The 191,979-nt window shown below is 75.0% G+C and carries 171 protein-coding genes, 1 tRNA gene and 1 pseudogene; 71 read left to right on the plus strand and 102 right to left on the minus strand.

The window, feature by feature from the left end; genetic code table 11:
• Window positions 1-166: 166 nt before the first annotated feature.
• Window positions 167-1,504, minus strand: coding sequence for an ABC transporter substrate-binding protein (locus ACI783_RS01285; RefSeq protein ID WP_457138763.1), 1,338 nt, complete (start codon window positions 1,502-1,504; stop codon window positions 167-169).
• A gap of 310 nt (window positions 1,505-1,814) precedes the next feature.
• Entirely contained in the window at window positions 1,815-2,429 is a 615-nt protein-coding gene (locus ACI783_RS01290; RefSeq protein ID WP_457083929.1) for an ANTAR domain-containing response regulator, read from the minus strand.
• Window positions 2,430-2,498: 69 nt separating this feature from the next.
• Between ACI783_RS01290 and ACI783_RS01295 the strand changes: the two genes are divergently transcribed.
• Both ACI783_RS01295 and ACI783_RS01300 read left to right on the plus strand, forming a co-directional pair.
• Window positions 2,499-2,572, plus strand: a tRNA-Leu gene (locus tag ACI783_RS01295).
• Between the two features lie 64 nt (window positions 2,573-2,636).
• Window positions 2,637-4,346, plus strand: a complete 1,710-nt coding sequence (locus ACI783_RS01300) for a pyridoxal-dependent decarboxylase (RefSeq protein ID WP_457138764.1) — start codon at window positions 2,637-2,639, stop codon at window positions 4,344-4,346.
• 18 nt (window positions 4,347-4,364) lie between these two features.
• Here the strand turns inward: ACI783_RS01300 and ACI783_RS01305 are convergent, their stop codons facing one another.
• From ACI783_RS01305 to ACI783_RS01380, 16 genes are all read right to left on the minus strand, one after another.
• On the minus strand, window positions 4,365-5,264 hold the full coding sequence (locus tag ACI783_RS01305) for an acyl-CoA thioesterase (protein ID WP_457083933.1): 900 nt from the start codon (window positions 5,262-5,264) through the stop codon (window positions 4,365-4,367).
• Entirely contained in the window at window positions 5,261-6,676 is a 1,416-nt protein-coding gene (gene pyk, locus ACI783_RS01310; protein WP_457138765.1) for a pyruvate kinase, read from the minus strand. The genes ACI783_RS01305 and pyk overlap by 4 nt, the downstream gene beginning before the upstream one ends.
• A 94-nt stretch (window positions 6,677-6,770) precedes the next feature.
• On the minus strand, window positions 6,771-8,258 hold the full coding sequence (locus ACI783_RS01315; RefSeq protein ID WP_457138766.1) for a glutamate synthase subunit beta: 1,488 nt from the start codon (window positions 8,256-8,258) through the stop codon (window positions 6,771-6,773).
• Entirely contained in the window at window positions 8,251-12,924 is a 4,674-nt protein-coding gene (gene gltB, locus ACI783_RS01320; protein WP_457138767.1) for a glutamate synthase large subunit, read from the minus strand. Before gltB ends, ACI783_RS01315 begins: the two co-directional genes overlap by 8 nt.
• 392 nt (window positions 12,925-13,316) lie before the next feature.
• Window positions 13,317-14,354: a prolipoprotein diacylglyceryl transferase gene (gene lgt, locus ACI783_RS01325; protein ID WP_457138768.1), complete on the minus strand. Its 1,038-nt coding sequence runs from the start codon at window positions 14,352-14,354 to the stop codon at window positions 13,317-13,319.
• The gene (gene trpA / locus ACI783_RS01330) at window positions 14,351-15,232 is read right to left on the minus strand and encodes a tryptophan synthase subunit alpha (RefSeq protein ID WP_457138769.1); all 882 of its coding nucleotides are present in this window, start codon (window positions 15,230-15,232) and stop codon (window positions 14,351-14,353) included. Before trpA ends, lgt begins: the two co-directional genes overlap by 4 nt.
• Complete coding sequence (gene trpB, locus ACI783_RS01335; RefSeq protein WP_457138770.1) at window positions 15,229-16,596, minus strand: tryptophan synthase subunit beta; 1,368 nt, start codon at window positions 16,594-16,596, stop codon at window positions 15,229-15,231. The genes trpA and trpB overlap by 4 nt, the downstream gene beginning before the upstream one ends.
• A 54-nt stretch (window positions 16,597-16,650) precedes the next feature.
• The gene (trpC, locus tag ACI783_RS01340; protein WP_457138771.1) at window positions 16,651-17,460 is read right to left on the minus strand and encodes an indole-3-glycerol phosphate synthase TrpC; all 810 of its coding nucleotides are present in this window, start codon (window positions 17,458-17,460) and stop codon (window positions 16,651-16,653) included.
• A 223-nt stretch (window positions 17,461-17,683) separates the two neighbouring features.
• Window positions 17,684-18,310, minus strand: a complete 627-nt coding sequence (locus ACI783_RS01345) for a Trp biosynthesis-associated membrane protein (RefSeq protein ID WP_457138772.1) — start codon at window positions 18,308-18,310, stop codon at window positions 17,684-17,686.
• Window positions 18,307-19,806, minus strand: coding sequence for an anthranilate synthase component I (locus tag ACI783_RS01350; protein ID WP_457138773.1), 1,500 nt, complete (start codon window positions 19,804-19,806; stop codon window positions 18,307-18,309). The genes ACI783_RS01345 and ACI783_RS01350 overlap by 4 nt, the downstream gene beginning before the upstream one ends.
• On the minus strand, window positions 19,793-20,161 hold the full coding sequence (gene hisI, locus ACI783_RS01355) for a phosphoribosyl-AMP cyclohydrolase (RefSeq protein WP_457138774.1): 369 nt from the start codon (window positions 20,159-20,161) through the stop codon (window positions 19,793-19,795). The genes ACI783_RS01350 and hisI overlap by 14 nt, the downstream gene beginning before the upstream one ends.
• A 49-nt stretch (window positions 20,162-20,210) precedes the next feature.
• Window positions 20,211-20,732 carry a hypothetical protein gene (locus tag ACI783_RS01360; RefSeq protein ID WP_457138775.1) on the minus strand — a complete coding sequence of 174 codons (522 nt, stop codon included), beginning with the start codon at window positions 20,730-20,732 and terminating at the stop codon, window positions 20,211-20,213.
• A gap of 158 nt (window positions 20,733-20,890) precedes the next feature.
• Window positions 20,891-22,546 carry an FAD-binding dehydrogenase gene (locus ACI783_RS01365; RefSeq protein WP_457138776.1) on the minus strand — a complete coding sequence of 552 codons (1,656 nt, stop codon included), beginning with the start codon at window positions 22,544-22,546 and terminating at the stop codon, window positions 20,891-20,893.
• On the minus strand, window positions 22,530-23,057 hold the full coding sequence (locus ACI783_RS01370; protein WP_457138777.1) for a hypothetical protein: 528 nt from the start codon (window positions 23,055-23,057) through the stop codon (window positions 22,530-22,532). Before ACI783_RS01370 ends, ACI783_RS01365 begins: the two co-directional genes overlap by 17 nt.
• A gap of 28 nt (window positions 23,058-23,085) precedes the next feature.
• Window positions 23,086-24,927 carry an ABC transporter ATP-binding protein gene (locus tag ACI783_RS01375; RefSeq protein ID WP_457138917.1) on the minus strand — a complete coding sequence of 614 codons (1,842 nt, stop codon included), beginning with the start codon at window positions 24,925-24,927 and terminating at the stop codon, window positions 23,086-23,088.
• Between the two features lie 5 nt (window positions 24,928-24,932).
• Window positions 24,933-26,738: an ABC transporter ATP-binding protein gene (locus ACI783_RS01380; protein WP_457138778.1), complete on the minus strand. Its 1,806-nt coding sequence runs from the start codon at window positions 26,736-26,738 to the stop codon at window positions 24,933-24,935.
• Between the two features lie 150 nt (window positions 26,739-26,888).
• Between ACI783_RS01380 and ACI783_RS01385 the strand changes: the two genes are divergently transcribed.
• Entirely contained in the window at window positions 26,889-27,518 is a 630-nt protein-coding gene (locus ACI783_RS01385; protein ID WP_457138779.1) for a TIGR03085 family metal-binding protein, read from the plus strand.
• A 136-nt stretch (window positions 27,519-27,654) separates the two neighbouring features.
• On the opposite strand, the gene hisF is transcribed toward ACI783_RS01385, so the two are convergent.
• Genes hisF through priA form a run of 3 tightly spaced genes read right to left on the minus strand, consistent with a single transcriptional unit; the run spans window position 27,655 to window position 29,572 of the window.
• Window positions 27,655-28,449, minus strand: a complete 795-nt coding sequence (hisF, locus tag ACI783_RS01390; RefSeq protein ID WP_457138780.1) for an imidazole glycerol phosphate synthase subunit HisF — start codon at window positions 28,447-28,449, stop codon at window positions 27,655-27,657.
• Window positions 28,446-28,850, minus strand: coding sequence for a RidA family protein (locus tag ACI783_RS01395; protein ID WP_457138781.1), 405 nt, complete (start codon window positions 28,848-28,850; stop codon window positions 28,446-28,448). Before ACI783_RS01395 ends, hisF begins: the two co-directional genes overlap by 4 nt.
• Window positions 28,847-29,572, minus strand: a complete 726-nt coding sequence (gene priA, locus ACI783_RS01400; RefSeq protein WP_457138782.1) for a bifunctional 1-(5-phosphoribosyl)-5-((5-phosphoribosylamino)methylideneamino)imidazole-4-carboxamide isomerase/phosphoribosylanthranilate isomerase PriA — start codon at window positions 29,570-29,572, stop codon at window positions 28,847-28,849. Before priA ends, ACI783_RS01395 begins: the two co-directional genes overlap by 4 nt.
• A 60-nt stretch (window positions 29,573-29,632) precedes the next feature.
• On the opposite strand from priA, the gene ACI783_RS01405 reads away from it, so the two are divergent.
• Together ACI783_RS01405 and ACI783_RS01410 are read left to right on the plus strand one after the other, a co-directional pair.
• A complete protein-coding gene (locus tag ACI783_RS01405) occupies window positions 29,633-30,232 on the plus strand; it encodes a nitroreductase family protein (RefSeq protein ID WP_457138783.1) in 600 nt (199 codons plus the stop codon).
• Window positions 30,233-30,248: 16 nt separating this feature from the next.
• Complete coding sequence (locus ACI783_RS01410; RefSeq protein WP_457138784.1) at window positions 30,249-31,013, plus strand: SDR family NAD(P)-dependent oxidoreductase; 765 nt, start codon at window positions 30,249-30,251, stop codon at window positions 31,011-31,013.
• 3 nt (window positions 31,014-31,016) lie between these two features.
• Here ACI783_RS01410 and ACI783_RS01415 read toward each other — a convergent pair whose 3' ends face one another.
• The 6 genes from ACI783_RS01415 to hisD form a co-directional block, all read right to left on the minus strand.
• On the minus strand, window positions 31,017-33,314 hold the full coding sequence (locus ACI783_RS01415; protein WP_457138785.1) for a M28 family peptidase: 2,298 nt from the start codon (window positions 33,312-33,314) through the stop codon (window positions 31,017-31,019).
• 65 nt (window positions 33,315-33,379) lie between these two features.
• Window positions 33,380-34,018, minus strand: a complete 639-nt coding sequence (hisH, locus tag ACI783_RS01420; protein WP_457138786.1) for an imidazole glycerol phosphate synthase subunit HisH — start codon at window positions 34,016-34,018, stop codon at window positions 33,380-33,382.
• A gap of 52 nt (window positions 34,019-34,070) precedes the next feature.
• Window positions 34,071-34,247 (minus strand): hypothetical protein, encoded by a 177-nt coding sequence (locus tag ACI783_RS01425; RefSeq protein WP_457138787.1) that lies wholly within the window; start codon window positions 34,245-34,247, stop codon window positions 34,071-34,073.
• 4 nt (window positions 34,248-34,251) lie between these two features.
• Window positions 34,252-34,848, minus strand: a complete 597-nt coding sequence (gene hisB / locus ACI783_RS01430; protein WP_457138788.1) for an imidazoleglycerol-phosphate dehydratase HisB — start codon at window positions 34,846-34,848, stop codon at window positions 34,252-34,254.
• Window positions 34,845-35,966: a histidinol-phosphate transaminase gene (locus ACI783_RS01435; RefSeq protein WP_457138789.1), complete on the minus strand. Its 1,122-nt coding sequence runs from the start codon at window positions 35,964-35,966 to the stop codon at window positions 34,845-34,847. The genes hisB and ACI783_RS01435 overlap by 4 nt, the downstream gene beginning before the upstream one ends.
• Window positions 35,963-37,264, minus strand: coding sequence for a histidinol dehydrogenase (gene hisD, locus ACI783_RS01440; RefSeq protein ID WP_457138790.1), 1,302 nt, complete (start codon window positions 37,262-37,264; stop codon window positions 35,963-35,965). Before hisD ends, ACI783_RS01435 begins: the two co-directional genes overlap by 4 nt.
• Before the next feature lie 146 nt (window positions 37,265-37,410).
• Between hisD and ACI783_RS01445 the strand changes: the two genes are divergently transcribed.
• Window positions 37,411-38,319 carry an LON peptidase substrate-binding domain-containing protein gene (locus ACI783_RS01445; protein ID WP_457138791.1) on the plus strand — a complete coding sequence of 303 codons (909 nt, stop codon included), beginning with the start codon at window positions 37,411-37,413 and terminating at the stop codon, window positions 38,317-38,319.
• A 66-nt stretch (window positions 38,320-38,385) separates the two neighbouring features.
• Here the strand turns inward: ACI783_RS01445 and ACI783_RS01450 are convergent, their stop codons facing one another.
• The 6 genes from ACI783_RS01450 to lspA all read right to left on the minus strand — a co-directional run bounded on the left by ACI783_RS01450 (window position 38,386) and on the right by lspA (window position 45,900).
• Complete coding sequence (locus ACI783_RS01450; RefSeq protein WP_457138792.1) at window positions 38,386-39,069, minus strand: DUF2567 domain-containing protein; 684 nt, start codon at window positions 39,067-39,069, stop codon at window positions 38,386-38,388.
• Window positions 39,070-39,188: 119 nt separating this feature from the next.
• Window positions 39,189-42,752, minus strand: a complete 3,564-nt coding sequence (dnaE, locus tag ACI783_RS01455; protein WP_457138793.1) for a DNA polymerase III subunit alpha — start codon at window positions 42,750-42,752, stop codon at window positions 39,189-39,191.
• Window positions 42,753-42,978: 226 nt separating this feature from the next.
• Window positions 42,979-43,434 (minus strand): GNAT family N-acetyltransferase, encoded by a 456-nt coding sequence (locus ACI783_RS01460; protein WP_457138794.1) that lies wholly within the window; start codon window positions 43,432-43,434, stop codon window positions 42,979-42,981.
• Window positions 43,431-44,252, minus strand: a complete 822-nt coding sequence (locus ACI783_RS01465) for a CPBP family intramembrane glutamic endopeptidase (RefSeq protein WP_457138795.1) — start codon at window positions 44,250-44,252, stop codon at window positions 43,431-43,433. Before ACI783_RS01465 ends, ACI783_RS01460 begins: the two co-directional genes overlap by 4 nt.
• A 12-nt stretch (window positions 44,253-44,264) precedes the next feature.
• Window positions 44,265-45,227 (minus strand): RluA family pseudouridine synthase, encoded by a 963-nt coding sequence (locus ACI783_RS01470; RefSeq protein ID WP_457138796.1) that lies wholly within the window; start codon window positions 45,225-45,227, stop codon window positions 44,265-44,267.
• 67 nt (window positions 45,228-45,294) lie between these two features.
• Window positions 45,295-45,900, minus strand: a complete 606-nt coding sequence (gene lspA / locus ACI783_RS01475) for a signal peptidase II (protein ID WP_457138797.1) — start codon at window positions 45,898-45,900, stop codon at window positions 45,295-45,297.
• 255 nt (window positions 45,901-46,155) lie between these two features.
• Between lspA and ACI783_RS01480 the strand changes: the two genes are divergently transcribed.
• On the plus strand, window positions 46,156-47,640 hold the full coding sequence (locus ACI783_RS01480; RefSeq protein WP_457138798.1) for a malate:quinone oxidoreductase: 1,485 nt from the start codon (window positions 46,156-46,158) through the stop codon (window positions 47,638-47,640).
• 193 nt (window positions 47,641-47,833) lie between these two features.
• On the opposite strand, the gene ACI783_RS01485 is transcribed toward ACI783_RS01480, so the two are convergent.
• Window positions 47,834-49,345, minus strand: coding sequence for a potassium/proton antiporter (locus tag ACI783_RS01485; protein WP_457138799.1), 1,512 nt, complete (start codon window positions 49,343-49,345; stop codon window positions 47,834-47,836).
• Window positions 49,346-49,441: 96 nt separating this feature from the next.
• On the opposite strand from ACI783_RS01485, the gene ileS reads away from it, so the two are divergent.
• On the plus strand, window positions 49,442-52,606 hold the full coding sequence (ileS, locus tag ACI783_RS01490; protein ID WP_457138800.1) for an isoleucine--tRNA ligase: 3,165 nt from the start codon (window positions 49,442-49,444) through the stop codon (window positions 52,604-52,606).
• Window positions 52,607-52,680: 74 nt separating this feature from the next.
• Here the strand turns inward: ileS and ACI783_RS01495 are convergent, their stop codons facing one another.
• From ACI783_RS01495 to mraZ, 19 genes are all read right to left on the minus strand, one after another.
• Entirely contained in the window at window positions 52,681-53,358 is a 678-nt protein-coding gene (locus tag ACI783_RS01495) for a hypothetical protein (protein WP_457138801.1), read from the minus strand.
• A 163-nt stretch (window positions 53,359-53,521) separates the two neighbouring features.
• Window positions 53,522-54,250, minus strand: a complete 729-nt coding sequence (gene wag31 / locus ACI783_RS01500) for a DivIVA-like cell division protein Wag31 (RefSeq protein ID WP_457138802.1) — start codon at window positions 54,248-54,250, stop codon at window positions 53,522-53,524.
• Window positions 54,251-54,347: 97 nt separating this feature from the next.
• Entirely contained in the window at window positions 54,348-54,647 is a 300-nt protein-coding gene (locus ACI783_RS01505) for a YggT family protein (RefSeq protein ID WP_457138803.1), read from the minus strand.
• A 53-nt stretch (window positions 54,648-54,700) separates the two neighbouring features.
• On the minus strand, window positions 54,701-55,519 hold the full coding sequence (locus ACI783_RS01510) for a cell division protein SepF (RefSeq protein ID WP_457138804.1): 819 nt from the start codon (window positions 55,517-55,519) through the stop codon (window positions 54,701-54,703).
• 91 nt (window positions 55,520-55,610) lie between these two features.
• Window positions 55,611-56,399 (minus strand): YggS family pyridoxal phosphate-dependent enzyme, encoded by a 789-nt coding sequence (locus tag ACI783_RS01515; RefSeq protein ID WP_457138805.1) that lies wholly within the window; start codon window positions 56,397-56,399, stop codon window positions 55,611-55,613.
• Complete coding sequence (gene pgeF / locus ACI783_RS01520) at window positions 56,396-57,145, minus strand: peptidoglycan editing factor PgeF (RefSeq protein ID WP_457138806.1); 750 nt, start codon at window positions 57,143-57,145, stop codon at window positions 56,396-56,398. The genes ACI783_RS01515 and pgeF overlap by 4 nt, the downstream gene beginning before the upstream one ends.
• Before the next feature lie 156 nt (window positions 57,146-57,301).
• Entirely contained in the window at window positions 57,302-58,576 is a 1,275-nt protein-coding gene (gene ftsZ, locus ACI783_RS01525; protein ID WP_457138807.1) for a cell division protein FtsZ, read from the minus strand.
• A gap of 371 nt (window positions 58,577-58,947) precedes the next feature.
• Window positions 58,948-59,619, minus strand: a complete 672-nt coding sequence (locus ACI783_RS01530; RefSeq protein WP_457138808.1) for a cell division protein FtsQ/DivIB — start codon at window positions 59,617-59,619, stop codon at window positions 58,948-58,950.
• A gap of 137 nt (window positions 59,620-59,756) precedes the next feature.
• Window positions 59,757-61,217 carry a UDP-N-acetylmuramate--L-alanine ligase gene (murC, locus tag ACI783_RS01535; protein ID WP_457138809.1) on the minus strand — a complete coding sequence of 487 codons (1,461 nt, stop codon included), beginning with the start codon at window positions 61,215-61,217 and terminating at the stop codon, window positions 59,757-59,759.
• A gap of 57 nt (window positions 61,218-61,274) precedes the next feature.
• The gene (murG, locus tag ACI783_RS01540) at window positions 61,275-62,441 is read right to left on the minus strand and encodes an undecaprenyldiphospho-muramoylpentapeptide beta-N-acetylglucosaminyltransferase (protein WP_457138810.1); all 1,167 of its coding nucleotides are present in this window, start codon (window positions 62,439-62,441) and stop codon (window positions 61,275-61,277) included.
• Entirely contained in the window at window positions 62,438-64,132 is a 1,695-nt protein-coding gene (gene ftsW, locus ACI783_RS01545; protein ID WP_457138811.1) for a putative lipid II flippase FtsW, read from the minus strand. Before ftsW ends, murG begins: the two co-directional genes overlap by 4 nt.
• 24 nt (window positions 64,133-64,156) lie before the next feature.
• A complete protein-coding gene (murD, locus tag ACI783_RS01550; protein ID WP_457138812.1) occupies window positions 64,157-65,614 on the minus strand; it encodes a UDP-N-acetylmuramoyl-L-alanine--D-glutamate ligase in 1,458 nt (485 codons plus the stop codon).
• An 11-nt stretch (window positions 65,615-65,625) separates the two neighbouring features.
• Window positions 65,626-66,702 carry a phospho-N-acetylmuramoyl-pentapeptide-transferase gene (mraY, locus tag ACI783_RS01555; RefSeq protein ID WP_457084036.1) on the minus strand — a complete coding sequence of 359 codons (1,077 nt, stop codon included), beginning with the start codon at window positions 66,700-66,702 and terminating at the stop codon, window positions 65,626-65,628.
• Window positions 66,699-68,156: a UDP-N-acetylmuramoyl-tripeptide--D-alanyl-D-alanine ligase gene (locus ACI783_RS01560; protein ID WP_457138813.1), complete on the minus strand. Its 1,458-nt coding sequence runs from the start codon at window positions 68,154-68,156 to the stop codon at window positions 66,699-66,701. Before ACI783_RS01560 ends, mraY begins: the two co-directional genes overlap by 4 nt.
• Entirely contained in the window at window positions 68,153-69,718 is a 1,566-nt protein-coding gene (locus ACI783_RS01565) for a UDP-N-acetylmuramoyl-L-alanyl-D-glutamate--2,6-diaminopimelate ligase (protein ID WP_457138814.1), read from the minus strand. The genes ACI783_RS01560 and ACI783_RS01565 overlap by 4 nt, the downstream gene beginning before the upstream one ends.
• A 119-nt stretch (window positions 69,719-69,837) precedes the next feature.
• Entirely contained in the window at window positions 69,838-71,691 is a 1,854-nt protein-coding gene (locus ACI783_RS01570) for a peptidoglycan D,D-transpeptidase FtsI family protein (RefSeq protein ID WP_457138815.1), read from the minus strand.
• A gap of 3 nt (window positions 71,692-71,694) precedes the next feature.
• Window positions 71,695-72,285 carry a hypothetical protein gene (locus ACI783_RS01575; RefSeq protein WP_457138816.1) on the minus strand — a complete coding sequence of 197 codons (591 nt, stop codon included), beginning with the start codon at window positions 72,283-72,285 and terminating at the stop codon, window positions 71,695-71,697.
• Window positions 72,282-73,283 (minus strand): 16S rRNA (cytosine(1402)-N(4))-methyltransferase RsmH, encoded by a 1,002-nt coding sequence (rsmH, locus tag ACI783_RS01580; RefSeq protein WP_457138817.1) that lies wholly within the window; start codon window positions 73,281-73,283, stop codon window positions 72,282-72,284. The genes ACI783_RS01575 and rsmH overlap by 4 nt, the downstream gene beginning before the upstream one ends.
• A 432-nt stretch (window positions 73,284-73,715) precedes the next feature.
• Window positions 73,716-74,150, minus strand: coding sequence for a division/cell wall cluster transcriptional repressor MraZ (gene mraZ / locus ACI783_RS01585; protein WP_457080880.1), 435 nt, complete (start codon window positions 74,148-74,150; stop codon window positions 73,716-73,718).
• A 248-nt stretch (window positions 74,151-74,398) separates the two neighbouring features.
• On the opposite strand from mraZ, the gene ACI783_RS01590 reads away from it, so the two are divergent.
• The 4 genes from ACI783_RS01590 to ACI783_RS01605 all read left to right on the plus strand — a co-directional run bounded on the left by ACI783_RS01590 (window position 74,399) and on the right by ACI783_RS01605 (window position 80,177).
• Window positions 74,399-75,448: an AAA family ATPase gene (locus tag ACI783_RS01590; protein ID WP_457138818.1), complete on the plus strand. Its 1,050-nt coding sequence runs from the start codon at window positions 74,399-74,401 to the stop codon at window positions 75,446-75,448.
• 25 nt (window positions 75,449-75,473) lie between these two features.
• Window positions 75,474-76,817 carry a DUF58 domain-containing protein gene (locus ACI783_RS01595; RefSeq protein ID WP_457138819.1) on the plus strand — a complete coding sequence of 448 codons (1,344 nt, stop codon included), beginning with the start codon at window positions 75,474-75,476 and terminating at the stop codon, window positions 76,815-76,817.
• Window positions 76,814-79,141 (plus strand): transglutaminase family protein, encoded by a 2,328-nt coding sequence (locus tag ACI783_RS01600; RefSeq protein WP_457138820.1) that lies wholly within the window; start codon window positions 76,814-76,816, stop codon window positions 79,139-79,141. Before ACI783_RS01595 ends, ACI783_RS01600 begins: the two co-directional genes overlap by 4 nt.
• A gap of 79 nt (window positions 79,142-79,220) precedes the next feature.
• A complete protein-coding gene (locus ACI783_RS01605; RefSeq protein WP_457138821.1) occupies window positions 79,221-80,177 on the plus strand; it encodes a ribose-phosphate diphosphokinase in 957 nt (318 codons plus the stop codon).
• 91 nt (window positions 80,178-80,268) lie between these two features.
• Here the strand turns inward: ACI783_RS01605 and ACI783_RS01610 are convergent, their stop codons facing one another.
• Window positions 80,269-80,679, minus strand: coding sequence for a DUF3040 domain-containing protein (locus ACI783_RS01610; RefSeq protein WP_457080891.1), 411 nt, complete (start codon window positions 80,677-80,679; stop codon window positions 80,269-80,271).
• 154 nt (window positions 80,680-80,833) lie between these two features.
• On the minus strand, window positions 80,834-82,093 hold the full coding sequence (gene dinB, locus ACI783_RS01615; RefSeq protein WP_457138822.1) for a DNA polymerase IV: 1,260 nt from the start codon (window positions 82,091-82,093) through the stop codon (window positions 80,834-80,836).
• Between the two features lie 216 nt (window positions 82,094-82,309).
• On the opposite strand from dinB, the gene ACI783_RS01620 reads away from it, so the two are divergent.
• The 3 genes from ACI783_RS01620 to ACI783_RS01630 all read left to right on the plus strand — a co-directional run bounded on the left by ACI783_RS01620 (window position 82,310) and on the right by ACI783_RS01630 (window position 84,883).
• Window positions 82,310-82,561 (plus strand): BatC protein, encoded by a 252-nt coding sequence (locus ACI783_RS01620; RefSeq protein WP_457138823.1) that lies wholly within the window; start codon window positions 82,310-82,312, stop codon window positions 82,559-82,561.
• Window positions 82,562-82,653: 92 nt separating this feature from the next.
• Window positions 82,654-83,928 carry a cupin domain-containing protein gene (locus tag ACI783_RS01625; RefSeq protein ID WP_457138824.1) on the plus strand — a complete coding sequence of 425 codons (1,275 nt, stop codon included), beginning with the start codon at window positions 82,654-82,656 and terminating at the stop codon, window positions 83,926-83,928.
• On the plus strand, window positions 83,909-84,883 hold the full coding sequence (locus tag ACI783_RS01630; protein ID WP_457138825.1) for a sucrase ferredoxin: 975 nt from the start codon (window positions 83,909-83,911) through the stop codon (window positions 84,881-84,883). The genes ACI783_RS01625 and ACI783_RS01630 overlap by 20 nt, the downstream gene beginning before the upstream one ends.
• Before the next feature lie 9 nt (window positions 84,884-84,892).
• Here ACI783_RS01630 and ACI783_RS01635 read toward each other — a convergent pair whose 3' ends face one another.
• Together ACI783_RS01635 and ACI783_RS01640 are read right to left on the minus strand one after the other, a co-directional pair.
• Window positions 84,893-86,065, minus strand: coding sequence for an alkaline phosphatase family protein (locus ACI783_RS01635; RefSeq protein ID WP_457138826.1), 1,173 nt, complete (start codon window positions 86,063-86,065; stop codon window positions 84,893-84,895).
• Between the two features lie 14 nt (window positions 86,066-86,079).
• Window positions 86,080-86,835 carry a methyltransferase domain-containing protein gene (locus ACI783_RS01640; RefSeq protein ID WP_457138827.1) on the minus strand — a complete coding sequence of 252 codons (756 nt, stop codon included), beginning with the start codon at window positions 86,833-86,835 and terminating at the stop codon, window positions 86,080-86,082.
• Between the two features lie 168 nt (window positions 86,836-87,003).
• On the opposite strand from ACI783_RS01640, the gene ACI783_RS01645 reads away from it, so the two are divergent.
• Complete coding sequence (locus tag ACI783_RS01645; RefSeq protein ID WP_457138828.1) at window positions 87,004-87,210, plus strand: hypothetical protein; 207 nt, start codon at window positions 87,004-87,006, stop codon at window positions 87,208-87,210.
• Between the two features lie 79 nt (window positions 87,211-87,289).
• Here the strand turns inward: ACI783_RS01645 and ACI783_RS01650 are convergent, their stop codons facing one another.
• From ACI783_RS01650 to ACI783_RS01660, 3 genes are read right to left on the minus strand one after another with little or no spacing between them, the layout of a single operon-like run.
• On the minus strand, window positions 87,290-91,051 hold the full coding sequence (locus ACI783_RS01650) for a DNA polymerase III subunit alpha (protein ID WP_457138829.1): 3,762 nt from the start codon (window positions 91,049-91,051) through the stop codon (window positions 87,290-87,292).
• On the minus strand, window positions 91,048-91,563 hold the full coding sequence (locus ACI783_RS01655) for an SAV_6107 family HEPN domain-containing protein (RefSeq protein WP_457138830.1): 516 nt from the start codon (window positions 91,561-91,563) through the stop codon (window positions 91,048-91,050). Before ACI783_RS01655 ends, ACI783_RS01650 begins: the two co-directional genes overlap by 4 nt.
• Window positions 91,563-91,886: a DUF6504 family protein gene (locus ACI783_RS01660; protein WP_457138831.1), complete on the minus strand. Its 324-nt coding sequence runs from the start codon at window positions 91,884-91,886 to the stop codon at window positions 91,563-91,565. Before ACI783_RS01660 ends, ACI783_RS01655 begins: the two co-directional genes overlap by 1 nt.
• 286 nt (window positions 91,887-92,172) lie before the next feature.
• Between ACI783_RS01660 and ACI783_RS01665 the strand changes: the two genes are divergently transcribed.
• The 7 genes from ACI783_RS01665 to ACI783_RS01695 all read left to right on the plus strand — a co-directional run bounded on the left by ACI783_RS01665 (window position 92,173) and on the right by ACI783_RS01695 (window position 98,199).
• The gene (locus tag ACI783_RS01665; protein ID WP_457138832.1) at window positions 92,173-92,694 is read left to right on the plus strand and encodes a YbaK/EbsC family protein; all 522 of its coding nucleotides are present in this window, start codon (window positions 92,173-92,175) and stop codon (window positions 92,692-92,694) included.
• Window positions 92,691-93,272, plus strand: a complete 582-nt coding sequence (locus ACI783_RS01670) for a GNAT family N-acetyltransferase (RefSeq protein ID WP_457138833.1) — start codon at window positions 92,691-92,693, stop codon at window positions 93,270-93,272. Before ACI783_RS01665 ends, ACI783_RS01670 begins: the two co-directional genes overlap by 4 nt.
• Window positions 93,273-93,304: 32 nt before the next feature.
• Window positions 93,305-94,903, plus strand: coding sequence for a phytoene desaturase family protein (locus ACI783_RS01675; protein ID WP_457138918.1), 1,599 nt, complete (start codon window positions 93,305-93,307; stop codon window positions 94,901-94,903).
• Window positions 94,900-95,703, plus strand: coding sequence for a carotenoid biosynthesis protein (locus tag ACI783_RS01680; protein ID WP_457138834.1), 804 nt, complete (start codon window positions 94,900-94,902; stop codon window positions 95,701-95,703). The genes ACI783_RS01675 and ACI783_RS01680 overlap by 4 nt, the downstream gene beginning before the upstream one ends.
• Window positions 95,700-96,833 carry a glycosyltransferase gene (locus ACI783_RS01685; RefSeq protein ID WP_457138835.1) on the plus strand — a complete coding sequence of 378 codons (1,134 nt, stop codon included), beginning with the start codon at window positions 95,700-95,702 and terminating at the stop codon, window positions 96,831-96,833. Before ACI783_RS01680 ends, ACI783_RS01685 begins: the two co-directional genes overlap by 4 nt.
• Window positions 96,834-96,950: 117 nt before the next feature.
• Window positions 96,951-97,511, plus strand: a complete 561-nt coding sequence (locus tag ACI783_RS01690) for a peroxiredoxin family protein (RefSeq protein WP_457138919.1) — start codon at window positions 96,951-96,953, stop codon at window positions 97,509-97,511.
• A gap of 31 nt (window positions 97,512-97,542) precedes the next feature.
• On the plus strand, window positions 97,543-98,199 hold the full coding sequence (locus ACI783_RS01695; protein WP_457138836.1) for a flavin reductase family protein: 657 nt from the start codon (window positions 97,543-97,545) through the stop codon (window positions 98,197-98,199).
• Window positions 98,200-98,245: 46 nt separating this feature from the next.
• Here ACI783_RS01695 and ACI783_RS01700 read toward each other — a convergent pair whose 3' ends face one another.
• The 3 genes from ACI783_RS01700 to ACI783_RS01710 all read right to left on the minus strand — a co-directional run bounded on the left by ACI783_RS01700 (window position 98,246) and on the right by ACI783_RS01710 (window position 101,148).
• The gene (locus ACI783_RS01700) at window positions 98,246-99,223 is read right to left on the minus strand and encodes a carbohydrate kinase family protein (protein WP_457138837.1); all 978 of its coding nucleotides are present in this window, start codon (window positions 99,221-99,223) and stop codon (window positions 98,246-98,248) included.
• Between the two features lie 109 nt (window positions 99,224-99,332).
• On the minus strand, window positions 99,333-100,445 hold the full coding sequence (locus ACI783_RS01705; protein WP_457138838.1) for a serpin family protein: 1,113 nt from the start codon (window positions 100,443-100,445) through the stop codon (window positions 99,333-99,335).
• A 31-nt stretch (window positions 100,446-100,476) separates the two neighbouring features.
• Window positions 100,477-101,148 carry a CDP-alcohol phosphatidyltransferase family protein gene (locus ACI783_RS01710; protein ID WP_457138839.1) on the minus strand — a complete coding sequence of 224 codons (672 nt, stop codon included), beginning with the start codon at window positions 101,146-101,148 and terminating at the stop codon, window positions 100,477-100,479.
• Between the two features lie 56 nt (window positions 101,149-101,204).
• On the opposite strand from ACI783_RS01710, the gene ACI783_RS01715 reads away from it, so the two are divergent.
• Complete coding sequence (locus tag ACI783_RS01715; RefSeq protein WP_457138840.1) at window positions 101,205-102,017, plus strand: lipase family alpha/beta hydrolase; 813 nt, start codon at window positions 101,205-101,207, stop codon at window positions 102,015-102,017.
• A gap of 135 nt (window positions 102,018-102,152) precedes the next feature.
• Here the strand turns inward: ACI783_RS01715 and ACI783_RS01720 are convergent, their stop codons facing one another.
• From ACI783_RS01720 to ACI783_RS01730, 3 genes are read right to left on the minus strand one after another with little or no spacing between them, the layout of a single operon-like run.
• Window positions 102,153-102,962, minus strand: coding sequence for an ABC transporter permease (locus tag ACI783_RS01720; protein ID WP_457138841.1), 810 nt, complete (start codon window positions 102,960-102,962; stop codon window positions 102,153-102,155).
• Window positions 102,959-103,894 (minus strand): ABC transporter ATP-binding protein, encoded by a 936-nt coding sequence (locus ACI783_RS01725; RefSeq protein WP_457138842.1) that lies wholly within the window; start codon window positions 103,892-103,894, stop codon window positions 102,959-102,961. Before ACI783_RS01725 ends, ACI783_RS01720 begins: the two co-directional genes overlap by 4 nt.
• Window positions 103,891-104,997 carry a transcriptional regulator gene (locus ACI783_RS01730; protein WP_457138843.1) on the minus strand — a complete coding sequence of 369 codons (1,107 nt, stop codon included), beginning with the start codon at window positions 104,995-104,997 and terminating at the stop codon, window positions 103,891-103,893. The genes ACI783_RS01725 and ACI783_RS01730 overlap by 4 nt, the downstream gene beginning before the upstream one ends.
• Window positions 104,998-105,081: 84 nt before the next feature.
• On the opposite strand from ACI783_RS01730, the gene ACI783_RS01735 reads away from it, so the two are divergent.
• A complete protein-coding gene (locus ACI783_RS01735) occupies window positions 105,082-105,699 on the plus strand; it encodes a hypothetical protein (protein ID WP_457138844.1) in 618 nt (205 codons plus the stop codon).
• 3 nt (window positions 105,700-105,702) lie between these two features.
• On the opposite strand, the gene metF is transcribed toward ACI783_RS01735, so the two are convergent.
• The gene (metF, locus tag ACI783_RS01740; RefSeq protein WP_457138845.1) at window positions 105,703-106,602 is read right to left on the minus strand and encodes a methylenetetrahydrofolate reductase [NAD(P)H]; all 900 of its coding nucleotides are present in this window, start codon (window positions 106,600-106,602) and stop codon (window positions 105,703-105,705) included.
• A gap of 168 nt (window positions 106,603-106,770) precedes the next feature.
• On the opposite strand from metF, the gene ACI783_RS01745 reads away from it, so the two are divergent.
• Genes ACI783_RS01745 through ACI783_RS01755 form a run of 3 tightly spaced genes read left to right on the plus strand, consistent with a single transcriptional unit; the run spans window position 106,771 to window position 110,365 of the window.
• On the plus strand, window positions 106,771-107,898 hold the full coding sequence (locus tag ACI783_RS01745) for a polyprenyl synthetase family protein (protein ID WP_457138846.1): 1,128 nt from the start codon (window positions 106,771-106,773) through the stop codon (window positions 107,896-107,898).
• A complete protein-coding gene (gene crtI / locus ACI783_RS01750; RefSeq protein ID WP_457138847.1) occupies window positions 107,895-109,406 on the plus strand; it encodes a phytoene desaturase family protein in 1,512 nt (503 codons plus the stop codon). Before ACI783_RS01745 ends, crtI begins: the two co-directional genes overlap by 4 nt.
• Window positions 109,403-110,365, plus strand: coding sequence for a phytoene/squalene synthase family protein (locus ACI783_RS01755; protein WP_457138848.1), 963 nt, complete (start codon window positions 109,403-109,405; stop codon window positions 110,363-110,365). Before crtI ends, ACI783_RS01755 begins: the two co-directional genes overlap by 4 nt.
• On the opposite strand, the pseudogene ACI783_RS01760 reads toward ACI783_RS01755, so the two are convergent.
• From ACI783_RS01760 to ACI783_RS01770, 3 genes and pseudogenes are all read right to left on the minus strand, one after another.
• Window positions 110,362-110,619 (minus strand): annotated as a pseudogene (locus tag ACI783_RS01760) (hypothetical protein); the annotation flags it as partial. The gene ACI783_RS01755 and the pseudogene ACI783_RS01760 overlap by 4 nt on opposite strands.
• The gene (locus ACI783_RS01765; RefSeq protein ID WP_457138849.1) at window positions 110,568-110,924 is read right to left on the minus strand and encodes a lycopene cyclase domain-containing protein; all 357 of its coding nucleotides are present in this window, start codon (window positions 110,922-110,924) and stop codon (window positions 110,568-110,570) included. The gene ACI783_RS01765 and the pseudogene ACI783_RS01760, both read right to left, overlap by 52 nt.
• Before the next feature lie 7 nt (window positions 110,925-110,931).
• Window positions 110,932-111,255, minus strand: a complete 324-nt coding sequence (locus ACI783_RS01770; RefSeq protein WP_457080950.1) for an Rv2175c family DNA-binding protein — start codon at window positions 111,253-111,255, stop codon at window positions 110,932-110,934.
• 142 nt (window positions 111,256-111,397) lie between these two features.
• Between ACI783_RS01770 and ACI783_RS01775 the strand changes: the two genes are divergently transcribed.
• From ACI783_RS01775 to ACI783_RS01790, 4 genes are all read left to right on the plus strand, one after another.
• Window positions 111,398-112,504: an alpha-hydroxy acid oxidase gene (locus tag ACI783_RS01775; RefSeq protein ID WP_457138850.1), complete on the plus strand. Its 1,107-nt coding sequence runs from the start codon at window positions 111,398-111,400 to the stop codon at window positions 112,502-112,504.
• A 154-nt stretch (window positions 112,505-112,658) separates the two neighbouring features.
• A complete protein-coding gene (pknB, locus tag ACI783_RS01780; RefSeq protein ID WP_457138851.1) occupies window positions 112,659-114,665 on the plus strand; it encodes a Stk1 family PASTA domain-containing Ser/Thr kinase in 2,007 nt (668 codons plus the stop codon).
• A gap of 10 nt (window positions 114,666-114,675) precedes the next feature.
• A complete protein-coding gene (locus ACI783_RS01785; protein WP_457138852.1) occupies window positions 114,676-115,593 on the plus strand; it encodes a deoxyribonuclease IV in 918 nt (305 codons plus the stop codon).
• A gap of 144 nt (window positions 115,594-115,737) precedes the next feature.
• Window positions 115,738-116,913, plus strand: a complete 1,176-nt coding sequence (locus ACI783_RS01790) for a S8 family peptidase (protein ID WP_457138853.1) — start codon at window positions 115,738-115,740, stop codon at window positions 116,911-116,913.
• 78 nt (window positions 116,914-116,991) lie between these two features.
• Here the strand turns inward: ACI783_RS01790 and ACI783_RS01795 are convergent, their stop codons facing one another.
• From ACI783_RS01795 to ACI783_RS01805, 3 genes are all read right to left on the minus strand, one after another.
• Window positions 116,992-118,449: a GntP family permease gene (locus ACI783_RS01795; protein ID WP_457138854.1), complete on the minus strand. Its 1,458-nt coding sequence runs from the start codon at window positions 118,447-118,449 to the stop codon at window positions 116,992-116,994.
• Between the two features lie 118 nt (window positions 118,450-118,567).
• Window positions 118,568-119,599: a threonine aldolase family protein gene (locus ACI783_RS01800; protein WP_457138855.1), complete on the minus strand. Its 1,032-nt coding sequence runs from the start codon at window positions 119,597-119,599 to the stop codon at window positions 118,568-118,570.
• A gap of 69 nt (window positions 119,600-119,668) precedes the next feature.
• Window positions 119,669-121,006, minus strand: coding sequence for a class II 3-deoxy-7-phosphoheptulonate synthase (locus ACI783_RS01805; RefSeq protein WP_457080966.1), 1,338 nt, complete (start codon window positions 121,004-121,006; stop codon window positions 119,669-119,671).
• 232 nt (window positions 121,007-121,238) lie between these two features.
• Here ACI783_RS01805 and ACI783_RS01810 point away from each other — a divergent pair, with 232 nt between their 5' ends.
• Window positions 121,239-123,332, plus strand: a complete 2,094-nt coding sequence (locus tag ACI783_RS01810; RefSeq protein WP_457138856.1) for a methyl-accepting chemotaxis protein — start codon at window positions 121,239-121,241, stop codon at window positions 123,330-123,332.
• Between the two features lie 116 nt (window positions 123,333-123,448).
• Here the strand turns inward: ACI783_RS01810 and ACI783_RS01815 are convergent, their stop codons facing one another.
• Together ACI783_RS01815 and ACI783_RS01820 are read right to left on the minus strand one after the other, a co-directional pair.
• Window positions 123,449-123,940 carry a polyadenylate-specific 3'-exoribonuclease AS gene (locus ACI783_RS01815; RefSeq protein ID WP_457138857.1) on the minus strand — a complete coding sequence of 164 codons (492 nt, stop codon included), beginning with the start codon at window positions 123,938-123,940 and terminating at the stop codon, window positions 123,449-123,451.
• A 4-nt stretch (window positions 123,941-123,944) separates the two neighbouring features.
• Window positions 123,945-124,385: a RidA family protein gene (locus ACI783_RS01820; RefSeq protein ID WP_457138858.1), complete on the minus strand. Its 441-nt coding sequence runs from the start codon at window positions 124,383-124,385 to the stop codon at window positions 123,945-123,947.
• Window positions 124,386-124,597: 212 nt separating this feature from the next.
• Between ACI783_RS01820 and ACI783_RS01825 the strand changes: the two genes are divergently transcribed.
• The 3 genes from ACI783_RS01825 to ACI783_RS01835 all read left to right on the plus strand — a co-directional run bounded on the left by ACI783_RS01825 (window position 124,598) and on the right by ACI783_RS01835 (window position 126,252).
• Window positions 124,598-125,038 carry a hypothetical protein gene (locus tag ACI783_RS01825; protein WP_457138859.1) on the plus strand — a complete coding sequence of 147 codons (441 nt, stop codon included), beginning with the start codon at window positions 124,598-124,600 and terminating at the stop codon, window positions 125,036-125,038.
• Complete coding sequence (locus tag ACI783_RS01830; protein WP_457138860.1) at window positions 125,038-125,775, plus strand: DUF222 domain-containing protein; 738 nt, start codon at window positions 125,038-125,040, stop codon at window positions 125,773-125,775. The genes ACI783_RS01825 and ACI783_RS01830 overlap by 1 nt, the downstream gene beginning before the upstream one ends.
• A gap of 177 nt (window positions 125,776-125,952) precedes the next feature.
• Window positions 125,953-126,252, plus strand: coding sequence for a hypothetical protein (locus ACI783_RS01835; RefSeq protein ID WP_457138861.1), 300 nt, complete (start codon window positions 125,953-125,955; stop codon window positions 126,250-126,252).
• A gap of 38 nt (window positions 126,253-126,290) precedes the next feature.
• Here ACI783_RS01835 and ACI783_RS01840 read toward each other — a convergent pair whose 3' ends face one another.
• The 3 genes from ACI783_RS01840 to ACI783_RS01850 all read right to left on the minus strand — a co-directional run bounded on the left by ACI783_RS01840 (window position 126,291) and on the right by ACI783_RS01850 (window position 127,499).
• Window positions 126,291-126,419: a hypothetical protein gene (locus ACI783_RS01840; RefSeq protein WP_457138862.1), complete on the minus strand. Its 129-nt coding sequence runs from the start codon at window positions 126,417-126,419 to the stop codon at window positions 126,291-126,293.
• A gap of 57 nt (window positions 126,420-126,476) precedes the next feature.
• On the minus strand, window positions 126,477-126,638 hold the full coding sequence (locus tag ACI783_RS01845) for an antibiotic biosynthesis monooxygenase (protein ID WP_457138863.1): 162 nt from the start codon (window positions 126,636-126,638) through the stop codon (window positions 126,477-126,479).
• 78 nt (window positions 126,639-126,716) lie between these two features.
• Window positions 126,717-127,499, minus strand: coding sequence for a lysophospholipid acyltransferase family protein (locus ACI783_RS01850; RefSeq protein ID WP_457138864.1), 783 nt, complete (start codon window positions 127,497-127,499; stop codon window positions 126,717-126,719).
• Window positions 127,500-127,677: 178 nt separating this feature from the next.
• On the opposite strand from ACI783_RS01850, the gene ACI783_RS01855 reads away from it, so the two are divergent.
• Entirely contained in the window at window positions 127,678-128,442 is a 765-nt protein-coding gene (locus ACI783_RS01855; protein ID WP_457138865.1) for an alpha/beta hydrolase, read from the plus strand.
• Window positions 128,439-129,113 carry a hypothetical protein gene (locus ACI783_RS01860; RefSeq protein ID WP_457080980.1) on the plus strand — a complete coding sequence of 225 codons (675 nt, stop codon included), beginning with the start codon at window positions 128,439-128,441 and terminating at the stop codon, window positions 129,111-129,113. Before ACI783_RS01855 ends, ACI783_RS01860 begins: the two co-directional genes overlap by 4 nt.
• Window positions 129,114-129,124: 11 nt before the next feature.
• Here the strand turns inward: ACI783_RS01860 and ACI783_RS01865 are convergent, their stop codons facing one another.
• Genes ACI783_RS01865 through ACI783_RS01880 form a run of 4 tightly spaced genes read right to left on the minus strand, consistent with a single transcriptional unit; the run spans window position 129,125 to window position 132,177 of the window.
• Entirely contained in the window at window positions 129,125-130,126 is a 1,002-nt protein-coding gene (locus ACI783_RS01865; RefSeq protein WP_457138866.1) for an ROK family protein, read from the minus strand.
• The gene (locus tag ACI783_RS01870; RefSeq protein WP_457138867.1) at window positions 130,123-130,569 is read right to left on the minus strand and encodes a hypothetical protein; all 447 of its coding nucleotides are present in this window, start codon (window positions 130,567-130,569) and stop codon (window positions 130,123-130,125) included. Before ACI783_RS01870 ends, ACI783_RS01865 begins: the two co-directional genes overlap by 4 nt.
• On the minus strand, window positions 130,566-131,744 hold the full coding sequence (locus ACI783_RS01875) for an ArsA family ATPase (protein WP_457138868.1): 1,179 nt from the start codon (window positions 131,742-131,744) through the stop codon (window positions 130,566-130,568). Before ACI783_RS01875 ends, ACI783_RS01870 begins: the two co-directional genes overlap by 4 nt.
• Before the next feature lies 1 nt (window position 131,745).
• A complete protein-coding gene (locus tag ACI783_RS01880; protein ID WP_457080988.1) occupies window positions 131,746-132,177 on the minus strand; it encodes an SRPBCC family protein in 432 nt (143 codons plus the stop codon).
• A gap of 176 nt (window positions 132,178-132,353) precedes the next feature.
• On the opposite strand from ACI783_RS01880, the gene ACI783_RS01885 reads away from it, so the two are divergent.
• Window positions 132,354-134,147 carry an AMP-dependent synthetase/ligase gene (locus ACI783_RS01885; protein ID WP_457138869.1) on the plus strand — a complete coding sequence of 598 codons (1,794 nt, stop codon included), beginning with the start codon at window positions 132,354-132,356 and terminating at the stop codon, window positions 134,145-134,147.
• 12 nt (window positions 134,148-134,159) lie between these two features.
• Here the strand turns inward: ACI783_RS01885 and ACI783_RS01890 are convergent, their stop codons facing one another.
• The 4 genes from ACI783_RS01890 to ACI783_RS01905 form a co-directional block, all read right to left on the minus strand.
• Complete coding sequence (locus tag ACI783_RS01890) at window positions 134,160-135,281, minus strand: glycosyltransferase family 4 protein (protein ID WP_457138870.1); 1,122 nt, start codon at window positions 135,279-135,281, stop codon at window positions 134,160-134,162.
• A complete protein-coding gene (locus ACI783_RS01895; RefSeq protein ID WP_457138871.1) occupies window positions 135,278-136,585 on the minus strand; it encodes a M48 family metallopeptidase in 1,308 nt (435 codons plus the stop codon). Before ACI783_RS01895 ends, ACI783_RS01890 begins: the two co-directional genes overlap by 4 nt.
• An 83-nt stretch (window positions 136,586-136,668) precedes the next feature.
• The gene (locus ACI783_RS01900; protein WP_457138872.1) at window positions 136,669-137,766 is read right to left on the minus strand and encodes a C40 family peptidase; all 1,098 of its coding nucleotides are present in this window, start codon (window positions 137,764-137,766) and stop codon (window positions 136,669-136,671) included.
• Between the two features lie 334 nt (window positions 137,767-138,100).
• Window positions 138,101-138,460, minus strand: a complete 360-nt coding sequence (locus tag ACI783_RS01905) for a hypothetical protein (RefSeq protein ID WP_457138873.1) — start codon at window positions 138,458-138,460, stop codon at window positions 138,101-138,103.
• Between the two features lie 169 nt (window positions 138,461-138,629).
• On the opposite strand from ACI783_RS01905, the gene ACI783_RS01910 reads away from it, so the two are divergent.
• Both ACI783_RS01910 and ACI783_RS01915 read left to right on the plus strand, forming a co-directional pair.
• Window positions 138,630-140,558 carry a DEDD exonuclease domain-containing protein gene (locus ACI783_RS01910; protein WP_457138874.1) on the plus strand — a complete coding sequence of 643 codons (1,929 nt, stop codon included), beginning with the start codon at window positions 138,630-138,632 and terminating at the stop codon, window positions 140,556-140,558.
• Window positions 140,555-140,842 (plus strand): Lrp/AsnC family transcriptional regulator, encoded by a 288-nt coding sequence (locus ACI783_RS01915; RefSeq protein ID WP_457074338.1) that lies wholly within the window; start codon window positions 140,555-140,557, stop codon window positions 140,840-140,842. Before ACI783_RS01910 ends, ACI783_RS01915 begins: the two co-directional genes overlap by 4 nt.
• Before the next feature lie 75 nt (window positions 140,843-140,917).
• Here the strand turns inward: ACI783_RS01915 and trpD are convergent, their stop codons facing one another.
• Together trpD and ACI783_RS01925 are read right to left on the minus strand one after the other, a co-directional pair.
• Window positions 140,918-141,970, minus strand: a complete 1,053-nt coding sequence (gene trpD / locus ACI783_RS01920) for an anthranilate phosphoribosyltransferase (RefSeq protein WP_457138875.1) — start codon at window positions 141,968-141,970, stop codon at window positions 140,918-140,920.
• A 5-nt stretch (window positions 141,971-141,975) separates the two neighbouring features.
• Window positions 141,976-142,398: a hypothetical protein gene (locus ACI783_RS01925; RefSeq protein ID WP_457081004.1), complete on the minus strand. Its 423-nt coding sequence runs from the start codon at window positions 142,396-142,398 to the stop codon at window positions 141,976-141,978.
• 121 nt (window positions 142,399-142,519) lie between these two features.
• Here ACI783_RS01925 and ctaE point away from each other — a divergent pair, with 121 nt between their 5' ends.
• The 4 genes from ctaE to qcrB are packed head-to-tail and all read left to right on the plus strand — an operon-like array spanning window position 142,520 to window position 146,832.
• Window positions 142,520-143,134, plus strand: a complete 615-nt coding sequence (ctaE, locus tag ACI783_RS01930; RefSeq protein WP_457068700.1) for an aa3-type cytochrome oxidase subunit III — start codon at window positions 142,520-142,522, stop codon at window positions 143,132-143,134.
• 7 nt (window positions 143,135-143,141) lie between these two features.
• Window positions 143,142-144,032, plus strand: a complete 891-nt coding sequence (gene qcrC, locus ACI783_RS01935; RefSeq protein ID WP_457138876.1) for a cytochrome bc1 complex diheme cytochrome c subunit — start codon at window positions 143,142-143,144, stop codon at window positions 144,030-144,032.
• Entirely contained in the window at window positions 144,029-145,150 is a 1,122-nt protein-coding gene (gene qcrA / locus ACI783_RS01940; protein WP_457138877.1) for a cytochrome bc1 complex Rieske iron-sulfur subunit, read from the plus strand. The genes qcrC and qcrA overlap by 4 nt, the downstream gene beginning before the upstream one ends.
• Entirely contained in the window at window positions 145,150-146,832 is a 1,683-nt protein-coding gene (qcrB, locus tag ACI783_RS01945; protein ID WP_457138878.1) for a cytochrome bc1 complex cytochrome b subunit, read from the plus strand. The genes qcrA and qcrB overlap by 1 nt, the downstream gene beginning before the upstream one ends.
• 809 nt (window positions 146,833-147,641) lie before the next feature.
• On the opposite strand, the gene ACI783_RS01950 is transcribed toward qcrB, so the two are convergent.
• Window positions 147,642-148,043, minus strand: coding sequence for a cytochrome c oxidase subunit 4 (locus ACI783_RS01950; protein ID WP_457138879.1), 402 nt, complete (start codon window positions 148,041-148,043; stop codon window positions 147,642-147,644).
• A 33-nt stretch (window positions 148,044-148,076) separates the two neighbouring features.
• Complete coding sequence (gene ctaC, locus ACI783_RS01955; protein WP_457138880.1) at window positions 148,077-148,880, minus strand: aa3-type cytochrome oxidase subunit II; 804 nt, start codon at window positions 148,878-148,880, stop codon at window positions 148,077-148,079.
• Window positions 148,881-149,133: 253 nt separating this feature from the next.
• Between ctaC and ACI783_RS01960 the strand changes: the two genes are divergently transcribed.
• From ACI783_RS01960 to asnB, 3 genes are read left to right on the plus strand one after another with little or no spacing between them, the layout of a single operon-like run.
• On the plus strand, window positions 149,134-149,499 hold the full coding sequence (locus ACI783_RS01960) for a metalloprotease (protein WP_457138881.1): 366 nt from the start codon (window positions 149,134-149,136) through the stop codon (window positions 149,497-149,499).
• Window positions 149,489-149,863: a DUF3817 domain-containing protein gene (locus tag ACI783_RS01965; protein WP_457138882.1), complete on the plus strand. Its 375-nt coding sequence runs from the start codon at window positions 149,489-149,491 to the stop codon at window positions 149,861-149,863. The genes ACI783_RS01960 and ACI783_RS01965 overlap by 11 nt, the downstream gene beginning before the upstream one ends.
• 57 nt (window positions 149,864-149,920) lie before the next feature.
• Window positions 149,921-151,855 (plus strand): asparagine synthase (glutamine-hydrolyzing), encoded by a 1,935-nt coding sequence (asnB, locus tag ACI783_RS01970; protein WP_457138883.1) that lies wholly within the window; start codon window positions 149,921-149,923, stop codon window positions 151,853-151,855.
• Window positions 151,856-152,207: 352 nt separating this feature from the next.
• On the opposite strand, the gene ACI783_RS01975 is transcribed toward asnB, so the two are convergent.
• On the minus strand, window positions 152,208-152,564 hold the full coding sequence (locus tag ACI783_RS01975; RefSeq protein ID WP_457081022.1) for a HesB/IscA family protein: 357 nt from the start codon (window positions 152,562-152,564) through the stop codon (window positions 152,208-152,210).
• A 205-nt stretch (window positions 152,565-152,769) separates the two neighbouring features.
• Between ACI783_RS01975 and ACI783_RS01980 the strand changes: the two genes are divergently transcribed.
• Together ACI783_RS01980 and ACI783_RS01985 are read left to right on the plus strand one after the other, a co-directional pair.
• On the plus strand, window positions 152,770-153,384 hold the full coding sequence (locus ACI783_RS01980; RefSeq protein ID WP_457138884.1) for a DUF3043 domain-containing protein: 615 nt from the start codon (window positions 152,770-152,772) through the stop codon (window positions 153,382-153,384).
• A 99-nt stretch (window positions 153,385-153,483) separates the two neighbouring features.
• A complete protein-coding gene (locus ACI783_RS01985; RefSeq protein ID WP_457138885.1) occupies window positions 153,484-154,467 on the plus strand; it encodes an aldo/keto reductase family protein in 984 nt (327 codons plus the stop codon).
• 62 nt (window positions 154,468-154,529) lie between these two features.
• On the opposite strand, the gene ACI783_RS01990 is transcribed toward ACI783_RS01985, so the two are convergent.
• Complete coding sequence (locus ACI783_RS01990) at window positions 154,530-154,742, minus strand: hypothetical protein (protein ID WP_457081028.1); 213 nt, start codon at window positions 154,740-154,742, stop codon at window positions 154,530-154,532.
• A gap of 158 nt (window positions 154,743-154,900) precedes the next feature.
• Between ACI783_RS01990 and ACI783_RS01995 the strand changes: the two genes are divergently transcribed.
• From ACI783_RS01995 to ACI783_RS02015, 5 genes are all read left to right on the plus strand, one after another.
• Entirely contained in the window at window positions 154,901-155,344 is a 444-nt protein-coding gene (locus ACI783_RS01995; protein ID WP_457138886.1) for a phage holin family protein, read from the plus strand.
• Window positions 155,341-155,883, plus strand: a complete 543-nt coding sequence (locus tag ACI783_RS02000; RefSeq protein WP_457138887.1) for a DUF3618 domain-containing protein — start codon at window positions 155,341-155,343, stop codon at window positions 155,881-155,883. Before ACI783_RS01995 ends, ACI783_RS02000 begins: the two co-directional genes overlap by 4 nt.
• Entirely contained in the window at window positions 155,880-156,152 is a 273-nt protein-coding gene (locus ACI783_RS02005; protein WP_457138888.1) for a DUF4235 domain-containing protein, read from the plus strand. The genes ACI783_RS02000 and ACI783_RS02005 overlap by 4 nt, the downstream gene beginning before the upstream one ends.
• 44 nt (window positions 156,153-156,196) lie before the next feature.
• Window positions 156,197-157,351: a YihY/virulence factor BrkB family protein gene (locus ACI783_RS02010; RefSeq protein ID WP_457138889.1), complete on the plus strand. Its 1,155-nt coding sequence runs from the start codon at window positions 156,197-156,199 to the stop codon at window positions 157,349-157,351.
• Window positions 157,352-157,450: 99 nt separating this feature from the next.
• Entirely contained in the window at window positions 157,451-158,965 is a 1,515-nt protein-coding gene (locus ACI783_RS02015) for a leucyl aminopeptidase (RefSeq protein WP_457138890.1), read from the plus strand.
• 39 nt (window positions 158,966-159,004) lie between these two features.
• Here the strand turns inward: ACI783_RS02015 and ACI783_RS02020 are convergent, their stop codons facing one another.
• Window positions 159,005-159,355: an oxidoreductase gene (locus ACI783_RS02020; protein WP_457138891.1), complete on the minus strand. Its 351-nt coding sequence runs from the start codon at window positions 159,353-159,355 to the stop codon at window positions 159,005-159,007.
• 159 nt (window positions 159,356-159,514) lie between these two features.
• On the opposite strand from ACI783_RS02020, the gene lpdA reads away from it, so the two are divergent.
• The 3 genes from lpdA (at window position 159,515) to ACI783_RS02035 (ending at window position 163,781) form a co-directional block, all read left to right on the plus strand.
• Entirely contained in the window at window positions 159,515-160,894 is a 1,380-nt protein-coding gene (gene lpdA / locus ACI783_RS02025) for a dihydrolipoyl dehydrogenase (RefSeq protein ID WP_457138892.1), read from the plus strand.
• 69 nt (window positions 160,895-160,963) lie between these two features.
• Window positions 160,964-162,778: a 2-oxoglutarate dehydrogenase, E2 component, dihydrolipoamide succinyltransferase gene (gene sucB, locus ACI783_RS02030; protein ID WP_457138893.1), complete on the plus strand. Its 1,815-nt coding sequence runs from the start codon at window positions 160,964-160,966 to the stop codon at window positions 162,776-162,778.
• A gap of 97 nt (window positions 162,779-162,875) precedes the next feature.
• The gene (locus ACI783_RS02035; protein WP_457138894.1) at window positions 162,876-163,781 is read left to right on the plus strand and encodes a TIGR01777 family oxidoreductase; all 906 of its coding nucleotides are present in this window, start codon (window positions 162,876-162,878) and stop codon (window positions 163,779-163,781) included.
• Window positions 163,782-163,786: 5 nt separating this feature from the next.
• On the opposite strand, the gene ACI783_RS02040 is transcribed toward ACI783_RS02035, so the two are convergent.
• Window positions 163,787-165,475, minus strand: a complete 1,689-nt coding sequence (locus ACI783_RS02040; protein WP_457138895.1) for a protein kinase domain-containing protein — start codon at window positions 165,473-165,475, stop codon at window positions 163,787-163,789.
• Window positions 165,476-166,013: 538 nt separating this feature from the next.
• On the opposite strand from ACI783_RS02040, the gene lipB reads away from it, so the two are divergent.
• The gene (gene lipB, locus ACI783_RS02045) at window positions 166,014-166,655 is read left to right on the plus strand and encodes a lipoyl(octanoyl) transferase LipB (protein WP_457138896.1); all 642 of its coding nucleotides are present in this window, start codon (window positions 166,014-166,016) and stop codon (window positions 166,653-166,655) included.
• Window positions 166,656-166,660: 5 nt separating this feature from the next.
• Window positions 166,661-167,044: a PPOX class F420-dependent oxidoreductase gene (locus ACI783_RS02050; protein ID WP_457138897.1), complete on the plus strand. Its 384-nt coding sequence runs from the start codon at window positions 166,661-166,663 to the stop codon at window positions 167,042-167,044.
• Window positions 167,045-167,095: 51 nt separating this feature from the next.
• Here the strand turns inward: ACI783_RS02050 and leuS are convergent, their stop codons facing one another.
• Window positions 167,096-170,023: a leucine--tRNA ligase gene (leuS, locus tag ACI783_RS02055; protein WP_457138898.1), complete on the minus strand. Its 2,928-nt coding sequence runs from the start codon at window positions 170,021-170,023 to the stop codon at window positions 167,096-167,098.
• Between the two features lie 553 nt (window positions 170,024-170,576).
• Here leuS and ACI783_RS02060 point away from each other — a divergent pair.
• From ACI783_RS02060 to ACI783_RS02075, 4 genes are read left to right on the plus strand one after another with little or no spacing between them, the layout of a single operon-like run.
• Complete coding sequence (locus tag ACI783_RS02060) at window positions 170,577-172,169, plus strand: mannitol dehydrogenase family protein (protein WP_457138899.1); 1,593 nt, start codon at window positions 170,577-170,579, stop codon at window positions 172,167-172,169.
• Window positions 172,170-172,210: 41 nt separating this feature from the next.
• Window positions 172,211-172,984 carry an HAD family hydrolase gene (locus tag ACI783_RS02065; protein WP_457138900.1) on the plus strand — a complete coding sequence of 258 codons (774 nt, stop codon included), beginning with the start codon at window positions 172,211-172,213 and terminating at the stop codon, window positions 172,982-172,984.
• Complete coding sequence (locus tag ACI783_RS02070; protein ID WP_457138901.1) at window positions 172,981-174,105, plus strand: CDP-glycerol glycerophosphotransferase family protein; 1,125 nt, start codon at window positions 172,981-172,983, stop codon at window positions 174,103-174,105. Before ACI783_RS02065 ends, ACI783_RS02070 begins: the two co-directional genes overlap by 4 nt.
• 2 nt (window positions 174,106-174,107) lie before the next feature.
• Window positions 174,108-174,929, plus strand: coding sequence for a phosphocholine cytidylyltransferase family protein (locus ACI783_RS02075; RefSeq protein ID WP_457138902.1), 822 nt, complete (start codon window positions 174,108-174,110; stop codon window positions 174,927-174,929).
• 46 nt (window positions 174,930-174,975) lie between these two features.
• Here ACI783_RS02075 and ACI783_RS02080 read toward each other — a convergent pair whose 3' ends face one another.
• Window positions 174,976-175,905: an LLM class F420-dependent oxidoreductase gene (locus tag ACI783_RS02080; RefSeq protein ID WP_457138903.1), complete on the minus strand. Its 930-nt coding sequence runs from the start codon at window positions 175,903-175,905 to the stop codon at window positions 174,976-174,978.
• 131 nt (window positions 175,906-176,036) lie between these two features.
• On the opposite strand from ACI783_RS02080, the gene ACI783_RS02085 reads away from it, so the two are divergent.
• The 3 genes from ACI783_RS02085 to ACI783_RS02095 all read left to right on the plus strand — a co-directional run bounded on the left by ACI783_RS02085 (window position 176,037) and on the right by ACI783_RS02095 (window position 179,413).
• Entirely contained in the window at window positions 176,037-177,389 is a 1,353-nt protein-coding gene (locus ACI783_RS02085) for a hypothetical protein (RefSeq protein ID WP_457138904.1), read from the plus strand.
• A gap of 93 nt (window positions 177,390-177,482) precedes the next feature.
• Window positions 177,483-178,484 (plus strand): lipoyl synthase, encoded by a 1,002-nt coding sequence (gene lipA, locus ACI783_RS02090; RefSeq protein WP_457138905.1) that lies wholly within the window; start codon window positions 177,483-177,485, stop codon window positions 178,482-178,484.
• Window positions 178,485-178,567: 83 nt separating this feature from the next.
• Window positions 178,568-179,413, plus strand: a complete 846-nt coding sequence (locus ACI783_RS02095) for a DUF4191 domain-containing protein (RefSeq protein WP_457138906.1) — start codon at window positions 178,568-178,570, stop codon at window positions 179,411-179,413.
• A gap of 103 nt (window positions 179,414-179,516) precedes the next feature.
• Here ACI783_RS02095 and ACI783_RS02100 read toward each other — a convergent pair whose 3' ends face one another.
• Window positions 179,517-179,942, minus strand: a complete 426-nt coding sequence (locus tag ACI783_RS02100) for an RDD family protein (RefSeq protein WP_457138907.1) — start codon at window positions 179,940-179,942, stop codon at window positions 179,517-179,519.
• Window positions 179,943-180,108: 166 nt separating this feature from the next.
• On the opposite strand from ACI783_RS02100, the gene glnA reads away from it, so the two are divergent.
• From glnA to ACI783_RS02120, 4 genes are all read left to right on the plus strand, one after another.
• Entirely contained in the window at window positions 180,109-181,542 is a 1,434-nt protein-coding gene (glnA, locus tag ACI783_RS02105) for a type I glutamate--ammonia ligase (protein WP_457138908.1), read from the plus strand.
• Window positions 181,543-181,686: 144 nt separating this feature from the next.
• On the plus strand, window positions 181,687-182,658 hold the full coding sequence (locus ACI783_RS02110) for a D-2-hydroxyacid dehydrogenase (RefSeq protein ID WP_457138909.1): 972 nt from the start codon (window positions 181,687-181,689) through the stop codon (window positions 182,656-182,658).
• Window positions 182,659-182,837: 179 nt separating this feature from the next.
• Window positions 182,838-184,397, plus strand: a complete 1,560-nt coding sequence (locus ACI783_RS02115) for a methyl-accepting chemotaxis protein (protein ID WP_457138910.1) — start codon at window positions 182,838-182,840, stop codon at window positions 184,395-184,397.
• A gap of 65 nt (window positions 184,398-184,462) precedes the next feature.
• Complete coding sequence (locus ACI783_RS02120; RefSeq protein WP_457138911.1) at window positions 184,463-185,485, plus strand: iron-containing redox enzyme family protein; 1,023 nt, start codon at window positions 184,463-184,465, stop codon at window positions 185,483-185,485.
• Window positions 185,486-185,507: 22 nt separating this feature from the next.
• Here the strand turns inward: ACI783_RS02120 and ACI783_RS02125 are convergent, their stop codons facing one another.
• The 5 genes from ACI783_RS02125 to ACI783_RS02145 form a co-directional block, all read right to left on the minus strand.
• Window positions 185,508-186,794: a hypothetical protein gene (locus ACI783_RS02125; protein WP_457138912.1), complete on the minus strand. Its 1,287-nt coding sequence runs from the start codon at window positions 186,792-186,794 to the stop codon at window positions 185,508-185,510.
• 108 nt (window positions 186,795-186,902) lie between these two features.
• A complete protein-coding gene (locus ACI783_RS02130) occupies window positions 186,903-187,310 on the minus strand; it encodes a CDGSH iron-sulfur domain-containing protein (RefSeq protein ID WP_457138913.1) in 408 nt (135 codons plus the stop codon).
• Between the two features lie 29 nt (window positions 187,311-187,339).
• Complete coding sequence (locus ACI783_RS02135) at window positions 187,340-187,960, minus strand: FMN-binding negative transcriptional regulator (protein WP_457138914.1); 621 nt, start codon at window positions 187,958-187,960, stop codon at window positions 187,340-187,342.
• Between the two features lie 5 nt (window positions 187,961-187,965).
• A complete protein-coding gene (locus ACI783_RS02140) occupies window positions 187,966-191,079 on the minus strand; it encodes a bifunctional [glutamine synthetase] adenylyltransferase/[glutamine synthetase]-adenylyl-L-tyrosine phosphorylase (RefSeq protein ID WP_457138915.1) in 3,114 nt (1,037 codons plus the stop codon).
• Between the two features lie 2 nt (window positions 191,080-191,081).
• Complete coding sequence (locus ACI783_RS02145) at window positions 191,082-191,828, minus strand: type 1 glutamine amidotransferase (RefSeq protein WP_457138916.1); 747 nt, start codon at window positions 191,826-191,828, stop codon at window positions 191,082-191,084.
• Between the last annotated feature and the right edge of the window lie 151 nt (window positions 191,829-191,979).

Consider the following 191,979-nt stretch of genomic DNA (forward strand, 5'->3'; position numbering starts at 1 on the left):
GGCCGCCCGGGCGCCCCCCCGCCACCCCGCCCCCCCCGCGGGCCCCCCCCCGGCCCCCCCCCCCCCGCGGCCGGCGGCCCCCCCCCCCCCCCCCCCCCCCCCCCCCCCCCCCCCCCCCCCCCCCCCCCCCCCCCCCCCCCCCCCCCCCGCAGGTGGTGCGGAAGCGTCAGCCGCGGGCCGGGCCGATGCCCTGCGCGTTGAGGCCCTGGATGATCCGTGAGGACTCCTCGAACCCGATGACGACGATGGCGTCGGGGTTGAAGTCCACCATCTGCTGGACCTCGGAGTCGAAGTTCGCCGCCTGCGGGTCGTAGGTCAGGTAGCGGATGCTGTCCTCGGACAGGCCGCCGGCGATCAGGTTGTCCCGGGTGTTCTCGGCCAGGCCCGTGCCGTACGGGTCGTTGAGGGCGAGGATGCCGACGGTGTTGTTGCCGTCCTCGGCGATCAGGTCGGCGAGCGCGCGCGCCTGCAGCGTGTCCGGGGGCGCGGTGCGGAAGTACAGCCCGTTGTCGTCGTACTCGGTGAACTGGTCGGAGGTGTTCGCCGGGGAGAACTGGACGACGCCGGCACCGGTGATGGTGTCGATGACCGTGAGGCTCACCCCGGAGGACGCCGCACCGATGATGGCGTTGACGTTGGACTGCAGCAGCCGGTCGACCGTCTGGGTGGCGGTGTCGGTCGAGGCGTCACCGGAGTCACCCTCGATGAGCTGGACGGGCTGGCCCAGCACACCGCCGGCCTCGTTGATCTCGTTGACCGCCAGCTGGGCGCCGGCGACCTCCGGCGGGCCGAGGAAGGCGAGGTTGCCGGTGAGCGGCAGCAGCGTGCCGATGACCAGCGGGTCACCCGTGGCGCCCGGCGGGGCGTAGGCCGGGCCCTCGTCGGTGGCGGCGTTCGCCTCGTCACCGGCGATCACGAACTGGGTGGCGTCGTTGTCGATCGTGTTGTCGTCGCCGAACTGCTGCAGCCCGAAGCTGGCCTGGGCCGGCTCGCCGGGGTCGGCGAAGCTCAGCGGACCGCTGACACCGTCGTAGTCGACGTTGCCGCCGGCGTTGATGATCTCCAGGCAGGCCGCGTAGGACTCGCAGGTCTCGCCGCCGAAGGTCAGACCGTTGATGTAGCGGGCGAACTCGGTCGCCTGGTTCGTACCGGCAGCCTGGGCCGCGAGCGCGGTCAGGATGACCGCGTCGTAGGTCTCTCCGGCGTAGTTGAACGTCGTCCCCAGGTCGGGGTCGACGGCCAGCAGGCGGTCCTGGAAGTCACCGGAGAGCTGCGTCAGCGGCAGCGTGCCCTTCATGCCGGCCAGGGCACCCTGCTCGGAGAAGTCCTCCCCGAGCGGGTCGCCCATGTTGCCGTCGGTGCCGTAGACGTTGACCTGCTTCTCGCCGCTCGCGTCGCCACCGCCGTTGCCGGAGCCGCCGCCGTCGTCGCCGCCACAGGCGGTCAGCGCGAGCAGGGCGGCACCGGACAGGGCGACCGCGCGAGCGGTGGTGCGGGTGCGCATCAAGGAACTCCCAGTGGGGTGCGTGCGTGGGCGCCGGACCCGGAGGGCTGGTCAGCCCACCGACCGGCCGGTCGGTGCGGAGAACCTAACCGCCGCGCCGACGGCCACCAGCCCTGCTCAGTGCACCGTGATGACGTTGTGACCTGGACGACTCGGTGGTGCCACATGGTGAGACACGCCGACACACGCGCGACACGCAGGTGGCATGCGCCACGCCCAGGACGTGACCACGGTCACCGACAGCGGAAACGCGACGGCCGCCGGTCCGCGGGTCGCGGAGCCGACGGCCGTGGGAGGCGCGCAGCGGCACTCAGGTGGTGGTCTGTCCCCCGGCCGGGGCGGCGTCGCCGACCTCGGTGGCCATGATCGCCTCCGCCAGGGCGCGCATCGAGGTGCGCTCGTTCATCGCCGTGCGCTGGATCCACCGGAAGGCCTCCGCCTCGGTCATCCCGCGCTCGGTCATGAGCCGGCCCTTCGCCTTCTCGATGACCTTGCGGGCCTCCAGCCGCTCCTTGAGGTCGGCGACCTCGGCGTCCAGCGCGTGCATCTCCTGGAACCGGCCGACGGCGACCTCGATGGCCGGGACCAGGTCGTTCTTGGAGAACGGCTTCACCAGGTAGGCCATGGCGCCGGCGTCACGCGCGCGCTCGACCAGCTCGCGCTGGCTGAAGGCGGTGAGCACGATGACCGGCGCGATGCGGGCGCTGGCGATCTGCTCGGCGGCGGCGATCCCGTCGAGGACCGGCATCTGCACGTCGAGGACGACGAGGTCGGGGCGCAGCTGCTCGGCCTGCTCGACCGCGGCCTGCCCGTCGCCGACCTCGGCGACGACGACGTACCCCTCCTCTTCGAGCATCTCCTTGAGGTCGAGGCGGATCAGCGCCTCGTCCTCGGCGATGAGGACCCGGGTCGGCTCGTTGCTCACGGAGATCATCCTATCGACCGCAGACGCGGATCCCGCGCCGGATAGGCTGCGGGCCACCCAGTCGAGTTGGCCCCCGTACCCCAATCGGCAGAGGGAGCGGATTCAAAACCCGCGCAGTGTGCGTTCGAGTCGCACCGGGGGCACGAGCACCATCGACGTGGGCGGGGCACCCGCCGACGTCGGGCGACCGCGCCCTAGGTTGGCCTCGTGACCGGCCACATGACCCCCGAGCAGTTCCGCCAGCACGGCCACGAGGTGGTCGACTGGATCGCCGACTACTGGGCCCGGCTGCAGGACGACCCGACGTCGCTGCCGGTCCGGTCGCAGGTCTCCCCCGGCGACGTCCGCGCCTCTCTTCCCCCGCAGGCGCCCGAGCAGGGCGAGCCGTTCGCCGCGGTGCTGGCCGACCTGGACCGCGTGGTCGTCCCCGGGCTGACCCACTGGCAGCACCCCGGCTTCTTCGGCTACTTCCCCGCCAACACCTCCGGGCCCTCGGTGCTGGGCGACCTGGTGAGCGCCGGCCTGGGCGTGCAGGGCATGTCCTGGGTGACCAGCCCGGCCGCCACCGAGCTCGAGCAGCACGTCATGGACTGGCTGGCCGACCTCCTCGGGATGCCCGCGTCCTTCCACTCCACCGGCACCGGCGGCGGCGTCGTCCAGGACTCCAGCTCCGGAGCGAACCTGGTGGCCCTGCTCGCCGCCCTGCACCGGGCCAGCAAGGGCGCCACGCTGCGCCACGGCGTGCTGCCCGAGGAGTACACCGTCTACGTCTCCGCGCAGACCCACAGCTCGATGGAGAAGGCCGTGCGCATCGCCGGCCTCGGCACCGAGGCGATCCGCATCGTGGAGGTGGACGAGGAGCTGGCCATGCGCCCCGGGGCGCTCGCCGCGCGACTGGAGCGGGACGTCGCCCGCGGGTTCACCCCCGTGCTGGTCTGCGCGACCGTGGGCACCACGTCGACGACGGCGATCGACCCGCTGGCCGAGATCGGGCCGGTGTGCCAGCGGTTCGGCGTGTGGCTGCACGTCGACGCCGCCTACGCCGGGGTCAGCGCGGTCGCCCCCGAGCTGCGCGCGCTGCAGGCCGGGGTGGAGTGGGCCGACAGCTACACCACCGACGCGCACAAGTGGCTGCTCACCGGGTTCGACGCCACCCTGTTCTGGGTGGCCGACCGGGCGGCGCTCACCGGCGCCCTGTCGATCCTGCCGGAGTACCTGCGCAACGCGGCCACCGACACCGGCGCCGTCGTCGACTACCGCGACTGGCAGATCGAGCTGGGCCGCCGGTTCCGCGCCCTGAAGCTGTGGTTCGTGCTGCGCTGGTACGGCGCGGAAGGGCTGCGCGAGCACGTCCGCGGGCACGTCGCGATGGCCCAGGAGCTGGCGGGCTGGGCCGAGGCCGACGACCGGTTCGACGTCGTCGCCCCGCACCCGCTGTCGCTGGTGTGCCTGCGCCCGCGCTGGGCCGACGGCGTGGACGCCGACGTGGCCACGATGACGCTGCTGGAGCGGCTCAACGACGGCGGCGAGGTCTTCCTCACCCACACGACCGTGGCCGGCGCTGCGGTGTTGCGGGTGGCGATCGGGGCACCGTCGACCGAGCGGCAGCACGTCGAGCGGGTCTGGGCGCTGCTCACCGAGGGGCACGACTGGCTGGCGAACGACTTCGCCGAGCAGGCGCGGGAGCGGCAGGACGCCGAACGGCGCGAGCGCGAGGAGGCGGCGCGCCGGGCGGCCGCCGAGCGTGAGGAGGCCGCCCGCCGAGCGGCGGCCGAGCAGGCAGCGGCCGAACAGTCGGCGGGTGAGCAGGCGGCGGGCGAGCCGACGCCGGTGGTCGAGACGCCCGCCGCCGGGGACGAGACCACCGAGCAGGCCGCCGCCCAGGCGGACCTGGACGGCGGGCCCACCCGGGACTGAGCGACGCCGAGGAGGGGTTCAGCCGAGCGAGCGGATGAGCCCCTCCTGGGCGACGGTCGCCACGTGCGTGCCGTCGGCGGACCAGATCTGCCCGAAGCACAACGCGCGACCACTGGCCGCGGCCGGGCTGTCGGTCTCGTAGAGGAACCACTCGTCGGCCCGCGCAGGCCGGTGGAACCACACCGCGTGGTCCAGGCTCGCGCCGACGATCGACCCACCCCAGCCGCCACCGATGCGCGCCAGCCCGGCCGAGAGCAGCGTCAGGTCGCTGACGAAGGTCAGCGCGGCGGCGTGCACGTTGTCGTCGTCGGGCAGCCGCCCGGTGACCCGGAACCACGCCCGGAACGCGGTGTCGCCCGACGTCCGCGGCTCGGGGTCGTACGGGTCGCGCAGGTAGCGGGAGTCGACCGCCCGGTTCAGCGCCCGGGCGCCCTCGGCCCGGTCGGGGTGGGCGGCGAGCACCTCGGGCAGCCCGGGCAGGCCGTCGGGGCCGGGCACCTCGGGCATCGGCAACGAGTGCTCGACCACCGCGCGCTCCCCCGCGGTGAAGTCGGCGGTCAGCGCGAAGATGGCCACGTCCTCGCCCCTGCGGGTCTGCCGGGCCACCACGCGCCGGGTGCTGAACGACCGGCCCTCGCGGATCCGGTCCACCTCGTAGCGGATCTCCTCCTGCGGGTCGCCCGGCCGGAGGAAGTACGAGTGCAGGGAGTGCACCGGCCGCTCGGCCGGCACCGTGGCGTTCGCCGCCGCGAGCGCCTGGGCGGCCACCTGGCCGCCGAAGATCCGCTGCAGCGGCGTCGTCGGGGTGGTGCCGACGAACAGGTCCGGGGCCCGCTCCTCCAGGTCGAGGACGACCATGAGCTCGGCCGCCGGCGTCGGGGCCGGTCCTTCCCCCGACGACGTCGCTGCTGCGGTCACGCCTGCGTTCCCACCTCGTGCACCCGGACGAGGTTGGTCGTGCCGGCGGTGTTCGGCGGGGAGCCGGCCACCACGACGACCTGGTCGCCCTCGCGGAGCCGGCCGATGGAGAGCAGCGAGAAGTCGACCTGGGCGACCATGTCGTCGGTGTGCTCGACCTGGGGCACGATGAAGGTCTCCACGCCCCACGACAGCGCCAGCCGGCTCCGCACCCGCGGGTCGTTGGTGAAGGCGAGGATCGGCAGCCGGGTCTTCAGCGCCGCCAGCCGCTGGGCGCTGCGGCCGGTGGAGGTGAAGGCCGCCAGCGCGGCCACGTCCAGCGCCTCGCCGACGTCCTTGGCCGCCCGCACCATCGCGCCAGGGCGCGAGTGCGAGGCCTTGAGCAGCTGCGGCGCGAGGATCTCGTCGACCTCGACCGCGGCGATGATGCGGTCCATCGTCCGGACGGCCGCGATCGGGTGCTTGCCCACGGAGGTCTCCCCGGACAGCATCACCGCGTCGGCGCCGTCGAGGACGGCGTTGGCGACGTCGGAGGCCTCGGCCCGGGTGGGCCGGGAGTTCTCGATCATCGACTCGAGCATCTGCGTGGCCACGATGACCGGCTTGTTGCGCTCGCGGGCGGCCTGCACGGCCCGCTTCTGCACCAGCGGCACCTGCTCCAGCGGCAGCTCCACACCGAGGTCACCGCGGGCGACCATGATGCCGTCGAACGCGTCGCAGATCGCCTCGAGGTTCTCGACCGCCTCGGGCTTCTCCAGCTTGGCGATGACCGGGGCGAACACGTCCTCCTGGGCCATCACCTCGCGGACCAGCTCGACGTCACGGGGCGACCGGACGAAGGACAGGGCGACGAAGTCGACCCCCAGGGAGAGGGCGAAGCGCAGGTCCTCCTCGTCCTTGTCCGACATGGCCGGGACGCTGACGGCGACGCCGGGCAGGGACAGGCCCTTGTTGTTGGAGACCGGACCGCCCTCGAGGACCAGGCACCACACGTCCGGGCCGTCGACCTCGGCCACGGTCAGGGCGAGCTTGCCGTCGTCGACCAGCAGGCGGTCACCGACGCGGACGTCGTTGGCCAGGTCCTTGTAGGTGGTCGAGACCCGCTCGGCGGTGCCCTCGACGTCCTCGACGGTGATGCAGACCCGGGCACCGGTGGGCCACTCGACCTTGCCCTCGGTGAAGGTGCCCAGCCGGATCTTCGGGCCCTGCAGGTCGGCGAGGACCGCGACGGCGCGGCCGACCTTGTTCGAGGCCTCCCGGACCAGGCGGTAGGCCTGCTCGTGGTCGGCGTGCTTGCCGTGGCTGAAGTTGAGCCGGGCGACGTCCATCCCGGACTCGACGAGGGCGGTGACCTGCTCCGGGGTGCCGGTCGCCGGCCCCAACGTGCAGACGATCTTGGCGCGGCGAGACATGCCCCTGAAACTAGTCGACCCCCCGGGGGGACACGCCGGACGGGTCGGCCGTGTCCCCCCGGGGGGTCGCAGTCGTCTGGGACGTCTGCGCAGGTCAGCGCAGCGGCACCGCCGTCGGCGTGACCGGGCGGGGCAGCATCGAGGCGCCGGTCAGCCAGGTGTCGACGGCGGCCGCGGCGGCCCGCCCCTCGGCGATCGCCCACACGATGAGCGACTGGCCGCGGCCCATGTCACCGGCGACGAAGACGCCCGGCGCCGTGGACATGTAGTCGTCGTCGCGGGCGACCGTGCCCTTCTCGGTGACCGCGCAGCCCAGCTGCTCGACCAGCCCGGCGGTCTGCGGGCCGGTGTACCCGAGCGCCAGCAGCACCAGGTCCGCCGGGAGCACCCGCGTGGTGCCCTCGACGGTCTCCCGGCGGCCGTTGACCAGCCGGACGTCGGAGACCTGGACGCCGGCGACCCGGCCGTCGTCACCGGCTACGAACGCCTCGGTGTTGACGGCGAACAGCCGCTCGCCGCCCTCCTCGTGGGCCGGCGAGACCCGCAGGATCATCTCGTAGGTCGGCCACGGGTTGTCCTGCGGCCGGGTGCCGGGCGGGGCAGGCTTGTAGTCCAGCTGCGCCACCGACGCCGCGCCCTGCCGGTGGGCGGTGCCCAGGCAGTCCGCGCCGGTGTCACCGCCACCGATGATCACCACGTGCTTGCCGTGGGCGTCGATCGCCGGGTGCTCGAGCTCGCCGAGCGCCTGCCGGTTGCCGTCGGGCAGGTACTCCATGGCGAAGTGCACGCCCGGCAGCTCCCGGCCGGGCAGCGGCAGGTCCCGGGCCACCGGGGTGCCGATCGCCAGCACGACCGCGTCGAAGTCCGACCGCAGCTGCTCCACCGTCACGTCGTCGGGGCCCTCGCCGCCGACGTCGACCCCGACGACGAACCGGGTGCCCTCGGCGCGCATCTGGTCCAGCCGCCGGTCCAGGTGGCGCTTCTCCATCTTGAACTCGGGGATGCCGTAGCGGATCAGCCCGCCCACCCGGTCGTCGCGCTCGAAGACGGTGACCTCGTGCCCGGCCCGGGTCAGCTGCTGGGCGGCGGCGAGCCCCGCCGGCCCCGAACCGACGACGGCGACCCTCTTGCCGGTCAGCTCCGCCGGCGGCTGCGGGGTGACCCAGCCGTTGACGAACGCCTGGTCGATGATCTCCCACTCGATCTGCTTGATCGTGACCGGTGAGTTCTCCAGGTTGAGCACGCAGGCGGCCTCGCACGGCGCCGGGCACAGCTTCCCGGTGAACTCCGGGAAGTTGTTCGTGGCGTGCAGCCGCTCGATCGCCTCCTGCCAGTCGTCCCGGCGGGCGAGGTCGTTCCACTCCGGGATGAGGTTGCCCAGCGGGCAGCCGTGGTGGCAGAAGGGGATGCCGCAGTCCATGCAGCGCGCCGCCTGGTCGCGCAGTGCGGCGACGGGGAAGACGGCGTCCTCACCGGTGTCCCGGTTGAGGTACACCTCCTTCCAGTCCAGCAGCCGCAGGTCGACCGGCCGCCGCGGCGGCAGCTGCCGGTCGTACTTCAGGAAACCCGTCTGATCAACCACGTGCGGCCTCCATCACAGCTCGGTCCACGTCGTATCCGGCGGCCTCGGCGGCCCGCCGGGCCTCCATCGCGCGCCGGTAGTCACGCGGCATGATCACGCTGAACCGCTCGGACCACCTGCCCCAGTCGGCGAGCAGGGCGGCGGCCACCGTGGAGTCGGTCGCCTCCCGGTAGCGGGTGAGGACGTCGCGCAGCCACAGCGAGCTCTCGCCGTCCAGCTGCTCGACCTCCACCATCTCCGGGTTCACCCGGTGCCGGGCGAGGTCGAGCACGTAGCCGATCCCGCCGGACATCCCGGCAGCGATGTTGCGACCGGTGGGGCCCAGGATGATCGCCGACCCACCGGTCATGTACTCCAGCGCGTGGTCGCCCACGCCCTCGACGACGGCCAGTGCACCGGAGTTGCGCACGCAGAACCGCTCGCCGACCCGACCGCGGAGGAACAGCTCCCCCTGGGTCGCGCCGTAGCCGATGACGTTGCCGGCGATGACGTTGTCCTCGGCGGCGAACGCGGACTCCGGCGCCGGGCGCACCACGATCCGCCCCCCGGACAGGCCCTTGCCGACGTAGTCGTTCGCGTCGCCGAGCAGCGTCATCGTGATGCCCGGGGGCAGGAACGCGCCGAACGACTGGCCCGCCGACCCGGTGAAGGTCAGGTCGATCGTGCCGTCGGGCAGCCCCGCGCCACCGAACCGGCGGGTCACCATCGACCCGAGCATCGTGCCGACGGTGCGGTTGACGTTGCGGACCGGCAGCTCCAGGTGCACCGGGCGGGCATCGAGCAGCGCACCCTCGCACAGCTGGATCAGCGTCTGGTCCAGCGCGACGTCGAGGCCGTGGTCCTGGGTGGCGACCTGCCGGCGGGCCGCCCCCGCGGGCAGCTCCGGGACGGCGAGGATCGGGGACAGGTCGACCCCGGCGGCCTTCCAGTGGTCGACCGCCAGCGCGACCTCGAGCAGCTCGGCGTGACCGACCGCCTCGTCGAGGGAGCGGAAGCCCAGCTGCGCCAGGTGCTCGCGCACCTGCTCGGCGATGAACTCGAAGAAGGTGACCACGAACTCCGGCTTGCCGGTGAACCGCTTGCGCAGCTCGGGGTTCTGCGTGGCCACGCCCACCGGGCAGGTGTCCAGGTGGCAGACGCGCATCATCACGCAGCCCTCGACCACCAGCGGGGCGGTGGCGAAGCCGAACTCCTCCGCGCCCAGCAGCGCGGCCACGATCACGTCGCGACCGGTCTTCATCTGGCCGTCGACCTGCACCACGATCCGGTCGCGCAGTCCGTTGGCCAGCAGCGTCTGCTGGGTCTCGGCCAGGCCGATCTCCCACGGCGTGCCCGCGTGCTTGAGCGAGGTCAGCGGCGCGGCGCCCGTGCCGCCGTCGTGCCCGGAGACCAGGACGACGTCGGCCTTGGCCTTCGCGACCCCGGCCGCCACGGTGCCGATGCCGGTCTCGGAGACCAGCTTGACGTGGATCCGCGCCTCGTTGTTGGCGTTCTTGAGGTCGTGGATGAGCTGCTTGAGGTCCTCGATCGAGTAGATGTCGTGGTGCGGCGGCGGGCTGATCAGCCCCACGCCCGGCGTGGAGTGCCGGGTGCGCGCCACCCACGGGTAGACCTTGCTGCCGGGCAGCTGGCCACCCTCGCCGGGCTTGGCGCCCTGGGCCATCTTGATCTGGATGTCGTCGGCGTTGACCAGGTACTCGCTGGTCACCCCGAACCGCCCGCTGGCCACCTGCTTGATGGAGCTGCGGCGCAGGTCGCCGTCGGGGTCGGGGGTGAACCGGTCGGGGTCCTCGCCGCCCTCCCCGGTGTTGGAGCGCCCGCCGAGCCGGTTCATCGCGATCGCCAGCGTCTCGTGCGCCTCGGCCGAGATGGAGCCGTAGCTCATCGCCCCGGTCTGGAAGCGCTTGACGATCTCGCTGACCGGCTCGACCTCCTTCAGCGGCACCGCCGGGCGGTCGGCCGTCTTGAGCCGGAACAGCCCGCGCAGGGTCGCTGCCTCGGCCGACAGGCCGTCCACGGTGTCGGCGTACCGCTGGAAGACCTCGTACTGCCGGGAGCGGGTGGCGTGCTGGAGCAGGAACACCGTCTCGGGGTTGAACAGGTGCACCTCGCCCTCGCGGCGCCACTGGTACTCCCCGCCGGTCTCCAGGCGCCGGTGGGCGCGCTCGGTCGGGTTGCTCGGGTAGGCCTTCCGGTGGCGCATCGCCACCTCCTCGGCGAGCACGTCGAGCCCGACGCCGTCGAGGGTGGCCGAGGTGCCGGTGAAGTACTCGTCGACGAGGGCCTTGGACAGGCCGACGGTCTCGAAGATCTGCGCCATGGTGTACGAGCCGACGGTGCTGATGCCCATCTTGCTCATCACCTTGAGCACGCCCTTGCCCATGGCCTTGACCACGTTGCGCACGGCCTGCGCGGGCTCGATGCCGGTGAGCTGACCGGAGCGGATCAGGTCCTCGACGCTCTCGAAGGCCAGGTAGGGGTTGACCGCGGCCGCGCCGTAGCCCAGCAGCAGGGCGACGTGGTGCACCTCGCGGCAGTCACCGGACTCGACGACCAGGCCGACCTCCATCCGGGTGCGCTCGCGCACCAGGTGGTGGTGGACGGCGGCGGTCATCAGCAGCGACGGGATCGGCGCGCGGTTCTCGTCGCAGTCGCGGTCGGACAGCACGATGACCCGGGCGCCGGCAGCGATCGCCTTGCTCACCTTGGTGCGCAGCTCGGTGATCGCCTGGGCCAGCGCCGTGCCGCCGCCGTTGACGTCGAAGTGACCGGTGATCCGCACCGCGGCGAACCCGGGCAGGTCGCCGTCGTCGTCGATGTGCAGGATCTTGGCCAGCTCGTCGTTGTCGATCACCGGGAACGGCAGGAACACCTGCCGGCAGGACGCCGGGGTCGCCGCGAGCAGGTTCTGCTCGGGGCCGAAGGTGCGCCCGAGGCTGGTGACCAGCTCCTCGCGGATCGCGTCCAGCGGCGGGTTGGTGACCTGCGCGAACAGCTGGGTGAAGTAGTCGAACAGCGAGCGCGACCGGTCCGACAGCGAGGCGATCGGGGTGTCGGTGCCCATCGAGCCGATCGGCTCGGCGCCGCTGGCGGCCATCGGCTGCACCAGGATCCGCAGCTCCTCCTCGGTGTAGCCGAAGAGCAGCTGACGGCGGACGACCGACTCGTGGCTGGGCCGGGCACGGCGGCGCTCGGGCAGCTGGGGCAGGTGCACGAGGCCGGCGTGCAGCCAGTCGTCGTAGGGCTGCTCGCTCGCCAGCGCGCCCTTCACCTCCTCGTCGGAGACGATCCGGCCCGCGGCGGTGTCGACCAGGAACATCCGGCCCGGCTGCAGCCGGCCCTTGGCGACGACCTCCGAGGCCGGGATGTCCAGCACGCCGGCCTCGCTGGCCAGCACGACCAGGTCGTCCTTGGTCCGCCACCAGCGGCCCGGGCGCAGGCCGTTGCGGTCGAGCACCGCACCGATGAGCGTGCCGTCGGTGAAGGCCACGCAGGCCGGCCCGTCCCAGGGCTCCATGATCGAGGAGTGGAAGCGGTAGAACGCCCGGCGGGCCGCGTCCATCTCGGCGTGGTTCTCCCACGCCTCGGGGATCATCATCAGGACCGCGTGCGGCAGCGAGCGGCCGGACAGGTGCAGCAGCTCGAGCACCTCGTCGAAGGTCGCCGAGTCGCTGAAGTCGCTGGCCGTGACCGGGAAGATCCGCTCCAGGCCGAGCTCGCTGGCCGGGCCGGCCGGGCCGTCGAACAGCTCGGTCTCCAGCTTGGCCTCGCGGGCGCGCATCCGGTTGCGGTTGCCCTTGATCGTGTTGATCTCACCGTTGTGCGCGATGAAGCGGAACGGGTGGGCCAGCGGCCAGCTCGGGAAGGTGTTGGTGGAGAACCGGCTGTGCACCAGGGCGATCGCCGACTCGTAGCGGTCGTCGCGCAGGTCGGGGAAGAACGCCGGCAGCTGGTCGGTGGTCAGCATCCCCTTGTAGGTGATGGTGCGCGCCGACAGCGAGGCGATGTAGCAGTTGGTGCCGGCGTTCCGGGCGGCCCGCTCGATCCGCTTGCGCAGCACGAACGAGCGCCGCTCGAGCCTGGTGACCCCGTGCGGGGCGGCCGTGCCGCCGAAGGCCTGGGCGTCGGCCCGCGCGCCGATCGTCTCGGCGACGAACAGCTGCGCGAAGTACGGCATGACCCGCCGCGCGGTGGGGCCCAGGTCGGCGCCGTCGGGGTCGACCGGCAGCTCGCGCCAGCCCAGGACGGTCAGCCCCTCCTCCGCGGCGAGCGCGGCGACCCCGTCGACGACGGTGGCCCGCTCGGCCTCGTCGGCGGGGAGGAAGGCGATGCCGACCGCGTACTCCCCCAGCGGCGGGAGGTCGAAGTCGACGCTGGCGCGCAGCAGCGCATCGGGCACCTGGGTGAGGATGCCGGCGCCGTCACCGGAGTTCGGCTCGGAGCCCGCGGCGCCGCGGTGGTCGAGGTTGTGCAGGGCGGTCAGCCCGGCGGCCACGATCGACCGGGACCGGCGACCGCGGGCGTCGGCCACGAAGGCCACGCCGCACGCGTCGTGCTCACGCGCCGGGTCGTAGAGGCCGGTGGCGGCGGGGAGCGCCGAGAAGGCCACCGGGGCCGTCGGGGCATCGGTGCCGGCGGTGGTGCTGGGGGCGGCGAGGTCAGACATGTCACTCCCGTCGTCGGCTGGCCGCGGCGCCCGGCCGGCGGAGCCGGTCCCGGACGCGGTGCGGGGGGTCGCGAGGACCCCGCCGGGTGGTCAGAGCGGGTGGGTGGTGCGGGGAGGAGCGATGCAGGGGGACCAGAGCGGTCCGACGTGTGGAGCCGCACAGGCCGGTGGACTCGGTTCGTCCGGACGGCCTGCGGACCCGCAGTCCCGCGGGCGGGTGTCCGCGGGAGGTCGTGTGCGGGGCAGCGCTGGCCCGGTTCCGACGTCGCCGGCCGGCCCAGGATCACTGGGCGGCCGACAAGGAGCGTACACAGCGACGTCACCTGCGGGACATGTCGATCTGATGTCGCACATCTCTCTTCCGGCGACGCCGACGAGCTCGGCGGGACCGGTCAGCCGGGTGCCGCGCCCCGGGTCTCGTCCCCGCCGGCCCGGGTGGCCGTGGAGCCGGTCCCGGCTGCCGGCGAGGGGCTCTCCCCCACCGGGTCGCCGGTGGGCGTGGAGGCGCCGTCGGCAGCCGGGGCGGGGGCGCCCGCCCCGGTCTCATCGGCGGCCGGGGTGCCATCGGCGGCAGCGCGGGCGTCCCGGCCGCGGGTGATCACCTCGCGGGGGCGACCGCGCTGCCAGACCAGGTAGGCCACCGCGAGCAGGCCGACGATGATCGAGGTGAAGACGTTGAGCCGCAGCCCGAAGAACTGCTCCGCGGTGTCGATCCGGAGCATCTCGATCCACAGCCGGCCGGCGCAGTAGGCGGCGACGTAGAGGGCGAAGGCCCGGCCGTGGGAGAGCCGGAACCGCCGGTCGGCCCAGACCACCAGCACCGCGACGCCGAGGTTCCACAGCAGCTCGTAGAGGAAGGTCGGGTGGAAGGTGCCCAGCACCTGCGCCTGGCCGTCGGGCCCGGTGATCGCGCGGCCGGCCGAGGCGTCCCAGCGGTGGATGGTCAGCGCCCACGGCAGGTCGGTGGCCCGCCCGTAGAGCTCGTTGTTGAACCAGTTGCCCAGCCGGCCCACGGCCTGGGCGACGACGATGCCGGGCGCGATCGCGTCGGCGTAGGCCGGCAGCGGGATGCCCCGCCGGCGGCAGGCGATCCAGGCGCCGACGCCACCGAGGGCGATGGCCCCCCAGATGCCCAGGCCGCCCTCCCAGATGGCCAGCGCGCGCAGCGGGTCACCGTTCTCGCCGAAGTAGGGCTGCGGCGTGGTGAGCACGTGGTAGATGCGGCCGCCGACGATGCCGAACGGCACCGCCCAGACGGAGATGTCCAGGACGTCACCGGGAGCGCCACCGCGGGCGACCCAGCGCTTCTCGGCGATCAGGACGGCCAGCACGATGCCGGCGATGATCGCCAGCGCGTAGGCGCGCAGCGGGAAGGGCCCGACCTCCCAGACGGCCTGGGTCGGGCTGGGGATCGCCGCGAGCACGTTCACGAGAGCACCACCGGACGGCGGCGCACGCCCTCGGCCAGGTCCTGCGACAGCCGCCGGACGCCGTCGGGGCCACGGCCCTCGATCAGCTCACGGACGTAGGCGGACCCGACGATGACGCCGTCGGCGAAGCCGGCGACCTCCGCGGCCTGGTCGGCGTCGGAAACGCCGAGGCCCACGCAGACCGGCAGCTCGGCGACCTCGCGGGTGCGGGCGACCAGCCGTTCGGCGGCGTCGCCCACCGTCGCCCGGGTGCCGGTCACGCCCATCGTGGAGGCGGCGTAGACGAACCCGCGGGAGGCCGCGGCCGTGGCCGCCAGCCGGGCGTCGGTGGACGACGGCGCCACCAGGAACACCCGGTCCAGCCCGGTGCGGTCGGTGGCGGCGATCCACGCAGCGGCCTCGTCGGGGATCAGGTCGGGGGTGATCGCCCCGGCTCCCCCGGCGGCGGCCAGGTCGTCCGCGAACCGGTCGACGCCGTAGCGCTCGATCGGGTTCCAGTAGCTCATCACGACCGGCACCGCACCGGCGTCGGCCACCGCCCGCACGGCGCGGAGCACGTCGGCCATCCCCACCCCGGCCCGGACGGCGACGTCCACGGCCTGCTGGATGACCGGCCCGTCCATGCCCGGGTCGGAGTAGGGGACGCCGATCTCGACGATGTCCGCGCCACCCTCGACCGCGGCCACCATCGCCTCGATCGAGCCGTCGACGTCGGGGTAGCCCACCGGCAGGTAGGCGATCAGCGCCGCGCGCGACTCCGCGCGGGCGGCGGTGATCCGGGTGGCGAGCAGACTGCCTCGACTCCGGCTCCGCTCCGCTCCTCGCTCGCCGGCGCTCGCTGCGGTGCTCACTCCGCCGTCGTTCCCGGGCGCGCTCACGCCTGCTCCCCCGCATCCGGGCCGGCGACGGCCTCGTGGTTGGCCACGGCACCCTCGGTGGGCTGCTGGGCGGTGTCCATCCCCGGACCGGGGTCGACCTCCTCGCGGTCGCCGAGGCCGAACCAGGTCGAGGCGGTCTCCACGTCCTTGTCCCCGCGGCCGGAGAGGTTGACCAGCAGCACCGCGTCCGGGCCCAGCTCGCGACCGACCTGCATCGCTCCGGCCAGCGCGTGCGCGGACTCGATCGCCGGGATGATCCCCTCGGTGCGGCACAGCAGCGCGAAGGCCTCCATCGCCTGCGCGTCGGTGACCGGCCGGTACTCGGCCCGCCCGATGTCGTGCAGGTAGGAGTGCTCCGGCCCGACGCCGGGGTAGTCCAGGCCGGCCGAGATGGAGTGCGACTCGATGGTCTGCCCGTTCTCGTCCTGCAGCAGGTAGCTGCGGGCGCCGTGCAGCACCCCGGGGTCACCCCCGGTGATCGACGAGGCGTGCCGCCCGGTCTCCACGCCGTCGCCACCGGCCTCCAGGCCGATCAGCCGGACCCCGTGGTCGGGCACGAACGCGGTGAAGATGCCGATGGCGTTGGAGCCGCCGCCGACGCAGGCGAGCACCGCGTCGGGCAGCCGGCCCAGCCGGTCGAGCAGCTGTCCGCGCGCCTCGTCGCCGATGACCCGCTGGAAGTCGCGGACCATCGCCGGGAAGGGGTGCGGGCCGGCGACGGTGCCGAAGACGTAGTTGGTGGTCTCCACGTTGGTGACCCAGTCGCGGAACGCTTCGTTGATGGCGTCCTTGAGGGTGCGCGAGCCGGTGGTGACCGGGACGACCTCGGCGCCGAGCAGCCGCATCCGGGCGACGTTCAGCGCCTGGCGCCGGGTGTCCTCCTCGCCCATGTAGATGGTGCACGACAGCCCCATCAACGCCGCGGCGGTGGCGGTGGCGACGCCGTGCTGGCCGGCACCGGTCTCGGCGATGACCCGGGTCTTGCCGATCCGCTTGGTCAGCAGCGCCTGGCCCAGCACGTTGTTGATCTTGTGCGAGCCGGTGTGGTTGAGGTCCTCGCGCTTGAGCAGCACGGTGGCGCCGCCGCAGTGCTCGGCGAACTTGGGGACGGCGGTGATCGGGCTGGGCCGGCCGGTGTAGTCGCGCTGCAGCTCGGCGAACTCGGTGAGGAACGCGGGGTCGACCCGCATCGCCTCGTAGGCCTCGGTGAGCTCGTCGAGGGCGGCGATCAGCGCCTCGGGGACGAAGCGGCCGCCGTAGGGGCCGAAGTGCCCGGTCGCGTCCGGCCACTCCGGACGCGCCGCATCATCGCGGGAACTGGCGTCGAGGACGTCAGGGGCCGGAGGGTGTGCGGAGAGGCTCACGTGCCCAGCTTGACACGGCTGACACGGGAAGCGGGCGGGGGTCCCCGGATCGGCTCAGCGGGTCGCGCGCGGGGTGGCCGGGTGCGAACCGGCGGTGACCAGGTCGGCGACGGCCTGCCGCGGGTCGCCCGCGGTGACCAGGCCCTCGCCGACGAGCACGGCGTCGGCGCCGGCCCCGGCGTAGCTGATCAGGTCGTGCGGCCCGCGGACGCCGGACTCGGCGATCTTGACCACCTCGCTGGGCAGCCCGGGGGCGATCCGCTCGAACGTGGAGCGGTCGACCGACAGCGTGGTCAGGTCGCGGGCGTTGACCCCGATCACCGACGCGCCGGCGGCGAGCGCCCGGTCGGCCTCGGCCTCGCTGTGCACCTCCACCAGCGCCGTCATGCCGAGCGACTCGATCCGCTCCAGCAGCCCGGTGAGCACCGGCTGCTCGAGCGCGGCGACGATGAGCAGGACCAGGTCGGCGCCGTGGGCGCGGGCCTCGTGCACCTGGTAGCTGCTCACCACGAAGTCCTTGTTCAGCACCGGGACGTCGACGGCGGCGCGGACGGCGGCCAGGTCGGCGTGCGAGCCGCCGAACCGGCGCCCCTCGGTGAGCACGCTGATCGCCCGGGCCCCACCGGCGGCGTACTGCGCGGCCAGCGCGGCCGGGTCGGTGATCGCGGCGAGGTCGCCCTTGCTCGGGCTGCGGCGCTTGACCTCGGCGATCACCCCGACCCCCGGCGCGCGGAGCGCGGCGAGGGCGTCCAGCGCCGGGCGGGCGTCGCGGGCGGCGGCCTGCACCTCCGGGAGCGGCACCGCGGCCTGCCGCGCGGCGACGTCCTCACGGACGCCCGCCACGATGTCGTCGAGGACGCTCATGACCCCTCCTCGCAACCCCACATCATGTGCCACCGGATCGGCTCCCACCACCGGGAGTCGGTGAGATCACTGTAGAGGCGCCCCCCGGGGCCCTCGGCCGGGGGCCGGGCGCCGTGCTGGAACGGCTCCGGTGTAAGGCCGCACGGCGACGAGGGGCACCCCGTCCTCGTCGTCCCACGCATGCTCCGGCGAGCTACGGGACGGGCCCGGGGCACCGGGGTTCTCACTCCGTCGGGTCCTCGCCCCGGTCCAGCGCCTTCCAGGCGGCCTGGTGGCGGTCCTCGTCGGTGGCCGGGCGGGCCGGCGCGGCACCGGCGGTCGTGCGCTCGTACCGCCGGCCCATGCCCGGCCAGCTCCCGCCGCGCAGCACCACGAGCACCCCCACCAGGAGGGCCAGGACGCCCGCGGCGACGGTGACCGCCGGCCAGCCGGCCGCCACGTCGACGGTGACCGGGCCCCCTCCCCGGCCGACCGCGGGCAGCTCGGTCGAGATGTCCTGGAGCCCACCACCCAGCGCCCGGACGCCGGACCACGCCAGCGCGCCCCCGGCGGCGGCGACGAGCAGGCCGACGACCGCCCGGGCCACACCGCGGACGGCGATCACCGCCACGGCGGCCGCGAGCAGCAGCAGCCCGCAGGCGGCGACCAGCGGCGCGGCGTCCGCGCCGCTGAGCACCGCCGTGGTGGGCGGCAGGGGTGGCTGGCGGACGATCGTGACGTCGGCCCACGGCTGCCCGGACGCCGACAGCGCCAGCCCACCGGCGAGGGCGCTGCCCAGCACCGCGGACGTGAGTTGCCGCCGCGACGCGGCGCCGGGGCCGGAGTGCCCGCTGCGGGCGGCCTCGCTCACGGGAGCTCCCGCAGCCCCTCCGCCGTCGCGATCGCCGAGAGCACCGCGCGCGCCTTGTGCCGGGTCTCGGCCTCCTCGGTGGCCGGGTCGCTGTCGGCGACGATCCCGGCGCCGGCCTGCACGTAGGCCCGGCCGTCGTGCAGCACGGCGGTGCGGATGGCGATCGCCATGTCCATGTCGCCGCTGGCGTCGACGTAGCCGACGGTGCCCGCGTACAGCGCCCGCCGGGTCGGCTCCAAGGACTCGATGACCTCCATCGCCCGCGGCTTGGGCGCCCCCGAGACGGTGCCGGCGGGGAAGGTCGCGTCGAAGACGTCGAGGGCGTCGCGGCCCGGGGACACCTGCCCGGCGACGGTCGAGACCAGGTGCATGACGTGGCTGTAGCGCTCCACCCGCATGAAGTCCGCCACCTCCACCGAGCCGGGCACGCACACCCGGCCGAGGTCGTTGCGGGCCAGGTCGACGAGCATGACGTGCTCGGCGCGCTCCTTGGGGTCGGCGAGGAGCTCCTCGGTGAGCCGCACGTCGTCCTCCGGCGTCGCGCCGCGGGGGCGGGTGCCGGCCGGCGGGTGCACCACGGCCCGCTCCCCCGTCACCGTCACCAGCGCCTCCGGTGAGGAGCCGACGACGTCGAACGGCGACTCCCGGCCGGCGAAGCGCAGCAGGTACATGTACGGCGAGGGGTTGCTGGCCCGCAGCACCCGGTACAGGTCCAGCGCATCGACGTCGGTGGCCAGCTCGAAGCGCTGGGCGAGCACGGTCTGGAACACGTCACCGGCCCGGACGTGCTCACGCACCCGCTCCACGCCGACCTCGTACTCCCCCGGCGCCATGTTGCTGCTGACCGGCGGCGCATCGGCGGTGGTGAGCGTCGCGACCGACGGGGGCACCGCCGAGGTCAGGTCCGCCGCCATCGCGTCGAGCCGGGCGACGGCGTCGTCGTGGGCGTCCGGCCCGGCGGCCAGCGCGTTCGCGATGAGCAGCACCGTGCCGTCGGTGTGGTCGAGCACGGCGAGGTCGGTGACCAGCATCAGCGCGAGCTCGGGCATCCCGAGGTCGTCGGTGCTGGTCACCGGCAGCCGCTCCAGCCGGCGGACGACGTCGTAGCCGAGGTAGCCGACCAGCCCGCCGGTGAGCGGCGGCAACCCGGGCGCGCGCGGCGAGCGGAGCCGCCGGGCCAGGGTGCGGACGGCGGCCAGCGGGTCGGCGGGCAGGTCGTCGGTGAGCCCGGGCAGCGGGTCGCCCACCCACGTCGTGGCGCCGTCGCGCTCGGTCAGCGTGCCGGCGCTGCGCACCCCGACGAAGCTGTACCGGGACCACTGCTTGCCCTGCTCGGCCGACTCCAGCAGCACCGTGCCGGGCCGGTTGCGGGCCAGCTTCCGGTACAGGCCGACGGCGGTCTCGCCGTCGGCCAGCAGCCGGCGGGTGACCGGCACGACCGGCGCGGTCGCGGTGAGGAACTCCGCCCGCGAGGGCGTGGTGTCACCGAGCCGCACCGGGCACCTCCAGCGGACGGTGGAAGCAACTGCGCTCGCCGGTGTGGCAGGCGGGCCCCTCCTGGTCCACGAGCAGCAGCAGCGCGTCGCCGTCGCAGTCCAGCCGGACGTCGCGCACCCACTGCCGGTGACCCGACGTCTCCCCCTTGACCCAGTACTCCCGCCGGCTGCGCGACCAGTAGGTGGCCCGGCCGGTGGTCAGCGTGCGGCGCAGCGCCTCGTCGTCCATCCAGGCGACCATGAGCACCTCGGCGGTGTCGTGCTGCTGGACGACGGCGGCGACCAGGCCGGCGGGGTCACGGCGGAGCAGGCCGGCGACCGCCGGGTCGAGCCGGGGACCGGAGGGGGCGGACATGCCGCTGATCGTCCCACTCCGCCGCGGACGCGCCGTCAGCCCCTGCGCATCAGCGCTCGCGCCCCGGGGCCGCCCGCTGCCAGGCGACCGCGTCGGGGAGGACGGTGAGCCCGGCGGCGGCGACGCCGAGCGCGCCGTAGACCACCGGCAGCACCACCACGGCCTCACCGATCGGCGCGGTGGTGCTGGTCAGCACCACCACCCAGTAGACGGAGAGGCACAGCTGGCCGGCAGCCGCTGCCCACAGCCACTCCCGGCGCCCGCCGGACAGCGCGGTCAGCCCACCGACCACGAAGAACGCGACGACGAGCAGCTGCACCAGGGCGATCCACGGCCCGATGCCGGCCGAGGGTCCGCGGGTGACCGCGAGCAGCGCGCTGAACGCCATCGCGTAGACGGTGCCGACGAGGGTGAGCAGCGCCGAGCCGAAGGCGAGCACCGCCGCGCCGACGACGACGCCGGGACGGCGGGGTCCGCGGGCGAACGGCGGCGCGTAGCCGCCCCAGCCCGGGTACGGCGGCTGGCCCGGGTACGGCGGCTGGCCCGGGTACGGCGGCGCCCACTGCGGCACCGGGCCCCACTGCTGGTGCGCTGCCGACGGCGGCCCCCACGGCTGCGGCGGCCCCGGCTGCTGGTCCCACGACTGCCCGGTGGGCGGCGGCCCACCGTAGGGCGGCTGGCCGTGGGGCGGCTGCCCGGGCGGGGGGACGGCGTCCCAGTCCGGCGAGCTCACAGGCTCGCCGCCAGCGCCCGGCCGGCGACCCGGCCGGAGAACAGGCAACCGCCCAGGAAGGTGCCCTCCAGCGACCGGTAGCCGTGCATCCCACCCCCGCCGAAGCCGGCCACCTCCCCGGCCGCGTACAGGCCGGGGAACGGCTCGCCGTCGGCACGCAGCACCCGCCCGGCGAGGTCGGTCTCCAGCCCGCCCAGGGTCTTGCGGGTGAGCAGGTTGAGCCGGACGGCGATCAGCGGGCCGGCGTCGGGGTCGAGCAGCCGGTGCGGGGCCGCGACCCGGATCAGCTTGTCGCCGAGGAAGCCGCGGGCCTGGCGGATCGCGGTGACCTGGGCGTCCTTGGTGAACCGGTTGGCGATCTCCCGGTCACGGGCGACCACCTCCCGCTCGACGGTCGCGAGGTCGACGTGCGGGGTGTCGCCGGTGAGCCGGTTCATCCCGGCCACCAGCTGCGGCAGCGTGGGGGCGACGACGAAGTCCTCCCCGCGGTCCAGGAACGCCTGCACCGGCGCGGCGGCGCCGCTGCGCACCCGGGTCAGCAGGAGCTTCAGGTCCTTGCCGGTGAGGTCGGGGTTCTGCTCGGAGCCGGAGAGGGTGAACTCCTTCTCCACGATCTTCCGGGTGAGCAGGAACCAGGTGTGCTCGTGCCCGGTCGTGCCGATGTGCGCGAGCGTGCCGAGGGTGTCGAAGCCGGGGAACAGCGGCACCGGCAGCCGGGTGCCGGTGGCGTCCAGCCACAGCGAGGAGGGGCCGGGCAGGATCCGGATGCCGTGCCGTTCCCAGACGGGCGAGTGGTTGGCGATCCCCTCGGTGTAGTGCCACATCCGGTCGGGGTTGATCACGCTGCCGCCGGCGGCCTCGGTGATCTGCAGCATCCGGCCGTCGACGTGCGCCGGGACGCCGGAGAGCAGCCGCCGCGGCGCCGGGCCCAGCCGGGCCGGCCAGTTGCGCCGGACCAGCTCGTGGTTGGCGCCGATGCCACCCGCAGCGCCGACGACGGCTTGCGCGGAGAGGTCGAACTCCCCCACCTCGGCCCGCGAGCTGGCCACCCCGCGGGCGACGTCGCTGGGCTCGAGCACGGCACCCCGGACGCCGGTGACCGCGCCGTCGGTGACGACCAGCCCGTCGACCCGGTGCCGGTGGCGGACGTCGACGAGCCCGCGGGCGGCGGCGTCGGCGACCCGTTGCGCGAAGGGGGCGACCACCCCGGGGCCGGTGCCCCAGGTGACGTGGAAGCGGGGCACCGAGTTGCCGTGGCCGGTGGCGGTGTAGCCGCCGCGCTCGGCCCAGCCGACCACCGGGAAGAACCGCACCCCCAGGCCGTGCAGCCAGGCGCGCTTCTCCCCCGCGGCGAACTGCAGGTAGGCCTCGGCCCACTGCCGCGGCCAGTGGTCCTCGGCGCGGTCGAACCCGGCGGTGCCGAACCAGTCCTGCCGGGCGAGCTCCAGGGAGTCGCGCACCCGGAGGCGACGCTGCTCGGGGGTGTCGACGAGGAACAGCCCGCCGAAGGACCAGTGCGCCTGCCCGCCCAGCGAGGTCGCGGGCTCCTGGTCCAGCAGCAGCACCCGCGTGCCGGCCTCGGCCAGCTCGGCGGTGGCGACCAGCCCGGCCAGCCCCGCCCCCACCACGATCACGTCAGCGTCGGTGCTCACCACCGCGACGGTAGCGGGCGCGCGGCTCCTTCGGCGGCCGACGACCCGCACGGGCCCACTCCCGCACCGGGCGCTGCGCGGCGAGCACCAGCCCGCCCAGCGGCCCGACGGCCAGCAGCAGCGGCGAGGCCGCCGTCGAGCCGCCACCGAGCAGCCCGAAGAGGACGGCGAGCAGCAGCAGCCCGATCAGGGGCAGCAGACAGGCCAGCAGGAGCAGCAGCCAGCCGGGCAGGCGCCCCAGGCCGGTGCCGCGCCAGACCAGCACCGCCCCGAGGACGGCGAGGGCGGCCAGCGCCACCGGCGCCAGCAGGTACCAGCCCCAGCCGGGGTCGGCATCCCACAGCAGCCAGCCCAGCCACAGGTCCTCGACGGCGACGAGCAGGCCGAGCACCGCCGCGAACGGAGCGGCCTGCGGCCGGGTGGGTGCGGCGGGCGCGACGGTGGAGCCACGGCCGACCGGCCGGCGAGGCTGGGGCTGACGGGAGCGGGCCTGCGGCCGGGACGACGGCATGCCCGGAGGGTAGGAGGGCCCCTGACGCTCAGCTGGGCAGCGGCAGGACGGGGGCTGCCGGTTCCGGCTGCCGGCCGGAGCTGCGCCGCCAGGAGGCGTGCAGCCGGGCGTAGGGACCCTCGCTGTCGACCAGCTCGGCGTGCGTGCCGCGCTGCACGACCCGGCCGGCGTCGACGACGAGCACCTCGTCGGCCCGCTCCGCCGTGGACAGCCGGTGGGCGATGGTCAGCGTCGTCCGCCCGTCGGTGAGCGCGTCCAGGGCCCGGGTCAGCCGCATCTCGGTGGCCGGGTCGACGGCGCTGGTCGCCTCGTCGAGCACCAGCAGGTCGGGGTCGGCGACGTAGGCGCGGGCGACGGCGACCAGCTGCCGCTCCCCCGCGCTGAGCGACTCCCCGCGCTGGCCGACCGGGGTGGCCACGCCGTCGGGGAGGCCGGCCACCCAGTCGCCCAGGCCGAGCTCGTCGAAGGCGGCGGTGACCTGTGCGTCGGTCGTGCCGGGCCGGCCGTAGCGGACGTTGTCGGCCACCGTCGCGTCGAAGAGGAAGCCGTCCTGGGGCACCATCACCACCCGCTGGCGCAGCGAGGCGAAGGCGACCTCGTCCAGCGGGACCCCACCGACCAGCACGCGCCCCTCCGTCGGGTCCATCAGCCGGGTGACCAGCTTGGCGAAGGTGGTCTTGCCCGAGCCGGTCTCCCCCACGATCGCCACCCGGGTGCGCGCGGCGATGGTCAGGTCGACGTCGTCGAGGGCCTTGCGGCCGCCGGCGGCGTAGGCGAACGAGACGTGGTCGAAGCGCACGTCCAGCGGTCCGGGCGGCAGCGCGCGGCCGTCGGCGGGGTCGCGCACGTCGGGCTCGGTGTCCAGCACGTCGAGCACGCGGCGGAACCCGGCGACGGCGTTCTGCGCCTCGTTGAGCACCTCGCTGGCGGTCTGCACCGGCGCCACGAACAGGGTGACCAGGAACAGGAAGGCGACCAGCGTGCCGGCGCTGATGTCCCCGGCGATGCCCAGCAGCACGCCGACCACCACGACCGCGGCGTTGGCGACGGCCGCGACGAGCTCGCCGCTGACGTAGACCCCGGCGGTGACCTTCTGCGCGTCGACGGAGGCGCGGTAGTGCCGGTCGATGGCGCGGTCGATGCGGGCCGCCGTCCGGGCCCGGATGCCGTAGGCGCGCACCGTGGGCGCGCCGACGACGGACTCCCCGACGGCGGCCAGCACGTCCCCGACCCGCTCGCGCACGACGCCGTAGGCCGCCGCCAGCCGCTTGGCGAACCACTTCACCGCGATCGCCAGCGGCACGAAGCAGGCCAGCACCAGCAGGGTGAGCTGCCAGGAGTAGACCGCCATCACCACGGTGGCGACGACCAGCTGGCCGACGCTGACCAGGCCGAGGACGCCGCCCCACTGCATGAACACCGACAGCTGGTCGATGTCGCTGGTGACCCGGGAGACCAGCGATCCGCGCCGCTGACCCTGCTGGTGGAGCACCGAGAGGTCGTGCACGTGCCGGAAGGCGCGCACCCGCAGCCCGGCGAGCGCGGTCTCGGTGGTGCGGAACAGCCGCACGTTCATCCGGTAGACCGCGACACCGGTGACGACCACGACGACCGCGGAGACGAGCACCAGCTCGCGGACCAGCGGGACGTCCGGGCCACCGGGGGCGCCGAGCCCGCGGTCGAGCACCTGCTGGACGGCGATCGGCACGACCACCCGGCCGGCGGTGGCGATCAGCGCGAGCAGGAAGGTGACCGGCAGGCCCTGGCGGAACTCCGGCATCATCCGCAGGCCGCGGCGGAGGGTGGCGGTGGCGCTCTCCGGCCGGCGGTCGGCGGCGAGGACGACGTCGCCGTCCCCGGGAGTCTCCATCGTGCTCACGCCTGCGCCTCCGCGGGTGCGCGATCGGCCGCTGCGCCGTCGGGCTCCTGGTAGGCGCGGACCAGCCGCGCGTAGCCGGGCACCTGCGCGAGCAGCTCGGCGTGGCTGCCGCGGGCGACCAGGCGGCCGCGCTCCAGCCAGACGACCTCGTCGGCGAGGGCGATGGTGGCCTGGCGGTAGGCGACGACGACGACCGTGGCCGGGCGGTCGGCGGCCCGCAGCGCGTCGAGGATGCGCGCCTCCACGGCGGGGTCGACGGCGCTGGTGGCGTCGTCGAGCACGAGCAGCCGGGGTCGGCGGACGACGGCGCGGGCCAGGGCGAGGCGCTGGCGCTGGCCGCCGGAGAGGCTGGCGCCACGCTCCCCGACCCGGGTGTCCAGGCCGTGCGGGAGCCGGGCGACGAAGTCGTCGGCCGCGGCGATCCGGAGCGCCTCGTGCACCTGGGCGTCGGTGAAGTCGCCGCCCAGGGTGATGTTGTCGCGCACGGTGTCGTCGAAGAGGAAGGTCGACTGGGCCACGAACGCGACCTGGTCGCTGACCTCGCCCTCGCGCAGGGTGCGCAGATCGACGTCGTCGAGCAGCACGTCGCCGCGCTGCGGGTCGACCAGGCGCACGAGCAGGCCGGCGAGGGTCGACTTGCCCGCGCCGGTGGGCCCGACGACGGCGAGGGTGCGGCCGGCGGGCACGTCGAAGGTGACGCCGTCCAGCGTCGGCCGGGTGGCGCCCGCGTAGCCGAAGCCGACCTCACGCAGGCCGACGGTGGCACCGCGGTCGCCGCCGGGCGCGGCGTCCGGTCCGTGCGGGATCTCGCCGGTGGCCTCCAGCACCGGGGTGACCCGGTCCCAGCCGGCCAGCGCGCGCGGCAGGTCGGCGAGCACCCAGCCGATGGCGCGGATCGGCAGCGCCAGCAGGGTGAACAGGTAGGAGATGGAGACCAGGTCACCGGCGCCGGTGGCGCCGGCGGCGACGCGCTCGGCGCCGACCAGCAGCACGGCGAGGGTGCCGAGGTTGGGCAGGGCCTCCATGAGCGGGTCGAACAGGCCGCGCACCCGGCCGACGGCGACCAGGCTGTCGCGGAGCTCGTCGGCCCGCGAGGCGAAGCGCGCGGTCTCGTCGGCCTCCCGGCCGAGGGTCTTGACCACCAGGGCGGCGTCGAAGCTCTCGTGGGCGATCTCGCTGACCTCGGCGCGCAACTGCTGGGCGCGGGCCATCCGCGGGCTCATCACCTGGCTGTAGACGGCGTTGATCACGAAGACCAGCGGGAAGACGACGAAGCCGACCACCGCGAGCAGCGGGTCGGTGAGGACCAGCGCCGCGATGGTGATCGCGATCATGACGAGCGCGCCGCAGGCGAAGGGCAGCGGAGCGACGAAGAACCAGGCGGCCTCGACGTCGGAGTTGGCGTTGGACAGCAGCTGGCCGGTCGGGTGGCGCTGGTGCCAGGACAACGGCAGCCGCAGGTACTGACCGGTGACCCGCCGGCGGTACTCGGCCTGCAGCCGGTAGCTCATGATCCCGGCGAAGAGCCGGCGGCCGAGGATGCCGACGATCTTCAGCAGGGCGACGACGACGATCGTCAGCGCGGCCAGGGAGAGGGCGCCGGCGGTGGTGTCGCCCTCCTCGAAGGCCGGGAGCAGCACCCGCTCGGTGATCCCGCCGACCACATAGGCGCTGGCGACGGTCATCGCGCCGTAGAGGCTGCTGCCCAGCACGGCGAGGGTGAAGATGCCCGGCTGCCCGGCGACTGCGCGCCCGACGTGGCGGACGCCGCGGCGGACCACGGCGTCTCTGCGGCGCGGCACGGGGCCTCCTGTCGGTGGTGCGGGGCGGCGTCCGCAGCCTACCCGGGTTGCTTACCCGGCCTAATCGGTTTCCGGCCCCGCCGTCTCGTTCCGGGCCCCGCCGTCTCGTTCCGGGCCCCGCCCGGGGCGGAGCTGGCATAGCCTCGGGGCGTGCCTCCTCCCTCCGTGCCCGTGTCCCGGTCGGAGCGAGCGGCGCTGGCGGACCTGCTCGAGGAGCTGGGTCCCGACCAGCCGACCCGGTGCGCCGGGTGGACCACCCGTGACCTCGCCGCGCACCTGGTGGTGCGCGACCGCCGCCCGGACTCGATGCCCGGGCTGGCCGTCGGTGGGCCGTTCGCGACGTGGACCCAGCGCGTGCAGCAGCGGACCGGCGCCGCCCGCGACTGGCCCGAGCTGGTGGCCGCGCTCCGCTCGGGACCACCGAGGTGGCTGCCGGGGTCCTGGCCGGTGGCCGACCGGCTGCTGAACACCACCGAGTTGGTGATCCACCACGAGGACGTGCGGCGCGCCCAGCCGGACTGGTCGCCGCGGGAGCTGCCCCGCGACGTGCAGGACCAGCTGTGGAAGGCCGTGCCGTTCCTGGCCCGGGGCCGGGAAGCGGCTCGTACCGAGGGTGGGGTGATGGTGCGCCGCAGCGACGTCCCCGACGGCGCCCCGGGCAGCGAGCGGCGGCTGCGCAAGGGCACCCCGACCACGACCGTGGTGGGTGCCCCGCTCGAGGTGCTGCTCTGGGTGAGCGGCCGCCAGGACGTCGCCTGCGTCGACCTGACCGTCGAGTGACCGCGGCGGGCCTCGTGGTGCCCCCGGCCGGGCGGACCCGGCGGAGCACCGTGCGCTGAGGGCACGTTCCGCTGCCGAAGTGCGCCCTCAGCGCACCGTGCTCGGGGGGGTGCGTCGGCGCCCTGCGCGGGACGGATCAGCGCAGCGGGTGGTCGGTCTCCTGGCGGATCGGCGCCCCGGCGGCGGCCAGGCCGGCCTTGACGTCGCCGACCCGCAGCTGCCCGAAGTGGAAGACGCTCGCGGCGAGCACCGCGTCCGCGCCGGCCTCGACCGCGGGCGGGAAGTGGTCGACCGCCCCTGCTCCCCCACTGGCGATCAGCGGCACGGTGACCTCGCGGCGCACCGCACGGATCAGCTCGGTGTCGAAGCCGGCCCGGGTGCCGTCGGCGTCCATGGAGTTCAGCAGCACCTCGCCGACCCCGAGCTCGGCGGCCTGCACGACCCACTCGACGGCGTCCCGGCCGGTGCCCCGGCGGCCGCCGTGCGTGGTGATCTCGAAGCCCGAGTCGGTGACCGCGCCGTCGCGCACCCGGCGGGCGTCCAGCGACAGCACCAGCACCTGGTTGCCGAACCGGTCGGCGATCTCGGCGATCAGCTCCGGCCGCGCGACGGCGGCGGTGTTCACCGCGACCTTGTCCGCGCCGGCGCGCAGCAGCTTGTCGACGTCGCCGACGCTGCGCACACCCCCGCCGACGGTGAGCGGGATGAAGACGCTCTCCGCGGTGCGGCGGACCACGTCGTAGGTGGTCTCGCGGTCACCGGAGCTGGCGGTGATGTCCAGGAAGGTCAGCTCGTCGGCGCCCTCGGCGTCGTAGACCCGGGCCATCTCCACCGGGTCACCGGCGTCGACGAGGTCGACGAAGTTCACGCCCTTGACCACCCGGCCGGCGTCGACGTCCAGGCACGGGATCACCCGCACGGCGAGGCTCATGCCACACCCCGCACCGAAGCGCCCCGAACGGCGTCGGCCTCGATCTCCACCAGCATCGCCGGGTCGATGAGGGCAGCGACCTGCACCATCGCGGTGGCCGGCCGGACCAGGCCGAAGAACTCCCCGTGCACCCGCCCGACCTCCTCCCAGCGGCTGATGTCGGTGACGTACATCCGGGTGCGCACCACGTCGCCGAGGGTGAAGCCGGCCTCGTCCAGCGCCCGCTGGATCCCGCCGAGGGCCACCCGGGTCTGCCCGGCGGCGTCCCCGGGGTACGCCACGACGCCGTCGGCGGTCGCCGTCGTCCCGCTCACCCAGGCGCTGTCGCCCGCCACGACGACCCGGCTGTAGCCCACGACGTCCTCCCACGGCGCGCCGGAGCCGATCCGCAGGGCGCTCACTCGGCGGTCACCGCGAGCGCCTCGGGCAGGGTGAACGCCCCGGCGTACAGCGCCTTGCCGACGATCGCGCCCTCCACGCCCACCTCGGTCAGCCCGGCCAGGGCGCGGATGTCGTCGAGGGAGCTGACGCCGCCGGAGGCGATCACCGGGCGCGGGGTGGCCGCGCAGACCTCGCGCAGCAGGTCGAGGTTCGGCCCGCGCAGGGTGCCGTCCTTGGTGATGTCGGTGACGACGTAGCGGGCGCAGCCCTCCTCGTCGAGCCGGGCGAGGGTCTCGTACAGCTCGCCGCCCTCCTTGGTCCAGCCCCGGGCGGCCAGCCGGGTGCCGCGCACGTCCAGGCCCACGGCGATCCGGTCGCCGTGCTCGGCGATCGCCCGGGCGCACCACTCCGGCGACTCCAGCGCCGCGGTGCCCAGGTTGACCCGCCGGCAGCCGGTGGCCAGCGCGGCGGCGAGCGACTCGTCGTCCCGGATGCCCCCGGACAGCTCCACGTCGACGTCGAGCTCCCCGACCACCCGGGCCAGCAGCTCACGGTTGGACCCCCGCCCGAACGCGGCGTCGAGGTCGACCAGGTGCACCCACTCCGCCCCGTCGCGCTGCCAGGCCAGCGCGGCCTCCAGGGGGTCGCCGTAGGAGGTCTCGCTCCCGGCCTCCCCCTGCACCAGACGGACGGCGAGGCCGTCGGCGACGTCGACGGCGGGGAGCAGCTGCAGCTTCGGCACGGGTCCAGCCTAGGGAACACCGCCGACGGGCCCGTCGGACCGCTGCGGCAGGGTGTCCGCATGGAGTTCGGGGACGTCGTCCGGCGCCGCCGCATGGTGCGCGACTACGACCCCGACCGGCCGGTGCCGCCGGAGGTGCGCGACCGGTTGCTCGACCACGCGATCCGGGCGCCTTCGGCCGGGTTCAGCCAGGGCTGGGCGTTCCTGGTGCTGGAGACCGCCGAGGAGCGCGACCGGTTCTGGGCCGCCACCACCGACGGCGGCACCCCCGACGGCTGGCTGACCCGGATGCGCCGGGCGCCCTTGCTGATCGTGCCGTTCTCGTCCAAGGACGCCTACCTGGACCGGTACGCCGAGCCCGACAAGGGCTGGACCGACCGGGACGAGGCCCGCTGGCCGGTGCCGTACTGGCACGTCGACGCCGGCATGGCCTCGCTGCTGGTGCTGCTCACCGCGGTCGACGAGGGCCTGGGCGCCTGCTTCTTCGGCGTACCGCCGGAACGGGTCGCCGCCCTGCGTGCCGCGTTCGGCGTGCCCGACTCCCACACCCCGGTCGGGTGCCTGTCGATCGGCTACCCGGGCGGGGAGGACCGGCGGTCACCGTCACTCCGGCGGGGTCGCCGCGGCCTGGACGAGGTCGTGCACCGTGGCAGCTGGTGACTGGTTGACTGCTCCCGTGGCTGACGAGCAGACCTCCCGTGCCGTGCTGGTGACCGGCGCCTCCCGCGGCATCGGCCGCGCCATCGCGCTGGCCTTCGCCGACCGGGGCGACCGGGTGGCGGTGCACTGGGGCGGCTCCCGGGAGCGCGCCGAGCAGGTGCTGGCCGAGCTGCCCGGCGCGGGGCACGTGCTGGTCCAGGCCGACCTCACCGACCCGGACGCCGTCGGGCGGATGGTCGACGAGGCCGCCGCGGCGCTGGGCGGCCTCCACGTGCTGGTGAACAACGCCGGCGTCTTCACCGCGCACCCGCCGCTGGAGACCGGCTACGACGAGTGGCAGGCCGCCTGGCAGCACACCCTGGCGGTGAACCTGGTGGGCCCGGCCAACGCCACCTTCCGCGCCCTGCCGCACCTGATCGCCGCCGGCGGTGGCGCGGTGGTCAACGTCTCCAGCCGGGGCGCGTTCCGCGGCGAGCCGAACAACCCCGCCTACGGAGCGAGCAAGGCCGGGCTCAACGCCTTCGGCCAGTCGATGGCGCTCGCGCTGGCGCCGCACGGCATCTCCGTGGGCACCGTCGCCCCGGGCTTCGTGCAGACCGAGATGGCCCGCGAGGTGCTCGACGGCCCGGGCGGCGACGCCGTGCGGGCGCAGTCGCCCTACGGCCGGGTGGCCCGCCCGGAAGAGGTCGCCTCCGCCGTGCTCTGGCTCGCCTCACCGGGGGCCCGGTTCTCCACCGGCACGATCATCGACGTCAACGGCGCCTCCTACCTGCGCAGCTAGGGCTCAGAGGGTCAGCGCCGTCGACACCACCAGCAGGTCCGAGGTGTGGGTGCCGGCGATCCCGACGTCGTCCGGCCGTCCCGCGAAGCCGGGCACGTCGGCCAGCCCGTCGGTGCCGTCGAGCGCGCGCACCGTCACCGGCCCGTCGCCGGCCAGCCGGAAGGTGGCCGTCGCACCGTCGGCCGGCGGCGCGTGCACGGTCACGGTCAGCCGCTGCCCCCCGAGCGCGCTGCCCGGCACGTCGCGCCCGAGCACCTCGCCGCCGGTCACCTCCGCACCGGAGACGTCGAGCACCAGCAGCCGCGCGTCGCGCTCGGAGGTCACCCGCACGGTCACCTCGCGGCCGCCGTCCACCGGCGTGGTGGTGGCCGCCACCCCGGGCGACGGCAGGTCCGCAGCCTCGGCCGGGCCGGTGGCCACCTCCCCGGAGAAGACCGGGAAGACCTCGGTCAGCTCCCCCTGGTCGGCGTCCGGCCCGGCCAGGTACTCCGCCGTCCAGGGCACCGGGTCGTCCTCGGTGCTGATCCACCAGGCCTCCCCCGAGTCCGCGTCCAGGGCGTACATCAGCTGGGTCGGCGCCGGGTGCTCGGCGTCGAACCGGTCGACCACCAGCCCGGTGACGAGCAGCGCGGCAGCCACCACGCCGGCCACCCCGGGCACCAGCACCACGGCACGCCCGCGGGTCGGCGAGGCGGGGAAGAGCAGCTCGAACACCGGCAGCAGCACCAGCGCGAGCAGCACGGTGAACAGCGCCGGCGCCGCACCGGTGGCCAGGCCCAGGGCGGGGAAGAACAGCGCGATCGTGGGGGCGAGGACCAGCACGGCGACCGCTCCGGCTCCCAGCGCCGCCACTGGCCGCACCCAACCCGGCCGGGCCAGCACCGCGACGACACCGGCCAACGCCGCGACGAGCGCGGGAACGGCCGCCAGGTAGGAGCCGCCGGGCGCCACCACCGCCAGCACCACGCCCAGCACGGCGAGCCAGCCGAGCCCACCGGCGGCCAGCGCGCCGGCGCCCACCCGCCGGCGCAGCAGCGCGTACCAGGCCAGGACGACGGCGAGCACGAGCACCACCACCGCGACCCGGTACCAGCCCGGCCGCCAGGGGTCGGTCATCCCGCCATAGCCGGGGCGCACCGCCACCAGCAGGGCCCACACCCCCTGGCCGGCCAACGGCGCGGCGACCACCGGGACCACGGCCAGCGCGAACCCGGCCAGGGTGCGGCGCAGTGGCGTGCCGGCCCGCTGCCGCAGCACGACGGCGAGCGCGCCGACCGCCCCGACGGCGAGCAGCGCGACCGGCCACACCGTCCAGCCGGGCACGCGCAGCAGCCGGCCCAGCACCGGGAAGTAGGTCGCGTCCCCGGCCGCGGGCTCGGCGAGCTCGTCCAGGTCGGCCTGCGCCAGCTCACGGGTGAGCGCCAGGGTGTTGTCACCCATCGCCTGCAGGCTGCCGCGGTTCATTCGCGACGGGGTGTCCAGCGGCGTGTGGTACGCCGCCGACCCGTCGATGTAGGCGGTGTTCAGCCCGGTGAAGCGGCCGCTGTCGAGGAACGGGCTGAAGTCGGTGTCGTTGGGCAGCAGCCGGTAGACCTCGACGGCGAAGCTGGTCGCGACCGGGTGCGGCGCCGCGCCGGCGAACACCCCGGCGAGCGCGGCGTTGCCGGTGGCCGTCTCGAACATCACCGGCGGGCCGCCGGTCCCGCGGGCCTCCAGGTTCAGCACCACCCCACCGTCGTCGGCCAGCGGGTGGTCGCGGACGAACGCCTCGGCGCCGCAGAGACAGGCCTCCTCGGCGTCGGTGAGCACGACGACGACGTCATTGCGGAGTCGGGGCCCGGTGGTCAGCGCCCGCGCCGTCTCCAGCACGGTGGAGACCCCGGCGGCGTCGTCGTTGCCGCCGGGCCCGTTCTCGACCGAGTCGTAGTGGGCGACCAGGAAGAGCCGGCCGCTGGGGTCGGTGCCGGGCAGCAGGCCCACGACGTTGCGGACCCGGGCGACCTCGAGCTCGCCGGGCCCGCCGGGGTTCGCGCCGACCGCGTCCTGCACCTGCGGGTCCAGCCCCAGCTCGGTGAGGGTGTCGACGAGGTGCTCGCGCACCCGGTCGTTGGCCGGGCTGCCGGTCACGTGCGTCTCGGCGGCGACCGTCTCGACGTGCTCGAACGCCCGCGCCGCGCTGAACTCACCGTCCGGGGCGTCGGCCGGGGCGGGGTCCGGCGGTTGCAGGACGGCGATGCTCAGCGCGGCCAGGGCACCGAGGAGCAGCAGGACGACCGGGCCGAGCAGGCGGGCGGACCGCACGGGACACCTCCGACAGACGTGGGCCGGATCACCCTAGGGGTGGCCCGGCCCAGTCGGAGGGGACCTCAGTCGAGGGTGTCGAGCCAGTTCGTCAGCAGCTGGGCGCCCGCGTCGCCGCTCTTCTCCGGGTGGAACTGGGTGGCCGACAGCGGCCCGTTCTCCACCCCGGCGACGAACCGGTCGCCGTGCTCGGCCCAGGTCACCGCCGGCGGCGTGAGCCGCCCGGTGACCCCGGCCTCGGCGAGCGGGAACTCGCGGACCCCGTAGGAGTGCACGAAGTAGAAGCGCTGGTCGGCCAGCCCCGCGAAGAGGGTCGAGCCCTCCGGCGGCTGGACGGTGTTCCAGCCCATGTGCGGCAGCACCGGGGCGTGCAGCTGCTCGACCACGCCGGGCCACTCGCCGCAGCCGTCGGCGTCCTGGCCGTGCTCGACGCCCCGCTCGAAGAGGACCTGCATGCCGACGCAGATGCCGAGCACCGGCCGGCCACCGGCCAGCCGCCGGCCGATCACCTTCGGACCGTCGACGGCGCGCAGCCCGTCCATGCAGGCGGCGAACGCACCCACGCCGGGGACGACGAGCCCGTCGGCGTCCAGCGCCGCCTGCGGATCGGCGGTGACCGTGACGTCGGCACCCACGCGGGACAGCGCCCGCTCGGCGGAGCGGAGGTTGCCCGACCCGTAGTCGAGCACGACGACCTTCTTCACAGCACTCACGCTACCCAGCAGCCCCGGGCGGCCCGCCGGCATTCCCGGCGGGTCAGACCAGCCGGAGCACGCCGGCGGCCGTCGCCAGCAGGGCGGCGACCAGCAGCAGGACGGCGAACCCGACCTGGACGCCGGTCCGCCCGTCGGTGTCGGAGTCGGCCTTGAAGATGCTGTAGGCGCCGCCGAGCAGGAAGCCGCCGACGATCAGCAGCACGATCCCGAAGTTCATCCGGTTACAGCGCGCCCTTGGTGGAGGGGACGTCGCTGACCCGCGGGTCGATCGCCACCGCGGTGCGCAGCGCGCGGGCGAGCGCCTTGAACTGGCCCTCGACGATGTGGTGGGCGTCGCGGCCGGCGTACAGCACCCGCACGTGCAGGCTGATCCGGGCGTTGAACGCGAAGGACTCCAGCACGTGCTTGGTCAGCGACGTCGGGTAGTCCGGCCCGATCATCGGCGTCATGTTCTCGGGCTCCGCGTGCACGAAGTACGGCCGGCCGGACAGGTCGACCGCGGCCTGCACCAGCACCTCGTCCATCGGGATGGTCGCGTCGCCGTAGCGGGTGATCCCGCGCTTGTCGCCCAGCGCCTCGGCGAAGGCCTGGCCCAGCGCGATCGCGACGTCCTCGACGGTGTGGTGGGCGTCGATGTGCAGGTCGCCGTCGGCGTGCACGGTCAGGTCGATGCCGCTGTGCTTGGACAGCGCGGTGAGCATGTGGTCGTAGAACCCGACCCCGGTGGCGACGTCGGACGTGCCGGTGCCGTCCAGGTCGAGCTCGACGACGAGCTTGGTCTCGCTGGTGGCCCGTTCGACGCGTGCAGTGCGGCTCATGAGCTCGAGTCTCCCTCAGTGGTGCGGTGGTCGGCGGCGATCTCACCCAGCGCGGTGAGGAAGGCGTCGGTCTCCTCGGGGGTGCCGGCGGTGACCCGCAGCCAGCCGGGCAGCCCGACGTCGCGGACCAGCACGTCCCGCTCCAGCAGCGCCCGCCAGGCCGCGGACGCGTCGGCGAACCGGCCGAAGAGCACGAAGTTCGCGTCGCTGGGCACGCTGGTCAGCCCCAGGCCGGGCAGCGCCGCGACGATCCGGTCGCGCTCGGTCTTGACCGCGTCGACGGTGGCCAGCAGCGCGTCGGTGTGCGCCAGCGCCGTCCGGGCGGCGGCCTGGGTGAGCGAGCTCAGGTGGTAGGGCAGCCGGACCAGCTGGACGGCGTCGACCACCGCCGGGTCGGCCGCCAGGTAGCCCAGCCGCAGCCCGGCCATCCCGAAGGCCTTGCTCATGGTGCGGCTGACCACCAGCCTCGGCCGACCGGCCAGCAGGGTGAGCGCCGAGGGCGTGCCGGCACGGGCGAACTCGGTGTACGCCTCGTCGACGACCAGCACCCCGGGGGTGGCGTCGTACAGCGCGGCGATCGTGTCCAGCTCGACGGCGGTGCCGGTGGGGTTGTTCGGGCTGGTCACGAAGACGACGTCGGCGGCGACCTCGCGCACCTGGGCGGCGGCCCGCGCGGGGTCGATGGTGAAGTCGGCCCGCCGGTGCCCGTCGACCCAGCGGGTCGCGGTGCCGGCGCTGATGATCGGGTGCATCGAGTACGACGGGGTGAACCCCAGGGCCGTCCGCCCGCTGCCGCCGAAGGTCTGCAGCAGCTGTTGGAGCACCTCGTTGGAGCCGTTGGCCGCCCACACCTGCGCCGGGTCGACCGGCACGCCGCTGGTGCGGGTCAGGTAGGTGGCGAGGTCGGCCCGCAGCGCGGTGGCGTCGCGGTCGGGGTAGCGGTTGAGCCCGGGCGCAGCCTCGGCCAGCGCGGTGGCCAGGTCGGTCAGCAGCGGCGCGGGCAGCGGGTACGGGTTCTCGTTGGTGTTCAGCGCGTGCCGCACGGCCAGCTGCGGCGCGCCGTAGGGCGTGCGGCCGCGGAGCTCCGGGCGCAGCGGCAGGTCGTCCAGGGACGTCATCGGCCGCGGGCCCGGACGGCGGCCGCGTGCGCCGGCAGGTCCTCCGCGTTGGCCAGGGCGTCGATGTGCCCGGCCACCTCGGCCAGCGCCTGCTCGTCGTACTCGACCAGGTGGATGCCGCGCAGGAAGGTCTGCACGCTCAGCCCGCTGGAGTGCCGGGCGCAGCCGCCGGTGGGCAGCACGTGGTTGGAGCCGGCGGCGTAGTCGCCCAGGGACACCGGCGCCCACGGCCCGACGAACACCGCGCCGGCGTTGCGGACCCGCAGTGCCACCGCGCGGGCGTCCCGGGTCTGGATCTCCAGGTGCTCGGCGGCGTAGGCGTCGACCACGGCGAGGCCGGCGTCCAGGTCGTCGACGAGGACGACGCCGGACTGGCTGCCGCCCAGCGCCGTGGTGATCCGGTCGCCGTGCTTGGTGGCCGCCACCTGCGCGGGGAGCAGGTCGACGACGGCGTCGGCGAGCTGCTCGCTGGTGGTGACCAGCACCGCACCGGCCAGCGGGTCGTGCTCGGCCTGGCTGATCAGGTCGGCGGCGACGTGCACCGGGTCGGCGGTGTCGTCGGCCAGCACGGCGACCTCGGTCGGGCCGGCCTCGGAGTCGATGCCGATCAGCCCGCGCAGCAGCCGCTTGGCCGCCGTCGTGTAGACGTTCCCCGGGCCGGTGACCATGTCGACCGGCGCGCAGTCGCCGGCGCCGTAGCCGAACACGGCGATCGCCTGGGCCCCGCCGACGGCGTACACCTCGGTGACGCCCAGCAGCGCGCAGGCGGCGAGCACGCCCGGGTCGGGCAGCCCGCCGTTGTCCCGCTGCGGCGGGGTGGCCACCGCGATCGACTCGACCCCGGCGATCTGGGCCGGGACGACGTTCATCACCACCGAGCTCAGCAGCGGCGCGAGCCCACCGGGGACGTACAGCCCCACGCGGCGGACCGGCACCCAGCGCTCGGTGACCGTGCCGCCCCGGACGACGTCGGTGGTGACGTCGCTGCGCCGCTGGTCGGCGTGCACCCTGCGGACCCGGGCGATCGACTCCTCGAGCGCAGCGCGCAGGGTGGGGTCGATGCCGGCCAGCGCCTCGTCGAGGGCGGCCCGCGGAACGGTGAAGTCCTCCGCGTCGACGCCGTCGAACCGGGCGGTGATCTCGCGGACGGCCTGGGCACCGCGCAGGCGCACGTCCTCGCAGATCGGCCGCACGACCGCGAGGACCGAGTCGATGTCGGTGGCGGCGCGGGGCAGCAGGTGCGCGAGCTCACGCGGCCCGGGCAGCGCGGACCCACGCAGGTCGATGCGGGCGAGCACGGGGCACCTCCGGGGAGCGGTGAACGGCCTGTCAAGCGTAGTCGGCGGGTCCGACGCCCCCGGGGGAGCCGGTCGGGGGCCTCCACCGGGGTGGAGCCGCCCGGTGTGGTCAGGTCCCCGGGCCGCCGTGCCCCTAGGCTCCCGGTGTGGGCGAGAGCCGTGCGGTGATCCCGCTGTTCCCGCTGGGGACCCCGCTGTTCCCGGGCGTCGTGCTGCCGTTGCAGATCTTCGAGCCGCGGTACCGCCGGCTGGTCGCCGAGCTGGGTGCGCTGCCCGAAGGGCCGGAGCGCCGGTTCGGCGTGGTCGCGATCCGCCAGGGCTGGGAGGTCGAGCAGGTCGCGCCGGCCGAGGCGCTGTTCGACGTGGGCTGCACCGCGGTCCTCCGGCTCATCTCCCCCCGGCCCGACGGTGGCTACCGGGTGGTGGCCGTGGGCGGTGAGCGCTTCCGGTTGCTCGACGTGCTGCTCCCCGACCCGGACAGCGGCGAGCCGCCGTACCTGCGCGCCGAGGTCGAGTGGCTGGTCGAGGAGGAGGCCGCCGAGGAGGCGGCCGGGGACTCCGAGGCCGCCGGCGAGGGACATCCGGCGGCCCTGACCGCCGCCGGCCCGGTCGACGGGCCCGCGGACGACCGCGCCGACGAGCTGGTCACCGACGTCGCCCGTGCTTCGCTGGAGCTGCTGGCGGGCAACGTACGGGAGCTGTTCGCCCGCTACGTCGCCGATGTGGCGGTACGCCAGGGTGGCGTCGGCGCGCTCCCGGAGGACGTGCTCGACGCGCTCACCGGGAACGACGGCGACGGCGACGGGGAGGACCCCGACCCGACCGCGGCGGCCGTGCGTGAGGTCAGCGACGACGCCCGGGGGCTGTCCTGGCTGGTCGCCTCGGCGGCGCTGCTGACCACCGACGACCGCCAGGCGCTGCTCGCGGAGTCGGCGACCCGCCGCCGGCTGGCCATGGAGTCCCGGCTGCTCCGCCGCGAGCTCACCCTGCTGCGCACGCTGGGCGCGGTGCCCGTACCGCTGGCCCAGTTCGCCAGCCCGATGACCCCCAACTGAGGGAGGACCCCGCCCACGTCGCCCCTCGCCAGCTCGGGCGAGCCTCGGGACGGGGCCAGCGAGGCCTCAGGCCCGCGGGCGAGGGGGCGGGACCGGTGGCAGCGGTGGCCGGCCGGCCGGCGGCAGCTGGGCCACCGGCTGGTCGGCCGGTTCGGCACGGCCCAGGTCGTCGCGCGCGGTGAGGGCAGTGGCCACCAGGTAGACCAGCACGGCGACGAACGGGCCCACGGCCAGGGCAGCGGTCGCCCCCAGCTCGACGCCGGTGGTCACCGTCGCGCCGACCCGGCCCAGCTCCTCCTCGGTCGGCCCGGGGGCCAGCCACTCCCCCAGCTGCCAGGCGACCAGGCCGGCGGCGAGCGTGCCGGTGGCCAGGCCGGCGAGCAGCATCACGCCGCGCCGGCGCCGCCACAGCCAGCCGGCGACCCCGGCGACCAGGCCCAGCCCGGCGAGCAGCAGGACGAAGACGCCGTCATCGGCCATGAACAGCTCGTTGGACGGCGCCGGGCCGACCGGCACCACGTCGGTGTCGGTGACCCGGAAATCCGCTCGCGGGGCGAGCCAGACCCACAGTCCACCCACGGGCAGCCCGGCGACGGTGAGCGCTCCGACCGCGAGCAGCGCGGCGGGCAGGTCGGCACGGCTGTCGCGCAGCCCGGGCACGCCCGCCCGGTGGGCCGCGAGGGAGACCCCGTCCCCGGCCGGAGGTGCCCACGACGACGGCGGCACGGGGCCGGGGGTGGAGGTGGTCACCGCTCCATCCTCACCCGCGCCACTCTGCGTTGCGTGGGCAGCAGACGGTGAGCCGATCACCCGGCCCCTGCAGGGGCCCGCCGCGAGCGGGCGAGTGGCGGGGGTCAGGGGCTCCTGCTTCACAGCAGGGCGACGCTGGTCGGCCCCAGCAGCGCCTTGATGTCGCCCATCAGCGCGGTGCTCGGCTGGACGCGCAGCCCCTGGTCCAGCCGCAGAACGGTCTCCCGGCCGCCGTTGAGCAGCTTGAGCTGCACCTCGGTCGTGCCGGGGTGGCTGCCCAGCACCTCGCGCAGGCGCTCCACCACCGGCGGGGTGCACCGGGTGGCGGGCATGGAGACCAGCACCGGGCCGCGCGGCCCCTCGGTGAGCTCGGGGATCATGACCTCGGAGCCGAACAGCGAGGGAGTGTCGTCGCGGCGGCTGATCCGCCCCTTCACCACCACGATCTGGTCGCGGACCACCTTGTCCGACACCTGCTGCCAGGTCTTGGGGAAGAACAGCACCTCGATGCCGGACTCCAGGTCCTCCAGCGTGGCGATGGCCCACGGGGCGCCCTGCTTGTTGGTGCGCGGCCCGACGGCGGTGAGGATGCCGGCGATGGTGACGTTCGCGCCGTCCTCGACCCCGCCGGAGACGATCTCGGCGATCGCCGTGTCGGCGTGCGAGGTGAGCACGTGCTCGACCCCGTGCAGCGGGTGGTCGGAGACGTAGAGGCCCAGCATGTCCCGCTCGAACACCAGCCGCTCGGCCTTGGACCAGTCGGCGGTGGGGATCGGGATGTCCAGCGCGGCGCTCAGCGGGTCGGCGACGTCGCCGTCCCCGTCACCGAAGCTGCCGAACAGGTCGAACTGCCCCTCCGCCTCCTTGCGCTTGAGGCTCATCGCGGAGTCGACGGCCTGCGCGTGGATCGCCGCGATGCCCTGGCGGGAGTGGCCGAGCGAGTCGAACCCACCGGCCTTGGCCAGGGACTCGATCACCTTCTTGTTGCAGGCCACCGTGTCGATCTTGCGCATGAAGTCGGCGAAGTCCTTGAAGGCACCCTTCTCCTCCCGCGCCCGCACGATCGACTCGACGACGTTGGTGCCCACGTTGCGCACCGAGGCCAGGCCGAAGCGGATGTCGTTCCCGACCGCGGTGAAGTCCCAGGAGGACTCGTTGACGTCCGGCGGGAGCACCTTGATGCCCATCCGGCGGCACTCGGCGAGGTAGACCGGGCGGCGGTCCTTGTCGTCGCCGACGCTGGTGAGCAGCCCGGCCATGTACTCGGCCGGGTAGTTCGCCTTGAGGTAGGCGGTCCAGTAGGAGACCAGGCCGTAGGCGGCCGAGTGCGCCTTGTTGAAGGCGTAGTCGGCGAAGGGCACCAGGATGTCCCAGAGCGTCTTGACCGCGGCGGAGGAGAAGCCGTTGGCCTTCATCCCGGCCTCGAAGCCGACGAACTCGGCGTCCAGCACGGACTTCTTCTTCTTGCCCATCGCCCGGCGCAGCAGGTCGGCCTTGCCGAGGGAGTACCCGGCGACCTTCTGCGCGATCGCCATGACCTGCTCCTGGTACACGATCAGGCCGTAGGTCTGGCCGAGGATCTCCTCGAGCGGCTCGGCCAGCTCGGGGTGGATCGGGGTGATCTCCTGCTGGCCGTTCTTGCGCAGCGCGTAGTTGGTGTGCGAGTTCGCACCCATGGGGCCGGGCCGGTAGAGCGCGCCGACGGCGGAGATGTCCTCGAAGTTGTCCGGGCGCATCAGCCGCAGCAGCGACCGCATCGGGCCACCGTCGAACTGGAAGACGCCGAGGGTGTCACCGCGACCGAGCAGCTCGTAGGTCTTCTTGTCGGTGAGGTCCTTGCTGATCTCGTCGAGGTCGACCGGCGCCTTGCCGTTGCGCTCGATGTTGCGCAGCGCGTCGTCGATGACCGTGAGGTTCCGCAGGCCCAGGAAGTCCATCTTCAGCAGGCCGAGGGTCTCGCAGGTCGGGTAGTCGAACTGCGTGATGATCGCGCCGTCGGCCTCCCGGCGCATGATCGGGATGCTGTCGATCAGCGGGTAGCGGCCGATGATCACGCCGGCCGCGTGCACGCCCCACTGCCGCTTCAGGCCCTCGAGCTTGCGCGCCTGGTCGACCACCTCGGCGGCGCCCGGGTCGGACTCGTACCGGGCGCGGAACTCCGCCGCCTCCTTGTACCGGTCGTGCTTGGGGTCGAAGATCCCCGACAGCGGGATGTCCTTGCCCATGACGCCGGGCGGCATCAGCTTGGTCAGCTCGTCGCCCACCGAGTAGGGCCGGTCGAGCACCCGGGCGGCGTCCTTGATCGCGGCCTTGGCCTTGATGGTGCCGTAGGTGACGATCTGGCTGACCCGCTCCTCGCCGTACTTCTGCGAGACGTACTGGATGACCTCGCCGCGGCGGCGGTCGTCGAAGTCGATGTCGACGTCGGGCATCGAGACGCGCTCGGGGTTGAGGAACCGCTCGAAGATCAGCCCGTGCTGCAGCGGGTCGAGGTCGGTGATCCCCATCGCGTACGCGGCCAGGGAGCCCGCGGCCGAACCACGGCCGGGCCCGACCCGGATGCCGTTGTCCTTGGCCCAGTTGATGAAGTCGGCGACCACGAGGAAGTACCCCGGGAAGCCCATCTGGGTGATGATCCCGACCTCGTAGTCGGCCTGCTTGCGCACGTGGTCGGGGATGCCGTTCGGGTACCGCTTGTGCAGCCCGCGCTCGACCTCCTTCACGAACCAGGAGGTCTCGTCCTCGCCCTCCGGCAGCGGGAACCGGGGCATGAGGTCGGCGCCCTCGGTGAAGCTGACCTCGCACTGCTCGGCGACCAGCAGCGTGTTGTCGCAGGCCTCGGGCATGTCGCGGAACAGCGCGCGCATCTCGGCGGCGGACTTGAGGTAGTAGCCGTCGCCGTTGAACTTGAAGCGGTTGGGTTCGTTGAGCCGCGAGCCGGTCTGGATGCACAGCAGCGCGTCGTGCGCGTCGGCGTCCTCCCGGCGGGTGTAGTGCAGGTCGTTGGTGCCCAGCAGCGGGATGCCGAGGTCCTTGGCGATCTCCAGCAGCGCGGGCTTGGTCTTCTTCTCGATGGCCAGCCCGTGGTCCATCACCTCGGCGTAGAAGTTCTCCCGCCCGAAGATGTCCTGGAAGTCCGCCGCGGCCTGGCGGGCGCGGTCGACCTTGCCGGCGCGCAGCCACATGTTGACCTCACCGGAGGGGCAGCCGGTGGTGGCGATCAGGCCCTTGCCGTACTTCTCCAGCAGGTCGCGGTCGAAGCGCGGCTTGCGGTACTGGCCCTCCAGGCTGGCCAGCGAGGAGATCCGGAACAGGTTGTGCATGCCCTCGGTGGTGCGGGCCAGGAGGGTCATGTGGGTGTAGGCGGCCTTGCCGCGGTTGGACCCGCCGTCACCCTCCTCGTCGATCAGCTTGTCGCCGAAGTCGAACGGGGCGCGGTCGAACCGGGAACCGGGGGTGTAGTAGCCCTCCATGCCGATGATCGGCTTGACCCCGGCGGACTTCGCCTGCTTGTAGAAGTCGTAGGCGCCGAACACGTTGCCGTGGTCGGTCATCGCCAGCGCCGGCATGCCCTCCTCGGCGGCGGCCGTGGTCACCTCGCCCAGCTTCGCGGCCCCGTCGAGCATCGAGTACTCGGTGTGCACGTGCAGGTGCACGAAGTTCTCTGACGGGGCGCTGCTCACGGTGCGGGGTGCTCCTCACGGGTCGTGCGGCCGCCTGACCACCAGCAGGTGGGCAGGGGCGGCGGGTCGAGCTGGGTGACCGGCGGGGAAGGCCGTTCCGGGCGGTGCTGTGGTGCTGGCGTGTCGAGGTGCACGGGAACGGCGTCCGGCGACTCCGATCCTCGCATCGCGGAGGTCTACCAGCGAGCACCGACAGGAACTTGTTTCGGTGACGAGGACCGCTCCGTCACAGCTGGCCCGGGGTGAGCGACAGCCGCATGGTGACGTGCCTGATCCCGGCCTCCTCGTACTCCTCGCCGACGGCGAGGTAGCCGGCCCGCTCGTAGAACCCGCGGGCGCTGACCTGGGCGTGCAGCTCGACCGCCCGCTGGCCGAGCTCGGCCGCCGCCCGGTGCAGCACGGCGAGCACCGCGGCCCCGTGCCCGCGGCCGCGCGCCCCGGAGTCGGTGGCCATCCGGCCGATCACCGCCCGCCCGGGGCCCGCGGCGTCGGGCAGCAGCCTGCCGGTGGCGACGACCCGGCCGGTGTGATCCCGGCTGAGCCCGTGCACCGCGGTGGCGTCGGCGGCGTCGCGCTCGAGCTCGGCCGGCACCCCCTGCTCGCGGACGAAGACCCGGTGCCGCAGCGCGCCGACCTCGGCGAGGTCGGCCGCGGTGGCCAGCGACGCCGTGGGCGCGCTCACCGGGCCGCCACCGCCGGGCCCGGCGGCAGCGCGGACGCCGGCACGAGCAGGAACCGCAGGTCGATCAGGGCGTGCAGCAGCACCGGGAGCAGCAGGGACCCGGTCTCCAGGTAGACCGCGGCCAGCACCCCGCCGAGCACGCCGGTGGTGACCACGCCCGAGACCCCCTGGTAGGCGTGCGCCAGGCCGAAGGCGACGGCCGCGACCAGCACGAGCAGGGCGAACGGCAGCCCGGGCAGCGCGGCGGCGACCACGGCCAGGAAGAAGCCCCGGTACAGCCACTCCTCGCAGACCCCGGCGGTGACGCCGACCAGGGCGAACAGCCGCCGCTCGGACCGGCTGCGCGGCAGCAGGGCGACCGTCGCCTGCCCCGTCGGCTGCCCGGTCGGCTCGGCGTGCCGGGGGCTGCCGGGGACGTGCGGTCGGACCACGTCCGGCGGCGGCCCGACCAGCGCACCGGCGCGCAGCGCCCGGACCGACACCACGACCAGCGCGGCGAGGGCCAGGACCGCGATCCAGGAGACCGGGCCCGGCCAGCGTTGCGGCCACACCAGGCCCACCGCGGCGGCGCCGACGCCGGGGGCGGCCAGCCACACGACCAGGGCGACGAGCGCGAGCCCCCACTCCAGCACCAGCAGCCGCCGGTAGAAGGAACGGCGGGCGGCCGGGTCGGTGCGCAACCGGCTCTCGAACCGCCGGTGCAGCACCCAGCCGACGAACGGCTCCCCCACCACCAGGTAGACGGCGATCATCGCCGACGCCAGCTGCGCCGGCCCCAGGTCGGCGAAGGCGTCGGGGAGGTCGGGCACCGTCGTCACGAGCGGGGCAGCTCAGTTCTCGGCACGCAGCACCGCCAGGGCGCCGGCGAGGTCGGCCGGGTAGTCGCTGGTGAACTCGACCCATCGGCCGTCGGCGGGGTGGGCGAAGCCGAGGCGCCGAGCGTGCAGCCACTGCCGGGAGACCCCCAGCCGGGCGGCGAGCGTCGGGTCCGCGCCGTAGGTCATGTCCCCGACACAGGGGTGGCGCAGCGCGGAGAAGTGCACCCGGATCTGGTGGGTGCGCCCGGTCTCCAGGTGGATGTCGACGAGGCTGGCGGCGGGGAACGCCTCCGCCACCTCGTAGTGGGTGACCGACGGGCGCCCCCCGGTGACGACGGCGAAACGCCAGTCGTGCTTGGGGTGCCGGTCGATCGGGGCATCGATGGTGCCCTTGGACGGATCGGGGTGGCCCTGCACCAGGGCGGTGTAGCCCTTGTCGACGGTCCGCTCCTTGAACGCGGCCTTGAGCAGCGTGTAGGCCCGCTCGCTCTTGGCCACCACCATCAGCCCGGTGGTCGCGGCGTCCAGCCGGTGGACGATCCCCTGCCGCTCGGCCGCGCCGCTGGTGCTGATCCGGTAGCCAGCCGCGGCCAGCCCGCCGGTCACGGTCGGGCCGTCCCAGCCGGGGCTGCCGTGCGCGGCCACCCCGACCGGCTTGTCGACCACCACGACGTCCTCGTCGTCGTGCACGACGGTCAGCCCGGCGACCGGCCGCGGCGCCACCGGCTCACCCGGCGGCGGGGGCAGCTCGACCTCCAGCCAGCTGCCCGCGACCAGCCGGTCGCCCTTGCCGCGGGCCCGCCCGTCGACCAGGACGGATCCGCCGTCGGCGAGGTCGGCGGCGACGGCGCGGGACACCCCGAACAGCCGCGTCAGGGCCTGGTCGACGCGCTGCCCCTCCAGCCCGTCGGGCACCGGCAGGGCGCGGGTCTCGCCCCGGGGCGCCGGGGAGGGGCTGCTCGTCACGGCGTCCATTGTGCAGAAGGACCCCGTCCTCCTCACCGCTCGCACGCTCGCGGCGAGCCTCTGGACGGGGCCACGCTCAGCTCTCGGCGCGGTCCGGTCCCCGGGTGCCGTCGAACTCCACGCCGCGGAAGGCCAGCACCGCACCGAGCACGCCGCCGCAGACGATCGCGGAGTCGGCGACGTTGAAGATCGGCCACACGTCGCCGTAGGGGTCGAACAGCGAGATGAAGTCGACGACGCCGCCGCGGAGGAAGCCCGGGTCGCGGAACACCCGGTCGACGAGGTTGCCCAGCGCACCGCCGAGCACCAGCGCGAGCGCGACCGCCCACGCGGTCGAGTGGAGCCGCCGCGCGACGCGCACGATGACGACCACGACCGCCACGGCGATCAGCGTGAACACGATCGTGGCGCCCTCGGCGAAGGAGAACGCCGCCCCCGTGTTGCGGGCCTCGGTGAGGTAGAGCGCCCCGCCGAGCAGCCGCAGCGGCTCCCGGTCGGACAGGGTCGCGACCACCAGCAGCTTCGTCGCCAGGTCGAGGACGAACACGCCCGCCGCCACGAGCGCCAGCAGGCGGGCGCGGGACCGCCGGGGCCCGGCGTCCCCAGGAGCCGGCGCGGACGGGTCCGCGGCCGGGACGGGGTCGGCCGTCGGCCGCTCGGGCTGCTCGGGCTGCTCGGACACCGTCGCCGTCCTCCCGGTCGCGGCCCGGGCGGCCACGTCCCGGACGACGATAGCGGCGTCCCGCCGCCCGACGGCGAGGCGGCGCCGTCTGCCAGGCTCGGGGGGCGACCGGGGCGGCAGAAGGCGCCCCGACCCGCTCTGTGACTCATCTCTCACCCTCAGTTCGGGGTGGACACCCCCCGCGGGACGTCGACCCGGGGACGGCGGACGACGATGGGCACAGACGCACCCATCTGCACTGCACGGGAGAACACCTTGAGCACGGACGGTTCCGCGAACCCCGACGTCGTCCTCGTCGGCGGCGGCATCATGAGCGCCACGCTCGCCGCACTGCTGGGCATCGTCGCCCCCGACTGGACCATCGAGGTCTTCGAGGCCGGCAGCGAGGTGGCCGGGGAGAGCTCGGGTCCGTGGAACAACGCCGGCACCGGGCACTCGGCGCTGTGCGAGCTCAACTACACCCCGGCCCGCCCCGACGGCACGGTCGACCCGGCCAAGGCCGTCGGCATCAACGAGCAGTTCCAGGTGTCCCGGCAGTTCTGGTCGCACCTGGTGCGCACCGGGCTGACCGACTCGCCGAAGACCTTCATCACCTCGGTGCCGCACATCAGCTTCGTCACGGGCACCGACGGCCACCGGTACATGCGCAACCGCTACGAGGCGCTGGCGCCGCAGCCGCTGTTCGCCGGCCTGGAGTTCTCCGACGACCCGGCCGAACTGGACTCCTGGGTGCCGCTGATGATGAAGCAGCGCTCCCCCGGCGAGGTCGTCGCCGCGACCCGTTCGCTGGCCGGCACCGACGTCAACTTCGGGGCGCTGACCCGGCTGCTGATCGAGTCCGGCGTGTCCCGCGGCGTGCAACTGCACCTGCAGCACCGGGTGCAGCGCGTGCGGCGCGACTCGGCCGGTCGGTGGGCCACCACGGTCAAGGACCTGTCCACCGGCCGCAAGCGCACCGTGCGCAGCCGTTTCCTGTTCGTCGGCGCGGGTGGTGGCGCCTTGCCGCTCCTGCAGAGCGCCGGCATCCCGGAGATCCGCGGCTTCGGCGGTTTCCCGGTGAGCGGCCAGTTCCTGCGCACCCGCAACCCCGAGCTGGTCGCCCAGCACCAGGCGAAGGTCTACGGGCAGGCGAAGGTCGGCGCCCCGCCGATGTCGGTGCCGCACCTGGACCTGCGGCTCATCGACGGGGAGCAGGCGCTGCTGTTCGGCCCCTACGCCGGCTTCTCGCCCAAGTTCCTCAAGGCCGGTTCGATGTGGGACCTGCCGCGCTCGGTGCGGGCCGGCAACCTGGGCTCGATGCTGGGCGCCGGCTGGGCCAACATCCCGCTGACCCGCTACCTCATCGGCCAGGTGCTGCAGTCGGAGAAGGCGCGCTTCCGCGCGCTGGAGGAGTTCGTGCCGACCGCCGAGCAGGGTGACTGGGAGCTCATCACCGCCGGCCAGCGGGTGCAGGTCATCAAGCAGGACGAGGCCGGCCGCGGCGTGCTGCAGTTCGGCACCGAGCTCATCGTCGGCGCGGACGGCTCGATCGCCGGCCTGCTGGGCGCCTCCCCCGGCGCCTCGACCGCGACCTCGGCGATGCTCACCCTGTTGGAGCGCTGCTTCCCCGACCGGATCGACGGCTGGCGACCGCTGCTGCAGGAGGCGATCCCCTCCTACGGGCGGAAGCTGTCCGACGAGCCGGAGCTGCTGGCCGAGGTCCGCGCGGACACGACCAGGACCCTCGAACTGCAGGGCTGAGCTCACCGGTCGCGGGGCCCGGAGGGTCCCCGACCGGGGTGCTCGAAGGCGCGCTGACGCGGGCACGTGCGACCCAGAGGGCCGCTGAGTCCTCCCGTCGCGGGGCCGGAGGCTCCCGACCCGAGGACTCGCAGCGGCTCAGCAGGAGACGGCCACGGCTCCTGACCGCGGTGGCGGCCCGGAGGGTCGCGGTCTAATCGGCTTCGCTCGGCTGCCCGCTCTCGCCGCGCCAGGTGGCGAGCCGCCCGGCGCGGCTGACCGCGCGCAGCCGGCGCTCGGCCTCCTGGCGGGAGCCGCGGGCGGAGACCAGCAGCGCCTGGTCCCCGTGCATCAGCCGGGTCGACCGGTCGGGCACGAACGGCCGGCCCTCGCGGACGACGAGCACCACGGCGGCGTCCTCGGGCAGCCTGAGCTCGGGGAGGTACACGCCGTGCAGCCGGGAGGTGTCCGAGACCCGCAGCTGCATCAGCTCGGCGTCGAACTCCTCCAGCGGCGCGGACTCGACGTCGACGTCCCGCGGGGTCACGGGTGCGGAGATGCGCAGCAGCCGGGCCACGGTGGGCAGCCCCCAGCCCTGGATCACGGTGAAGACGACGACGAGCACGAACACGGTGTCGAACAGGCCCGCCGCCCGGGGCACGCCGGCGGCGACCGGGAAGGTGGCCAGGACGATCGGGACGGCGCCGCGCAGCCCGGCCCAGGAGATGAACGCCTGCTGCCGCAGCGGCATCCGGAACCAGCTCAGGCTCAGCAGCACCGACACCGGCCGGGCCACCAGCAACAGCACGCCGCCCACCAGCAGCGCGGGGAGCAGCGCCTCGGGCAGCCGGGCCGGGGAGACCAGCAGGCCCAGCAGCACGAACAGCCCGATCTGGGCCAGGGAGGCCATGCCCTCGGCGAAGCCCAGGCTCGCCGCCCGGTGCGGCAGCGCGGAGTTGCCCAGCACCAGCCCGCAGAGGTAGACCGCGACGATGCCCGAGGTCAGGGCCAGCGTCGCCGCTGAGTAGGCCAGCACGCACAGCGCGAGGGTGGCCAGCGGGTAGAAGCCGGCCAGTGGCAGCGCCACCCGCTTGAGCAGCCAGGCCCCGCCGAAGCCGATGGCCAGCCCGATCGCGGCGCCACCGATGAGCTGCCCGACCACCTCGGCCAGCACCAGGTACCAGGCGCGCACCGGCCCGCCGGTGAGCCCCTCGGACAGCGCGAGCACCAGCAGGATGACCGGGGCGTCGTTGAGGCCGCTCTCGGCCTCCAGCGAGGCGGCCAGCCGGCGGGGCAGCGGCAGCCGCCGCAGCGTGGCGAACACCGCCGCGGCGTCGGTGGAGCCGATGACCGCGGCCAGCAGCAGCGCGAAGCCCCATCCGTAACCGAGCAGCCAGACCGCGATCGCCGCGGTCAGCGACACGCTGACCGCCACGCCCACGGTGGCGAGGGTGAGCCCGGGGCCGATCGCCCGCCGGACGTCGCTCCACCGGGTGGTCAGCCCACCCTCGGCGAGGATCACCACGAGGGCGGCGACTCCGAGGGTCTGGGTCAGCTCGACGTCGTCGAACTGGATCCCCACCCCGCTCTCGCCCAGCGCCACACCCAGCGCGAGGTAGAGCAGCAGCGAGGGCAGGCCGACGCGGTCGGCCAGGCGCAGGGCGACGGCCGCGACCAGCACCACCAGGGCGCCGACGGCCAGGGCGACCGTGACTGTCGTGTTCATCGGTGCGCCCCCACGGGGTGAGTGTTCCGTACCGCGGGCACCGGCCCGTGCAGCCGCTGTCGCAGGAGCGGGTCCCGGAGCTGAGACACTGGTGCCGTGAGTGCGCCTTCCGGGCCCTACCGGGCCCTTCCCCCGCAGGTCGACCTGCCGGCCCTCGAGCACGAGGTCCTCGAGCAGTGGGAGGCCGACAAGGTCTTCGCCCGGTCGATGGAGAACAGGGCGGGCTCGCCGTCCTGGGTCTTCTACGAGGGGCCGCCGACGGCGAACGGCCGGCCGGGCACGCACCACATCGAGGCGCGAGCGTTCAAGGACGTCTTCCCCCGGTTCAAGACGATGCAGGGCTACTCGGTGCCCCGGCGCGCCGGCTGGGACTGCCACGGCCTGCCGGTGGAGATCGCCGTCGAGCAGGAGCTGGGCTTCGCCGGCAAGCCCGACATCGAGCGGTTCGGCATCGCCGAGTTCAACGCGAAGTGCCGGGAGTCCGTCGAGCGGCACGTCGACGCATTCGTCGAGCTGACCAACCGGATGGGCTACTGGGTCGACATGTCGACCGCCTACCGGACGATGGACGCCAGCTACATCGAGAGCGTCTGGTGGTCGCTCAAGCAGGTCTTCGGCAAGGGCCTGCTGGTGGAGGACCACCGCGTGGCCCCGTACTGCCCGCGCTGCGGCACCGGGTTGAGCGACCACGAGGTGGCCCAGGGCTACGAGACGCTGGTCGACCCGTCGGTCTACGTGCGGCTGCCGGTCACCGACGGCGAATGGGCCGGCCGGGCCGACCTGCTGGTCTGGACGACGACCCCGTGGACGCTGCCGTCCAACACCGCGGTCGCCGTGCACCCCGACGTCACCTACGTGGTGGCACGCACGGACGCCGGCACGTTCGTCGTCGCCGAGCCGCTGCTCACCGCGGTCCTCGGGGAGGACGCCGAGGTGCTGGCGCGCACCACCGGGCGCGACTGGGAGCGGGTGCACTACCAGCGTCCGTTCGAGCTGGTCGACTTCCCGGACGGCGTCGACACCCACTACGTCGTGCTCGCCGACTACGTCACCGTCGACGACGGCACCGGGCTGGTGCACCAGTCCCCCGCCTTCGGCGCCGAGGACTTCGCGGTGTGCCGCGGGTACGGCCTGCCGGTCGTCAACCCCATCGACCCGACGGGCCACTTCACGGCCGAGGTGCCGCTGGTCGGCGGGCGCTTCTTCAAGGCCGCCGACCCGACGCTCGTGCAGGACCTCAGCGACCGCGGGGTGCTGTTCCGGGAGCTGCGCTACGAGCACAGCTATCCGCACTGCTGGCGTTGCCACACGCCGCTGATGTACTACGCGCAGCCGTCCTGGTACATCCGCACCAGCCAGGTCAAGGACCAGCTGCTGGCGCAGAACGAGCGGACCAACTGGCACCCGGAGAACATCCAGTGGGGCCGGTACGGCGACTGGCTGCGCAACAACGTCGACTGGGCGCTGTCGCGCGACCGGTACTGGGGCACTCCCCTGCCGATCTGGCGCAACGACGCCGACCCCACCCGGATGATCGCCGTCGGCTCGCTGGCCGAGCTCTCCGAGCTCACCGGCCGGGACCTCTCGGACCTGGACCCGCACCGGCCGTTCATCGACGAGGTGACGTTCACCGTGCCCGGCGAAGAGGGCACCTACCGGCGGGTCCGCCAGGTGATCGACGCCTGGTACGACTCCGGCTCCATGCCGTTCGCCCAGTGGGGCGCCCCGCACCGCAACCAGGCGGAGTTCGAGGCGGCCTACCCGGCGCAGTTCATCGCCGAGGCGATCGACCAGACCCGCGGCTGGTTCTACACGCTGATGGCCGTGGGCACGCTGGTGTTCGAGCAGAGCTCGTACGAGAACGTGCTGTGCCTGGGCCACATCCTGGCCGAGGACGGCCGGAAGATGAGCAAGCACCTGGGCAACATCCTCGAGCCGATGCCGCTGATGGACCGGCACGGCGCGGACGCCGTCCGCTGGTTCATGCTCGCCGGCGGCTCCCCGTGGTCGGCCCGCCGGGTCGGCCACGAGACGCTGTCCGAGGTGGTCCGCAAGGTCCTGCTCACGTACTGGAACACCGCGAGCTTCTTCACCCTCTACGCCGAGACCAACGGCTGGGACCCGGCCGCCAGCCCCGCTCCCCCGCGGGCGGAGCGGCCGCTGCTGGACCGCTGGGCGCTCGCCGAGCTGGCCTCGGTGACCGCCGGCGTGACCGACGCCCTGGAGCAGTTCGACACCCAGACCGCCGGCCGGCTGATCGCCGAGTTCGTCGACGACCTGTCCAACTGGTACGTGCGGCGCAGCCGCCGGCGGTTCTGGGACGGCGACCCGGCCGCGCTGGGCACGCTGCACGAGGTGCTCGACGGGCTGACCCGGCTGATGGCGCCCTTCACCCCGTTCATCACCGAGCGGGTGTGGCGCAGCGCCGTCCTGCCCGGCCGGGTCGACGGCCCGGGGCAGGACGCCGCGCCGGACTCGGTGCACCTGGCCTCCTGGCCGGCGGTCGACGCCGATGCGCGTGACGACGCCCTCGTCGAGCAGGTGGCCCTGGTGCGTCGGCTGGTCGAGCTCGGCCGGTCGGCGCGGACGTCGTCGAAGGTCCGCACCCGCCAGCCGCTGGCGCGGGCGCTCGTCTCCGCGCCCGGCTGGTCGCAGCTGCCGCCGGACCTCGTGGCCGAGGTGGCCGAGGAGCTCAACGTCGTCGACGTCGTGGAGCTCTCCGGCGCCGTCGGCAGCGAGCTGGTCGACGTCTCGGTGAAGGTCGACTTCCGCGCCGTCGGACGCCGGCTGGGCAAGCAGGTGCAGGCGGTGGCGCAGGCGGTCGCCGCGGCCGACGCCGCCCATCTCGTCGCCGCCTACCGCGCCGGCACCGCCACCGTCCCGGTCGACGGCGCCGAGGTGGCCCTCGAGGACGGCGACCTGGTGGTCACCGAGACCCCGCGGGAGGGGTGGACGGTCGCGGCGGCCGGCGGGCTCACCGTCGCCCTCGACCTCACGCTGACCCCCGAGCTGGAGCGGGCCGGGCTGGTCCGCGAGGTGGTCCGGCTGGTGCAGGAGGCCCGCAAGTCCAGCGGCCTGGCCGTCAGCGACCGGATCGAGGTCTGGTGGACCGGCGAGGACGGCCTGGCCGAGGCGCTGGCCGAGTCCGGTGGCACCTGGGCCGGCGAGGTGCTGGCCACCGCGGTGCACCCGCAGGTCCCCGGCACCGGCCCGGGCCTCGAGGGCCCGGCCGGCTCGCGGTTCTGGATCGCCAAGGCCTGAAGGAGAGGCCCCGTCCTCCTCGTGCCTCGCACGCTCGGCACGAGCTTCGGGACGGGGCCTGACCGCCGGGGCTCCTAGCCCCGGCGGGCCCGCTCCCGTTGGGCCATCGCCCGGTCCGGCGTGCAGACTCCGCACGGGGTGAACCCGTCGGTCCGTGCCTGCAGCATCGGGATCGGGATCGTCGCCACGCCGGCCAGCCGGGGGCAGCCCGCCACGTGGTAGCGCGGGCGCTCGTCGACGACGAGCACCTCGTCGGTCAGGTCCATGATCAGCAGCAGGTCGGAGAACTCGACGTCCTCCGGGGGCGGTTCGCCCCCCGCCGCGGCCGGCTCGGCGGCGGGAGGCCGTCCGCCGTTCCCCTCGCTCGGCGGTCCGCCGGCCCGGGGCAGCATCGGGGAGCTGGGCGGTACCGGTGGCGGGGACACGCGCCGCACGCCCTCGTCGTCCCCAGGCCTGGCCAGGCCGGCCAAGGAGCTGCCGGCCAGCGAGCTGCCCAGCCGGGGCGGGAGCGTGGCGGGCTGTCCGGCGTCCGGCGGAGGGCCGGCAGCGCCGGCCGGGCCACGGTCGGCCGGCTCGTCGGCGTCGTCCGCCGCGGTGCCGGTACGGCGGCGCAACGCCCCGATCCCGATCAGCACGGTGGCCAGGGCGCTCACCGCGAAGGAGCTCCACTGCAGCACCGGCTCGCCCTGCACGACCCCGGTGACGAGCAGACCGACGGCGATCAGGACCAGCAGCGCCGCGATGAGGACCACGTCCGGATGCTATCCGGCACCGGCCGCCGCGGGCCCACGACGGGACGACACGACCCCGACGACGACAGAGCCCCTCCGGACCGGAGTCCGGAGGGGCTCTGTCGGCCACCCTCCAGGGGCCCGCGCCGAGCGTGCGAAGCGTGGGGGGAAGGGTGGTCCTTCTTCAGGCGCTGACGTGCTGGTTCTGCCGGCTGTTGGACGACGGCTCGGCCGAGCCGCGGCTGTCCAGGTCGCGCAGGTGCGACTCCAGATAGGAACGCAGCCGGGTGCGGTACTCGCGCTCGAAGGTGCGCAGCTCGTCGACCTTGCGCTCCAGGCTCGCGCGCTTCTCCTCCAGCGAGCCCATCGCCTCGACGTGCTTGCGCTCCGCGTCCTGCTGGAGGGCCGTGGCCTTGGCGCGGGCCTCGCGCTCCATCGTGTCGGCCCGGGTGCGGGCGTCGCCGAGCATGGCATCGGCGCGCTGCTTGGCCTCGCCGACCATCTGCTCGCTCTTGGTGCGGGCCTCGGTCAGCATGCGGTCGCTGGTGCTCTTGGCGCTGCTGACCATCTGGTCGGCCTGCGCCTTGGCCTCGTTGACGTGTCGTTCGGCCGTCTCGGTGGCCAGCGCGAGCATCCGGGACGCCCGCATCGCCTCGTCCTCCCGCGACTGCGGGGTCGCCTGCGGCGGGGGCGGCGGCGCGGTGACGGTCATCGGTGCGGACTCGACGCGCTCCTCCGACCGGGCCGACGACCCACCCGAGGCGCGGAGGTCGTTGTTCTCCTCGATCAGGCGGGCCAGCTCGGCCTCGACGACGTCGAGGAAGGCGTCGACCTCGTCCTCGTCGTAGCCACGCTTGCCGATCGGCGGCTTCTTGAAGACGACGTTGTGCACGTCGGCGGGAGTCAGTGGCATACGGCTCACCTCAGGTCGGACGGGCGGAACGAGGACGGGTGCGAACCGGCGGCGGACCGCCTGCGGCCCGCGCCCCTCCCCGGCTCGGTGGATCGGGTCATGCGGCGGAGTAGGCCAGGCTCTGGATCACGCTGCGCAGCACGATCACCGCGATCAGCAGCACCATAAACCCGAGGTCCAGCCGGATGGACCCCAGGTTCAGCGGCGGGATCACCTTGCGCACCGCCTTCAGCGGCGGGTCGGTGGCGGCGTAGACGACCTCGAGCCCGGCCGCCACCGCACCCTGCGGGCGCCAGCTGCGCGACAGCACCATCACCCAGTCCACGACGAACCGGGCGAACAGCAGGATCAGGAAGACGAGCAGGATCGACGAGACGATCTGCAGGAGAAGTGACACGGTCCTCGCTCGTTCGGGTCACCACGTGGCCGCGAGGTCACGGGGTGGACTGGTCAGGACTGGTTGAAGAACCCGCCCTCACGGATCCGGGCCTTGTCCTCCGCGGTCACGTCGACGTCCTGCGGACTGAGCAGGAACACCTTGGCCGTGACGCGCTCGATACTACCGTGCAGCCCGAACGTCAGGCCGATGGCGAAGTCCACCAGTCGCTTCGCGTCGGCGTGCTCCATGTCGGTGAGGTTCATGATCACCGGCATGCCGTCGCGGAACCGCTCACCGATCGTCCGCGCCTCGTTATAGGAGGCCGGGTGCACGGTGGTGATCCGGTAGGAGTCCGGCTTCGGGGCAGGCTCGGGCGCGGGTGCCAGCACCGGGGCGGCCGCCGGCTCGCGCATGGCCAGCCCGGCAGAGCCCGCGGCCCCGCCGCCGGCCGAGATGCCGCCGCCGCGCCCGGACCCGGCCGAGGCCAGCGAGGCGCCGGCCGAGGTGAGGCCGGCGCCACCGACCAGTCGCGAGGAGGCGCTCGTGGAACCGGAGGACCCGGCGAGGTTCAGCGGCCGGGCGGCCGGGCGACGCCCCAGCGAGACCGCGGGCTCGGGAGCGGCCTCGGCCGCCGGCTCGAACGGCTCCTCGGCTGTGTAGTCGTCGGCGTACTCCGGCTCGTAACCGTAGTCCCCGGCGGGGTAGGCGTCGTCGGCGAACCGGGCCTCGGCGTCGTAGCCGACCTCATCGCGGGCGCCGTAGCGGTCGTAGCGCCGCTCGTCGCGGTCGTAGTCCGACTGCCGGGCGGCATAGCGGTCGTAACCGCCACGGGTGTCGTCGTCCTCGACGAGGCCGAGGTAGACCCCCATCCTCCTCATGGCTCCGGCCATCCGGCGTCTCCCTCTGGTCTCGTGCGCTGGGCGACTCGCGCGCTGGTGCGGTGATGTCTTCGGGTGGTGATGTCTTCAGGTGGTGATGTCGTCAGGTGGTGCGGTGGTGCGGCTGGGGCTGGTGTGACTCGGGAGATCGCACGGGTCCCTCGGCACCACTCCGATCGGAGGCTAGGGGGCGAGCACCGAACAACGCGGTACCGACACGCACCACGGTGGCCCCAGCTGCCACAGCCGCCTCCAGGTCCTGGCTCATGCCCGCCGAGAGCTCCGTGGCACCAGGATGGTCGTGCCGCACGCGGACGGCGAGCTCGGCCAGTCGGGCGAACGCCGGGGCCGGATCGACTCCCCGCGGGGCCACCGCCATGAGCCCGCGCAGGCGCAGCGCGGGCTCGGCGGCGACCGCGTCGGCGAGCCCGGGCACCTCGGGGACGGCAGCCCCGCCGCGGGCGCCGAGCTCCCCCGCAGGGCCGCCCAGGTCGACCTGCACCAGCACGTCGAGCACCCGGTCGGACCGCTCGGCGGCCCGCGCCAGCGCATCGACCAGCGACGCCCGGTCGACCGAGTGGACCGTCGCCCCCAGCCGGGCCGCCGCCGCCGCCTTGTTCCGCTGCAGCTGCCCGACCAGGTGCCACCGCAGCGCCGGGACCGCCGGGTCGTCAGCGAGCCCACCGGCCTTGCTGAGCAGCTCCTGCACCCGGTTCTCGGCGAAGTCGCGCTGCCCCAGGGCCGCGAGTGCCCGGACGTCCTCGGCCGGCCAGGTCTTGCTCACCGCGAGCAGCCGGACCTCGGCCGGGTCGCGCCCGGCGGCCCGGGCGGCGCCGTCGATCCGCCGCCGGACCGCGCCGAGGTTGTCGCTCAGCCGGTCCGCGTCGGTCACCCCTGCCCCAGCGACGGGTCCAGCCAGACCAGGCCCGCCTGCCGACCGGTGACGCCCTCGCGGCGGTGGGAGAAGAGGGCGCGGTCCTCCACCGTGCACCGGGGGTCGTGGACGACCTGGCCGACGCCCGCGTCACGCAGCACCCCGGCGATGCCGGCCCGCAGGTCCAGCCCGGGGGTGCCGGCGCGGGTGCGCACCGCACTGGCCGGTGCGACCCGGGCCACCTCGGCCTGCATCGCCGCCGGCACCTCGTAGTCCGCCCCGCAGACGGCCGGACCGAGGAGCGCCTCGACGTCGGCCGCGTGGGCACCGAGGCGGGTCATCGCCGCCAGCGCCGCCGGCACCACACCCCGCCGGACCCCCTCGCGCCCGGCGTGCACCGCGGCGACCACCCCGGCGACCGGGTCGGCCAGCAGCACCGGAACGCAGTCGGCGACGAGGACGCACAGCACCAGCCCCGGCGTGGCGGTGACGAGCGCGTCGACGTCGGCCACCGGGTTCTCCTCGGCGTCCTCGACGATCGCGACCCCGGTGCCGTGCACCTGGGTCATCCAGACCAGCTGCCTCCCGGGCACCCCGATGCCGTCGGCCAGCCGCTGCCGGTTGGCCGCGACGTCGGCCGGGTCGTCACCGACGTGGCTGCCGAGGTTGAAGGAGTCCCAGGGCGACGCGGAACGGCCGCCCCGCCGGTCGGTGACCACCCGTCGGGTGCGCACCGCCGGCCGGGCGGCCGGCTCGTGACTCAATGGAACGGCCTCACTGCAGGGACCCGGGGCGAGCCTCCGCAGCGGGCTGGAACGGCCCGCGTGCAGGGGCCCGCCACGAGCGTGGTGACGTGCTGGAGCGGCCCCCTGCAGGGACCCGGGGCGAGCCTGCGAGGCCCGGGGGGCAGGGGGGTCCGTTCACTGGCTGCGGAGGAACTCGGGGATGTCGAGCTCCTCCTCGAAGTCGTCCGTGGCCAGCGGACGGCTCTTGCCGCCCGTCGAGCCCTGCATCGGCGGCAGCGGCGGGACGGTGATCCCGCCACCGGCCGGGGCGGCGCCCGGCTGGCCGGGCCGGGGCGCGGCGGCCGACGGCGCAGGGGTGGCCTGGGCCGGGGGGACGGGGACCGCCTGCGCCGGGGGCGTGGAGACCTGCCCGGCCGCACGTTCGCCGGTCTGCGCCGGTACGGCCGGCCGGGAGGACGCCGGGGCGGCGGTGGCCGCTGGGACGTCCTTGCGGTTGCCCGGCTTGCCCCCGTCGAAGCCCGCCGCGATCACGGTGACCCGGACCTCGTCGCCGAGGGCGTCGTCGATGACCGCCCCGAAGATGATGTTGGCGTCCGGGTGCGCGGCGTCACTGACCAGCGACGCCGCCTCGTTGATCTCGAACAGGCCCAGGTCCGACCCACCGGAGATCGACAGCAGGACACCGTGGGCGCCCTCCATCGAGGCCTCCAGCAGCGGGCTGGCGATCGCCTGCTCGGCGGCGAGCAGAGCGCGGTTGTCGCCCCGTGCGCTGCCGATGCCCATCAGCGCCGAGCCTGCTCCGGACATGACCGACTTGACGTCGGCGAAGTCCAGGTTGATCAGGCCGGGCGTGGTGATCAGGTCGGTGATCCCCTGCACACCGGACAGCAGCACCTGGTCGGCGGTGCGGAAGGCGTCCATCACGCTGACGTTCCGGTCGCCCAGCTGCAGCAGCCGGTCGTTCGGGATGACGATGAGCGTGTCGCACTCGTTGCGCAGCTCCTCGATCCCCGACTCGGCCTGGACCGCGCGCCGCTTCCCCTCGAAGGAGAACGGACGGGTGACCACACCGATGGTCAGGGCACCGAGCTTGCGGGCGATCGAGGCGACCACCGGGGCGCCCCCGGTGCCCGTGCCACCACCCTCGCCTGCCGTCACGAAGACCATGTCGGCGCCCTTGAGCACCTCTTCGATCTCCTCGCGGTGGTCCTCGGCGGCCTGCCGGCCGACGTCGGGCTGGGCGCCTGCGCCGAGCCCGCGGGTGAGCTCGCGGCCGACGTCGAGCTTGACGTCGGCGTCGCTCATCAGCAGCGCCTGCGCATCGGTGTTGATGGCGATGAACTCGACCCCCTTGAGGCCGACCTCGATCATCCTGTTGACCGCGTTCACCCCGCCGCCGCCGATGCCGACGACCTTGATGACCGCGAGGTAGTTGTGCGGAGGTGTCATGCCGCGCTCCCCAACTGAACCCTCATCCTCATGTAGAGCCTTATAGTTATGTCAACTCGGGCGTTGGGGACGAAGTTAGGTGCCCCCCAGTGCCCCAGCAAGCACCCCTCCGGGCTCGGCGTGTCCCACGGGCACCACCTCACGAACCTCGGTCGACCCGTCGGTCACATTTGCCTCACTCGCTGTGACGACCCGCGCCCAGCACGTCTCATGTCCAGGTGCAGACGACCCGGTCGCCCATCGGTGCGCCACGTCCGGGAACCCCCCTGGACATTTTCTGGCCCGGGCGTGTCGCTGCGCGCGGCGCGTCGCCCGCAGGTGGACGACCGGACCCGGTTCCGTCCAGCTCCCGCCGACGGCGACGCGCCGGCTCAGCGCAGGACGACGGCGTCGGGCGTGCTCACGTCGAGGGTGTCGGCGGGGTCGAGACTCCCGGCGTCGATCTGCTCCAGCAGCGCGTCGAGCACCTCGGCCTTGCGCTCGGTCCGGGCGGCGCTGCCCCACAGCACCGCCCGCCCGTCGGTCAGGGTGAGGGTGACGTCGTCCGGACCGGTCGCGGAGACCGCGGTGACCTGACCACGCACGTCATCCGGGAGCGCGGTGAGCGCGCCCAGCGCGGCGGTGGTGGCGGCGTCGTCCGGGCCCGGATCGCGGACGTCGAGCGGGACGACCCCGTCGGGCACCGGTCCGGTGATGGTGTCGAACACGACGCCGGTGGCGTCCATCAGCTGGCGGCGACCGGCGTCGGAGACGACCGCGACCGGGCGTCGCTCGACCACGGTGACCACCACCGTGTCCGGCCAGCCGCGGGTGACCTCGACCGAGGCGACCGGCGGCAGCCGGCCGACCCGCTCGGCGGCGCCGGCGGTGTCGACCCGGACCAGCGGGGTGCCCTCGGCGATCCCGGCACTGGCGACGACCTGCTCGGGCGAGAGGGTGACCGCACCGTCGACGCGGACCTCCTGCACGGCCAGCACCGGCGAGCCGAGGAGCAGCCAGGCGACCGCGGCGACCAGGCCCGTGGCCACGGCTGCGGCGGCCACCAGGCGGCGCCTGGACCGGGCCGGCCCGCGCGACCGGCGCCGGGGACGCAACGGCGTGACCGAGCTCGCCCCCCGCCCCGGGGCCGCCCCGCGCCGGACCGACCGGGCCCGGTCCCGCGTGGTCGACCCCGTGCGGTTCACCGGGGGGCCACCGGCGCGGCGATCCCCTCGGTCCCCGGCTCCGGCTCGGCGATCGCGGCCAGGATCTCCGGGCCGACCATGGAGACGTCCCCGGCGCCCATGGTGACCACCAGGTCGCCGGGGCGGGCCCGGGCGGCCATCGCCGGCGCGGCCGCCGACCACGACGGCTCGAACGCCACCCGACCGGCCGGCAGGGGCACCGCCTGGGCGACCAGCGCACCGGTCACCCCGGGCACCGGGTCCTCGCGGGCGCCGTAGATGTCCATCACGACCACCTCGTCGGCCAGCCCCAGCGCCGTCCCGAAGCCGACGGCGAACTCCGCGGTGCGGCTGTACAGGTGCGGCTGGAAGAGCACCAGCAGACGGCCGGACCCGGTCACCGCCCGGGCGGCGCGCAGCTGGGCCGCCACCTCGGTGGGGTGGTGGGCGTAGTCGTCGTAGACCCGCACGCCGGCTGCGGTGCCCTTCAGCTCGAACCGGCGGTGCACACCGCCGAACCGGCCCAGGCCGCCGATCAGCCCGGCGGCGGGGAGGCCCAGCTCCAGCCCGGTCAGCAGCGCCGCCGCGCTGTTGAGCGCCATGTGCTCACCCGGCAGCTGGAGGTGCACCTCCCCGAGCACCCGGCCGTCCAGGACGGCGGTGTAACGGGTGCCGTCGGGCCCGACCCGCACGTCGGCGAGGCGCAGGTCCGCGTCGTCGCCCTGGCCGTAGGTGCGCACCCGGGCCGGCGCCCCGACCCCGGCGAGCCGGGCGGCGCCCGGGTCGTCGGCGCAGAGCACCAGGAACCCGTCAGCGGGCACGGTCTGCACGAAGGTGTCGAAGGCGGCCTCGACGGCGGCCAGGTCGCCGTAGTTGTCCAGGTGGTCGGCCTCGACGTTGGTCACGATCGCCGCGCGGGGGGCCAGGAGCAGGAAGGAGCGGTCGCTCTCGTCGGCCTCGGCGACGAACACGTCGCCCTCCCCCGCGTGCGCGTTGGAGCCGGACTCGTTGAGCGTGCCGCCGATGGCGAAGGACGCGTCGACGCCGCAGGCCTGCACCGCCACGGTCAGCATCGACGTCGTCGACGTCTTGCCGTGCGTGCCGGCGACCGCGACGCTCCGCCGGCCGGCCATCACCGCGGCCAGCGCCACCGCGCGGGGCACGACCCGCAGGCCCCGCTCGCGGGCGGCGACCAGCTCGGGGTTCTCCGCCCGGATGGCGGTGGAGACGACGACCGTGGCGGCGTCGCCGAGGTGGGCCGCGTCGTGGCCGACCTCGACCCGGGCGCCCAGGGCTGCCAGCGCGCGCAGCGCCGGGGAGTCGCGGCGGTCGCTGCCGGAGACCCGCAGGCCCCGGGCCAGCATGATCCGGGCGATCCCGCTCATGCCGGCACCGCCGATGCCGATGAAGTGCACCGCCCCGAGGTCGTCCAGCGCCGGGATCGGCTCCCGCCAGGCGGCGACGTCCGCTGCGCTCATCGCTCCACTCCGGGCTCGTTCCGCTCCTCGGTCGCTGGCGCTCCCCGCGATGCTCGCTCACCCGTCGCCATCGCAGCGCTCACTTCCCACCACTCCCAGCACCATGTCGGCCAGTCTCTCGTCCGCGTCCCGGGCTCCCGCCGCGGCGGCGTGCCCGGCCAGCGCGGACAACCGTGCCGGGTCGGTGAGCAACGGCACCAGCTCCGCGGCGATCCACTCCGGCGTCAGGTCCGCGTCGGCCACCAGCAGCCCACCGCCGGCCTCGACCACCGGCAGCGCGTTCAGCCGCTGCTCGCCGTTGCCGATCGGCAGCGGCACGAACGCCGCGGGCAGCCCGACCGCGGACAGCTCGGCGACGGTCACCGCGCCCGAGCGGCACAGCGCCAGGTCGGCCGCAGCGTAGGCGAGGTCCATCCGGTCCAGGTAGTCGACGACGACGTAGGGCGCGGCACCGGCCGGCCGGGCGGGCACCGCGACGTCGGTGTTCTTCGGCCCCCGCGCGTGCAGCACCTGCACACCCGCGGCGGTGAGCGCGTCGGCGGCGGACACCGCGGCCCGGTTCAGCGAGGCCGCCCCCTGGGAGCCGCCGAAGACCAGCAGGGTGGGGCGGTCGGGGTCGAGGCCGAAGGTGGCCCGCGCCTCGGCGCGCCGCGCCGTCCGGTCCAGCCCGCTGATCGAGGTGCGCAGCGGCATCCCGACGTGCTCCCCACCGCGCAACGGCGTGCCGGGGACGGTGACCGCGACCCGGGCGGCCAGCCGGGCCCCGACCCGGTTGGCCAGGCCGGGCAGCGCGTTCTGCTCGTGCACCACCACCGGGATGCCCGCCCGCCGGGCGCCCAGGTAGGCGGGCAGCGCGACGTACCCGCCGAACCCGACGACGACGTCGGCGCCGAGGTCGGTGAGCAGCGCGCGGGTCTCCCCCACGGCGCGGCGCACCCGTCCGGGCACGCGGAGCAGGTCGACGGTCGGCTTGCGGGGCAGCGGCACCGGCGGGATGAGGCGCAGGTCGTAGCCGCGGGCCGGGACCAGCCGGGTCTCCATGCCGCGGGCGGTGCCCAGGCAGGTGACCCGCGGGGCGCCACCGGGTGCGGACGTGCGCCGGGTGAGCGCGTCGGCGAGGGCGAGCATCGGCTCGATGTGGCCGCCGGTGCCGCCTCCGGCGAGCACCACGTGGACGCCGGAGGGCACCCCGGCGGGGCCGGGGGCGGGGTGGGGCTGGGTCACTGCGGGCGTCCTGGCCGTTCCGTTCTCGGGCGGGACCGTGGGACCGACCGGCCCCGCGCCCCGGGAGCCGCCCCCGCGGCACGGCGGTCGCGGGGGTCGACGGGAGCGGGCACGGCCGGGGTGCGGCCGCGGTCGGTCGGGCGGTCACCGGCGGGCTGCCGGCCCCGCCCAGTCTGCCGTTGGACCACGTTCGGGCGCGCGTCCGGGGCGCCGGCCCACGGCGGCGGGGCAGCGCCGCGCGGCCCCCGGGGGGCGGCCCGCACGGCCTCCTGCTCCTGCGTGCGCAGCCCCGGCACCCGGGTCACCGTGCGGCCCTGGCGCCGCCGACCGGCGTCGGCCACCGACTCGGGCCCGGGACCCCGGCGGGCAGCCCGGCGCCGGCGGGACGGGGGCGGGTCGACCGGGGCGGCCGGGATCGGGAGCAGCAGCCGGGCCGCCCAGCCGCGGCGGCTGGCGCGCTGGTGGGCGATCGCGGCCGGCTCGGACCGGGCGAAGCGGGCGAGCAGCCCGATGACGAAGAGGGTGAGCACCAGCGAGGTGCCGCCGGCCGAGATGAGCGGGAGCGTGACACCGGTGACCGGCAGCAGCCCGACCACGTAGCCCATGTTCATCGTGGCCTGCCCGATCAGCCAGAAGGTGATCGCGACGCTGGCCAGCTGGACGAACCGGTCGGTGCTGCGACGGGCGATCCGGAAGCCCGCGTAGGCGAGCAGCCCGTAGAGGCCGACCACCACCAGGCAGCCGAGGAAGCCCAGCTCCTCCCCGATGATGGCGAAGATGTAGTCGGACTCCGCGTGCGGCAGCAGGTTCCACTTCATCGCGCTGTTGCCCAGCCCGACGCCCCACACCCCGCCGGTGGCCAGCGCGTAGAAGCCGCGGATCGCCTGCATGCCGTTGCCCAGCGGGTCGGCGAAGGGGTCGAGGAACGAGGTGACCCGGGCCATCCGGTAGGGCGCCACCGCGACCATCACCGCGACCAGCGCGGCGACCACCCCGACGGAGCCGACGATGTACCGGCGGGATAGCCCGCCGGCCCACATCAACCCGGCGACGACCAGGCCCAGGCTGACCACGGCGCCCATGTCCGGCTCGGCGAGCAGCAGCAGGCACATGAGGAGGAAGACCGGGATGACCGGCACCAGCAGCGAGCGGGTCGTCAGGTACCGCTCGCGCACGGCGATGACGTGCGCGCCCCAGAGCGCGAAGACCAGCTTGGCCAGCTCCGAGGGCTGGAAGTTGGTGACCTTGAGGTCGATCCAGGCCCGGGACCCGTTGAGCTCCAGGCCGATGCCGGGGATCAGCACGATCAGCAGGAGGAAGAAGACCAGCAGCATGCCGCGGCCGGACCACTGCCGGATGCGCCCGACCGGCAGCCGCATCGCCACGAGCATCCCGGCCAGGCCGATCAGGGCGAAGACCAGCTGCCGGACGCCGGGCAGCCAGGCGGGCTGACCGGAGGTGGCCGCCTCGATCGCGGAGGCGGAGAACACCATGACCAGGCCGATGGCCAGCAGCATGCCGGCCGAGCCGAGGACCAGGTGCGAACTGGTCATCGGCCCCTCGAGCCAGGCCGGGCCGCGCAGCCGCCAGCGGACCCCGCCGGCCGGCCGGTCGTCCTCGGTCCGGTCGCCGGGGCGCCGGTCACCGGTGGGGTCGGCGCGCGGGCCGCCTTCGCGGGTGGTCGCGGTCATCGGCCGCTCACGGTCGCACTGCCCTCAGACCAGCGCGCGGACCGCGTCGGCGAAGGCGCGACCCCGGTGCGCGTAGTCGGTGAACACGTCCATCGAAGCGGCGGCCGGGGCGAGCAGCACCGTGTCGCCGGGGCCGGCCAGCCGCACCGCGGCCGCCACCACCTGACGCATCACCTCGTCGCCGTACGTCACACGGCCCCCATCGGTCACCACCGCCCCATCGTCGCCGCTGGGGACCACGGTGCGCGGGACCGCCGGGGCGTGTCGCGCGAGAGACCGGGCGAACTGCTCCCGGTCCCGGCCCAGCAGCACCACCCCGGCCAGCCGCGGGGCGACCGCGGCGACCAGCGGGTCGACGTCGGCGCCCTTGAGCAGCCCCCCGGCGATCCAGACCACCCGCGGGTAGGCGGCCAGCGAGGCGGCGGCGGCGTGCGGGTTGGTGGCCTTGCTGTCATCGACGAAGTCCACGCCGTCGACGGTGCCGACCAGCACGGTGCGGTGGGCGCCACCGCGGAAACCGGCCAGGCCCCGGGCGATGTCGGCCGGTGCGATGCCGGCCACCCGGGCCAGCGCGGCCGCGGCCAGCGCGTTCACCGTGTTGTGCGGTCCGCGGACCTGCAGGGTGTCCAGCCCGGCGAGCACCTCACCGGCGGGCGCGGTGGCGAACGCGCGGTCGACCAGCGCGCCCGAGCGGACGCCGAGCTGGCCGCGAGCGGGTTCGTCGAGGGTGACCGTGATCGGGCGCCGGTGCCGGGCGACCAGGGCCGAGGCGACCGGGTCGCCCGCATCGGCGACCGCGACCGGGGCGTGCAGCAGCAGCCGGGCCTTCGCGTCGCGGTAGGCGGCCGGCGAGCCGTGCCAGTCGACGTGGTCGTCGGCGACGTTGAGCACGCAGGCCCCGGCCGGCGCGATCGAGGACGACCAGTGCAGCTGGAAGCTGGACAGCTCCACCGCCAGGGCGTCGTAGGCCGGGGCGCCGTCGGCGTCGGTGGCGGTGACCACCTCGACCAGCGGCCGCCCGACGTTGCCGGCGGCGACCGCGCGCCGCCCGCCGGCCTGCAGCACCGCCTCCAGCATCGTGACGGTGGTGGTCTTGCCGTTGGTGCCGGTCACCGCGTACCAGGGCGCGGGCTCACCGTCGGGGCCGGGCAGCCGCAGCCGCCAGGCCAGTTCCGGCTCCCCCACGACCTCCAGCCCGCGGGCCGCGGCGGCGAGCAGCAGCGGGTTGTCCGGACGCCACCCCGGGGAGGTGACCACCAGGTCGACGTCCTCGGGCGGCTCGGTCAGCGGCCCGAGCCAGCGGGCGCCGGCGGCGACCAGTTCCGCCACCACCGCGGGCTCGGCGGCGTCGGTCAGCGCGACGTGCGCGCCGCGGGCCAGCAGCACCCGGGCGGCGGCCGCACCGGAGACGCCGAGGCCGGCGACCAGGACTCGGTCGGGGACTCGGTCGGGGACGCGGGAGGAGTCGGTCGGGGAGGTCACCGGCCCAGCCTTCACAGTCCGGCGAAGGAGAGCCAGTCGGCGTAGAACAGCCCCAGGCCGAAGGCCACCGCCATGCCGGTGACCAGCCAGAACCGCACGATGACGGTGTTCTCCGCCCAGCCGGCCAGCTCGAAGTGGTGGTGCAGCGGCGCCATCCGGAAGACCCGGCGCCGGGTGGCCCGGAAGAAGCCGACCTGGATCACCACCGACAGGGTCACCGCGACGAACAGCCCGCCCAGCACCACCAGCAGCAGCTCGGTGCGGGTGACGATCGCCAGCCCGGCCATCAGACCACCCAGGGCCAGCGACCCGGTGTCGCCCATGAAGATCCGCGCCGGCGAGGTGTTCCACCACAGGAAGCCCAGACAGGCACCCATCGCCGCGGCGGCGACGAGGGTGACGTCGAGCGGGTCGCGGACGGTGTAGCAGCCGTCGACCAGCTCGGTGGCGCAGTCGTGACCGAACTGCCAGAACGAGATGATCACGTAGCTGGCGAAGACCATCGCCGAGCAGCCGGCGGCCAGCCCGTCCAGCCCGTCGGTGAGGTTCACGGCGTTGGAGAAGCCGGCGATGAACAGGTACGCGAAGGCGACGAACAGGAACGCCGGCAGGGTCAGTGGCGCGATGTCCCGGACGAAGGAGACCGCCGTGGTGGCGACCGCGGCGCCCTGGTCGTCCTGGATGAGCGCGAGGACGGCGAAGGTCACCCCGATCACCAGCTGCCCGACCAGCTTGGCGGTCTTGTTCAGGCCCAGGCTGCGCCGGTACCGGATCTTGAGGTAGTCGTCGAGGAAGCCGACGGTGCCCAGGCCGATGAGCAGGAACAGCAGCAGCAGCCCGGTGGCGGTCACACCCCGCCCGGGCTGGTTGATGAGGAACAGGTGGGCGATCAGGTAGCCGCCGACGGTGGCCAGCACCATGACGGTGCCACCCATGGTCGGGGTGCCCTTCTTCGCCAGGTGGCTCTGCGGGCCGTCGTCCCGGATCTCCTGGCCGAACCCGTGCCGGCGGAACGCCTTGATCGCCAGCGGGGTCAGCAGGATCGAGATGACCAGCCCGAAGGCGGCCGCGACGAGGACGGACTTCACGCGCCGGCCCCGGGGTCGGCGCGTACGTCGGCGGCAGGCACCTCGGCGGCGAGGACGTCGGCGGCCAGCTGCTCCAAGGCGTAGGCCCGGGAGGCCTTGACCAGCACCACGTCGCCCGGGGCGAGCACCTCGGCCAGCAACCGCCGGGCTGTCTCCCGGTCGGGCACGTGCACCACTTCCTCCTGTGTGTGGGCTGCCGCGGAGTCGGCAGCGCCGCTCGCCGTCCGTTCGGCGAGCGCGCCGGTGTGCAGCCCGATGGCGTCGTCGCCCACGGAGACGAGCAGGTCCACGCCGCCGCGCACGACGTCCCGGCCCAGCCGGGCGTGCTCGGCGTCGGCGCCGGGGCCCAGCTCCCCCATCGCGCCGAGCACCGCGATGCGGCGGCGCCCGGGCAGCTGGGCGAGCGCGGCGAGCGCGGCGCGCATCGACTCCGGGTTGGCGTTGTAGGCGTCGTTGACGACGGTGACCCCGTCGGCGCGGCGGGTGACCTCCATCCGCCAGCGGCTGCGCGGGCCGGCGGCGGACAGGGCGGCGGCGACCGCCGCCGGGGTCATCCCGGCCGCCAGCGCGGCACCGGCCGCGGACAGCGCGTTGGCCACCTGGTGCACACCGACGACCTGCAGCTGCACCGGGTGCTCCTCGCCCGCGGCCACCAGGGTGAACCGGGCGCGGGCGGAGTCGTCGAGGGCGACGTCGACCGCGCGCACGTCGGCCCCGGCGCCGAGCCCGGTGCGCAGCACCGTCGCCGCGGTGCGCGGCGCCATGCCGGCCACTCGGGCGTCGTCGTCGTTGAGCACCGCGGTGCCCTCGGCGGGCAGCGCCTCGACCAGCTCGCCCTTGCTCTGGGCGATCACCTCGGCGCTGCCGAACTCGCCCAGGTGGGCGGAGCCGACGTTGAGCACCACCCCGATGTGCGGGCGGGCGATCCGGCAGAGCCGGGCGATGTGCCCGGGCCCCCGCGCGCCCATCTCCAGCACCAGGAAACGGGTCGCGGCGTCGGCGGTGAGGACGGTGAGCGGCAGCCCGATGTCGTTGTTGAACGACCCCTGCGGGCTGACCGTGGGGCCGGCGGCAGCGAGCACCTGGCCGAGCAGGTCCTTGGTGGACGTCTTCCCCGAGGAGCCGGTGATGCCGACGGTGACCAGCCCACCGGCGACCAGCCGGCGGTGCACCTCGGCGGCCAGCCGGCCCAGCGCGGTCACCGGGTCGGCGACGACGACGGTGGGCAGCGCGGGGTCGGCCCGGGTGGCCAGCGCACCGACCGCGCCGGCCGCCGCCGCGGCCGGCAGGTAGTCGGCGCCGTCCACCCGCTCCCCCGGCACCGCGACGAACAGGTCGCCGGCCGCCAGCGCGCGCGAGTCGGTGACCACCGAACCGGAGACGGTCGGCGCGCCGGCGCCGGCCAGCTCGCCGCCGACGGCGGCGGCCACCTCGGCCAGGGTGAGGGGGATCATGCGTCCACCCGCGCGGAGAGCACCTCGCGCAGCACGGTGCGGTCGTCGAAGGGGAACACCTGCCCTGCCACCTCCTGCCCGGTCTCGTGACCCTTGCCGGCCACCAGGAGCGTGTCACCCGGGCGGGCGAGCGCGACCGCGGCGGCCAGCGCCTCACGCCGGTCACCGACCTCGAGCACCTCGGCCCGCCGGTCCGCCGGCACGCCGGCGGTCCCGGCGCGGACGGCGGCGCGGATGGCCGCCGGGTCCTCCGAGCGCGGGTTGTCGTCGGTGATGACCAGCACGTCGCTGCCGGCTGCCGCGGCCGCGCCCATCGCCGGGCGCTTACCGGGGTCGCGGTCACCGCCGCAGCCCAGCACGGTCAGCAGCCGGCCAGGAGTCGCGCCGCGCAGGGCGTCCAGCGCGGTGGTCACGGCGTCCGGGGTGTGCGCGTAGTCGACGACGGCGACGAACTGCTGGCCGGCGTCGACCGGCTCCATCCGGCCGGGCACCACGGTCTCGGCGAGGCCGGCGACCGCTGCCTCGACCGGGACGCCCACGGCGTCGAGCAGCGCGACGGCGAGGACGGCGTTGGCCACGTTGAAGGCGCCCGGGAGGCGCAGCCGAGCGGGCCAGGAGCGGCCACCGGGCCCGTGCAGGGTGAACCGGGAGCCCCCGGCCGGCAGGGAGCTGACGTCGGTGGCCGACCAGTCGGCGGCGTACTCCTGGGTGGCGGCGTCCCGGGTCGAGACGGTGACCGTGCCGGAGCGGGTCAGGCGGCGGCCGTACGGGTCGTCGACGTCGACGACCTCGACCGCCGCGCGCCCGTCGAACAGCCGCGCCTTGGCGGCGAAGTAGCTCTCCATGTCGCCGTGGTGGTCGAGGTGGTCGCGGGAGAGGTTGGTGAAGCCCGCAGCGGCGAAGCGCACCCCGCCGACGCGGTCCAGCGACAGCGCGTGGCTGGAGACCTCCATGACCACGGCGCGCACGCCGGACTCGACCATCGTCGCCAGCAGGGCGTGCAGGTCGGGCGCCTCCGGGGTGGTCCGGGCGCTGGGCAGCGTGGTGGTCGTCGGGGTCCCGTCGGGGCCGGAGCCGCGCGTGCGCGTCTGCACCGTCCCGATCAGCCCGCTGGTCCAGCCGGCCGCGGACAGCCCGGCCTCGACCAGGTAGGCCGTCGTCGTCTTGCCGTTCGTGCCGGTGATGCCCAGCACGCTCAGCTGCTCGCTGGGCCGGCCGTACACCCGGCCGGCGACCGGGCCCAGCACCGCCCGGGGTCCGTCGACCACGCAGACCGGCAGCCCGGTCGCCCGGGCGTCGTCGGCCCCGGCGGGGTCGGTGAGGACGGCGGCCGCCCCGCGCTCGGCGGCGTCGGCGGCGAACCGGGCGCCGTGGGTGCGCGCGCCGGGCAGCGCCGCGTAGAGGTCGCCGGGGCGGACCTCGCCCGAGGCGTGGGTCACGCCGGTGACGGCGGTGCCGGGGTCGCCCTGGACCGGGTTCCCGACGAGGTCGGCGAGCTCGGTGAGGCGGAGCGGGCGGGTCCCCGCGGGCCGGGGCACCGAGCCGGGGACGGTCGGGGTCACGACAGGCCAATCTACCGGCGCCGGGCGCCGTGCCCCGGCCGCCCACCCCTGCCCGTGTCGCGCGCCGTCCGTGCCCGCCGGACGACCGGCCGGGGCCCGGCCGGTCGGCGGCTGGCCGGTCAGGGGACCGAGAGGGTGAAGTCCGGGCGCGGCGTGCCCGAGGGCACCACGCCACCGGCGGTGAGCGCGTACCGCATCACGTCGGCGAAGACCGGCGCGGCGACCTGACCGCCCTCGGCGTCGCTGGTCGGGCGCTCCAGGTCCACGGCCACGACGTACTGCGGGTCGTCGGCGGGGGCGTAGCCGACGAAGGTGGTGAAGTAGCCGCCGCCCGCGTAGCAGCCGCACTCGGGGTTGGCCCGCTGGGCCGTGCCGGTCTTCCCGGCCACCCGGAACCCGTCGACCTCACCCAGCGGTGCGGTGCCGCCGGGCCCGACGACCGCCTCGAGCATGTAGGTGAGCTGGTCGGCGGTGTCCTCGCTGACCACCCGGGTCGCCTCCGGCCGCGGCGCCTCGGTGACGGTGCCGTCGGCGGCGGTCACCGAGTCGACCAGCCGCGGCGGGATGCGCACCCCGCCGTTGGCGAGGGTCTGGTACACCGACGCCATCTGCAGGGTCGTCACCGACACGCCCTGGCCGATCGGCACGTTGGCCGCCCGGCTGGCCGTCCACTCCGCGGAGTCCTGCAGGATGCCGGCGCTCTCCCCCGGCAGCTCGATCCCCGTCTTCGAGCCGATGCCGAAGGCACGCAGATAGCGCTCGAACGTGCTGTCGCCGACCTCCCGGGCCAGCATGATCGTGCCGACGTTGCTGGACTTGGCCAGGATGCCGGTCACGGTGAAGTCGATGGGCGCGTGGTCGTGCGCGTCGGTGACGACGACGTCGCCGGCCTGGATGTGACCGTTGACGTTGAGCACCGTGTCGGCCCGGGCCTTGCCCTCCTCCACCGCCGCGGCGAGGGTGACCGCCTTCATCACCGAACCGGGCTCGTACACCTCCGAGACCACCGGGTTGCCCAGCAGCTCGGGGTCGGTGGTGTTGTAGGAGCCGGGGTCGTACCCGGGACAGCCGGCCATGGCGACCACCTCGCCGGTGGCCACCTCCTGCACCACGGCCGAGGCGGTGGTGGTGAAGCCGTCCGAGCAGGCGACGTCCAGGCGCTGCTGGACGACGAACTGCAGATCCTCGTCGAGGGTGAGCGCGACGCTGCTGCCGTCGACGGCGGGCACGGTGTCGTCGATGCCCGACGGGATCGGGTTGCCCCGGCCGTCGACCTCGATCCGCTCCTCGCCGTCGGTGCCCGACAGCACGTCCTCGTAGCGCTGCTCGATGCCGGCCAGCCCCGCGCCGTCGCGCCCGACGAAGCCGACCACCTGGCCGCCGACCGCACCGGCCGGGTAGAGCCGCACCGGGTCGTCCTCGAAGAAGAGGCCCTGCCGCTCCTCCAGCGCGCGGATCCGGCCGGTCACCTCGGTGGAGACCCGCTCGGCGAGCACCACGTACCGGCTCTCCCGGGAGAGCTTCTCGGTCAGCTCGGCGGCCGGGACGTCGAGCAGCGTGGTCAGCGCCAGGGCGGTGCGCGCCGGGTCCTCGACCAGCGTGGGGTCGGCGACCACCCGTTCGGCGTCCACCGAGTAGGCCAGCAGCTGGCCGTCGCGATCGGTGATCTGCCCGCGGACGGCGGCGATCGGGTAGACCTTCATCCGGTCGTTCTCCGCCGCCTGCGCGTAGGGCGCGCCGTCGACGCCCTGCAGCACGACGAGCTTGGCCAGCACGACCACCAGCAGGGTGACCAGGAACGCCAGGCCCCACCGGTTGCGCTGGTCGCGCTGGTCCAGGCCCAGCGGCTCCCGACGCCCGCCCTCCCGCCGGGGCCGCAGGCCGCCGGCGCGGCCGGCCGGACCGGTGGGTCGCGACGGGGCCCGCCGGGCCGTGCCCGGGCGGAACGGGGGCGGAGGACCTGCTGGCGGCACGGATCAGTTCCCGGGGGTCTGGTTGCTCTGCGGGGAGTCGGCGTTCTGCGGGGAGTCGGCGTTCTGCGGGGAGTCGGGGTCGGCGGGCTCGGGGGCGGGCGCGGGGACGGCGGTCCCGACGAGCACCGAGGTGCCGTCGGGCTGGAGCACGAGGTGCCCGGCGGAGCCGGGTGGGACCAGGCCCCCCTCGGTGGCGGCGCGGGCCAGCTCGGCTGCACTGTCGGCAGCGACGACCCGCTGCTCCAGTCGAGCCACCTCCTGGGCCTGCTCCGCGTTCGCCGTCCGCTGGCGGGTGGCCTCCAGGGAGTCGACGGCGATGGCGGTGTTGAGCAGGAGCAGACCCAGCGTGGTGGCGACCAGCAGGCCGACGACGAGGAGCGCGAAGGGCGCCCGCCGTCGGCGCGTGGTGCGGGAGGGGCGCGGGGTGGGGCGGGAGGCCCCGGCGTCCCCGGGCACCAGCCGCAGCTGCGGCCTGGGCACCGGGCCGCTGCGCCGGGTCGGTGCGGTGCGTGGCACGTGGACCGGCCCGGTGGTGGCGGTGCGGGCACGCGGCGCGCCGACCCGTCCGGCCGTCGTCCGTGCCGGGGCGCTCACGCGGCCCTCCGGACCCGCTCGGCGGCGCGCACCCGGGCCGAGGCGGCCCGCGGGTTGACCGCGATCTCGTCCTCGCCGGGGGCCTCGCCGCCACGGGTGACCAGGCGGAGCACCGGCGCGTGCTCCGGCATGGGCACCGGCATCCCGGGCGGGGTGCGGTCGGTCGCCTCGGCGGCGAGGGTCTGCTTCACGATGCGGTCCTCGAGGGAGTGGAAGCTGATGACGGCCACCCGGCCACCGACGGCGAGCGCGTCGATGGCGGCCGGGAGGGCACGGGTGAGGACGCCGAGCTCGTCGTTGACCTCGATGCGCAGGGCCTGGAAGGTCCGCTTGGCCGGGTGTCCCCCGGTCCGCCGGGTGGCCGCCGGGATGGCGTCGCGGACCAGCTCGGCCAGCCGGGCGGTGCCGGTGAACGGCTCGCGCGCCCGCTCGCGCTCGATGGCGGAGGCGATCCGGCCGGCGAACCGCTCCTCGCCGTAGACCCTCAGCACCCGGATCAGCTCGCCGCGGCTGTAGGTGTTGACCACGTCGGCGGCGGTGCGGGGGGCACCGGGGTCCATCCGCATGTCCAGCGGGGCGTCGGTGGAGTAGCTGAACCCGCGGGTGGGGCGGTCCAGCTGCAGCGAGGAGACGCCGAGGTCGAACAGGACGCCCTGGACCTCGTCCACCCCCAGGTCGGCGAGGACGTCGGGCAGCTCGTCGAAGACGGCGGGCACCAGCGTGGCGCGCTCGGCGCAGCCGGCGGCCGCGATCCGCGCCGCGGCCTCGGCGCGGGCGTCGGGGTCGCGGTCCAGGCCGATCAGCCGCAGCTCCGGGTGGGCGCGCAGCAGCGCCAGGGAGTGGCCGGCCAGTCCGAGGGTGCAGTCGACCAGCACCGCACCGGGGGCCTGCAGGGCCGGGCTGAGGAGCTCGGTCACCCGGTGCAGGAGCACCGGCACGTGCACGGCCGGGCCGGTGGCCGCTGCGCCGTCCGGGAGGTCGTCCGGGGTGGTGCTCATCGACGGACTCCTCTCCGGGCGCGTGGTCTCGGGCGGGGCGGGACGGGACGGCGGTGGGGCTCAGGGGGTGGGGCTCAGGGGGTGGGGCTCGGCGGTGTGGCGGGTGGGTGGGGCGCAGTGGGGGCGGTGGAGTGGGGTGGAGCCCCGGTGGGTGCTCGGTGGGGGTCCACCCGGGCCCGCCGCCCCGCTGGGCCCGCCTGGCGCCGGGGAAGCGGTACCAGGTGGAGCCCTGCTGGGGCGGCGCGGGCGGGTGGTGCGGGACGTCGAGCCGGGGGGAAGTCGGCTCGCTGTCCGGGGGCCCGAGCCGGGAGGAAGCCGGCTCGGAACCCGGTGGGTCGAGCCGCGGGGAAGTCGGCTCGGCCCGGTGGGTGGGTCGGTGGTGCACGTCGGGGGTGCAGGTCGGGGGTGGGGGCTGGTGGGGTGCTGACGGGCTCAGGAGAGGGTCGGCATCCCCTCGCTCTCCATGGCGGCGAAGACGGCTTCCTGCTCGGCCACGTAGGCGTCCCAGGTGGCGCTGTCCCAGATCTCGAACCGGGTGTCGACGCCGACGACCACGACGTCGCGGTCCAGGCCGGCGTACTCGCGGAGGCTGGCCGGGATGGTGATGCGGCCGGTCTTGTCCGCCTCCACCTCGACCATCGAGCCGAAGCTCATCCGGGCGTGCATGCGGGCGGCGTTGGTGTCGGCGGGGGCCATCGCCTTCAGCGCGGCGCTCTGCTCGGCGACCCGGGCCATGGTGAGGCCGTAGATGCAGCGCTCCTGGCCCTTCTTGATCACCATGCCGTCGGCCACCAGCTCGCGGTAGCGGACCGGGAGTGCGAGCCGGCCCTTCTCGTCGAGGCGCAGGGGGTAGCTGCCGACGAACACCGGATCACCCCCCGCATCTGTCCTCCCGTGGCTCTGCCGGCCCCTTCCGTGGTCCCGGCCTCCCCATCCGGCGACACATTAACCCACTGGCCCCCACTGGACACCACTCCGCATCGTGTCGCCCCCTCTGCTCCACCGCCCTCCACCGGACTCCCCCGGCGGGCCGCTCCGGCCGCCCCGGCGCCCCCGGGCGCACCCCCGCCCGCCGGGCGCCCCACCGGCGGGTTTTCGCACGTACCGTGGGCCGGGTGACGGAGGGCACCACGGAGCTGGATCCGCGAGCGGCCGGGGCGGGGCTCGGGGTGCTGGGCGCGCCCCCGGACGGCGCCGGGACGCACCCCGCCGGGATCGACCCCGCCGACGTCGACATCGCGGCCGCGGGTGCGCAGCTCGCCGCCTCGATCAGCCGGGTGGTGGAGGGCAAGCCCGACGTCGTCCGGCTGGCCCTGGTCGTCCTGCTGGCCGAGGGGCACCTGCTCATCGAGGACGTCCCCGGCGTCGGCAAGACCACGCTGGCCAAGGCGCTGGCCCGGTCCATCGACGGCACCGTGCGCCGGATCCAGTTCACCCCGGACCTGCTGCCCAGCGACGTCACCGGCGTCGCGGTCTACGACCAGGAGAGCCGGGCCTTCGAGTTCAAGCCCGGCGCCGTCTTCGCCAACGTCGTCGTCGCCGACGAGATCAACCGCGCCTCGCCCAAGACCCAGTCGGCCCTGCTGGAGTGCATGGAGGAGCGGCAGGTCACCGTCGACGGCGTCACCTACGAGCTGGCCCGTCCGTTCATGGTGGTGGCCACCCAGAACCCGCTGGAGATGGAGGGCACCTACCCCCTCCCCGAGGCGCAGCGCGACCGGTTCACCGCCCGGGTCTCGATGGGCTACCCCGACCGGGACGCGGAGCTGGCGATGCTCGACGAGCGCTCCAGCACCGATCCGCTGGGCGAGCTGACCCCGGTCATCGACGCGGCGGGCATCCGCGCCCTGGTCAGCGCCGTCAGCCGGCTGCACGTGGCCGAGCCGTTGCGCCGCTACGTCGTGGCGCTGGTGGAGGCCACCCGCCGCTCCCCCGACCTGCGGCTGGGCGCCTCGCCGCGGGCCGGTCTGCAGTTGCTGCGGGCCGCCCGGGCGGCGGCGGCGCTGGCCGGCCGCGACCACGTGCTCCCCGACGACGTCCAGGCGATGGCGGTGCCGGTGCTCGCCCACCGGCTGCTGCTCAGCCAGGACGCCGCGATGGCCCGCCGGGACACCCAGCGCGTGGTCAGCGACCTGCTCGCCACCGTCCCGGCCCGCGGCCGCTGAGCCCGGCGCCTCCCGAGGTCATCCGGTGGCACGCACCCGGCTCAGCGACGCCGTCTCCTCCCTGACCCTGCGCGGCCGGTGCCTGGTGGCCGCCGGGGCCACCCTCGCGGCGCTCGGCGCGCTGCTCGGCGAGCGCACGCTGCTCCAGCTGGCGCTCTTCGTCCTCGCCCTGCCGGTGCTCTCCGCCGTCGGGGTGGCCCGGCAGCGCTTCCGGCTGGCCTCCCGCCGCTCGGTCACCCCCGGCCGGGTGCCCCGCGGCAGCGACGCCGAGGTGCTGCTGGAGGTGACCAACACCGACCGGCATCCCGGCGGCCTGTGGCTCCTCGACGAGCAGGTGCCCGGCGAGCTCGGCGTCCGGCCGCACTTCGTGGTCGAGCGGCTGGCCGCCGGCGCCACCGCCGCGCTGCGGTACCGGGTGCACGGGGCCCGGCGCGGCCGGTTCGCGCTCGGCCCGCTGCGGCTGCGGCTGGTCGACCCCTTCGGCCTGGTGCTGCGCAGCGCCGCCGGCGCCGACACCGCCGCGCTGGTCGTCGTCCCCCGAGTGCGCCCGCTGTCCGGCGCCGGCCCGCTCTCCGGCGGCGGCGGCACCGGAGGGGAGGGCGCCCGCCGGTCGATCGCCGTCCACGGGGAGGACGACGTCAGCACCCGTGAGTACCGCCACGGCGACGACCTGCGGATGGTGCACTGGCGGGCCACCGCCCGCACCGGCGAGCTGATGGTGCGGCTGGAGGAGCGGCCCTGGCGGGCGTCGGCGACGCTGCTGCTGGACTGCCGGGCGACCGGTCACCTGCTCGGCGGCGCGGTGGCCGGCCCACCCGGCGACCCGGCGCCGCCTCCGGACACCCTGGAGTGGGCGGTCGAGGCCGCGGCGAGCATCGGCAGCCACCTGATCGGCCGCGGTGCCGGGCTGCGGGTGGTCACCGAGGCCGGCGAGCTCCGCCCGGCGACCGGCGCCGGCGCGCTGGGGCCGGGCGAGCTGCTCGACCGGCTGGCCGACCTGGGCCCCTCCCGGCACGCCGGTCTGCAACCGGGGCTGCAGGCGCTGCGCCGGTCCGGGGACGCCGGTCCGGTGATCGCCCTGCTGGGGCTGCTGGGCCCCGAGGACGTGCAGGCGCTGGCCCGGGCGCGGTCCGGCCCGGGGACCCGCCTCGCCGTGCTGGTCGACCCGGCGAGCTGGCTGGACCGCGGCGCGATGCGGGGCCGGCGCCCGCTGGCCCCGGCCGCGCGCGCCCAGGTGGTCGCCCAGCAGCAGCAGGCCGCCGAGGTGCTCGCCGCGGCCGGCTGGCAGGTCGCCCTGGCCCGGGCCGACGCCGGTGTCGACCAGCTGTGGCGGTCCCTCGGCACCCCGGCCGCGCAGGTGCCCGCATGACCCGGCCCGCGCCGTCCCCCACCCCCGCCGAGCGTCCGGGCACAGCGCTGGCCGCCACGGCCGCCGTCGCGCTGGGCAGCCTGGCGCTGGCGCCGGTGTTCGCCGCACCGTCGTGGCTGCCCCCGGTGCTGCTCGTCGTCGTGGCGGTGGGGCTGGGTGGGGTGGCGCTGCGCGCCGGCGCCGCGCGGCTGCCCGACCCGGTCGCCCGCCGGCTGCGACCGCTGGTGCCGCTGGGGCAACTGGCCCTCGTGCTGACCGCCCTCACCGTCGTCTTCGCGCCGGACGGGGCGTGGGCCGGGGTGATACCGACCCCGGGCAGCGTCGGGGAGCTGGCCGGGTTGCTCGCCGACGGCACCGAGGAGATCCGCGAGCAGGCGACGCCGGCGCTGCCGCTGGCCGGGCTGGTCGCGCTCACCGCCGTCTTCGTGGCGCTGGTCGCCCTCGCCGTCGACCTGCTCGCCGTGCCGGCCCGGCAGCCGGCGCTGGGCAGCCTGGGCCTGCTGGTCCTCTACTGCGTGCCGGTCAGCACGATCACCGGCGACGTCGCGCTCGTCGCCTTCCTCGGCCCGGCGACCGGGTTCGCCCTGCTGCTGTGGGCCGACCAGCGCGCCCGGCTGACCCCCGGTGCGCGGGCGGGCAGCGGCTCGCCGCTGGGCACCGGCACGCTGTCGGCGCTGCGCACCGGTGCGATCGCGCTGGTGCTGGGGGTGGTGCTGTCGGCCGTCGTGCCCACGCTGTCCGAGGGCTCGCTGGCTGCCCGGTGGGGCACCGGCGGCCAGGGCACCGGCACCGCGCTGGACCCGGTGGCCGAGATGCGGGGGCAGCTCAACCGGCCGACCCCGATCGACCTGCTCAGCGTGCGGTCCGACGGCGACCTCGGCTACCTGCGCTCGGTGGTCCTCGACCGCTTCACCGCCGACGGCTGGGAGCGGGGCAACGCCGACGGCCGACGCTCCATCGCCGGTGACGACTCCCTCGCGCCGCTGCCCGGCGGCGCGGCCCGCGAGCGGGTGACGGCGCGGATCACCGCCGTCGGCCACGACGACCAGTTCCTCCCGGTGCCCTACTCCCTGCAGGAGGTGGACGTCGCCGGCGACGGCGACTGGCGGTTCGACCGCGCCGGTCGCACGGTCTTCGGCCGGGGCACCACCACCGCCGACCTGGCCTACCGGGTCACCGCCGACCGGCCCGACCCGAGCCCGGCGGACCTGGCGGCGGCACCGCCGGCCCAGCCCGGCAGCGACGGCATCGACCGCTACCTCGAGCTGCCCCCGCTGGACCCGGGCGTCACCGGCCTGGTCGACCGGCTGACCTCGCCGGACCAGTCCCCGTACGAGCGGGTGCGGGCGGTCTTCGACCACCTGACCGACCGGGGCAACGGGTTCGTCTACAGCCTCTCCACCCAGCCGGGCACCTCCGGGGACGACCTCGCCGACTTCCTGGAGCGCAAGCGCGGCTACTGCGAGCAGTACGCCGGGGCGATGGCCGTGCTGGTCCGCGCGGCGGGGGTGCCGTCCCGGGTGGTGCTCGGCTACACGCGGGGCCAGGAGCGGCCCGACGGCACCCGGGTGGTCACCAGCGACGACGCGCACGCCTGGGTGGAGGTCTACTTCTCCGGTCAGGGCTGGGTGCCCTTCGACCCGACGCCGATCGACGTCGACCGCGCGGCGCAGCTGCCGTGGGCGCCGCGCGCCGACGCCGTGGCCGCGCAGACGACCGCCCCGGCGGCCCCGAACGCCCCGCTGCCGGCACCGGCCGGGCCCACCGCGCAGCTGGACCGGGACGACCAGTACGTCCCCCTGGCCACCCCGGAGGCGGCGGCCCCCTCGCCCGGCCCCTGGCTGGCCGGCGTGTCCGGTCTGGTGCTGGTGCTGGCGCTGGCCGCGCTGCCGGCCGTCGTCCGGCACCGCCAGCGGCTGGGCCGGCTGGCGGACGGCCGGCCGGCGGCGCTGTGGGACGAGCTGCTGGCGACCGCGACCGACCTGGGCGTGCCGGTGACCGGCGCCGGCACCACCCGGCAGCTGGCCCGGCAGGTCACCGAGCAGGTGACCGGCCCCGGCGGGGCACGGTCTGGTGACACGGCCGGCGCGGTCGACGCCCTGCGGGTGCTCACCACCGCCGAGGAACGGGCCGTCTACGGCCCGCCCGCGACGGCGCCGGCCGACCCGGAACTGCGCGCGGCGACGGCCACGGTGCGGCAGGCGTTGCTGTGCAGCGTGGGACGGCGGCAGCGGCTCGTGGCGGCGGTGTGGCCGGCGTCCACCCTGGCCGATGCCGGTCGCTGGGTGACCGGCCGGGGCGCGCGCCGCCCGCGCTCGGCCTGACCCGGCCGGCCGGGCGGACGCTCGTTACGGTCGTGCTGCCGGCGAGCACGCCGGACCGCCCCGACCCCCGGAGTGCCTCGTGCGCGAGATCGCCGTCTTCGCCGGCAGTGCCCACCCCGAGCTGGCCGGGGAGATGTGCGCCCAGCTGGGCGTGCCGCTGCAGCCGGTGCGGCTGACCCGGTTCGCCAACGACTGCCTCGAGGTGCAGCTGCAGGCCAACTGCCGGGAGCGCGACGTCTTCCTGGTGCAGCCGCTGGTGACCCCGGTGCAGGAGAACCTGGTCGAGCTGCTGCTGATGATCGACGCCGCGCGGGGCGCCTCCGCGGCCCGGATCACCGTGGTCATGCCGCACTACGCCTACGCGCGGTCGGACAAGAAGGACGCGCCCCGGATCTCCATCGGCGGCCGCCTGATCGCCGACCTGCTGGTCGCCGCCGGCGCGAGCCGGGTGCTGGCCATGACGCTGCACTCCCCCCAGGTGCACGGGTTCTTCAGCGTCCCGGTCGACCACCTGCACGCACTGCGGGAGCTGGCCGACCACTTCAGCGCCCTCGACCTGTCGCGCACCACGGTCGTCTCACCGGACCTGGGCAACGCCAAGGAGGCGGCCGCCTTCGCCCGGCGTCTGGGCGTGCCGGTCGCCGCGGGGGCCAAGCAGCGCTACGCCGACGACCGGGTGAGCATCAGCGCGGTCATCGGTGACGTCGCCGGCCGGGACGTGATCGTGCTGGACGACGAGATCGCCAAGGGCAGCACGGTGCTGGAGCTGATCGACCGGCTGCGCGACGCCGGGGCCCGGTCGATCCGGGTGGCGTGCACCCACGGGCTGTTCGCCGCGGGCGCGCTGGAGCGGATCGGCGCCCAGCCGGACGTGCTGGAGATCGTCTGCACCAACACGGTGCCGGTGCCGGCCCGGGGGTCGGAGAAGCTGACCGTGCTCTCGATCGCCCCCGCGTTGGCCCAGGCGGTGCAGCGGATCCACGACGGGGAGTCGGTCAGCGCGCTGTTCGACGCCGTGCCGTCGGCCGTCGGCTGACCGGACCAGGCCACCACCCGGCCGCCGACCGAGACAGTGCAGCCGCCGTCCCGGTGGGCGGCGGCTGCACTGGTGGTCGGGCCTGCGGCGGCTACTGGTCGTAGCGGCGGCGGAAGCGCTCCTCGAGGCGGTTCTTCAGCGGCGGGCGGCCGGCCTTGCTCTTGCCGACCTTGCCGCGGGCGGCCGTGGCGCCCCCGGGTGCGGTCGCGGCCGGGCCTGCCTCGACGGCGCCCGTGGCGGACTTGTAGTTCAGCACGCCGAGGGCGGCACCGCCGAAGGCGATCAGGGAGCCCAGCACGCCGACGACGACGTTGGGCAGGGCCACGCCGCTGACCATCACCGCCAGGCCGACGACGACCAGCAGGGCGCCCAGCTGCACCTTGCGGCGGGCCTTCTGCCGGCGGTCACCGGTGCGGACCGTCGAGGCGAACTTCGGATCGTCGTCGACGAGGGCGCGCTCGATCTGCTCCAGCAGACGCTGCTCGTGCTCGGAGAGCGGCACGTCGACCTCCAGGTGCGCAGTACACAACCCACTGACGACAGTCCGCCTGTGGTGGTTCCGAGGATACGAGCCGTTCGCGGGGTGCGAAAGGCGAGGCGCTCCCGACACACCCGGGAGGGCGGTGATCTGCCTCCCGCAGCGCACTCCCGGCAGGTCAGCGGGGCGCTCCGGGCGGCTGCCGCGCTCCCGTCCCCGGCGCTGCCCGGCGCGCCACCGGGTGCTCGCCGGGCACGCGCGTGCGGCCGAGCAGGGTCGCCGGGCGGACGGCGCCGGCGCCGAACCTCCGGGCGGCCCGGTCGGCGGCCAGCTCGGCGTCCCGCCGGCCGTGCTCGCGGGCGCCGAGCTCCAGCTGGCGGGCGGTGGCGTCGGCCTCCACCAGCCCCTCGGCCCGCACGCCCACCAGCCGGATCCGGGCCCGGTCCAGCCCGAGGGCGTCGAAGAGCGTGCGCGCGGTGTCGTACAGCTCCTGGCCCACGTCGGTGGGGACCTTCAGGGTGCGGGAGCGGGTGATCGTGGTGAAGTCGGCGAAGCGCACCTTGAGGGTGACCGTGCGGGCCAGGGAGCCGGTGGAGCGCAGCCGCCCCGCCGTCCGCTCGGCCAGGTGCAGCAGCTCCCGGTGCACCACCGCGGGGTCGTCGACGTCGGTGCCGAAGGTCTCCTCGGCCCCGGTGGACCGGTCCGGCTCGTCGGGCACCACCCGGCGGGGGTCCCGACCCCAGGCCAGCTCGTGCAGGTGCGCCCCGGCGGCAGAGCCGACCGCGCGCTGCAGGGTGCGCGCCGGCACGTGCGCCAGGTCGCCCACCGTCTTCAGCCCCAGCCGCAGCAGCACCTCCTCGGTCTTGGCGCCAACGCCCCACAGCGCCCCGACCGGGAGCGGGTGCAGGAACTCCATGACCTCGGCCGGGCGGACCACCAGCAGCCCGTCGGGCTTGGACCGGGTGGAGGCGAGCTTGGCGACGAACTTGCTGCCGGCCACCCCCACCGAGCAGGTGATGCCCTGCTCGTCGTAGACCCGGGCCCGGATGTGCTCCCCGATCGCCACCGGGTCGCCCAGCCGCCGACCGGCACCGGAGACGTCCAGGAACGCCTCGTCCAGGCTCAGCGGTTCGACCAGCGGGGTGATGGACCGGAACAGCGCCATCACCGAGCGGGAGACCTCGGCGTAGAGCGCCAGGTCGCCGGGCAGCACGGTGGCGGTCGGGCACAGCCGCAGCGCCCGGGACGTCGGCATCGCGCTGTGCACCCCGTAGGCCCGCGCCTCGTAGGTGGCCGAGGTGACCACGCCGCGGTTGCCGGCGCCGCCGACGATCACCGGGGTGCCGGCCAGCTCGGGGTGCCGGCGCACCTCGACGCTGGCGAAGAATGCGTCCATGTCGACGTGCAGCACCGTGCAGCCGGCAGCCCGATCGGACACTCCGCGACACCCCTCACCACCCCGCGCCCCCGCGCACACCCGGTACCCGTTCGACGGCCGCCTTCCCCACGGTCGTCGAACAGGTGTTCGACGTCGACGAGCGTAACCGGTCGCCGTCCGGCGGGCCCGCCGCTCGGAGGTGTGGCGAGTCGATCATCGCGGTAGAACAGCCCCGGGCCCGCCGACCGGCGGCCCGACTCGACGATCGGAGGAGCCATGGCGCTCGACGACGAGGACATGACCAGCACCGAGGGCCCGGCCGACTCCGGTGCCGGTGAGGGCACGCCCGGCCAGCACGACGGCGGCGCCGACGGCGGTGCGGACGGCGGCGCGGGTGCCGACGGCGGTGCGGACGGCGGCGCGGGTGCCGATGGTGGTGCGGACGGCGGCGCCGACGGCGGTGCCGACGGTGGTGCCGACGGTGGTGCGGACGGCGGTGCCGATGGCGGCGCGGACGGCTCGGCCTGACCGTGCCCGACCCTGATCTGCAGGACCGGGCACCGTCCTCCGCTCCGGAGGACGGTGCCCGCTCCGCGGCGGGAGGTGCTGACCGCCCCGCGTTGCGCCGGTGCATCGCGGTCGACCCCGAGGAGTTCGCCACCGGGCACTGGTCGCGCCGCCCGCTGCTGTCCACCGCCGCCGAGCTCGGCGGCACCTTCACCGACCTGCTCAGCCTCGAGACGGTCGACGAGCTGCTGAGCACCCGCGGCCTGCGCACCCCGTTCCTGCGGATCGCCAAGGACGGCGCGGTCGTCGACCCCAAGCGGTTCACCAGCCCGCAGGGCGCCGGCGCCGAGGTGGCCGACCAGGTCTCCTCCGACGCGGTGCTGCGGCTGTTCGCCGACGGGTCCACCGTCGTGCTGCAGGGCCTGCACCGCCTCTGGCCGCCGCTGATCGCCTTCGCCGGCCAGCTGGCCGCCGACCTCGGCCACCCCACCCAGGTCAACGCCTACGTCACCCCGCCGTCCTCGCGCGGGTTCTCCCCGCACTACGACGTGCACGACGTCTTCGTGCTGCAGGCCGCCGGGGAGAAGCACTGGACCATCCACGAGCCGGTGCTCCCCGATCCGCTGCGCACCCACCCCTGGACCGACCGGGCCGCCGAGGTGGCCGCCGCGGCCGAGCGCCCGCCGGTCATCGACGCCGTGCTGCGCCCCGGCGACGCCCTCTACCTGCCGCGGGGTTACATCCACTCCGCGGTCGCACTCGGTGCGATCAGCGCCCACCTGACGGTCGGGATCCACCCGGTGACCCGCTGGGGCGCGGTCGAGTCGGCGCTGGACCTGGTGCGCACCCTCGCCGCCGACGACCCCGCGCTGCGCGGTTCGCTGCCGCTCGGCGTCGACCTCGCCGACCCCGACGCCACCGCCGACGACGTCGCCGCGGTGCTCAGCGGGCTGCAGCGCTGGATCGGCGAGGTCGACCCGGCCGCGGTCGCCGACTCCCTGCGCTCCCGCGCCTGGGCGCAGGTGCGCCCCGCGCCGGTCTCGCCGCTGGCCCAGTCCACCGCGCTCGCCGCGCTCGACGCCGACACGGTGCTCCGGGTGCGGCCCCTGCTGCGGGCCCAGCTGCGCGAGCCGGTGGGCGACCGGGTGGCGCTGGTGGCCGGCCGGCGCACCCACGACCTGCCGGCGGCCACCCGCCCCGCGCTGGCCGCGCTGCTGGCCGCCGGGGAGCTGAAGGTCGGCGACCTGCCCGACCTGGACGCCGCCGACCAGCTCACCCTGGCCCGCCGGCTGGTGACCGAGTCGATCGCGGTCGTCCCCGACGCCCGGGCCGGGGCGCCCGCGCGCACCGGCGGGCACGATGGGGGCCATGGCGCCGTCGGTGGGTGAGCAGCCCCCCACTCCCCGGCATCCCGTGCCCCGACCGGCCGGCCGGCTCGACGACGCCCGCTGCTCGGTGCAGGCGCTGCTGCGCGGCGACGCCCCGACGGCGACCGCGCCGCCGGCCCGGCGCTGGCTGCTGGTGGAGCAGCCCGGGCCCTGGGGCCGCGACGCGCTGCTGGAGTCCCGGTTCGACCGGGCGGTGGCCCCGCGGCTGGCGGCGCGGGCTCGGGAGGCCGGCGTCCGGGTGCAGCTGGTGCGCCGGCCCGGCGGCCGGCTGGCCGACACCGGCCGCCGGTGGGCACTGGCCGACACCACCCCCGGGGTGGAGACGGTGCGCTGGGCGACCCGGGAGTCCGACGCCGAGCTGCTGGAGGCGCCCTGGGACGGCTCGGTCGGCGAGCCGACCGACGTCCCCACCTACCTGGTGTGCACGCACGGCTCCCACGACGCGTGCTGCGCCGTCCGGGGCCGGCCGCTCACCTCGGGTCTGACTGCCGCGGGGGCGGCGGAGGTCTGGGAGACCAGCCACCTCGGTGGCGACCGGTTCGCCGCGAACGTGCTGGTGCTGCCCACCGGGCACGTCTACGGGCAGGTGCCCGGCGACGGCGCGGAGCTGGTGGCCGCCCACGCCCGCGGCGAGGTGGCGCTGCCGTGGCTGCGCGGCCGGTCGGGCTGGGCGCCGCCGGTGCAGGCCGCCCAGCAGCACGCCCGGGTCGAGCTCGGCCTGCTCGGGGTCGGCGACCTGCCGCTGGTGCGCCTGACGCAGCTGCCCTCCCCGGGCGAGGGGGTGGAGCGCTGGGCGGTGACGCTGGGCGCCCCGGACGGCCAGGTGCTGGTGACGATCGAGAGCCGCCGGTCCGAGGCCGCCGCGCTGACCACCTGCGCCGCGGCGCGGCCGGTGCACTGGCGCACCTGGCACCCGCTGTCGCTGCGGGTGTCCGCACCGGCCGACCCCGCCTGACCGCGCGGTTCAGCGCAGCGCGCGCCCGCGGGCGGCCAGCAGCGGGATCGCCAGCTCCGCCGAGGTGAGCGAGCCGTGGTAGGCGGCCAGCAGGGCGGCGTGCGGGGGCTCGGTCGCCCCGGCGGGGAACGCCCAGGTGCCCCGCGCGAGGACGACGACGTCGCCGATCCGCTCGGCGACCGCCGGGTCGACCGGCCCGAACACGCCGGCGGCGACGGCCTCCTCCCGGCCGGCCACCCAGGCGCGCTCGCCGAGCACCTCCCGCCAGGTGGCCAGCACGTCGTCGGCGGCGCCGGGCTCGGTGTGCACGTAGCGGGCCCGCGGCTCACCGGTGAGCAGCCGGATGCCCTCGGTCAGCGCCGGCTCCTCGGTGACGTCCAGCCGGGTGTCGCCGGGGACGTCGACCATGCCGTGGTCGGCGGTGACCAGCAGGACGGCGTCGTCGGGCAGGCCGGCGGCCAGCTGCTCCACCACCGCGTCGACGACGCCGAGCTGGGCCCGCCAGCTGGGCGAGTCGACCCCGCGGACGTGCCCGGTGAGGTCGAGCTCGGCGGTGTAGGCGTAGACGAGGCTGGGCTCACCGGCGGCGAGCGCGCCGTGCACCAGCGCCACCAGGTCGCCGGGGCTGTACGCGGGCGCGTACTCCGCTCCCCGGTAGGCCGCCCGGGTGAGCCCGGAGCCGGCGAAGGAGTGCGGGCCGACGGCCGTGCAGCGGACCCCGGCAGCACTGGCCTGCTCGAAGACGGTGGGCCGGGACTGCCACTGCCGCGGGTCCGGGTCGTCCTTCCACTGCACGTGGTTGAGCGTGCGGCCGGCGCCGGGCACCTCGGTGACGAAGCCCAGCACCCCGTGGCTGCCCGGTGGCAGGCCGGTGCCCAGCGTGGTGAGGCTGACCGGGGTGGTGCTCGGGCAGGGCGCGGAGAGCACCCCGGCGGGGGTGCCCAGCGCGTTGAGCACCGGCGCGGTGTCCGGGTGGGCGGCGACCAGCTCGGCCCCGAGCCCGTCGACGAGCAGGACGACGACCCGGCGGGCGCCGTCGAGGGCCTCGGTGAGCCGCAGCGGGTCGCCGGGCAGGTCCCCGCGCTGCACCGGGACACCCAGCGCGGTCGCCACGCTGGGCAGGACGTCGGCGAGGGTGGCGCTGCCGTAGGCCGGGACGGCGAACTCGTCCGGGAGTCGCATCGGCTCGGCGGTGGTCAGGCGCCGGCGGGCCGGGTGGCGAGCACGTGCAGGCCGGTGGCGACGTCGCGGTAGGGGGAGGCGCCGGAGAGCGCGAGCTCGAGGGCGCGGACCGCGTCGGGGGAAGCTCCGGAGGACGCCTCCAGCAGGTCGGCGACGACGGAGACCCCGCGCCACTCCCCCGGCTGCAGGCCGGCGCCGGTGACGAGGGCGAGCAGCTGCTCGGGGTCGAAGCGCCGCCGTGCCGGGCCGCCGCGGGCCGGGGCGGGGTCGCGGTCGGCGAGCAGCTCGCGGGCCTCGACCGGGTGCCCGCCGACGGCGCGGGCGAGCACCGCGCCGGCCCGGTTGGCCGCGGCGAGGGACAGGGTGCCGCCGGGCCCGAGCACCGCGGCGATCTGGCCGAGGGTGCTGGCCGGGTCGTCGACCACCTCGAGCACGAAGTGGCACAGGGCCAGGTCGAAGCCGGGGGCCTGCGGGTCGTCCGCGGTGACCGGGGGCATCCGGTCGGCGTCGCCCTGCAGGCCGCGCACCCGCTCGCCGACGCCGGCCGTGTCGGCCCGCCGGTGCAGGGTGGCCAGGGCGTCGGCGCTGGGGTCGACGACGGTGACGGTGTGCCCCAGCTGGGCGAGCGGCACGGCGAACATGCCGCTGCCCCCACCGACGTCGAGGACCTGCAGCGGGCGGCCGGCGGTGACGACCGGGTCCAGTGCCGCCCAGACGGCCGCCGTCCGGGCGGGGGCCTGGGTGGGCGCGGCGGAGGAGGTGGGCGGCACGTGCGGAGCCTAGTGCGGGTCGGGCGGGCGCACAGCACGGTGGGACGGACCCGCCTCACCGCCCGCCGGTCACGGACCGGTGGGGCGGGGGTGACTGTTGGGGCAGGCGTCACCTCCGGTTCGCGCGCCTGCCGGGCACACGGCGACGTCCTTCCCTACCGTCCCGCCATGCCGAGCTACCGACTGATGGACGGGTACGGGCACCCGACCGACACGTTCACCGCGGACTGCGACGAGGACGCCCGGGTCTTCGCGATGTCCCGGGCGGAGGACTACCCCCGACCCGAGCCCCGTTTCGGTGGCCGCCGCGACTTCCAGGTGCACCGCCAGGACGGCGAGCGCTGGCGCCTGCTGCTGGCCTGGGCGCCCGCCTGATGAAGGACCCCGTCCTCCCGGCCCCGCCGCAGGGGCCCGCTGCGAGCCTGCGAGCAGTGGGGGGCGGCGGGGTCCTTCATCAGTGCCCCGAGCTGCCGGGGCTGGAGTGCCACAGCTTCCGCGGTGGTGCTGCCGCTGCCCGGCGGGCGGCGGTCGCGGCGTCGTCGCCGGCCGGCCTGATGTCGGCGTAGGGCGACATCCGGAACCCGGTCGGGTGCACGAGCACCGGCCGCACCACCACCGGCCGCGAGCCGTGCGAGGCCGCCGCCCCGGCGATCGCCTGCTCGGTGTACTCCCCCGGTGCCGCCATCAGCTCCGCCACCGCGGCCGGCCCGCCGGTCTCCCAGGCCTCGTGCAGCGCGGGGAGCTCCCAGGCACCGGTCGCGCGCAGCGACACCCCGCGCGGGCCGGTGCGCCGCAGCACCCCGCGGACCACCAGCAGCCAGGAGTGGAAGACCGTGCCGGCGTAGGGGCCCTGGGCGTCCTCGAAGAAGGTCGAGTCCGCGCAGCCGGTGCCGTCGTCGAGGGTCACGAACACCACCCGCCGGCCGGACCGGATCGGCGGTGTCTGGGTGGCCACCTTCACCCCGGCCACCAGCACCTCCGACCCGCTCCGGCACCCCAGCAGGTCCTCGGCGGGGACCGCACCGAGCGCGGTGAGGAACGGCCGGTAGAAGTCGACGACGTGCCGGCTGGCGTCCAGCCCCAGCACCTCCAGCTCGGCGCGCACCCGCTCGGCGTCGGTGAACTCCGGCAGCCCGGAGGGGACGAACTCCGGCGGCCCGCCGTCCCCGCCGGCACCCTCTCCCTCGGGCTCCCCGCCGATGTCCTCCAGCCCGAACAGGTCCAGCCCGAGCTGGCCGGTACTGCCGGCCTTCCGGCCGCTGCGGCTCCACCGGTCCAGCTCGCCGATCTGCAGCAGCAGGTCGCGGCGGGTCAGCTGCTGGCGCCGGCGGGCGGGCCGGCCGCCCTCGCTGTCGCGCACCCCGAAGCCGTAGACCGAGTCGAAGCCCCCGGCGAGGACCAGCCGCTCCACCACCGGCCGGGACACGTTCGCCCGGGTCCAGAAGTCGGCCAGCGAGCGGTACGGCTGCCCGGTGACGATCCGGCCCACCTCGTCGTCGTCGATGCCCTTGACGTCGGCCAGCGACAGCCGGATGCCGTACCGCGCGGGGGCGGGCATCGACGCGGGCATCCACTCCGGCCGCTGCCACCCCGACGCCCCGGCGCCGCTCTCGTCGTCCCGGTCGCCGTCCACGCGCTCCACCCGGTAGGCCCCGGTGGAGGCGTTGACGTCCAGGCCGAGCACGCGCACCCCGAAGTTGCGGGCGTCGTCGAGGATCAGCCGCTTGGGGTACATCCCCGGGTCGTGGGTGAGCACCCCGGCCAGGAACGCCGCGGTGTGGTGGGTCTTCAGCCAGGCCGACTGGTAGGTGGGCAGCGCGAACGCCGCGGCGTGCGCCTTGCAGAACCCGAAGGAGCCGAAGGCCACCAGCACCTCCCACACCTGCTCGACCACCGCGACGGGGAAGCCCTCGGCCAGCGCGCGCGGGGCGAACCAGGCCTTCACCTCCGGGTGGGCGTCGCGCTCCCCCAGGGCCCGGCGCACCTCGTCGGCCTCGGCCAGCGAGCAGCCGGTCATCCCCGCGACGACCATCAGCACCTGCTCGTGGAAGACCACCACCCCGGCGGTCTGCTCCAGCGCCGGCTTGAGCGCGGGGTGCAGGTACTCCGGGTCGCGCCAGCCGTTCCGGGCCAGCAGGAACGGGGTGACCATGTCGCTCTTGACCGGGCCGGGCCGGAACAGCGAGATGTCGACGATGAGGTCCTCGAAGGTGGCGGGTGCGAACTTGCCGACCAGCTCGCGCTGCCCGGGGGACTCGATCTGGAACATCCCCAGCGTCCGGGTGCTGCGGATCAGCTCGAAGGTGGCCGGGTCGTCGCGCGGAACGGCGTCGATGTCGACCTGCTGCCCGTCGACCCGGGCCACCTCGTCCATCGCGTGGGCGATCGCCGACTGCATCCGGATGCCCAGCAGGTCCAGCTTGAGCAGCCCGAGCTCCTCGACGTCGTCCTTGTCGAACTGGCTCATCGGGTAGCCCAGGTAGCTGCTCTCCACCGGGGTGCGGTCCAGCAGCGTGGCGTCGGACAGCAGCACCCCGCACGGGTGCAGGGCGATGTGCCGGGGCAGCCCGTCGAGCCGGGCGACCAGGTCGAAGAGCAGGTCGAGGTCACCGGAGCCGCCCGACCGCTGGGAGCCCAGCCGGCTGGCCCGCAGCTCTGGCAGGTCGCGCAGCGCCGCGTGCACCTGGTCGGCCCGGATGTGCGGGAACGCCTTGGCCACCGCGTCGATCTCGGCCGGGGGCAGCCCGAGGGCTGCCCCGACGTCGCGGATGGCGTGCCGCACCCGGTAGGTGTCCATCATCGAGATGCAGCTGACCCGGTCGGCGCCGAAGCGCTCGATCACCGCGTCGTAGACCTCCATCCGCCGGGCGGACTCCACGTCGATGTCGATGTCCGGGAGCTGGTGGCGCAGCGGGGAGAGGAAGCGCTCCATCAGCAGGCCGTAGCGGATCGGGTCGACGTCGGAGATGCCCAGCAGGTAGGTGACCAGGCTGCCCGCGCCCGAGCCCCGGGCCGCCGCCCGCACCCGCAGGCCCTTGATCAGGGCGACCACGTCGGCGACGGTGAGGAAGTAGGAGGGGTAGCCGAGGGAGTCGATCACCGCCAGCTCGTCGGCCAGCCGCTCGCGCACCGCAGCGGTGGGGGTCATCGCCCGCCGGCCGAAGCCCGCCTCGCAGCGGGCCCGCAGCACCTGAGAGGGGCCCATCCCCCGCTCGGCGGCGGTGGTGACCACGTCGAGCTCGGGGTAGCGGACGCTGCCGATGCCCAGGTCTGCGCGGACGTCCACGGCGCACTGCTCGGCGACCCGGGCCGTGGTCTCCAGCAGCCGCAGCGCCGCATCGCGGTCGGCCCCGGCCAGCTCGGCGGCGAGCTCGGCCATCTCCTTGCCCGACTTCAGGTAGCCCTCGGCGGTCCGCCGGTCGACGTGCCGCTGCCCCAGCGGCACCAGCCGGCGGGCAGCGTCGAGGACGTCGGCGGTGGGGGCGTCGAGCGCGTCGACGTAGCGCACCGCGTTGGTGAGCACCGCGGGCACGCCGGTCTCGGCGGCCAGCCGCAGCATCGCCTGGGCGCGCGCCCGGTCGCCCCGGCCGCGGTGGTGCACGACCTCGAGCACCAGCCCGCCGCTCCCCTCCCCGCCGTCGAGGACCGCGCGCCAGGCGGCCAGCCGGGCGCGGGCGAGGTCGGCGTTGCCGGCGGCCAGGGCCCGGCCCACCGACGAGTCGGGTCCGAGCACCGCCAGCAGCCCCGCAGCGTGCTCCCCGGCCAGGGCCAGCGAGCTGACCGGCGCGCCGCGGGTGCCGCCCAGGTGGGTGGCGCTGGTCAGCCGGCACAGCGAGCGCCAGCCGGCGCCGTCGCGGGCCAGGAAGGTGACCCGGGGCAGCCGGGGATCGACGCTGGCTCCGCCGCGGGCCGGCGACCGGCGGCCCGCGGGGTGCTGCGCGCGGTGCAGCTCCGCCGAGCGGATCCGCCCGGCCTCCCCCGGCTCGCCGCCGGCGACCGGGTCGACGGCGAGGTCGACCCCGAACAGCGGCCGGATGCCGGCCGACCGGCAGGCCAGCGCGAACTTGACCGCGCCGTAGAGGCCGTCGCGGTCGGTCAGCGCGAGCGCCCCCATGCCGTGCTCGGCGGCCCGGGCCACCAGGTCGGCCGGGTGGTTGGCGCCGTGGCGCATCGAGTACCCGGAGGCGACGTGCAGGTGGACGAAGGGGTCGCTCACGAGACGGGGCCGGAGCCGGGACGACCCGGGCCGCGCCGGCGCGAGCCGGGGTCGACCGCGCGCAGGTGGGTGGGCGGCGTCGGTGCCGGGCGGCTGATTGTGGTCTCGACGACGGTGAGGAACGTGCCGACGTCCCGGACGAGGTCGTCGGCCTCCCGTTCGGTGACCGCGTGTGACAGCCCCGCCTCGGCGGCGGCGCGCTTGGCCGCGCCGGCGGCGAAGAACGCCGCCCACTCCCCCAGCTCGGGGGCGACCTGACCGATCAGCACCCAGGCGCTGCGCGGGCGGCGCCGCCCGGCCTCGGGCTGGGTGCGGGCGGCCAGCACGGCCGCCGCGGCCCGCAGGGCGGCCAGGTGGGCGGTCGCGTACCGCCAGGCCGCATCGGGGCTGCTGGCGGCCTCGGCCAGCCCGCGATGGGCCTGGCCGAGCAGCTGGGCGGCGGCGGCCGGCAGCGGCGGGAGCAACGGGAGCTGCCCGTCGGCGACGGCCGGGAGGGCCCGAGCGGCGCCCATCAGTCGTGCACCCGGACGAGCAGCCACTGGTTGTCCGCCGGCTCCCAGGACAGGTCGAACACCCCGGCGAAGCTCATCCGGGATCGGCCGGCCCGGACCGCCTCCACCCGCCACACCTGGCGGGTGGCCACCAGCTCCGCCGACGCGCCCCCCTGCCCGGCGCCGGTCTGCCACCAGGGGGAGGTCTCCACCCAGGAGTCGAGCAGCTCCCCCACCACGTAGCGGGTCGAGCCGCGCCAGAACTGCGCCGGCCCCTCGGCTCCCCGCTCGACCTGGACCTCTTCACCGACGCGGCCACCGGCCCCGACGAGCACCCGGCTCATGACAGACTCCCGCCTCTCGCCCCCACCGGCCCCGCACCCGCCCGGCGGGGAAGCGCCCCGGAGGGCGCCGGACAGGGTGTGCGACCAGTGTTCGAACAGATGTTCGAACACCGATGAGTAGACCGGACCCGTCGAGGGGCGTCAAGCCGGAGCGGGCGTGTCCCGTCCGTGTCGTTACAGCGGCCGAACCCGAGTGGCGCACCCGATCCACCGGCCTACGCGGGCAGCCACCGCCGGCTGATCACCGATGGCGCACGTCCCGGCCGGCGGTGGGAGGATCGCCGACATGACCGCAGCGGAGGAGACCCCGCACCACCCCCGGGTCGCCGAGGTCGTGCGAGTGCTGCGCGCCGCCGGCGCCCCGGGCGAGGTCCGCCTGCTGCCCGACAGCGCCCGAACGGCCGCGGCCGCCGCCGCCGCGCTCGACGTCCCGGTCGGCGCGATCGCCAACAGCCTCGTGTTCGAGGCCGGTGGGCACCCGGTGCTGGTGCTGACCAGCGGGGCGCACCGGGTCGACGAGGCGCTGGTGGCCGAACTGCTCGGCGTGCCGTCGCTCGCCCGGGCCACCCCGGCGTTCGTCCGCGAGCACACCGGCCAGGCCATCGGCGGGGTCGCCCCGGTCGGGCACCCGGCGCCGATCGGCACCCTGGTCGACGTCGAGCTCGCCCGGCACCCCACGGTGTGGGCCGCGGCCGGCCACCCGCACGCCGTCTTCCCCACCACCTACGACGAGCTGCTGCAGCTCACCGCCGGCACGGCCGCCGAGGTCGGCCCCGGGCCCGCGGTCCCCCAGGAGGACCTCCGATGACCGGCACCACCCCCGCCACCCGGGTCACCGAGCTCCCGGCCGGCTGGCTGCGCGAGCACATGCACGAGGCGCTGGCCGTCTACGGCGCGGCGATGGGCTACGGCGAGTCCGTCGTCGCCGGCCGCTACGGCTACGCCGTCCAGCACACCGAGCGCCCGGGGTTCCGCGCCGTCGGCGCGTTCGCCGAGGGCGCCGACGGCGCCGAGCGGCTGGTCGGCTTCGGCTACGGCTACCTGGTCGCGCCGGGCCAGTGGTGGCACGACCAGGTGCGCAACGCGCTGGACCGGCGCACCGCCAAGCAGTGGCTGCCCGGCGCCTTCGAGGTGTGCGAGCTGCACGTGCTGCCCGAACACCAGAGCCGGGGCATCGGCCGCCAGCTGCTGCACGCACTGGTGGCCGACCTGCCCCACCCGGCTGCGCTGCTGAGCACCCCGGACACCGACACCAAGGCCTTCCGGCTGTACCACGCCGACGGCTTCGTCGACCTGGCCCGCGGCTACCACTTCCCCGGCGACTCCCGGCCCTTCGCCATCCTCGGCGCCCGCCTCCCGCTCACCCCGGCCGGCCGGAGGGCCTGATCAGCACCGACAGCGCCGTCGACGCCGTCGTCATCGGCTCGGGGCACAACGGTCTGGTCGCCGCCTGCCACCTGGCCCGCGCCGGCCTCCGCGTGGAGGTGGTGGAGCGCGACGAGGTGCTCGGCGGCGCGGTCTCCACCGTCGAGCGCTGGCCCGGGGTGCGGGTCGACCGCGGGTCCAGCGCGCACGTGATCATCCGGCACAGCGGCGTGGTCGAGGAGTTGGAGCTCGAGCGCTTCGGGCTGCGCTACGTCGACTGCGACCCATGGGGCTTCGCCCCCGCCCCGGTGCCCGGCGACCCGGGTCCCGACGGCCGCCCGCTGGTGTTCTCCGTCGACCTGGACGCCACCTGCGCCTCGATCGCGGCGGCCTGCGGGGACGCCGACGCCGACGCCTACCGCCGGTTCGTCGAGGTCTGGGGCCCGCGCAGCGCAGCCGTCGTGAAGGCGTTCGGCGACCGGCCGGCGATGAGCCGGCTGGTCCGGCACCTGTGGCCGGTCGGCGCACCGCGGCGCGGCCAGCCGCGCACCCCGGGCGCGGAGATCGCCACCGACTTCCTCGGCTCCGGCGACGCGCTGCTGGACCGGTGGTTCACCAGCGAGCGGCTCAAGGCGGCGCTGGCCTGGTTCGGCGCCCAGTCCGGGCCCCCGATGTCCGAGCCGGGCACGGCGGCCATGGTCGCGTGGGTCGCGCTGCTGCACGACGTCCCGCCCGGGCACCCGGTGGGCGGCTCCGGCGGGCTCACCGAGGCGCTGGCCGCACGGCTGGCCGCCGACGGCGGGCGGATCACCCTCGGCGACGGCGCGGCCCGGCTGCTGGCCGACGACGGCCGGGTGACCGGCGTGCAGACCGCGTCCGGTCGGCGGATCCGGGCCGACACCGTCGTCGCCGCCTGCCACGTGCTGGCCACCAAGGCCCTCGCCGGGGACGACGCACCGCCGGCGCTGGCCGCCGCCGAGCCGCCGGTGGGCAACGGCTTCGGCCTGGTCCTGCGCGCGCAGACCGACGCCCTCCCCCGCTACCCCGGCGCGGGCGACGAGGCGCTACAGGGACTGCAGCTGCTGTGCACCGACCGGGCCCAGCTGGCCCGCGCGCACGGCGACTGGCTGGCCGGCGAGCTCCCCCGGGAGCCGGTGCCGCTGGCGATGTCCTTCTCCGCGAGCGACCCGACGCTGGCCCCGCCCGGCCAGCACGTGGTGACCATCTGGGGGCAGTGGTACCCCTACGAGCTCGCCGACGGGTCGGACTGGGAGGAGATCGCCGACCGGGCCGCCCAGCAGCTCATCGCCGCGGTCGACCGGTACGCCCCGGGGTTCGCCGACTCGGTACAGCGGCTGTACGTGCAGACCCCGTTGAAGCTGGAGCAGGAACTGTCCCTGCTCCGTGGCAACGTCATGCACGTGGAGATGGGCCTCGCCAGCATGTTCGGCTTCCGGCCGACCCCCGCGCTCTCCGGGCACCGGGTGCCGGGCCTGGCCGGGCTCTACCTCGCCGGGGCCTCCACCCACCCCGGCGGCGGGGTCTCCGGGAACTCCGGGCGCACCGCCGCCCGGGTGGTGCTCGCCGACCGGCGGCCGGCCGCCCGGCTGCGCACCCTCGCCACGGCTCGCCTGCGGGGTGCGCGGCGGTGACCGGCACGGCCACCCGCACGCCCCCGGCCGCCGACCGGGCGCCGGTGCCCTGGCTGCCCTGGGCGCTGGCGGTCGGCGTGGTCGCCACCGCGATCGCCTACCCGCTCACCGACGGCGACGCCCGGAACGCGGTCAGCTGGACGATCGTGCTGCTCGGCACGGGGGTGTCGATCACCTCGGCCACGGTGAGCCGGGGCTGGCGCACCGGGCTGGGCGTACTGGTCCTCGTCGGCGCCGTCGCGGTGCTGTTCGAGGCGCTCGGGCTGGCCACCGGCTTCCCCTACGGCGAGTACGCCTACAGCGACGTCCTGGGGCCCACCCTGCTCGGGGTGCCGTTCCTGGTGCCGCTGGCCTGGCTGATGATGGCCTGGCCGAGCTGGGTGCTGGCCGCGTGGCTGACCCGCCGGCTCGGCCGTCCCCGGGTCGCCCGGGTGCTGGTGGCCGCCTACGTCTTCGCCGCCTGGGACGTCGTGCTCGACCCGCAGCTGGTGCAGGCCGGCTACTGGCGCTGGGCCCACCCCGAGCCCGGCCTGCCCGGGATCCACACCGTGCCGCTGACCAACCTGGCCGGCTGGCTGCTGGCCGGGCTGGTGCTGATGACCCTGCTGGACCTGCTGGTCACCCGCACCGCGCGGCCCCGCCGCACCGGCGACGCCGCGCCGCTGCTGGTGCTGGCCTGGATGACCCTGGGCGGGGCGCTGGCGCACGCGGGGTGGCTCGGCCTGCCCGGCTCCGCGCTGTGGGGCGTCCTGCTGGCCCTGCCGGTGCTCGCCGCCGTCGCCGTGCAGGCCCGCCGGTGAGCCGGCTCGTCCGGGCCTGCGCCGGCCTCTCGGTGCTCGGCGCCGTGCACGCCGCGGTCAACACCCGGCTGCTGCGCCGCCCGCCGGCGGTCCCCCCGCCGGTCGCCCGCCGGGTCACCGTCGTGCTGCCGGTCCGCGACGAGGCCGACCAGGTCGCCGACTGCCTGGCTGCGGTGCTCGACCAGCGCGGGGTGCCGGAGCTGGCGGTCGTGGTCGTCGACGACGGGTCGACCGACGGCACCGCCGAGCAGGTGCCCGCCGACGACCGGGTCACCGTGCTCCGCGCGACCCCGCCCGCGCCGGGTTGGCTGGGCAAGCCGAACGCCTGCGCGCAGGGCGCGGCGGCCGCCGGCGACGCCGACGTGCTGGTCTTCCTCGACGCCGACGTCCGGCTGATGCCCGACGCGGTCGCGGCCGCGGTGGCGCTGCTGGACGATGCCTGGCTGGACCTGGTCTCCCCCTGGCCCCGGCAGCTGGCCGGCAGCGCCGCCGAGCGGCTGGTGCAACCGCTCCAGCAGTGGCTGTGGGCCACCCTGCTCCCGCTGCGCGCGGCGGAGCGGTCCGGCCGGCCGTCGCTGGCGGCGGCCAACGGGCAGTTCCTGGTGGTCCGACGGGCCGCCTACGACCGGGCCGGTGGGCACGCGGCGGTGCGCGGCGAGGTGATCGAGGACGTCGCGCTGCTGCGCGCGGTGAAGGCCGCCGGTGGCCGCGGCGTCGTCGTCGACGGCTCGACGCTGGCCGCCTGCCGGATGTACCGCGGCTGGCCGGAGGTCCGGGCCGGCTACGCCAAGTCGCTGTGGTCGGCCGTCGGCGGACGGCCGGCGGCCGCCGGAGCCGCCGCCGTCGGGCTGACCGCGGTGTGGCTGGTCCCCCCGCTGGCCGCGCTCACCGGCTCCCGGGCCGGGGCGGTCGGCTACGCCGCCGGGGTGGCCGGCCGGGCCGTCGTGGCCGCCCGCACGGGCAGCCGGGCGTGGCCCGACGCACTGGCGCACCCGCTGTCGATCGCCCTGCTCGACGTGCTGGTCGCCCGGTCGCTGATCGAGCGCCGTCGGGGGACGCTGCAGTGGCGGGGCCGGCCGGTGACCGGCCGCCCGGCCGAGCGCCCAGCGGCGATCGCTCCCCGCCCCTAGCCTAAGCAGATGGACACCAGCGACCTGCTCACCCTGCGCGCCGACGATCGCGCCGCGCTCGTCCTGGTCGGTCTGCGCGGCGACTGGTAGCCCTACTGCTGCGCCCAGGCGGTCCGCCTGGCCCGGTCCTCGTCCCGCTTCTCCGCCGCCGGTGCGGAGGTGGTGCTCGCCTCGGTCGATCCGCCGGAGGTCCAGCTGGCCATGAACCGGACGTGGCACCTGCCGTTCCGGTGGGCCAGCGACCCCGACGGAGAACGGCTGGCCAAGCCGCTGGACGCGTGGGACGCCGACGCGTCGATCTTCCGGCCGCTGGTCGTCGTCCTGGCCCCGGACGGCCGCGAGGTGTTCCGGGAGCTGTCCCGGGACTTCACCGACCGCACCGACGACGAGCCGGTGCTCGCCGCGGTCGAGGCACTGCAGCTGCCGGCGCTGCCCGAGCCTCCGGCCTGGGCCCCGGCCGACGTGGCCCCCCGGCCGTCGGAGCGGGCGTTCCAGCCCCGGTCGTTGATCCCGTACTTCCGGGCGATCCGGTTCAACACGATGGCGCTGAGCCAGCGGATGGTCGACGACCGGGACCGCGACCAGTTGGTCACCGAGCAGCGGATGGCCGAGTCGTTCCTCGCCGCCTTCGACGACTGGCGTGCCGAGCACCCACCGGAGCACCAGGGCCGGAGCTGAGCCGCGAGCGGCCGGGCGCGAGGATGACCGGGTGACCGAGCAGAGCAGTTCCCCGAGGGTGCACTTCGACCCCATCGAGATGGCAGCCGGGGCCTTCTACCGGGTGCTCAACTCCGTCGTGGTCCCCCGGCCGATCGCCTGGGTCTGCACCCGCTTGGCGTCCGGCGTGCACAACCTCGCGCCGCACTCCTTCTACACGGTCGCCAGCGTGCAGCCGCCCGTCGTGCAGTTCACCTCGGTGGGCCGCAAGGACTCGCTGCGCAACGTCGAGGAGACCGGCGAGTTCACCGTCAGCCTGACGCCCGAACCGCTGTTCGAGCAGGTCAACGCCACCGGCACGGACTTCCCGCCGGACACCAGCGAGGCCGAGCAGACCGGCGTGCGGCTCGAGCCCAGCCGGGTGGTCGGCGTGCCCCGGGTGGCGCAGTCGCCGGTGGCGGTGGAGTGCCTGCTGCACGCCACCCTGCGACTGGGCGACAGCACCGTCGTGTTCGGCCGGGTGGTCAACATCGCCGTCGCCGAGGCCGCCGTCGAGGACGGCCGGCCCCGGATCGAGCACCTGCGCCCGCTCTCCCGCCTGGGCGGCGACGAGTGGTCGACGATCGGCGAGGTCCGCTCGATCCGGCGCATCCCCCACCGCGACTGGGTCGCCGACCCCACGATCGGCGAGCGCCTGCGGGGCGACTGACCCACCCCAGGGGGAGAAATGGCCATTTCTGCCCCGGAGAGGGGCGTCAGGCGGGCAGGTGCGGTGCCACCTCGGCGGCGGCGTCGGCGCCGAAGGCGTCGGCGAAGCGGGCCAGGAAGTCCGCCTTGGGCAGCGAGTACTCCTGGGTGCCGATCACCTCGACGGCCGCCGTCGCCACCGCGGAGCCGACCTGCAGGCAGCGCTCCAGGCCCAGCCCCCACTGCCGGGCGGCCACGAAGCCGGCGCGCAGCGCGTCGCCGCCGCCGGTGGGCTCGACCGGCTTGGTCTCCGGGACGGCGATCACCTCGATCGGCTCCTGCCCGTCCTGCTCCACCCGCACCCCGCTGGCCGCCCGGGTGGTGACCCAGGCACCGACCCGGGCGAGCACCTCGGCGTCGTCCCAGCCGGTCTTCTGCAGCAGCAGCGCGTGCTCGTACTCGTTGGTGAACAGCAGCTCCGCGCCGTCGACCAGCTCGCGGATCATCTCGCCGTCGGCCCAGGCCAGCTGCTGGGAGGGGTCGGCGAGGAAGGGGAAGCCCAGCTGCCGGCACTCCTGCGTGTGCTGCACCATCGCGGTCGGGTCGTTGGGGCCGACGACGACCAGGTCGACCCCGCCGATCCGGTCGACCACGGGCGCCAGCTCGATCAGCGAGGCCTCGCTCATCGCGCCGGAGTAGAAGGACGCGATCTGGTTGTTCGCCGCGTCGGTGGTGCAGGTGAACCGGGCGGTGTGCTTGAGCTCGGACCAGTGCACGCTGCCGGTGTCGACCCCGTGCCGGGTCAGCCAGGCGTCGTAGTCGGCGAAGTCCCCACCGACGGCGCCGACCAGCGCCGGCCGCTGGCCGAGCAGCGCCAGGCCGTAGGCCATGTTGGCGCCGGCGCCGCCGCGGTGCTGCACCAGGTCGTCGACGAGGAAGGACAGCGAGACGTTCTGCATCTTCCCCTCGACGAACTGGTCGGCGAACCGGCCGGGGAAGGTCATCAGGTGGTCGGTGGCGATGGATCCGGTCACGACGACGGGCATGGCGCAACTGCTTCCTGCTGGACGGCGGGGCACGACCCGCGGCGTCCGCGGTGCCCGGCCAGCGTAGGAGCCCGGGGCCGGCCCCGCCCGGCGCCCTCCCCCGGCCGGGTCAGCGCGAGGGGTCCCGGACCAGGGCGAGGAACAACGGCGTCCGGGTGGCGGTGTCGGTGAGCAGCAGCAGGAACGGCCGGTCGAGGACCACCTCGGGCAGCGGCGCCCGGAACGAGGCGGCGACGACGGTGACGCCCGTGGCCGCGGCGGCCACGGTGCCGTCCTGGTCCACGTCCAGCACCGTCTTCTGCACGACCCGGTCGATCCGCGCGTCCGCCCCCAGCTCGGGCACCTGCACGGGCAGGCCCTGCTCGACCAGCGGATCGAGCAGGTCGTGGGTCTGGTCGATCCGCAGGCGGGGCAGCCGGACGTCGACGCGCTGGGGAGCTGCCTCGGCCACCGCGGCGAGCACCCGCTCGTCGAGGGTGGCCGGGTCGGTGTCCTCGGGTGGGAGCAGCGCGACCGCGGTCAGCGTGCCGTCGCGGTAGGGCAGCTCGACCGACTGCCAGCCGGCGACGGCGCGGGCGGTACCCGAGGCGCCGGACATCATGGGCACCTCGACCGTCCCGGACGGCGCGGCGAACGGCGCCGGGGCGGTGCGGGTGAACCGACTGGCCCAGCGGGCCCGCAGGTGCACCGCGTTGGTGAGCGCGAGCACGGTGTCCCGGTCCAGCGGCTGGTCGAACAGGCTGCGGATGAGGCCTCCGGTGTCCTCGGCGACCGCGACGTTGATCCGCTCGGTCGCGCCGGCGGGGTCGGCCTGGAAGTCGAGCCTGCCCAGCTCGGCGGCGAAGGCGCTGCGCGCCGCGGTGACGTGGGCCGGGTCGACGCGGTACCCGGTGGCGGCCCACAGCCGGTTGCTCACCCGCAGCGTGTCCCGGCTCTCCGCCGCGTCGCCGCGGTCGGCACGCAGCGCGTCGAGCGCGGCGGTGTGCTCGGCGAGGGCAGCGGCCAGCTGCGGAGACCACGGTGGCAGCCGCAGCAGGGCACCGAGCCGTGCCGCCCGGTCGGCGGTGAGCCCCGGGTACAGCAGGCCCAGCGCCTGGGCGGCGGACGCCGGGGACAGCAGCACGTTCTCGTCGCGGCGGCGGGCCGCCACCGTGCGCAGCAGGTCCAGCCCGAAGGAGGTCTGGGCAGCGGCGACGTCGGGGACGTCGGTCGTCGTGGGCATGCGCGCAGTGAGTCGCATCTGCCCGGCCTGGTCAAGGCCCCGCGGGCTCCTCCCCCAGCGCCCGGCGCAGCTGGACGCCGAGCTGCCCGGTGCCCACGAGGCCGAGCACGCACCCGACCCCGGTGCCGATGCCGACCACCACGGCCGGGGAGACCAGCGCCGACACGACCCCGGCGCCGCCGAGGGTCATCCCGGCCATCGCCACCCGGGTGGGCCGCTCCCACACCGAGATGGCCCCGGTCTCGCTGACCCCGGCCTGCCCGGCGCGGGCGCGCAGGTAGTCCGGCAGCCAGCACAGCGCCCCGAAGGCCACGGCCAGCCAGCCCGGCGCCCCGGCGACCCACAGCGCCAGCGCGTAGGCGACCTCGGTGAGCCGGTCGACGACGGAGTCCAGCACGAAACCCCGCCGCGAGGCGCGCCCACCGGCGATCGCCAGCGCACCGTCGAGGGAGTCCAGCAGCCCGGACAGGCCGACCAGCAGCCCGGCCGCGATCAGCCAGAGCCCGCCGGCGGCCGCCGCCGGCACCGCCGCCCCCGCCACGATCAGCCCCAGCGCGGTCGCCGCCAGCGGCGAGACCAGGGCCAGCGGCACGGCCAGCGTGTAGGCCAGGGAGAGCCAGCCACGCACCAGCCGGCTGGCCGCCGGGTCGGTGCCGCCGTGCCAGCGGGACCACGCGATGAGGTACTCCTCGCGGCTCAGCACCCGTGCAGTCCACCACGATGCGGGCACCGGGCGCTGGCGGCAGGGAGAGTGGTGCCGTGCTCGCCGGTCTCGCTCCCGCCCGCCGTCGTCTGCTGCTGGTCCTCCTGGTGTTCGTGCTGGTGGCGGCGGCGGTCGCGGTCGCCGTCCCGCTGCTGACCGGGGACGACGACACCGGCCCGGTGGGCACGGCCGACCCGGAGCGCCCCGGCCCGGTGCTGCTGGTGCCCGGCTACGGCGGGTCGACGGAGTCGCTGCGGCCGCTGGCCGAGCGGCTCACCGCCGAGGGGCGCGACGCGACCGTCGTCGAGGTGCCCGACGGCGGCACCGGCGATCTGCGGGCCTCGGCCGACGCGCTCGGGGACGCCGTGGACGCGGCACTGGCCCGCACCGGCGCGGAGAGCGTCGACGTCGTCGGCTACTCCGCCGGTGGGGTGATCGCCCGGGTGTGGGCCGCCGACGGGGGCGCCGCGCAGGCCCGGCGGGTGGTCACCCTCGGCTCGCCGCACCACGGCACCACGGTCGCGGACCTGGCGCGCAGCTTCGTGCCGGACGAGTGCGGGGTGGGCTGCCGGCAGCTGACCACCGACAGCGACCTGCTCGCCGGGCTCAACGCCACGGACGAGACGCCGGCCGGCCCGAGCTGGGTGTCGATCTGGACCACCGTGGACCAGACGGTCACCCCGCCGGCGTCGGCCCAGCTGGCCGGTGCGCTGGAGCTGCCGGTGCAGTCGGTCTGCGCGGACTCGCAGGTCTCGCACGGTCAGCTGCCGACCGATCCGCTGGTGCAGGCGATGGTGGTGGCCCAGCTGCAGCCGGGCGACCCGGTGGAGCTGGGACCCGACGACTGCGCGACGCTCGCCGCCGGCTGAGACGTCGTCGGCGGCCGCCAGCGTCGACGATCATGAGGACATCGCCTGCGGACACGCCGACGAGCGGTGTGTCGATGACAAGCGCTCCATGATCACCTGGCGCGGCGGGGTGGGCCGGCGAACAACCCCACCCGCTCAGCTGGTGATGTCCTTGGTGGTGAAGTTCGCCCACGCCGCGGCCAGCAGCACGCCGACGTAGACCCCCTGCAGCGCCAGGCCGCGCACGATGTCGCGCCAGAACACCGGGTCGCGGAACAGGTCGACGAAGGCCAGCCAGTACCGCGTGGGCAGGTAGGGCGCGAAGGACGACGCGGCGTCCAGGGTGAGCAGCAGCGAGGAGGCGATCAGCACCGCCAGCGCCCCCAGCATCGCCGCGGGCGGGGAGTCGGTGAGCGTGGAGAAGAACAGCGCGAACGCCGCGACCCCGAGCATCGACACGGTCACGTAGCCGATGGCCAGCAGGGTGCGGCCGACGAGCTCCTGCGTGGTCAGCGGCGTCCCCGACAGCGCCGTCCCGCCGATCGGCTGGACGTCGAACAGCAGCTGCCCGACCACGTAGCCGACCACCGCGACCACCAGCACGGTGACGAAGACGAAGGCGATCAGCGCGACCAGCTTGGCCACCAGCAACCGGGTGCGCCCCGCCGGGCGGGCCAGCAGGTAGCGCAGCGTGCCGGCCTGCGCCTCCCCGGCCACCGACTCCCCCGCGATGAGCGCCACCGCGATCGGCAGGAACAGCGGCAGCACGATCGCCAGCGCGGCCAGCGGGTACAGGGTGCCGTTGGTCAGCACCGCGGAGAGGAACGCCGGCCCCTCCCCTGGCCGCGGCGCCAGGTCGGTGACCGCCAGCAGCACGGCCACCAGCACCGGCAGTGCGTTGAGCAGGGCGATCGTCACCCAGGTCCGCGGCCGGCGGAACAGCTTGCGCAGCTCGACGCCGATCACCGCCGACTCCGCTCCCCCGGCGCGTCGCCCCGGTCGGCGCTGGTGCTGGCCGCGGCGAGCACCACCTCCTCCAGGGTCGGCCGCTGCAGCGCCAGCCCGGTGACCGGCACCCCGGCGGCCACCAGCGCGGCGTTGACCTCGGCCGGGTCCGCGCCGCGCACGACGGCGCGAGAGCCATCGGCGGAGAGCACCCGGCCGTCCAGCGCCGCGCGCACCCGCTGCGGATCGGGGGTCTCCACGACCGTGGCACCGGTGGGCGCGGTCAGGGCGGCCAGCTCGTCCTGCAGCACCAGCCGCCCGCGGTCGAGCACCCCGACCCGGGTGGCCAGCTGCTCGACCTCGGCCAGCAGGTGGCTGGAGAGGAACACCGTGGTGCCCTCGCGGTTCAGCTCCAGCAGCAGCTCGCGGATCTCCGAGATGCCCTGCGGGTCCAGGCCGTTGGTGGGCTCGTCGAGCACCAGCAGCTCCGGACGGCGCAGCAGGGCACCGGCCAGGCCCAGCCGCTGGCGCATGCCCAGCGAGTAGTCGCGCACCGGCCGGCGGCCCACCCCCGCCAGGCCCACCTGCTCCAGCACCGTGTCGATCCGCGCCCGCCGGGTGCGCCGGGACCCGCCGGGGCCGGCGGCGTCCAGCAGCGACAGGTTCGCCCGACCGGAGAGGTGGCCGTAGTGCGCCGGGCCCTCGATCAGCGACCCCACCCGGGGCAGCACCTCCCGGGCCCGCCGCGGCATCGGCCGGTCCAGCAGCCGCACCTGACCCTCGGTGGGCAGCACCAGGCCCAGCAGCATCCGCACCGTCGTCGTCTTCCCCGAGCCGTTGGCGCCGAGGAAGCCGTAGACGTCCCCGGCGCGCACGTCGAGGTCGATGCCGTCCACGGCGCGCAGCCGGCCGTACCGCTTGACCAGCCCTGCGGTGGCGATCACCGTGCTCACCGGTCGACGCCGGTCAGCTCGGCGGCGGCCAGCGCGAGCGCGTCGCCGTCGACCGTGCCGGTCAGCAGCAGCGGCCCGTTCCGTCCGTCGACCAGCATCAGCCCCAGCGGCCCGGCCGCCAACCGCACCCCGAGCTCGTCCACGACAGCGTCCGGCGCGCGCCGCAGGGCACCCCGCAGCCCCCCGGCCGCCTCCTCCGGCAGCGGCGCGACGACCAGCACGGTGACCCCGCGGCCGTAGGCGGCGATCGACTCCGGCACCCCCGGCACGGCGCGCCGGTCCAGGCCGGCGAGTACGGCGGGCAGGACGACGTCGCGGCGGGCGCCGGCCCGGGCGGCGTCCAGCAGCTGCTGGTCCGGGCCGGCGCGCAGATCGTGCGCCGGCACCGCGGTGAACCGGGTGACCGAGGCCGGGGGCGTGCTGACGTCGACGTCGAGGAACGCGGTGTCCAGCGCGGGGCCGGCGCCGGTGTCCCCGACGACGAGCACCCGCAGCGGGAGGCCGCTGCCGGCGTCGACCCACACGTCGACCCGGGCCACCGAGGACGCCGCGTCCGACGGGACCAGGCGCAGGCCCAGGGCGTCGCGCCCGGCGATCCGCGCGGCCGGCAACCGGGACAGCTCGTCGTCCTCGGCCTCGGACAGCAGCCGGCGGCCCAGCGCGGTGGGCAGCAGGTCCGGTGCCGTGGGGAGCGCGAGCGGACTGCCGGCCGCGGACCGGGTGACCCGCGCCTCCTCGTACTCCCACGTCCAGCGACCGGCGGGGCTCAGGTGCACGCCGGTCTCCCCGGTGGGGGTGACCACGTCCACCCGCCAGTCCAGCGGGCCGCGGTACCAGGTGCGCATCGACGTCCGGTCGCTGAGCAGGTCGGCGACCGGGGTGAGCTGCTGGCCGACCGGCAGCGCCAGGCCACCGGCCGCCTGGGCGTAGCCGGAGTACGGGACGTCGGCCGAGGCGAGCGCCTGCGCCCGGAGGTCCGGCGCGGAGACGGCGGAGTCGGTGGCCGGCCACGCGGCGACCAGCGCCGGCAGGCTGACCAGCACCGCGACGCCGGCGGCCACGGCTGCCCAGCGGGCGGCTGCCCCGGTCCGCCGTCGCGCCACGCCGAAGACGGTACGTCGGTTGCGCGTGGCCTGCCGGAGCCGGTGATCATGCGGCCGGCCCGTCCCGGCCCTACCGTTCCCGGGGTGGCTCCTCCGATCAGCGACGCCCTGGTCGTCGACGTGCTCCGTCGGGTCGACCGGGTGCTGGCCCCCGTGGTGCGGCGGCTGGGCCGGCCGCCCGAGCTGCCCGCCGAGCGGCGTGCCGCGTGGTGGGCCGACCGGGTCAGCCGGGTCGCGGCCGGCGTCTCGGCGGCGCCGCGGTTCGCCGGCCGGCTGGCCTCCCTGCTGCCGCTGCAGAACGCCGTCGGCTCGGCGGTGCAGTCCCTGGTCGTGCTCGGCGTCGCCGCCGAGCACGGGGTGACCGACCCGGCCGACCGGATCAGCCTGCTCACCCAGGTGCTGCTGGACCGCGAGCTGCCCGCCGAGCAGGTGCGCCCGCTGCTGGAGCGCGACCGCGGGGTGTACGCGCAGGAGGCGTTCGGGGAGCGGCGTTCCGGCGTCGGCGGCGCGGCCCGGGCGCTGTGGCGGGTCGCCCGGCTGCTCGGCCGGATCGACGACGCGCTGGACGCCCGGCCCAAGGGCAAGCTGCGCCACCGGGCGCTGTCGCAGCTGCCGGTGGTGGGCGTCGTCGGTGGCTACGCCGCCGAGCACGAGGGGCTGCGCCTGGCGGCGCGGGAGGCCGACGAGCTGCTCTCCAGCTGAGGGTCAGCCCGCCGGCACCCCGGCGAGGTTGGCGTGGACCTCCCGGGTCGCCGTCGAGCGGTTCATGGTGATGAAGTGGATCCCCGGGACGCCCTCGTCCAGCAACCGGCCGCACATCTCGGTGGCCACCTCCACGCCCAGCGCCCGCACCGCCCGCCGGGCCTCGGGGGTGTCGCCGTCCAGCGCGGCGAACCGCTCGGCGAGCTCGTCCGGGAACGCCTGCCCGGACAGCTGCACGATCCGCGCGATCTGCCGCGCGTTCGTCACCGGCATCACCCCAGCGATGATCGGGACGTCGCAGCCTCCGGCGGCCACGCGGTCGCGCAGCCGCAGGTAGTCCTCCACCCGGAAGAACATCTGGGTGATCGCGAAGTCCGCACCCGCCCGGCACTTGGCGATGAACATCTCGGTGTCGGCCTCGGCGTCCGGCGACCGGGGGTGCAGCTCGGGGAAGGCGGCCACGCCGACGCAGAAGTCGCCGGCGTCCTTGATCAGCCCGACCAGGTCGGCGGCGAACTCCACGCCCCCGGGGTGGGCCAGCCACTCCGACTGCGGGTCGGCGCCGGGCGGGTCACCGCGCAGCGCCAGCAGGTTGCGCACCCCGGCGGCAGCCAGCCGGCTGACCACGTGCCGCAGCTCCGCGACGCTGTGGTCGACCGCGGTGAGGTGCGCGAGCGGCAGCATCGTGGTCTCCGCGGCGATCCGCTCGGTCACCGCCACGGTGCCCTCACGGGTGGAGCCGCCGGCGCCGTAGGTCACCGACACGAAGGAGGGCTGCAGCCGCTCCAGCTCGCGCAGCGCGGTCCACAGCTGGGTCTCCCCCGCGGCGTCCTTGGGCGGGAAGAATTCGAACGACCACGTGGGCCGCCCCTGGGCGAGGAGCTCGCGCACCGTGCCGGTCACGAGGATGAGCGTAGTGACTGCATCCGGACCGCCGGTCGCGGGCGAAGGAACCCGGACAGCACGAGACGGGGCCCGCCGCGGCCCGGGGCGGGAGACCAGATGAACCGGTGTCAGTCGACTGACACCTTGATCGGGCCGGGACCGATCGAGTTGGGCAATACTGGCCCGGTGACCGCCGGGACCCAGCACCGCGACCGTCCATCCGGCCCCGGGGTCGCCGCCCCGCGGGCGGCCGACCTGGACCGGGTCCGCGCCGCGGTCAGCGTCGCGCTCGAGACCTTCCTGTCCGAGCAGCGCGCGACTCTCGGGGCCATGGCGCCCCAGCTGGCGCCGGTGGTCGACGAGGTCTGCGCCCTGGCCGAGGGCGGCAAGCGGCTGCGCCCGCTCTTCGCCTACTGGGGCTGGCGCGGGGCCGCCGGGTCCGCCCCGGCCGAGGACGACGCGTCGGTGCTGCGCGCCGTCGCCGCGCTGGAGTTCGTGCACGCCAGCGCGCTGGTGCACGACGACGTGATGGACGGCGCCCTGACCCGCCGCAGCCGGCCGGCCACGCACGTCGGCTTCGCCGCCCGGCACGGCGACGACGGGCTGGGCGGCGACCCCGCCCTGTTCGGCGTGGGGGCCGCGATCCTCGTCGGCGACCTGGCGCTGGTCTGGTCCGACGAGCAGCTGCGCCGGTCCGGCATCTCCACCGCGGCGCTGGCCCGGGCCCGCACGGTCTGGGACGTGATGCGCACCGAGGTGACCGCCGGCCAGTACCTGGACCTGCTGCGCGCCGCGGGCGGCCTGCCCGGGCCGGAGGGCGCGCTGACCGTCGCCCGGTACAAGAGCGCCGGCTACACCGTGCAGCGGCCGCTGCAGCTGGGCGCGGCCATCGCCGGCGCCGCCCCCGAGGTCACCGAGGCCTACACCGCGATCGGCCTGCCACTGGGCGAGGCCTTCCAGCTGCGCGACGACGTGCTGGGCGTCTTCGGCGACCCGGCGATCACCGGCAAGTCCGCCGACGACGACCTGCGCGAGGGCAAGCAGACCCTGCTCATCGCGCTGGCCGAGGAGCGCGCCGACGCCGCCGGGCGCCGGTTGCTGGCCGAGTCGCTGGGCGACCCGGCCGCCGGCCCCGAGCAGCTCGCCGCGCTGCGCGAGCTGATCGAGACCACCGGCGCCCGGGCCCGGGTCGAGGAGCGGATCGCGGAGCGGACCACCCTGGCCCGGACCGCGATCGCCGAGGCGCCCGTGGCCGAGGACGCCCGCGCCGCGCTCGACGCGCTCGCCGTCGCCGCGACCACCCGCACCGCGTGAGCGGCCTGCGCCGCGGCCGGGTCCGCACCGTCCCGGGCCGCACCGAGCAGGTGGTCGTCGTCGGCGCCGGGCTCGCCGGGCTGTCGGCCGCCCTGCGGCTGCGCGGCGCCGGCCGCGAGGTCACCGTGGTCGACCGCTGCCCCGGCCCGGGCGGACGGGCCGGCGTGGTCACCCGGGCCGGCTACACACTCGACACCGGCCCGTCGGTGTTCACCGCCCCGGAGATCGTCGAGGACGCCTTCGCCGCGGTGGGCGAGCGGATGGCCGACCGGCTGACCCTCACCCCGCTGACCACCACCTACCGCGCCCAGTTCGCCGACGGCTCGCACCTGGACGTGCACGCCGACCGGGCCGCGTTCGCCGCCGAGGTCGAGCAGCTGTGCGGGCCGGCCGAGGCCGCGGCGCTGCACCGCTACCTCGACGACCTGGCCGAGCTCCACCGGCTGCAGCTGCGCACCTTCATCGACCGCAACCTGGACTCCCCGCTGGACCTGGCCGGCCCCGAGCTGGTGCAGCTGGTCCGCCGGGGCGGCTTCCGGCGGCTGTCCTCGCACGTCGAGCGGTTCTTCGCCGACGACCGGCTGCGCCGGCTGTTCAGCTTCCAGGCCCTCTACGCCGGGGTGTCGCCGTTCCGGGCCATCGCCGCCTACGCGGTCATCGCCCAGCTGGACATCGGCGCCGGGGTCTGGCACCCCGAGGGCGGCATCGGCGCGGTGCCCCGGGCGATGGCCGCCGCGGCCGCCGACGCCGGGGTGGGGTTCCGCTACGGGGTCGACGCCGAGCTGGAGGTCGACGGCTCCCGGGTCACCGCCGTCCGGCTGGCCGACGGCGACCGGCTGCCCGCCGACGCCGTCGTGGTGACCGCCGACGCGCCCCACCGGCTGGTGCCGGGCCTGCGCGGCCCGCGGCGCCCGGTCCACTCGCCCTCCTGCGTGGCCCTGCACCTGGGTGCCCGCGCGACGTTCCCCGACCAGGCGCACCACACGATCAGCTTCGGGCGGACCTGGCGCCAGGTGTTCGACGAGCTCACCCGCGACGGGCTGCCGATGAGCGACCCGAGCCTGCTGATCAGCATGCCCTCGGTGTCCGACCGGGCCCTGGCCCCCGCGGGCGGCTCGGTGCTCAGCGTCGTCGCCCCGACGCCGAACCTCGACCCGCGCAGCGGCGGCAACCCCGACCTGGACTGGCCGGCGCTGGCTCCCCGCTACCGGGAGGAGCTGCTGGCCACCCTGGACGCGCGGGGCTGGACCGGCGTCGGCGGGGCGATCGAGGTGGAGGAGCTGCTGACCCCCGTCGACTGGGCGGCGCAGGGCATGGCCGCGGGCACCCCGTTCGCGCTGGCGCACACCTTCGGCCAGACCGGGCCGTTCCGCCCGTCCACGCTGCCCCGATCGGGCCCGGAGAACGTGGTGCTGGCCGGCTCGTCGGTGCAGCCCGGCGTCGGGGTGCCGATGGTGGTGATCAGCGGCCGGCTGGCCGCCGAGCGGATCACGGGGGTGCCGGCATGACCGCTGTCCCCCCGCCCACCCGGGAGCAGCAGCAGGCGGTGCTGGACGAGGCCTACGCGGTGTGCCGAGGGATCGCCGCCGAGCACGGCAAGTCCTACTTCCTGGCCACCCGGCTGCTCACCCCCGACCGCCGGGCGGCCATCCACGCGCTGTACGCCGCCGCCCGGGTGGCCGACGACATCGTCGACGTCGGCGCCGACCAGCCCGGCTGGGATCCCGAGGGCGAGCTGCTCGCCTGGTCGACCGCGGCCCTGGACGAGGTCTCCGCCGGCTGGTCCGACGACCCGGTCCGGCTGGCCCTGGTGCACACCTACCGCCGGTACGGCATCCCGGTCGAGCACCTGGTCGACTTCCTGGCCGCGATGACCAGCGACCTCGACGTCACCGGCTACGCCGACCTCGACGCCCTCGACCGGTACATGTGGGGGTCGGCGTCGGTGATCGGGTTGCAGGTGCTGCCGGTGCTCGGCATCACCCCCGGGGTCACCCGGGAGGAGGCCGCGCCGCACGCCATCGCCCTGGGCGAGGCCTTCCAGCTGACCAACTTCCTGCGCGACGTCGCCGAGGACGTCGACCGCGGCCGGGTCTACCTGCCCGCGGACCTGATGGCCGCGCACGGGGTCACCCGGGAGCAGCTGGCCGCCAAGCGCCACTCCCCCGGGTTCACTGCGCTCATGCGGGAGATGGTGGCGGTGACCCGCCGCCGGTACGACGACGCCGCCCCCGGCACCCCGATGCTGGCGCGCGAGTCCCGGGACTGCGTCCGCGCCGCGACCGCCCTCTACGGCGGGATCCTCACCGAGATCGAGCGCGCCGACTACCGGGTGCTGGACCGCCGGGTGCGGGTGTCGAGGCCGCGGCGCCTGGCGGTGTTCGCCCGCCGGTTGACCGCGGCCCAGCTGGCCAGGGTGAGCAGCACCAGGGCGAAGCCGAACAGCAGGTCCTCGACCGGGGCGTAGGCGACCCGCGGGCCCCAGATGACGTCGGGGTCGTAGGTGACCACGTCCAGGCCGGTGAGCACGCCGTTCATCAGCAGCTGGAAGCCGATCACGATGGCGTAGGCGGTCCAGAACACCGGCCGGGTGACCAGCCGGGTGCGCAGCACGAACAGGTCGACGACCAGCACGGCTGCCACCGCGAGCGCGGCCAGCGCCGAGTAGCTCACCGCCGCGCCTCCTCGGGGGTGCCCTCGACCGGGTAGCCCGCGTCCCACCCGGTCACCTTGCGCACCGCCTCCAGGGCCAGCACCGCGCAGATCGGGACGACGACGAAGAAGAGCACCTCCTCGACCGGGATGCCGCCGGGCAGCCGGACGTCGATGGTGCGGGTGGCGCTGTAGTCCCAGTGCCCCTGCTCGATCGCGTAGAGCACCCAGGCCAGGAACACCACCAGCTCGGGGACGAGCGCCAGCAGCAGCCGTCGCCAGCGGGCGTAGACCCGGACCCGCAGCAGCAGCTCCAGCGGGGCGGTGACCACGAGGCAGCCCACCAGGAGCGCCCCGTAGGTCAGCTGCCCCATCGCCGGCTCAGAAGGCCAGCGCCTGGGCGCGGCGCACGACCTCGCGGTGCCGGTCGTCACGCAGCGCCTGCACCGGCGTGCCGGGGAGCGTGTCGTCCTCCCGGTACAGCCAGTCGAAGGCCTCCTCCTCGGTGTAGCCGCCGTCCATCAGCACGGTGAGCAGCCCGGGCAGGTGCCGGAGCACCTCGCCGTCGAGCAGCAGGTCGGCCGGGATCTTGCTGTTGCCGCTGCCGGGGACGGCGATCAGCTTGTGCTCGCGCAGCAGCTGGCGGACCCGGTTGGGCGAGACGCCGAGCTGCTGGGCGACCTCCGCGGGGGTGAGCGTGTCCACGCGACCAGCCTAGGGCGGGCCCCGACCGGGACCGTCGGACCCCCGCGGGAGCCTGCCGGCCAGGACGCTGAGCAGCCTCGAACGCGAGCAGTTCCTCGCCGACCTGGGCCGACGGCCGGGGGCTTCCCTAGGCTCCAGCTCCATGTCCAGCAGCGACGCCCCCGGGCCGGTCCCCCCGTACCTCGACCTGGCCGCGCTGGAGGCGGAGGCCCGGCGGCAGCTGCCGGCCGACGTCTACGACTACTACGCCGGCGGCGCCGGGGCGGAGATCACCCTGACCGAGGCGACGTCGGCCTGGCGCGCCTGGCGGCTGCGCCCACGGGTGCTGCGCGGCGACGCCCCACCGCGGCTGGGCACGACGCTGCTGGGCGCGCCGGTGGCCACCCCGGTCGGGGTGGCGCCGTGGGGGTTCCAGGCCATGGCGCACCCGGACGGCGAGCGCGCCACCGCCCGCGGAGCGGCGGAGGCCGGCGCGCTGATGACCGTCTCCACCAGCGCCAACACCGCGCTGGCCGACGTCGCCGCCGTCACCCCGGCCGGGCCGCGCTGGTTCCAGCTCTACCAGCTGCACTCCCCCGCCCACACCGATGACCTGGCCCGCCGCGCCGGCGCGGCGGGCTACCAGGCCCTGGTGCTGACCGTCGACGTGCCGGTGCTCGGCCGGCGGCTGCGCGACCTGCGCAACGGCTTCGACCTCCCCGCCGGGCTGCCGATGGCGAACCACCCCGGCGCAGGGGGCGCGCCGGTATCCATGCGCGCCGCCGAGTCACCGGCGTGGACGCTGGCCGACATCGGCCGCCTCGGTGAGGTCTCCGGGCTGCCCGTGGTGGTCAAGGGCGTGCTCCGCGGCGACGACGCGGCCCGCTGCGTCGAGGCCGGCGCCGCCGCCGTCTGGGTGTCCACGCACGGGGGCCGGCAGGCCGACCCGGTCGTGGCCAGCGCCGATGCGCTGCCGGAGGTGGTCGACGCGGTGGCCGGGCAGGTCGAGGTCTACGTCGACGGCGGGATCCGGTCGGGGTCCGACGCGCTGGTCGCCCTCGCGCTGGGCGCCCGGGCGGTGTTCGTCGCCCGGCCCACCGCCTGGGGGCTGGCGGGCGGCGGCGGCGCCGACGGCGTGGCGCAGGTGCTGGGTGGACTGAGCGGGGAGCTGGCGCACACCATGCTGGTGTGCGGACTCGACGACGTGCGCTCGGTACCCCGGGACACCGTCGTCCGGGCCGGGTGGCCCGCCGGGGGGGCCTCGCGCTGAGCCGGCGCCGCTGGTCGGCCGGCGCGTCCGCCGACCACCGGCTGGACCGCGGCACCGCCGTCCGTCCAGCCCATCGGGTCACACCCGGCTCACCGTCCCGACGTGTCCGCGTCGTTTCGTCCAGCCGGACCGATCCGCTCCTAGACTCAGCGGCGTGGACACCGTCGTGACCGACCCCGCGGTCGGCCTGGTCCTCGAGGGGCGCTACCGCCTCGAGGAGCGCCTTGCGCGCGGCGGCATGTCCACCGTCTACGCCGCCACCGACCTGCGGCTGCACCGCACCGTCGCGGTGAAGGTGATGGCCGAGCACCTGGCGCACGACCCCGCGTTCGTCGACCGGTTCACCCGCGAGGCGCGGGCGACGGCGATGCTCAGCCACGTCAACGTCGTGTCCGTCAGCGACCAGGGCGCCGACCAGGGCCTGGTCTTCCTGGTGATGGAGCTGGTCCGCGGGCGCACCCTGCGCGACCTGCTGCAGGCCCGCGGCCGGCTCACCGTCGGCGAGGCGTTCGCCGTGCTGGAGCCGGTGCTCGCCGGCCTGACCGCCGCGCACCGGGCCGGCATCGCGCACCGCGACGTCAAGCCGGAGAACGTGCTGATCTCCACCGACGGCCAGGTGAAGGTCGCCGACTTCGGTCTGGCCCGCGCCGTCGCCGGCACCGGGCAGACCAGCCACACCGGCGGCGTGCTCATCGGCACCGTCGCCTACCTCTCCCCCGAGCAGCTCGAGCGGGGGCGCAGCGACGCCCGCAGTGACGTCTACGCCGCCGGCATCATGTTCTACGAGCTGCTCACCGGTCATCCTCCGTACCAGGGCGACACCGCGCTGGCGGTGGCGTACCAGCACGTGCACCACGACGTCCCGGCGCCGTCGACGGAGGTGCCGGGCGTCCCCTGGCAGGTCGACGAGCTGGTCGCGCGCACGACGCGCCGCGAGCCGGCGGCCCGCCCGCTGGACGCCGGGGCCTTCCTCGCCGAGCTCGTCGACCTGCGGGCCGACCTGGGGATGGCCCGGGTGCCCGTGCCCACTGGCCGCACCACCGACGCCCCCGGGGCGCTGCGCCCCACCAACCGGTCCACCGCACCGCGCCCCCGCGGGGCGAGCGCGCCGGGCCCGGGCTCCGGCGAGCCACGCACCGAGGTGCTCGGCGGGGGCCGCAGCCGCGGCACCACCGTGCTCCCCGGCCGCGGTGCGACGGCGCACGTGGACGGCGCCCGGCCCACGGCGCCGCGGCACCCGTCGGTCCGCCCGGGCGTCCCCCCGCACATCCGCCGCCGGCGGGCCCGGTTGGCGATCGCCGTCGTGCTGCTGCTGGCGATCACCATCGGCGCGGTGGGCTGGTGGCTGGGCAGCGGCCGGTGGACCGACGTGCCGGACCTGCTGAACCAGGACCGGGACACCGCCGTCGGACTGCTCCAGGAGGCCGGGCTGGACCCGGCCTTCGGCGAGCCCCAGTTCAGCGAGGAGCTGCCCGAGGGCACCGTCATCTCCGCCGACCCGGCCGACGGCGAGGCGATCCGCGGCAGCGACGTGACCCTGGTGCTCTCCAAGGGGCCGGAGCGGTTCGAGGTCGACCCCGGGCTGGTCGGGCAGCCGCTGGAGGCGGTCGAGGCCGCGCTGACCGAGGCCCAGGTCCCGGTGACCGTCACCTCGCGCGAGGAGTTCGACGACAGGCAGCCCGTCGGCACCGTGCTGGGCTTCGAGCCGGCCGCCGGCACCGAGCTCAAGCGCGGTGACACGGTCACCGCGGTGGTCAGCGCCGGGCGCGCCCCGGTGAAGGTCCCCGACGTCGTGGGCCTGAGCCCCGAGGCGGCGACCACCAACCTGGAGGAGCGCGGCTTCGCCGTCGAGCGGACCACCGGGCGCAGCGCCGACGTCGACCCCGGTGAGGTGATGGCGGTCAGCCCCGGCCCCGGGGACGCCGCGCAGCCCTATGGCAGCACGGTGACGATCCAGGTCTCCGAAGGCGTGCCCCAGGTGACCGTGCCCGACGTGAAGGGCAAGTCCAAGGACGAGGCGACCGCGCTGCTCGCCCAGGCGGGCCTGGAGGCCGAGTCCACCCAGTTCATCGCGGGCGACCGCGTGTTCCAGCAGAGCCCCCGGGCCGGCGAGGTCGTCGACCAGGGCAGCACCGTCCGCATCCTCATCAGCTTCGGGTGACCTCCTCCTCGTGACCTCCCCCAGCACCGCCCTGCCCGCTCCCGCCCTGCCCTCCCCCTGGGTCCTGCCGCCGATCGGGGCGCACATCCAGATCAAGGGCGGCCTCGCCAAGGGCGGGCTGGCCTACACCGACGCCGTCGGCGCCCGCGCCGTCCAGGTGTTCGTCGGCAACCCGCGCGGCTGGAAGCCCAGCGCCGGTGACCCGGTGCAGGACGCGGCCTTCACCGCCGGCTGCGCCGAGCGCGGGGTGCCCTCGTTCATCCACACCCCGTTCCTGGTCAACGTCGGCTCCCCCAGCGAGGCGACCGTCGAGCAGTCGATCGCGACCATCCGGCACAACCTGGCCCGCGGCCGCGAGCTGGGCTGCGTGGGCGTGGTGGTGCACGCGGGCTCCGCCGTCGGTGAGGACCGCTACGAGGCGGCGCTGGCGCAGCTGCACGACCGGCTGCTCCCGGTGCTGGACGACCTCCCCGAAGGTGCGCCCCGGCTGCTCATCGAGCCCACCGCCGGCGGTGGGAAGTCGCTCGCCGCCACGGTGGAGGACCTGGGCCCGTACCTGGCCGCGCTGGAGCACCACCCGGCGGTCGGGGTCTGCCTGGACACCTGCCACGCCTGGGCGGCCGGCCACGACCTGGCGGCCCCCGGCGGCATGACCGCGATGCTGGCTGCACTGGAGGCGACGGTCGGCCCCGGCCGGCTCGGCCTGGTGCACGCCAACGACTCCCTCGACGCCCGCGGCTCCACGCGCGACCGGCACACCACGATCGGCGCCGGCTCGATCGGTGCCGCACCGTTCGGCGAGCTGCTCACCCACCCGGCGCTCGCCGGCGTGCCGGTGGTCGTGGAGACGCCCAGCGCCGACGACGGGCACGCCCGGGACATCGCGCTGCTGTGCGCCCTGCGGGACGGGACGACGCTCCCGGGCTGACCCGGCCGTCGGCGAGTTCTGCGGACGCGCCGGTCCGGGATCGATCCCACCGGCTCCGCCCTTTACGGGACGACGCCGGGACGCTTTGACTCTCCGTGTCTGAGTCGTATCTGAGAGTGCGGCCGCATCGACCGAGGAGATCCCGTGCCCAACCGCAGCCTCCCCCGCCGGACCCTGGCCACCGCCGCCCTGACCGCCCTGGTCGCCACCGGCCTCGGCGCCACCGCCGGCACCGCCTCCGCCGCACCCACCGGGCCGAAGGACACCTACATCGTGAGCCTGGTGCCCGGTTCGCCCGCGGCCGCGATCGCCGAGCAGGCCGCCCAGCGGCTCGGCGGCGAGGTCGAGCACGTGTACACCGCGGCCCTCAGCGGCTTCGCCGTCGAGCTGCCCACCGCGGTGGCGGACCGACTGGCCACGCTGCCGGGCGTGGCCGGCGTCGAGCGGGACGCACCGGTCGAGCTCAGCGCCACCCAGTCCTCGGCCACCTGGGGCCTGGACCGCACCGACCAGCGGTCACTGCCGCTGAACGGCAGCTACGGATACACCGCCACCGGCGCCGGGGTAACCGCCTACGTGATCGACACCGGCATCCGGCTCACGCACGGCGACTTCGGCGGCCGGGCGGTCTCCGGCTACGACGCGGTCGACGGCGGCAGCGCCGACGACTGCAACGGCCACGGCACGCACGTGGCCGGCACCGTCGGCGGCACCGCGCACGGGGTGGCGAAGGGCGTGCAGCTGGTGGCGGTGCGGGTGCTGGACTGCGCGGGCAGCGGCACCAACGCCGGCGTCATCGCCGGCATCGACTGGGTCACCGCCCACCACCGGCCGGGGCAGCCGGCCGTGGCCAACATGAGCCTGGGCGGCGGGACCAGCACCGCGCTGGACAACGCCGTGGCGCGCTCGATCGCCGACGGGGTCACCTACGCTGTGGCGGCCGGCAACGGCAATGCCCAGGGCGTGCCGCAGAACGCCTGCTACTCGTCGCCGGCCCGGGTCGCCGGTGCGCTGACCGTCGGGGCGACCGACCGCACCGACGCCCCGGCCTCGTTCAGCAACTACGGCAGCTGCGTGGACCTGTTCGCCCCCGGCGTGGGGATCACCAGCGCCTGGCACACCGGCAACACCGCGACCAGCACGATCAGCGGCACCTCCATGGCCACGCCGCACGTGGCCGGCGTCGCCGCGCTGCACCTGCAGGGCAACCCGGCGGCCTCCCCGGCGGCAGTGGGCTCGGCCATCACCGCGGGCGCCACCAAGGACGCGGTCCGGACCACCCGCACGGCGAACAACGACCTGCTGTTCAGCGCCTACTGACCCACCCTCGGCGCGACGCGGCCGGGCAGCCCTCCGCGGGGCTGACCGGCCGGGGTCGCCCGCACCCCGGGCAGCGGGTCAGAAGATGCCGCTGAGCACCCAGGCGATGGCGAAGCCGACGACACCGATGAGCGTCTCCATGACCGTCCAGGTGCGCAGCGTCGTCTTGACGTCCATCTCCAGGAACCGCCCGACCAGCCAGAACCCGGAGTCGTTGACGTGGGAGAGGACGGTCGAGCCGCACGCGATCGCGATGACGACGAAGGCGACGTCCAGGCGGGACAGGTCACCGGCCTCGACCGCCGGGGCGACCAGCGCGGCCGTGGTCAGCAGGGCTACCGTCGCCGACCCCTGGGCCACCCGGAGGCAGGTGGCGATGACGAAGGCGCCCACGATCACCGGGAGACCGATCGACTCCAGGCTGTCCGCCAAGGCCGTGCCGATCCCGCTGGCGCGCAGTACGCCACCGAACATGCCGCCGGCGCCAGTGATCAGGATGATCGCGGCGACCGGGCCGATCGAGGAGTTCAGCAGCTGCTCGGTCTCGCTCCGGGAGAACCGCTCGCGGGAGAGCACGGCCGCGGCCACCAGCAGGGTGATCAGCAGGGCGACCGGGGTCTGACCGAGCAGGGTCACCCACTGCAGCCAGCCGGCCTCGTCGTCGACGGCGCCGGCCGTGGCCAGGGTGTTGAACCCGGTGTTGAGCAGGATCAGCACCAGCGGCAGCAGGAGCAGGGCGAGCACGGTGCCGAACTTCGGCGGCGTCGTCCGGTGGGCGACCGCGGTCTTCCCCGTGCCCGGCGTGGTGCCGGCGACGGTGCCCTCGGCCGCCTTCTCGCCGCCGTCCGGCTCGTCGTCGGGCAGCCGCTCGCCGCCGAGGGTCGCCGGCACCGGGACGTGCACCCGACGGCCGATCCACTGGCTGAACAGGTAGGCGGCGATGAACCAGGTGGGCACGCCGATCACCAGGCCGACGACCACGAGCAGGCCGATGTCGGCGCCGAGGATGTCGCCGGCGCCGACCGGGCCGGGGTGCGGGGGCACGAAGGCGTGCATGACCGCGAAGGCCCCCGCCGAGGGCAGCGCGTAGATCAGGACGGAGCCACCGAAGCTCTTGGCGACGCTGAAGATGATCGGCAGGAAGACGACGAACCCGGCGTCGAAGAAGATCGGGAATCCGAACAGCAGGGACGCGACGCCGAGGGCGAGGGGCGCCCGCTTCTCGCCGAACCGGCCGATCATCGAGTCGGCCAGCACTCGGGCGCCGCCGGTGACCTCCAGCAGCTTGCCGATCATCGCGCCGAGGCCGACGAGCAGCGCCACGCTGGCCAGGGTGGACCCGAAACCGGAGAGCATCGTGTCGATCACCTCGCCGACCGGGATCCGGGTGGCGAGCGCGGTCAGCAGGCTCACCAGCACCAGCGCCACGAAGGCGTGGACCTTGAACTTCATGATCAGGACGAGCAGGACGGCGACGGCTCCGACTGCGATCAGCAACAGCGGAGTGGTGCCCAGGGCGGGTTCGACGTCTTCCACGGCGGGCCTCTTCGAGTCGACGAGAGTGGGACCTGCCCGGCGGACCGGGTGGGCCCCACTCTGTCAGTCGGTGATCATCACCGCAGTCCGGCCGCGACGGGACCGTGACCTGGCTCGCTCAGCGGCCGGTGAGCTCGCCGATCACCTGGGTGAGCACCTTCGCCGCCCGCTCCACCCCGGCCCGGTCGACGTCCAGGTGGGTGACCAGCCGGATCCGCCGGCCGCTGACCTGCCCGACCAGCACGCCCTGGGCCTGCGCCGCGGCGGCGACCTCGGCGGCGGGGACGTCGTCGACGACGACCATGTTGGTCGGCACGCCGTCGGGGTCGACGCCGAGCCGCTCGGCGAGCGCCTGCGCGTGCGCGTGGTCCTCGGCCAGCCGTTGCAGGTGGTGGTCGAGGGCGAACAGCCCGGCGGCGGCCAGCACGCCGGCCTGGCGCATGCCCCCGCCCAGGCGCTTGCGCCAGAGCCGGCCCGCGGCGATCCTCTCGGCGTCGGCGACCAGCACCGAGCCGACCGGGGCACCCAGGCCCTTGGACAGGCACACCGATGCGGTGTTGGCCAGCCGGCCGTAGGTCTCCAGCGGGACCCCGGAGGCCACGTGCGCGTTCCAGATCCGGGCGCCGTCGAGGTGGACGGCGACGTCGTGCTCGCGGGTCCAGCCGAAGAGCGCCTGCAACTCCTCGAGCGGCTGGACCAGCCCGCCGCCGCGGTTGTGCGTGTTCTCCACCGCGATCGCCGCGGTCGAGGTGACGTGCCAGTCGTCCTTGGGGCGCACCTGGGCGATCAGCTGCTCGGCCGACAGCGGCCCCCCGGTGACCACCGTGCGGCTGGCCAGGCCGAACAGCGCCGCCGCAGCGCCCATCTCGTAGGTGAACACGTGCGCGTCGGCGTCCCCGACGACCTCCTGGCCGGGCTCGCAGACCAGCCGCAGGCCGATCTGGTTGCCCATCGTGCCGGAGGGGACGAACAGGGCTGCCTCGTGCCCGAAGAGGGCGGCGACCCGCTCCTCCAGGGCGTTGACCGTCGGGTCCTCGCGGTAGACGTCGTCGCCCACCTCGGCCTCGGCCATGGCCCGCCGCATCCCGGCCGTCGGCCGGGTCACGGTGTCCGAGCGCAGGTCGACCGCGCCGCTGGTCGAAGTCGTCATTCCTCTGTGCCTCTCGGCCCCGCTGCAGGGGCCCGCCGCGAGTGTGCGAGTGGTGGGGGGGGGCCTTGGTCAGCCGCGCAGCATCTCGGTGACCAGGAACGCCAGCTCCAGCGACTGGCCGGTGTTCAGCCGGGGGTCGCACGCCGTCTCGTAGCGGCTGTTGAGGTCCGCGTCGCTGATCTCCATGGCACCGCCGAGGCACTCGGTGACGTCCTCACCGGTCAGCTCGACGTGGATGCCGCCGGGCCAGGTGCCCAGGCCCCGGTGCACGTCGAAGAAGCCGAGCACCTCGTCGACGACCCGGTCGAAGTGCCGGGTCTTGTAGCCGCTGGGGGACTCGTGCGTGTTGCCGTGCATCGGGTCGCACTGCCAGACCACCTGGTGGCCGCTGGCGGTGACCTTCTCCACGATGCCCGGCAGGACGTCGCGGATCTTCCCGTTGCCCATCCGGCTGATCAGGGTCAGCCGCCCGGGGATGCCGTCGGGGTCGAGGCGCTCGACCAGCTCGGTGGCCTGCTCCGGCGTCGTCGTCGGGCCGATCTTGACCCCGATGGGGTTGGCCAGCTTGGAGACGAACTCGATGTGTGCGCCGTCCATCTGCCGGGTGCGCTCGCCCACCCACACGAAGTGGGCGCTCAGCGCGTAGGGGCGGCCCTCGTACATCCGGAGCAGGGCCCGCTCGTAGTCCAGGATCAGCGCCTCGTGGCTGCTGTAGAGCTCCACCCCGCGCAGCGCGTCGGAGTCGATGCCGCAGGCCTTCATGAACGCCAGGGCCCGGTCGATCTCCCGCGCGATGACCTCGTAGCGCACCCCGGCCGGCGAGGTGGCGACGAAGTCCTTGTTCCAGTCGTGCACCGCGTGCAGGTCGGCCAGGCCGCCCCGGGCGTAGGCGCGGATCATGTTCATCGCGGCCGCGGAGTTCGCGTAGGCGCGCACCAGCCGACCCGGGTCGGGGATGCGCTCCTCGAGCACCGGGTTCAGCGAGTTGACCATGTCGCCCCGGTAGGAGGGCAGACCGAGGGCGTCGGTGTTCGAGCTGCGCGGCTTGGCGTACTGCCCGGCGACCCGGCCCACCTTGACCACCGGCACGCTGGCGCCGTAGGTGAGCACCACCGCCATCTGCAGCAGGGTTCGGGTGGTCGCCTGCAGGTGCGGCTCGGTGTTGAGGTCGAAGGTCTCGGCGCAGTCGCCGCCCTGGAGCAGGAATGCCTTGCCCTGGGCGACGTCGGCCAATTGCTGACGCAGGGTGTCGACCTCGGCCGGCGCGACGATCGGCGGGACGGTCGAGAGCGTGGACAGGACGGCGTCCAGCGCGGCACGGTCGGGCCACTCCGGCTGCTGGGCGGCGGGCAGACCCCGCCACCGGTCCAGGTCGGGGACCAGTTCCGCGGGTTCAGGCAGGCTCACAGGACGAGGGTACGGCCCGACGGGCAGCTGCTGGGAAGCACGTCCGCATCGTGGGAAACAGCCGCCGATGGGCGCCGTGGTGCGGTTGGGGCGCGTGGTGCGTCCGGCAGCGGACGACCCCGTCTCGGGTCCCGAAGATCATCGCGCCTGCCGATGCACCTGGAGAGGCGGGATCCACCCCGCCCGGGGAAGCGGGCCAGGGGGCAACGTGCGCAGGGGCATCAGGACGAAGGTGGTCGCGCTGGCAGTGGCCAGCATCGCGGTCACCGGCGCAGCCATGGTGGGGGTGAGCAGCTGGCAGAGCAGCTCCTTCGCCGACGAGGCGAAGGACGACGTCGGCCGGCTGGCCGACGACAGCCTGAGCCGGATCACCGACGGCGTCTACGACGTCGTCTCCACCCAGGGCGAGTCGACCAGCGCCAAGGTCGACAGCGACCTGCAGGTGGCGGGCTACGTGCTGCAGCAGTCCGGCGGGCTCTCCCTGGGGAGCGGCCCGCGCGAGATGGTGGCGTGGGACGCCAAGAACCAGGTCACCAACGAGGTCACCCCCGTCGCGCTTCCCCGCGTCGAGATCGGTGGCCAGTGGCTCGGCCAGAACGCCGACGTCGACGTCCCAACCCCGGTGGTCGACCAGGTGCAGGCGCTGGTCGGCGGCACCGCGACGATCTTCCAGCGGATCAACCCCGCCGGCGACATGCTGCGGGTGGCCACCAACGTGGTGGGCGCCACCGGCAGCCGGGCGATCGGCACGTACATCCCGGCGGTCGGCGCCGGCGGGGCCCCCAGCCCGGTCATCTCCGCGGTGCTGGCGGGCCAGACCTACCGGGGGACGGCCTACGTCGTCGACTCCTGGTACGTGACCGCCTACCAGCCGATGTTCGACCCCGCCGGCGAGGTGATCGGCATGATGTACGTGGGCGTGAAGCAGGAGAACCTGCCCGCGCTGCGGGCGAGCCTGCAGAAGACCACCGCCGGGGAGAACGGCACCCTGTGGGTGCTCGGCGGCACCGGCGACCGCGCCGGCACCGTGCTGGTCAGCGCGGACGGCAGCGCCGACGGCACCTCCCTGATGGAGGCGACCGACGCCGACGGCCGGACCTACGTGCAGGATCTCGTGGCGAAGGCGGTCACGCTGCAGCCCGGTGAACAGGCGACCGTCCGCTACCGGGACGCCGAGACCGGGTCGCACACCGTGCAGGTGGCCTACTACCAGCCCTGGGACTGGGTGCTCGTCGTCGACGCGCAGGACAGCGACTTCGCCGGGCCGGTGGAGCGCCTGGAGGACGGCCGGTCGTCGATGGTGACCGGGATGGTGGTCGCCGCGATCGTGGTGGCGCTCGCCGGCGCCGCGCTGGCGCTGTGGCTGGGCCGCCGGCTCACCGAGCCGCTGCACGCCCTGCACCGGCGGATGGTCGAGATCGCCGACGGCGAGGGCGACCTGACGCAGCGGGTCGACGACTCCACCTCCGACGAGGTCGGCGAGCTGGCCAAGGCGTTCAACCGGTTCGTGGACAAGGTGGCCGGCACCATCCGCGACATCGGCAACTGCGCCGGGTCGCTGGCGATCTCCGCCTCCGGGGTGGCCCGGGTGGCCGACGGGCTCGGCGAGCGGGCCACCCGCAACCGCGACCAGGCCCGCAACGCCTCCCAGGCGGCGTCCGACATCAGCTCGGGGGTCACCTCCGCCGCGGCGGGTGCAGAGCAGATGGGGTCGGCGATCCGGGAGATCGCCCGCAGCGCCAGCGAGGCCAGCCACGTCGGTCAGGGCGCCGTCGAGCTCGCCGCCAACACCGAGACCGCGATCGCGGCACTGGGCACCAGCTCGGCCGAGATCAGCGACGTGGTGAAGGTGATCTCCGCCGTCGCCGAGCAGACCAACCTGCTCGCGCTCAACGCCACGATCGAGGCGGCTCGCGCCGGGGAGGCCGGCAAGGGCTTCGCCGTCGTCGCCACCGAGGTCAAGGAGCTGGCCCAGGAGGCGTCTCGGGCCAGCGAGGAGATCCACCAGCGGGTGCAGTCGATCCAGGCCGACACCGGCGCCGCGGTGGGCTCGATCAGCCAGATCGTCGGGGTCATCCGCGAGATGAACGACCACCAGACCACGATCGCCAGCGCGGTCGAGGAGCAGACGGCGGTCACCAACGAGCTGTCCCGCAGCGTCTCGTCGGTGGCCGACGGCGCGGGCTCGGTGACCGACGTGATGACCGAGGTGGCCTCGGACGTCGAGCGGACCGCGGCCGACGTGGAGACCGCGCGCGCGTCGGCCCGTGAGCTGGACCAGCTCTCCGGCGAGCTGACCCGGCTGATCAACGTGTTCACCGTCTGAACGAGGAACCCGTCCGACGGGGGCCGTCGGCAGCGATCAGCTGCCGGCGGCCCCCGTCGCGTTCCCGGGCACGTGCGGCGACCAGCGCGGTCGCCGACCCCCACCCGGGCCGACCGTCACCGAGCCGCGGCCTCGATGGCACGCCAGCGGGTCAGGTTGTAGCGGGCGTCGACGAGGGCGTCGTGGGTACCGGCGGGCTTCGGCGGGAGCGCGGGCTTCCCCGCGTCGTCCCACCGCTGCCGCAGCTCGCGGGTGAAGCGCGGGATCGACCGCGGCAGGGCGGGCATGGCGCCCCACAGCTGGCACAGCGCGACGTGGTCGTAGGCGGCGAACCAGGCCCACAGCTCGATCTCCTCCCCCGGTGCGGTGAGGAAGGACAGCAGGTCGTCGCGGATCCGCTCCCGCGTGCGCCACGCCTTGTCGGCCGGCGGCGGGAGCTGGTCCAGCACGTTGCGGCGGACCCACGGGACGGCCCGGTCGGGGTCGAACTCGGTGCTGACCGCGTAGAACTCGCGACCGGTCTCGTCGACCACGCCGATCGACACCAGGTCGATCGTGGTCCCGTCCTCGATGAACTCGGTGTCGTAGAAGTACCGGCGCACGCTCACGCCGTCACGGTAGAGGGGCGTCGTCCGGCGAGCCCGGCTCCTGCCAGCTGTCGCGCACCGCGAGGGCCTCCACCTCGACCAGCTGTCCGCGGTAGCCGAGCATCGTGACCCCGACCAGCGTGCTGGGCGCGTCGTGCTCGCCGAACACGCCGCACACGACCTCCCAGGCCAGGTCCAGGTCGGCCCGATCGGTGGTGGCCACGTACACCGTCGTCTTGAGGACGTCGGTGAGCGCGGCGCCGGCCGCCTCGAGGGTGGCGACCAGGTTGGCCATCACCTGTCGGGTCTGTGCGGCGACGTCGCCCTCGGCGACGACGGCCCCGTCGGCATCGAGGGGGCAGGCGCCCGCGGTCACCACCATGCGGCCGGGGTCGGTCACGGCCGCGTACGCGTACGGCACGGCGGCGAGGTCGGGCAGGCGGACGAGTTCGATCCCCGCGGTCACCGCCCCATGATCGGGTCCGCGGTGCCGGCCCGCCCCTCGGGCGCCGGGGCCCGTCCAGGAGATCCGGTGGACCTCCCGTCCAGCTGTTCCGCCCGTCGTCCACAGGTGCCCGTTCCGGCTGGTCAGACCACCGGCGTCCCGGCACCCTCGCACGTTCGTTCGAACGGACCGCCCGGCCCGCCCCCTTCGGGGACGCGGAGCTGCGCGCGGCGATGGACGAGCTGACCGAGCGCTGGCGCGCCGATGCCCTGGGCGGCGAGACACCTCGGTGGCACACCGCCGCCGGGCGGCTCAGCGCGTCCTTCGAGGCAGGTGGCCACCACCTCGCCGGGGTGCGCGCCGCACAGGCAGCCATCGGTGCGCACGAGGCCCGCCGGGCGCGCGCGATCGCCGCGTTCTGCCGGTCCCGCCCCTCGTCCTTGGACCGACCGGAGAGCGAGATCGGTGCCGCCGCGGCCGCCACCCGGGCGGCCCGCCCGTCGGCGCTCGCGCCGGTCAGCGAGTGGGCGGTCGACGAGGTGGCGGTGGCGCTGTCGCTGACCGAGGCGGCCGCCACGCGCGTGGTCGTCCAGTCACTGCAGCTGGTCGAGCGGCTGCCGGCACCCTGCGTGCCCTCGAGCGCGGCGACCTCACCTGGGACCACGCCCGGGTGATGAGCGAGCTGGTGGCGCCGCTCGACGAGGAGGTCCGGGCCACCGCCGAGGAGCGGCTCCTCGGTCGGCTCGGGAGCAAGACGCCGGCGCAGCTGCGGGTGGCAGCCCACCGGGTGGTGGCGCGGCTCGACGCGGCGGCGGTGGCGCGCCGGATCGCCGCGGCCATCCGCGACCGGCACGTCGCCGCCCACCCCGGCGCCGACGGCATGGGCACCCTGTCGGCCACGCTGCCGCTCCCGGTCCTGCGGGCCGTGCAGAACGCCCTGGAGCAGTACGCCGACGCGGCCGTCGTGCCCGGCGACGAGCGCACCCGCGTCCAGCGGATGGCCGACTGCCTGGTCGACCTGGTGCTCCGCCTCGGCGAGCACGGCCTGGCCCCCGTCCAGGCGCAGCTCACCGTGGTCGCGGGGGCCGGCACACTGCTCGGCACGGACGACGAGCCGGGCGAGGTCGACGGCGACCTGGTGCCGGCGGAGATGGTCCGCCGGCTCGCGCAGGCCCTCGGGCTGATGCCCGCCGACGGCGCCGCTGCCCCCGGCTCCCCCGGCACCGGCTCCCCCGACCCTGACTCCCACGGAACCGACTGCTCCGGCACCGACTGCTCCGGCACCCCGCCGGACGTCGCTGACCCGGTCGCCGGCGCGGCGCTGGCCGACCTGGTCGGCACCCGCACGGTCGCCGGCACCGCGCTGGCCGCCCGGCCGGGGATCGCCCTGGTCGACGAGCTCACCGGGTAGCTCCTCGCGCTCACCGACGCCGCCGGGCTGCGGGCGGGTCGCGCCCTCGGGCCACCGCCGGAGAGCCCGGGCTACTCCCCCGGCAGGGCGCTCGACCGGTTCGTCCGGCTGCGCGACCGCCGCTGCCGGTTCCCCGGCTGCCGCAAGCGGCCGATCCGCTGCGACCTCGACCACACGGTGCCCTTTCCGTTCGGTCCCACGGCGCACGACAACCTGTGCTGCCTGTGCCGGCACCACCACCGGCTGAGCCACCAGGCACCCGGCTGGCGGCTGCGCGGGCTCCCCGACGGCGGGCTGGAGTGGACGACCCCCACCGGCCAGGTGCTGGTCACCCACCCACCGCGCTTCGGCGCCGACGACGACCTGCCTCCCACGGACGTCGACCTGCCGGGTCCACCGCGCAGCCGCCCACCACACGACCAACCACCACCCGGCGAGCGGGCACCCGACCCACCCGACGAGCCACCGCCCTTCTGACCTGCGGCCCCCTGCCCCGGGCCGCACACGACGGACCCTCAGCCCGGCTCCCGATCCCCCACCAGGTGCCGGGCTGAGGGTTCCGTCGGCTCCGTCGGCTCCGCGAGCAGATCGCTCACCAGCTCCAGGGTCAGCTCGGGGAACCGCTCGATCACCGCCTCCGCCATCAGGCGTTCCCCCTCGGGCTCGTCGAAGGCGCAGCGCTCGCGGGTGGCCGCGTCGGGTCACCGGGCGTAGGCCACCCACGTGCCGTCGTCCGCGCGGTGCAGTCGCGAGCCGTAGCTGCCGCAGCCTGCGTGGATCGCCCGGGTCACCCGCTCCCACCCGTCGCGGAACTGCTCCTCGCTGCCCGGCCGCAACCGCCACCGGTAGACCACCGCGAACACGTGCCCTCCTCCTCCAGGCGCCCCCTGCGCACCACCGGCGCCGGCCAGCCCGCCGTCAGGGCGAGAACCGGCGAGCGGTCAGCCGGCCAGTGAGCTGGGCAGGCGGTCGGCGGCCTCGCTCGGCGGCGGCTGCAGGCGGCCGACCACCTCACGGGCACTGGCGCCGGTGGAGTCCATCGACTTCTTGACCTTGGCCCCGTACAGGTCGACGTACTCCTGGCCGGAGAGCTCCATGATCTCGTACATGATCTCGTCGGTGATCGAGCGCTCGACGAAGCGGTCTCCGGAGAGACCGGCGTAGCGGGAGAAGTCCAGCGGCTCACCGAACCGCACGCCCACCCGGACGAACGTGCGGTTGACCTTCCGGCCGAGCGCGCCGGGGAGCGGCAGGTCCCGCGGGGTGTAGGTCATCGCCACCGGGATCACCGGCGCACCGGTCTCCAGGGTCATCCGCGCGACCCCGGTCTTGCCGCGGAACAGCCGGCCGTCCGGTGACCGGGTGCCCTCCGGGTAGATGCCCAGCAGCTTTCCCTCGTTCAGGATCCGGATGCCGGTCCGGATCGCGTTCTCGGCCGCGGAGGCGTCGGTGCGGTCGATGGGCACCTGGCCGGTGCCGCCGAAGAACACCCGCTGCGCCCAGCCCTTGACGCCGGTGGCGGTGAAGTACTCCGCCTTCGCCAGGAAGGTGACCCGCCGGCGGACCGACAACGGCATGAAGATCCAGTCGGCGGCCGCCAGGTGGTTGCTGGCCAGGATGGCCGCACCGGTCCGCGGGACGTTCTCGGTGCCGACCGGGTGCCACCGGAACACCAGGCGCACCAGTGGCCCGACGGCCACGAACTTGAGGAACCAGTAGAACAACGCGCCTCCCTCAGCGGCTGTCAGACTAGGGAAGCGCCCAGCTCCACGACAATCGGCGTCCCGCCGCGTCCGCCGCGTCCCACCTGCACTCCCCGTCCCACCCGCACCGACCGCTGCCGTCCGCTGCCCTCCCGGAGGTCCGATGCGCCAGGCTCTCCCCCCGACCTCCGCTCCCCGGATGGCCGGGGCCGACCCGTTCGAGCTGCCCGGCGGACCGGTCGGGGTGCTGCTGTGCCACGGCTTCACCTCCACCCCGCAGAGCCTGCGCGCCTGGGGCGAGCACCTGGCCGCCGCGGGCTTCACCGTCAGCTGCCCGCTGCTGCCCGGGCACGGCACGCGCTGGCAGGACGCCAACACGACCACCGAGGACGACTGGTACGGCGCGCTGTCCGACGCGCTCGACGAGCTGGCCGCGCGGTGCTCCGGCGTGGTGGTCGCCGGGCTGTCGATGGGCGGGACGCTGGCGCTGCGCCTGGCCGAGCGCCGTCCCGACGACGTCGCCGCGCTGGTGCTGGTGAACCCCTCGCTGCTGACCGAACGGCGTGAGGCGAAGCTGCTGCCGCTGCTGGCCCGGGTGACCCCCGTCTGGGCGCCGATCGCCGGCGACATCAAGAAGCCCGGCTGCACGGAGCTCGCCTACCCCCGGCTGCCCACCCGGGCGGCCCTCGCGCTGCGGCGGCTCTGGCAGGCGACCCGCGCCGAGCTGGCCGCCGTCCGCGCGCCTCTGCTGGTCTTCCGCAGCGTCACCGACCACGTGGTCGAGCCGGCCTCCACCCGGGTGCTGCTCGCCGGGGTCGGCAGCGCCGACACCACGGAGGTGCTGCTGCACGACAGCTGGCACGTGGCCACCCTGGACAACGACGCACCCGCGCTGTTCGCCCGCTCCGTCGAGTGGATCCGCGAGCGGGTGCCGTCGGCCAGCACCCCGGAGCCGGCGCCGTGACGCTCCCCCGCCGCGGGCGCGGCCGCCGGGACAACGGCCTGGACGCCCCGCTCTGGCGCCCACTGCGCGACGTGGACCCGCGGGTCGGCGAGCACCTGCTCGACGTCCTCGCCGCCGCCGGCATCGCCGCCTACCTGGAGCCGGCCACCGACGTCGCCCCCTACACCCGCAACGTCCACCTGCCCAGCCCGCCCTCGGACCGACTGTTCGTGGACCGGGCCCGGAGCGCCGAGGCGCAGGCCGTCGTCGAGCAGCACGCAGGTGAGCCGACGACCGAGCCGGCCCGCCACCCCGGTCCCGCCACCGACGACGACGCCGAGTTCGCCCGGATCGTCGCCGCGTTCGAGGCCGAGCACGGCCGCACCGTCGTCGACGAGGAGCCACGCGACGACCCTCCACCCCCGCCCGCCGAGGTCTCCGTGCTCGACCTGCCGGAGGAGCACTACGAGCCGCCGCCCCCACCGCCGTTGCCGGTCCTGGCGCCGGCCTCGCTGACGGCCATGCTGCTCATCGCGGTGGGCGCGGTGCTGGTGATCCTCCCCGGCAGGCTGGGCCTGACCACGGAGACCGGGCTGGTGCTCGGGGTCGCCGCCCTGGTGGGTGGCGTCGGGATCCTCGTCTCCCGGATGCGGGACCGGTCCGACGACGGCGATGACGGCGCGGTGGTCTGAGGAGGGGGGCCTCAGGCGGTGCCTTCGGCGACGGCCCGACGTACCAGGTCGGCGGCGCCGACCAGCCCCGCCTGCGCGCCCAGCTCGGCGGCGACCACCCGCGGGCCGGGGCGGAACCCGCGTCCGGGCAGTGCCCGCTCCAGCCGCTGCCGGGCCGGCCCGAGCACCGTCTCGCCGAGCACGCTGACCCCGCCGCCGATCACCACGACCTCGGGGTCGAGGACGGCGGAGAGGTCGGCGATGCCCTGCCCCAGCCACGACCCGACCTCCGCGAGCAGCTCCCCGGCCAGCGGATCGCCGTCGGCCGCGGCCTGCGCCACGACCTCGCCGGTGATCCGCTCCAGGTCACCGCCGACCCGGTCGATCAGCGTGGCGGCGGCCGCCGGTGAGTTCTGCGCGACCTCCTGCGCGGTGTGCCCCAGGGCGTTGCCGCTGGCGTACTGCTCCCAGCATCCCCGGTTGCCGCAGGCGCACAGCCGGCCGTCGGGCACCACACGCATGTGCCCCCACTCGCCGGCCACCCCGTGCGCCCCGCGCTGCAGGCGGCCGTCGATGACCAGCCCACCGCCGATGCCGGTGCCCAGCGTGATCATCAGGACCAGGTCGCTGCCGCGGGCGGCGCCGTAGCGGTACTCGGCCCAGGCGGCGGCATCGGCGTCGTTGCCCACCCACAACGGGCGCTGCAACCGCACCCCGAGGTCCTTGCGCAGCGACTGGTTGCGCCAGGCCAGGTGCGGGCTGAACAGCACGGTGTCCCCGGTTCGGTCGAACCAGCCGGCCGCGCCCACGCCCACGCCGACCAGCGGCCCGCCGTGGCGCTCCGCCAGCTCGTCGACGACCGCGGCGATCGCGTCCTCGGTGGCCGCCACCGACTTGCCCGGCGTGGCCCGGCGGGCCGTGTCGAGGATGGTGCCGTCCGCCGCGACGACGCCGCCGGCGACCTTGGTGCCGCCGATGTCGATGCCCAGCGCGGGCAGCTCGGCGGCGGACGGGGTCGGGTCGGCCGCGGTCACGCGACGTCGATCCGCTGGACGCGGGCGGTGCGGGGGTCCGGGTGGGGCACGGGCTCCTCGGTCGGGGAAGGGACGCCCGGGGCAGACACGTCTGGGGCAGGGACGCCGTCGTCGCGGGGGGTGGCGTCCGGAGCCGCCTCCTCGTCTCCGCGGGGGGTGCCGGCGTGCCCGCGGAGCGTCTCGGCCGCCGCGACGAGCACATCGGCGAGCCCCTCGACGAGGTCGGGACGACGGCCGCGCAGCGCGGACAGGCCGGTGCACAGCGGGCACCAGCGGCAGTCCCCGTCGGCGGTCGCGTCGTCCCGGTGCGCCGTCCCGGCCGGAGCACTCCCGAGCAGCCCGCCGAGCGCACCGGCCAGGCCGCCGGCTGCGGGGTGCTCGGCCGCCAGGCCGGTGACCAGACGCCGGGCCTGCTCCATCCAGTCCGGTGCCGGGGTGGTCACGGTGTCTCCTGCGGATCGGTGGGACGGGGGTCGGTGGGCAGCAGGCCGGCGGGCCACTGGGCGGGGTCCGGGGTGAAGCGGACCGCCAGGGTGGCCCGCGGGGTGCCGGCGTGGTCGAGCGCCCCACCGGAGACGGTGCACCGGCGCAGCAGCGGGTCCAGCGGGAAGGACCGTCGCACACCGGCCGCGGTGACGACCAGGTCGTCCGCCCACCGGGTGAGCTCGATCTCCCCCCGCCGGGCGAAGGGCAGTGTCAGCTCCAGCAGCCACTCCCCCGCCGCCGACCGGCTGGTGCGCGGCACCCCCGGTGGTGGCTGGACGGCCGCCCGTGGCGGCGGCACGGCGGCGTCGAGGGCGGCCAGCTCGGCCGGCGTCCGGGGCGCGACGGGGGCCTCGGCGACCTCGCGCACGCCCCCGGCCAGCTCGGTCAGCGCCCGGACCGCCTCGGCCTGCGCAGCCGCGCGCTCGGCCCACCAGTCCCCGCCGGTCGCTGGGAGCAGCCGGGCGGCCGTCACCGACGCCAGCTGCTGCCCGAGCACGCCCAGGGCGGTGGCGGCCGACTGCAGCTCGCCGGCGGCGGTGGCGTCCGGCCGCAGCACCAGGTGCACGGCCGTGCGCTCGGGGTCGCCCAGCGGCACGCGGTCGACGAGCTGGTCGAGCCCCTCGGCGCCCGCCAGCAGCCCGGCCACGCCGTTCGGCCGCCCCGGAGCGGCCGCCGTGCGGAGGCTGGCCAGCACGCGGAGCCGGGTCGGCGCCAGCTGACCGAGCCACCAGCGCAGCGCCCCGGGCAGGGCGAGCAGGGAGAGCGCGGCGGGGGTCGGTCCGGCGTCGACGACCACGACGTCGAACCGGCCGGCGGCGGCGTGCGCGGCGAGCGCCGTGAGCAGGGCGAACTGCCCCACCCCCGGCACCGGGACGACCGATGTCGCCGGCGGGAGCACGTGCATCGGCAGGAGACCGGCCAGCTGCTCGACGTGCCGGCTCCACACCTGCTGCAGCGCGGGTTGGGCCGCGACCACCTCGACGTCCACGGCACCGGACAGCCCGGGGGTGCCCGGTGCACGGTCGGTCAACAGCAGGCAGCGACTGCCGGCGGCGGCCAGCCGGAGCGCCGTGGCGGCGGCCACGGTGGAGCTGCCGGCTCCGCCGGGGCCGGTGACCAGGAGGATCTGCACGTCAGCCCTCGACGCGCTTCTTGAGCTCCTTGAGCGCGGTGTCCAGGATGACCTTCTCCGCCCGGCGCTTGATCAACCCCAGCATCGGGATCGACAGGTCGATGGTGATCGAGTAGGTGACCGTCGTGCGTCCGCCGGTCTCGACGAGGGTGTAGGAGCCATCCTGCTGCTTCTGCATCTGCCCGCGCACCAGGGTCCAGTGCACGGACCGGTCGTCGTCCCAGGTGTAGGCCAGCTCGTAGTCGTCGCTGACCGGGCCCGCGTCGATGACGAAGTGCACCCGGCGGGCGCGGCCGTCGGGCCCGGTCTCGAGCACCTCGACGGTCTTGGCCGCATCCACCCACTGCGGGTACGACGGGAAGTCGGCGATCACGGCCATCACCTGGGCCGCGGGCGCGTCGACGACGATCGACTGGGTGGACTGGTCGGCCATGCGCCGCAGGGTAGTCGCCGACCGTGACCACCCGGACCCCTGACCGGACCGGTCACCCCGACCGGGGTCGTTGCCGTGCCCCCCGGCGGCTTCCCCGACTAGATTGACCTCCCGACCCAGCGTCCGGGTCCGGGAGGCGACGGCGCCCCCGCCCGGGCGGGGCAGAGAGGACCGGCGTGCGCGAGCTGAGCGTTCCCCCCACCGCCACCGTGAGGGCCGACGACGCCCTGACGGACATGGTCGCCCGCAACGCGGCCGAGCACCCGCACGACGTCGGCCTGCGCCGGCAGGTCGACGGAGAGTGGCGGGACGTGACCTGGGCGCAGTTCGCCGCCGAGGTCGCCGGCGTGGCCAAGGGCCTGGTGGCCGGCGGGATCGGTCCCGGCGACCGGGTGGGCCTGCTGGCCCGCACCCGGTACGAGTGGACCGTCCTGGACTACGCCATCTGGACCGCCGGCGCCGTGGTCGTCCCGGTGTACGAGACGTCCAGCCCCGACCAGATCTCCTGGATCCTCACCGACTCCGGTGCCCGGGGGATCTTCGTGGAGAGCCCGCGGCACGCCGAGGACGTCGAGTCGGTGCGCAACGAGGCGCCGGACCTGGGCCCGGTGTGGGTCATCGACGACGGCGCACTCGACCAGCTGACCACCGCGGGTGCCGACGTACCCGACGAGGAGCTGGCGGCCCGCCGGCGGACCCTCGGCGCGGACAGCCTGGCCACGTTGATCTACACCAGCGGCACCACCGGCCGGCCCAAGGGCTGCGAGCTGACCCACGGCAACTTCCTGTTCGAGGTCCGCAACGGGATCACCCTGCTGGACCGCTTCATCAACCCCGACGGCTCGATGCTGCTGTTCATCCCGCTGGCCCACGTGCTGGCCCGGGTGCTGCAGGTGGGCGCCATCGACGCACGCACGGTCATCGGGCACACCCCGGACATCGCCGACCTGGTGGGCGACCTCGGCCGCTTCCAGCCGACGTTCGTGCTCGCCGTGCCCCGGGTGTTCGAGAAGGTCTACAACGGGGCGAAGGCCAAGGCCGAGGGCGACGGCAAGGGCAAGATCTTCGACCGGGCCGCACAGGTCGCCGTCGACTGGTCCCGCGCCCAGGACACCGGCGGCCCCGGTCTTGGGCTGCGGCTGCAGCACGCGCTGTTCGACCGCCTGGTCTACGGCAAGCTGCGCGCCGCCCTGGGCGGTCGCTGCGCCGGCGCCGTCTCCGGTGGCGCCCCGCTCGGCGAGCGGCTGGGCCACTTCTTCCGCGGGCTCGGCGTGACCATCTACGAAGGCTACGGGCTCACCGAGACGACGGCGGCCGCGGCGGTCAACCACGACGCCGCGATCCGGATCGGCACCGTCGGCCGTCCGCTGCCCGGCGTCGACGCGGCCATCGCCGAGGACGGCGAGGTGCTGCTGCGCGGCGGCATCGTGATGCGCGGCTACTGGCGCAACGAGCAGGCCACCCGCGAGGCGATCGACGCCGACGGCTGGTTCCGCACCGGTGACCTCGGCGAGCTCGACGAGCAGGGCTTCCTGCGCATCACCGGCCGCAAGAAGGAGATCCTGGTGACCGCCGGGGGCAAGAACGTCGCCCCGGCCGTGCTGGAGGACCGGCTGCGGGCGCACAAGCTGGTCAGCCAGTGCATCGTGGTCGGCGACCAGCGGCCGTTCATCGCCGCGCTGGTCACCCTGGACGCCGAGGCCCTGCCTGCCTGGCTGAAGGCCCGCGGCAGGGACGAGTCGCTCACCGCCGCCCAGCTGCGCGAGGACCCCGACCTGCTGGCCGAGCTCGACACCGCGGTCGCCGAGGCCAACAAGGCCGTGTCGCAGGCCGAGGCGATCAAGAAGTACCGGGTGCTCGCCGAGGACTTCACCGAGGCCAACGGCACCCTCACACCGAGCATGAAGCTCAAGCGCGGCGTGGTGATGAAGGAGTTCGGCGCCGAGGTCGAGGCGATCTACCGCGCGTAGCGGCTCCGCACGTCAGCCCTCCAGCAGCCGGGCGAAGGTGCCGGCGATGGTCGCCCAGGACCAGCGCTGCTCGACCCAGGCCCGGCCCGCGGCCCCCACGGCGCGGGCCCGGGCCGGGTCGTCGAGCAGGTCGGCCAGCACCCGGGCGACGGCGGTGGGCGAGCGCGGGTCGACCACGTGCCCCGTCTCCCCCTCGCGGACCGTCTCCGGGGCGCCGCCGGAGGTGCCGGCGACCACTGGCCGGCCGCAGGCGGCGGCTTCGAGGAACACCATCCCCAGCCCCTCGACGTCCAGCCCGCCGCGACGGGTGCGGCAGGGCATGGCGAAGACGTCGCCGGCGGCGTAGTGGGCGGGCAGCTCGCCGGCCGGCACACCGCCGGTGAGCACCACCGAGCCGCCCAGGCCGCGGGCGGCGACCGCCCGGCGCAGCCGCAGCTCCAGCGGGCCGCCCCCGACCAGCAGCAGCCGGGCGTCCGGATGCCGGGCGAGCACCTGAGGCCAGCCCGCGACGAGCACGTCCTGCCCCTTGCGCGGCACCAGCCGGGAGACGCACACGACCACCGGCGCGCTCCCCAGCCCGTACCGCTCGCGCACGGCCGAGCCGTCGGTGTCCGGGCTGAACAGGTCGACGTCGACCCCCGGGGACAGCTGGCTGAGCACCGTCCGGTCCCCGAGCGCCGGGGCGAGCCGGTCGTGGGTGTAGGCGCTGATGTACGTCAGCTCGTCCAGCCCCGACGCGATCCGCTGCACCAGCTGCCGGGCCGCGGGGAGCGCCACCCAGCCGGTCTCGTGCCCGTGGGTGGCACCGACCAGCCGGCGCACGCCGGAGCGGCGCAGCACCGGGGCCATCAGGCCCAGCGGCGCCGCCGCCCCGAAGAAGACGGTGTCGCAGCCGTGCTCCCGCGCGAGGCGCGCGGCGGTGCGCGTGGCGTCCGGGGTCGGCAGCAGCATCCCGGTGGCGGCCCGGACCACCGGGTAGGGCAGCTGCGCGTCGTGCTCGGCCGATCCCGGGTGGTCGGAGGCGAGCACGACCAGCGATTCCGGCGGGCGGGTGGCCAACAGCGCCGCCACGAACGTCTGGATGCCGCCCTGCCGGGGCGGGAAGTCGTTGGTGACGACCAGGGTGCGGTTCACCGGGGCACCGGGGCACCGTGCAGCCGGGCCCAGTCGGCGGCGAACGCGATCCGCTGCGGCACCGTGGGGTGCGACCCGTAGAACCACTGCCAGGCGGCCGGCGGGTCCGGGTCGTTGAGGTTGGCCTCCCCCAGCCGCCGCTGCATGGCGGTGAAGGCGACCGGGTCACCGGTCAGGTCCAGGGCGTGCAGGTCCGCCCGTGCCTCGATCTGGCGGGAGACCAGGTTCTGCACCGGTGTCGAGACCAGCGTGCCGACCGTGACCAGGAACAGCAGCAGGCCGACGACGGCGCCGTCCCCCGGCCCCCGCGCCCCGGCCCGGCGCAGCAGCGGCGGCGCACCGAGCAGCCACCCGAGCAGCGAGACCCCGGCACCGGCGCCCAGCGCGCCGATGAGCGTGCCGCTGAGGACGTCGTCGTTGGCCACGTGACCCAGCTCGTGCGCCACGATCGACTCGATCTCCTCGTCGGGGAGCCGTTCGAGCACCGTGTCGTAGACGACGACCCGGCGCGTGGACCCGAACCCGGAGACGTAGGCGTTGAGCGCCGTGGTGCGGCGACTGGCGTCGGCCACCAGCACGTCCTCGACCGGGGTGCCGCTGCGCTCGGCGAGCGCGAACAGGTCGCTGCGCAGCTGACCCGCCGGCATCGGCTCGAACCGGTTGAACGCCGGCTCAATCACCATCGGGTAGAGGAACGACCCGACGACGACGAGCGCCGCCGCGCCCCCACCCGCCCAGGCCCACCAGGTCCGCGGCGCCCGGCGGGCCAGGGCCACCACCGCCAGCAGCCCCAGCGCGGTGAGGGCGGCGCTGATGCCGGTCGAGACGGCGACGTCCCGGGCCCACAGACCCCAGCCCCGGGTGGAGAGCCCGTAGCGGTGCCGCACCACCTCACCCCAGGCCGACAGCGGGAGGGTCACCAGCCGTCCCACGATCAGGATGGCGAACGTGCCGAGGAGCACCTGCCAGGCCCAGCCGCCACCCAGCGGGCGGGCCAGCCGACGCGCGGTGGCAGCGCCGGCGCGGGTGAGGCCGAACACCGCGGAGACGGCCAGGCCCAGCAGCAGGGAGACCAGCGACGCCGGCCGCAGCGCGCCGGCGAAGTCCTCGGCCCGGGCGATCTCCTCGGCCGTGAACGCCGCGGCGGGGTCGACGGGGGTGCTGCCGCCGGGCGGTGCGGCGAGCACCTCCCACGGGGTGGTCACCGCGATCACCACGACCAGCGCGGCCCCGAGGACCGCCGCCGTGCCGAGCGCCAGCCGCCGGGACCGGGCCGGGGTGGGCACGAGCGCCGAGGTGCTCACGCGGACGGGCTCGGGACGGTCGGGGCACACACGCGGGCGAGCTTAGGACGGCGCCCTGTGCGGGCTGCCCGCCCCGGACGGCCTCAGCCGACGAGCCGGCGTGCCCCCACGTACCCGGCCATGTCGACCCCGGTGACGACGACCGGGCTGCCGAACGTCGGCGCATGCACCATCTTCCCGTTGCCCACGTACATGCCCACGTGGCTGACCGGGCTGTAGAAGAAGACCAGGTCACCGGGCTGCAGCTCGGCCCGGCTCACCGCGGTGCCCATGGTGGCCTGCCCCCGGCTGGAGTGCGGCAGCCGGACCCCGGCCGCGGCGAAGGCGTACTGGGTCAGACCCGAGCAGTCGAAGGCATCCGGGCCGCCGGCGCCCCAGACGTAGGGATCGCCGATCTGGGCCAGCGCGGTGTCCACGGCGGTCTGCGCCGCGTCCGAGGAGGCGACGACCTCGGCGGGGGCGGGGGGCGTCAGCGTCGGACCGGCGTGCTCCTGCACCACCGCCTGCTGCTGGGCCGCGCTGAGGGAGTCGTACTGGGCCCGGTACTCGGCGATCCGCCCCTGCAGGTCGGCCTGCCGGGTGGTGACGTCGGCCAGGCCGGCCTCGGCCTGCCCCGCCGCCGCGTCGGCGGCCGCCTTCGCCTGCTCGGCCGCCTGGGCCGCGGCGGTCACCTGGGCGAGGACGTCCGTGGTGTGCCCGGCGATGGCGTCCAGGGTGGTGACCTGGGAGAGGAACTCGTCGGCCGAGCCGCTGGTCATCAGGGCGTTGAACCGGGACAGGTTCTCGCCGGTGAAGGCGCTCCGCGCGACGCGGCGCATCTGCTCGTCGAGGGCCGCCAGCTGCGCCTGGGCGGCGGCGAGGGCCTGGCCGGCGGCGTCGGCCGCGGCCCGCTGCTGGGCGAGCTCCTCCTGCGCGTCGTTGAACTGCTCGGTGACGACCTCGAGCTCGTGCGTCGCGTCGGAGACCAGGCGCGTGGCCTCCTCCGCCGTGCCGGCCTGGGCCACCGGGTCGCCAGGGGCAGCAGCCGCGCTGCCCGGGAGCAGGGTGAGCGTGAGGCTGGCGGTGAGCCCGAGGAGCACCCCGGCACCGAGCCGGCCGGTCAGCCGGGCGCGCCGGGAGCCGGAGGGCAGCGCGGCAGGGCGGGCCGGCGTGGGCCGGAGGCGGGACTGAGGGCTCGCCATGGGAGGCGGGGCTCCGTTCTTCCTGGTCGCACCGCCTACCGAGTCGGCTGACAGGCCCGGGCGCAGCAGTCACGCCCGATCTCGGCCGCGTCGACGACGACGCGGTGTGCCCGGGGTGACCCGGTGCACGTGAGCACCCACCTACAGCGTTGCGTGGGTCCCGGGTCCAGCCGGCGAGGCCGGCTGGTTCGGCGGTCTCCGGCCGGGGCCACCCTGATCAGTGACGACTTCCCTACCGGACGTCACGAAACTAGGCCCGTGACCGGACCGAGACAAAGACCCGTCAAACCCGGATCCTCGGGCCAGACCTGACGAATCACAGGAGTGCGATTTGTCAGCTCACGTAGCGGTCGCCGTGGTCTGACGCATCTTGATGACGCAACGGCGGGACCAGGCCGAACTCTGCCAAAGCCCGGACCGCCCGGCGCTCCACCTCGTCCAGTTCCACGACGGCACGGCCGTCGCCCTCCGTCGCGTCAACAGGAGCCACGTCACGTCCGGACCGGGCCCGCCCGGGCGCGTCGCCGTGCGGCGCCACCTCGGCCGGGCCGGCCCCCACCGTCGCCCTCGGCACCAGGGGCACGACACAGGGATCGCTCCCCTGCCAGCCCGGCGGTGCACCGAGGAGCATGGTGACGACGCAGTCGGCGCAGCCCGTGCCGCGGACGGTGCAGGTGTCGCAGTCGATGAGCACGGCGGCTCTCCCTCCCTCTCGATCCGGACGGCCCTCCGTCCCGGCAGCGCGGACCGTAGGAGCAGCCACCGACAGTTCCCGCCGCACGCCCTCCGTGGGTCCGCCCCCGCCCCCGGGTCCCGGCGCGCCCTCCCCCGGACTGTCGGACCCCCGACCTACCGTCCGCGGCGTGCCACCCGTTCCTGCGCTGCCACCCGTCCCGCCCTCCGGGGGGCCGGGCGCCCGCCCGTCCGGCTGGGCCTCCACGGTCCTGCCGTCGGCCCCCACCCCCGCGGCACCGCCGGGGCGCCCGCGCTACGAGCAGGTGACGATCGAGGAGGCGGGCACCGCGCTGTCGGCGGTGACGTTCGTGGTCGTCGACCTGGAGACGACCGGTGGCTCCCCGAAGGACAGCGCGATCACCGAGATCGGCGCGGTCAAGGTGCGCGGCGGTCAGGTGGTCGGCGAGTTCCAGACCCTGGTCGACCCGGGCCGGGAGATCCCGCCCTACATCAGCGTGCTCACCGGCATCACCACCATGATGGTAGCGGCCGCGCCGCGCATCGAGGCCGTGCTGCCGGCCTTCCTGGAGTTCGCCCGGGGCGCCGTGCTGGTCGCCCACAACGCCCCCTTCGACCTCGGCTTCCTGCGCGCGGCCTGCGAGGAGACCGGCATCGCCTGGCCCGCCGCCGCCTCGGTCGACACCGCCGTCCTGGCCCGCCGGCTGCTCACCCGCGACGAGGTGCCCAACTGCAAGCTGGCCACCCTCGCCCCCTACTTCGCCACCTCCACCGAGCCCTGTCACCGGGCGCTGGCCGACGCGCGGGCGACCGTCGACGTCCTGCACGGCCTGTTCGAGCGGCTCGGACCGCTGGGGATCACGACCCTGGAGGAGCTCTCCGGCCTGACCCGCCAGGTCGACCCCGAACGCCGCCGGAAGCGGCACCTGGCCGAGCACGTCCCCACCGGCCCCGGCGTCTACGTCTTCCGCGGCCCGCGCGACGAGGCCCTGTACGTGGGCACCTCCACCGACCTCCGCAGCCGGGTGCGCAGCTACTTCTCCGCCGGCGAGCAGCGCAGCCGGATGACGGAGATGATCCGGCTGGCCGAGCGGGTCGACGCGCTGCCGTGCGCGCACGACCTGGAGGCCGCCGTCCGGGAGCTGCGGCTGATCGCCGAGCACAAGCCCCGGTACAACCGCCGGTCCCGCTTCCCCGAGCGCGCCCTCTGGGTCCGGCTCACCGACGAGCCCTTCCCGCGGCTCTCGGTGGTGCGCCGGGTCCGCCCGGGCACCGGGTCCTTCCTCGGCCCCTTCCCCGACCGGCGCGCAGCCGACGACGCGGTCGCCGCGGTGCACGAGTCGCTGCCGCTGCGCCAGTGCACCCCCCGGCTGGCGCTCGCGGGCACCGGCACCGCCTGCGCGCTCGCCGGCATGGGCCGGTGCGGCGCCCCCTGCACCGGTGCGCAGAGCCGCGAGGAGTACGCCTCGATCGCCGCGGTGTTCACCGCCGCCGTCGACTCCGACCCCCGCGAGCTGGTCGCGCCGCTGCTCGACCGGGTCGAGCGGCTGGCCGGCGAGGGCCGGTACGAGGACGCCGCGCTGCTGCGCGACCGGGTGGCGGTGCTGGTGCGGGCGGTCCAGCGCCGTCAGCGGCTGGAGTCGCTGGCCACCGTGCCGGAGATGGTGCTGGCCCGTCCCGACGGCGCCGGTGGCTGGCAGCTGTCGGTCGTGCGGCGCGGCCGCCTGGTCGCCGCCGGGGTCGCCGAGCGCGGCCGGTCGGTCCGCGAGTGCCTGGCCGGCCTGCGGGCCACGGCCGAGACACCCACCGGACCGGACGGCGAGCTCGCCGCCACGGTCGACGAGACCGAGCTGGTGCTGCGCTGGATGGAGAAGCCCGGCACCCGGCTGGTCGAGGTCGACGGCACGCTGGCCAGCCGCACCCCGGGCACCGGCGCCTACCGCGCGTTCCTCGCGCGGGTGGAGGCCGGCCGCGCCGAGCGCGACCCCTTCGGCGACGGCCGGCCGCTGCGCACCCGCAGCCAGCCCGACCGGGTCGCCGCCGACCGGCCGGAGGCACGGCGCGGCCGGGGCGCCACCCGGCTAGCATCCCGGACGTGATCACCGCCATCGTGATGATCGATGCCGCCACCGACTCCATCGCCGAGGTCGCCGAGGCGGTCGCCGACCTGCCCGGGGTCAGCGAGGTCTACTCCGTCGCCGGCGACGTCGACCTGGTCGCGATCATCCGCGTGCCCGAGTTCGACGAGATCGCCCAGGTGATCGCCGGTCGGATCAACAAGGTGCCCGGCGTGGTCGACACCGCCACGCACATCGCCTTCCGCGCCTACTCACGGCACGACCTCGAGGCCGCCTTCTCGATCGGCTTCGAGTCCGCCGACTGAGGAAGGACCCCGCCCGCGACCCTCGCCAGCTCGGATCGGGGCCCTGCGGAGAGGCCGGAAGCGGCCAGGCGCCGTTCAGGTGCGGGCGCGGAGCTCCTGGCTGACCTGCACCCACTCCTCGAGCTTGGCCGCGGCCCGGCCGTCGTCGACCGCGGCGGCAGCCCGTTCCAGCGCCGCGCCGAGGACGTCGGGCAGCCGTCCGCCGCGCCCGTCGAAGGCAGCCAGTGCTCCCGCGGCATTGAGCAGCACCGCGTCCCGCACCGGTCCGCGGTCCCCGGCCACGAGCCGGCGGACCACCTCGGCGTTCTCCTCCGGTCCCCCGCCCCGCAGCGCCCCCGGCTCGGCCACCGGGATGCCGAACGCCGTCGGGTCGAGCCGCTCGGCGACCACCTCGCCGTCGCGCACCACCCACACCGACGACGTCGTCGTGGTGGTCAGCTCGTCGAGGCCGTCGTCCCCCCGGAAGACCAGGGCCCGGGTGCCGCGATCGGCGAGCACCTGCGCGAGGACCGGGGCCATCCGCAGATCGGCGCAGCCGATCGCCCCGGCCACCGGCCGCGCCGGGTTGGTCAGCGGGCCCAGGAAGTTGAACACCGTGCCGATGCCCAGCTCCCGCCGCGGGACCGCTGCGTGCCGCATCCCGGGGTGGAACACCGGGGCGAAGAAGAACCCGATCCCTGCCCGGCGGACGCACTCCGCAACGGCGTCGGCGGGGAGGTCGATGACCACCCCGAGCGCCTCGAGGACGTCGGCCGTACCCGACTTCGACGACGCCGCCCGGTTGCCGTGCTTGGCCACCGGCGCTCCCGCCGCGGCGGTGACGATCGCGGCCATGGTGGAGATGTTGACCGTCTGCGCGCCGTCGCCCCCGGTGCCCACGATGTCCACGCAGTCCTGCGCGAGCACCACCGGGGTGGCCTGGTCGAGCATGGTCGCGGCCAGACCCAGCACCTCGGCCGGCGTCTCCCCCTTGACCCGCAGCCCCATGACCAGGCCGGCGATCTGGGCCGGGGAGGCCTCGCCGGTCATCACCTGGCGCATCGCCCAGCGGGTGTCCTCGATCGAGAGGTCCTCCCGCCGGGCCAGCCGGCTGAGCAGCACGGGCCAGGTCGGGGCGGTGCCCGCCACGCCGCTCAGCGCCGCACGACGGGCCGCGAGGCGGCCCGTTCGCGCAGCAGCCCGGCCACGGTCTCCGGGGCGACCAGCGGGTCGACCGGGAAGGCCAGCGTGGCGTCGGCCTGCGACCAGTGCGCCAGCCACCGGTCGGCCTGACGGGCGATGAGGACCACCATCGCCGGGCAGTCGGCCACCTCGGCGCGCAACTGGCGGCTGATCCCCATCCCCCCGGTGGGCTGGGCCTCGCCGTCCAGGACGCACAGGTCGACCCCGCCGGCGTCGACCGCCGTCACCACCTCGTCACCGGTGGCGCACTCCACGTAGCGGAGGGGGCCGACGTCCGGAGCCGGGAAGGCGCCCAGCGCAGCACGGACGGCGGCGCGGACCTCGGCCCGCTGGCTGAAGACCAGCACGGTGGCCGGTGCGGCGTCGACGCTCACCCCGCGCAGCCTAGCGCTTCCCACGGTCACGTCGGAGGGGGCACCGCACGCGCACGGGGAGACACGCCACGCGCGCCCACCCCGCGTCGTGGGGAGGGCATCCCGATGCCATGATGACCCCGTGACAACGGCCCCCGTGGCGAGCAGCACCTTCGACACCTCGCGGGTGCACTCCCTGACCCGACCGAACATGGTCAGCGTCGGCACGATCGTCTGGCTCGCCAGTGAGCTGATGTTCTTCGCCGGCCTGTTCGCCATGTACTTCACCGCGCGCGCCCGGGCGACAGACGGCTGGCCTCCGGAGCCGACCGAGCTGAACCTTCCCTACGCGACGTTCTTCACCGTGATCCTGGTGGCCTCCTCGGTCACCTGCCAGCTCGGCGTGTTCGCCGCCGAGCGCGGGAACGTCTACGGGCTGCGCCGCTGGTTCGCCATCACGTTCCTCATGGGCGCGGTGTTCGTCCTGGCCCAGATGAACGAGTACCGGGTGCTGGTCGTCGACCACGGCACGACGATCGCCTCGTCGAGCTACGGCTCGGTCTTCTACCTGACGACCGGCTTCCACGCCCTGCACGTCATCGGTGGCCTGGTGGCCTTCGTCTACGTGCTCATCCGGTCCACCATGGGCCGATTCACGCCAGCCCAGGCGACCTCGGCCATCGTGGTCTCCTACTACTGGCACTTCGTCGACGTCGTGTGGGTCGGGCTCTTCGCCACGATCTACCTGATCCGCTAGGGAACCGGTGACCACCACGAACCCCTCGTCCGAGGCCCCCGTCGAGAGCGGCCGCCGCGGCCTGCGCGCCCGGTTCGGCCGGCGTCCCGCGGCCGGCAGCCCGGCCGCGGCCGCCCAGGCCCGGCGGCGGTCCAAGCAGCGTCGTCGGCTGGCCAACGTCGCGGGCCTCATGGCCGCCCTGGTGCTCACCGGCGTCGGCTACTCCGCCCTCGCCCCCGGCGCCAGCGCCGCCGACGACCCGACCGGCAACCCGTCGAACGCCGTCGAGGCCGGCCGGGACCTCTACGTCCGCAGCTGCATCACCTGCCACGGTTCGAACCTGGAGGGCGTGGAGGGCCGTGGGCCCTCGCTCATCGGCGTCGGCGAGGCCGCCGTCTACTTCCAGGTGCACACCGGCCGCATGCCGCTCGTGCGTCAGGAGGCCCAGGCCCCCGAGCGCCCGCCGGTCTTCTCGGAGGAGGAGATCGACCAGCTGATGGCCTACATCCAGGCCAACGGCGGTGGGCCGACCCTGCCCTCGGGCGACCTGCGCTCGGGCGATCTCGCCGCAGGCGGCGAGCTGTTCCGGCTCAACTGCGCCCAGTGCCACAACTTCACCGGCCAGGGCGGCGCGCTCTCCTCCGGGAAGCGGGCACCGTCGCTGTCGGAGGCCAACGACCTCACGATCTACTCCGCGATGCTCACCGGCCCGGAGAACATGCCCGTCTTCGGTGACAACCAGCTCACCCCGGAGGAGAAGCGGGCGATCATCAACTACGTGCAGACCGTGCAGGCCCAGGCCGACCCCGGTGGCGCCGGCGTCGGCCGGGTCGGCCCGGTGGCCGAGGGCCTGGTCATCTGGGTCGCCGGCATGGGCGCCCTGCTGTTCGGGATCTTCTGGATGGGGACGAAGGCGTGAGCACCACCCACACCGGCCCCGGCGCTGCCGGCGGCGACGACACCGCGGGTCCCGCGCACGGCGGCCCGGACGACGAGTACAGCCCCGAGCGGCTCAGCGCCATGGACCGCACCGAGCTGGACCGGCTGGGCGCCCGGTACGACGGCGTGGAGATCCTGCACGTCGACCCGGGCCCGGAGCCCGGCTCCTCCATGGAGAGGCGCGCCGTCCGGCAGGTCACCCTCTCGTTCGCCATCGCCGCCGTCGCCGCCCTGGCGTTCCTCGTCGTCTACGCCGGCTCCGGCTGGTTCCTGCCCGGCTGGGAGTGGCAGGTCGGCGGCAGCACCTGGAGCGCGCTGTTCACGCCCCTGCTCGGCATCACGATGGGCATCTCGCTGACCGCGATCGGCATCGGCCTGGTGCTGTACGTCCGCAACCTGCTGCCGCACGAGACCGCGGTCCAGGACAAGCACGACGGGTCGCACTTCGACCGGGTCACGACCTCGGCCACCCTGCTCAGCGGGCTGGACAGGTCCGGCCTCCCCCGCCGCAAGCTGCTGCTGACCACGATCGGCCTGATGGGCGCAGGTGCGGGCGCCATGGTCCTTGCACCGCTCGGTGGTCTGATCCGCAACCCGAACACCGGCAACCCGCTGGGCACGACCCCGTGGGCGGACGGCGTTCGGCTGCTGCGCGACGACGGCACCCCGGTCCGCCCCGCCGACCAGCAGCCTGGTTCGCTGGAGACGGTGTTCCCCGCCGTCCCCGGGGGCAACTTCCACGCCGACGCGTCGGCCTCGGTCATGCTCATCCGGCTCCGCCCGGAGCAGATGCAGGAACTGGACCTCCCGGACGGGCAGGAGGACTTCCGCTACGGCGACTACGTCGCCTACTCGAAGATCTGCACGCACGCCGGCTGCCCCGTGTCGCTGTACGAGCAGGAGACCGGCCGGATCCTGTGCCCGTGCCACCAGTCGATGTTCCAGGTGACCGAAGGCGCCCGTCCGGTGTTCGGCCCGGCCACCCGGAAGCTCCCCCAGCTGCCGATCACCGTGGATGATGAGGGGTACTTCATCGCGCGAGCGGACTTCCCAGAGCCGGTCGGCCCTTCGTTCTGGAACCTTGGGAGGCTCGTCTGATGGCCACCACCACCACGGTGCCGGCTGCGCCGAGCACGAGGATCGGGAAGGCGGCCCTGGAGGTCGACGACCGGCTCATCGTGGCCGGCCCGCTCCGCCGCACCCTGAACAAGGTCTTCCCCGACCACTGGTCCTTCCTGCTGGGTGAGATCGCGCTCTACGCGTTCGTCATCCTGCTGCTGTCGGGCACGTACCTGACCTTCTTCTTCGACCCGTCCCTCACCGAGGTCGTCTACGACGGCTCCTACGCCCCGTTGCGCGGCATCGAGGTGTCGCGGGCCTACGAGTCGACGCTGAACATCTCCTTCGACGTCCGCGGCGGTCTGGTCGTCCGGCAGATCCACCACTGGTCGGCACTGCTGTTCGTGGCGGCGATCGTCGTCCACCTGTTCCGGATCTTCTTCACCGGTGCGTTCCGCCGGCCGCGGGAGACGAACTGGTTCATCGGCGTCGCGCTGCTGGTGCTGGCCCTCGTCGAGGGCTTCGCCGGCTACTCGCTCCCCGACGACCTGCTCTCCGGCACGGGGCTGCGGATCGCCTCGGCGGTGATCATCTCGATCCCGGTGATCGGAACCTGGCTGTTCTTCGCGGTCTTCGGCGGCGACTACCCCGGCGAGCTGATCATCAGCCGGCTCTACATCCTGCACGTGCTGATCGTGCCCGCGATCCTGCTGGCGCTGATCGCGCTGCACCTGCTGATCCTGGTCAAGCAGAAGCACACCCAGTTCCCGGGTGCGGGGCGGACCGAGCACAACGTGGTCGGCAACCGGCTCTTCCCGGCGTTCGCGGCGAAGGCGACCGCCCTGTTCTTCATCGTCTTCGGTGTGTGCGCCGGCCTCGCCGGTCTGGTGCAGATCAACCCGATCTGGCTGCTGGGTCCCTACAACCCGGCACAGGTCTCCGCCGGTTCGCAGCCGGACTGGTACATCGGGTTCCTCGACGGCGCCGCGCGGCTGTTCCCGCCGTGGGAGCTCGTGCTCTGGGGCTACCACATCCCGGCGCTGTTCTGGGCCACTGCGGTGATCCCCGGCCTGATGTTCGGTGTGCTGGCGCTCTACCCGGTCATCGAGCGCAAGCTCACCGGTGACACGGCCAGCCACCACCTGCTCCAGCGCCCCCGGGACGTGCCGGTGCGGACGTCCCTGGGCGCCATGGCCATCTCGTTCTACGTGGTGCTGTGGATCTCCGGTGGCAACGACGTCATCGCCGACAAGTTCGACATCAGCCTGAACGCGATGACCTGGTTCGGTCGGCTCGGCATGCTGTTGATCCCGCCGGCGGTGTACTGGCTCACCTACCGGATCTGCCTGGGTCTGGAACGGCACGACCGTGAGGTGCTCGAGCACGGCATCGAGACAGGTGTCATCCGGCGACTGCCCAACGGTGAGTTCATCGAGGTGCACCAGCCGCTGGGCCCGGTCGACGAGCACGGCCACGGGGTGCTCGCCTACGGCGGCGCCTCGGTGCCGAAGAAGATGAACCAGGTGGGCGGCGCACGTCGCGCCATCAGGGGCTTCTTCAAGCCGATCGAGGAGCCGGCCGAGGTGCAGGCCGCGGCCGAGCGCGAGGCGCGCGGCCTGGAGGCTGCACAGGCGGCCGACCGCGAGCTGACCGGCTCCGGCCGCCCTGCCGAGGGTGGCCGTCCCGCCGAGGGTGGCCGTCCGCAGGACCCGCGCGACTGATCGACCCGCTCCACCACAACAGCAGGGCCCCCGGCGGATCTCCGTCGGGGGCCCTGCTGTTCTCATGCGGGGTGCCCGTGGGTCGCACTCCGCCGGACCTGTCCGGGGGCGACAGGGGCAGCTCGTCCCCTCGGCGACGCCGCCAGGGCACGTGGTCGCACCTCGGACAGTGGGGCGTCACTTCCCCGCTGGGGCCCCGCACGCCCGGTGGCGGTCCGGCGGCCACACCGCCTCCCGAACGCTCCCCGGCGGGCTCGTGTGCACGGACCGCCGACGCTCGGAGCAGAGCCACCCACCTCCCGGACCCCCCTGCGCGGCACCCGGAGGCGTCCTGCTCCGGGGCGGCGCCAGTCCCGGTGTCCGGCGGCTTCTGACGACCCCTCGCTCCCCCGCCCCGGCCGGGCGGAGCAACCGATGGGATCGGGACGCAGCGGCGGGACGGGCCCGTTCCCGGCACCCCGACCAGCACAGCCGGAGCGACGGGCGCCCCCACCTGCGCTCCCGGAGGGCGATCCCACCGGTGGTCCATCGTGGCTCATCCTGGCGGGCTCGACCGGCCACCGGCGTGGTGGTCGGTCCACCGGCGACGGGGAACTCCTGCCCCGGCGGTGCCCCCGACCGGTCAGCTGCTCCCCGATGCCGGCCGACGTCCGTCACCGCCCGCTGGATCACTGCACGGTCGGGTCGGTACGGGACCGGCCCGCACATCGCGCCGCCCGCCGTCGAGACCGGACCCGTTCGACCCCGCACACGCCACCGGGGCCCGTCCCGACGTGGGAGGAGCCCCGGTGGACGAGGTGGTGCTGGGATCAGCTGTGCGCGTTCTGCCCGACGTAGTACTCGAAGAGCAGCCCGCCGACGGTGAGCAGCAGCGCCACGCCGGCGATCAGGACCAGCCAGGGGTACCAGAAGGCCAGCGCCAGCCCCATGAGTGCGGCGGAGAGCCCCAGGCCGAAGGGCCAGTAGCTCGCCGGGCTGAAGAAGCCCAGCTCCCCCGCCCCGTCGGCGATCTCCGCGTCCTTGCGGTCCTCGGGGCGAGCGTCGATGCGCCGACTGACGAACCAGAAGAAGCCACCGATCAGCGCGGTCAGGCCTCCGGAGAGCGCCAGCGCCGTCGTGCCGATGGGCTCCCGGGCCCAGACGCCGTAGACGACCGCGGCGACGAGGCAGAAGACCGTGATCAAGTTGAAGATGAGCGCTTCGACCTTCACGGTCGGTCCTCCTGGTGCTGCGGGGTGGTCAGGTCAGTCATCGGCGGAGGCGGACGCCTGCTCACGGGCGCCCGCGAACGGGCTCGTGGAGGTGGCGTAGCCCGGCTCGCCGATGCTCTCCAGCGCGTCGTGGGTCGACAGACCGGCCACACGCGCACTGATGTAGTCGTCGAAGTCGTCGGCGCTCACCGAACGCAGCTCGAAGTTCATGAACGCGTGGTACGTGCCGCACAGCTCGGCGCAGCGGCCGACGTAGGCACCCTCCTCGCGGACGGTGACCTCGAAGACGTTGTCGCGACCGTTCTCGTTGCCCGGGACGATGTCCAGCTTGAACAGGAAGTCCGGGATCCAGAACGAGTGGATGACGTCGGCCGAGGCCAGCTCGAACCGGATCGTCTGGTCGACCGGGACGACGAGGATCGGGATCTCGTCGGTGCTCCCGACCGTCGACACCGGCTCGCCGCCGTTCTCGTCGGTGGTCTCCGGGTAGACGAACTGCCAGTTCCACTTGAAGGCGTTCACCCCGACGGTCACGTCGGGGTCGGCGCTGCGCTCCATCACCCGGTTCTGCGTGTTCACCGTGAAGAAGAACAGCACCGAGACGATGACGAACGGGATGATCGTGTAGACCACCTCGAGCGGCAGGTTGTACGCCGTCTGCTTGGGCAGGGTGTCGCCACGCTTCCGGTACCGGATCGCGGCGTAGGCGATGAGCACCCAGACGGCGACGCCGACCACGAGGGCGGCGATCGTGGAGCCGATCCAGAGCGCGTGCATCTGCTCGGCCTCGTCGGTGATGCCCTCAGGCCACCCCCAGCTCCAGAAGCTGCGGTCCACCGAGCACCCTCCTCATCTCCCCCGTGGCGGCGCCACGAGGTCTTCCCGGTGGAGGTCCACCGGCACCCATCGACAGGTGCCGCTCACCCCCACCACAGTCTCCCGGAGACTATCCGACCCCGCCTGCGGTGCCCGGGGCGGGCGGGCCTGCCCGGCGGGTCGCCGGGGCGTCACTGGCTCCACTGCCGCCCCGCCGGCACCCCACGCCCCGCGACCGGCTCGGAGCGCGCCGGCCGCCGGTTACAGTCGGGGCGTGTACCGACGCCTGCTGACCTGGCGGTGGGTGCTCATGCACCTGCTGGTCCTGGCGCTGTTCGTGATGACCTTCTTCCTGGGCGCCTGGCAGCTGAGCAAAGCCGAGGCCGGTGGCGGCGCGGTCAACTGGAGCTACGCGCTCCAGTGGCCGCTGTACGGCTTCATGGGCCTGGGGTTCTACCTGCGGATGGTCCGGGACGAGTACCGGCGCGACCCGGACGACGACGAGCCGGGCAACTCCGTCGTCCTCTACCAGCGCCCCCGGATCGACACGACGGGAGACCCGGAGCTGGCCGCCTACAACGCCTACCTCGCCGAGCTCAACGCGAAGGCGCTGGGACAGCGGGTGACCGGTGGCCGCTGACACCGGGACGACGTCCTCCCGGCTGCCGCACGCTCTCGCCCGCAGGGTCGGCCGGGACGTCCCGAGAGCCCTGGGCCGCTACCGGGTGATGGCCTGGGTGGTGGGCGTCCTGCTGATCGCCCTGGTGCTGGTCGCCGTGCCGCTGAAGCACCTCGCCGGGATCGACGGGCCGGTGGCCGTCATCGGCACCGCCCACGGCTGGCTGTACGCCATCTTCTTCGTGACCGCCTGCGACCTCGCGCTGCGGGCCCGCTGGTCGCTGAAGGGCACGGTCCTGGTGCTCCTGGCCGGCACCGTCCCCGTCCTGTCCTTCGTCGCCGAGCGGATCGCCACGCGCAGGACCCGCGCCGGCGAGCGCGTCTGACCGAGCGCACCTGCCTTCCCCACCCCTCCGTCGTCCCCCTCCTGGAGACCCACCCGTATGTGCGGCCTGCTCGCCTATGTGTCCACCGACGCCGACCGGGTGGGAGAGGGCACCGTCGAGCAGGTGCGGCACGCGCTGCGCTGCCTGCGCCACCGGGGGCCCGACGACCGGGAGGTCTGGGCCGACCCGCACGCCGTCCTCGGGTTCAACCGGCTGGCCTTCATCGACATCGAGGGCAGCCCGCAGCCGATGCCCTACGCCGAGGGCCGGTACCGGATCGTCTTCAACGGCGAGATCTACAACTACCTCGAGCTCCGCGAGGAGTTGAAGGCCGCCGGCGCGACCTTCGGCACCGAGGGCGACACGGAGGCGATCGTCGCCGGCTACCACCTGTGGGGCGAGGCGGTCGTGCCCCGCCTGCGGGGGATGTTCGCCTTCGTCATCTGGGACACCGAGACCGGCACCGCGTTCGGTGCCCGGGACGCCTTCGGCATCAAGCCGCTGTTCACCGCGCGCCTGGCCGACGGCGGGCTGGTCTTCAGCTCGGAGAAGAAGGCGCTGCTCGAGCTGCTCGGCGGCACCACCGGCGCCGGCGGCGTCGACCCGGCCTCCCTGCAGCACTACCTGACGCTGCAGTACGTGCCCGAGCCCGCCACGCTGCACCGCGGCATCCGCCGGATCGAGAGCGGCACCAGCTTCACCGTCGTCGACGGCGAGCTCCACACGAAGCGCTGGTTCCACCCGACGTTCCGCCCGACGCCGGTCGCCCCCGGCTCGGAGCAGGCGCTGTTCGACCGGATCGCCGAGGTGCTCGACGACTCGGTCGCCAAGCACATGCGCGCCGACGTCACCGTCGGCTCGTTCCTGTCCAGCGGCATCGACTCGACCGCGGTCGCCGCCTTGGCGCACAAGTACAACCCCGACCTGGTCACCTTCACCGTCGGCTTCCAGCGGGAGGCGACGTCGGAGGTGGAGATCGCCGCCGAGTCCGCGGCGATCCTGGGGGTGAAGCACGTGCCGGTCGAGGTCTCGGCCCAGGAGTTCGCCGACGCCATCCCCGCCGTGGTCTGGTACCTCGACGACCCGGTGGCCGACCCGGCGCTCGTGCCGCTGTACTTCGTGGCCCGCGAGGCCCGCAAGCACGTCAAGGTGGTGCTTTCCGGCGAGGGCGCCGACGAGCTGTTCGGCGGCTACACGATCTACCGCGAGCCGCTCAGCCTGGCCTGGGCCACGAAGCTGCCGGCGGTCGGGCGGCGGGCGCTCGGCCGGCTGTCGAGGCTGGTGCCGGAGGGTGTCCGCGGGCAGAGCCTGCTGGAGCGCGCGTCGCAGCCGATCGAGGAGCGGTACTACGGCAACGCCCGGAACCTCAACGCCGCCGAGCTCGCCCAGCTGCTGCCCGGCCGCGACCCCGACCTGTCGCACGTCACCGTCACCGAGGCGCTCTACCGGCAGACCCGCGAGGCCGGCTACGACGACGTGACCGCCATGCAGTACGTCGACCTGTTCACCTGGCTGCGCGGCGACATCCTGGTCAAGGCCGACAAGATGACGATGGCCAACTCGCTCGAGCTCCGGGTCCCGTTCCTGGACCCCGAGGTCTTCGCCCTGGCCAGCACCCTGCCGCTGGAGATGCGGGTCCCGGCGCGCGGGGACGCGACCAAGTACGCGCTGCGGCAGGCGATGGAGCAGATCGTGCCGCCGAAGATCATGAACCGGCGCAAGCTGGGCTTCCCGGTGCCGACGGCGGAGTTCCTGGCCGGCCCGCTGCACGAGTGGGCTCGCGAGGTCGTGACCGCCAGCCAGACCGACGAGTGGCTGGACCGCGACCACGTCCTCGCGCTGCTGGACCGGCTGCGCCAGGCCGAGGTGCCCAGCAAGCGGATCGCCCGCCAGGTCTGGGAGGTGCTGGTGTTCATGATCTGGCACGGCATCTTCGTCGAGGAGAGGATCGCGCCGCAGATCCCGGAGCCGGTCTACCCGGTCCGGCTGTGACCCGGCTCCGGTTGGTGGCGGCCGCCGGGCTCGTCACCGTCGGCCTCCTGACCGGCTGTTCCGGTGGGGGCGACGACGCCCCCACCGCCCCCGCGCCGTCGACCAGCACGACGTCGCCCGGGGCCACGGACACCCCCCCGCCGGTCACGCCCACGGCGCCGGGAACGCTCAGCCCGCCGGCGCCACCGGCGCCCACCTCGGGGCTGCCGATCCCGATCCCCTCGGAGCCGGTCGACTGACGAAGGGCGCTCCTGCCCACCGCCACTCGCGGGCCCCGGCAGGCGGGCGGATGCGCGACGAGGCCCGGCACCCCCGTGGGGGTGCCGGGCCTCGTCGGTCGTTCAGCCGGCGATCAGTGGAAGCTGTCGCCGCAGGCGCAGGAGCCGCCCGCGTTCGGGTTGTCGATCGTGAAGCCCTGCTTCTCGATGGTGTCGACGAAGTCGATCGTCGCGCCGCTGAGGTAGGGGATGCTCATCCGGTCGACGATGACCTCGACGCCACCGAACTCGAAGGTCTGGTCGCCGTCGAGGAAGCGCTCGTCGAAGAACAGCTGGTAGCGGAGACCCGAGCAACCACCCGGCTGCACCGCGATCCGCAGCCGCAGGTCGTCGCGACCCTCCTGGTCCAGCAGCGTCTTCACCTTCAGGGCGGCGGGGTCGCTGAGGATGACGCCGGTGGCGCCGGGGGCCTGCGTGTCCTGCACGGTCATGTCGTGGTCCTCCCACACTCGAGGGTGTCCTGCTCGGCCCGTCGCGGGGACGGACTGCTGGAACGGCCAACACCGCCGTGGCGGAGCTGCTTCCCACTGTACGGCGCTCCTGGTGACCGAGGGAGCATCCGCACCCGTCCGGACGAGGACGACGCCGGCCCGGAGAGCACCGGACGGGGCTCCGGGCCACGTAGACTCACCGGCCGTGAAGCTCCGCCTGCCCGGCCGCCGCACCGACTCCGCGACGCCCCCGGACACCCAGTCCGACCTGACCGCCCAGCTGGCCGGGAGCACGGCCGTGGGCAAGGGCCGGCCGACCCCCCGCCGCAACGAGGCCCAGGGCCGCCGCAGCGGACCGGTCCCGCCGCCGCCCACCACGCGGAAGGAGGCCTACCGGCGGATGCGGGAGCAGTCGGCGGCCAACCGCGGCAACACCCGCCAGGCCGCCCTGCGGGGTGACGACCGCGCGCTCCCGGCCCGGGACCGCGGCCCGGTCCGCCGGCTCGTCCGCGACGTCGTCGACGCCCGGCGCAACGCCGGCAGCTTCTTCCTAGTCGTGGCCGCCCTGGTGCTGGTCGGCTACTTCGTCCCGAACCCCGCCGTGCAGAGCTACACGGTGTTCGTCTGGTTCGCGTTCTTCCTGGTGATCATCGTCGACTCGGTGTTCCTCGGACGCCGGATCAAGAAGACGGTCGACGAGCGGTTCCCCGACCACACGGAGCGGATGCGCGGACTGATCTGGTACGGCATCAGCCGCGCGACCATGATCCGCCGCTGGCGGTTCCCGAAGCCGCAGGTCCCGCTGGGCGCCGAGGTCTGAAAGAGGACGCCCTCGCCCCCCACCGCTCGCGAGCTCGCGGCGGGGCCCTGCGAGGGGCCACGGGGGTCGTTCGCATGGCTCACGACTAGCGTCCGTGGCGTGGAATTCAGACGCCTCGGCCGCTCCGGCCTCACCATCTCCGAGATCGCCTACGGCAACTGGCTGACCCACGGCAGCCAGGTCGAGGAGGACGCCGCGCACGCCTGCGTGCACGCGGCCCTCGACGCCGGGATCACCACGTTCGACACCGCCGACGTCTACGCCGGCACCAAGGCCGAGTCGGTCCTCGGCCGGGCGCTCGCCGGCCAGCGGCGGGAGGGCCTGGAGATCTTCACCAAGGTCTACTGGCCCACCGGCCCCGGTGCCAACGACCGCGGCCTGTCCCGCAAGCACGTCATCGAGAGCTGCCACGCCTCGCTGAAGCGGCTGCAGACCGACTACGTCGACCTCTACCAGGCCCACCGGTACGACGCCTCGGTGCCGCTGGAGGAGACGATGACCGCCTTCGCCGACCTGGTGCGGCAGGGCAAGGTCCTCTACCTCGGGGTCTCCGAGTGGCGCGCCGAGGAGATCGCCGCTGCCGCCGAGCTCGCCCGCGAGCTCAAGGTGCCGCTGATCAGCAACCAGCCCCAGTACTCGATGCTGTGGCGGGTGATCGAGGCCGAGGTGGTGCCGACCAGCGAGCAGGAGGGCCTCTCCCAGATCGTCTGGTCGCCCCTGGCGCAGGGGGTGCTCACCGGCAAGTACCTGCCCGGCCAGCAGCCGCCGGCCGACAGCCGCGGGGGCCACGCCACCGTGGGCGGGTCGATGAGGAACTACCTGACCGACGACGTGCTCACCCGGGTGCAGCAGCTGCGGCCGATCGCCGCCGAGCTCGGCCTCACCATGGCGCAGCTGGCGATCACCTGGGTGCTGCAGAACCCCAACGTGGCGGCGGCGATCATCGGGGCCAGCCGGCCCGAGCAGGTGCAGGACAACGTGAAGGCCGCCGGGGTGCGGCTGCCGGCCGAGGTCCTGACCCGCATCGACGAGGCGCTGGGCGACGTCGTCGAGCGGGACCCGGCCAAGACCAGCCGGGGCTAGCGGCTCCGCCGCGCCTGCCCCCGCCACTCGCACGCTCGTGGCGGGGGCAGGCGCGCCCTCCGCTACGTGGCCGCCAGGCCCATCGGGCCGTACACGCGTTCACCGTCCTCGAGCAGGGTGACCGTCGCGACGCCACGGTCGAGCAGGTCGCGCCAGGCCTCGCCCAGCCACGACTCGGCGTCCCCCTGGTTGTCGTGCTCGGGCACCTCCACCCCGATCGTCGCCGGGTCCACGGGTGACCCCGAGGGGTTCTCCAGCCGCCACGTCCAGCTCATGGCGGGAGGCTAGCGAGGCCGACGCCCCCGCGGCAGCCCGGAGGGAGGCGGGACGACCCGCGCGCTGCCGCGGCGACCACGACGACGATCTTGGTTTACAAGGTAAGGGCCTGGGCATGGGTCGGTGCACCATCCCTGCTCGACCCTACGGAGAACCGATGAGCCAGCCCGCCCAGGGCGCCGGCGCCAGCCGGGTGGAGATCCCGCCCCCGGCCCCCGAGAACGCCTCCACCGGTCAGCTGATCGGTCAGCTCTCCGACCAGCTGACCCGGCTGGTGCGGGACGAGATGCGACTGGCCCAGGCCGAGGTGGGCGCCAAGGCCAAGAGGTTCGGCCTCGGCGCCGGCCTCGTCGGCGGCGCCGGGCTGGCCGCCTTCCTCGGCCTGCAGGCGCTCGTCGCCGCCGCCGTGCTGGCAGTGGCTCTCGCCCTCCCGGGCTGGCTGGCCGCGGTCGTCGTCGCCGTCGTGCTCTTCGTGGTCGCCGCCGTCCTGGCCCTGATCGGGAAGAAGGACGTGCAGCAGGCCGCTCCCCCCGTGCCGACCGAGGCCGTCTCCGGCGTCAAGACCGACGTCGCCACCGTGAAGGAGAGTGCGTCCCGATGAGCCGACCCCATGACGAGCAGCCGGATCGCGGGACGGACCCCGACGCCATCCGGGCCGACATCGAGCGGACCCGCGAGCAGCTCGGCCGGACGGTCGACGAGCTCAGTCACCGGCTGGACGTGCCGGCCCGGGCGAAGGAGCGCGCCGACCGGGCCAGGAGCTCAGCGGTGGAGGGCGCCAACCGCACGAAGGACACCGCGGTCGAGACCTACCGGGAGAACCCGCCTGCGGTCATAGGGGGCGGCGTGGCCACCCTGACCGCGGTCGTCGGTCTGCTCGCCTGGCGGCGCCGGCGCCGGCAGACCGCCCCGGAGCGTGCAGCCGCGAAGCAGGCCACCCGGCGCCGCGCGGCGGCCCAGCAGGCGGCGGCACGGGCCCGTGCGGAGCGGGTGGCAGCCCGGAAGGCGGCCGCCGCGCGCGCCGAGGCCCGCCGCAAGGCGGCGGCACGCGCGCTCGCCACGCGCAGGCGGAAGGCCTCGCAGCGGCGGTCAGCCGCCCGGCTGGCCGGCACCGCCCGGCTGACCGCGAGCCACCGGTGAGCCCCAGCCCCAAGACCATCTACCGCCCGATCGGTCTGCTGGGCGGCGTCGTGGCGGGCGCCGTCTCGGGTGCGGTGTTCAAGCAGATCTGGAAGCGGGTCGCCGACGAGGACGACGCACCCGGCGCCCTGCAGAGCGAGTACCGGATGCGCGAGGTGGTCCTGGCGGCCGCGATCCAGGGAGCCCTGTTCGGTGCCACCAAGGCCCTGATCGACCGGGCCGGCGCGCGGGGGTTCACCAAGCTCACCGGCAGCTGGCCCGGCGACTGACCCGCCACGGAACGACCACCACCCGAGACGAGGGGATCCATCAGATGGTCGACGCCGGACGCCGGGGGAGCTCCGTCGAGCGCATCCGCCAGCGGGTGCAGGAGAAGGCCGAGCGGCGCGCCGCGGCCCGAGCCGCGGCCGAACGTGCCCAGGATGACCCCGCCACCGGTGCATCGGCGGCCTCGGCGGTGGCAGCCGAGCGGCGGGAGGCGGCGCGTCCGGCCCCGGACGTGCCCGATCCCGAGCAGATGCCCGGCGTGCACGCCCGGACCCCGATGCAGATACCTGCGCGGGGCTGGCTGCAGGTGGTCAAGCGGGCCTGGGCGGAGAACAACGCCGACAACATGCCGATCATCGCCGGCGGGGTGGCGTTCTTCGCCTTCCTGTCCATCTTCCCGGCGCTGATCGCGACGATCTCGATCTACGGCCTCGTCGCCTCTCCGGAGCAGGTCGCCGAGCAGATCGAGGCGCTGTCCGACCAGCTCCCGGAGAGCGCCCAGGAGATCCTCACCGAGCAGCTGACCGACATCACCAGCAACGCCGGCGGGGCCCTCACGTTCGGGTTGATCGCCTCGGTGCTCGGTGCCCTGTGGACGGCGTCCGGGGGCGTGAGCAACATGGTCAAGGCGGTGAACATCGCCTATGACGAGGTCGAGACCCGCAACTTCCTCAAGCTGCGCGCGCTCTCCCTGGTGCTCACCCTGGGCGCGATCGTGTTCGTGCTGTCCACCTTCGCGCTCATCGCCGTGGTCCCGGTGGTGCTGGACGCGCTCCCGCTGGGCGGCGTCGGCACGGTGCTCGCCCAGGTCCTGCGTTGGGTGCTCCTGCTGGTCGTGGTGGTCGGCTCGCTGGCCGTCCTCTACCGGGTGGCCCCGGACCGGGATGCACCGCAGTTCAAGTGGGTCAGCCTCGGGTCGATCGTCGTGACCGTCGTCTGGGCGCTGGTCAGCTTCGGCTTCAGCTTCTACGTCAACAACTTCGGCTCCTACAACGAGACCTACGGCGCCATCGCCGGGGTCATCGTGCTGATGCTGTGGCTGTACCTGACCTGCTACCTGGTGCTGCTCGGCGCGGAGATCAACTCCGAGACCGAGCACCAGACCACCGTGGACACCACCCAGGGCGACCCGCAGCCGATGGGCCAGCGGGACGCCGTCGTCGCCGACGAGGTGCCCGACCCGCCGGTGCCCTCGAAGTAGGCAGCGACCTCGGGTGCGGGGGGTGACCTCCCGCGCGGGGCACCGGGGCCGTCCGGCGCCCCGCGCGTGCGGTCCGCGCGGCCTCCCTAGGATCGGGCCGTGCCGCCGACGATCTCCGCCACCGACCGCCCGCTCGAGAAGCTGACCGCCGACGCCGTCGTCGTCGGCGTCGGCGCGGGGCCCACGGGCCTGCTGACCACCCCCGGCGCCGAGGCGGTCGACCGTCTCCTGGGCGGGCGGCTGCTCGCGGCGCTGGCCGACCTGGGCGCCCGCGGGGCCGAGGACGAGGTGACCCGGCTGCCGACCTTCGGGCAGACCCCGTTCCCCGTGGTCGCCGTCGCGGGGCTGGGCGCCCCGCAGGCCGACGGCACGTACTCCCCCGAGGCGGTGCGCCGCGCCGCCGGCGCCGCCAGCCGCGCCCTGACCGGCCGTGGCTCGGTGGTCACGCTGCTCGCGGCCGTGGGGGGCGCCCCGGACGCCGAGCGCCTGCACGCCGTCGGCGAGGGGTCGCTGCTGGGCGCCTACGAGTTCACCGCCTACAAGACAGGGCTGCCCGCCGACCGGCCCACCCCGCCGACCTCGTTCGAGCTGGTGGTCCCCGACGCGGCCGCGGCGAAGGCACCGCTGGCCCGGGTCCGGGCGGTCGCCGACGCCGTCGGCCTGGTCCGCGACCTGGTCAACACCCCGCCGAACGACCTGTACCCGGCCGAGCTGGCCGCCCGCGGCGCGGCTGCCGGCAAGAAGGCCGGGCTGTCGGTCGAGGTGCTCGACGAGAAGGCGCTGGCCGACGGCGGCTACGGCGGCATCCTCGCCGTCGGCGGCGGCTCGACCCGCGGCCCGCGGCTGCTTCGCCTGGTCTACAAGGGCAAGAAGGCGCGCACCAGCGTGGCCCTCGTCGGCAAGGGCATCACCTTCGACAGCGGCGGCATCTCGATCAAGCCGGCCGCGAAGATGGAGGACATGAAGAGCGACATGGCCGGCGCCGCGGCCGTGATCGCCACGGTGTGCCTGGTCGCCGATCTCGGGCTGCCGGTCGACGTCACCGCGACCGTGCCGATCGCGGAGAACCTGCCCAGCGGCACCGCCTACCGGCCGGCCGACGTGGTCACCTTCCGCAACGGCACCAAGGCCGAGATCACCAACACCGACGCCGAGGGTCGCGTGGTGCTCGCCGACGCGATCTGCCGCGCCGCCGAGGACTCCCCCGCGTACCTGCTGGAGACCTCCACGCTCACCGGCGCCCAGCTGGTGGCCCTCGGCACCCGCACGGCCGGGGTCATGGGCAGCGACGACCTGCGGGACGCCGTCGTCGCGGCGAGCACGCGCACCGGGGAGCCGATGTGGGCGATGCCGCTGCCGCCGGAGCTGCGCCGCGGGCTGGACTCCTCCGTGGCCGACCTGGTCAACGCCAACGCCGACCGCATGGGCGGCATGCTGGTGGGTGGGCACTTCCTGGCCGAGTTCGTGCCTGCCGGGCTGCCGTGGGCGCACATCGACATCGCCGGCCCGTCGTTCAACACCGGAGCGCCGTGGGGCTACACGCCCAAGGGCGGCACCGGCGTCCCGGTGCGCACCCTGCTCGCCACGATCGAGGGCCTCATCGCCGACGCGTGATCGGCCGGGCCGGTCCGCCCCGCGGACCGGCCCCGGTCCTCACAGCCGGTTCTGCTTCTGGCGGGCGCTCCAGTCGCGCATCCGCTGGGGGTAGCCGGTGACCTGCGCGTCGTAGACGGGGACGGCGAGGTCGCGGGAGAGGCGCCGGGCGACGTCGGGACCGTCGATCCGCCGGCGGGTCCACTCCCCGTCGGCGGCGACGAGCAGGATCGTCGTCTCGGTGACCGCGGTGCGGGGCTCGACGTAGCCCTCGACGCCCCGCCGGGTCGCGACGAACTGCTCCAGGTGGGCCAGGTCGCCGGACGCCGACGCGCGGTCCAGCGTGCCCCGGCGGTCCCCGCCGCCACCGCCGGCCCCCCGTCGTCCGCGCAGCCGGTCGAACAGCCCCATTCCCCGCTCCCGTCACCTCCGGCCGCGGTCTCCTCCACGACGCTCTGGCGACAGCAACGGAGCATGCGGACGCCCCGTTCCCAGGAGTGGCAGGATGGGCACGCGCACGATCACCGCGTCCGGGTCCGACACCGGGCCACCCAGCACTGAGGAGCACTTGTGAGCGCACCGACCACCCCCGCTGACCTGGTCATCCTCGGTGGTGGCTCCGGTGGCTACGCCGCTGCGCTGCGCGGTGCCGAGCTCGGCCTGTCGGTCGTGCTCATCGAGAAGGACAAGGTCGGCGGCACCTGCCTGCACCGCGGCTGCATCCCCACCAAGGCGCTGCTGCACAGCGGCGAGATCGCCGACATGGCCCGCGAGGGCGAGCAGTTCGGCGTCAAGACCTCGCTGGCCGGCATCGACATGGACGGCGTCAACGCCTACAAGGACGGCGTGATCGGCAAGCTCTACAAGGGCCTGCAGGGCCTGATCAAGAGCCGCAAGATCACCTACGTCGAGGGAGAGGGCCGGCTGGTCTCCCCCACCGCGGTACAGGTGAACGGGGAGACCTACGAGGGCCGCCACGTCCTGCTGGCCACCGGCTCCTACGCCCGCTCGCTGCCCGGCATCGACGTCGACGGCACCAAGGTCATCACCAGCGACCACGCGCTCGCGCTGGACCGGGTGCCCGCCTCGGCGATCATCCTCGGCGGCGGCGTCATCGGCTGCGAGTTCGCCAGCGCGTGGAAGTCCTTCGGCGTCGACGTCACCATCGTCGAGGGCCTCAAGCACCTCGTCCCGCTCGAGGACGAGTCCTCCTCCAAGCTGCTCGAGCGGGCCTTCCGCCGTCGCAAGATCGGCTTCGAGCTGGGCAACCGCGTCTCCACCGTGCAGACCACCGCCGACGGCGTGAAGGTCACCCTGGAGAACGGCAAGGAGCTCGAGGCCGAGCTGGTGCTGGTCGCCGTGGGCCGCGGCCCGGTCAGCCAGGGTCTGGGCTACGAGGAGGCCGGCCTGCAGATGGACCGCGGGTACGTGCTGGTCGACGAGTACTGCCAGACCAACGTCCCCACCATCTCCGCCGTCGGTGACCTGATCCCGACCCTGCAGCTGGCCCACGTCGGGTTCGGGGAGGGCATCCTCGTCGCCGAGCGGCTGGCCGGCCTCCCCGTCGTGCCGATCGACTACGCCGGCGTCCCCCGGGTCACCTACTCCGACCCCGAGGTCGCCTCCGTCGGCCTGACCGAGGCCCAGGCGAAGGAGAAGTACGGCGAGGTCGAGGTGCTCACCTACGACCTGGGTGGCAACGGCCGCAGCCAGATCCTCAAGACCGCCGGCGCGGTCAAGCTCGTCCGCGCCGCCGACGGCCCCGTCATCGGCGTCCACATGGTCGGCAGCCGCGTCGGCGAGCTCATCGCCGAGGCGCAGCTGATCTACAACTGGGAGGCGCTGCCCGACGAGGTCGCCCAGCTGATCCACCCGCACCCGACCCAGAGCGAGGCCCTGGGCGAGGCGCACCTCGCCCTGGCCGGCAAGCCGCTGCACGCGCACAGCTGACCGTCGCTCGACCCGCACGTCCCGTTCCCGCCAGCACCGCACCCCACGACCTGAGGAGACCTGCCTTCGATGCCGACGTCCGTCACCATGCCCGCCCTGGGCGAGAGCGTCACCGAGGGCACGGTCACCCGCTGGCTGAAGCAGGAGGGTGAGCAGGTCGAGGTCGACGAGCCGCTCCTGGAGGTGTCCACCGACAAGGTCGACACCGAGATCCCGTCGCCGGCCGCCGGTGTGCTCACCAAGATCCTCGTCGGTGAGGACGAGACGGTCGACGTGGGCGCCGAGCTCGCGGTGATCGGTGGCGACGGCGACGGCGACGGCGCCGCGCCGGCCGCACCCGCCGAGGAGGCTCCCGCGCAGGAGGCCCCGGCTCAGGAGGCTCCCGCGGAGGCACCGGCCCAGGAGGCACCGGCCGAGCCGGCTCCGGCGCCGTCCTCCGGCGGCTCCGGCAGCGGGCAGGGCACGCCGGTGACGATGCCCGCGCTGGGCGAGAGCGTCACCGAGGGCACCGTGACGCGCTGGCTGAAGGCGGTCGGCGAGGAGGTCACCGCCGACGAGCCGCTGCTGGAGGTGTCCACCGACAAGGTCGACACCGAGATCCCCGCGCCCGTCTCGGGCACCCTGCTGTCCATCTCGGTCAGCGAGGACGAGACGGTCGAGGTCGGCGCCGAGTTGGCCGTGATCGGCTCGTCCGACGGTGCCGCCACCCCCGCGTCCGAGCCGGAGCCGGCCCCGCAGCAGCCCGCCGAGCAGCCGGCCGCCGCGCAGCAGTCGGCACCGCCCGCGCAGCAGCAGCCCACCCCCCAGCGGGCTGAGCCCGCCTCGGAGCAGCCCGGCGCCGACTACGGGTCCAGCGGTGCGCTCCCGGCGGAGTCGCCGACCTCGCAGCCCTCGCCGGCCGAGGCGGTGGCCCCGGCCTCCCGTCCGGCCAGCGCTCCGGCACCCAGCGGTGGCGGCGCCTACGTCACCCCGCTGGTGCGGCGACTGGCGGCCGAGCACGGCGTCGACCTCGGCTCCGTCGAGGGCACCGGCGTCGGCGGTCGGATCCGCAAGCAGGACGTCCTCGCGGCGGCCGAGAAGGCGCAGCAGCCCGCTCCTGCGGCGGCCGCCCCGGCGGCGCCGCGCACCCCGTCCGCGGCGGCCAGCCCGGACCAGCACCTGCGCGGGCGTACCGAGAAGCTGTCCCGCCTCCGGACCGTCATCGCCAAGCGCATGATCGAGTCGCTGCAGGTCAGTGCGCAGCTGACCACCGTGGTCGAGGTGGACATCACCAAGATCGCCCGGCTGCGCGACCGGGTGAAGGGCGACTTCGCCACCCGCGAGGGCGTGAAGCTGTCGTTCCTGCCGTTCTTCGCGAAGGCCGCCGTCGAGGCGCTCAAGGTGCACCCGGTGGTGAACTCCTCCATCGACATGGAGGCCGGCACGGTCACCTACCACGACGCCGAGAACCTCGGCATCGCGGTCGACACCGAGCGCGGGCTGCTCGTGCCGGTCGTCCACGGTGCGGGCGACCTGAACATCCCGGGCATCGCGCGCAAGATCGCGGACCTGGCCGAGCGGACCCGCACCAACAAGGTCACGCCCGACGAGCTGGGCGGCGGCACGTTCACGCTGACCAACACCGGCAGCCGCGGCGCGCTGTTCGACACCCCGATCATCAACCAGCCGCAGGTCGCCATCCTGGGTGTCGGCTCGGTGGTCAAGCGCCCGGTGGTCGTCACCGACCCGGAGCTCGGCGAGGTCGTGGCGGTCCGGTCGATGGTCTACCTGGCCCTCAGCTACGACCACCGGATCGTCGACGGCGCCGACGCCGCTCGCTTCCTCAGCACCATGAAGGAGCGGCTGGAGGCCGGCCAGTTCGAAGGCGAGCTCGGCATCGCCTGACACTCCGGCCTGATCCCGTGAGGAAGGGCCCCGGCTACCGCCGGGGCCCTTCGTCGTCCCGCCCGGTCACCACCCCACCACCAGGGAGCTCCCCGCGATGAAGGTCGCCGTCACCGGCTCCTCCGGGCTCATCGGCAGCGCCCTGGTGCCCGCGCTCCGGGCGGACGGCCACGAGGTGGTGCGGCTGGTCCGCCGCACCCCGCGGACCGCGGACGAGCACCGCTGGGACCCCGACCACCGGCAGATCACCCCCGTGGTGCTCGCCGACGTCGACGCGGTGGTCAACCTGGCCGGCGTCGGGGTGGGCGACCGGCGGTGGAGCGAGGGGCACAAGCAGCGGGTGCTGCGCAGCCGGGTGGACAGCACCACCACGGTCAGCCAGGCACTCGCCGACGCCGCGGCGGTTGACCCCGCCCGGCCGCGGGTGCTGCTCTCCGGCTCCGCCGTGGGCTTCTACGGCGACACCGGCGACCGGGTGGTCGACGAGACGGCACCGGCCGGCACCGACTTCCTCGCCCGGGTCTGCGTGGCCTGGGAGGGGGCGACCGCCCCGGCGGCCGACGCCGGCGTCCGGGTGGCCACCCTGCGCACCGGGCTGGTGCTCGGCCGCGGCGGGTTGCTGGGCCGCATGCTGCCGCTCTTCCGCCTCGGACTGGGTGGGCGGCTCGGCTCGGGGCGCCAGTACCAGCCGTGGATCAGCCTGCGCGACGAGGTCGACGCGATCCGCTTCCTGCTGACCGCCGACGTCTCCGGGCCGGTGAACCTGACCGGGCCGGCACCGGTCACCAACGCCGAGTTCACCGCGGCCCTGGCTCGTGCCGTCCGCCGCCCCGCCGTCGTGCCGGTGCCCGGCCCCGCTCTGCACCTGGTGCTCGGCGAGTTCGCCGAGGTCGGCGTGCTGGCCGGCCAGCGAGCCGTCCCGACTGCCCTGGAAGCCGCGGGGTTCCGGCACACCCACACCGACGTGGACGCCGCGCTGGCGGCTGCGCTCAGCGAGGGCTGACCGGGTCACGGCAGGCGCTCGCCGTCGGCGATCCGCCAGCCCGCTGCGGTCACCTGGACGACCAGCCGCACGCGCGCCTCGCCCCGGGGCGGGACCTCCCGCACCAGCCCGCCGGCGGCATCGGTCACCCGGAAGCCGGGCAGCGTGTCGACGACCTCGAGCACGGCCCGCCCGTCCTCGACCGTCACCTCCCGGACCTCCCTGACCTCCGGGGTGAACCCGGTGAGCGCCTGGCCGGCCGCGTCGAGCGCCTCGACCTGGGCCAGGTCGCGCCGTGCCGACGCGCTGCCGGGCACGTGCACGTCGGCGACCGCGGTGGGATCCGCCGTGGCGAACACCGCCGCCCGCCGTTCGTACAGGCCGGTGAGCAGGGCCCGCCACGCCGCCCGGTCGGGGGGCACCACGGTGGCGGCAGCCGGCTCGTTCGCCGTGCCGTCGTCCGGTCGGCCCTCGGTCGGGACAGGGAGGCGCTCGGCCGGCGCGGGGTCGGCGGGCCGGCCCGGCTGCCCGGACGGCACGTCGACGCCATCGGCCGCCGGCACCGGGACGGGCGATCCCGCTCCCCAGTGGGTGCCCACCCAGGCCGCGCCGATCGACCCCAGCGCCACGGTGGCCAGGACCGCCGCCGGCACCAGCAGCCGCCGCGCGCCGGTCCACCGCCGTTCGGGGTCCGGCAGCCGATCCGGGTCCCGGCGCACCGCGCGCGCGAGCCGCGCCACCGCCGCGCGGACACGCACCAGCCGGCCGGCGGGCGCGGGCGCGGCGTGGGCCGCGCGCGTCCGCCGTCCGGGCACCTGGTGAGTCAGTTCGGTGCGTGGCCCCCGCTCGGTGACGCCGAGCTCGTGGTCGGGCACCCCGGCCACCGGCAGCCGCACCGGCTCGGGGCGGCAGGCGTGCCGCAGATCCAGGGCGAAGGCCGCCGCCGTGCCCCGCAGGTGCGGGTCCGCGGACAGCCCGCGCAGCACCACCCGCACCAGCTCGGCCGGCGCCTCGGGAGCCAGCATCGCCAGGTCGGGCAGCTCACCCGCCGCCGCGACCGCGAGGGTCTGGGCCGGATCGGCCGCGTTCCACGGGGCGACGCCGGTCAGCGCGTGGAAGGCCGCCGCCGCCACGCCGAACACGTCGGAGGCAGGACCCGGGGCACCCCCGCGGGCCACGACGGGGTCGACGTAGGGCGGGGTGACCTCTGCACGCGCGGTGTCGCCCACCAACCGCGCGGTTCCCAGGTCGGTGAGCACCGGCCGTCCCTCGGCCGTGAACAGCACGTTCCCCGGCGACAGGTCGCCGTGGACCACCCCGCGCTCGTGCGCCTGGGCGAGCGCCGCCGCGACGGGGGCGACCGTGGTGACCACCTCTCCCGGGCGGAGCCGACCGCGGCGGGCGAGCAGGGCAGCGAGGCTGCCACCAGCCAGCAGATCGAGCACGAGGCTCACCTCGGCGGGCCCGCCGCGCACCTCCCGGCGGACCACCCGGTGCAGCCGGACCAGGTGGGGGTGGTCCAGCTCCGCGAGCAGGCGCGCCTCCCGCTCCTGCCGTTCCGGGTCACCGCGCAGCAGGACCTTGACGGCCACCGGCTCGCCGCCGTTCCGCGGCCGCGCCCGCCAGACCTGACCGGAACCTCCCCGGCCGAGCAGCTCCTCGAGCACGTAGCCGGGCACGACGGGGGCTGCGGCCGGTGGAATGGGTGCAGGCACGGATCGGACCGTAGGCCGATCGGGCACCCGCCCGCTGCCGTCGTCCACAGGCGCCCCCGGCTTCGTCGTCGACCGGGGGCTCCAGGTGCTCAACACCGGCTACCCGCACGTCGCAGCCGACCTGGACCTGCCGGCCCTGCGCCTCGCTGGTTCTGGACCGGCGCGGTGGTGCGCGTGGCCGGCCGCGCACCCCGGGTCGTCGACCCCCGCCGGCACCCCGGGACACTCCCCGCCCCGGGAGTCCGACGTCCGCGAGGAGGTCGCCCGTGCGCACGGGGAGGCCACGGGCGACCTGGCGCACCGCACCACCGTCACCGGAGCACAGCCGGCCGCCGCTCCCCCACTGCAGCACCGCCGCCGGTCGACCTCGGTGGTGGGCTGTTCGTCTGCGGCGACCACCGGGACACCCCGTTCATCCAGGGCGCCATGGCCAGTGGCCCCCGGACCGCGCCCGCGGTGCTGGCGCGGCTGCGCGGCGGCCCGCCCACCCCGCCGCCGCCCGAGGCCGTGCCCTCGGGCCGGGCATAGGCTGGCCGGCGTGAGCGAGTTGCGCGTCGTCCGGGCGGGTCTGGTCCCCTACGAGCAGGCGTGGGCCTGGCAGCGGGAGCTGCACGAGCAGCGGGTGGCCGGCACCGGACCGGACACGATGCTGCTGCTGGAACACCCGCCGGTCTACACGGCGGGCAGGCGCACCGAGCCCCACGAGCGCCCCTTCGACGGCACCCCCGTGGTCGACGTCGACCGCGGCGGCAAGATCACCTGGCACGGCCCCGGCCAGCTGGTCGGTTACCCGATCGTGCAGCTGCCCGAACCGGTCGACGTCGTGGCCCACGTCCGGCGGCTGGAGCAGGCCCTGATGCGCGTCTGCGCCGACCTCGGGCTGCGCACCGAGCAGGTGGAGGGCCGCAGCGGGGTGTGGGTCCGCGCCGACGACCGGGGCCCGGACCGGAAGGTCGCCGCCATCGGCGTCCGGGTGGCCCGCGGGGTGACCATGCACGGGTTCGCGCTCAACTGCGACCCCGACATGTCCGCCTTCGCCAACATGATCCCCTGCGGGATCGTCGACGCCGGCGCCACCTCGTTGAGCGCCGAACTGCGCCGCGACGTCCCCGTCGCCGAGGTCGTCGACGCCGTCGAGCAGGCGGTGCGTGAGGTCCTCACCGCCGCCGTCCCCGCCTGATCGCGATGCCGCTGCCGCAGAGCGAGTACGTCAGCCTCACCACGTTCCGGCGCACCGGCGTCCCGGTCGCCACCCCGGTGTGGGCCGCCCCGCACGGGAACGAGCTCGTCGTCTGGACCCGCGCAGACTCGGGGAAGGTCAAGCGGCTGCGGCACACCAGCCGGGTCACCGTGGCGCCGTGCGACGTCCGGGGCCGGCTGCGCGGCCCGGCGGTCGACGCGGTGGCGACCTTCGTGCCCCGCGAGGAGTGGCCTGCGGCTCTCGCCGCGCTGCGACGCCGGTACGGGCTGCGGTTGCAGGTCGGGCTGGTCGCCTCCCGCACGTGGACGCGCCTGCGCCACCCCGGCACCGAGCGGCACGCCCTGATCCGCATCTCCGCCGTCGCCTGACCCCGCCCCCTGCCGGCCCCACCGCGATCGGGGCCGGCAGGAGCTCCTCGCTCAGCCGACGACGAAGTTGACCAGCCGGCCCGGGACCGCGATCACCCGGCGCACCGTCTTCCCCGCCAGCTGCGCGGCCACCTTCTCGTCGGCGCGGGCAGCGGCCTCCAGGCCGGCGGCGTCGGCATCGGCCGGCACCGCGACCTGCGCCCGCACCTTGCCGTTGACCTGCACCGCCACGGTCACCGTGTCGTCGACCAGCCAGCGGGGGTCCGCGATCGGGAACGACGCCCAGGCGACGGAACCGGAGTGGCCCAGCCGGGACCACAGCTCCTCCGCCAGGTGCGGGGCCAGCGGCGAGGTCAGCAGCACCAACGTCTCGGCGACCGGCCGTGGCACGTCCGTCCCCGGCGGGTAGGTCGCGGTCAGGTGGTTCGTCAGCTCGGTGATCCGGGCGATGGCGATGTTGAACCGCAGGGTGGTCATGCCGTCGCGCACGGCCTCGATCGTCCGGTGGAGGGCACGCGAGGTGTCCTCGTCCGGCTCGACGTCCGCGGCACGCACCGCGCCGGTCTCCTCGTCCAGCACGACCCGCCAGATCCGCTGCAGCAGCCGCTGCGAGCCGACCGCGGCCTTGGTCTCCCACGGCCGGGACTGGTCCAGCGGCCCGGTCGACATCTCGTAGACCCGGAAGGTGTCCGCGCCGAACATCGCGATCATCTCGTCCGGCGTCACGACGTTCTTGAGGCTCTTGCCCATCTTCCCGTACTCACGGTCGACCGGCCTGCCCTCGAACCAGTACTGGCCGTCGCGCTCGACGACCTCGGCCGCGGGCACGTAGAAGCCCCGCTCGTCGGTGTAGGCGTAGGCGGAGATGTACCCCTGGTTGACCAGGCGGCGGAAGGGCTCCTCGCTGGACACGTGCCCCAGGTCGAACAGCACCTTGTGCCAGAACCGGGCGTACAGCAGGTGCAGCACCGCGTGCTCGACACCGCCGACGTACAGGTCGACCCCGCCCACGTCGCCGGGCTCGCGCGGGCCCATCCAGTACCGCTCCAGCTCCGGGTCGACGAAGCGCTCGTCGTTCGTCGGGTCCGCGTAGCGCAGGTAGTACCAGCAGGAGCCCGCCCAGTTGGGCATCGTGTTGGTCTCCCGGCGGTACCGCTTCGGCCCGTCGCCCAGGTCGAGGGTGACCGTCGTCCACTCGGTGGCCCGGGACAGCGGCGGCTCCGGCTTGGAGTCGGCGTCGTCGATCTCGAAGGTCTTCGGCGAGTAGTCGTCGACGTCGGGCAGCAGCACCGGGAGCAACGAGTCCGGGACGGCGATCGGCAGGTCGTGCTCGTCGTAGACGACCGGGAACGGCTCACCCCAGTAGCGCTGCCGGCTGAACAGCCAGTCGCGCAGCTTGTAGGTGGTGGTCGCCTCACCGTGGCCGGTGGCCACCAGCCAGTCGGTGACCTTCGCGATCGCCGCGGCCTTGTCCAGCCCGTCCAGCGACAGCTGCTCGTTCGAGCTGTTGATCATCGGCCCGGTGCCGGTCCAGGCGCCGGAGGCGTCGTCGAAGTCGGCCGGCGGCTGCACCGTGCGGACGACGGGCAGCCCGAACGCCTGGGCGAAGTCCCAGTCGCGCTGGTCCTCACCGGGCACGGCCATGATCGCGCCGGTGCCGTAGCCGGTCAGCACGTAGTCGGCGATGAACACCGGCAGGTCACGACCGGTCAGCGGGTTGCGCGCGGTGACGCCCAGCCAGACCCCGGTCTTGTCCCGGCCCTCGGTCTGCCGTTCCAGCTCCGAACGGCGCGAGGCCTGCAGCTGGTACGCAGCGACCGCCTCCGCCGGGCTCGCCGCCCCGCCGGTCCAGCGCGGGTCGGCGCCCTCCGGCCAGGAGGCGGCGGTCAGCGCGGCCACCAGCGGGTGCTCGGGGGCCAGCACCAGGTAGGTGGCGCCGAACAGGGTGTCGGGTCGGGTGGTGAAGACCTCGATGGACTCGGCGACCTCCGATCCCGTGGCTTCGCCCCCACCCACGCCGAACCGGATCCGCGCGCCGGTCGAGCGGCCGATCCAGTTGCGCTGCATCTGCTTGAGCGAGTCCGACCAGTCCAACCGGTCCAGGTCGTCGATCAGCCGCTCGGCGTAGGCGGTGATCCGCATCATCCACTGGGTCAGCGGACGGCGGAACACCGGGAAGTTGCCCCGCTCGGAGCGCCCGTCGGCGGTGACCTCCTCGTTGGAGAGCACGGTGCCCAGCCCCGGGCACCAGTTGACCGGCGCCTCGTGCCGGTAGGCCAGCCGGTGCCCGTCGACGACCCGCCGTCGTTCGACGTCGTCCAGCTCGGCCCAGGTGCGGCCCTCGGGCAGGGTGCCCGCGGCGGGCTGCCGGGTGCCGGCGTCCAGCTCGGCGACCAGCTCGGGGATCGGCCGGGCCCGGCCACGGCCGCCGTCGGCGGTCTCGTCGAACCACGCCTCGAAGACCTGCCGGAAGATCCACTGGGTCCACTTGTAGTAGCCCGGGTCGATCGTGGCGAAGGTGCGCCGGGTGTCGTGGTCGACGCCCAGCCGGCGCAGCTGGGCGCTGATCGCGGCGATGTTGGCCTCGGTGGTGACGCGCGGGTGCTGCCCGGTCTGCACGGCGTACTGCTCGGCGGGCAGACCGAAGGCGTCGTAGCCCATCGGGTGCAACACGTTGTGCCCGTCCATCCGCAGGAAGCGGCTGGTGACGTCGGTGCCCAGGTACCCCAGGGGGTGCCCGACGTGCAGCCCGGCCCCCGAGGGGTACGGGAACATGTCCATCACGAAGGCCTTGGGGCGGTCGGCCACCCGGTCGAAGCCCTCGCTGAGCGGCCCCACCGGGTTCGGCGTGTGGAAGGTCCCGTCGGCGTCCCAGCGGTCCTGCCAGGCGAGCTCGATCTGCTGGGCCAGCTGCGGGGTGTACCGGTGCGGCGGCACGTCACTGGTCGGGTCGGTGCTCTGGCTGGCCGTCTGGCTCATGGCTGGTGCTCCCGGGGGCAGGCAAGGGCTGCGGACATGAAAAGACCCCTCACGCAGGAGGGGTCGCCGTGCTGGTCCGATCGGTCAGGTCAGCACGGCCGGAGAAGGAGGAGTCCGCCGGTCACGGGGCGATCCTAGCGTGCGCGCCGGCCGGGCAGGTCGGCCTCCGAGCAGCGACAGCGGTCACGGCGCGGGTACGTCCCGGTCGCTGAAACTCCCACCGAACCGGGGCCCGTGGCGCTCGCCGTACGCCTGTTCACCGAGGGGTGTCATGATCACCCTTGTTTGTCGCGCCCCCCGACCGGGCACGGCAGCACTCCGGCGTTGAGCAGCAGCGCCGCCTGCGCATGGTCGTGGAGCGGCGCGCTCCCGGAGACGCGGCAGGCCGACGGCGTCCCCGCCCCGGCCGCAGCGCCTCCGGTGGAGGCCGGTCCGCACCGAGGTCCGGGGACCCCGGGCAACAGCCCGCCCACCGGCGGCGCGGCGAGATGATCGCAACCGCACGAGCAGTGACCGCGCACCCCCGGTGCCCGCGAGAAGAGGAGGACCGCGCATGGCAGAGCTCACCCAGCCCGGCCCGGCACCCGCGGGTCACGTGGACGTCGCCGGCGCGGTCCCCCTGAACCAGCACGCCCTGCCGCTGCTCGCCGGACGTGTCCGGGTGCCCACCTACGACCGCACGGCGCTCACCCCCGCCGTCGTCCACTTCAGCGTCGGCGGCTTCCACCGCGCCCACCAGCTGGTCTACTTCGACGAACTGGCCGAGCAGGGCGACACCGACTGGGGCGTGGTCGGCGTGGGCCTGCACTCCCCCGCGATGCGCGACGCCCTCCGGCCGCAGGACCACCTCTACACGGTGGTGGAACGCAGCTGCGAGGGCGAGCAGGCCCGGGTGGTCGGTTCCCTGGTCGACTACCACTTCGCGCCGGACTCCCCGGAGACGGTGCTGGCGGTGCTCACCGACGAGCGGACCCGGCTGGTGACCATGACCGTCACCGGCACCGCCTACCGGGTCGACCCCGCGACCGGCGACTTCCACCCCGACGAGGCGGTCCGGGCCGACCTGGCCGATCCGCACCGCCCCGCCTCGCTGTTCGGTTACATCGTCGAGGCGCTGGACCGCCGGCGCCGGGCCGGGCGCCCGCCGTTCACCGTGCTGTCCTGCGACAACCTGCAGCGCAACGGCGAGATCGCCCGCGCCGCGGTGGTGGGGTTCGCGCAGCTCCGCGACGAGTCGCTGGCCCGGTGGATCGACGAGCACGTGACGTTCCCGGGCAGCATGGTCGACCGGATAACGCCCCGCACCAGCCTGCAGGACCGGATCGCCCTCGCGGAGCGGAACGGCGTCGACGACCGCTGGCCGGTCATCACCGAACCGTTCTCGCAGTGGGTCCTGGAGGACTCCTTCTGCAACGGACGCCCGCCGCTGGAGCAGGTCGGCGTGCAGTTCGCCGACGACGTCGGCGGCCACGAGCTCATCAAGACACGGCTGCTCAACGCGAGCCACTCGGCCCTGGGCCACCTCGGCTCGCTGGCCGGCCACCGCTACGTGCACGAGGTGATGGCCGACCCGGTGCTCCGCCGCTACGCGACCCAGCTCATGGCCGTGGAGATCGGGCCGCTGCTCACCGCCCCCGCCGGGGTCGACCTGGCCGACTACCAGACGCGCCTGCTGCGCCGCTTCGCCGACCCGGCCATCGGCGACCGCCTGGAGCGGCTGTGCCGGCGCGGGTCGTCCAAGGTGCCGCTGCACGTGCTCCCGTCCCTGCGCGCGGGGCTGACGCAGGGACGCCCGACCGAGCTGCTGACCCTCGCGGTCGCCGGCTGGTGCCGGTACGTGCGGGGCACGGACCTGCAGGGCGGCGAACTGGTGGTCGAGGACGAGCTCGCCGACCAGCTGCGCGGGCTGGCCCGCGCGGGGGGCACGGACCCCCGGCCGCTGCTGGGTCTGCACCCGGTCTTCGGCGACCTGGCCACCGACCCGACGTTCGTGGCGGCGCTGACCCGCGCCCTGCAGGACCTGGAGGCGGACGGTGTCCGGGTCACGGTCGCCCGGGCACTGGCCCGCAGCGGCGAGCACCCGGTGGTCGACCCCGCCACCCCGAACCGGGTGTCGGTCGTCCACGACGACCTGCTGTCCGCATGACCACGCCCCCACCGGCCCGGACCCCCAGGAGACCACCCCAGATGCCAGAGATCAGGACCACGCGGGCCGAAGGCCTCACGGCGCTGCTCTGCGACGCCGACGGGAACCTGTTCCCCTCCGAGGAGCCGGCCTTCGTCGCATCGGCCGGCGTCACCAACCGCTTCCTGGCCGCCCACGGGATCCCGGACCGCTTCACCGCCGAGGAGCTCCGCCGGGCCGCGACGGGCCGGAACTTCCGTTCCACCGCCGCCGACCTGGCCGCGGCGCACCGCGTCGAGGTGACCGACCTCGACGAGTGGGTCGCGGAGGAGCGGCGCGTGGTGACCGAGCACCTCGGCCGGGAGCTGCGTCCCGACGCCGACGTGACCGCCGCGCTCACCGCGATCGGCGAGCGGCTCACCCTCGCCGCGGTCAGCTCCAGCGCACTCACCCGGCTGGCGGCCTGCTTCACCGCTGCGGAGCTGGACGGCCTCATCCCACCGACGTTGCGGTACAGCGCGGAGGACTCCCTGCCGACGCCGACCAGCAAGCCCGATCCGGCGGTGTACCTGCACGCCTGCGACCAGTTGGGCATCTCCCCCGAGCAGGGCCTGGCGGTCGAGGACTCGGTGGCCGGTGCGCTCTCCGCCGTCCGGGCCGGCTGCCCCACCGTGGGCAACCTGCGGTTCGTGGCTCCCGGCGAGCGGGCCGAGCGCGCGGCCCAACTGCGGGACGCCGGCGTGGTCGCACTGGTCTCCTCCTGGGCGGAGCTGACCGACCTGCTGCTGCCGACGTCGGCCGGGCGCCCGGCGACCGTGGCGGGAGGTGCCCGGTGAGGGTCGTGCTCAACAGCTTCCGCGGGGTGTACTCCGACAGCCCGCGGACGATCTTCGAAGCCCTCCGGCAGCGCGGCGACGACCACGAGGTCGTCTGGCTGGCCGCCCCGGACCGCGTGGGCGACTTCCCGGCCGACGTGACGACCGTCGAGTTCGGCACCGCCGGGGCCCGGGCCGCGCTGGAGTCCGCCGACGTCGTGGTGTCCAACGACCACATCGGGTTCGACTGGGACAAGCAGCCGGGCACGACCTACCTGCAGACCTGGCACGGGACACCGCTGAAGCGGATCCACAACGACGTGCTGTGGGCCCCGGAGGGCCGGCTGGCCTACCTGGACACCGAGATCGCGCGGTGGGACGCGCTGCTGTCCCCGAACGCCGTCAGCACGCCGCGGTTCCGCAAGGCCTTCGGGTTCACGGGGCCGGTGCACGAGACGGGCTACCCGCGCAACGACCTGCTGAGCTCACCGGACCGGGAGCGCATCCGGGCCGAGGTCCGTGACGCCCTGGGGATCGCCGACGGCGTCACCGCCGTGCTGTACACCCCGACGTGGCGCGACGACCAGGTGTTCGGCGGGGGCGACGGACCGCAGCACACCTTCCCGCTCGACCTCGGGGACTTCGCCCACGGCCTCGGCGAGGACCACGTGCTGCTGCTGCGCCTGCACCAGATGGTCTCCGACCGGCTGGAGGTGCCGGCGGGCGCGCCGGTCCGCGACGTCTCGCGCTACCCGGACATCCGGTACCTGTACCTGGCCGCCGACGTCCTGGTCACCGACTACTCCTCGACGATGTTCGACTTCGCCGTCACCGGGAAGCCGATCCTCAACTTCACCTACGACCTGGACTACTTCCAGGACACCCTGCGGGGCTTCTACTTCGACCTGGCCGAGGCCGCTCCGGGCCCGCTGCTGTCCACCAGCGACGAGGTGCTCGACGCGATCGCCGAGCTCGGTCGGCGGCCGTGGGAACCCACCGAGCGGTACACCCGGTTCCAGGAGACGTTCTGCTCCCTCGAGGACGGCCACGCGACCGACCGGGTCCTGGAGCTGTTCTTCCCCCGGACGGGCGCTGCCGACCCGTCCGGCGCCACCCCGACGAACGACGAACCGAGGAGATGAGCATGCGCGCTGCTGACCCGATCCTGACCGGGGGCCGCGATCGGCGGTCGCGGCCGGCGGTGGCCGACGGCTCGTCCGCCACCCCCGCCGCCGCCCCGCAGGTGGTCATCCTGGCCGCCGGCATGGGCACCCGGCTGGGCCGCAAGCTGCCCAAGCCGCTGACCCAGCTGATGGACGGCCGCAGCATCATGCAGCAGCAGCTGGACGGCATCCGTGCGGTCTTCGGCGCCGCGGCCCCGGTGACCGCGGTGGTGGGCTACCGCGCCAAGGCCGTCATGCGGGCGCAGCCGGACCTGCTCTTCGCGTTCAACCCCGACTTCGCCGTCACGAACACCTCGCAGAGCCTGCTCAAGGCGCTGCGGTCCTCCCAGGCCGGCGGAGTGCTCTGGATGAACGGCGACGTGGTCTTCGACCCGGCGGTGCTCGACCACGCCGCCCCGCTCATCCAGGCCGACGAGAGCTTCGTCTGCGTGGACACCTCCACCGTCGCCGACGAGGAGGTCAAGTACACCCTGGACGACGACGGCTTCATCGCCGAGCTGTCCAAGACCGTCGTCGGCGGGCTCGGCGAGGCGGTCGGCATCAACTACGTCTCCGGTGCCGACAAGGCCGCGCTGATCGAGCACCTCGTCGCCTGCGACGCGAACGACTACTTCGAGCGCGGCATGGAGCTGGCGATCCAGCGGGCCGGGGTGCGCTTCCGCCCGGTGGACATCTCCCGGTTCTCCGCCGTCGAGGTCGACTTCGACGACGACCTGCAGCGGGCGAACACCTGGCTGGGCTCACGCGCGGCTCTGGAGCCGCTGGCCTCCGAGCTCCGCTGAGGCACCGGCGCCCCGCCCACCACCGGTGGGCGGGGCGCCGCGCTGCTCACGCCAGCTGCGGGGCCACCTCGGCGGCGACCAGGTCCAGGTGGTCGAGGTCGGAGAGGTCGAGCACCTGCAGGTACACGCGGGTGGCGCCCGCCTCGGCGTAGCGCCCCAGGACCTCCACCGCCTCCGCCGGGGTGCCGGCGACGCCGCGGGCGCGCAGCTCGTCGACGTCCCGGCCGATGGCGGCGGCCCGGCGGGCCAGCTCCGCCTCGTCCCGGCCGACGCAGAGCACCAGCGCGGAGCTGTAGACCAGCTCACCCGGGTCGCGGCCGACCTCCGTGCAGGCGTCCCGCACCCCGGCGAACAGCCGGGCGTTGTCCTCCGCCGACTGGAACGGCACGTTGAACTCGGCGGCGTACCTCGCCGCGAGCCGCGGGGTGCGCCTCCTGCCGTTGCCGCCGACCAGGATCGGGATGCCGCCGGGCTGCACCGGCTTGGGCAGCGCCGGGGACCCGGAGAGCTGGTAGTGCTGCCCGGGGAAGTCGAAGGTCTCCCCCACCGGGGTGTTCCACAGCCCGGTGATGACGGCCAGCTGCTCCTCGTACCGGTCGAAGCGCTCCCCCAGCTCGGGGAACGGGATGCCGTAGGCGCTGTGCTCCTCGGCGAACCAGCCCGAGCCGATGCCGAGCTCCACCCGGCCGCCGCTCATCTGGTCGACCTGGGCCACCGAGATGGCGAGCGGGCCGGGCAGCCGGAAGGTGGCCGCCGTCATCAGCGTGCCCAGCCGGATCCGGCTCGTCTCACGGGCGAGCCCGGCGAGGGTGACCCAGGCGTCGGTCGGCCCGGGGAGGCCGTCGCCGCCCATCGTGAGGTAGTGGTCGGAGCGGAAGAAGGCGTCGAAACCGGTCTCCTCGGTGCGGCGGGCCACCGCGAGCAGGTCGTCGTAGGTGGCGCCCATCTGGGGTTCGGTGAAGATCCGTAGCTGCACGGGGTGGAACCTAGCCAGCCCGACCGCCCCCTGCTGGCCGGCAGGCCACCCGCCCAGCGGGCGACTCGGGGTGTGCCCACGGGCGATGGCGGGCAGGATGATCGCGACGCGATCAACTCGGAGGTGCTGGAGTGTTCCGCAAGAAGAGCTCGACAGAGGTCATCGGGACCGAGTTGCAAGAGGGGTTCGCCCACATCGGCGCCGCGGTCACCGAGGCCCGTCGGGCCGCGGCGGACCAGCTCGGGCCGCAGGTGGCGGCGGCGACCAAGGCGGCGCAGCAGACCTACGCCACCGACGTCGCCCCGCGGGTGGAGGCCGCGGTCGCGGCCCTGGCCCCGCAGCTCGACGCTGCCCGTGACGTGCTGGCCCCCCGGCTCGGGGCGGCGCAGAAGACGTACGAGAAGGACGTCGTGCCCCGCCTGGAGGCCGCCGCCAAGGTCGCCCGGGCGAACCTGGAGACGGCGGTCGCCGCCGCCACCCCGCGGATCGAGGCCGCCCGCGAGGCGGCCGGGCCGGCGTGGGAGAACGCCGCCCGGACCGCGCGCACCAACCTCGAGGCCGCCGGCCCGCGGCTGACCGCGGCATCCACCGCGGCCGCCACCTACGCCACCCCACGGGTGACGGCGGCCCGCGAGGCAGCCGGGCCGGCCTTCGAGACGGCGCGGGGGAACCTGCTCGCCAGCGTCGAGGCGGCCCGGGCCCAGCTGGAGGCCCGCAGCGCGGAGCTCGCCGCCACCGCGGCCACCCTGGGCACCGCCGCCGGCACCCAGACCGAGAAGGCGCGCCGCGATGCGGTGGCCGCTGCCGAGGCCGCCCGCGAGACCGCCGCCGCCCGGCTCGCCGCCGCCGTGGCCGCGGCCGAGACCGGTCGCCGAGCCGCCGGCAAGAAGGCCGACAAGCTGGGCAAGCGGGCCGACGAGCTGTCCCGCAAGGCCGCCAAGCGCCGTGCCGCGCTGGAGAAGGCCACCGCCCGGGCACGCAAGGACGCCGCGAAGCGCACCGCCGCGACCGTCACCTCGGTCAAGCGGGGCGTCGGCATCGAGGAGAAGGCGCCGCGGCGGTGGCCGTGGGTCCTCGCCGTCCTCGCGGTCGTCGCGGGTGTGGTCGTGGCCCTGCGGGGGAAGAAGGGCGAGGACCCGTGGAACCCCGCGCCCACCGGCGACGGGCCCGTGCCCAGCTACCGAGAGGACCCCGTGTCCAGTTCCCCCAGCACCCCGGCCGGCGGCACCGAGAGCCCCGCATCGCAGAGCGGGAAGGCCGTCTCGACCGCGGAGACCGCTCCGTCGGACTCCGCTCCCACCGACACCGACATCGGCGCGCTGGAGGCCCAGCCGGCCTCCGGCCCGGTTGAGCCGAGCAACCAGTCCACCCCGGAGCCGACCACCAGCACCCGCAACGACCCGGACACCCCGGTCGCCACGGCGGGGCCGGACGCGGACGACACCGGCGGCCCCGCGGGCACGCCGGGCAACACCCGCGGCTGACCGCAGCACCACCAGGAGGGGGCCCGGCGCACTCGCGCCGGGCCTCCTCCTGCACGTCCGGGGGCGTCGGCAGCCGGGAGTACCGTGCTGGTCATGAGCCTGGGCATGGACGAGGCGACCACGAACGAGGCAACCGCGAACACCCCGGGCGACGCGTCCCGGATCGAGCCCGCCGGCCGCAAACTGCTGCGCCTGGAGGTCCGCAACAGCCAGACCCCCATCGAGCGCAAGCCCGAGTGGATCAAGACGAAGCTCAGGACCGGCCCGGAGTACACCGAGCTGAAGTCGCTGGTGCGCCGCGAGGGGCTGCACACGGTCTGCGAGGAAGCCGGCTGCCCCAACATCTACGAGTGCTGGGAGGACCGGGAGGCCACCTTCCTCATCGGCGGTGACCAGTGCACCAGGCGCTGCGACTTCTGCCAGATCGACACCGGCAAGCCCGCCGACTTCGACCGTGACGAGCCGCGCCGGGTCGCCGAGAGCGTCGCCACCATGGGCCTGCGCTACGCCACGGTCACCGGCGTCGCCCGCGACGACCTCCCCGACGGCGGCGCGTGGCTGTACGCCGAGACCGTCCGGCAGATCCACGCGGCCATCCCCGGCTGCGGCGTCGAGCTGCTCATCCCCGACTTCAACGCCGACCCCGACCAGCTGGCCGAGGTCTTCTCCTCCCGGCCGGAGGTGCTGGCGCACAACGTCGAGACGGTGCCCCGCATCTTCAAGCGGATCCGCCCCGGGTTCCGCTTCGAGCGGTCGCTCGCGGTGATCACCGCGGCCCGCGAGGCCGGCCTGGTCACCAAGTCCAACCTGATCCTGGGCATGGGCGAGGAGCCGCACGAGGTCGTGGAGACCATGCAGGCCCTCCGCGATGCCGGCTGCGACCTGCTGACCATCACCCAGTACCTGCGGCCGAGCGTCCGGCACCACCCGGTGATCCGCTGGGTCAAGCCCGACGAGTTCGTCGGCTTCGCCGCCCAGGCCGAGGAGATGGGCTTCCCCGGCGTGCTGGCCGGGCCGCTCGTGCGCAGCTCGTACCGGGCGGGGCGGCTCTACCAGCAGGCCGCGGAGGCGCGCGGGCTCGCCGTCCGCAGCTGATCCCGCTCCTCGGCCGGGCGCAGGGGCCCGCCGCGCGCTCGCGAGTCGCAGGGGACAGCCGGCCCTCTGGCTATCCTCGACGCATGGCACGCAGCAGGTCCACCGACACCTCCGCCCCCGCCGGCAAGGCCGGCCGGGGCCCGGCCGGCGGCGCGCCCGGACGCAACACCGACGCCACCGCCGCGGGCAAGGCCACGAGCGGCAAGAGCGGCAAGAGCGGCAAGGACGGCAAGCCCAAGGTGAAGCGGCTGGCCAAGCTCAAGAGCCAGGCGGGGATGATCCGCCAGGCCTACACGCTGACCCGCCGCAACGACCCCAAGCTCCCCTGGATCATGCTCATCGCCTTCGTGGTGGTGGCGGCCGCGGTGGAGCTGTTCGGGCTGCTCGTCTTCAGCTCGCCGTTCCTGTTCCTGCCCGTCGCCATCGCCCTCGGGCTGCTCGCCGCCCTCATCGTGTTCGGCCGGCGCGCCCAGGGCTCGGCGTACCGGCAGGTCGAGGGCCAGCCCGGCGCGGCGTCCTGGGTGCTCGAGGGCATGCGCGGTGACTGGCGGGTCTCCTCCGGCATCGCCGGCACGCGGGAGTTCGACGCCCTGCACCGGGTGCTCGGGCGGCCCGGCATCATCCTGGTCGGCGAGGGCACCCCGCAGCGGGTGCGCGGCCTGATCGCGCAGGAGAAGCGCCGGATGGCCAAGGTCGTCGGCGACACCCCGATCTACGACGTCGTGGTCGGTGACGGCGAGGGCGAGGTGCCGCTGAAGAAGCTCAGCGCGCACGTCATGAAGCTCCCCCGCAACCTGTCCGGCGCCGAGGTCAACGCGCTGTCGAAGCGGATGAGCGCCCTGGGTGGCAGCCGGATGCCGGTTCCCGGCGGCCCGCTCCCCGGTGGGCGCCAGATGTCGATCAGCCAGCGGCAGGTCCGCCGCCGCTGAGCCCGGCACCCCGACGACGAACGCCTCCGGCCCTGCGGCCGGGGGCGTTCGTCGTCGGCCGCCCGGGCGCCCCGCCGTTCGCGCGCGGGGTGGGGAACGGTTCTCAGGCCCGGTCGCGGACCACCGCGGTGTCGGTGAGCCGGTCGTGCATCCCCCGGCCGTCGGAGTCGACCACGAGCGCCGGGACGAGGGCCATGAGCAGGGCGGTGCGGACGACGGCGCGCCAGAGCGCCGGCCGCTGCGCGGGGTGCGGGTGCGCCAGGCGCAGCCCCATCACCCGCATGCCGGGGGTCTGGCCGGCGAGCACCAGCGAGACGACGGTGATGACGCCGAAGCTGAGCAGGCTCCACAGCCGGGGCGCCTCGGGCGCGGTGAACAGCCCCGCGATCAAGGCCGCCGCCACCGCGTCGATCAAGTACTGCGCCACCCGCTGCCCGAAGCTCGCCAGCGCGCCCGGGCCGGTGGCCGGCAACCCCAGTGCGGCGCCCCGGGTGCGCCCCTGAGAAGGTGAGACGTCGTCACTGGCCACGTCCGCCAGCCTAGGACGTGCCCCGTGCACGCCTCGGTGGGCGCCGTCCGGCTCCCGGCGCGACACGCCGGAGGCGGTGTTACGCCCCGGAAACACGAGAGACACCCCAGGGCAATCGCACGCTCGTAGCTTGCGTGTCGGCTGTCCGTCCACTCCCGGAGGATCGATGTTCACCAGTCCCGACGAGGTCACCGCCTACATCCGCGACAACGACGTGAAGTTCGTCGACGTCCGGTTCTGCGACCTCCCCGGCGTCATGCAGCACTTCACCATCCCGGCGGAGACCTTCGGCCCGGACACGTTCAGCGAGGGTCTGGGCTTCGACGGGTCCTCGATCCGCGGCTTCCAGGCGATCAACGAGTCGGACATGCTGCTGCTGCCCGACGCGAACAGCGCCTTCGTCGACCCGTTCCGGGCGCACAAGACGCTGAACGTCAACTTCTTCATCCACGACCCGATCACGCGCGAGGCCTACAGCCGCGACCCGCGCAACGTGGCGAAGAAGGCCGAGGCCTACCTCGCGAGCTCCGGCATCGCCGACACCGCCTACTTCGGCCCCGAGGCCGAGTTCTACGTCTTCGACTCGATCCGGCACAGCACCGGCATCAACGAGGGCTACTACCACATCGACTCGGTCGAGGGCTCGTGGAACTCGGGCTCGCTGACCGGTGAGAACGGCGGCCCGAACCTGGGCTACAAGACCCGCGCCAAGGGCGGCTACTTCCCGGTCGAGCCGTACGACCACTACAGCGACCTGCGCGCGGACATGATGGTCAACCTGGCCAACGCGGGGCTGCAGCTCGAGCGCGGCCACCACGAGGTCGGCACCGGCGGTCAGGCCGAGATCAACTACAAGTTCGACACCTTGCTGCGCTCGGCCGACAGCCTGATGCTGTTCAAGTACATCATCAAGAACACCGCCTTCGCCGCCGGCAAGACCGCGACCTTCATGCCGAAGCCGCTGTTCGGCGACAACGGCTCGGGCATGCACTGCCACCAGAGCCTGTGGAAGGACGGCGAGCCGCTCTTCCACGCCGAGACCGGCTACGCGGGGCTGTCCGACACCGCTCGCCACTACATCGGTGGGCTGCTGGCGCACGCTCCTTCGCTGCTGGCCTTCACCAACCCGACGGTGAACAGCTACCACCGGCTGGTGCCCGGCTACGAGGCGCCGATCAACCTGGTCTACTCCGCGCGCAACCGCTCGGCCTGCTGCCGCATCCCGATCTCCGGCGACAGCCCGAAGGCCAAGCGCATCGAGTTCCGCGTGCCCGACCCGTCGGCCAACCCCTACCTCGCGTTCTCCGCGATGCTGATGGCCGGCCTCGACGGCATCAAGAACAAGATCGAGCCCCCGGCGCCGGTCGACAAGGACCTCTACGAGCTGCCGCCCGAGGAGGCCCTGGGCATCGACAAGGTGCCCGCCTCGCTCGACGCCGTCCTCGACCGGCTCGAGGTCGACCACGACTACCTGCTCGACGGTGGCGTGTTCACCTCCGACCTGATCGAGACCTGGATCGAGTACAAGCGGGAGAACGAGATCGACCCGATCCGCCTCCGCCCGCACCCGCACGAGTTCGCGATGTACTACGACATCTGATCCCGGCGTGGTCACCGCGGCCCCCGTTCCCTGCGTGCGCGCAGGGAACGGGGGCCGCGGTGCGTTCCGGGCCTGCCCGGTGCGCGGGGCGCGGCCGGCTGGGCGAGGATTGCCGGACGGCGCCGACCACGAGGAGGGCACACGATGACGCCACGGCTGGTGCTCCTGCCGCAGGCGGGCAGGTCGTTGGCGGGTTGGCGAGAGCGGCTGGCCGAACAGGTGCCGCAGCTGGACGTCGTGCTGGCTCCGGCCGGGGCCGGGGAGGACGAGCTGGCCGGGCTGCTGACCGAGGCGGAGGCGGCGTTCGGCACCCTCACGCCCCGGCTGCTGGCCGCCGCCGGCCGGCTGCGGTGGCTGCACTCCCCCCAGGCGAACCCGCCGTCGGGGTACTTCTTCCCCGAACTGGTCGAGTCCGACGTCGTCGTCACCAACGTCCGGGGCATCTACGGCGACTCGGTCGGGGTGCACGCCATCGCGCTGCTGCTCGCGCTGGCCCGTCGCCTGGACGTGTACCGGGCCCAGCAGGACGAGCACTCGTGGCGCCCCGACGAGGGGCCGGTGCTGCACCTGGACGGGGCGACCCTGCTGGTCGCCGGCCTGGGCAGCGTCGGCGCCGAGATCGGCCGGCTGGGCGCCGCGCTGGGGATGACCGTGCTGGCGACCGATGCGCGCCCTGCGGACCCGCCGCCGGGCGTGGCCGAGGTGCACGGTCCCGACGCCCTCGACGCGCTCCTCCCCCGCGCTGACGCGGTGGTGAACGTCCTGCCCGAGACCGCCGCGACCGCAGGGACGTTCGACCTGGCCCGCTTCCGCCGGATGCGCCGTGGCGCGTTGTACGTCACCGTGGGCCGTGGTGCCACCACCGTGACCGCAGACCTGGCCCGAGCCCTCAGTGACGGGCTGCTCGGCGCAGCCGGCGTCGACGTGGCCGACCCCGAACCGCTCCCCGCCGACTCGCCCCTGTGGAGTGCACCCCGGGTCCTGATCACCCCGCACGTGGCCGACCGCGGCCCGGACCTGGAGGAGCGCCGATACGCGGTGCTCGCGGAGAACTGCCGCCGCTTCGCGGCCGGGGAGCCGTTGGTCAACGTCGTGGACAAGGCCGCCGGCTTCTGAGCTCACCCCCGCTGCCCGGACGCACCATCTGATTGCGCCCTATCCGGTCGTCGGCTCAACACCGTCCCCCGGCTGCCGAAGAGGACGGGAGACCTGGACCTGGCCGGCGCACCGGGGTCGGTCCGCGCGGGCAGGCCGCGCACGGCGGCCGGACGGCCACGAGACATGGGGGACGACAGATGAGGCGGCGCACCAGCACCCCGGAGCGCGCTCCCCTCACCCCGGCGGAGATGCCCCGGGACGTGGAGGCGGTGGAGAAGGTGATCGCGGTCCTGGACCGCGGGGTCACCGACGCCGTCGAGGCGCACCGCACCATCACCGCCACGCTCGTCGACGAGCTGGGGCTCTGCTACGGGGCCAGCTGGCTCCCCGGCTCCGACAGCGCCTTCCGGCTGGTCGGGGAACACGGCGAGATGACCGGTTCCCTCGCGGCGACCCCGGCGGCCCGCGTGGACCGGGTCACCTCCGCCGACGGCTACGCCGGTCAGGCGCTCCGTTCGAAGGCCGCCGTGCTGGTCGACGAGGGCAGCGACCCGGCGACCTGCCTCCGCTGGTCCGGTGCCCGGATGGCCGGTGCCACCCACGGCTGCGTGCTGCCGACGGTGGAGAACGGCGTCGTCGTGGCGCTGAACGAGTACTACGCCCGCGGCGAGCTGCCCTTCACCGGGGCCCGTCAGGGCAAGTGGGACTCCCTGGGTCGGCTGCTGTCGCACGCGCGCCGGGCCGCGCTGGCCAGGAACGAGCTGCAGGAGACCCTCGACGACCGGGTCGCGGTGACGACCGTCGTCACCGAGCTCGGGGCGGCCATCGACCAGGCGTCCGCGCTGCGCATCGCGCTGGACACCGTGCGGGAGGCGTTCGGCTGGGCCTACGGCTCCTACTGGGCGCTGGACGAGTCCGCCGGCGTGCTGCGGTTCCAGCAGGAGTCCGGCTCGGCCGGCGAGGAGTTCCGCACGGTCACCCTGGCCGCCTCCTTCGCCGAGGGCGTCGGGCTCTCCGGCCGGGCCTGGCGCGCGCGGGACCTGTACTTCGTCAGCGACATCGGTGAGATGACCGACTGCGTGCGGGCCCCGGCAGCCCAGCGCGCCGGCGTGAAGTCCGGGGTCTGCTTCCCGCTGCTGGTCGGCGGGCGGGTCATCGGCACGATGGACTTCTTCGTCACCGAGACCATCGAGCTGTCGGAGTCGCGCCGTTCGGCCCTGCGCAACGTGCAGCAGCTGGTCTCGCAGCGGCTGGACGTGCTGCGGCGCACCGAGGAGTCCGCGGAGAACGCCCGCGAGCTGCTGGACACCGTGTCCCGGCTGCGCGAGGCCGCCGGCGACGCCGGCCGGGTCGCCGAGAGCGCGGTCAGCCAGGCCTCCACGATGACCGGCGAGGTGGTCTCGCTGGACGAGGCGTCGGCGGCGGTCGGTGAGGTCATCCGGATCATCTCGGGCATCGCCGACCAGACCAACCTGCTCGCCCTCAACGCCACCATCGAGGCCGCCCGCGCCGGTGAGCTCGGCAAGGGCTTCGCCGTCGTCGCCAGCGAGGTCAAGGACCTCGCCCGGGAGACCGCCAACGCCACGCAGCGGGTCTCCGACCAGATCGCCGGGATCCAGGCCAGCAGCAAGGCGGTCGCCGACGGCATCCACGCCACCAGCGAGATCATCGGCCAGCTGGACGCGGTGCAGGCGCGGATCAACGACGTGCTGGAGGAGCAGGCGAGGATGGCGACCGCGTTCGACGCGCACGTCTGACCCCCGGGCCGGGGGGGGTGGCAGGTCACGTTCGGGGCGTCGCCGTCCGGGGCATGATCGCTGACATGCGCCTTCCCAAGCCACGGGGCCCGCTGAGCGCCGCGCTGTTCGCGGACCTGACCGGCGGTTCGATCGGCCCGGCCACCGTCGCCACCGCCGAGGCCCTGCTCGATGCACTCGGTGCCGCCACCGCCGACCCGCTCACCGACGAGGACCTGCAGCTCAGCCTGGCCGTCTGTTACGAGCTGCACTACCAGGGCTTCGACGACGTCGACGACGCCTGGGAGTGGGACCCCGAGCTGCTGCGGCTGCGCGCACTGCTGGAGGCGGTGCACCTGCGGGCCCTGCGGGCGCTCGTCCCGGCCGTCGACCTCCCCGAGGACACCGTCGACCGGCAGCTCACGGCGGTCATCGAGGCCGACGACGGCCCGTCGCTGTCCCGGTACATGGCCAAGCAGGGCACCGCCGACCAGTGGCGGGAGTACCTGACCGTGCGGTCGGTCTACCACCTCAAGGAGGGCGACCCGCACACCTGGGCCATCCCCCGCATCTCCGGGCGGAGCAAGGCTGCGATGGTGGAGATCCAGGCCGACGAGTACGGCGGCGGGGCGCCCGAGCGCATGCACAGCCGGCTCTTCGCCGGGATGATGCGCGACCTGGGCCTGGACGACGGCTACGGCGCGCTGTGGGACGAGGCCCCCGCGGTCGCCTTCACCTCGGTGAACACCATGTCGCTGTTCGGCCTGCACCGCCGGTGGCGCGGCGCCTGCCTGGGCCACCTGGCCGCGGTGGAGATGACCTCCTCCGAGCCGAGCCGGCGCTACTCCGCCGGTCTGCGGCGGCTGGGGTTCGGCGCGGACGCCAGCGTCTTCTACGACGAGCACGTGGAGGCCGACGCGGTGCACGAGCAGATCGCCGCCGTCGACATGTGCGGGTCGCTGGTGGCCGAGCAGCCGGCGCTGGCCGCCGACGTCCTCTTCGGCGCGCAGTGCTCGCTCGCCCTGGACGGGCTCACCGCCGGGTACCTGATGGACGCCTGGGCCGCCGGACGGTCCGCCCTGCGGCAGCAGGAGCCGGTCGCCGCCTAGCAGCGACCGGCTCCTGCGGTTCTCAGCGCAGGCCGAAGACCGACAGGGTGCCGTCGTCCTCGTCGCTGGTCACGAAGAGCTCCCGCGACTCGATGGCGAGCAGGCCCTCGGGCGCCTCCCCGGTGGGCAGCACCTGGAGCAGCCGCGGGGTGGCCGAGCGGCCGATGTCGTAGACCAGCACGGCGTCGCCGCGCTCGGAGCCGATGAACGCGTAGTCGGTGCCGCGCATGCGCGAGACCTCGACGCCCTCGAACTCCGCGCCCTTGTCGTCGCTGCGCCCGTCGGGGTAGCGCCCCTCGGCCGCCAGCGCCTGCTCAGCGGAACCGCCGCTGGTCCAGCGGACCGTGCCGTCCTGGCCGAAGACGGTCCACCCGCGGCCGCCGGCGGAGTCGGCGAACAGGTCGCCCTCGTCGGCGGTGACCAGCTCGCCGCGCAGCGTCCACTGGACCGCGTCCGGCTCCCGCGGCGCCACGAGCGGGTCGTCGAAGGCGACGGTGCCGTCGTCGGCGGTGTCGGCGTCGGCGCGGGTGACCGTGCCGGCGGAGAAGGAGTGCACGACCCGCCGGCGGGCCAGGTCGACCAGCGCGATCGCGTTGTTCTCCTGCAGCGTCACCGCCGCGATGTCCCGGCCGTCGACGTCGACGAACTCCGGCTCCGGATCGGTGGGGAAGGCCATGCCCGGCAGGCCGGTGAGCTCCACCCGCCCGGCGGTCCACGCCGACACCGGTCCGCGCAGGTCGACCACGGACAGGTAGCCGGCCGACAGCTGCGGCAGGCCGCCCTCGACGCCGTCGACGTGCAGGTCCTCGTCGCGCTGGTTCTCGATGGCGATGGCCGCGAAGACCCCGCTGGGCCCGACGTCGATCGAGTCGGGCTGCCCACCCAGGTCGATGGTGCGGACCACCTCCCGCCGCGGCAGGTCGATCACCGCCAGGTGTCCCGAGGGCCGGGTCAGGTCGGTGGTGGTGTCGACGGCGACGAGGGCGTACCGCGCGTTGGACATCACCGTGACCGAGGTCGGCGAGCCGCCCACGTCGATCGCGCCGAGCTGGCGGGGCGCGGTCGGCCGGCTGAGGTCGACCAGGCCGACCTGGCCCAGCTCGGAGTCGGTGTAGACGACGGTCCGGCCGTCCGGGGTGGCCGAGATGATCTCGGCGACCTCACCGGCGACCGGGAAGGTCGCCAGGGGCTGGAACGTCGGCGGGGTGGCTGCCGACGCCGTGCCGGCGGTGAGGACGGCGGTCAGCAGGCCGGCGGTCACCACGGCGGGGACGGCGGCACGGACGGGGCGGAGCGGGCGACGGAGCACGGGCCACCTTCTGCGGTCGGGGCGGGATCGCGCCCACCCTGACCGCGGCGGGCCAGCGCCCGGTGACCGGCCGGTGAACGCGCGGTGGCCCGGCCCGGTCCAGCCGGCTCAGCCGCGGTTGTCGCGCGCCTCGGCGACGATGCGCGCCGCCGGGCGGGGCCGGGCGGGCGCGCTGGCGGCGTGGAAGCCGGACCGCTTGTGCGTGCCGTCGCAGAACGGCTTGATCCCGGACTTCCCGCACCGGCACAGCGCCACCGTCTTCCGGCCGGGGTCGATCTCGTTGCCGTCGGTGTCGACCAGGCGGAAGTCGCCGCGCACCACCAGCGGGCCGTCGCGGTAGGGCGTGATGGTCGCGGTCGGCTCGTCGGCCGGCGGCAGGTCGCGCACGGTGGCGTCGGAGACGTCGGTGGCGTCGGAGACGTCGGTGGCGTCGGTGGCGTCGGAGACGTCGGTATGGACGGGGGCGTCGGTGGCGGAGTCGCCAGCAGGGCGCTGGGCCGGGATCTCGGGAGGCACCGGTGGCTGGTTCCCGGGCGCCGCGCCGCTCAACCCCGGTCTCCCGGGCGGGCGGCGGCGACCGCGTCGGCCGTCGCCCGGGCACCGTCGGCCCGCAGACCGGCGACCACCCCGGCGACGTCGGCGGCCGACCGGTTCTGCGAGAGCTTCCACTTCGCCTCGACGCGGGCGATGCGGACCTCCATCCCGACGATGGCGCGCAGCTGGCCGGCGACGAACCGCTCCGGCGCGTCGCCGACCGCCCACGGCTCGGCGCGGCCCCCCTCGTGGGCGTCGGTTAGCGCCGCCACGTGCGCGGCGAGCCAGGCCGGGTCCTCGTGCACCACCAGCTCGCCGTGCACGTGCGCGACGACGTAGTCCCAGGTCGGCACCACGCGGCCGTGCTCGGCCTTGGCTGCGTACCAGGACGGCGAGACGTAGGCGTCCGACCCGCGGACGATGACCAGCACCTCCCCCACCGTCTCCCGCCACTGGGGGTTGTTCCGCGCGAGGTGCCCTCGCAGCGTGCCGCTCGCCGGGTCGTGGACCATCGGCAGGGTCGTGGCGGTCAGCCCCGCCGGGGTGGCGCTGACCAGGTCGACGGCGCCGGGCGCGGCCAGCAGCGCGGCGACGGCGTCGTCGCGCGCGGCGAAGGCGGCGGGCACGTACACGGCGATCAGGCCTCCTCGGTGCGGCCGTAGAAGACGGCGTCGACGACGGTGCGCGCGTGCCGGGTGACCCGCCGGTAGTCGTCGAGGAACTGGCCGGGGTCGACGTCGGGGCCGTAGCCGCAGGCGCGCGCCACCCCGCCCAGCTCCAGTCCCTGCCGGGGCAGCTGGTCCCCTGGGCGCCCCCGCACCAGGAAGACGGCGTTGCGGGCCCGGCTGGCCAGCTCCCACGCCGTCTGCAGGGCGGTCCGCTGGTCCTCGGCGAGCAGCCCGGCGTCGGCGAGGGCACCCAGCGCCGCCACCGTGGAGGTCACCCGGAGCTGCGGGTGGGCCGCGGCGTGCTCCAGCTGGAGGAGCTGCACGGTCCACTCGACGTCGGCCAGCCCACCGCGACCCAGCTTGGTGTGCGTGGCGGGGTCCGCGCCGCGGGGCAGCCGTTCGCTGTCCACCCGCGCCTTGATCCGGCGGATCTCCGCGATCTGCTCGCTGCTGAGCCCCGCGGCCGGGTAGCGCAGCGGATCGATCAGGCGGACGAACTCCCGCCCCAGCTCCTCGTCGCCGGCCACCGGGTCGGCGCGCAGCAGCGCCTGCACCTCCCAGGTCGAGACCCAGCGCTGGTAGTACTCGGCGAACGCCGAGAGGCTGCGCGACAGCGCGCCCTGCCGCCCCTCCGGACGCAGGTCGGCGTCCACCTCGAAGGCGGGGTCCGGAGCCGGCTCACCGAGCAGCCGGCGCAGGGTGTGCGCGACGCTGTTCGCCGCGGAGGTCGCCTTCGCCTGGTCGGCGCCGGGCCGCACCCGGTGCACGAACAGCACGTCGGCGTCCGAGCCGTAGCCCATCTCCGCCCCGCCCAGGCGGCCCATGCCGATGACCGCGAGGTCGACCGGCACGTCGGCCGGGGTGGTCCCGGTCTCGGCGGCCCAGCTGCGCACCGCGGCGTCCAGCCCGGCGCGCAGGGTGGCGACGGCGACGGCGTGCAGCGCCTGCCCGACCCGGACGACGTCGAGCCGGCCCAGCAGGTCCGCGCATGCGATGCGCAGCAGCTCCTGCCGGCGCAGCGCGCGGAGCACCTGCATGCCGGCGGCGGCGTCACCGGCCCGGGACACCGCCTGCCGCCAGGCGGTGGTGAGCACGTCGGCGCCGCGCGGCTCCAGCTGGGCGTCGTCGGCCAGGGTGCGCATGGCCTCCGGGGTGCGGGTGAGCAGCCCGGCGATGTACTGGCTGGAGCCCAGGAGCACCGCCAGCCGCTCGGCGGTGCGCCCCTCGTCGCGCAGCAGCCGGAGGAACCACTGGTCGTGCCCGAGCGCCTCGCTGACCCGCCGGTAGGCCAGCAGGCCGGCGTCGGGGTCGGCGCAGGAGGCGAAGGTCTGCAGCAGCACCGGCAGCAGGTAGCGCTGCATGGAGGCCGAGCGGCTCAGGCCGCCGGTCAGCGCACCCATGTGCCGCAGCGCGCCGTCCGGATCGGCGAAGCCCAGTGCCCGCAGCCACTCCCCCGCTGCCTTCGACCCCAGTTGCAGCTGCTCGCCGGGGACCTTCGCCACCGAGGACAGCAGCGGCCGGTAGAAGAGCTTCTCGTGCAGCCGGCGCACCACCCGGGTGTGCAGCGTGAGCTCGGCGCGGAGCACCGCCACCGAGTCGCCGCGGTCGTCGGGCTTGTAGCCCAGCGACCGGGCCAGCCAGCGCAGCTGGTCGCCGGCGACCGGGATCAGGTGGGTGCGGCGCAGCCGCAGCAACTGCAGCCGGTGCTCGACGGTGCGCAGGAACCGGTAGGCCGAGACCAGGGTCGCCGCGTCCTCGCGGCCGATGTACCCACCGGCGCCGAGCACGGTCAGCGCCGGGATGGTGCCGCCCACGCGCAGGGTGACGTCGGCTCGGCCGTGCACCAGCTGCAGCAGCTGGACGCTGAACTCGACGTCGCGCAGCCCGCCACGGCCCAGCTTCAGCTCCCGGTCGGCCTGGGCCGCGGGGATGTGCTGCTCGACCCGGCGGCGCATCGCCTGGATCTCCCCGACGAACCCGGGTCGGTCACCGGCCTTCCACACCAGCGGCCAGAGCGCGTCGACGTACTCCCGGCCCAGCGCCGGGTCGCCGGCGACCGGGCGCATCTTCAGCAGCGCCTGGAACTCCCAGGTGCTCGCCCACTTCTCGTAGTAGGCCCGGTGCCCGGCCAGGGTGCGCACCAGCACGCCGGCCTTGCCCTCGGGGCGCAGCGCCGCGTCGACCTCCCACGCCGCCTCACCGCAGATCCGCATCAGCGCACCGGCGACCCGGGTCGCGGTGGCCAGGGCGGCCGCCTCGTCGGCGTCCCCGGGCGCGTCGGCCAGCGGCTCGGCGACGAAGACGACGTCGACGTCGCTGACGTAGTTGAGCTCCCGCCCGCCGGTCTTGCCCAGCGCGATCACCGCCAGCCGGCAGGGCGCCGACCCCGGCGGCTGCTCGGCCACGGCCAGCGCGAGCCCGGCGGTGAGCACCGCTGCGGCGATGTCGGCGAGCTCCCCGGCCACCTCGTCGGCGGGCAGGCCGTCGGCGATGTCCCGGCCGGCGAGGGAGAGGACGGCACGGAGGTAGGCGTTGTGCAGGTCGCGGATGCGGGCCGGATCGGCGTCCGGTGCGGCGCTGCCCAGTCCGACGCCCCACGGCGGGTCGTCCGGGTCGGCGCCGACGGCGAACAGCAGCTGCTGCTCCAGCTCTTGCGGGCTGGGCCGGGCGCCCCAGCGGTCCTCGGTGTCGAGCACCACCCAGTCGGCGGGCTGGGCGGCCAGGTGGTCGCCGAGCCCCGCGGAGGCGCCGAGCACCCCGAGCAGCCGGGTGCGGACCAGCGCCGAGCCCCGCAGCCGGGCGAGCAGCGCGGCGGCGGCCTCGCCGTCGGGGTCGATCCCGTCCAGCGCCTCGACCAGCCGGCTCAGCGACCGCAGCGCCAGGTCGGGGTCGCCGGCACGGGCCAGGGCGGAGACCACCGGGGCGGCCTCGGGATCGGCGGGCTCGTTGCGGTCCAGGTCCCACAGGCCCAGCGCCGGGTCCGACAGGAGCCGGGCGGCGCGCTCGCCGTCGTCGAACCCCAGGCGGGCCAGCCGGACGAGAGCGCGCCGGGGGATCCCGTCCTCCGGCTGCACGGCGGTCACCGTCAGCCCCCGGCCGGTGCGCGACGGGTCCGGGCGTGCTCCTCGACCAGGGCGGCGAACCGGCCGGCGAACGGCGCCCACACCTCCGCGACGTCGGGCAGCACCGCGGCGGCGCGGGCGCAGACGGTCGCGACGTCGGTGCCGCTGCTGGCCAGCCCGACCGGGTCGGAGCCGGCCCACTGGCGCAGCACCGCCTCGTCGGGCTCGATGTGGAACTGCAGCCCGTACACGTGCTGCCCGACCCGGTAGGCCTGGTGCGGGTAGGCGGGGTTGCTGGCCAGCAGCGTCGCGCCGGGAGGCAGGGCGTCGATCTCGTCGTGGTGCCACTGCAGCACGTCCGGCGACAGCGGCAGCGGGCCGAACAGCGGGTCCGCGTCGGCGGCGTCCCGCTTGGCCACGAGCGTGGCGCCGACCTCCGGCCCGCCGGCGCCCACCCGGGTGCTGCCGCCGCCGACCTGGGCGAGCAGCTGGGCACCCAGGCAGATGGCCAGCGTCGGCAGGTCGGCGGCCAGCGCCTGGGCCAGCAGGTGCCGGACGCCGGTGAGCTCCGGGGAGACCTCCGCGGGGTCCAGCGAGGACTGCGGCCCGCCCAGGACCAGCAACCCGTCGACGCCGATCAGGTCCGCCGGCAGCGGCTCCCCACGGGACCGCCGCCGCTCGTCGAGCTCCAGCCCGGCGTTCCGCAGCCACTCCCCCAGCCTCGTCGGCGGGTCGGTGTCGGACGGGACGACGACGAGCAGGCGGGCCACGGCGCCGAGCCTAGTGAGCGCCGTCCTGGGGGGGGGGGGGGGGGGGGGGGGGGGGGGGGGGGGGGGGGGGGGGGGGGGGGGGGGGGGGGGGGGGGGGGGGGGGGGGGGGGGGGTGGTGGTGGGGTGCTGGTGTGTAGTCACCTATCACGGG

This window comes from Modestobacter sp. SYSU DS0511 (assembly GCF_054050755.1).

Bases quoted from the DNA above. Each gene is read 5' to 3' on its own strand.
- ACI783_RS01285 (WP_457138763.1), bottom strand. From the start codon at position 1,504: ATGCGCACCCGCACCACCGCTCGCGCGGTCGCCCTGTCCGGTGCCGCC.
- pyk (WP_457138765.1), bottom strand. From the start codon at position 6,676: ATGTCTCGCCGCGCCAAGATCGTCTGCACGTTGGGGCCGGCGACCGGC.
- gltB (WP_457138767.1), bottom strand. From the start codon at position 12,924: ATGTCTGACCTCGCCGCCCCCAGCACCACCGCCGGCACCGATGCCCCG.
- trpC (WP_457138771.1), bottom strand. From the start codon at position 17,460: ATGAGCGTCCTCGACGACATCGTGGCGGGCGTCCGTGAGGACGTCGCC.
- hisI (WP_457138774.1), bottom strand. From the start codon at position 20,161: ATGTCCGCCCCCTCCGGTCCCCGGCTCGACCCGGCGGTCGCCGGCCTG.
- ACI783_RS01370 (WP_457138777.1), bottom strand. From the start codon at position 23,057: ATGCCGTCGTCCCGGCCGCAGGCCCGCTCCCGTCAGCCCCAGCCTCGC.
- ACI783_RS01375 (WP_457138917.1), bottom strand. From the start codon at position 24,927: ATGGAGACTCCCGGGGACGGCGACGTCGTCCTCGCCGCCGACCGCCGG.
- hisF (WP_457138780.1), bottom strand. From the start codon at position 28,449: ATGAGCCTCGCCGTGCGGGTGATCCCGTGCCTGGACGTCGACGCCGGC.
- ACI783_RS01405 (WP_457138783.1), top strand. From the start codon at position 29,633: ATGGAGTTCGGGGACGTCGTCCGGCGCCGCCGCATGGTGCGCGACTAC.
- ACI783_RS01425 (WP_457138787.1), bottom strand. From the start codon at position 34,247: ATGAACTTCGGGATCGTGCTGCTGATCGTCGGCGGCTTCCTGCTCGGC.
- hisB (WP_457138788.1), bottom strand. From the start codon at position 34,848: ATGAGCCGCACTGCACGCGTCGAACGGGCCACCAGCGAGACCAAGCTC.
- ACI783_RS01435 (WP_457138789.1), bottom strand. From the start codon at position 35,966: ATGACGTCCCTGGACGACCTGCCGCTGCGCCCGGAGCTCCGCGGCCGC.
- ACI783_RS01470 (WP_457138796.1), bottom strand. From the start codon at position 45,227: ATGGACGCCGTGACGAGCAGCCCCTCCCCGGCGCCCCGGGGCGAGACC.
- ACI783_RS01485 (WP_457138799.1), bottom strand. From the start codon at position 49,345: ATGAACACGACAGTCACGGTCGCCCTGGCCGTCGGCGCCCTGGTGGTG.
- wag31 (WP_457138802.1), bottom strand. From the start codon at position 54,250: ATGCCACTGACTCCCGCCGACGTGCACAACGTCGTCTTCAAGAAGCCG.
- ACI783_RS01510 (WP_457138804.1), bottom strand. From the start codon at position 55,519: ATGGCCGGAGCCATGAGGAGGATGGGGGTCTACCTCGGCCTCGTCGAG.
- ftsZ (WP_457138807.1), bottom strand. From the start codon at position 58,576: ATGACACCTCCGCACAACTACCTCGCGGTCATCAAGGTCGTCGGCATC.
- murC (WP_457138809.1), bottom strand. From the start codon at position 61,217: ATGAGCGCAGCGGACGTCGCCGCCTGGCGGGAGCCGATCCCGGCGCTG.
- ftsW (WP_457138811.1), bottom strand. From the start codon at position 64,132: ATGACCGCGACCACCCGCGAAGGCGGCCCGCGCGCCGACCCCACCGGT.
- ACI783_RS01560 (WP_457138813.1), bottom strand. From the start codon at position 68,156: ATGATCCCCCTCACCCTGGCCGAGGTGGCCGCCGCCGTCGGCGGCGAG.
- rsmH (WP_457138817.1), bottom strand. From the start codon at position 73,283: ATGAGCACCACCCCGGACGACCTCCCGGACGGCGCAGCGGCCACCGGC.
- ACI783_RS01600 (WP_457138820.1), top strand. From the start codon at position 76,814: ATGACCCGGCCCGCGCCGTCCCCCACCCCCGCCGAGCGTCCGGGCACA.
- ACI783_RS01620 (WP_457138823.1), top strand. From the start codon at position 82,310: ATGGCGCTCGACGACGAGGACATGACCAGCACCGAGGGCCCGGCCGAC.
- ACI783_RS01630 (WP_457138825.1), top strand. From the start codon at position 83,909: ATGGCGCCGTCGGTGGGTGAGCAGCCCCCCACTCCCCGGCATCCCGTG.
- ACI783_RS01635 (WP_457138826.1), bottom strand. From the start codon at position 86,065: ATGCGACTCCCGGACGAGTTCGCCGTCCCGGCCTACGGCAGCGCCACC.
- ACI783_RS01645 (WP_457138828.1), top strand. From the start codon at position 87,004: ATGCCGAGCTACCGACTGATGGACGGGTACGGGCACCCGACCGACACG.
- ACI783_RS01655 (WP_457138830.1), bottom strand. From the start codon at position 91,563: ATGGGCGCCGCTCGGGCCCTCCCGGCCGTCGCCGACGGGCAGCTCCCG.
- ACI783_RS01660 (WP_457138831.1), bottom strand. From the start codon at position 91,886: ATGAGCCGGGTGCTCGTCGGGGCCGGTGGCCGCGTCGGTGAAGAGGTC.
- ACI783_RS01665 (WP_457138832.1), top strand. From the start codon at position 92,173: ATGACCGCAGCGGAGGAGACCCCGCACCACCCCCGGGTCGCCGAGGTC.
- ACI783_RS01670 (WP_457138833.1), top strand. From the start codon at position 92,691: ATGACCGGCACCACCCCCGCCACCCGGGTCACCGAGCTCCCGGCCGGC.
- ACI783_RS01700 (WP_457138837.1), bottom strand. From the start codon at position 99,223: ATGCCCGTCGTCGTGACCGGATCCATCGCCACCGACCACCTGATGACC.
- ACI783_RS01705 (WP_457138838.1), bottom strand. From the start codon at position 100,445: ATGCCCACGACGACCGACGTCCCCGACGTCGCCGCTGCCCAGACCTCC.
- ACI783_RS01755 (WP_457138848.1), top strand. From the start codon at position 109,403: ATGACCGCTGTCCCCCCGCCCACCCGGGAGCAGCAGCAGGCGGTGCTG.
- ACI783_RS01765 (WP_457138849.1), bottom strand. From the start codon at position 110,924: ATGGGGCAGCTGACCTACGGGGCGCTCCTGGTGGGCTGCCTCGTGGTC.
- ACI783_RS01775 (WP_457138850.1), top strand. From the start codon at position 111,398: ATGTCCAGCAGCGACGCCCCCGGGCCGGTCCCCCCGTACCTCGACCTG.
- ACI783_RS01800 (WP_457138855.1), bottom strand. From the start codon at position 119,599: ATGACGACTTCGACCAGCGGCGCGGTCGACCTGCGCTCGGACACCGTG.
- ACI783_RS01825 (WP_457138859.1), top strand. From the start codon at position 124,598: ATGGACGAGCTGACCGAGCGCTGGCGCGCCGATGCCCTGGGCGGCGAG.
- ACI783_RS01830 (WP_457138860.1), top strand. From the start codon at position 125,038: ATGAGCGAGCTGGTGGCGCCGCTCGACGAGGAGGTCCGGGCCACCGCC.
- ACI783_RS01840 (WP_457138862.1), bottom strand. From the start codon at position 126,419: ATGGCGGAGGCGGTGATCGAGCGGTTCCCCGAGCTGACCCTGGAGCTG.
- ACI783_RS01855 (WP_457138865.1), top strand. From the start codon at position 127,678: ATGGCCGGGGCCGACCCGTTCGAGCTGCCCGGCGGACCGGTCGGGGTG.
- ACI783_RS01880 (WP_457080988.1), bottom strand. From the start codon at position 132,177: ATGGCCGACCAGTCCACCCAGTCGATCGTCGTCGACGCGCCCGCGGCC.
- ACI783_RS01900 (WP_457138872.1), bottom strand. From the start codon at position 137,766: ATGGCGAGCCCTCAGTCCCGCCTCCGGCCCACGCCGGCCCGCCCTGCC.
- qcrB (WP_457138878.1), top strand. From the start codon at position 145,150: ATGGCCACCACCACCACGGTGCCGGCTGCGCCGAGCACGAGGATCGGG.
- asnB (WP_457138883.1), top strand. From the start codon at position 149,921: ATGTGCGGCCTGCTCGCCTATGTGTCCACCGACGCCGACCGGGTGGGA.
- ACI783_RS01975 (WP_457081022.1), bottom strand. From the start codon at position 152,564: ATGACCGTGCAGGACACGCAGGCCCCCGGCGCCACCGGCGTCATCCTC.
- ACI783_RS01990 (WP_457081028.1), bottom strand. From the start codon at position 154,742: ATGAGCTGGACGTGGCGGCTGGAGAACCCCTCGGGGTCACCCGTGGAC.
- ACI783_RS01995 (WP_457138886.1), top strand. From the start codon at position 154,901: ATGAGCCAGCCCGCCCAGGGCGCCGGCGCCAGCCGGGTGGAGATCCCG.
- ACI783_RS02000 (WP_457138887.1), top strand. From the start codon at position 155,341: ATGAGCCGACCCCATGACGAGCAGCCGGATCGCGGGACGGACCCCGAC.
- ACI783_RS02010 (WP_457138889.1), top strand. From the start codon at position 156,197: ATGGTCGACGCCGGACGCCGGGGGAGCTCCGTCGAGCGCATCCGCCAG.
- ACI783_RS02020 (WP_457138891.1), bottom strand. From the start codon at position 159,355: ATGGGGCTGTTCGACCGGCTGCGCGGACGACGGGGGGCCGGCGGTGGC.
- sucB (WP_457138893.1), top strand. From the start codon at position 160,964: ATGCCGACGTCCGTCACCATGCCCGCCCTGGGCGAGAGCGTCACCGAG.
- ACI783_RS02035 (WP_457138894.1), top strand. From the start codon at position 162,876: ATGAAGGTCGCCGTCACCGGCTCCTCCGGGCTCATCGGCAGCGCCCTG.
- ACI783_RS02050 (WP_457138897.1), top strand. From the start codon at position 166,661: ATGCCGCTGCCGCAGAGCGAGTACGTCAGCCTCACCACGTTCCGGCGC.
- leuS (WP_457138898.1), bottom strand. From the start codon at position 170,023: ATGAGCCAGACGGCCAGCCAGAGCACCGACCCGACCAGTGACGTGCCG.
- ACI783_RS02060 (WP_457138899.1), top strand. From the start codon at position 170,577: ATGGCAGAGCTCACCCAGCCCGGCCCGGCACCCGCGGGTCACGTGGAC.
- ACI783_RS02065 (WP_457138900.1), top strand. From the start codon at position 172,211: ATGCCAGAGATCAGGACCACGCGGGCCGAAGGCCTCACGGCGCTGCTC.
- ACI783_RS02075 (WP_457138902.1), top strand. From the start codon at position 174,108: ATGCGCGCTGCTGACCCGATCCTGACCGGGGGCCGCGATCGGCGGTCG.
- lipA (WP_457138905.1), top strand. From the start codon at position 177,483: ATGAGCCTGGGCATGGACGAGGCGACCACGAACGAGGCAACCGCGAAC.
- ACI783_RS02095 (WP_457138906.1), top strand. From the start codon at position 178,568: ATGGCACGCAGCAGGTCCACCGACACCTCCGCCCCCGCCGGCAAGGCC.
- glnA (WP_457138908.1), top strand. From the start codon at position 180,109: ATGTTCACCAGTCCCGACGAGGTCACCGCCTACATCCGCGACAACGAC.
- ACI783_RS02110 (WP_457138909.1), top strand. From the start codon at position 181,687: ATGACGCCACGGCTGGTGCTCCTGCCGCAGGCGGGCAGGTCGTTGGCG.
- ACI783_RS02115 (WP_457138910.1), top strand. From the start codon at position 182,838: ATGAGGCGGCGCACCAGCACCCCGGAGCGCGCTCCCCTCACCCCGGCG.
- ACI783_RS02120 (WP_457138911.1), top strand. From the start codon at position 184,463: ATGCGCCTTCCCAAGCCACGGGGCCCGCTGAGCGCCGCGCTGTTCGCG.